The organism is Rhizobium rosettiformans, assembly GCF_016806065.1.
Lineage (GTDB): Bacteria > Pseudomonadota > Alphaproteobacteria > Rhizobiales > Rhizobiaceae > Allorhizobium.
Genome location: NZ_CP032405.1, coordinates 1891995 through 2118052 on the forward strand (window position 1 = coordinate 1891995; position 226058 = coordinate 2118052).

Annotated in this window: 222 protein-coding genes, 3 tRNA genes and 1 riboswitch (1 of these 226 only partly in view); of the genes, 101 read left to right on the top strand and 124 right to left on the bottom strand. The window is 61.3% G+C overall.

Annotation, left to right across the window (positions count from 1 at the left end; translation table 11 throughout):
• Window positions 1–87 precede the first annotated feature (87 nt).
• The 3 genes from D4A92_RS09065 to D4A92_RS09075 all read left to right on the top strand — a co-directional run bounded on the left by D4A92_RS09065 (window position 88) and on the right by D4A92_RS09075 (window position 3332).
• Entirely contained in the window at window positions 88–1290 is a 1203-nt protein-coding gene (locus D4A92_RS09065; RefSeq protein WP_203019406.1) for an aspartate aminotransferase family protein, read from the top strand.
• Window positions 1291–1305: 15 nt separating this feature from the next.
• Window positions 1306–2223, top strand: a complete 918-nt coding sequence (argF, locus tag D4A92_RS09070; RefSeq protein ID WP_203019408.1) for an ornithine carbamoyltransferase — start codon at window positions 1306–1308, stop codon at window positions 2221–2223.
• A 119-nt stretch (window positions 2224–2342) separates the two neighbouring features.
• Complete coding sequence (locus D4A92_RS09075) at window positions 2343–3332, top strand: Hsp33 family molecular chaperone (RefSeq protein ID WP_203019410.1); 990 nt, start codon at window positions 2343–2345, stop codon at window positions 3330–3332.
• Window positions 3333–3412: 80 nt separating this feature from the next.
• Here the strand turns inward: D4A92_RS09075 and D4A92_RS09080 are convergent, their stop codons facing one another.
• The 3 genes from D4A92_RS09080 to D4A92_RS09090 form a co-directional block, all read right to left on the bottom strand.
• Window positions 3413–4357, bottom strand: coding sequence for an MYG1 family protein (locus tag D4A92_RS09080; RefSeq protein ID WP_203019412.1), 945 nt, complete (start codon window positions 4355–4357; stop codon window positions 3413–3415).
• Window positions 4358–4436: 79 nt separating this feature from the next.
• Window positions 4437–4829 (bottom strand): Co2+/Mg2+ efflux protein ApaG, encoded by a 393-nt coding sequence (gene apaG, locus D4A92_RS09085; protein WP_006727954.1) that lies wholly within the window; start codon window positions 4827–4829, stop codon window positions 4437–4439.
• Window positions 4830–5019: 190 nt separating this feature from the next.
• Entirely contained in the window at window positions 5020–6198 is a 1179-nt protein-coding gene (locus D4A92_RS09090; RefSeq protein WP_203019413.1) for an O-succinylhomoserine sulfhydrylase, read from the bottom strand.
• Between the two features lie 45 nt (window positions 6199–6243).
• Window positions 6244–6322: riboswitch (SAM riboswitch) on the bottom strand.
• Window positions 6323–6395: 73 nt separating this feature from the next.
• On the opposite strand from D4A92_RS09090, the gene D4A92_RS09095 reads away from it, so the two are divergent.
• Window positions 6396–7493, top strand: coding sequence for a 2'-deoxycytidine 5'-triphosphate deaminase (locus D4A92_RS09095; protein ID WP_203019414.1), 1098 nt, complete (start codon window positions 6396–6398; stop codon window positions 7491–7493).
• A 60-nt stretch (window positions 7494–7553) separates the two neighbouring features.
• Window positions 7554–7627, top strand: a tRNA-Gly gene (locus tag D4A92_RS09100).
• 11 nt (window positions 7628–7638) lie between these two features.
• On the opposite strand, the gene D4A92_RS09105 is transcribed toward D4A92_RS09100, so the two are convergent.
• Together D4A92_RS09105 and D4A92_RS09110 are read right to left on the bottom strand one after the other, a co-directional pair.
• A complete protein-coding gene (locus tag D4A92_RS09105) occupies window positions 7639–8190 on the bottom strand; it encodes an NADPH-dependent FMN reductase (protein WP_203019415.1) in 552 nt (183 codons plus the stop codon).
• Between the two features lie 62 nt (window positions 8191–8252).
• Complete coding sequence (locus D4A92_RS09110) at window positions 8253–10064, bottom strand: glycosyltransferase family 2 protein (protein WP_246754051.1); 1812 nt, start codon at window positions 10062–10064, stop codon at window positions 8253–8255.
• Between the two features lie 195 nt (window positions 10065–10259).
• Between D4A92_RS09110 and D4A92_RS09115 the strand changes: the two genes are divergently transcribed.
• Window positions 10260–11132 (top strand): transporter substrate-binding domain-containing protein, encoded by an 873-nt coding sequence (locus D4A92_RS09115; RefSeq protein WP_203019417.1) that lies wholly within the window; start codon window positions 10260–10262, stop codon window positions 11130–11132.
• 5 nt (window positions 11133–11137) lie between these two features.
• On the opposite strand, the gene D4A92_RS09120 is transcribed toward D4A92_RS09115, so the two are convergent.
• The 5 genes from D4A92_RS09120 to D4A92_RS09140 form a co-directional block, all read right to left on the bottom strand.
• Complete coding sequence (locus D4A92_RS09120; protein WP_203019418.1) at window positions 11138–11551, bottom strand: tellurite resistance TerB family protein; 414 nt, start codon at window positions 11549–11551, stop codon at window positions 11138–11140.
• Between the two features lie 54 nt (window positions 11552–11605).
• Window positions 11606–12337, bottom strand: coding sequence for a thermonuclease family protein (locus tag D4A92_RS09125; protein WP_203019419.1), 732 nt, complete (start codon window positions 12335–12337; stop codon window positions 11606–11608).
• A 12-nt stretch (window positions 12338–12349) separates the two neighbouring features.
• The gene (locus tag D4A92_RS09130; RefSeq protein ID WP_203019421.1) at window positions 12350–13018 is read right to left on the bottom strand and encodes a S24 family peptidase; all 669 of its coding nucleotides are present in this window, start codon (window positions 13016–13018) and stop codon (window positions 12350–12352) included.
• A gap of 115 nt (window positions 13019–13133) precedes the next feature.
• Complete coding sequence (locus D4A92_RS09135; protein ID WP_006727945.1) at window positions 13134–13781, bottom strand: response regulator; 648 nt, start codon at window positions 13779–13781, stop codon at window positions 13134–13136.
• Window positions 13782–13903: 122 nt separating this feature from the next.
• Entirely contained in the window at window positions 13904–14335 is a 432-nt protein-coding gene (locus D4A92_RS09140; RefSeq protein ID WP_203019423.1) for a hypothetical protein, read from the bottom strand.
• A gap of 99 nt (window positions 14336–14434) precedes the next feature.
• Between D4A92_RS09140 and D4A92_RS09145 the strand changes: the two genes are divergently transcribed.
• Together D4A92_RS09145 and D4A92_RS09150 are read left to right on the top strand one after the other, a co-directional pair.
• Window positions 14435–14791 (top strand): DUF952 domain-containing protein, encoded by a 357-nt coding sequence (locus tag D4A92_RS09145; protein WP_203019425.1) that lies wholly within the window; start codon window positions 14435–14437, stop codon window positions 14789–14791.
• Window positions 14791–15879: a quinone-dependent dihydroorotate dehydrogenase gene (locus D4A92_RS09150; RefSeq protein WP_203019427.1), complete on the top strand. Its 1089-nt coding sequence runs from the start codon at window positions 14791–14793 to the stop codon at window positions 15877–15879. The genes D4A92_RS09145 and D4A92_RS09150 overlap by 1 nt, the downstream gene beginning before the upstream one ends.
• Here the strand turns inward: D4A92_RS09150 and D4A92_RS09155 are convergent.
• The 3 genes from D4A92_RS09155 to D4A92_RS09165 are packed head-to-tail and all read right to left on the bottom strand — an operon-like array spanning window position 15855 to window position 18009.
• Window positions 15855–17201: an MATE family efflux transporter gene (locus D4A92_RS09155; protein ID WP_203019429.1), complete on the bottom strand. Its 1347-nt coding sequence runs from the start codon at window positions 17199–17201 to the stop codon at window positions 15855–15857. The two genes, D4A92_RS09150 and D4A92_RS09155, sit on opposite strands and share 25 nt — an antisense overlap.
• 36 nt (window positions 17202–17237) lie before the next feature.
• A complete protein-coding gene (locus D4A92_RS09160) occupies window positions 17238–17735 on the bottom strand; it encodes a CAP domain-containing protein (RefSeq protein WP_203019431.1) in 498 nt (165 codons plus the stop codon).
• 7 nt (window positions 17736–17742) lie between these two features.
• Window positions 17743–18009, bottom strand: a complete 267-nt coding sequence (locus D4A92_RS09165; protein WP_203019432.1) for a DUF6460 domain-containing protein — start codon at window positions 18007–18009, stop codon at window positions 17743–17745.
• 167 nt (window positions 18010–18176) lie between these two features.
• Here D4A92_RS09165 and D4A92_RS09170 point away from each other — a divergent pair, with 167 nt between their 5' ends.
• The 4 genes from D4A92_RS09170 to pdeM all read left to right on the top strand — a co-directional run bounded on the left by D4A92_RS09170 (window position 18177) and on the right by pdeM (window position 23210).
• Window positions 18177–19115, top strand: a complete 939-nt coding sequence (locus tag D4A92_RS09170; protein ID WP_203019433.1) for a methyltransferase domain-containing protein — start codon at window positions 18177–18179, stop codon at window positions 19113–19115.
• 115 nt (window positions 19116–19230) lie between these two features.
• A complete protein-coding gene (locus D4A92_RS09175) occupies window positions 19231–19869 on the top strand; it encodes a YitT family protein (protein ID WP_203019434.1) in 639 nt (212 codons plus the stop codon).
• A 48-nt stretch (window positions 19870–19917) separates the two neighbouring features.
• Window positions 19918–22437, top strand: a complete 2520-nt coding sequence (locus D4A92_RS09180) for a ligase-associated DNA damage response DEXH box helicase (RefSeq protein ID WP_203019435.1) — start codon at window positions 19918–19920, stop codon at window positions 22435–22437.
• 56 nt (window positions 22438–22493) lie between these two features.
• Entirely contained in the window at window positions 22494–23210 is a 717-nt protein-coding gene (gene pdeM / locus D4A92_RS09185; RefSeq protein WP_203019891.1) for a ligase-associated DNA damage response endonuclease PdeM, read from the top strand.
• A gap of 3 nt (window positions 23211–23213) precedes the next feature.
• On the opposite strand, the gene D4A92_RS09190 is transcribed toward pdeM, so the two are convergent.
• The 3 genes from D4A92_RS09190 to D4A92_RS09200 form a co-directional block, all read right to left on the bottom strand.
• A complete protein-coding gene (locus D4A92_RS09190; protein WP_203019436.1) occupies window positions 23214–24017 on the bottom strand; it encodes a TIGR02186 family protein in 804 nt (267 codons plus the stop codon).
• Between the two features lies 1 nt (window position 24018).
• The gene (locus D4A92_RS09195; RefSeq protein WP_203019437.1) at window positions 24019–24936 is read right to left on the bottom strand and encodes a sulfite exporter TauE/SafE family protein; all 918 of its coding nucleotides are present in this window, start codon (window positions 24934–24936) and stop codon (window positions 24019–24021) included.
• Between the two features lie 204 nt (window positions 24937–25140).
• On the bottom strand, window positions 25141–28926 hold the full coding sequence (locus D4A92_RS09200) for a peptidoglycan-binding protein (protein WP_203019438.1): 3786 nt from the start codon (window positions 28924–28926) through the stop codon (window positions 25141–25143).
• Between the two features lie 396 nt (window positions 28927–29322).
• On the opposite strand from D4A92_RS09200, the gene D4A92_RS09205 reads away from it, so the two are divergent.
• From D4A92_RS09205 to D4A92_RS09215, 3 genes are all read left to right on the top strand, one after another.
• Entirely contained in the window at window positions 29323–31116 is a 1794-nt protein-coding gene (locus D4A92_RS09205; protein ID WP_203019440.1) for an acyl-CoA dehydrogenase C-terminal domain-containing protein, read from the top strand.
• A gap of 201 nt (window positions 31117–31317) precedes the next feature.
• Complete coding sequence (locus tag D4A92_RS09210) at window positions 31318–32526, top strand: acetyl-CoA C-acetyltransferase (RefSeq protein WP_203019442.1); 1209 nt, start codon at window positions 31318–31320, stop codon at window positions 32524–32526.
• A gap of 172 nt (window positions 32527–32698) precedes the next feature.
• Complete coding sequence (locus tag D4A92_RS09215; protein ID WP_203019444.1) at window positions 32699–34912, top strand: FAD-dependent oxidoreductase; 2214 nt, start codon at window positions 32699–32701, stop codon at window positions 34910–34912.
• A gap of 70 nt (window positions 34913–34982) precedes the next feature.
• On the opposite strand, the gene D4A92_RS09220 is transcribed toward D4A92_RS09215, so the two are convergent.
• Window positions 34983–36215: a glycerophosphodiester phosphodiesterase family protein gene (locus D4A92_RS09220; RefSeq protein ID WP_203019446.1), complete on the bottom strand. Its 1233-nt coding sequence runs from the start codon at window positions 36213–36215 to the stop codon at window positions 34983–34985.
• Here D4A92_RS09220 and D4A92_RS09225 point away from each other — a divergent pair.
• Together D4A92_RS09225 and D4A92_RS09230 are read left to right on the top strand one after the other, a co-directional pair.
• Entirely contained in the window at window positions 36175–37890 is a 1716-nt protein-coding gene (locus D4A92_RS09225; RefSeq protein WP_203019893.1) for a GH32 C-terminal domain-containing protein, read from the top strand. The two genes, D4A92_RS09220 and D4A92_RS09225, sit on opposite strands and share 41 nt — an antisense overlap.
• Before the next feature lie 78 nt (window positions 37891–37968).
• A complete protein-coding gene (locus D4A92_RS09230; protein ID WP_203019448.1) occupies window positions 37969–39447 on the top strand; it encodes a pyruvate kinase in 1479 nt (492 codons plus the stop codon).
• A 34-nt stretch (window positions 39448–39481) separates the two neighbouring features.
• On the opposite strand, the gene D4A92_RS09235 is transcribed toward D4A92_RS09230, so the two are convergent.
• The gene (locus tag D4A92_RS09235; RefSeq protein WP_203019450.1) at window positions 39482–42988 is read right to left on the bottom strand and encodes a hybrid sensor histidine kinase/response regulator; all 3507 of its coding nucleotides are present in this window, start codon (window positions 42986–42988) and stop codon (window positions 39482–39484) included.
• 201 nt (window positions 42989–43189) lie between these two features.
• Between D4A92_RS09235 and mscL the strand changes: the two genes are divergently transcribed.
• The 6 genes from mscL to D4A92_RS09265 all read left to right on the top strand — a co-directional run bounded on the left by mscL (window position 43190) and on the right by D4A92_RS09265 (window position 51282).
• The gene (gene mscL, locus D4A92_RS09240) at window positions 43190–43615 is read left to right on the top strand and encodes a large conductance mechanosensitive channel protein MscL (protein ID WP_203019451.1); all 426 of its coding nucleotides are present in this window, start codon (window positions 43190–43192) and stop codon (window positions 43613–43615) included.
• 131 nt (window positions 43616–43746) lie between these two features.
• Window positions 43747–44916 carry a pyridoxal phosphate-dependent aminotransferase gene (locus tag D4A92_RS09245; RefSeq protein ID WP_203019452.1) on the top strand — a complete coding sequence of 390 codons (1170 nt, stop codon included), beginning with the start codon at window positions 43747–43749 and terminating at the stop codon, window positions 44914–44916.
• Window positions 44917–45091: 175 nt separating this feature from the next.
• A complete protein-coding gene (gene galE / locus D4A92_RS09250) occupies window positions 45092–46123 on the top strand; it encodes a UDP-glucose 4-epimerase GalE (protein WP_203019453.1) in 1032 nt (343 codons plus the stop codon).
• Window positions 46124–46316: 193 nt separating this feature from the next.
• Window positions 46317–47387, top strand: a complete 1071-nt coding sequence (locus tag D4A92_RS09255; RefSeq protein ID WP_203019454.1) for an HlyD family secretion protein — start codon at window positions 46317–46319, stop codon at window positions 47385–47387.
• 1 nt (window position 47388) lies between these two features.
• A complete protein-coding gene (gene rbbA / locus D4A92_RS09260) occupies window positions 47389–50166 on the top strand; it encodes a ribosome-associated ATPase/putative transporter RbbA (RefSeq protein ID WP_203019455.1) in 2778 nt (925 codons plus the stop codon).
• Window positions 50167–50169: 3 nt separating this feature from the next.
• Complete coding sequence (locus D4A92_RS09265; RefSeq protein ID WP_203019456.1) at window positions 50170–51282, top strand: ABC transporter permease; 1113 nt, start codon at window positions 50170–50172, stop codon at window positions 51280–51282.
• Window positions 51283–51369: 87 nt separating this feature from the next.
• Here D4A92_RS09265 and katG read toward each other — a convergent pair whose 3' ends face one another.
• On the bottom strand, window positions 51370–53547 hold the full coding sequence (gene katG, locus D4A92_RS09270) for a catalase/peroxidase HPI (protein ID WP_203019458.1): 2178 nt from the start codon (window positions 53545–53547) through the stop codon (window positions 51370–51372).
• 261 nt (window positions 53548–53808) lie between these two features.
• On the opposite strand from katG, the gene D4A92_RS09275 reads away from it, so the two are divergent.
• Window positions 53809–54717 carry a hydrogen peroxide-inducible genes activator gene (locus D4A92_RS09275; RefSeq protein ID WP_203019460.1) on the top strand — a complete coding sequence of 303 codons (909 nt, stop codon included), beginning with the start codon at window positions 53809–53811 and terminating at the stop codon, window positions 54715–54717.
• Here D4A92_RS09275 and D4A92_RS09280 read toward each other — a convergent pair.
• Window positions 54704–55666 carry a helix-turn-helix domain-containing protein gene (locus D4A92_RS09280; protein ID WP_203019462.1) on the bottom strand — a complete coding sequence of 321 codons (963 nt, stop codon included), beginning with the start codon at window positions 55664–55666 and terminating at the stop codon, window positions 54704–54706. The two genes, D4A92_RS09275 and D4A92_RS09280, sit on opposite strands and share 14 nt — an antisense overlap.
• Window positions 55667–55712: 46 nt before the next feature.
• Here D4A92_RS09280 and D4A92_RS09285 point away from each other — a divergent pair, with 46 nt between their 5' ends.
• From D4A92_RS09285 to D4A92_RS09315, 7 genes are all read left to right on the top strand, one after another.
• Window positions 55713–56924, top strand: a complete 1212-nt coding sequence (locus D4A92_RS09285; RefSeq protein ID WP_203019464.1) for a serine hydrolase domain-containing protein — start codon at window positions 55713–55715, stop codon at window positions 56922–56924.
• Between the two features lie 229 nt (window positions 56925–57153).
• Entirely contained in the window at window positions 57154–57369 is a 216-nt protein-coding gene (locus tag D4A92_RS09290; protein WP_203019466.1) for a hypothetical protein, read from the top strand.
• A gap of 78 nt (window positions 57370–57447) precedes the next feature.
• Window positions 57448–57816, top strand: coding sequence for a hypothetical protein (locus D4A92_RS09295; protein ID WP_203019468.1), 369 nt, complete (start codon window positions 57448–57450; stop codon window positions 57814–57816).
• A 391-nt stretch (window positions 57817–58207) separates the two neighbouring features.
• Window positions 58208–61720, top strand: coding sequence for a hypothetical protein (locus D4A92_RS09300; RefSeq protein ID WP_246754053.1), 3513 nt, complete (start codon window positions 58208–58210; stop codon window positions 61718–61720).
• A gap of 62 nt (window positions 61721–61782) precedes the next feature.
• Window positions 61783–62295, top strand: coding sequence for a hypothetical protein (locus tag D4A92_RS09305; protein ID WP_203019469.1), 513 nt, complete (start codon window positions 61783–61785; stop codon window positions 62293–62295).
• A 164-nt stretch (window positions 62296–62459) separates the two neighbouring features.
• The gene (locus tag D4A92_RS09310; protein WP_203019470.1) at window positions 62460–63059 is read left to right on the top strand and encodes a hypothetical protein; all 600 of its coding nucleotides are present in this window, start codon (window positions 62460–62462) and stop codon (window positions 63057–63059) included.
• Window positions 63043–64341, top strand: coding sequence for a hypothetical protein (locus D4A92_RS09315; protein ID WP_203019471.1), 1299 nt, complete (start codon window positions 63043–63045; stop codon window positions 64339–64341). The genes D4A92_RS09310 and D4A92_RS09315 overlap by 17 nt, the downstream gene beginning before the upstream one ends.
• Window positions 64342–65026: 685 nt before the next feature.
• Here the strand turns inward: D4A92_RS09315 and D4A92_RS09320 are convergent.
• A protein-coding gene (locus D4A92_RS09320) for an IS3 family transposase (protein WP_203016721.1) occupies window positions 65027–66174 on the bottom strand; the annotation gives its coding sequence in 2 pieces (ribosomal slippage) (window positions 65027–65928 and window positions 65928–66174; 1149 coding nt in all).
• Window positions 66175–66304: 130 nt separating this feature from the next.
• Between D4A92_RS09320 and D4A92_RS09325 the strand changes: the two genes are divergently transcribed.
• Window positions 66305–66610 (top strand): hypothetical protein, encoded by a 306-nt coding sequence (locus tag D4A92_RS09325; protein ID WP_203019472.1) that lies wholly within the window; start codon window positions 66305–66307, stop codon window positions 66608–66610.
• A 375-nt stretch (window positions 66611–66985) separates the two neighbouring features.
• Here the strand turns inward: D4A92_RS09325 and D4A92_RS09330 are convergent.
• The 3 genes from D4A92_RS09330 to D4A92_RS09340 all read right to left on the bottom strand — a co-directional run bounded on the left by D4A92_RS09330 (window position 66986) and on the right by D4A92_RS09340 (window position 69304).
• Window positions 66986–68124, bottom strand: a protein-coding gene (locus tag D4A92_RS09330) for an IS3 family transposase (RefSeq protein WP_203019473.1) whose coding sequence is annotated in 2 segments (ribosomal slippage) — window positions 66986–67866 and window positions 67866–68124 — 1140 coding nt in all. Because the reading frame shifts where the segments join, the coding sequence is not laid out codon by codon here.
• A gap of 54 nt (window positions 68125–68178) precedes the next feature.
• Entirely contained in the window at window positions 68179–69117 is a 939-nt protein-coding gene (locus D4A92_RS09335; RefSeq protein ID WP_203019474.1) for a DUF6538 domain-containing protein, read from the bottom strand.
• 112 nt (window positions 69118–69229) lie between these two features.
• Window positions 69230–69304, bottom strand: a tRNA-Thr gene (locus D4A92_RS09340).
• A gap of 154 nt (window positions 69305–69458) precedes the next feature.
• On the opposite strand from D4A92_RS09340, the gene D4A92_RS09345 reads away from it, so the two are divergent.
• The 10 genes from D4A92_RS09345 (at window position 69459) to D4A92_RS09390 (ending at window position 75593) form a co-directional block, all read left to right on the top strand.
• Complete coding sequence (locus D4A92_RS09345; RefSeq protein WP_203020101.1) at window positions 69459–69773, top strand: hypothetical protein; 315 nt, start codon at window positions 69459–69461, stop codon at window positions 69771–69773.
• A 126-nt stretch (window positions 69774–69899) separates the two neighbouring features.
• Window positions 69900–71192 carry a UDP-N-acetylglucosamine 1-carboxyvinyltransferase gene (gene murA / locus D4A92_RS09350; protein ID WP_203019476.1) on the top strand — a complete coding sequence of 431 codons (1293 nt, stop codon included), beginning with the start codon at window positions 69900–69902 and terminating at the stop codon, window positions 71190–71192.
• Between the two features lie 137 nt (window positions 71193–71329).
• Window positions 71330–71767, top strand: coding sequence for a DUF2948 family protein (locus tag D4A92_RS09355; RefSeq protein ID WP_203019478.1), 438 nt, complete (start codon window positions 71330–71332; stop codon window positions 71765–71767).
• A 67-nt stretch (window positions 71768–71834) separates the two neighbouring features.
• Complete coding sequence (gene hisD, locus D4A92_RS09360; protein WP_203019480.1) at window positions 71835–73133, top strand: histidinol dehydrogenase; 1299 nt, start codon at window positions 71835–71837, stop codon at window positions 73131–73133.
• Between the two features lie 3 nt (window positions 73134–73136).
• Window positions 73137–73610 carry a UPF0262 family protein gene (locus tag D4A92_RS09365; RefSeq protein ID WP_203019482.1) on the top strand — a complete coding sequence of 158 codons (474 nt, stop codon included), beginning with the start codon at window positions 73137–73139 and terminating at the stop codon, window positions 73608–73610.
• Window positions 73611–73615: 5 nt separating this feature from the next.
• Window positions 73616–74077 (top strand): low molecular weight phosphatase family protein, encoded by a 462-nt coding sequence (locus tag D4A92_RS09370; protein ID WP_203019484.1) that lies wholly within the window; start codon window positions 73616–73618, stop codon window positions 74075–74077.
• Window positions 74078–74219: 142 nt separating this feature from the next.
• Entirely contained in the window at window positions 74220–74438 is a 219-nt protein-coding gene (infA, locus tag D4A92_RS09375) for a translation initiation factor IF-1 (RefSeq protein WP_004435948.1), read from the top strand.
• A 38-nt stretch (window positions 74439–74476) separates the two neighbouring features.
• Window positions 74477–75097, top strand: a complete 621-nt coding sequence (locus tag D4A92_RS09380; RefSeq protein WP_203019486.1) for a Maf-like protein — start codon at window positions 74477–74479, stop codon at window positions 75095–75097.
• A 2-nt stretch (window positions 75098–75099) separates the two neighbouring features.
• On the top strand, window positions 75100–75312 hold the full coding sequence (gene yacG / locus D4A92_RS09385; RefSeq protein ID WP_203019488.1) for a DNA gyrase inhibitor YacG: 213 nt from the start codon (window positions 75100–75102) through the stop codon (window positions 75310–75312).
• A gap of 205 nt (window positions 75313–75517) precedes the next feature.
• Window positions 75518–75593, top strand: a tRNA-Phe gene (locus tag D4A92_RS09390).
• 164 nt (window positions 75594–75757) lie between these two features.
• Here the strand turns inward: D4A92_RS09390 and D4A92_RS09395 are convergent.
• From D4A92_RS09395 to D4A92_RS09680, 58 genes are all read right to left on the bottom strand, one after another.
• Entirely contained in the window at window positions 75758–76204 is a 447-nt protein-coding gene (locus D4A92_RS09395; RefSeq protein WP_203017324.1) for a hypothetical protein, read from the bottom strand.
• A 193-nt stretch (window positions 76205–76397) separates the two neighbouring features.
• Complete coding sequence (locus D4A92_RS09400) at window positions 76398–77696, bottom strand: hypothetical protein (protein WP_203017326.1); 1299 nt, start codon at window positions 77694–77696, stop codon at window positions 76398–76400.
• 53 nt (window positions 77697–77749) lie between these two features.
• Window positions 77750–78016 (bottom strand): hypothetical protein, encoded by a 267-nt coding sequence (locus tag D4A92_RS09405; protein WP_203017327.1) that lies wholly within the window; start codon window positions 78014–78016, stop codon window positions 77750–77752.
• Window positions 78017–78025: 9 nt separating this feature from the next.
• Window positions 78026–78520 (bottom strand): hypothetical protein, encoded by a 495-nt coding sequence (locus tag D4A92_RS09410; RefSeq protein WP_203017329.1) that lies wholly within the window; start codon window positions 78518–78520, stop codon window positions 78026–78028.
• An 85-nt stretch (window positions 78521–78605) separates the two neighbouring features.
• Window positions 78606–79883 (bottom strand): hypothetical protein, encoded by a 1278-nt coding sequence (locus tag D4A92_RS09415; RefSeq protein WP_203019489.1) that lies wholly within the window; start codon window positions 79881–79883, stop codon window positions 78606–78608.
• Window positions 79883–80479, bottom strand: a complete 597-nt coding sequence (locus D4A92_RS09420; protein WP_246753995.1) for a YmfQ family protein — start codon at window positions 80477–80479, stop codon at window positions 79883–79885. The genes D4A92_RS09415 and D4A92_RS09420 overlap by 1 nt, the downstream gene beginning before the upstream one ends.
• Window positions 80476–81618: a baseplate J/gp47 family protein gene (locus tag D4A92_RS09425; protein WP_203019490.1), complete on the bottom strand. Its 1143-nt coding sequence runs from the start codon at window positions 81616–81618 to the stop codon at window positions 80476–80478. Before D4A92_RS09425 ends, D4A92_RS09420 begins: the two co-directional genes overlap by 4 nt.
• Window positions 81618–82079: a phage GP46 family protein gene (locus tag D4A92_RS09430; RefSeq protein WP_203019491.1), complete on the bottom strand. Its 462-nt coding sequence runs from the start codon at window positions 82077–82079 to the stop codon at window positions 81618–81620. Before D4A92_RS09430 ends, D4A92_RS09425 begins: the two co-directional genes overlap by 1 nt.
• A gap of 61 nt (window positions 82080–82140) precedes the next feature.
• Complete coding sequence (locus D4A92_RS09435) at window positions 82141–82647, bottom strand: phage baseplate assembly protein (protein WP_203019492.1); 507 nt, start codon at window positions 82645–82647, stop codon at window positions 82141–82143.
• On the bottom strand, window positions 82644–83837 hold the full coding sequence (locus D4A92_RS09440) for a phage baseplate assembly protein (protein WP_203019493.1): 1194 nt from the start codon (window positions 83835–83837) through the stop codon (window positions 82644–82646). Before D4A92_RS09440 ends, D4A92_RS09435 begins: the two co-directional genes overlap by 4 nt.
• Window positions 83837–85078: a DNA circularization N-terminal domain-containing protein gene (locus tag D4A92_RS09445; RefSeq protein ID WP_203019494.1), complete on the bottom strand. Its 1242-nt coding sequence runs from the start codon at window positions 85076–85078 to the stop codon at window positions 83837–83839. The genes D4A92_RS09440 and D4A92_RS09445 overlap by 1 nt, the downstream gene beginning before the upstream one ends.
• Complete coding sequence (locus D4A92_RS09450; protein ID WP_203019495.1) at window positions 85078–87384, bottom strand: phage tail tape measure protein; 2307 nt, start codon at window positions 87382–87384, stop codon at window positions 85078–85080. The genes D4A92_RS09445 and D4A92_RS09450 overlap by 1 nt, the downstream gene beginning before the upstream one ends.
• 79 nt (window positions 87385–87463) lie before the next feature.
• Complete coding sequence (locus tag D4A92_RS09455) at window positions 87464–87601, bottom strand: hypothetical protein (RefSeq protein WP_203019497.1); 138 nt, start codon at window positions 87599–87601, stop codon at window positions 87464–87466.
• The gene (locus D4A92_RS09460; RefSeq protein ID WP_203019498.1) at window positions 87601–88065 is read right to left on the bottom strand and encodes a hypothetical protein; all 465 of its coding nucleotides are present in this window, start codon (window positions 88063–88065) and stop codon (window positions 87601–87603) included. The genes D4A92_RS09455 and D4A92_RS09460 overlap by 1 nt, the downstream gene beginning before the upstream one ends.
• Window positions 88062–88427 carry a phage tail tube protein gene (locus tag D4A92_RS09465; protein WP_203019500.1) on the bottom strand — a complete coding sequence of 122 codons (366 nt, stop codon included), beginning with the start codon at window positions 88425–88427 and terminating at the stop codon, window positions 88062–88064. The genes D4A92_RS09460 and D4A92_RS09465 overlap by 4 nt, the downstream gene beginning before the upstream one ends.
• A 23-nt stretch (window positions 88428–88450) precedes the next feature.
• Window positions 88451–89938 carry a phage tail protein gene (locus D4A92_RS09470; protein WP_203019502.1) on the bottom strand — a complete coding sequence of 496 codons (1488 nt, stop codon included), beginning with the start codon at window positions 89936–89938 and terminating at the stop codon, window positions 88451–88453.
• Entirely contained in the window at window positions 89938–90114 is a 177-nt protein-coding gene (locus D4A92_RS09475; protein ID WP_203019503.1) for a DUF2635 domain-containing protein, read from the bottom strand. The genes D4A92_RS09470 and D4A92_RS09475 overlap by 1 nt, the downstream gene beginning before the upstream one ends.
• A gap of 2 nt (window positions 90115–90116) precedes the next feature.
• Window positions 90117–90701 (bottom strand): hypothetical protein, encoded by a 585-nt coding sequence (locus D4A92_RS09480; RefSeq protein ID WP_203019504.1) that lies wholly within the window; start codon window positions 90699–90701, stop codon window positions 90117–90119.
• A complete protein-coding gene (locus D4A92_RS09485; protein ID WP_203019505.1) occupies window positions 90701–91138 on the bottom strand; it encodes a gp436 family protein in 438 nt (145 codons plus the stop codon). Before D4A92_RS09485 ends, D4A92_RS09480 begins: the two co-directional genes overlap by 1 nt.
• 61 nt (window positions 91139–91199) lie before the next feature.
• A complete protein-coding gene (locus D4A92_RS09490) occupies window positions 91200–91466 on the bottom strand; it encodes a hypothetical protein (protein ID WP_203019506.1) in 267 nt (88 codons plus the stop codon).
• Window positions 91467–91551: 85 nt separating this feature from the next.
• Complete coding sequence (locus D4A92_RS09495) at window positions 91552–91950, bottom strand: hypothetical protein (RefSeq protein ID WP_203019507.1); 399 nt, start codon at window positions 91948–91950, stop codon at window positions 91552–91554.
• A gap of 113 nt (window positions 91951–92063) precedes the next feature.
• Window positions 92064–92957, bottom strand: a complete 894-nt coding sequence (locus tag D4A92_RS09500) for a Mu-like prophage major head subunit gpT family protein (RefSeq protein ID WP_203019508.1) — start codon at window positions 92955–92957, stop codon at window positions 92064–92066.
• Between the two features lie 10 nt (window positions 92958–92967).
• A complete protein-coding gene (locus D4A92_RS09505) occupies window positions 92968–93363 on the bottom strand; it encodes a hypothetical protein (RefSeq protein ID WP_203017359.1) in 396 nt (131 codons plus the stop codon).
• Window position 93364: 1 nt separating this feature from the next.
• Window positions 93365–94417: a phage protease gene (locus D4A92_RS09510; protein ID WP_203019509.1), complete on the bottom strand. Its 1053-nt coding sequence runs from the start codon at window positions 94415–94417 to the stop codon at window positions 93365–93367.
• A gap of 76 nt (window positions 94418–94493) precedes the next feature.
• Complete coding sequence (locus tag D4A92_RS09515) at window positions 94494–95003, bottom strand: phage virion morphogenesis protein (RefSeq protein WP_203019510.1); 510 nt, start codon at window positions 95001–95003, stop codon at window positions 94494–94496.
• Window positions 95000–96058, bottom strand: coding sequence for a phage head morphogenesis protein (locus D4A92_RS09520; protein ID WP_203019511.1), 1059 nt, complete (start codon window positions 96056–96058; stop codon window positions 95000–95002). The genes D4A92_RS09515 and D4A92_RS09520 overlap by 4 nt, the downstream gene beginning before the upstream one ends.
• Before the next feature lie 118 nt (window positions 96059–96176).
• Window positions 96177–97769 (bottom strand): DUF935 domain-containing protein, encoded by a 1593-nt coding sequence (locus D4A92_RS09525; RefSeq protein ID WP_203019513.1) that lies wholly within the window; start codon window positions 97767–97769, stop codon window positions 96177–96179.
• Window positions 97769–99439 carry a hypothetical protein gene (locus D4A92_RS09530; RefSeq protein WP_203019514.1) on the bottom strand — a complete coding sequence of 557 codons (1671 nt, stop codon included), beginning with the start codon at window positions 99437–99439 and terminating at the stop codon, window positions 97769–97771. Before D4A92_RS09530 ends, D4A92_RS09525 begins: the two co-directional genes overlap by 1 nt.
• Entirely contained in the window at window positions 99432–100076 is a 645-nt protein-coding gene (locus D4A92_RS09535; RefSeq protein ID WP_203019515.1) for a phage protein Gp27 family protein, read from the bottom strand. Before D4A92_RS09535 ends, D4A92_RS09530 begins: the two co-directional genes overlap by 8 nt.
• Before the next feature lie 3 nt (window positions 100077–100079).
• Window positions 100080–100391: a VpaChn25_0724 family phage protein gene (locus D4A92_RS09540; RefSeq protein WP_203019516.1), complete on the bottom strand. Its 312-nt coding sequence runs from the start codon at window positions 100389–100391 to the stop codon at window positions 100080–100082.
• 8 nt (window positions 100392–100399) lie between these two features.
• Window positions 100400–100726, bottom strand: coding sequence for a DUF2730 family protein (locus D4A92_RS09545; protein ID WP_203019517.1), 327 nt, complete (start codon window positions 100724–100726; stop codon window positions 100400–100402).
• On the bottom strand, window positions 100723–100938 hold the full coding sequence (locus D4A92_RS09550) for a TraR/DksA C4-type zinc finger protein (RefSeq protein ID WP_203019518.1): 216 nt from the start codon (window positions 100936–100938) through the stop codon (window positions 100723–100725). Before D4A92_RS09550 ends, D4A92_RS09545 begins: the two co-directional genes overlap by 4 nt.
• Window positions 100928–101461 (bottom strand): hypothetical protein, encoded by a 534-nt coding sequence (locus D4A92_RS09555; RefSeq protein ID WP_203019519.1) that lies wholly within the window; start codon window positions 101459–101461, stop codon window positions 100928–100930. Before D4A92_RS09555 ends, D4A92_RS09550 begins: the two co-directional genes overlap by 11 nt.
• 1 nt (window position 101462) lies before the next feature.
• Window positions 101463–102446 (bottom strand): glycoside hydrolase family protein, encoded by a 984-nt coding sequence (locus tag D4A92_RS09560; protein ID WP_203019520.1) that lies wholly within the window; start codon window positions 102444–102446, stop codon window positions 101463–101465.
• A 100-nt stretch (window positions 102447–102546) separates the two neighbouring features.
• Window positions 102547–102918, bottom strand: coding sequence for a sigma factor-like helix-turn-helix DNA-binding protein (locus tag D4A92_RS09565; protein WP_203019522.1), 372 nt, complete (start codon window positions 102916–102918; stop codon window positions 102547–102549).
• Window positions 102915–103109, bottom strand: a complete 195-nt coding sequence (locus tag D4A92_RS09570; RefSeq protein WP_203016772.1) for a hypothetical protein — start codon at window positions 103107–103109, stop codon at window positions 102915–102917. Before D4A92_RS09570 ends, D4A92_RS09565 begins: the two co-directional genes overlap by 4 nt.
• A complete protein-coding gene (locus D4A92_RS09575) occupies window positions 103109–103549 on the bottom strand; it encodes an ASCH domain-containing protein (protein ID WP_246754054.1) in 441 nt (146 codons plus the stop codon). Before D4A92_RS09575 ends, D4A92_RS09570 begins: the two co-directional genes overlap by 1 nt.
• Window positions 103546–103878 carry a hypothetical protein gene (locus D4A92_RS09580; protein WP_203019524.1) on the bottom strand — a complete coding sequence of 111 codons (333 nt, stop codon included), beginning with the start codon at window positions 103876–103878 and terminating at the stop codon, window positions 103546–103548. Before D4A92_RS09580 ends, D4A92_RS09575 begins: the two co-directional genes overlap by 4 nt.
• Window positions 103875–104195: a helix-turn-helix domain-containing protein gene (locus D4A92_RS09585; RefSeq protein ID WP_203019526.1), complete on the bottom strand. Its 321-nt coding sequence runs from the start codon at window positions 104193–104195 to the stop codon at window positions 103875–103877. The genes D4A92_RS09580 and D4A92_RS09585 overlap by 4 nt, the downstream gene beginning before the upstream one ends.
• A complete protein-coding gene (locus tag D4A92_RS09590) occupies window positions 104195–104842 on the bottom strand; it encodes a regulatory protein GemA (RefSeq protein WP_203019528.1) in 648 nt (215 codons plus the stop codon). Before D4A92_RS09590 ends, D4A92_RS09585 begins: the two co-directional genes overlap by 1 nt.
• Window positions 104839–105033, bottom strand: a complete 195-nt coding sequence (locus D4A92_RS09595; RefSeq protein ID WP_203019530.1) for a hypothetical protein — start codon at window positions 105031–105033, stop codon at window positions 104839–104841. The genes D4A92_RS09590 and D4A92_RS09595 overlap by 4 nt, the downstream gene beginning before the upstream one ends.
• Window positions 105030–105254: a hypothetical protein gene (locus D4A92_RS09600; protein ID WP_203019532.1), complete on the bottom strand. Its 225-nt coding sequence runs from the start codon at window positions 105252–105254 to the stop codon at window positions 105030–105032. Before D4A92_RS09600 ends, D4A92_RS09595 begins: the two co-directional genes overlap by 4 nt.
• An 8-nt stretch (window positions 105255–105262) precedes the next feature.
• A complete protein-coding gene (locus tag D4A92_RS09605; protein ID WP_203019534.1) occupies window positions 105263–105409 on the bottom strand; it encodes a hypothetical protein in 147 nt (48 codons plus the stop codon).
• A complete protein-coding gene (locus tag D4A92_RS09610; RefSeq protein ID WP_203019535.1) occupies window positions 105409–105678 on the bottom strand; it encodes a DUF2312 domain-containing protein in 270 nt (89 codons plus the stop codon). Before D4A92_RS09610 ends, D4A92_RS09605 begins: the two co-directional genes overlap by 1 nt.
• Window positions 105675–105974 (bottom strand): hypothetical protein, encoded by a 300-nt coding sequence (locus D4A92_RS09615; RefSeq protein ID WP_203019537.1) that lies wholly within the window; start codon window positions 105972–105974, stop codon window positions 105675–105677. The genes D4A92_RS09610 and D4A92_RS09615 overlap by 4 nt, the downstream gene beginning before the upstream one ends.
• 11 nt (window positions 105975–105985) lie before the next feature.
• Window positions 105986–106639, bottom strand: a complete 654-nt coding sequence (locus D4A92_RS09620; protein WP_203019538.1) for a DUF3164 family protein — start codon at window positions 106637–106639, stop codon at window positions 105986–105988.
• 2 nt (window positions 106640–106641) lie between these two features.
• Entirely contained in the window at window positions 106642–106935 is a 294-nt protein-coding gene (locus D4A92_RS09625; protein WP_203019539.1) for a hypothetical protein, read from the bottom strand.
• Entirely contained in the window at window positions 106932–107255 is a 324-nt protein-coding gene (locus D4A92_RS09630; RefSeq protein ID WP_203019541.1) for a hypothetical protein, read from the bottom strand. The genes D4A92_RS09625 and D4A92_RS09630 overlap by 4 nt, the downstream gene beginning before the upstream one ends.
• Entirely contained in the window at window positions 107252–107563 is a 312-nt protein-coding gene (locus D4A92_RS09635; RefSeq protein WP_203019543.1) for a hypothetical protein, read from the bottom strand. The genes D4A92_RS09630 and D4A92_RS09635 overlap by 4 nt, the downstream gene beginning before the upstream one ends.
• A complete protein-coding gene (locus D4A92_RS09640) occupies window positions 107560–108561 on the bottom strand; it encodes an AAA family ATPase (RefSeq protein WP_246754055.1) in 1002 nt (333 codons plus the stop codon). The genes D4A92_RS09635 and D4A92_RS09640 overlap by 4 nt, the downstream gene beginning before the upstream one ends.
• Window positions 108562–108657: 96 nt before the next feature.
• A complete protein-coding gene (locus D4A92_RS09645) occupies window positions 108658–110679 on the bottom strand; it encodes a transposase domain-containing protein (RefSeq protein WP_203019545.1) in 2022 nt (673 codons plus the stop codon).
• Window positions 110676–110903, bottom strand: a complete 228-nt coding sequence (locus D4A92_RS09650) for a hypothetical protein (protein WP_203019547.1) — start codon at window positions 110901–110903, stop codon at window positions 110676–110678. The genes D4A92_RS09645 and D4A92_RS09650 overlap by 4 nt, the downstream gene beginning before the upstream one ends.
• A complete protein-coding gene (locus D4A92_RS09655) occupies window positions 110900–111364 on the bottom strand; it encodes a hypothetical protein (protein ID WP_203019549.1) in 465 nt (154 codons plus the stop codon). Before D4A92_RS09655 ends, D4A92_RS09650 begins: the two co-directional genes overlap by 4 nt.
• Window positions 111361–112191, bottom strand: a complete 831-nt coding sequence (locus D4A92_RS09660) for a ParB N-terminal domain-containing protein (protein WP_203019551.1) — start codon at window positions 112189–112191, stop codon at window positions 111361–111363. Before D4A92_RS09660 ends, D4A92_RS09655 begins: the two co-directional genes overlap by 4 nt.
• On the bottom strand, window positions 112192–112563 hold the full coding sequence (locus tag D4A92_RS09665; protein ID WP_113731783.1) for a hypothetical protein: 372 nt from the start codon (window positions 112561–112563) through the stop codon (window positions 112192–112194).
• Window positions 112564–112571: 8 nt separating this feature from the next.
• The gene (locus D4A92_RS09670; RefSeq protein WP_203020103.1) at window positions 112572–112850 is read right to left on the bottom strand and encodes a hypothetical protein; all 279 of its coding nucleotides are present in this window, start codon (window positions 112848–112850) and stop codon (window positions 112572–112574) included.
• Window positions 112850–113401, bottom strand: a complete 552-nt coding sequence (locus D4A92_RS09675) for a hypothetical protein (protein WP_203019552.1) — start codon at window positions 113399–113401, stop codon at window positions 112850–112852. The genes D4A92_RS09670 and D4A92_RS09675 overlap by 1 nt, the downstream gene beginning before the upstream one ends.
• Before the next feature lie 60 nt (window positions 113402–113461).
• The gene (locus D4A92_RS09680) at window positions 113462–113722 is read right to left on the bottom strand and encodes a helix-turn-helix domain-containing protein (RefSeq protein WP_203019553.1); all 261 of its coding nucleotides are present in this window, start codon (window positions 113720–113722) and stop codon (window positions 113462–113464) included.
• 25 nt (window positions 113723–113747) lie between these two features.
• Between D4A92_RS09680 and D4A92_RS09685 the strand changes: the two genes are divergently transcribed.
• From D4A92_RS09685 to D4A92_RS09725, 9 genes are all read left to right on the top strand, one after another.
• Entirely contained in the window at window positions 113748–114665 is a 918-nt protein-coding gene (locus D4A92_RS09685; RefSeq protein ID WP_203019554.1) for a transcriptional regulator, read from the top strand.
• A 689-nt stretch (window positions 114666–115354) separates the two neighbouring features.
• Window positions 115355–115957 (top strand): TetR family transcriptional regulator, encoded by a 603-nt coding sequence (locus D4A92_RS09690; RefSeq protein WP_203019556.1) that lies wholly within the window; start codon window positions 115355–115357, stop codon window positions 115955–115957.
• A gap of 23 nt (window positions 115958–115980) precedes the next feature.
• Entirely contained in the window at window positions 115981–117138 is a 1158-nt protein-coding gene (locus D4A92_RS09695) for an efflux RND transporter periplasmic adaptor subunit (protein ID WP_203019558.1), read from the top strand.
• Window positions 117139–117174: 36 nt separating this feature from the next.
• The gene (locus D4A92_RS09700; protein ID WP_203019560.1) at window positions 117175–120246 is read left to right on the top strand and encodes an efflux RND transporter permease subunit; all 3072 of its coding nucleotides are present in this window, start codon (window positions 117175–117177) and stop codon (window positions 120244–120246) included.
• 531 nt (window positions 120247–120777) lie between these two features.
• Complete coding sequence (locus D4A92_RS09705) at window positions 120778–122376, top strand: ABC transporter substrate-binding protein (RefSeq protein ID WP_203019562.1); 1599 nt, start codon at window positions 120778–120780, stop codon at window positions 122374–122376.
• A 164-nt stretch (window positions 122377–122540) separates the two neighbouring features.
• A complete protein-coding gene (locus D4A92_RS09710) occupies window positions 122541–123545 on the top strand; it encodes an ABC transporter permease subunit (RefSeq protein ID WP_006727901.1) in 1005 nt (334 codons plus the stop codon).
• A gap of 14 nt (window positions 123546–123559) precedes the next feature.
• The gene (locus D4A92_RS09715) at window positions 123560–124468 is read left to right on the top strand and encodes an ABC transporter permease subunit (protein ID WP_006727900.1); all 909 of its coding nucleotides are present in this window, start codon (window positions 123560–123562) and stop codon (window positions 124466–124468) included.
• A 2-nt stretch (window positions 124469–124470) separates the two neighbouring features.
• Entirely contained in the window at window positions 124471–125319 is an 849-nt protein-coding gene (locus D4A92_RS09720; protein WP_203019563.1) for an ABC transporter ATP-binding protein, read from the top strand.
• Window positions 125316–126170: a dipeptide ABC transporter ATP-binding protein gene (locus tag D4A92_RS09725; protein ID WP_203019564.1), complete on the top strand. Its 855-nt coding sequence runs from the start codon at window positions 125316–125318 to the stop codon at window positions 126168–126170. The genes D4A92_RS09720 and D4A92_RS09725 overlap by 4 nt, the downstream gene beginning before the upstream one ends.
• 55 nt (window positions 126171–126225) lie before the next feature.
• On the opposite strand, the gene D4A92_RS09730 is transcribed toward D4A92_RS09725, so the two are convergent.
• Window positions 126226–126696, bottom strand: coding sequence for an Lrp/AsnC family transcriptional regulator (locus D4A92_RS09730; protein WP_203019565.1), 471 nt, complete (start codon window positions 126694–126696; stop codon window positions 126226–126228).
• Between the two features lie 166 nt (window positions 126697–126862).
• Between D4A92_RS09730 and D4A92_RS09735 the strand changes: the two genes are divergently transcribed.
• The 5 genes from D4A92_RS09735 (at window position 126863) to D4A92_RS09755 (ending at window position 131374) form a co-directional block, all read left to right on the top strand.
• Entirely contained in the window at window positions 126863–128035 is a 1173-nt protein-coding gene (locus D4A92_RS09735; RefSeq protein ID WP_203019566.1) for an amino acid aminotransferase, read from the top strand.
• A gap of 4 nt (window positions 128036–128039) precedes the next feature.
• Window positions 128040–128666 (top strand): YitT family protein, encoded by a 627-nt coding sequence (locus tag D4A92_RS09740; RefSeq protein WP_203019567.1) that lies wholly within the window; start codon window positions 128040–128042, stop codon window positions 128664–128666.
• Window positions 128667–128892: 226 nt separating this feature from the next.
• Window positions 128893–129627, top strand: a complete 735-nt coding sequence (locus D4A92_RS09745) for a GntR family transcriptional regulator (protein ID WP_246754056.1) — start codon at window positions 128893–128895, stop codon at window positions 129625–129627.
• A 42-nt stretch (window positions 129628–129669) separates the two neighbouring features.
• A complete protein-coding gene (gene kduD / locus D4A92_RS09750; protein ID WP_203019568.1) occupies window positions 129670–130425 on the top strand; it encodes a 2-dehydro-3-deoxy-D-gluconate 5-dehydrogenase KduD in 756 nt (251 codons plus the stop codon).
• A gap of 34 nt (window positions 130426–130459) precedes the next feature.
• Window positions 130460–131374, top strand: a complete 915-nt coding sequence (locus D4A92_RS09755) for a sugar kinase (protein ID WP_246754057.1) — start codon at window positions 130460–130462, stop codon at window positions 131372–131374.
• 10 nt (window positions 131375–131384) lie between these two features.
• On the opposite strand, the gene D4A92_RS09760 is transcribed toward D4A92_RS09755, so the two are convergent.
• Window positions 131385–131558: a hypothetical protein gene (locus D4A92_RS09760; protein ID WP_203019570.1), complete on the bottom strand. Its 174-nt coding sequence runs from the start codon at window positions 131556–131558 to the stop codon at window positions 131385–131387.
• 480 nt (window positions 131559–132038) lie between these two features.
• On the opposite strand from D4A92_RS09760, the gene D4A92_RS09765 reads away from it, so the two are divergent.
• On the top strand, window positions 132039–132902 hold the full coding sequence (locus tag D4A92_RS09765) for a PAS domain-containing protein (protein WP_246754058.1): 864 nt from the start codon (window positions 132039–132041) through the stop codon (window positions 132900–132902).
• A 17-nt stretch (window positions 132903–132919) separates the two neighbouring features.
• Here the strand turns inward: D4A92_RS09765 and D4A92_RS09770 are convergent, their stop codons facing one another.
• Window positions 132920–134212 carry a TadE/TadG family type IV pilus assembly protein gene (locus D4A92_RS09770; protein WP_203019572.1) on the bottom strand — a complete coding sequence of 431 codons (1293 nt, stop codon included), beginning with the start codon at window positions 134210–134212 and terminating at the stop codon, window positions 132920–132922.
• Window positions 134213–134311: 99 nt separating this feature from the next.
• On the bottom strand, window positions 134312–134719 hold the full coding sequence (locus D4A92_RS09775; RefSeq protein WP_246754102.1) for a winged helix-turn-helix transcriptional regulator: 408 nt from the start codon (window positions 134717–134719) through the stop codon (window positions 134312–134314).
• A 181-nt stretch (window positions 134720–134900) separates the two neighbouring features.
• Between D4A92_RS09775 and D4A92_RS09780 the strand changes: the two genes are divergently transcribed.
• On the top strand, window positions 134901–135800 hold the full coding sequence (locus tag D4A92_RS09780) for an SDR family oxidoreductase (protein ID WP_203019576.1): 900 nt from the start codon (window positions 134901–134903) through the stop codon (window positions 135798–135800).
• A gap of 138 nt (window positions 135801–135938) precedes the next feature.
• Here the strand turns inward: D4A92_RS09780 and D4A92_RS09785 are convergent, their stop codons facing one another.
• The 5 genes from D4A92_RS09785 to D4A92_RS09805 all read right to left on the bottom strand — a co-directional run bounded on the left by D4A92_RS09785 (window position 135939) and on the right by D4A92_RS09805 (window position 141334).
• Window positions 135939–136850, bottom strand: a complete 912-nt coding sequence (locus D4A92_RS09785) for an SMP-30/gluconolactonase/LRE family protein (RefSeq protein ID WP_203019578.1) — start codon at window positions 136848–136850, stop codon at window positions 135939–135941.
• A 20-nt stretch (window positions 136851–136870) separates the two neighbouring features.
• A complete protein-coding gene (locus tag D4A92_RS09790; RefSeq protein WP_203019580.1) occupies window positions 136871–137824 on the bottom strand; it encodes an ABC transporter permease in 954 nt (317 codons plus the stop codon).
• Window positions 137821–138768, bottom strand: coding sequence for an ABC transporter permease (locus D4A92_RS09795; protein WP_203019582.1), 948 nt, complete (start codon window positions 138766–138768; stop codon window positions 137821–137823). Before D4A92_RS09795 ends, D4A92_RS09790 begins: the two co-directional genes overlap by 4 nt.
• Window positions 138765–140231: an ATP-binding cassette domain-containing protein gene (locus D4A92_RS09800; protein ID WP_203019584.1), complete on the bottom strand. Its 1467-nt coding sequence runs from the start codon at window positions 140229–140231 to the stop codon at window positions 138765–138767. Before D4A92_RS09800 ends, D4A92_RS09795 begins: the two co-directional genes overlap by 4 nt.
• An 86-nt stretch (window positions 140232–140317) precedes the next feature.
• On the bottom strand, window positions 140318–141334 hold the full coding sequence (locus tag D4A92_RS09805; RefSeq protein ID WP_203019586.1) for an ABC transporter substrate-binding protein: 1017 nt from the start codon (window positions 141332–141334) through the stop codon (window positions 140318–140320).
• 257 nt (window positions 141335–141591) lie between these two features.
• On the opposite strand from D4A92_RS09805, the gene D4A92_RS09810 reads away from it, so the two are divergent.
• Genes D4A92_RS09810 through D4A92_RS09820 form a run of 3 tightly spaced genes read left to right on the top strand, consistent with a single transcriptional unit; the run spans window position 141592 to window position 144173 of the window.
• Window positions 141592–142836, top strand: a complete 1245-nt coding sequence (locus tag D4A92_RS09810) for a GAF domain-containing sensor histidine kinase (RefSeq protein WP_203019588.1) — start codon at window positions 141592–141594, stop codon at window positions 142834–142836.
• On the top strand, window positions 142833–143555 hold the full coding sequence (locus tag D4A92_RS09815) for a response regulator transcription factor (protein WP_203019590.1): 723 nt from the start codon (window positions 142833–142835) through the stop codon (window positions 143553–143555). Before D4A92_RS09810 ends, D4A92_RS09815 begins: the two co-directional genes overlap by 4 nt.
• A gap of 60 nt (window positions 143556–143615) precedes the next feature.
• Complete coding sequence (locus tag D4A92_RS09820) at window positions 143616–144173, top strand: regulatory protein RecX (RefSeq protein WP_203019591.1); 558 nt, start codon at window positions 143616–143618, stop codon at window positions 144171–144173.
• Window positions 144174–144202: 29 nt separating this feature from the next.
• Here the strand turns inward: D4A92_RS09820 and D4A92_RS09825 are convergent, their stop codons facing one another.
• From D4A92_RS09825 to D4A92_RS09865, 9 genes are all read right to left on the bottom strand, one after another.
• Window positions 144203–145201 (bottom strand): GGDEF domain-containing protein, encoded by a 999-nt coding sequence (locus D4A92_RS09825; RefSeq protein ID WP_203019592.1) that lies wholly within the window; start codon window positions 145199–145201, stop codon window positions 144203–144205.
• A 90-nt stretch (window positions 145202–145291) separates the two neighbouring features.
• Window positions 145292–146344 carry an ornithine cyclodeaminase gene (locus D4A92_RS09830; RefSeq protein WP_203019593.1) on the bottom strand — a complete coding sequence of 351 codons (1053 nt, stop codon included), beginning with the start codon at window positions 146342–146344 and terminating at the stop codon, window positions 145292–145294.
• 194 nt (window positions 146345–146538) lie between these two features.
• Complete coding sequence (locus D4A92_RS09835; protein WP_203019594.1) at window positions 146539–147819, bottom strand: TRAP transporter large permease; 1281 nt, start codon at window positions 147817–147819, stop codon at window positions 146539–146541.
• A complete protein-coding gene (locus D4A92_RS09840; protein WP_203019595.1) occupies window positions 147819–148346 on the bottom strand; it encodes a TRAP transporter small permease in 528 nt (175 codons plus the stop codon). The genes D4A92_RS09835 and D4A92_RS09840 overlap by 1 nt, the downstream gene beginning before the upstream one ends.
• Window positions 148347–148412: 66 nt before the next feature.
• Window positions 148413–149387, bottom strand: coding sequence for a TRAP transporter substrate-binding protein (locus tag D4A92_RS09845; protein ID WP_203019596.1), 975 nt, complete (start codon window positions 149385–149387; stop codon window positions 148413–148415).
• A 62-nt stretch (window positions 149388–149449) separates the two neighbouring features.
• Window positions 149450–150328 carry an amidohydrolase family protein gene (locus tag D4A92_RS09850; RefSeq protein ID WP_203019597.1) on the bottom strand — a complete coding sequence of 293 codons (879 nt, stop codon included), beginning with the start codon at window positions 150326–150328 and terminating at the stop codon, window positions 149450–149452.
• Window positions 150325–151464 (bottom strand): mandelate racemase/muconate lactonizing enzyme family protein, encoded by a 1140-nt coding sequence (locus D4A92_RS09855; RefSeq protein ID WP_203019598.1) that lies wholly within the window; start codon window positions 151462–151464, stop codon window positions 150325–150327. The genes D4A92_RS09850 and D4A92_RS09855 overlap by 4 nt, the downstream gene beginning before the upstream one ends.
• A 16-nt stretch (window positions 151465–151480) precedes the next feature.
• Window positions 151481–152386, bottom strand: a complete 906-nt coding sequence (gene kdgD / locus D4A92_RS09860) for a 5-dehydro-4-deoxyglucarate dehydratase (protein WP_054148998.1) — start codon at window positions 152384–152386, stop codon at window positions 151481–151483.
• Window positions 152387–152455: 69 nt separating this feature from the next.
• Window positions 152456–153199, bottom strand: a complete 744-nt coding sequence (locus D4A92_RS09865) for a FadR/GntR family transcriptional regulator (RefSeq protein WP_203019599.1) — start codon at window positions 153197–153199, stop codon at window positions 152456–152458.
• 146 nt (window positions 153200–153345) lie between these two features.
• Between D4A92_RS09865 and D4A92_RS09870 the strand changes: the two genes are divergently transcribed.
• The 6 genes from D4A92_RS09870 (at window position 153346) to D4A92_RS09895 (ending at window position 170090) form a co-directional block, all read left to right on the top strand.
• Window positions 153346–154143: an NAD-dependent epimerase/dehydratase family protein gene (locus tag D4A92_RS09870; RefSeq protein ID WP_203019600.1), complete on the top strand. Its 798-nt coding sequence runs from the start codon at window positions 153346–153348 to the stop codon at window positions 154141–154143.
• A 322-nt stretch (window positions 154144–154465) separates the two neighbouring features.
• Window positions 154466–164071: an Ig-like domain-containing protein gene (locus D4A92_RS09875; RefSeq protein WP_203019602.1), complete on the top strand. Its 9606-nt coding sequence runs from the start codon at window positions 154466–154468 to the stop codon at window positions 164069–164071.
• 542 nt (window positions 164072–164613) lie between these two features.
• Window positions 164614–165966, top strand: a complete 1353-nt coding sequence (locus D4A92_RS09880) for a TolC family outer membrane protein (RefSeq protein ID WP_203019900.1) — start codon at window positions 164614–164616, stop codon at window positions 165964–165966.
• 21 nt (window positions 165967–165987) lie between these two features.
• Window positions 165988–168141 carry a type I secretion system permease/ATPase gene (locus D4A92_RS09885; protein ID WP_203019603.1) on the top strand — a complete coding sequence of 718 codons (2154 nt, stop codon included), beginning with the start codon at window positions 165988–165990 and terminating at the stop codon, window positions 168139–168141.
• A complete protein-coding gene (locus D4A92_RS09890) occupies window positions 168138–169430 on the top strand; it encodes an HlyD family type I secretion periplasmic adaptor subunit (protein WP_203019604.1) in 1293 nt (430 codons plus the stop codon). The genes D4A92_RS09885 and D4A92_RS09890 overlap by 4 nt, the downstream gene beginning before the upstream one ends.
• A gap of 3 nt (window positions 169431–169433) precedes the next feature.
• Complete coding sequence (locus D4A92_RS09895) at window positions 169434–170090, top strand: ribbon-helix-helix domain-containing protein (RefSeq protein ID WP_246754060.1); 657 nt, start codon at window positions 169434–169436, stop codon at window positions 170088–170090.
• Between the two features lie 32 nt (window positions 170091–170122).
• Here the strand turns inward: D4A92_RS09895 and D4A92_RS09900 are convergent, their stop codons facing one another.
• On the bottom strand, window positions 170123–171085 hold the full coding sequence (locus D4A92_RS09900; protein WP_203019605.1) for a transglutaminase-like cysteine peptidase: 963 nt from the start codon (window positions 171083–171085) through the stop codon (window positions 170123–170125).
• Window positions 171086–171413: 328 nt separating this feature from the next.
• Here D4A92_RS09900 and D4A92_RS09905 point away from each other — a divergent pair, with 328 nt between their 5' ends.
• The 3 genes from D4A92_RS09905 (at window position 171414) to D4A92_RS09915 (ending at window position 174102) form a co-directional block, all read left to right on the top strand.
• The gene (locus D4A92_RS09905) at window positions 171414–172592 is read left to right on the top strand and encodes a hypothetical protein (RefSeq protein ID WP_203019606.1); all 1179 of its coding nucleotides are present in this window, start codon (window positions 171414–171416) and stop codon (window positions 172590–172592) included.
• 142 nt (window positions 172593–172734) lie between these two features.
• On the top strand, window positions 172735–173271 hold the full coding sequence (locus tag D4A92_RS09910) for a cytochrome b (protein ID WP_203019607.1): 537 nt from the start codon (window positions 172735–172737) through the stop codon (window positions 173269–173271).
• 21 nt (window positions 173272–173292) lie between these two features.
• A complete protein-coding gene (locus tag D4A92_RS09915; protein WP_203019608.1) occupies window positions 173293–174102 on the top strand; it encodes a RibD family protein in 810 nt (269 codons plus the stop codon).
• Here D4A92_RS09915 and D4A92_RS09920 read toward each other — a convergent pair.
• From D4A92_RS09920 to D4A92_RS09935, 4 genes are read right to left on the bottom strand one after another with little or no spacing between them, the layout of a single operon-like run.
• Complete coding sequence (locus D4A92_RS09920; protein ID WP_203019609.1) at window positions 174055–174852, bottom strand: class I SAM-dependent methyltransferase; 798 nt, start codon at window positions 174850–174852, stop codon at window positions 174055–174057. The genes D4A92_RS09915 and D4A92_RS09920 overlap by 48 nt on opposite strands.
• Window positions 174849–175892: a glycosyltransferase family 4 protein gene (locus D4A92_RS09925; RefSeq protein ID WP_203019611.1), complete on the bottom strand. Its 1044-nt coding sequence runs from the start codon at window positions 175890–175892 to the stop codon at window positions 174849–174851. Before D4A92_RS09925 ends, D4A92_RS09920 begins: the two co-directional genes overlap by 4 nt.
• Window positions 175889–176287: a 6-pyruvoyl trahydropterin synthase family protein gene (locus D4A92_RS09930; RefSeq protein WP_006726340.1), complete on the bottom strand. Its 399-nt coding sequence runs from the start codon at window positions 176285–176287 to the stop codon at window positions 175889–175891. The genes D4A92_RS09925 and D4A92_RS09930 overlap by 4 nt, the downstream gene beginning before the upstream one ends.
• 13 nt (window positions 176288–176300) lie before the next feature.
• A complete protein-coding gene (locus tag D4A92_RS09935) occupies window positions 176301–177302 on the bottom strand; it encodes a zinc-dependent alcohol dehydrogenase (protein WP_203019902.1) in 1002 nt (333 codons plus the stop codon).
• Window positions 177303–177461: 159 nt separating this feature from the next.
• On the opposite strand from D4A92_RS09935, the gene ribA reads away from it, so the two are divergent.
• From ribA to D4A92_RS09950, 3 genes are read left to right on the top strand one after another with little or no spacing between them, the layout of a single operon-like run.
• Window positions 177462–178568: a GTP cyclohydrolase II RibA gene (gene ribA / locus D4A92_RS09940; protein ID WP_203019613.1), complete on the top strand. Its 1107-nt coding sequence runs from the start codon at window positions 177462–177464 to the stop codon at window positions 178566–178568.
• A 28-nt stretch (window positions 178569–178596) separates the two neighbouring features.
• Window positions 178597–179409 carry a CDP-alcohol phosphatidyltransferase family protein gene (locus D4A92_RS09945; protein ID WP_203019615.1) on the top strand — a complete coding sequence of 271 codons (813 nt, stop codon included), beginning with the start codon at window positions 178597–178599 and terminating at the stop codon, window positions 179407–179409.
• Entirely contained in the window at window positions 179406–180164 is a 759-nt protein-coding gene (locus tag D4A92_RS09950; RefSeq protein ID WP_203019617.1) for an FkbM family methyltransferase, read from the top strand. Before D4A92_RS09945 ends, D4A92_RS09950 begins: the two co-directional genes overlap by 4 nt.
• Before the next feature lie 8 nt (window positions 180165–180172).
• Here D4A92_RS09950 and D4A92_RS09955 read toward each other — a convergent pair whose 3' ends face one another.
• Window positions 180173–181084, bottom strand: coding sequence for a lysylphosphatidylglycerol synthase transmembrane domain-containing protein (locus tag D4A92_RS09955; protein WP_246754103.1), 912 nt, complete (start codon window positions 181082–181084; stop codon window positions 180173–180175).
• A gap of 140 nt (window positions 181085–181224) precedes the next feature.
• Here D4A92_RS09955 and D4A92_RS09960 point away from each other — a divergent pair, with 140 nt between their 5' ends.
• Window positions 181225–182829, top strand: a complete 1605-nt coding sequence (locus D4A92_RS09960) for a sulfatase (protein ID WP_246754061.1) — start codon at window positions 181225–181227, stop codon at window positions 182827–182829.
• 3 nt (window positions 182830–182832) lie between these two features.
• Here the strand turns inward: D4A92_RS09960 and D4A92_RS09965 are convergent, their stop codons facing one another.
• Window positions 182833–183756 (bottom strand): helix-turn-helix domain-containing protein, encoded by a 924-nt coding sequence (locus D4A92_RS09965; protein ID WP_425958138.1) that lies wholly within the window; start codon window positions 183754–183756, stop codon window positions 182833–182835.
• Window positions 183757–183858: 102 nt separating this feature from the next.
• Here D4A92_RS09965 and pobA point away from each other — a divergent pair, with 102 nt between their 5' ends.
• Complete coding sequence (gene pobA / locus D4A92_RS09970; protein WP_203019619.1) at window positions 183859–185031, top strand: 4-hydroxybenzoate 3-monooxygenase; 1173 nt, start codon at window positions 183859–183861, stop codon at window positions 185029–185031.
• 207 nt (window positions 185032–185238) lie between these two features.
• On the top strand, window positions 185239–186684 hold the full coding sequence (locus tag D4A92_RS09975) for an aldehyde dehydrogenase (RefSeq protein ID WP_203019909.1): 1446 nt from the start codon (window positions 185239–185241) through the stop codon (window positions 186682–186684).
• 62 nt (window positions 186685–186746) lie between these two features.
• Here D4A92_RS09975 and D4A92_RS09980 read toward each other — a convergent pair whose 3' ends face one another.
• Window positions 186747–187259 carry a MarR family winged helix-turn-helix transcriptional regulator gene (locus D4A92_RS09980; RefSeq protein WP_203019620.1) on the bottom strand — a complete coding sequence of 171 codons (513 nt, stop codon included), beginning with the start codon at window positions 187257–187259 and terminating at the stop codon, window positions 186747–186749.
• A gap of 165 nt (window positions 187260–187424) precedes the next feature.
• On the opposite strand from D4A92_RS09980, the gene D4A92_RS09985 reads away from it, so the two are divergent.
• The 3 genes from D4A92_RS09985 to D4A92_RS09995 all read left to right on the top strand — a co-directional run bounded on the left by D4A92_RS09985 (window position 187425) and on the right by D4A92_RS09995 (window position 190327).
• Window positions 187425–188981, top strand: a complete 1557-nt coding sequence (locus D4A92_RS09985; protein ID WP_203019621.1) for an AMP-binding protein — start codon at window positions 187425–187427, stop codon at window positions 188979–188981.
• Between the two features lie 48 nt (window positions 188982–189029).
• Window positions 189030–189857 (top strand): p-hydroxycinnamoyl CoA hydratase/lyase, encoded by an 828-nt coding sequence (locus D4A92_RS09990; protein WP_203019622.1) that lies wholly within the window; start codon window positions 189030–189032, stop codon window positions 189855–189857.
• Between the two features lie 278 nt (window positions 189858–190135).
• Window positions 190136–190327, top strand: coding sequence for a CsbD family protein (locus D4A92_RS09995; RefSeq protein WP_006726327.1), 192 nt, complete (start codon window positions 190136–190138; stop codon window positions 190325–190327).
• Window positions 190328–190450: 123 nt separating this feature from the next.
• Here the strand turns inward: D4A92_RS09995 and D4A92_RS10000 are convergent, their stop codons facing one another.
• Genes D4A92_RS10000 through D4A92_RS10020 form a run of 5 tightly spaced genes read right to left on the bottom strand, consistent with a single transcriptional unit; the run spans window position 190451 to window position 196673 of the window.
• Window positions 190451–192187 (bottom strand): acetyl/propionyl/methylcrotonyl-CoA carboxylase subunit alpha, encoded by a 1737-nt coding sequence (locus tag D4A92_RS10000; protein WP_203019623.1) that lies wholly within the window; start codon window positions 192185–192187, stop codon window positions 190451–190453.
• A 29-nt stretch (window positions 192188–192216) separates the two neighbouring features.
• Entirely contained in the window at window positions 192217–193836 is a 1620-nt protein-coding gene (locus D4A92_RS10005; RefSeq protein WP_203019624.1) for an urea amidolyase family protein, read from the bottom strand.
• Window positions 193837–193843: 7 nt separating this feature from the next.
• Window positions 193844–194650, bottom strand: coding sequence for a putative hydro-lyase (locus D4A92_RS10010; protein ID WP_203019625.1), 807 nt, complete (start codon window positions 194648–194650; stop codon window positions 193844–193846).
• 21 nt (window positions 194651–194671) lie between these two features.
• Window positions 194672–195436 (bottom strand): LamB/YcsF family protein, encoded by a 765-nt coding sequence (locus D4A92_RS10015; protein ID WP_203019627.1) that lies wholly within the window; start codon window positions 195434–195436, stop codon window positions 194672–194674.
• Between the two features lie 22 nt (window positions 195437–195458).
• On the bottom strand, window positions 195459–196673 hold the full coding sequence (locus D4A92_RS10020; protein ID WP_425958342.1) for an NRAMP family divalent metal transporter: 1215 nt from the start codon (window positions 196671–196673) through the stop codon (window positions 195459–195461).
• 375 nt (window positions 196674–197048) lie between these two features.
• On the opposite strand from D4A92_RS10020, the gene D4A92_RS10025 reads away from it, so the two are divergent.
• Window positions 197049–197699, top strand: a complete 651-nt coding sequence (locus tag D4A92_RS10025) for a GntR family transcriptional regulator (RefSeq protein WP_203019631.1) — start codon at window positions 197049–197051, stop codon at window positions 197697–197699.
• A gap of 24 nt (window positions 197700–197723) precedes the next feature.
• Here D4A92_RS10025 and D4A92_RS10030 read toward each other — a convergent pair whose 3' ends face one another.
• The 3 genes from D4A92_RS10030 to D4A92_RS10040 all read right to left on the bottom strand — a co-directional run bounded on the left by D4A92_RS10030 (window position 197724) and on the right by D4A92_RS10040 (window position 200002).
• Entirely contained in the window at window positions 197724–198479 is a 756-nt protein-coding gene (locus D4A92_RS10030; RefSeq protein WP_203019633.1) for an SDR family oxidoreductase, read from the bottom strand.
• 80 nt (window positions 198480–198559) lie between these two features.
• Window positions 198560–199069 carry an acyl-CoA thioesterase gene (locus tag D4A92_RS10035; protein ID WP_203019635.1) on the bottom strand — a complete coding sequence of 170 codons (510 nt, stop codon included), beginning with the start codon at window positions 199067–199069 and terminating at the stop codon, window positions 198560–198562.
• Window positions 199070–199462: 393 nt separating this feature from the next.
• Complete coding sequence (locus D4A92_RS10040; protein ID WP_246754062.1) at window positions 199463–200002, bottom strand: histidine phosphatase family protein; 540 nt, start codon at window positions 200000–200002, stop codon at window positions 199463–199465.
• A gap of 268 nt (window positions 200003–200270) precedes the next feature.
• Between D4A92_RS10040 and D4A92_RS10045 the strand changes: the two genes are divergently transcribed.
• Window positions 200271–201365, top strand: a complete 1095-nt coding sequence (locus D4A92_RS10045) for a glycoside hydrolase family 25 protein (protein ID WP_203019639.1) — start codon at window positions 200271–200273, stop codon at window positions 201363–201365.
• A 22-nt stretch (window positions 201366–201387) separates the two neighbouring features.
• Here the strand turns inward: D4A92_RS10045 and D4A92_RS10050 are convergent, their stop codons facing one another.
• Complete coding sequence (locus tag D4A92_RS10050) at window positions 201388–201564, bottom strand: hypothetical protein (protein ID WP_203019641.1); 177 nt, start codon at window positions 201562–201564, stop codon at window positions 201388–201390.
• 202 nt (window positions 201565–201766) lie between these two features.
• Here D4A92_RS10050 and treZ point away from each other — a divergent pair, with 202 nt between their 5' ends.
• Both treZ and D4A92_RS10060 read left to right on the top strand, forming a co-directional pair.
• A complete protein-coding gene (gene treZ, locus D4A92_RS10055) occupies window positions 201767–203614 on the top strand; it encodes a malto-oligosyltrehalose trehalohydrolase (protein WP_203019642.1) in 1848 nt (615 codons plus the stop codon).
• Between the two features lie 82 nt (window positions 203615–203696).
• The gene (locus D4A92_RS10060; RefSeq protein ID WP_203019643.1) at window positions 203697–203951 is read left to right on the top strand and encodes a hypothetical protein; all 255 of its coding nucleotides are present in this window, start codon (window positions 203697–203699) and stop codon (window positions 203949–203951) included.
• A 149-nt stretch (window positions 203952–204100) separates the two neighbouring features.
• On the opposite strand, the gene D4A92_RS10065 is transcribed toward D4A92_RS10060, so the two are convergent.
• Window positions 204101–204376 (bottom strand): BON domain-containing protein, encoded by a 276-nt coding sequence (locus tag D4A92_RS10065; RefSeq protein WP_246754063.1) that lies wholly within the window; start codon window positions 204374–204376, stop codon window positions 204101–204103.
• 101 nt (window positions 204377–204477) lie between these two features.
• Between D4A92_RS10065 and D4A92_RS10070 the strand changes: the two genes are divergently transcribed.
• Together D4A92_RS10070 and D4A92_RS10075 are read left to right on the top strand one after the other, a co-directional pair.
• Window positions 204478–206169: a sensor histidine kinase gene (locus D4A92_RS10070; RefSeq protein WP_203019644.1), complete on the top strand. Its 1692-nt coding sequence runs from the start codon at window positions 204478–204480 to the stop codon at window positions 206167–206169.
• A 62-nt stretch (window positions 206170–206231) separates the two neighbouring features.
• On the top strand, window positions 206232–206462 hold the full coding sequence (locus D4A92_RS10075) for a hypothetical protein (RefSeq protein ID WP_203019645.1): 231 nt from the start codon (window positions 206232–206234) through the stop codon (window positions 206460–206462).
• A gap of 18 nt (window positions 206463–206480) precedes the next feature.
• Here the strand turns inward: D4A92_RS10075 and D4A92_RS10080 are convergent, their stop codons facing one another.
• Both D4A92_RS10080 and D4A92_RS10085 read right to left on the bottom strand, forming a co-directional pair.
• Complete coding sequence (locus D4A92_RS10080) at window positions 206481–206675, bottom strand: hypothetical protein (protein WP_203019646.1); 195 nt, start codon at window positions 206673–206675, stop codon at window positions 206481–206483.
• A complete protein-coding gene (locus D4A92_RS10085; RefSeq protein ID WP_203019647.1) occupies window positions 206672–206992 on the bottom strand; it encodes a hypothetical protein in 321 nt (106 codons plus the stop codon). Before D4A92_RS10085 ends, D4A92_RS10080 begins: the two co-directional genes overlap by 4 nt.
• 101 nt (window positions 206993–207093) lie before the next feature.
• Between D4A92_RS10085 and D4A92_RS10090 the strand changes: the two genes are divergently transcribed.
• On the top strand, window positions 207094–207372 hold the full coding sequence (locus D4A92_RS10090; RefSeq protein WP_006726307.1) for a hypothetical protein: 279 nt from the start codon (window positions 207094–207096) through the stop codon (window positions 207370–207372).
• Complete coding sequence (locus D4A92_RS10095) at window positions 207369–207584, top strand: hypothetical protein (RefSeq protein ID WP_203019649.1); 216 nt, start codon at window positions 207369–207371, stop codon at window positions 207582–207584. The genes D4A92_RS10090 and D4A92_RS10095 overlap by 4 nt, the downstream gene beginning before the upstream one ends.
• A gap of 72 nt (window positions 207585–207656) precedes the next feature.
• On the opposite strand, the gene glgA is transcribed toward D4A92_RS10095, so the two are convergent.
• Window positions 207657–209108 (bottom strand): glycogen synthase GlgA, encoded by a 1452-nt coding sequence (glgA, locus tag D4A92_RS10100; RefSeq protein WP_203019912.1) that lies wholly within the window; start codon window positions 209106–209108, stop codon window positions 207657–207659.
• Between the two features lie 128 nt (window positions 209109–209236).
• A complete protein-coding gene (locus D4A92_RS10105) occupies window positions 209237–209500 on the bottom strand; it encodes a DUF2934 domain-containing protein (protein ID WP_006726304.1) in 264 nt (87 codons plus the stop codon).
• 288 nt (window positions 209501–209788) lie between these two features.
• On the opposite strand from D4A92_RS10105, the gene D4A92_RS10110 reads away from it, so the two are divergent.
• On the top strand, window positions 209789–210595 hold the full coding sequence (locus D4A92_RS10110) for a Ku protein (RefSeq protein WP_203019651.1): 807 nt from the start codon (window positions 209789–209791) through the stop codon (window positions 210593–210595).
• Window positions 210596–210601: 6 nt separating this feature from the next.
• Here the strand turns inward: D4A92_RS10110 and ligD are convergent, their stop codons facing one another.
• Together ligD and D4A92_RS10120 are read right to left on the bottom strand one after the other, a co-directional pair.
• A complete protein-coding gene (gene ligD / locus D4A92_RS10115) occupies window positions 210602–213184 on the bottom strand; it encodes a DNA ligase D (protein ID WP_203019653.1) in 2583 nt (860 codons plus the stop codon).
• A 1-nt stretch (window position 213185) separates the two neighbouring features.
• Window positions 213186–214028 (bottom strand): Ku protein, encoded by an 843-nt coding sequence (locus D4A92_RS10120; protein WP_203019655.1) that lies wholly within the window; start codon window positions 214026–214028, stop codon window positions 213186–213188.
• 415 nt (window positions 214029–214443) lie between these two features.
• On the opposite strand from D4A92_RS10120, the gene D4A92_RS10125 reads away from it, so the two are divergent.
• The 13 genes from D4A92_RS10125 to visR all read left to right on the top strand — a co-directional run.
• Complete coding sequence (locus D4A92_RS10125) at window positions 214444–216081, top strand: globin-coupled sensor protein (protein WP_203019657.1); 1638 nt, start codon at window positions 214444–214446, stop codon at window positions 216079–216081.
• A gap of 135 nt (window positions 216082–216216) precedes the next feature.
• Window positions 216217–216516, top strand: a complete 300-nt coding sequence (locus D4A92_RS10130) for an STAS domain-containing protein (RefSeq protein WP_006726299.1) — start codon at window positions 216217–216219, stop codon at window positions 216514–216516.
• Window positions 216513–216878, top strand: coding sequence for a chemotaxis response regulator CheY1 (gene cheY1 / locus D4A92_RS10135; protein ID WP_006726298.1), 366 nt, complete (start codon window positions 216513–216515; stop codon window positions 216876–216878). Before D4A92_RS10130 ends, cheY1 begins: the two co-directional genes overlap by 4 nt.
• 16 nt (window positions 216879–216894) lie before the next feature.
• Entirely contained in the window at window positions 216895–219147 is a 2253-nt protein-coding gene (locus D4A92_RS10140) for a chemotaxis protein CheA (protein ID WP_203019659.1), read from the top strand.
• Window positions 219148–219151: 4 nt separating this feature from the next.
• The gene (locus D4A92_RS10145) at window positions 219152–219622 is read left to right on the top strand and encodes a chemotaxis protein CheW (RefSeq protein ID WP_203019661.1); all 471 of its coding nucleotides are present in this window, start codon (window positions 219152–219154) and stop codon (window positions 219620–219622) included.
• A complete protein-coding gene (gene cheR / locus D4A92_RS10150; RefSeq protein WP_203019663.1) occupies window positions 219619–220521 on the top strand; it encodes a protein-glutamate O-methyltransferase CheR in 903 nt (300 codons plus the stop codon). Before D4A92_RS10145 ends, cheR begins: the two co-directional genes overlap by 4 nt.
• On the top strand, window positions 220521–221567 hold the full coding sequence (gene cheB, locus D4A92_RS10155) for a protein-glutamate methylesterase/protein-glutamine glutaminase (RefSeq protein WP_203019665.1): 1047 nt from the start codon (window positions 220521–220523) through the stop codon (window positions 221565–221567). The genes cheR and cheB overlap by 1 nt, the downstream gene beginning before the upstream one ends.
• Window positions 221567–221956 carry a response regulator gene (locus D4A92_RS10160; RefSeq protein WP_006726293.1) on the top strand — a complete coding sequence of 130 codons (390 nt, stop codon included), beginning with the start codon at window positions 221567–221569 and terminating at the stop codon, window positions 221954–221956. Before cheB ends, D4A92_RS10160 begins: the two co-directional genes overlap by 1 nt.
• Complete coding sequence (gene cheD / locus D4A92_RS10165; RefSeq protein ID WP_203019667.1) at window positions 221953–222507, top strand: chemoreceptor glutamine deamidase CheD; 555 nt, start codon at window positions 221953–221955, stop codon at window positions 222505–222507. Before D4A92_RS10160 ends, cheD begins: the two co-directional genes overlap by 4 nt.
• Window positions 222508–222520: 13 nt before the next feature.
• Entirely contained in the window at window positions 222521–222910 is a 390-nt protein-coding gene (gene cheT, locus D4A92_RS10170) for a chemotaxis protein CheT (protein ID WP_006726291.1), read from the top strand.
• 171 nt (window positions 222911–223081) lie between these two features.
• Window positions 223082–224776 carry a flagellar basal-body MS-ring/collar protein FliF gene (gene fliF / locus D4A92_RS10175; RefSeq protein WP_203019668.1) on the top strand — a complete coding sequence of 565 codons (1695 nt, stop codon included), beginning with the start codon at window positions 223082–223084 and terminating at the stop codon, window positions 224774–224776.
• A gap of 268 nt (window positions 224777–225044) precedes the next feature.
• On the top strand, window positions 225045–225794 hold the full coding sequence (gene visN, locus D4A92_RS10180; protein WP_203019669.1) for a transcriptional regulator VisN: 750 nt from the start codon (window positions 225045–225047) through the stop codon (window positions 225792–225794).
• A gap of 10 nt (window positions 225795–225804) precedes the next feature.
• On the top strand, window positions 225805–226058 hold the start of the coding sequence (gene visR, locus D4A92_RS10185; protein ID WP_203019670.1) for a transcriptional regulator VisR. The gene runs 496 nt beyond the window's last position; 254 of the gene's 750 nt are visible here — the first part of the coding sequence; the start codon lies at window positions 225805–225807; the stop codon falls past the right edge of the window.

Here is a 226058-nt window from a genome sequence, read left to right on the forward strand (position 1 = left end):
GCCGCGAGGCGGCATTTTTAATTTTCTGAGGCCTCGAGAGGCCGCTCCGTCTCGTGTGACGGATTGTCGAGAAGGATCGTGACAGCCATGGCCGAAGCTACGCCGCTCTACCAGACCTACAATCGGGCGCCGCTGCGTTTCGAGCGAGGCGAGGGCGTCTGGCTCGTGACCGAAAGTGGTGAACGCTATCTCGATTTCGCAGCCGGTGTCGCCGTCACCTCGGTCGGCCATGGCCATCCCCATGTCGTTGGCGCGTTGAAGGATCAGGCCGACAAGGTCTGGCACCTCTCCAACCTCTATGAGGTGCCGGGGCAGGAAGTGCTGGCCAAGCGTCTGACCGATGTCACCTTCGCCGACCGTGTCTTCTTCACCAATTCGGGCGCTGAAGCCCTCGAATGTGCGATCAAGACGGCGCGTCGCTATCACTTTGCCAAGGGGCATCCGGAGAAATTCCACATCATCACGATGGAAGGCGCCTTCCACGGCCGCACCATCGCGACAATCGCTGCCGGCGGCCAGGAGAAGTATCTGGAAGGCTTCGGTCCCAAGGCCCCGGGTTTCGATCAGGTGCCGTTTGGCGACATCGAAGCCGTCAAGGCGGCAATCACCGACGCAACGGCTGGGATCCTGGTCGAGCCGGTGCAGGGCGAGGGCGGTATTCGTCCGATCCCGGTGGAGATGCTGCGCGCCTTGCGTGATCTCTGCGACGAACACGGCTTGCTGTTGATCCTCGACGAAGTCCAGTGCGGCGTCGGTCGGACTGGAAAGCTCTTTGCCCATGAATGGGCTGGCATCACGCCCGACCTCATGGCGGTTGCCAAGGGTATTGGCGGCGGTTTCCCGCTCGGCGCCTGCCTGGCGACCGAAGAAGCTGCCTATGGCATGAAGCCAGGTACGCATGGCTCGACCTATGGCGGCAATCCGCTCGCCATGGCCGTCGGAAATGCCGTTCTCGATGTCGTGCTCGGCGAGGGTTTCCTCGACAATGTTCGCGATACAGCCCTCGTCTTCCGCCAGGGCCTTGCCTCGCTGAAGGATCGTTACCCAGATGTGATCGAGGAAGTGCGCGGCGAAGGCCTGATGCTCGGCATCAAGGCCAAGGTGCCGAACACCGAGCTTCTGATGGCAATGCGCGACGAGCACCTGCTCGGCGTTCCCGCCGGCGACAATGTCATTCGTCTCCTGCCGCCGTTGACGGTAACCGCCGAAGAAGCTCGCGACGGTCTCGCCCGCATCGAACACGCCGCAGAGCGCATTCGCGCCAAGACGGCAGTGGCAGCGACAGCCTAAGACAGGACCTCATTCATGGCATCTCCGAAGCACTTTCTCGATCTCTCCGCGACCACGGCAGAGGATCTTCGCAGCATTCTCGAAGACGCGAAGACCCGCAAGCAGGCGACCAAAGCCGGCACCGCCGACAAGCCGCTGGCCGGAAAGATGCTGGCGATGATTTTTGAGAAGCCGTCTACCCGGACGCGCGTTTCCTTCGATGTCGGCATGCGCCAGCTCGGTGGCGAGACCTTGTTCCTGTCGGGCACGGAAATGCAGCTCGGTCGCGCTGAGACCATTGGCGACACCGCCAAGGTTCTGTCGCGTTATGTCGACGCTATCATGATCCGCACGACCGACCATGCCCGTCTCCTGGAGATGGCCGAGCATGCGACGGTTCCTGTTATCAACGCCCTGACGGATCTCACCCATCCCTGCCAGATCATGGCAGACATCATGACCATCGAGGAGCATCGTGGCCCCGTGACGGGCAAGACGCTCGCCTGGACCGGCGACGGCAACAATGTCCTGCATTCGCTGGTCGAAGGGGCAGCCCGTTTCGGCTACCGGATGAACATGGCCGTGCCGCTGGGCTCTGAGCCCGATGACAAGATCCTGAACTGGGCCCGGAACAATGGCGGCGAGATCATGCTTTGCCATGATGCCGATCGTGCGGTCGCCGGCGTTGACGCCGTGATCACGGATACCTGGGTGTCGATGAACCAGGAGCACAAGGCACGTGGCCATAACGTCTTCCAGCCTTTCCAGGTGAATGCGGAACTGATGAAGAAAGCGAAGGAGGAGGCCCTCTTCCTGCACTGCCTGCCGGCCCATCGCGGCGAAGAAGTCACCGACGAGGTGATCGACGGCGCGCAGTCGGTGGTCTTCGACGAGGCCGAAAACCGCCTGCATGCGCAGAAGTCGATCCTCGCCTGGTGCCTCGGCGCGATCTGAGGCCGGGCAGGGGCTTTGGCGCCCGACTTGACCTTTGGCATGGGTGATCCCATCTGTGCCGTTTCTGATCGGGCCGCTCGGGCCCAGCGTTTGGCGCTTCAAGCGCCGGGAGTACATTCATGTCGATGAGACAAGCAGAACTCGGCGAATTCGGTTTCGCCGGTGACGATCGCGTGGTTCCCTTCCAGGTGGAGGGCCTCGATGTGCGCGGCCGTGCCGTCCAGCTCGGACCGTTGATCAATTCCATTCTCGACCGCCACGACTATCCGGCGCCGGTCGCGCGGCTTCTCGCCGAAGCCATCGTCCTGACCGTGCTGATCGGCACATCGCTGAAGTTCGAGGGCAAGTTCACGGTCCAGACCAAGGGCAATGGCCCGGTCGACCTGCTGGTTGCCGATTTCAGCTCGCCTGAAAACGTGCGCGCCTATGCCCGCTTCGACGAGCAGGCGGTGGCCGATGCCGTTGCGGCCGGCCGCGCCTCGCCCGAGGAGCTTCTCGGCGAGGGCGTGCTTGCCTTCACCATCGATCAGGGATCCTTCATGCAGCCCTATCAGGGTATTGTGCCGCTCGACGGAACGTCGCTGGAGGACATTGCCGGTGTCTATTTCCGCCAGTCGGAACAGATCCCGACGCGCGTTCGCCTGGGGGCGGCCGAACTCTTCGATCGGGATGCCGACGGCAAGCCACGTCGCACATGGCGGGCAGGTGGTCTCATCGCGCAGTTCCTGCCGGATGCGCCGGAGCGGATGCGCCAGCCGGATCTGCATGGCGGCGACGGCGACGACCGCGATGCCGATCTGCACGGCGACGATGCCTGGGATGAGGCTCGCGTTCTGGTCGAGACGATCGATGCCGACGAACTGACCGATCCGCAGGTAGGTATCGAGCGGCTGCTGTTCCGCCTCTTCCACGAGCGGGGTGTGCGGGCTTACGAACCACAGGCGGTTTACGACCGCTGCAGTTGCTCACGCGAGCGCCTGAAGGGAGTTCTCCAGGGCTTTTCTGCCGAAGAGATCGAGGCGAGCACCGAAGACGGTACGATCACCGTGACCTGCGAATTCTGCTCGACCAATTATGATTTCGAGCCGAGCGAACTCACGCCGGCTTGATCGATCGGAATGCTGAAAATGGTTAAGGCCGGAGCGATCCGGCCTTTTCTGTAATTGAATGTAGCAAGCGCCCGGAGGATTTACGGATCCGATGATGCCGGGTGACCGCCGATCGCCTCCTTGACTGCGATTTCCGCCATGGCGAGGATCGCGTCACGCGAATTTGCCGCCGCGATGAAGCGGCCGTTGTGACAGAAGGTGGCGCCCTTTACACCGCAAGCAGCCTCCAGATCGCCATTGCTCAAACCCGCCCAGGCAGCGGGTAGGTCCGCGCGCTGCTCGAAACTGCCTTCCGCCTTGCGGATTCCGGTGATGCACCAGTCCTTGTCGCGTGGATGAACGACGAAGAGCAGTTGGTCGGCGCCTGCCTTGACGATGGCCGGGCGGAACGGCATGCCCATCGGCAATTCGAGGACGCGAGCGTCCCCTGTTGCTGCGATCGCTTCCAGCACCATCGTCTCGGCGCGCAGCTTCGCCGCCCGCTGGCCGATGGCAGCTTCAACGATCATCCGTGCAATCGAAAAGGCGGACTGGAAGCCGCGATCGTCGGCTCCGGGCTCCTTGTTGTCGAAAACAGGCTTCAGCGTTTCGAGCAGGCTCGGCAGGGTGAGATCGGCCAGTGGCCCGGCCGTTGCCGGGCTGAGCGCGCCATTGTCCATCAGGTCGATGGGCAGAACGAACTTCGCATCGAAGCTCTGGTGGACCGCCTCGACATGAGCGCTAGGGAGACCCATGGCTGCAAGATAGGCGCGCCCGTAATGCCTCCAGATGAGCCCGAAGGAGCTGTAGGGCTGTCCATCGTCGCGAAGCGGTGCGCCGCGCTGATGATGGTCGAAGATCTGCGCTTCGGCATCATAGGCGCCGCCGACATCATAGATGATCCGGTCGGATGCCGGAGTGATCCAGTCCGGCGCGCGACTGCGCACGATCGTCGCATCGGGATAGAGCCGTGTCAGGATCACGCTCGACAAGAGTTCGTCGGCATGGAAGCCACCACTATGGGTGACGAGATGGGTAATGCTCATGCCGGTTTAGCCCTCTGGATGGCGTCGCGATCGATGCCATCAGATAGCGGCTGGGGCCGGTCAACTCAACTGGCAATCGTCAATTGAGGGTGCGGACCATGCCTGGGCTGTCGAGGGAAAAGGCAGGTATTTCGACGTCGAAGGTCTCTCCGTCGTCGGTTTCCATCCGGTAGGTGCCATACATCATGCCCGAGGGCGTATCGAGCGGGCAGCCGGAAGAATATTCGTAAGTGTCGCCGGGATCGAGGCGCGGCTGCTCGCCCACTACGCCCGGGCCGCTCACCTCATCCACCTGACCGTTCTGGTCGGTGATGTGCCAGTAGCGATGGGTCAACCGCACAGGTTTGCCCGAGTGATTGGATATCACGATCCGGTAACCCCAGACATAGCGACTGTCATCGGGGTCCGACTGTTCCTCGAGATAGTAAGGTTCGACCAGAACCTCTATGTCCCGTGTCAGCGCGCGATACATGCCTGGACCCTGAAAAGCTTGTCATCAACAGTGATAGAGATGGCGCTCATTGTGGCGGCAGCAAGGGCGACACACAAACACCGTGCCTTTTGAAGGGATAACGACGCAACTCCTTACGTCAAGGGCAATGCTCCAGCCGCAACGCCTGTCGCGGCTGAAATATTTGCGTTGCTGAGCGCGTGTCTGGCGCTCAGATGGCCTTGAGCGCCCGTGCGAAGTCGTCCAGCAGGTCCTGGGTATCCTCGATCCCGCAGGAGAAGCGAACCGTGCCCCCGGAGATGCCGAGTTCGGCGCGTGCTTCGTCGGTCAGGTTTTTGTGGGTCGTGGTTGCCGGATGGGTGATCAGGCTCTTTGCATCGCCGAGATTGTTGGAGATCTTGACGATCTCCATGGCGTTCTGCAGCTTGAATGCCGCTTCTTTGCCACCCTTCAGCTCGAAGCAGACCAGCGTCGAACCGCCCGTCATCTGCTTGGCGATGATGTCGGCCTGCGGATGGTCCTTGCGGCCTGGATAGATGACCTTGGCAACGGCACTCTGGTCCGCCAGGAAATCGGCAATCGCTGCCGCACTCGTCGTCTGCTGCTTCACCCGCAACGGCAGCGTTTCCATGCCCTTTAAGAGCGTCCAGGCATTGAACGGCGACATGGCAGGGCCGGTATGGCGGAAATAGTCGTGCAGGTTCTCGTTGATCCATTCCTTCGACGACAAGACGACGCCACCGAGGCAGCGGCCCTGACCGTCGATATGCTTGGTCGCCGAATAGACGACGACATGCGCGCCGAGTTCGAGCGGCTTCTGGAAGAGGGGGGTCGCAAAGACGTTGTCGACGATCAGCTTCGCGCCGATCTGATCGGCGAGCTTGGCGACGCCTGCGACGTCGATCACTTCGAGCGTCGGATTGGTCGGGCTTTCCAGGAACAGCACCTTGGTGTTCGGCCGGATCGCCGCTTCCCAGTTGGCAAGGTCACGACCATCGACCAGCGTGCATTCCACGCCGTAGCGGGGCGCCAGCGTCTCGACGACATAGCGGCAGGAGCCGAACAGGGCGCGTGCGGCCACGATATGGTCGCCGGCCTTGACCTGGCAGAGCACGGCAGCAGCAACGGCCGCCATGCCCGACGCCATCGCACGCGCATCCTCGGCGCCTTCCATCATGCACATGCGCTTTTCGAACATGTCATTGGTCGGGCTGCCATAGCGGGCGTAGATATAGCCGTCGTTCTCGCCCTTGAAGCGGGCTTCTGCCGCTTCCGAGCTTTCATAGACGAAGCCCTGGGTGAGGAAGATCGCTTCAGACGTCTCGCCATAAGGAGAGCGCAGCGTGCCGCCATGGACGAGGGTGGTGGCCGGGCGCCAGTTCTTGCTCATGCACGTGCCTTTCGAACACAAAAAAACCGGTCGCGTGAACGGACCGGTTTCGTAAACCCGGTCTATTTAGCCACTTGTTTAACGTGGCTGCAAGCCGACCGGCCAAATCACCACGGGATAAGGCTGCCTTACGCCTTCGTGGGCCTTGCGTCAATTGGTGGGCTTTGGTTTTGTCGGGCCCAAACAGGATTGAGATCATGACCTTGAAACCCGGGATTTTGTCCGATCGCGCGATCGGCGCCTTGTTCGGTGGCGGCCAGCTGAAGAGCGAGGTCATGCTCGACAAGGACCAGATCCAGCCGGCGAGCCTCGACCTGCGCTTGGGCGGCAAGGCGATCCGTGTGCGAGCCAGCTTCATGCCGGGGCGCGGCCACACCGTTGCCGAAAAGCTGGAGCGGCTCACCCTGCACGAGATCGATCTCGAAAACGGAGCGGTGCTCGAAACCGGCTGCGTCTACATCGTGCCCCTGATGGAGAGCCTCGATCTGCCCGCGGAGATCTCGGCGTCTGCCAATCCGAAGAGCTCGACCGGCCGCCTAGACATCTTCACCCGCGTAATGGTGGATTACGCCCAGGAATTCGACAAGGTGCCGGCCGGCTACAAGGGCCAGCTCTACCTCGAAATCTCGCCGCGCACCTTCCCAATCATCGTGCGTCGTGGATCGCGCCTGTCGCAGATCCGCTTCCGCACCGGACAGGCGCTGCTCGGCGAGGCCGAACTCTTCGACCTGCACAAGGCCGAGACGCTGGTTGCCAGCGACACGCCGAATGTCTCCGGTGGCGGGATTGCGCTGTCGATCGACCTGACTGGCTCCGGCCCGGACGGTCTGATTGGCTATCGCGGCAAGCACCACACCTCGGTCATCGACGTCGATCGGAAGGCTGCCCATGATGTGCTCGATTTCTGGGACCCGATCTACAGCCGCGGCCGCGGCGAGCTGATCCTCGATCCGGACGAGTTCTACATCCTGGTCTCGAACGAGGCCGTCCATGTCCCGCCGCTCTATGCCGCCGAGATGACGCCCTATGACCCCCTCGTCGGCGAATTCCGCGTGCACTATGCCGGCTTCTTCGATCCGGGCTTTGGCCATGCGCCGGCCGGTGGCTCAGGCAGTCGCGCGGTTCTGGAAGTCCGCAGTCACGAAGTGCCTTTCATTCTGGAACACGGCCAGGTCATCGGCCGTCTGGTCTATGAGCACATGCAGGAGAGCCCGGAGGGCCTCTACGGCACGGGGCTCGGCTCCAACTATCAGGCGCAGGGCTTGAAGCTGTCGAAACACTTCCGTTTGCCCTGAGGCAGGCGTCGCTGCCAGCGCTTGACACTGGCAGCGAACTGTTGGATTCCTCTCCCCGTCGCGGGTGTAGCTCAATGGTAGAGCAGCAGCTTCCCAAGCTGAATACGAGGGTTCGATTCCCTTCACCCGCTCCAGACTCTTCTCGCTATTTCCCCGCAAACTTCGCAAACGCTGCTAGCAGGTCGCCGAGCCGCTTTGCCGTCGCTTCGTCCGTCAGCTTGCCCTCGGCATCGAACAGCGTATGCGCCCGCGACACCATCAGCCGCTTCTCTGAAAACGTCCGGCAACCGAGCGTGTGCAGCACCGAGAGCCAGCCGTTCTGGCTGAGCAGCGTCCCGAAATTTCCAGGCGACGCGCCGACGAGCGCAAAGGCCTTTCCACCGAAGACTCGAGCCATGTCAGACGACGGACGCGACAGCCAGTCGATTGCGTTCTTGAACGCGCCGGGGATGCCGTTGTTGTATTCGGGCGTGAACAGGATGACGCCATCGGCGGAAATGATCTTCTCTTTCAGAGCCGCCACAGCTGCTGGGATGCCCTCGGCTTCCTCGAGATCGCCGTCATAAAGCGGTATGCCGTGAATGCCGGCTGTATCCATCCGGTAACCGTCTGCCGGCAAGGCTGCGGCGGCTTGCATCAGAGCCGTGTTGAGCGAGCCCTTGCGCAGGCTTCCCGAAATGCCGAGCAGTGCCACCATGATCCTCGTCTCCCGGTTGGATGCGTTGCTTCGACACTAATGTGCGACCGGGTTTGGAGCAATCACTCGGACGCCTGCAAAACCGCTTCGCTTGGCCGATGCGGTGTCTTGTTCCAGTGGAACGGCTTCAGCCTCAGTTCGATCACGGCCTTCCATGCCGCAAGCGACACGGCCATCCAGTAAACCGGGATCATCGCCCATTTCCAGCCGACGCCCTCCTTTTCGCCCTTGCTCATCGGCGTTGCGCCAAGCACGAAAAAGATCGCGTAGCTCCCGAGGATGTTGAAGATGTCCATGGCGAGCATGATCGTCGTGAAGAGGCTCGGCTGCGCAGCCGGGGCCTGCATCAGCGAGATCACCAGAAATGTGAGGAAGACGATTAGGCCGGGGTGGCTGAGCGCTGCAATCAGCATGCCGCCGACCAGCAGCTGAAAGGCGAGGAAGGATAAAAATCCCATGTCGCGCGCAGTTTGCAGGGGCTTGCGCATCAGCACCAGCCAGGTTTGCAGCCATCCCTTGTACCAGCGGGTCCGTTGCGCGAGCCAGATCCGGAACTCTGTCGGCGCATCCTCATGAGTTGGCAGCGTGAGGGTCGAGGAGCGATACCCCATTCTGTAGAGGCGCATGCCGAGATCGGCATCCTCGGTGACGTTGTAGGGATCCCAGCCGCCGCTGTCTCTGAGGAGGGCGGTTTTGAAATGGTTGGAGGTGCCACCAAGCGGCAGCGGCATACGATAATAGCCGAGGGCCGGCAGCAGTCTGCGGAACAGCGCCGAATATTCGAGCGCGAAAATGGCGCTGATCCAACTTTCGCCAGCATTGCCGATCACCAGCGGCGCCTGCAGGCAGGCGAGATCGGCCGGACCGAGCCGGAAGGCGTGATAGGCTTCCTTCAACTGCTGCGGATGTGGCCGATCCTCGGCATCGTAGATGGTGAGGAACTCGCCGCGTGCGCCAGCCAGTGCATAGGTGAGGGCCTTGGGCTTGGTGCGCGGCGCCATGGCCGGCACGGCCACCACCTCGACATGCGGACCGGGATTCAACTGGCGGATCGCCTCGATCGTCGCGTGATCATCGGCCTCGCAAACTAGCTTCACATCCAGGAGGCTACGCGGCCAGTCGAGCCCATCGAGGGCGGCGAGCAGTTGCGGAACCACATCGGCCTCCCGGTAAAGCGCCACCATGACCGTGTAAACCGGCAGAACATCGCTGCCATATTCGAGCTTTGCTTCTAAGACCCGGTGGCGTCGCCCATGCGAGACGACGGCCATGCGCAGCATGAGAGCTGCCGTATGAAAGAGGGAGAGCGCAAGGTGGCTGATGACGGCGGCGAGCATCGGCGCCATGATCGCAAAGAGACAGATCAGACAGAGCCCGGCGCCGGCGATGAAGCCTTGGTCCCCGGTCACCACGAGCCGCGCCGAAAGCGGCTGCAGCGTGTCGAACAGACCGCGCACGGCCTGGCCCACGCGTCTGCTCTCCCCGACCTTCCAGCTGGCATGCCGGATGGCGCTCGGTGTCGTGACGATGAGGGTGCCCGCGCCCGGTCCGTTCCGACCGAAGCGTTTTGCGAGACCCTCCATGTTGAGGATGTGCGGAGCAATCGCCACGACCGGCGGCCGGTCGCTGTAGTGGAGCCGCAGCATGCGCGGCTCGGCGAGCTGGGTGTCGCTATACGCATGATCCACAAGCAGCGAAGGGTCGATCTCCGGCAGGAACGGCAAGCCGTACATCCGCGCCAGACCCGCAAAATAGGCCTCTTCCTCGATGACGCCACTGGCGAGCAGTTCGGCCTCGACGGAGGTCCCGTTGGCGGCTGCGCGTTTTGCCATGCGGGCAATCAGCGGCTTGGAAATGCCGAGTATATGGAGCAAGCGCGCTTCGCTTTTCAGCCAGGCCAAACTTCCCACGTCGGCCGCGCCTACCGCGCTCCGCTGGTCTTGCCCCCGCAATGACCCAAGGCGCGCGGCAACCATCCGCGGGCCGTATTCCCTCGTCCACACCAAGCTGCTACACGTCGTCCGGTCTGAACGACGCCCCACCCTTGACCCCGGTTGAAGATGATAGAGATGCGCGCAAAAGTTACATCCCTAGATTTTGCGGGGTTGTGGCCCTGGATCGCCGCGATTCTTCTCGTTTCGCTCATGTCCGCGCCACCTGCGCGGGCGCAGGGGATCGACCTTCCGGTCCTTTTTGATGCCCGCGAGCGGCTGGTTCGGCCGGATGTCAGCAGCGTTCTTCGGTTGCGTTTTCTGACCACCACGGATTTTCCGCCCTTCAACTTCACCGATCAGAGCGGTCGGCTAACTGGCTTCCATGTCGATCTTGCCCGCGCGCTGTGCGATGAGTTGGGCCTTCAGGCACGTTGCCAGATCCAGGCCCTGCCTTATGAGCAGCTGACGTCGGCGCTTGAAAGTGGGCAGGGGGAAGCGGTGATGGCGGGCGTCGCGGTCACGGAAGACCTGCGCGGAAAGTTCAATTTCACGCGACCCTATCTCTTGTTGCCCGCACGTTTCCTGATGCGAAACGACATTGCCCTTGCTCGTCAGGATGTCGAGGCGCTCTCCGGTCGGAAGGTTGGTGTCGTCAGGGATACCGCGCATGAAGCCATGTTGAAGGCTTTCTTTCCCGGCATCACGCCGACGACCTTCGAGGATCAGGGCGCCCTCATGACTGGACTGAAGGAGAAGGAGGTCGAAGCGGTCTTCGCGGATGCCCTACAACTGTCCTTCTGGATGATGAGCCCTGAAGCTGTCGGCTGCTGCAGCTTTCTCGATGGGCCCTATCTATCCGAGCGCCATCTCGGCGAAGGCATGACCATCATGGTCGGCGGGCAGGATGGAGCCCTTGCCGCCGCGCTTGAAAGCGCGCTTGCGGCGCTGTCAAAGGACGGGCGGCTGGAAGAAATCTATCTGCGCTATTTCCCGGTTGGGCTTTTCTGAGCCGGTCAGACCCGGCGATAGCGGGCAGAGGCGCTGCGCTCCAGGGCGGCGCAGGTGAGCTTGTCGAGCGCAAGGCGATCGCGGAGCAACTGCAGCAGGCGCATTTCCTCCGCGCGAATGGTCAGATCGACCGCGACGATTTCAACAGCCAGCGCATAGGCGGTCTCATGCAGCCATTCCGGCAGGGCGTCGCGAATGGTTTCGAGCGCGATGTCCAGACCCTCAGGCCCGGAAAGCAGGGTTGCACAGCGCTGCGACACCTCGATCAGGTGCTCCTTGTCGAAATTCTCAAAGACCGGAAGAATGTCGATCAGCTGGCCAATCCGCACGAGTTCCTTTTCGGCCATGGCATTGTCGACGGCGGACGCCATGACCATGACGAAGATCAGGGCTTCTTCCGGGGATACGGGCTTGTTCATGTAAGATGGTTTCCAGTTGCAGTGGGCAAAGAGTAGGAGGGACGGCTGGGCGTTTCAAGGGAGCGTGCCGGCGCGTTGTACGGGCTCACCAAAAAGCCCGCGTCTTGCGGCACGGGCTTCCTCGGTCAGTGCGGCGAGTGCGGAGCCCGGCTCCGCCTCTGCCCATCCGTATTTTGCAAGCCAGGAGGACACATCCTGAACGCCGACCCAGCATCGTGTGCGGATCTCGCCTTGCCATGCGGTGGCGCCGGTTTCGCAGGTGAGCGACCGGTTGCGCAGGAACTGACGCTGCTGCGTGCGCGCCATGGCGCCACAGGGCCAGACGTCGCCCTCCGCTGTAGTACAGCTGAGGTCCACAGGCGTCTCGATCAGATCGGCCAGGCGAACGTGTTGATCCGGTCCGAAGGCGACGACCCCAGCGGCGAGGCTCGACGGCCGATGCAGGAGAACCACTTTCGGTTTCGTGCGCTCGACGGCGGTGGACAAAGGTGCCCGCGCCGCCACCCGTTCGAGGTCTTGCGCGTCGGCAAAGGCCGGAGATCCGAAAGCATCCGGCTCGATGCTGCGCACCTGCCGCCTTGCTTCGATCACTGCCGGTTCTTCGACCGTGTCGTCCTGCAAGGAGCCGACATCGGGTAGGTCGAGCTCCGACGGATCGGGTACGTCTAGGTCCTCGAGATTATAGTCGACGGGATCTTCGCGGAGCGTCGCTCCGGCTGCCATCACGAGATAGGCCCACAGGAGGAGGCCGACTGCCCCGGCGATGAAGGTGCTGATCCGTCGCATAGGCGCGTTTTCCTATTGGCTAGCCCAGATGATGCGCGCTACCCATTCGACATCGCCCATGTCCAGCATGCGCGGAGGGTGGTCCGGATTGAGCGATTGCAACTCGATCGATTTCGCGCTCTGCCGTGCCAGGATCTTCGCCATGACTTCGCCTTCACGGGTCTTCACCACGACGCGGTCGCCACGTCGCACCTGGGCACCCGGCTCGACGATCAGGATGTCGCCGTCCCGGTAGAGCGGCTTCATGCTTTCGCCCTGGACCTCCAGCGCATAGACCCCATTGTTGCGGCCCGGGGCTGCCGGGAACTCGACGAGATCCCAGCCCTGACCGGCCGGAAAGCCGCCATCGTCGAAAAAGCCGCCGGCACCTGCCTGTGCCATGCCGAGCAGGGGGATCGAGCTTGCCTGCGGCGGAAATGTCCCCTGCGGCAGCGGGCTGCCGCGCAAGGCGTCGGGCGAGACATAACGCATGAACTGGTCGAGGCTGGCGCCGGTCGCTTCCAGCACCTTGGCGATGGATTCGGTCGAGGGCCAGCGCATCCGGCCATCGGCCCCGATACGCTTGGATTTGTTGAAGGAGGTGGGGTCGAGGCCTGCACGGCGCGCAAGACCCGATGGCGTCAGCGAATGCTGCTCCGCCAGCCGATCGATCGCGGCCCATATGCTGTCATGCGAAAGCATGTTCGCGCCTCTTCAGCGCCGGAACACTTCGGATCCCCGGTCCGGCAATGGCGAAAACAATAGATCAGCAAAGGCCGATAGTAAAGCAAAAAGGAATAAAATCCTCTTGCTTGCCTCAGGCGACCATGGCCATGTTGATCTTGCCAAGCTGGATCACGGCCTGGGTGCGGCTGTCCACCTTGAGCTTCAACAGGATCGCCGAGACATGCGCCTTGATCGTCGCTTCCGACACGCCGAGTTCATAGGCAATCTGCTTGTTGAGCAGGCCTTCGCCGAGCATGCCGAGCACACGGCTTTGCTGCGGCGTAAGTGTGCGCAGCCGGTTGATGAGATCGGCCACGTCGGGATCCGTTTCCTGCCCGCCCTGATAGCTTGCCGGCGTGGCGATATCGCCTTCCAGCACCGACTGGATCGCTGAGCGGATATCGTCGATCCCCGCCGACTTTGAGATGAAGCCGGAGGCCCCGAGCTCGAGCGCCCGGCGGATGGTGACCGGATCGTCGGTGGCGGAGACGATGACCAGCGGCAGGCTCGCAAATTCGGCGCGCAGCGCCATCAATCCGGAAAAACCGGAGACGCCGGGCATGGCGAGATCGAGCAGCATGAGGTCTGCATCCGAATGCTCGGCGGCCGCCTTGCGGGCAGCTTCGAAGTCGCCAGCCTCGATGATGGTTTGCGTGCCGTCGATGCCGGTCACGGCCTGGCGCAGGGCGCCCCGGAACAGCGGATGGTCGTCTGCGATGATGAAGGTCGATGCAGCCATGTCACAGCCCCCTCCCAAGAGCGATGTCATTTTGCGCGCGAATGCGTTTCATTCTTTTAGCGCCTGACGGCGCACTAGACAATGGTCGTGCAACGAATGGGTGAACAAGGCCTGTTTTGCGATCAGGTTCGGTCCGGAACGGGGTCGCCTGGCTTACCCTGCTCCTCCCCTTGGAATTCCTGCACCAGCCCGAAGAAAGCCCGCATGAAGCGCTCCATGATGCCGATCGAGCGGTCGATCTCCGCGTCGCTCGGAAGCTCGCCGCTTTTGGCAGCCATACCTTCGGTTAACTGTTTTTCCAGCGCTTCGACCCGTTTTTCCAGCCGGTCGAGATCCGCGTCGTAAGCGGCCCGTTCGTCTGCCGCCATCCGGCAAGTGAGCGTGCCCTCGGCTTCGGTGCAGAGTGTCACGGCCCCTGTCTGCCGATCGAGCCGCACGAAACCGTTGTCCGATTTTTCCAGCGTGAAGCGGTCGGTGGCAACATCCTGCGCCATGGCGAAGGAAGCGCCGAGCGAGAGCGCCGCCAGTGTGAGAACTGTCTTGCCGATGGACATCTTGTCTCTCCTCCTGTCGTCCGTATCTCCCGGCGTGGACATTTGGCCGCGTTTGCGGCAAACCCGCCTCGACCATCATGATCTTGGAGAGACCGAACCTTGGACAAGACCATATATAAGATCGTGCCGCGAGAATTATGGCAGGAGGCACGCGACGCGGGCTTTTTCAAAGGCGCGCCCATCGATCTCAAGGACGGCTACATCCATTTTTCGACAGGAGCCCAGGCGGTGGAGACCGCGCGTCTGCATTTTGCCGGACAGTCCGATCTGCTGCTCGTCGCGGTCGATGCAACTGTCTTCGGCGAGGCCCTGAAATGGGAGGCCTCCCGCGGAGGAGACCTTTTCCCCCATCTTTACGCCGACTTGCCGCTCGACGCCGTGCTCTGGGAAAAGCCCTTGGCCCTCGGTGGTGACGGACTGCATGTATTCCCTGATATCGATGCGGAGAACCGCTGATGCTCGACCTCTTCTCCCTCGGCCGTCGCGGCCTTTTTCTCTTCGATGCGGAAACGGCCCATGGTCTGTCGATCGCGGCCCTGAAAACCGGCCTCGTCCCGACCTGCAAGTCCGCCGCGGATCCGCGTCTTGCCCAGACGGTTGCCGGCATCCGCTTCCCGAACCCGCTCGGCATGGCGGCCGGTTACGACAAGAATGCCGAGGTGCTGGATGCACTGCTGTCGCTCGGTTTCGGTTTTGCCGAAGTCGGCACGCTGACGCCCAAGCCTCAGACCGGCAATCCGAAGCCGCGCATTTTCCGCCTGGAACGCGACCGCGCGGTCATCAACCGCCTCGGCTTCAACAACGAGGGGCATGAGGCGGCGCTGGCCCGGCTCATCGCCCGTGGCAACCGCGCAGGGATCGTCGGTGTGAACATCGGCGCCAACAAGGATGCCACGGACCGGATTGCCGACTACGTCGCCGGCATTCGTCGCTTCTATCCCGTGGCCACCTATTTCACCGCCAATATCTCCTCGCCCAACACCCCGGGTCTGCGTGACCTGCAGGCCAAGGAAAGCTTGGATGCGCTCCTGTCTGCCGTACTCGCCGCGCGTTCGGAAGAAAGTCTGCGGGCCGGCAAGCGCCTCCCGGTTTTCCTGAAGATCGCCCCGGACCTGACGGAAGAAGGCATGGACGACATCGCCGAGGTCGCCGCCGCCCATGATCTCGACGGGCTCATCGTCTCCAACACCACGCTGTCACGCGATGGCCTGACGGACCCGACTCTGGCAGGGGAAGCCGGCGGCCTCTCTGGCGCACCTCTGTTTGACAAGTCGACCGCCGTTCTCGCCCGTATGCGAAAGCGCGTTGGTCCGGCCCTGCCGATCATCGGGGTCGGCGGCGTGTCCTCGGCCGAAACCGCGCTGGAGAAAATCCGCGCAGGCGCGGATCTGGTGCAGCTCTATTCCTGCATGGTCTATGACGGACCGGCGCTGCCAGGACGGATCGTCCGGGGCCTGTCGTCGCTGCTCGATCGTGAAACGGTCGCCAATATCAGCGAATTGCGCGACACCAGGCTCGATCACTGGCTTTCGGTGAAGGTCTGATCGGTCTTCGGCTTCAGTCTGGCGAGAAGCAGCAGACCGCGTAGACCGAGAAACACATTGAGCGCGATCCAGAGTCCGTGGTTGGAAAACAGGGGCACGAGCACGGCGACCGTCGCAAGATAGCCGGCAAGCGCGACGAGCATCATGTTGCGCATGTCGGATGACCATGTCGCACCGATGAAGACGCCGTCCATGTGAAAGGCGAGTGCCCCGGTCAGCGCGGTCAGCGCCGCATAGATCAGATAGGTCTCTGCAACGCTGCGGACATCGCCGGCCGTGGTGATGAAGCCGATGATCGCGGACCCGAAGACCAGGAAGAAGGCAAGGCTCGCCAGAGCCAGGCCGAAGGACCAGACCCCAGTCAGTTTCACGGCACGCTCGAAGGCGCGCCGCTGTTTGGCGCCGATCGTTTCCCCCGTGATCTGCTCTGCCGCCGTTGCCATGCCATCGAGATAGAAGCTGGCGATCATGAAGAAGTTCATCAGAACGGCATTGGCCGCGAGCGTCACGGCGCCGAAACCCGCCCCGATGCGGGTCATGACGGTAAAGGCAGTGATCAGCGAGAAAGTCCGGATCAGGATGTCCCGATTGAGCCGGAACAGCGCCATCAGCTTGGCGCGGTCGTTGATCATCGAGACCTGCGGAACGGCGGCCCGCCCGTAGCGCCAGAAGACGAAGGCGAAGCCGGCGATCATGGCGACGAACTCGCCGATGACAGTGCCCCAGGCAACGCCGGCAATCCCGTATCCGAATGTCAGACCAAGCAGGATGGACATGGCGATGTTGACGCCGTTCAAGAGGATCTGCAGCGCAAGCCCGACAGAGCCGAGCCCGCGCCCGAGCACGAAGCCGAGCAGGGTGAAGTTGCTGAGCGTCAAGGGAGCCGCCAGAATGCGGATGCCGATATAGGTCGCGGCAGCTGCTTGAACGTCCCCATCGGCACCCATCAGCGCGGGGCCAAAGCCGACGATGACCGGAGAGGCGGCAAGGATCAGCAAGCCGAAACCAAGCGACAAGACGATCGAGCGCCAAAAGACGGCGAAGAGTTCAGATGGCTCCCCGCGTCCTTGCGCCTGGGCGACGAGGGCCGTCGTCGAGGCTCTCAGAAAATTCAAGGAGGCGAAGAGAAGGTCGAAGAGAGCTGCAGCAATCGCGAGCCCTGCCAGTTGGGCCGCATCGCCGCTGCGTCCGACGACGGCGGTATCGGTGAGCCCCAGAAGCGGTGTAGTGACGAAACCGAGGGTCATCGGTACTGCGATCGCAAGCACGCTGCGATGGCTGACCTCGATGGTCCGGGTGATGGGAGAAGATGGGCTATGCATGGATCGCTCCGGTGGGGACCAGAGCGACAGAATCACTCAGGCCGAGAGTACCATGGCCCAGTAGGGGCGGTTGCTGGAAGCGGAATCCCAGGCGACGGCGACGCCGAGCCCGTTGAAGCTGCCGGTCATGTTGTCGAGGTGCCGCTTGGAGTCGATCCAAGCCTGCACGGCACGCTCGACGCTATCCTGGCCCGCCGCGATGTTTTCGGCCGCCGGCAAGGGTACGCCATGTCCCTTCATGCGGGCGCCGAAACTGTCGTTGAAGCCGATCAGATGCGACATCTCGCCGGCGCGTGCCATGCGTTTTGCCTGGGCGATGGCCGCCACTTCCGCGGGACGACTGCGGGAGAGGGAGGAGAGGCCACGCGATTGCCGAAGCCGGTTGACCATCGGCAATGCGGCGGCCGTCTCAGCCCGGGACTGGCCGTCGTCGGGATTGAGGATGTCGGAGGAGCGGCAGCCGGCGATCGCTGCCGTCAACATGCCGGCCGAGATCAGGATCAGCCGGCGGCGGTGCAAGACAGGCTCGGCCATGACGCCCTCAGCTCCGTGATGCAAAGAGGCGGAGCAGGATGAAGGCGGGAATGACGATCGTCGCGCCAATCAGCAGATACTGTCCAACCCGTCCGAGTGCGTCGAAGCCGGTATACCAGAGGTCGATGATGAAGAACCGGATGCCCTCGAGAAGATCCATCGGATCAAGCCCGAAGATCGACATCACAAAGCCAACGATGAGCGAAACGACGATCAGCTTGACGATCGTGCGGCCCGGCGTGTCGCCGAGAAATCGATTGAGGCCATCAGCCATGCGTGTCTCCTGTTGTCGTTCGCTGATATGGGCCCGGTCGGCCCGCCCTGCAAGCTGGCAAAGCAGCGGCTTGCGATAGGACTTGAGTTTTTTCTGGGGATCGGTCAAGACCGCGCGCCCGCTCCATGCTGGATCACCCCATGCTGGCAGGCGCAAGGATCTCTTCGATGCACCCCACCCAGTTCTCGTCCGGCGACGTCATCGCCGACCGCCGTGCCGACTATGCGCGCATGCTCGCTGAGAATGGCGAACATGAGGCAGCAGTCGAATTGATGGAACAGGCCTTGGAACTGGTGCCGGACTGGCCGGCCGGTCTGTTGCGTCTTGCGGATTATGCGGAAAAGGCCGAGCAGGCAGAAAAGGCGATCCCGGCACTCCGCCGACTGCTCGTGCTCGACCCGGAAGATCTGTTCGGCGCGCAGTTGAAACTGGCTCTGCTCGGGGCCGAAGATATTCCAGACCAGCCACCGTCTCGCTATGTCGAGGCGCTTTTCGATGACTATGCCGATCGTTTCGATACCGCGCTTGTCGAGAAGCTGGATTATTCGGTTCCGGCCAAGCTCGCCCGGCTGATCGTCGAGCATAATGACAGGCGCTTCGATCTGGCTGTCGACCTTGGCTGCGGCACGGGACTTTTCGGCGCCGAGATCCGCGACAGAGTGAGCCGCTTGGAAGGCTTCGACCTCTCGGCCAACATGCTCGCCAAGGCGGAGGAAAAGGAACTCTACGATTTCCTGGCGAAGGCCGATCTGTCGCTCGAGGCGACGGAGTCAGGCCTGTTCGATGATGGCCTCGCAGAAAATCGTGCCGATCTCGTCTCCGCGGCTGACGTGCTGATGTATCTGGGTGACCTCGCCAACGCTTTTGCGCTTGCAGCGCAGCTTCTGAAACCGGGCTCGCTCTTCGCTTTCTCGATTGAAGACGCAGGCGACGGCGACGGTTTTCTCCTGGCGCCGAGCCTGCGTTATGCCCATACCGAGCAGCATGTGAGACAGCGTCTCGATGAAAACGGCTTTGACCTCGTGAAGCTCCTGCACACGACCATTCGCATGGATGGCGGAAAACCAGTCTCCGGCATACTGTTTCTTGCTGACCGGAAGGCCTGACGAGCAGCTTTCTTGCGATTTGCGCGATAGGTCAGTTTTGCTGACCTATCCTCCTTGTTTCCCAGGGGATCTCGGGTACAATTTGTACTTGGGAGGTCAAGGTCTGGAGAGCAAGATGGCGCCGTTGACGAGCATGCTGGGAATCTGGAATTCGAACCCGACACGCCACACGCCGGCGGAAGATCTGCAGGGCATCTTGGCCGGCAGCCTGATCGCCGCACTCGGCCTTTACTTCCTCGCCCAGGTCGGACTTCTGACCGGTGGCATGGCCGGCCTCGCCTTCGTCCTGCATTACTGGAGCGGCTGGAGCTTCGGTCTGTTGTTCTTCCTGCTCAATCTGCCCTTTTACATCCTGTCGCTGCGTCGCGTTGGTCTCGATTTTACCATCAAGACCTTTGTTGCCGTAGGGCTCACTTCCTTCATCGTCGAAATCGAGAGCCGCTTCCTGGTGATAGAGAGCATCGCCCCGATCTGGGCGGCAATTCTCGGCGGCCTGCTGCTCGGCTTCGGCCTTTTGGCTCTCTACCGTCACCGGGCCAGCCTTGGCGGCCTGGGCATTCTCGCCGTCTACATCCAGGACCGCTTCGGCATCCGCGCCGGCCTCGTCCAGCTTGCCTTCGACCTCTGCGTCATGGCGCTCGCCTTTGCCGTCGTCAGCCCCTCCGTGGTGCTCTATTCGGTCATCGGCGCCGTGGTGTTGAACCTCTTCCTCGCGATCAACCACCGCTCGGATCGGTATATCGCGCTGCGTTGAGCGCTTTTCGGCCCTTCTCTTTCCCCGCTCGTCCACTACCTTGGGGCAGTGAAGACAGCTGATTCCGCCCTTGCCCTTCTGCCTGCCCCCTTCCTCCGCTGGTTCGGCGAAAAGGGCTGGCAGCCGCGTGACCATCAGCTGGAACTGCTGGCCCGGGCGAGATCCGGCGAGAATGGCGGCGAGAGCCTGCTGCTGATCGCCCCGACCGGTGCGGGCAAGACGCTTGCTGGCTTTCTGCCGTCGCTGACGGAACTGACCGAGCGTGGCCGCAAGAAGCCGGGCGAGGCCTTCACCGGGATCCACACGCTCTACATCTCGCCGCTCAAGGCGCTCGCCGTCGATATCGAGCGAAACCTGATGAAGCCCGTCACCGAGATGGGGCTCCCGATCACCATCGAGAACCGCACCGGCGATACTCCGGCTCACAAGCGTCAGCGGCAGAAGACCAATCCGCCGGATATCCTCCTGACGACGCCAGAGCAGGTGGCGCTGCTCATCTCCCACTCGGACGCGGCGCGCTTCTTCAAGGACCTGCGCTACGTCATCTTCGACGAACTGCATTCGCTGGTGACCTCGAAGCGCGGCCATCTGCTGTCGCTTGGTCTCACGCGGCTGAGGAAACTCTCCCCTGGTCTCAAGACCATTGGCCTTTCTGCGACTGTCGCCCAGCCGATGGATCTGCGACGCTGGCTTGTGGCGCAGCCGGATAAGGGCGAGGCGGCGGCCGGTCTGATCACGGTCGATGGCGGTGCGCGACCGAACATCACCATCCTGCAGACGGAGGATCGCATTCCCTGGTCAGGGCACAAGGCACACTATGCCATCCCCGAGGTCTACAAGGTCCTCAACGACTTTCAGACGACGCTGCTTTTCGTCAACACGCGCTCCCAAGCGGAAATGCTCTTCCAGGAACTCTGGACGGTCAATGACGACAACCTGCCGATAGCCCTGCACCACGGCTCGCTCGACGTCTCCCAGCGCCGCAAGGTGGAGGCCGCCATGGCCGAAAACCGGCTGCGCGCGGTCGTCGCGACCTCGACCCTCGACCTCGGCATCGACTGGGGTGACGTCGATCTCGTCATCCATGTCGGTGCGCCCAAGGGCGCATCGCGCCTTGCCCAGCGCATAGGTCGCGCCAATCACCGCATGGACGAGCCGTCCCGCGCCATTCTCGTGCCGGCCAACCGCTTTGAGGTGATGGAGTGTCAGGCGGCACTCGATGCCAACTATATCGGTGCCCAGGACACCCCGCCGGTCGGCGAGGGTTCACTCGACGTGCTGGCCCAGCATGTGCTCGGCATGGCCTGCGCCGATGCCTTCGATGAGGAGGAGCTCTACCGCGAGGTGACGACGGCGCTTCCCTATGCAGCGCTGCCACGCGAGACCTTCGCCCGCATCGTCGATTTCGTCGCGACCGGCGGCTATGCGCTTCGGACCTACGAGCGCTACGCCCGCATTCGCCGCCGCAAGGACGGCTTATGGCGCGTGTCCAATCCGCAGGTCGCCCAGCAGTATCGCCTCAACCTCGGCACCATCGTCGAGATGCCGATGCTCAATGTCCGGCTGGTCAAGCGCAACCATCTGGGCTCGATCGGTCGCGGCGGCATGACGCTCGGCAAGGTCGAGGAATATTTCTTCGAACAACTGACCCAGGGCGATACCTTCCTCTTCTCGGGCAAGGTGCTGCGCTTCGAAGGCATCAGAGACAACGAATGCCTCGTCTCCAACGCCTTTTCGATGGATCCGAAAATCCCGGCCTATGCCGGCGGCAAGTTCCCGCTCTCGACCTATCTCGCCGAACAAGTTCGTGCCATGCTCGACGATCCCGCCCGCCGGACCGGTCTGCCGGATCAGGTGCGCGACTGGCTGTCGCTGCAGGCGGAGAAGTCTGTTCTGCCCAAGCGCGGTGATCTCCTGATCGAGACCTTCCCGCGCGGCGAGCGCTTCTACATGGTCATCTATGCCTTCGAGGGAAGGCTGGCGCATCAGACGCTCGGCATGCTGCTCACCCGTCGGCTGGAGCGCATGCGCGCCAAGCCGCTGGGCTTCGTGGCGACCGACTATGCGCTCGCGATCTGGGCCTTGGAGGACATGGGCTCGCTGATCGCGCGGGGAGCACTCAGCCTCGCAGAACTCTTCGACCAGGACATGCTGGGAGACGATCTCGAAACCTGGCTCGACGAGAGCTTCATGCTGAAGCGCACCTTCCGCAATTGCGCGGTGATCGCCGGCCTGATCGAGCAGCGCCATCCGGGCAAGGAAAAGTCCGGGCGCCAAGTGACTGTGTCCTCGGACCTGATCTACGACGTGCTGCGCAGCCACGAGCCCGATCATATCCTCATGCAGGCAACGCGACAGGATGCCGCCGCCGGACTTTTGGACATTGCCCGCCTTGCCGATATGCTGGAGCGAATCAAGGGGCACATCCTGCACAAGCGCCTGACGCAGATCTCGCCGCTCGCCGTGCCGGTCATGCTGGAGATCGGCAAGGAGCCGGTAGCGGGCGAAGCCCAGGAGCATGTGCTGTCCATGGCGGCGGAAGATCTGATCGCCGAAGCCATGGCATGAATCATGCGGAGCGGCTATGACGAGCCTTGATGCTGCGGAATGAAGACATGACGGGTATGACGGCAAGGCGCCTCGCGCCAACAGAGACACTGGAAACGATGGCCGAGATTGCGCTTTCGGGCGTAGCCGCGGTCTGTGATCTGACCGGCGCCATGTATCTGCCCGACCACCGGACCCTCGTGGTCTCCGACCTGCATCTCGAAAAGGGCGCCGCCTTTGCGCGGCGCGGCCAACTGCTGCCACCTTACGACACGCTGGCAACGCTTCGTCTGCTCGAGAACGTGGTGAACCGCTATCAGCCGGCGACGATCATCAGCCTCGGCGACAATTTCCATGACCGCGTCGGTTCGGCCCTGATGCCGCTGGTGTTTCGCGAGATGATCCATGGTCTGGTCGCCGGACGTGAGATCGTGTGGATCAACGGCAACCATGATCCTGATGGCACGACGGCTTTGCCGGGCGTGTCGATGGATGAGTTTTCGCTCGCAGGCCTCACCTTCCGCCACGAGCCTTCGCTCGCCCATGGCAAGGGCGAGGTGGCGGGCCACCTGCATCCTTCGGCCACAGTCCGCCGCCGGGAGAAATCGGTCCGCCGTCCATGCTTTGCGACAGATGGCCTGCGCATGGTGATGCCGTCCTTTGGCGTCACCACCGGCGGCCTCGATCTGCGCCACAAAGCTTTCACTGGCCTCTTCGCCCGTACCGACCTGATCGCCCACCTGCTCGGCCGCGACCGGATCTATTCGGTTCGCTATGGCAATCTGCTGGGTTGAACCTCAATCCTTCCGGAAGATCAGACTCGCTGCCCAGCCCGTGATCAAGGCCAGCAGCACGGCAAACGTGCCATAGGCCAGCGGCTGCTGGTGAGCAGCTTCTGTTATCGCTTCTTCCAGACCCGTCTTGATGACGCGCAACGGCAATTCCCTCTCCCCGATGAACTCGCCCGACTTGAACAGGTAGGCATGCACCGTATGAACGCCATTGGGGATATTGGCGGGTAGCCGCAACCTCGCCTGAAACAGGCTCGATGACACGAAGCGCACGCCGCCTGTGTCGCGCTGGTAGAGGCCGCCATTCTGTTTCAGCCTGCGGAATGCCTCGCGAAACTCGCGGAGGTTCGCGGAATTGCTGATGAAACCGGTGGGCGTCAGCGCGAGGTGATCGATGCCGATGCCGAGCGAAGTCAGAACCCCGTCCTCCGCGATCTCTTCCACCGGCCGGGTGCTTGCCAAGGAATAAGAGATCGGCATTCGCTCGAAGGTCAGCGACGTCCGATTGACCCAGATCCCGAACAGCCGCTCCTTGCGGCGCACGGTTGTCCAGTCACGTGGCCCTTCCAGGGTCACAACGATATCATATTGCCCGATGGCAAGAAGCAGTTGGTCGGTGTTTGTGAGTGCGCCAAAGACGGTGAGATCAGCGCCAGAAAAGTCCGAGGTGATCGCGATCTCGCTGGTCGAGATGCCGATCTCAAGGCCTTCGCGTTCCGCAAGCTGCGTCGTTAGCGGATCCTGGGCCGCCGCCGGGGTCGAGCAAGCGGTGAGGGTAGCCAGGGCGAGAGCGAGAAAAGCTGCCTTCATCTCAGCCTCCGATCGCCAGCGAGTAGATGTCGTCGGGCGTCACGACCAGTTCGACCGCGAGACGCACACCGACCGCGAGCACGAGAAGCCCGAGCAACGCGCGCAACTGTTCACCGCGCAGCTTCTGGCCGACACGCACGCCATATTGCGCGCCAATCACGCCGGCCACCATCAGGATGAAAGCGAGTACGATGTCGACGGAATAGTTCGTCGCCGCCTGGACGATCGTCGTATAGGCGGTGGTGAAGATGATCTGGAAGAGCGAGGTCCCGACGACCACGTTGGTCGGGATGCGGAGCAGGTAGATCATGGCCGGGACCATGATGAAGCCGCCGCCGACGCCCATGACCGAGGTCAGGATGCCGATGCCGAAACCGAGTGCAAGAATTGGGATGACGCTCAGATAGATTTTCGATTTCTTGAAGCGCATCTTGAAGGGCAGGCGATGCACCCAATTATGCTGCCCTGGCCGCTTCAGCGGGACGGCTTCGTTGCGGGCGGCCCGGCGAAGCGCCCGCAGGCTCTCCGCCAGCATCAGCCCGCCGACGGTTCCGAGGAAGATCACGTAGAGCAACGAGATGATTAGATCGAGCTGGCCGAGACGCCTGAGCCACGAGAAAATGAAGACACCGATCGTCGCGCCGACGAGACCGCCTATCAACAGGACCGTTCCGAGTTTCATATCCAGCGAGCCACGCCGGAAATGCGAGATGGCGCCCGATACGGAGGAAGCGACGACCTGGTTGGCGCCGGTCGCAACGGCGACGACAGGAGGAATGTTGTAGAAGATCAGGAGTGGCGTAATCAGGAAGCCACCGCCAACGCCGAACATGCCCGAGAGGAAGCCGACAGCCGCGCCCATTCCAAGAATGATGAACACGTTGACCGACAACTCGGCGATCGGCAGATAGATCGTCACGTCAGGACCTCAAATGCGGGAAGCCGCGCGTTGGCGCGCGGTCACGTCAGGGCATTCAGCCCCTCGTTCTCTCTCATGCTGGATAGGCGCAAGTCCTTGATCGGACTTGCTCCCCTTTGAATTCTTTTCTGCGCCTCAAGGCCATCCAAGTCAATTCGAGAGCCCGTCATAGACCCTTATTCGCGGTCTTTTGTGACAGCCACATCATTTGTTGCGGGCCAGAAGCTCGGTCACCAACTTATCCGTCACCTGACCCGTCGGCTGTTCACCGATCGATGTCTGGAAGGCCTTGATCGCCGAGACTGTCTTGGCACCCATCACGCCGTCGGGCGTTCCTGCGTCATAGCCGTTCTTGTTGAGAATGGCCTGGATGTTACGGATCGCCTTCTTCATGTCGACGCTTGCGGTTTTCAGGCCCTTGCCGGCCCATTCGTCCGGCGTATTGACCGAATTGGCGTCCGGGTCCATCTCCTTGGCCTTCCAGAGGTCCACCTCGGCGCGGGCGCGTTCGAGTTCTTCCGGCTTCAGTGCATTGGCCACTTCGTCGCGCTTCTGAGCAGCATCCGTATCGCCACCCTTGGCTGCGATCGCAAACCACTTGTAGGACGTCACCAGATCAGCCGAGGTCCCGTTGCCACGGGCACTGAGGATCGCGAGGTTGAACTGGCTGTCTGAAATACCGTAATCAGCGGCCTTGCCGAACCATTCCACCGCCTTGGCATAGTCCTGTGCCCCATCCTTGCCGGAGGCATAGATGACGGCGAGGTTGTGCATGGCGCTGGCATTGCCGGCATTCGCCGCCATTTCATAGTAGCGCTTCGCTTCGCCGATATTGGGTGCGACGCCCGTGCCCTTTTCGAGGAAATTGGCCAGACGATACTGGGCAGGCGCAAAACCCTTGTCGGCGGCGAGGCGATACCACTTGGCCGCTTCGGCAAAGTCGTTCTTCACACCGCGCCCTTCGGTATAACGTGCGCCGATTTCGAAGAGCGCGACCGGATCGCCATTCTTGGCAGCAATCGAAAGCGATGGCGGCGTGATTTCCGAGGGAACGACGATCTCTGCTGACGGAGCCGCGGGCGCGATTTCCTGGGCGACAACGACGTTGGCCGCGGAATCGGCAACCCTGGTTGGCGCTTCGAGTGTCTGGCTGGGCGCGCTGGCCGCGGGCGCCATCAGCGCACTGACAGGAGCCGTCTCACCCGCCTGAACACGTGCCGGTGTCGTCGATGCGGCCTGAACGGCGACGAGGTCTTCCTCAGTCTCGGCTGGAGGCTCTGCCTGAGCGGAGGCCGCCGACGGTGTCGCCGTGCCGGTGTCGCTCTGGACAGCAGCTTCACCAGCGGTCTCGACCGCAGGTTCTGCGATGACGGCCTCGCTCGTCTCATTCGGGCCGGTCTCTTCGACAACAGCGGGCGCATCGCTGCGGGTCAGCGTATTGACGAGCGGCATGGCCATGGCAACGAGGAGCACGGCGCCCACGGCCATCATGATGGGGCGGCGATACCGCGCGAAGAGGGAGGTTTCCCCTGACTTCGCCTTGGCCTTCACATCGGCCACGGTCTTGTTGCCCGAGGGCGCTGTCTTCTGGGCGCGATCCATTTCCATCGCGGCCGCCTGGGCGGCGCGCCGGGCGGCGGCGATGTAGTCCGTCCGGTCCCCATTGTCGGCGCCGGCCGGGCTGGCGCCCTTGGCTGCCTGCTGACTGGCACGAACGCGCTCAAGGATTTTGCGTACATCGGGCGCTCCGGAGCCGGGCTCAAGGAGTTCATTCGCGTCGTCGGGCGGCAGCACATCGACCGGATCGATCGACGGCGAAGGGTCGACCATCTGGCGCGGTTCGGCAGGGGCCTTCGGCGCCTTCTTGCCCGGCATCAGCTTCTTGCCGAGACCGGCGAGCAGGCTGGGCTTCGCAACCTTCTTTTCACGCGCGGCATCGATCACCGGCAGTGCGGTCATGGTCTGGGCGAAATCGTCCGCTGCCGCGAGCAGTTCCTGATCAATCGGATGTGCCGGTTCGGTGACGGGTTCCGCCATCATGCGCGGCGGTTGCGGAACCGGTGCCGCGGCTTCAGGTGCGCGCGGTGCGGGAGCAACAGGAGCCTGGGCGAAGAGAGGTGCTGCTTCGGTCTGCTGTCCGATATGGTGCAACTCGTCGAGCCTTCCGGCGATCTGCACGAGCGTGTCATGCAGGGCCTCGAAGGTGCGGTGGGTCCGCTCTTCCGAATGACGGCTATAGTCTTCGAGCTGCTTCAGGTGATCGGACAGGGCCGACAGCGCAGAAATGTCAGCCGATGCCGCCTGGCTGCCGACTGGGAAGCGCTGGGCGAAATTGGCCATGACGGTTTCGGCGGCCTGACGGGCTGCCTCGATGATGTATTCGTCGCTCGTCGCAACATAATCCTCAAGGGCCGAGATCCGGCCAGAGACCTCTGGATCGGACGGCGACGGCTGGCTGATCAGCTGGGAGAGATGGGCGATCTGGTCTTCCAGACCCTTGAGGCTGGCGCTTTCGCTGATGGGGGCAGAGGAACTCGTTTCCTCCAGGCGATCGACGACGGCATTCAGCCGGTCTTCCAGGTTACGAAGCGCGCTGTCGTCAATGACGGCGACCGCCTGCGGCGTATCCAGCTCCTCGATCCGCTGTGAAAGAAGTTCCAGCCTGTCTGCGAGGCGGTCGTTGACAGCTCCACCATCCAGCGCATCGATCTTGCGCGAGATGTCGGCAAGGTAGCCGGTCAGTTCCGGCGCAGGCGCCGGCCGCTGTACCTTTTCCAGCATGTAGGCGAGTTGTTCGAGACGCTCTTCCAGGCGGACGGCGCTTTGTTCGGTGGAGAGCTGTTCGATGCGCTCCGTCAGGAGTTCGAGCCGCTCGGCCATCTCGTGCGAGGCATCCGGCTGCGGCGGGCGCCGCTCGGAAATGGTCTCGATCTGTCGGGCAAGGCCGGTGAGCCGCTCTTCCAGCCGATGGAAGGTTGCCGGATCATTGCCCGGACCGGTGTTGCGGCTGCCGGCCGCGATGGCACGGGTGATTTCGTCGAGCCGCATGTCGAGCGAGGCGAACTGCTCGGTGAGCTTGCGCTCGTTCGGATCGATATGTGCGCCGATATGTTCGAGCGCAGACGCGACGGTCACCAGCTTGTCTTCCAAAGCCCGGATCGCGCGCGTGTCGCCCATGCCGCCGAGCTGCGACTTGATGTCGTCGAGGCGGTCGGCGATGCGGATGATCTCGTCGCGCATCGCGCCGGTGTCGAGGCCATCGAGACGGACTTCAACATCTTCCCAGCGGCGCTCTATGCGGCGCATGGAATCCTCGCGGGCAAGCCCGTCCATCAGCGACCGCAGGTCGTCGAAGTCTTCACGCAGACCGTCGGTGCCCGGAGCCTTGATGCCCTCGAGCCGCTGGATGCTTTCAGCCAGACGGGCGATGTCCTGGCGCATGTCGTCTTGGGGGCGGCTTTCTTCGGCGAGCTGGCGGATCGAGCGCATCTCGTTGCGAAGGCCGGCGATCTCGCGCGACAGGCTTTCGCCGATATCCTGCTTGAGCTCGCGGCGAAGGCCGCTCAGGGCTTCCACAATGTCGTCGCTTGCGCGCGCCGGCATCGGGGCGCTCGGACGGGTGGTATAGGCCGGCTGCGGATCGGCAAGCGGAGGAACGGGTTGACGCAAGGGCGCACGCGCCGGCGCATCGTCGCTGCGGCTATAAAGGCTGCCTTCGCTGCCGTGTTTGCGGCTTTCTTCCAGAGCGCGCTGGCGTTGGCGAATTTCAGCCAGGGGATCCGGCCGCGTATCGCGTTCGCTGCGCGGCGGATCGCTCGCGCGACGACCGGGAAGCGCGCGTGACACCGGCTCGTCTGCACCGCGGCTGCGGGCCGTCTGCTGGCCGATAAGGCCCTCGATGCGAGCCTCGAGCCCTTCGATCGTGCGGCTCAAGGCATCCAGCGAGGATGGGCTGCCGGGCCGTTGGGTCTGGGATCGCGATCCGTTCATGGTTCTGCTCGCCTCGATGGTGCCGGATGCAAAGTGCGTCCGAATGCGTCCGGGTGGTCCCATTTGACCCCGACGACTGCCTCGTGGCCCAGGGGGGCGGGGAGGCGCGGCGGAATCGCGGATGGATCACCAGCTTTCGAACGCAACCTTTCATGAAACATGGTAAACAAGCCGTTAAGCTTCGCCAAAAATCAGTGAATGCGGTGGTCCGTCGTCTCCCGTCACGCCCCGCGCAAGCGCCTTTCGTTAGAAGCTGCGCAAGGAAGGGGAGGGTGCTGCATCCGGCACAAAAATGCCGCAGCCAAAAACTTTGACGTTTACGCGCACGTCAATTATTTGTATAAGCAGACCCAGTCCGATCCCCTCGGAAACCATGTCTTTGGAGGAAGATGCCCGATGCCTGTCTACAAGGCCCCCGTAAACGACACGCTTTTCATTCTCAACGACGTGCTTGGCCTGGAGCGGTATAACAACCTGCCGGGCTTCGAGGATGCCACCCCCGATATGATCGAAGCGATCATCGGTGAGGCCGCCAAGCTTGCGGAAGAGCAGCTTTTCCCCCTCAATCTCTCCGGCGACCAGGAAGGTTGCGTTCGCTCGGACGACGGTTCGGTGAAGACGCCGAAGGGTTTCAAGGAAGCCTACGACGCCTACTGTCAGGGTGGCTGGCTCGGCCTGTCGATCCCGGCTGAATTCGGCGGTCAGGGTCTTCCCTATACGCTGCACACTGCCGTCGGCGAGTATATGTCGTCTGCCAACATGGCGCTGATGATGTATCCTGGCCTGACCCAGGGCGCGATCGCCGCGATCCTGGAGCATGGGTCCGACGAGCAGAAGCAGAAGTATCTGCCGAAGATGGTCGAGGGTATCTGGACCGGCACGATGAACCTGACCGAGCCCCATTGCGGCACCGACCTCGGCCTGCTTCGCACCAAGGCGGTTCCTGACGGCAACGGCGCCTATAAGATTTCCGGCCAGAAGATCTTCATCTCGGCCGGCGAACACGACATGTCGGACAACATCATCCACCTGGTGCTCGCCCGTATCGAAGGCGCGCCCGAAGGCACCAAGGGCATCTCGCTCTTCATCGTGCCAAAGTTCATGGTCGGCGACGATGGTTCGGTGGGCGGCCGCAATACGGTCACCTGCGGCGCCATCGAGCACAAGATGGGCATCCACGGCAACGCGACCTGCGTCATGAACTATGACGAGGCGACGGGTTACCTGATCGGCGCTGAGAACAAGGGTCTCGCGGCCATGTTCGTCATGATGAATGAGGCCCGTCTCGGCGTTGGTCTGCAGGGTCTGTCGATCTCCGAAATCGCCTATCAGAACGCCGCCAACTATGCCCGCGAGCGTATCCAGGGCCGGTCTCTGTCAGGTGCCAAGGCGCCGGAAAAGAAGGCCGATCCGATCATCGTGCATCCCGACATTCGCCGCACGCTGCTGACCATCAAGGCCTTCAACGAAGCCGGCCGCGCCTTCACCCTGTGGACGGCGCTCAAGTCCGACGTCGCGCACCGTTCCGGCGATGCGGCTGAAAAGCAGCTTGCCGACGACGTGCTTGGCCTGATGACGCCGATCCTCAAGGGCGTCTTGACCGACAAGGGCTTCGACCATGCGGTCATGGCCCAGCAGGTCTATGGCGGCCACGGCTATATCGAAGAATGGGGCATGTCGCAGTATGTCCGCGATGCTCGCATCGCGATGATTTACGAAGGCGCAAACGGCATCCAGGCGCTCGACCTCGTCGGCCGCAAGCTTGGCCTCAATGGCGGCCGTGCCGTCATGGCGCTGTTCAAGGAAATCGGCGATTTCTGCGAAGAGAACCGCAATGACGAGAAGATGGCCTCCTTCACCAAGAGCCTGAAGAAGGGCCTGAACGATCTGCAGGCTTCCACCATGTGGTTCATGCAGAACGCCATGGCCAAGCCCGACAATGCCGGTGCCGGTTCGACCGACTACATGCACCTCTTCGGCCTCGTCGTGCTCGGCTACATGTGGGCCAAAATGGCCAAGGCGGCGAACGATAACCTGGCCGCAGGGTCTGGCGATGCCGACTACTACAAGAACAAGCTGTTGACCGGCCGTTTCTATATGGAAAAGGTCATGCCGGAAACGGCGCTGCGCAAGGCTCGCATCGAAACCGGTGCCGACAGCCTGATGGAAATGGCCGCCGAGGCGTTTTGATTGCGCGACCTGCTCCCTCCCCCTTGTGGGGAGGGGTGGGGAGGGGCCTTTTCAAGCTGCACCCTCTCCCCGTCGCTGCGCTCCGACCCTCCCCACAAGGGGGAGGGTTGACCCGAGGATGCAGCCCCCGTCTTGTCCGGAAAACGGCAGGGGGAGGACAGTAAAATTCCGGCGCCCCCATGCGCCCAAGGGAGAGAGATGATGACTGACGCTTTCATTTACGACCACGTGCGCACGCCCCGCGGGCGCGGCAAGAAGGACGGATCGCTGCACGAAGTGCCGACGCCGCGCCTGGCCGCCAAGACGCTGGAAGCGCTGCGTGACCGCAACGGCCTCGACACGTCCACCGTCGACGACATCATCTTCGGTTGTGTCGATCCGGTCATGGAAGCCGGCGCAGTGATCCCGAAGGCCGCCGCCTTCGAAGCCGGTTATGATTTCGCAGCCCCCGGCATGCAGATCTCGCGCTTCTGCGCCTCGGGTCTCGACGCGATCAACCTCGCGGCCGGCAAGGTCAAGGCTGGCTCCGACGACATCGTGATTGCTGGCGGCGTGGAATCGATGTCCCGCGTCGGCATGGGCATGTCAGGCGGCGCCTGGTACATGGACCCCTCGGTAAACTTCCCCGGCTACTTCATGCCGCAGGGCGTTTCCGCAGATCTGATCGCCACGAAATATGGCTTCACGCGCGACGACGTCGACGCCTATGCTGTCGAAAGCCAGAAGCGCGCTGCCGCCTCCTGGGCTGCCGGAAACTTCGCCAAGTCGGTGATCCCGGTCAAGGACGGCAATGGCCTCGTCATCCTCGATCGTGACGAGCACATGCGCCCCGGCACCGACATGCAGTCGCTGGCCAGCCTCAACGCTTCCTTCCAGATGCCGGGCGAAATGGGCGGCTTCGAAGCCGTTGCCATCCAGGCCCACCCCGAGATCGAGCGCATTACCTATGTCCATCATGCCGGCAACTCTTCCGGTATCGTCGACGGTGCTGCTGCCGTTCTGGTCGGCTCCAAGGCCGGCGGCGAGGCGATGGGCCTGAAGCCGCGCGCCCGCATCCGCGCCTTCACCAATATCGGCTCCGACCCGGCCCTCATGCTGACCGGTCCTGTCGACGTGACGGAAAAGCTCCTGAAGCGCACCGGCATGAAGATCTCCGACTTCGACCTGTTCGAACTGAACGAGGCCTTCGCCGCTGTCGTCCTGCGCTTCATGCAGCATTTCGAGGTCGACCATTCGAAGATGAATGTTGCTGGCGGCGCCATCGCCATGGGTCATCCGCTCGGTGCCACCGGCGCGATGATCCTCGGCACCGTTCTCGACGAGCTGGAACGCCGCGATCTGAACACCGCGCTGGTTACGCTCTGCATCGGTGCGGGCATGGGCACGGCGACGGTCATCGAGCGCGTTTGATGGGGTTTAACCCTCCCCTTGTGGGGAGGGTGGCCGGCAGGCGGGAGGGGCCTTTGCACAAGATCCCCTCCCCAACCCCTCTCCACAAGGGGGAGGGGCTTAACCCCGCCAGATCGCACCCAATGCGGAGCGGCGGCGACATCGGCGAAATCAAGGGAAGAGGAATCCCAACATGACCTACAAGAACTTTACCATCGAGACAGACGCAGACGGCATTGCACTCGTCACCTGGGACATGCCCGACAAGTCGATGAACGTCTTCACCGTGGAAGTGATGGACGAGATCGAGAAGATCCTTGACCAGACCGTTGCCGACGACGGCATCAAGGGCGTGGTCTTCACCTCCGGCAAGTCCTCCTTCTCCGGTGGGGCCGATCTCACGATGATCAAGGGCATGTTCTCCATGCTCGAAGAGGAAAAGGCCAAGGACCCGGCCGCCGCCGTCCAGAAGCTCTTTGACGCCGCCGGTCGCATGACCTGGCTCTGGCGCAAGATCGAGACCAACGGCAAGCCATGGGTTTCCGCCATCAACGGTACCTGCATGGGTGGCGCGACCGAACTGTCGCTCGCCTGCCATGGCCGTGTGGCCTCGAACGCCAAATCGGTCAAGATCGGCCTGCCGGAAGTCAAGGTCGGCATCTTCCCCGGCGCCGGTGGCACGCAGCGCGTTGCTCGCCTCGCCAACACGCAGGATGCCCTGCAGATGATGACCACCGGTCAGACCCTGTCGGCCGCCCGCGCCAAGGCGATGAACCTCGTGCACCAGGTCGTCGAGCCCGGCGAACTGATCAATGCCGCCAAGCAGATGATCAAGGACGGATTGAAGCCTGTCGCCCCCTGGGACGAAAAGGGCTTCAAGGTTCCCGGCGGTGGCATCTGGACGCCTGCCGCAGCCCAGCTCTGGCCGGCCGCGTCCGCGATCCTGCGCCGCGAAACCGCCGGCAACTACCCGGCAGCGCTTGCGATCCTGAAGAGCGTCTACGAAGGCCTGCAGGTGCCCTTCGATACCGGTCTCAGGATCGAACAGCGTTATTTCACCGAGATCGTCCAGACCACCGAAGCCTATTCGATGATCCGCTCGCTCTTCGTCTCGATGCAGGAGCTGAACAAGGGCGCCCGCCGCCCCGCCGGTCAGCCGAAGTCGGAGATCAAGAAGGTCGGTGTCGTTGGTGCCGGTTTCATGGGCGCCTCGATCGCATACGTGACGGCTGCGGCCGGCATCAATGTCGTGCTGATCGACCGTGACATGGAGGCTGCGGGCAAGGGCAAGACCCATTCCGAAGGTCTCGTTGCCGGCGCAGTCGGTAAGGGCAAGCTCACCAAGGACGAAGGCGACAAGCTCCTGTCGCTGATCACGCCCTCTGACGACTACGGCACGCTCGCCGACGCCGATCTCGTCATCGAAGCCGTCTTCGAAGACCGCGACGTCAAGAAAGCCGTCATCGAGAAGGTCGAGGCCGTCCTGCCGGAAGGCGCAATATTCGCTTCCAACACCTCGACGCTGCCGATTACGGGCTTGGCCAAGAACTCGAAGCGCCCGGTCGATTTCATCGGCATCCACTTCTTCTCGCCGGTCGAGAAGATGATGCTGACCGAAGTCATCCTCGGCAAGGAAACCGGCGACAAGGCACTGGCCGTCGCCCTCGACTACGTGGCTGCGATCAAGAAGACCCCGATTGTCGTCAACGACACCCGCGGCTTCTTCGTCAACCGCTGTGTCCTGCGCTACATGTCCGAGAGCTACAACATGCTCATCGAGGGCGTGCCGCCGGTCATGATTGAAAATGCCGCGAAGTTCGCCGGCATGCCGGTCGGTCCGCTGGCGCTGAACGATGAAGTCGCGATCGATCTGTCCTACAAGATCCTGAAGGCGACCGTTGCCGATCTTGGTGAAAAGGCCATCGACCCGCGCCACATGGAGCTCGTCTCCCGCATGGTCGAGAAAGAAGAGCGCTTCGGCCGCAAGAACGGCAAGGGCTTCTACGACTATCCAGCCAAACCCGCGAAGAAGCACATCTGGCCGGGCTTGAAGGATCTCCATCCGCAGCTGAAGCCAGAAGCCGTCAACGTCAAGACGCTGCAGGAACGCTTCCTCGCGACAATCGCGCTCGAAGCCGCCCGCACCGTCGAGGAAGGCATCGTCACCGACCCGCGCGAAGCCGATGTCGGCTCGATCCTCGGCTTCGGTTTCGCGCCTTACACCGGTGGCGCGCTGTCTTACATCGACGGCATGGGTGTGAAGACCTTCGTGGAGCTTTGCGAACGCCTCGCCAAGGACTACGGCCCGCACTTCACCCCGACGCCGCTGCTCAAGGACATGGCCGCCAAGGGTGAAACCTTCTACGGCCGCTTCGACCCCTACGGTGAAGCCGCTAAGGCCGCGTGAGCTTACAGAGTTTACCAAAGGAAAAGGCGGCTGACGGCCGCCTTTTCTCTTTCCGGCTTTGGGTGACGCCTCAGTTCGTCAGCTCATACGACCGCCGCAGCCCCTGAGCGTCGAGCCATGCGATCACCGCCTCCGGCTCGTCCGTCTGGATGATCGTGACGCCCCGTTCGACGAAGAAGCCCCAGACATCCTCGGGTTGCCCGGTCGAAAGCGCGAGATAATCGCCGCGTCCGCCCGCCACCATGCCTTCAGGGCGATCGGTGATCGGATAGGTGTTGATCCAGAGATGCGTGTTATTCCGGACCGCTGCCGCGCGGGCGAGAGGCGAGAGCAGAGGTCCGCCATCCGTAGTGATCGGCTCCGATGAATCCCGATACCAGTGGACTAGCTCAGCGGCCGGTGCGCCGAGCGCTGATTGGGCGCGGTCGATGAAGGCAGGCTCGGTCACGGCGTCATCGGCAAGGATCGGCATGAAGGCGAAGTCGGCCCCGATGGCGCGGCGGATGTCGCGGGCGAGTTGCAGCCGGTCGGCATTCCAGACGGCCATCTTCAGGAGCACGCCGTCGGTCATGCCGAGGCTGCGGGCGAGATCCGCGATCTCGACCAGGGCTTCCGGCTCGAGCTTGTTGTCGATGTTGATCAGGATCCGGCCGCGCGCATGCAGCATCGCTTCTTCGAGCGTGAAGACATGTTCGTCGGTCGTGCGACGGTCTCCCTCGACCACGAGCCGGCAGCTTATAAGCTCTGCAAGGGTGAACTCGGCCACTTTTCCTCGGCACGTGGTAGTGCGGTCGAGTGTTTCATCATGCATGATGACGAGCGCGCCGTCTTTCGAGCGCCGCACGTCGAGCTCCACCATTTCAACCCCGGTCGAAACGGCGTGGTCTATGGCGGCAAACGAATTTTCGGCGCGGACAACGACGCCTTCCTTCTTCCAGCCGGCGCGATGGGCCACGACCATGACATGATCGCGGTTGAGGTTGGCCTTAGTCAGGCGCTCGTGAATGAGGGCCGCACGATTGGACGGAGGAATGGGGGCAAGGCTTGCAGCCCCCGTGACGAGGGTCAGAAGCAGGCCGAGGACGAGAACGGCGAGACGCATGAGCAGGGCTCCGATCTTCAATGTCGCTCTCGCCGCAGTAGGCGCTTCGGGTGAAGCCGCCATGACGGTTTTCTGAAGCCTCTGTGACATCGAGGCATGGAACAGTCGCCGGGCCGTGCCGTTGAACGGTGGCGACAGGAATGAAAGGAAGATGCGCATGATGACGACGACGACCGGCATACCGGAAGGCCACAGGGCCATCGACGTCGAACTACCCGTCAATGCGATGTTGCATCTCTGGCTGAAGGCCGTGACGCCGGATGAGCCGGGAGCCGTTTCCTTCTACAGCGTCAATGGCAAATTCGGCGAAGTCCAGGCCGTCAATTCGGAGGAAAACTCCTTCCGTATCTACCACGTCTTCGGTGGCGGCACGGTCACACTGGCCTATGATACGGCGGTCACCTCACTCTCGGTTGCCTATTGGTTTACGCCATCGGACGTGCTGGAAACCGGCATTACGGTCATCCACACCAATCCGGCCAACGAGCCGCCGGATCTGCCTGCTGGATATCACTTCCGCCCGCCCTTCGGCTGGATGAACGATCCGAACGGCTTCGGTCGGTTCGGCGGGCGCCCGCATCTCTTCTACCAGCACTATTCGCATGGCCGGATCTGGAACAACATGCATTGGGGTCACGCCGTCTCGTCCGACTATTTGCGCTGGCGACACCTGCCGGTCTTCCTCTTCCCATCGGAAGAACTGACGGTCAGGCCGGATAAGCGCGGTGGGGCATTTTCCGGTTCGGCAATTGCGCGCACCGACGGGCCCGGCATCCGCGTCTTCTTCACAGAGAAGATTGCCGACCGAATTCCCGAACAGGAAATCCAGTTGACGGCGACATCGACCGATCTGTTCAGCGCGGGTGCTGCCGAGGTCTTCCTGCCCCGCAGGCCGGATGGCGAGGGTCTGACCTTCGATTTCCGCGACCCCTATGTGTTCCGGGGGCCTGACGGCCTCTGGAAAATGCTGCTCGGCAGTCAGAGCGACACCGGCGGTGTCGTGCTGCTTTACGAGACGGAGGACAACACCGCGGCTTCCGGCTGGGTCTATGTCGGCAAGCTCTACACCGAGACGCGCTATGAAACCTCTGCGCTTGAATGCCCCTGTCTTCTGCCGATGGATGGTGACTACCGTGATCCCGCCACCCGCTGGGCGCTGATCTATGGCCTGATGAACGGCGAGGACCAGGAGACGGGTCGGCGAAACCTGACGATGATCGACATCGGCTGGTTCGATGGGCGAAGCTTCGCCAAGTCCTTCGGCCGTGAACTCGATTTCGGCACCGACAACTATGCTTTCCAGGCCTTCGTCGACGGCAATACGCCCGTTGGCATCGGATGGCTCGGAAACTGGGCCGACACCGGTCCGACGGTCGATTTCCCCTCTGCGATGACCTTGCCGCGTACGCTCGTCCTCGAAGGAGATACGCTGCTGACGCCTCCCATCGGGGCGGCCGAAAGTCTGCGCGCGCGCATGCTCGACCGCACGCGGCTGGCGTCGGGGCAACGCATCGAGCTGCCCAACGGTGCTGCCGAAATAACTTTCGAGTTGTCCGAGGCCGGCGGCGCGTTTCGGCTGGAGTTCGATCACCCGGATATTCGCCTCGCCATTGCCCAGCATGAGGAAGGCCTCGAGATCCTGCATGGCTATCTCGACCGCCCCGAAGAGCCGCCGGGTCCGCGCTATCTGGCAAAGGCCGCCGGCGCTCGCCGTCTGCGCGTCTTCCTCGACTACGGTTCTCTGGAAGTTTTCGCCGATGGCGGGCGCGTGGCCGGGACCAAGCGGATCGCCGGCTTTGAGCCGGTACGAGCGGCAAGGCTCGTGGCTGAACCCGGTGTCGTGGTGAACGCCACCGTATGGAGCCTCAGGCTCTGAGATCCCTGCGATATCGACTGTCATTGGGCTGTCAACAAGCCGGGATTAGGGTTCTGCAACAATCAGGCAGGGCCGATCATGAACATGCGAAAGACCACCGACGCCACCATCCGCGCGGCTGAAATTCACACCGAGATGATGACCCTCAGGCAAGCGATCCTCGACGGAGCATCGCTTTCATCATCAGGGCATGGTGAAGTGGACCCTGCGATCGTTAATCTGGCCCATTATCTCGCTCTGCGTCGTCACGATATCCGGCTGTTGCAACGCCGCCTCATGGCGCTCGGGCTCTCTTCGATGGGCCGTTTGGAAAGCCGGGTCCTGCCGACGATCGATGCCGTGATCCACGCGCTGGCATCGCTCTCGGGCGTCCGGGCAGAGGCCCCCGCCATGCCGGCAGAGACTGACTTTTTCGCTGGCGAGGCGCGGCTCGAGGCCTCAACCGTTGCCCTTTTCGGCACAACGCCGGCCAGCCGCCGGACGCGGATCATGGTGACGCTGCCCAGTCAGGCCGCCGAAGGTCCGGACCTCACCCTGGACCTCGCCCGGGCCGGAATGGATGTCGCCCGCATCAATTGTGCCCATGACGATCCGGAGGCCTGGCGCGCCATGACTGCTTTCGTCCGGGAAGCCGCCGGCGTCTGCGGACGTGACATCAAGGTTCTGATGGACATTGCCGGCCCGAAGATCAGGACCGGCGAGGTGGCCTCGGTCGACAAGAAGCTAAGGTTGCAGATCGGCGACCGTGTCCGCCTCGTGGCAAACGCTGCGCCGCGTATCGACGAGAAAGTCCTGCACTCGGCGGCGGTTTCCCTGCCGGAAATGGTAACCCGGCTCTCCGTCGGTGATCGGCTCCGTTACGATGACGGAAAGCTCGAAGCGGTTGTCGACAGCGTCGAAGCGGAGGAGGCTATCATCGTCGTCCGCCGCACCAAATCCGGCGGCACACGCCTGAAGCCGGAAAAAGGGATCAACCTTCCCGACACAGCTCTCGGGCTTTCGCCGCTGACCACTAAGGACGAAGCCGACCTGGAGATGATCATCGAATGCGCCGATCTCATCGGCTATTCCTTTGTCAGTCGACCGGAAGACATAGATGTGCTCGACGACGTCCTTGCCCGCCACGGCAGGTCTGATCGGCAGCTCGGCCTGATCGCCAAGATCGAGCAGCCGCTGGCGCTCACCAATCTTCCCGCTTTGATCGCGCGGGCACGCCAGCGCGGACCATTCGGTGTGATGATCGCGCGTGGCGATCTCGCGGCGGAAATCGGCTTTGAACGGCTGGCGGAAATGCAGGAGGAGATCCTCTGGATCTGCGAGGCGGCCTCCGTGCCCTGCATCTGGGCGACACAGGTGCTGGAAGACATGGTCAAGCAGGGCATTCCGACGCGCGGTGAGATGACCGATGCCGCCATGGCGGCACGGGCCGAATGCGTGATGCTGAACAAGGGGCCGGCCGTGGTCGAGGCGGTCTCGCTTCTCGACCGTCTGATGGGGCGCATGAACGATCACGTCTTCAAGAAGACCCCGACGCTGCGCGCCTTGAAAAGCTGGTAAGATAGGGTCTCCCGAGCCCGCTCATGCGAAAGCCCTATTCGGCTGCCGCACTGCGTTGCGAGGAGACCTGCGTGATGAAGGCACGAAGCGCAGCCGGCCGCACCGGCTTGTGCTGCACGGTGATCGAATGGCGCTCGGCCTCCGCACGCACCTCAGCCGAGCGATCGGCGGTGATCAAAAGAGCGGGGATGTCGGCCTGCGTCAGTGCTCTCAGTCTGAGAACTGCCCCAATGCCGCTGCCATCGTCCAGATGGTAGTCGACAATGACCAGATCCGGAGCCTTGCCGGACTTGATCAGTTCATCCATTTCCGCGATCGAGCCCGCGCATTCGACGGTGCAGCCCCATCCGGAGATGAGAAGTTGCATGCCCTCGAGGATCTTCGGCTCATTGTCGATGCACAGCACCCGGAAGCCATGCAGCGCCGGCGTGGAGCGACTGCCGGCATCGATCGGTACAACGCCCTGGGTGGCCGGCTTGGCGACATCGAGCGGCATGACGACCTTGAACGTCGTGCCCCTGCCGGGCTTCGAGGCGAGTTCCACCGGGTGTTGCAGCACCTTGGCGATGCGGTCGACGATCGACAAGCCGAGGCCGAGACCGGATGCTGTTCGCATGCCTTCTTCGAGCCGCGCGAACTCCTTGAACACTGTGCGAAACTTGGACGAGGGGATGCCGATGCCGCTATCCGTCACCTGGATCACCACCTTGTCACCTTGACGCCGGGCCCCGACCACGACGCGGCCTGACGGCGTGTACTTGATCGCGTTCGAAACAAGGTTCTGGACGAGGCGGCGCAGCAGGGTCGGATCCGAGCGGACCGACAGTGTTGTCGGCATCACCACGAGCTTGAGGTCCTTTTCTCGAGCCATCGGCGCGAAGTCGGTTTCGATCCTTTGCAAGAGGCTGTTCAACGGCACGCTGGAAAAGCGTGGCTTCATCGCGCCGGTGTCCAGACGCGAAATGTCCAGAACGGCACCGAGAATGCTCTCGACCGATTCTAAAGCAGAATCGATATTGCCGACCAACGCGCTGTTTTGGGAATCGCCGAGCCGCTCGACCAGTGACGAGGAATAGAGCCTTGCCGCGTTGAGCGGCTGAAGGATGTCGTGACCAGCGGCTGCGAAGAAGCGGGTCTTGCCGATATTGGCCTCGTCGGCTGCCGCGCGGGCCTCCGCCAGTGCATGGTTCACCCGTGTCAGTTCGGCCGTGCGTTCGCTGACGCGTTGTTCCAGCGTTTCATTGGCCTGCTTCAGGGCTTGGTCGGCCTCAACGCGGGCGGTGATGTCGCTGAAGGTCGCAACCAGGCCCTTGTCGGGCATCAGGTTGCAGCGCACTTCGATGATCCGATGGCCACCGGCCAGCACCATCTGAAACGGCCTGTCGAACTGGTGGAAGCTTCGGATCACAGCCTGTGTGTCACCGGCCGGAACATCGCCTCGCTGCGCCAGAATGGCGATCATGTCGAGCAGCGGAAATCCGACCTGGCCGACATGCTCGGGCAGGTCCAGCAGAGTGCGGAAGCGCCGGTTCCAGATCGTCAAGCGGTCGGACGCGTCGAAGACGGCGATCCCTTGCTCCATCTGGGCGAGTGCCGTCTGCATCATGTCCTGATTGTATTGCAGCGCTTCCGAGGCCTGGTCGAGCAGCCAGACCGTGTCGGCCGATGGATCCTCGGCCTTCTGCAGGATCAGCGACAGGACTAGCCGCGCCGAAGACGAACCGATCGCGCTGCCGAGCAACTGTTCGGAAAAATGGATGAAGGCCATGTCGGCCGGACTGTCATCGGCGAGTTTGCGGCCAACCGTCTGCTCGTAGGACCGGAATGACCGCTCCATGCGCTCATTGCCGAGATAGCGGGCAATCGCAGCCTTCAGGTCGCCGACGGCGACACTCGTCTTCCATCCCCGGGTTGCGGAGTTGGAACGCGGCTGGCGCTTGATGAAGATCGCCGACTGGATGCGCTCCACAGGGCGCGGATTGCGGCTGAGCGAACCGATAACGAAGGCGAGTGTGTTGACCAGCAGGCTGAAGATTGTCGCATTGACAAGCGGATCGGCATATTGCGGTTCGAACATCGATAGCCCGGGCAACAGGAAACCCAGCACTGCGGACGCGATCCAGGAATGATCTTCGGCGCCGAGGCTCGGCAGGAAGAGCAGGTATGCCCAGACCAGGAACCCGATGGTGAGGCCAGCAATCGCGCCTCGTGCATTGGCCCGCCGCCAGATCAGGCCGCCGAACATGGCCGGTGCGATCTGCGCGATAGCGGTGAAAGACAGAAGGCCGATCTTGGCGAGCCCCGTCGTGTTGTCGGCGGATCGGAAGTAGACATAGCCGAGCAGCAACACGCCGAAGATCGCCGTGCGGCGGATATGCAAGAGCGTCTTGGCGAAATCCTCGCGCTGGCTGGGCCGCCCCAGCAGCTTTTGCCGCAGGAAGATCGGCAGGACCATGTCGTTCGACACCATGATCGCGAGCGCCACGGAGGCGACGATCACCATGGCGGTCGCGGCTGAGAAGCCGCCGATGAAGGTCAGCAGCGACACGAAGCCGGAGCCGGCTTCGAGCGGCAGCGAGAGCACGTAGAGATCGGCATCGCCGCTGCCGCCGAACATCAACACACCGGCGATGGCCGCCGGCAAGACGAAGATGTTGATGGCGATCAGATAGATCGGCATCAGGATACCGGCGAGCTTCAGTTCCCGGGGCGTGCGGTTCTCGACCACGGTGACATGGAACTGCCGGGGCAGCATGATGATCGCGAAGGCAGAAAGCGCAATCAACAACAGCCAGCGACTGGGCGGCGTTTCATGCGTCAGGGCGGCCATGACAGCCTCGCTCTCGGTGGCCTTCTGCCAGAGATCCGCCGGGCCATCGAACATTACCCAGATGACGAAGACGCCCAATGTCCAGAAAGCGATGAGCTTGACCACCGATTCCATGGCGATGGCGAGGATCAGGCCGTCCTGGTGCTCTGTCGCATCGGTATGGCGTGTGCCGAAGATCACCGCGAAGCAGGCAAGGATGAAAGCGACGATCAGTGGCAGGTCGATGAAGTAGAGATTGCCGGTCCCGATGCCGTAAGCGGTTGGATCCATGACGGCTGCGACCGAACTTGACACCGCTTTCAGCTGGAGCGCGATATAGGGAATGATGCCTACCAGGTAGATCACGGTGACAAGCATGCCGACGACAGGGTTCTTGCCGTATCGCGCTGCCACGAAGTCGGCGCCGGAGGTGATCTTTTCTGTCTTGGCGAGTTCGACGATCCGCCGCAGGATCGGCATGCCGAGCGTATACATCAGGATCGGGCCGATGTAGATCGCCATGAATTCCAGACCATGCTCGGCGGCAAGGCCCACGCCGCCGAAATAGGTCCAGGACGTGCAATAGACGGCAAGGCTCAGCGCATAGACGACCGGCCGTCCCCCCGCAGGAACGCCATGCACGCGCGTCTTCCGGTCCCCGTAGCTTGCGACGGCAAACAGGAGCAACAGGTAACCGATCGCTGACGCAACGATGATCCAGCCTGGGAACACCTTTTCCTCCTCGACTGCGCCCGGTGGGGAACCTTAGGGCATGTCTGCGTCTTTTGAAATCGTTTCGAATATTGACCTTAGTCGAAAGGGAATGGCGGCCTGTGCCAAATTACCATTTTCGAAAGCGTGAAGATTGATTAACCATGATCCCGGACCGGTTGTGTGCCGGCAAATCTCGGGACCATTTAGGAGCAGGGGAAAATGCTACACGAATTCAAGACATTCATCGCCCGCGGCAACGTCATGGACCTTGCCGTCGGCGTGATCATCGGCGGTGCCTTCGGTCTGATCGTCAGCTCGCTGGTTGAGGACGTCGTCATGCCTGTTGTCGGCGTCATTTTCGGCGGCTTCGACTTTTCGAATTACTTCCTGCCCTTGAGCAGCAATGTGACGGCAAACACGCTGGCCGCCGCCCGCGAGCAGGGTGCCGTCTTCGCCTATGGCAACTTCATCACGGTCGTCATCAACTTCGTGATCCTCGCCTGGATCATCTTCCTGATGGTCAAGGGCGTGAACTCGCTGCGCAAGTCGATGGAAAAGGAAGAGCTGAAGGCCTCTGAAGCCGCTCCTCCGCCGGCTGACGTGCAGCTTCTGACTGAGATCCGCGACCTGCTGAAGACTCGCTGAAACCTCTCTGCGATCCGGCTGCGGATCGCAGAACCCATCAGCAGGATCGATCTTGTCCTCAAGGAATATCATGGGATTTTTACCCGGTGATCGGTTAGACAGTCGACACCGATCGAAGGAGTGAATTTCCCATGGCCCTGTTGGACAGCCTCAGCCCCCGCGCGCTCGCCGCACCGGAAAGCGGTATCGTCGAGATCATCAACTACGCGCGGGGTCGCGACGGGCTTCTGCCGCTCTGGGCGGGCGAGGGCGATCTGCCGACGCCCGACTTCATCAATCGTGCGGCCAGTGAGGCCCTGCTTGGCGGGGAGACCTTCTATACCTGGCAGCGCGGTATTCCTGAACTCCGCCAGGCGCTCTCGCGCTACTACAAGCGCCACTTCACTGTCGATCTGCCGGTCGAACATTTTTACGTCACGGCGTCTGGCATGCAGGCCATCGCGCTTGCCGTTCAGGCTCTGACCTCGCCCGGCGATGAGATGATCTATCTCTCGCCCTGCTGGCCGAACATCGTTTCGGCGATCGATCTCGCCGGCGCAAAGTCTGTTTGCGTTCCGCTTTCCTTCACCGATGGCCGCTGGGTGCTCGATCTCGATCAGCTGGAAAAGGCGATCACCCCGAAGACCAAAGCGCTCTTCATCAACACCCCGTCGAACCCGACCGGCTGGACGGCGACCCGCGAAGACTTGAAGGCCATCCTCGAGATTGCCCGCCGCCACGGCATCTGGATTCTCGCTGACGAAATCTATGCGCTCTACTATTACGGCTCGTCCGAACGGGCGCCGTCCTTCTTCGACGTGATGGAGGAGGGCGACAGGGTGATGTTTGCCAATTCCTTCTCGAAGAACTGGTCGATGACCGGCTGGCGCGTCGGCTGGATCGTTGCTCCGCCGGAGCTCGGTCAGGTGCTCGAAAACCTCATCCAGTATTCGACCTCGGGCGTCGCGCAGTTCATGCAGCGCGGTGCGGTCTTGGCCCTCGATCAGGGAGACGAATTCATACGGGAGAATATTGCGCGCGCCACCGCCTCGCGAGATATCCTATGCGATGCCCTGATCGCCACCAACAGGGTCGAGACCTTGAAGCCGGAAGGCGCGCTCTATGCCTTCCTGAAGATCGATGGCATCACCGATAGCCGCAGGGCGGCCCTTGATATCGTCGACAAGACCGGCGTCGGGATGGCACCGGGCACGGCCTTCGGCGAGGGTGGCCTTCCGTTCCTAAGGGCCTGCTTCCTGCGCAACCCCGCCCATATCGAAGACGCAGCCGAGCGTCTCAGCGGCTATATCAAGGCGCTCTGATCTCCCCACACGATGGGGTGGTGAATTGATAAAATTTGACTGAAACGGCTTACTCGAACTTTACGAAGAATTCGAATAGGTGAGCCGTTTCAGTGGCTTGGAGGCTTTCGATAAGTACTCCGTAAGATGCGCGTGCTTTTCATGTCCCGATAAGAAGAACACGGGAAGAAAAGTCATGGCGATCTTGGTGACAGGTGGCGCAGGCTTCATTGGCAGCCATATGGTCTGGGCTCTCCTCGATGCCGGGGAAGAGGTGGTCGTGGTCGACCGGCTGTCCACGGGCTTTCGTTGGGCCGTTGCGCCCCAGGCACGTTTTTATCTGGGCGATATCGCCAAGCCGACTGTCCTCAAGCAGATCTTCGCCGAGAACGACATTGAGGCGATCATCCATTTCGCAGGCTCGATCGTCGTGCCGGAATCGATCGCCAATCCCCTGAGCTATTACGAGAACAACACCGAAAACACCCGCCGTCTCTTGTCGGCCGCCGTCAAGGCGGGGATCGACAAGGTCATCTTCTCGTCGACGGCGGCGGTCTACGGTCTGCCGGACAAGCCGCTGCCGGTGCGGGAGGATGCGCCACTGCGGCCGGAATCGCCCTATGGGCAATCCAAGCTGATGAGCGAAATGATGCTACGCGATACGGCGCGCGCCCACGGTCTCTGCTACGTGGCGCTGCGCTATTTCAACGTCGCCGGTGCCGATGTGCAGGGGCGCGCCGGAAATTCCGCCGTCGGTGCCACGCATCTGCTCAAGGTGGCCTGTGAGGCAGCGCTCGGCAAACGTTCCTCGATGTCTGTCTATGGCACTGACTACGACACCCCAGATGGCACGGGTGTGCGGGACTACATTCACATCAACGACCTCGTGGATGCCCATCTCCAGGCGTTGCGATACTTGCGAAAGGGTGGCGGGCCCCTGGTGGCCAACTGCGGCTACGGCAAGGGATACTCGGTGCTCGACATCATCGAAGCGGTGCGTCGTGCCACCAACGCCGATTTCCGGGTCGATTACGCGCCACGCCGTCCCGGCGACGCGTCGCTTGTCGTGGCGGACTCCACATTGGCGAAGCAGGTTCTGGAGTGGACGCCGCGCCATGACGACCTGGGCGTCATCGTCAATACGGCGCTTGCGTGGGAACGGCGGCTTGAGGAGCAGGCCACCCCTGATATCGACGATCTTCGCCGCCGGCTTGCCAGCGGTTTCTAGACGCATGGTTCGTTGCGCCAGAAGGCACCGCCCCGGTTCGCCGGGGCGGTGTTTTGATTTGACGCGAATGTTGTCCGCCATAGCAATCTCTAATTGACGTGGATCAAGTTCGCCGACCGTCCAGGCGTCTATGTCTATGCCGTCCTGGTGAAGCCGATGTCCGGCGATGGCAGGCGGATCTCGGAGATGGCGGATGGCAAAGCGTCAAAGCGGCTGGCTGATCGCATTGCTGCTGATCGTGGTTGGCGGCGGCGCCTATTATGGCTGGAAGACCTTTGAGGGTGATGGCCTGCCGGCCAACATCGCGCACGGCAATGGTCGCATCGAGGCTGTGGAAATCGACATATCCACGAAGACCGGCGGCCGGGTGAAGGACATTCTCGTCGACGAAGGTGATTTCGTCAGCGCCGGGCAGGTGCTGGCTCTGATGGACACGAACCAGCTCGATGCCCATCGCCGCCAGGCCGTGGCCGAGCACCGCCGCACGCTCGTCGCCGTCGATACCGCCAGAAGCGTCGTTGCCCAGCGGGAGGCCGAGCGCGAGGCAGCCCTTGCGACTGTTTCCCAGCGCGAAGCTCAGTTGAACGCCGCAGAAACCACCCTTGCCCGCACGGAACGGCTGATGGAAAGCCGCACCACGAGCCAGCAGGTGGTCGATGACGGCCGTGCTGCAACCGCAAGCGCCCGTGCAGCTCTTGCCGCGTCGAAAGCGCAAGTGGCGGCCTCGGAGGCGGCGATCGGTGCGGCCCGGGCCCAGGTGATTGATGCTGAAGCCGCTGTTGCTGCCGCTTCGGCCGCAATCGAAAGCATAGATGCCGACATTGCCGACAGCACACTCAGGGCGCCGAGAGATGGTCGCGTGCAATACCGCGTTGCCCAGCTCGGCGAAGTTCTGGGCGCAGGCGGTCGCGTCTTGAACATCGTCGATCTCTCCGATGTTTACATGGCCTTCTTCCTGCCGACGGCAGAGGTGGGGCGCATCGCGCTCGGAAGCGAAGCCCGCATAGTGCTCGACGCCGCCGCGGCCTATACCATTCCGGCCAGGATCAGTTTCGTTGCCGATGTCGCGCAGTTCACGCCCAAGACGGTGGAAACCGACGAGGAGCGACAGAAGCTGATGTTCCGCGTCAAGGCGAAGATCCCCGAGGCCTTGCTCAAGAAGTACATCCAGCAGGTCAAAACAGGCCTGCCAGGGATCGCCTATGTCAATCTCGATCCTGCTGCTCCCTGGCCCGAGAGCCTGACGACGACACTGGTGCAGTGACATGAACGGTGTGGCGCAAACTCGATCGGACGATCCTGTCGTGCGCCTTGAAGGGGTGAGCCTCGCCTACGGCAAGACGCTGGCGCTGAACGATGTCTCGCTGGATGTGCCGGCAGGCCGTATGGTTGGTTTGATCGGCCCTGACGGTGTCGGCAAGTCGAGCCTCCTGTCGCTCATCTCCGGCGCCCGCAGGATCCAGACAGGTCGGGTCGAGGCCTTCGGAGGCGACATGGCGCGTGCCTCGCACCGACGCAAATCCTGCCCGCGCATCGCCTATATGCCGCAAGGACTGGGCAAGAACCTTTATCCGACGCTCTCGGTCTTCGAAAATGTCGAATTTTTCGGCCGCCTGTTCGGCCAGGACCGCCGCGAGCGCGAGCGACGCATTGCCGGCCTCTTGCACGCCACCGGCCTGACGCCCTTCGCTGATCGTCCGGCAGGGAAGTTATCGGGCGGCATGAAACAGAAGCTCGGTCTCTGCTGCGCCCTTATTCACGATCCCGATCTTCTGATCCTTGATGAACCGACGACCGGCGTCGACCCTTTATCACGCCGGCAGTTCTGGGAACTGATCGACGGCATCAGGGCCGACCGTCCCGGCATGAGCGTCATCGTGGCGACCGCCTACATGGAAGAGGCCGAGCGCTTCGACTGGCTGGTCGCCATGGACGGCGGGCGCATACTGGATACGGGGACTCCGGACGAGTTGCGGAAGAGAACGGCAACCACGACACTCGATGCTGCCTTCGTCGCCTTGCTGCCTCAGGAGAAGCGCGGTCGAAACGAACCGCTGCGGATTGCGAAACGGTCTGAGGCGGATGGCGGCGACATCGCGATCCGTGCGGATCATCTGACCATGCGCTTCGGTGATTTCACCGCCGTCGATGATGTCAGTTTCGAGATCCCGCGCGGCGAGATCTTCGGTTTTCTCGGCTCGAACGGCTGCGGCAAGACGACGACGATGAAAATGCTGACGGGGCTGCTGGCCGCGACCGAGGGCAGGGCGGAGGTCTTCGGCCATCCCGTCGATCCCAAGGACATCGCGATCCGTCGCCGCGTCGGCTATATGAGCCAGGCCTTCTCGCTGTACGGCGAGCTGACGCTTCGGCAGAACCTCGAATTGCATGGCCGTCTCTTCGGGATGGCGGATGCCGAAATTGGGCCGCGGCTGGAGGAACTGGCGAACCGATTTGGCTTGGTCGAGACGCTGGAAGAACTGCCCGATGCTCTGCCGCTCGGGATGCGCCAGAGGCTGTCGCTCGCCGTCGCCTTGATCCACCGTCCCGACATCCTGATCCTCGACGAACCCACATCGGGTGTGGATCCGGTGGCGCGTGACGGCTTTTGGGCTCTGCTGGCCGACCTCTCCCGGCGCGACAGCGTGACCATCTTCGTCTCGACCCATTTCATGAACGAGGCGGCACTGTGCGACAGGATCTCGCTGATGCATGCCGGCAAGGTTCTGGTCACCGATAGGCCCGAGGCAATCGTTTCAAGCTGTGGCGCCGAAAACCTGGAGCAGGCCTTCATCCATCATCTGGAACAGGCGATCGGCGAAGAAGTCGTGCCCACTTTTCGCTCTGGCGAGGTTGAAGACGCTGCAATCTCAGCGCCCGCGCCATCGACGGAAGTGAAAGGTCATCGCCCGCTTCTTGATCGCCGTCGGCTGCTCGCTTTCAGCCGTCGCGAAGCGTTGGAGCTTGTCCGTGACCCCATTCGAGCCACGCTTGCCATGCTCGGCAGCCTCATTCTGATGTTCGTCATCGGCTATGGCATCAATCTCGATGTCGAGAACCTGACCTTCGCGGCTCTCGACCGCGACGACACGGTCTTGAGCCGGGAATATATCGCGGAGATCGCCGGTTCCCGATACTTTATCGAGCGGCCGCCGCTGACCGACTACCAGGAGCTCGATCGCCGCATGCGCGCCGGCGACATCAGCCTCGCGATCGAGATCCCTCCCGGCTTCGGCCGCGATCTGGCTCGTGGCAATCGCGCTGTCGATGTGGGGGCCTGGATCGACGGAGCGATGCCGGCTCGGGCCGAAACCGTCTCGGGTTATGTCCAGGGCATGCATGCAAGCTGGCTCGCCCGCAAGGCCCGCGAACTTTACGGCGACAAAGCCACTCTGGCGCCTTTCGAGATCGAATTGCGCTATCGCTACAATCCGAATGTGGAAAGCCTGGTTTCGATGGTTCCGGCTGTGATCCCGCTCCTGCTGATGCTCATTCCGGCCATGCTGTCGGTGTTGAGCGTGGTGCGTGAGAAGGAACTCGGTTCGATCATCAACTTCTACGTCACGCCTGTGACGCGTCTCGAATTCTTGCTCGGCAAACAACTGCCCTATATCGGCATCGCCTTCCTGAATTTCCTGATCCTAACCGCCTTCGCCATCTTCGGCTTCCAGGTGCCGCTCACCGGAAGCTTTGCGGTTTTGGCGCTGGGAGCCTCGCTCTACGTCTTTGCCGCAACCGCGCTCGGTCTCCTCCTGTCGAGCTTCATGAAGAGCCAGATCTCCGCGATCTTCGGCACGACGCTGATCACGATCATCCCGGCAGTCCAGTTTTCCGGCATGCTGTCGCCCGTCTCCGCCCTGCAGGGGGCAGGGGCTCTGATCGGGCAGATCTATCCTGCGAGCCATTTTGTCACCATCTCGCGCGGTGTCTTCTCCAAAGGCCTGACCTTCGCTGATCTCGAGCCTCAACTGCTGGCGCTGGCAATCATTGGTCCGCTCCTGCTGCTCGCAGGCACCTTCCTCCTCAAGAAGCAGGCGGTGTGACCCATGCGGCTGGCAAACATTCTTGAGCTCGGCATCAAGGAACTGCGCGGCCTCGCCCGAGACCCCGCCCTGCTCTTCCTGATCGTCTACGCCTTCACTCTGAACATCTACACCGCCGCCACCGCAGAGCCAGAGACGCTGAACAAGGCGGCGGTGGCGATTGTCGACGAGGATCGCTCACAGGTATCGGCCCGTATCGAAAGCGCTCTCTACCCGCCTTATTTCCTGCCCCCGCAGATGATCACACCGGCCGAGATCGATCCCCGCATGAATGCCGGCCTCGACACCTTCGTACTCGATATCCCGCCCGGTTTTCAGCGCGATCTTCTGGCCGGCCGCAGCCCGCAGATCCAGCTCAATGTAGATGCGACCCAGATGACCCAGGCCTTTTCCGGCGGCAGGTACATTCAGGAAATCGTCACGCGCGAGGTGACGGATTTCCTCAGCCGGGGAGACCCAGCGGATCAGGCGAGCGTCGGTCTGTCGCTCCGGGCACGCTTCAATCCCGAGCTCGACAAAGGCTGGTTCGGATCGATCAATGAAGTCATTTCCGCCGTCACCATGCTGTCGATCATCCTGACCGGGGCGGCCCTGATCAGGGAGCGAGAGCACGGCACGATCGAACATCTCCTCGTCATGCCGGTCACGCCTGCGGAAATCATGCTGAGCAAGATCTGGTCGATGGGCCTGGTCGTGCTGCTGGCGACGATGTTCTCGCTCTTCGTCGTCGTGCACGGCGCGCTAAACGTGCCCCTTCAGGGCTCCATGACCCTTTTCCTCATCGGGGCAGCGCTACAACTGGTTGCCGCGACATCCATGGGCATCTTCCTCGCCACGGTCGCCGGGTCGATGCCGCAGTTCGGTTTGTTGCTGATGCTGGTTCTTCTGCCGTTGCAGATCCTGTCGGGCGGCATGACGCCCCGTGAAAGCATGCCCGAGGTGATCCAGTGGATCATGTCGGCGGCACCCAACACGCACTTCGTCATCATGGCCCAGGCGGTTCTCTTCAGGGATGCCGGGCTCGATGTCGTCTGGCCGCAGATCCTGGCGCTGCTCGCGATCTCGGCCGTGTTCTTCGTCCTGTCCCTGCGCCGCTTTCGCGCCTTCCTGCGCTAAAACAGCAAAAAGCCGGAGAGGCGGCTGCATCTCCGGCTTCTTCTAGCGGTTCCGAGCCTCGGGGCACGAGGCTCGTTGCCGTAGCTTTCAGGCTTCGAGATCGAAGCGATCGGCGTTCATCACCTTGACCCAGGCAGCCACGAAGTCCTTCACGAACTTCTCCTGGTTGTCGTCCTGAGCGTAGACTTCCGCATAGGCACGCAGGACCGAGTTCGAGCCGAAGACGAGATCGGCGCGGGTCGCGGTGAACTTCTTCTCACCGGTCTTGCGGTCGCAGATGTCGTAGGAGTTCTTGCCCGTCGGCTTCCAGGTGAAGCCCATGTCGGTCAGGTTGACGAAGAAGTCGTTCGTCAGCTGACCTTCGCGGGTGGTGAATACGCCATGCTTGGTGCCGCCATAGTTTGTGCCGAGCACGCGCAGACCACCGAGCAGCACCGTCATTTCAGCGCCCGTCAGACCCATGAGCTGGGCGCGGTCGAGCAGCATCTCTTCGGGGCTGACGACATAGTCCTTCTTCGTCCAGTTGCGGAAGCCATCGGCCAGCGGCTCGAGCGGGGCGAAGCTTGCGGCATCCGTCTGCTCGGCAGTCGCGTCGCCACGACCAGCGGCAAACGGCACGGTCACGTCGTAACCGGCAGCCTTGGCCGCCTTCTCGATGCCGACATTGCCGGCGAGCACGATGACGTCGGCGACACTGGCGCCGAATTCCTCGGCGATCAGTTCGAGCACCGAGAGTACCTTGCCCAGACGGGCCGGCTCGTTGCCTTCCCAGTCACGCTGCGGAGCCAGACGAATGCGGGCACCGTTCGCACCGCCGCGCATGTCGGACTGGCGGTAGGTCCGGGCGCTGTCCCAGGCCGTAGCAACCAGTTCTGCGATCGACAGACCGGAAGCTGCGATCTTCGCCTTGACGGCGCCGACATCGTAGTTCTTGGCGCCAGCCGGGATTGGGTCCTGCCAGATCAGGTCTTCGGTCGGAGCTTCCGGACCGATGTAACGAACCCTCGGACCGAGGTCGCGGTGGGTCAGCTTGAACCAGGCGCGGGCAAACGTGTCTTGGAAGTAGGCCGGGTCCGCCATGAACTTCTCGCAGATCGCACGGTAGGCCGGGTCGACCTTCATCGCCATGTCGGCATCGGTCATCATCGGCATGCGACGGATCGACGGATCGGTGGCGTCCACCGGCATGTGCTCTTCGCGGATACCGATCGGCTGCCACTGCTGTGCACCAGCGGGGCTGTGCGTCAGTTCCCAGTCATAGCCGAACAGCAGTTCGAAATAGCCCATATCGAAGACGGTCGGGTTGGTCGTCCATGCGCCTTCGATGCCCGAGGTGACAGCCAGGCTCGCCTTGCCGTTCTGGTTCGGGTTCATCCAGCCGAAGCCCTGGTTTTCGAGATCACCGGCTTCCGGCTCGACGCCGAGCGCCTGCGCGTCGCCATTGCCGTGTGCCTTGCCGACGGTGTGGCCGCCAGCGGTCAGCGCTGCGGTTTCTTCGTCGTTCATCGCCATGCGGGCGAAGGTTTCACGGACCTGAGCGGCAGTCGCCATTGGATCCGGCTTGCCGTTCACACCTTCCGGGTTGACGTAGATGAGACCCATCTGCACGGCGGCAAGGGGGTTTTCCATCGTATCAGGCTTGGTCACGTCGTCGTAGCGGCTGTCGGAGGGCGCAAGCCACTGCTTTTCCGCGCCCCAGTAGACGTCCTTTTCCGGACCCCAGATGTCGGGACGGCCGAAGGCGAAGCCGAAGGTCTTCAGACCCATGTCTTCATAGGCGACGGTGCCGGCGAAGAGGATCAGGTCGGCCCAGGAGATCTTGTTGCCGTATTTCTTCTTCAGCGGCCAGAGCAGACGACGCGCCTTGTCGAGGCTGGCATTATCAGGCCAGGAATTGAGCGGGGCGAAACGAATATTGCCGGTGCCGCCGCCGCCACGACCGTCTGCCAGACGATAGGAGCCGGCAGAGTGCCAGGCGAGACGGATCATCAGGCCGCCATAGTGGCCCCAGTCGGCTGGCCACCACTCCTGGCTGTCCCGCAGCAGGGCCTTCATGTCCGCCTTCAATGCGGCGACGTCGAGCTGCTTGACGGCTTCACGGTAATCGAAGCCCTTGCCCATCGGGTCGGTCTTGGTGTCGTGCTGGTGCAGGATGTCGAGGTTCAGCGCATTTGGCCACCAGGCCATGACGTTTGCGCCGCTTTCCGTGTTCGAACCATGCATGACCGGACATTTGCCGGTGCCTTTGTTGCTCAGGGTATCCATTGTGTACCTCCTTGAAGAAACCGCTTTTCCAGGATCGAATTGCTGACACCCTCTGGAAGAGCACGTCCGCATCACAATCCGATGAACTGGCGGCAGGACTTTGGACCGCCCCGCCTGATCCGTTGTCCGCTTGTTCCCTTTGGAGACAAGCTGGAGAACCGCACTATTCAGGTGGCTCCCCGACAACTTCTGGAATTGTTCTAGCAAAGCGGAACGATTAATGTAAGTTGGAAAATATGATCAGTTCCATAGGATTATGTTATGATCAACTTCACCCTTCGACAGCTGCGTTATTTCGAGGCGCTGGCCCGTCATGGCCATTTCGGGCGCGCGGCCGAAGCCTGTTCGATCTCCCAGCCTGCCTTGTCGGTGCAGATCAAGGAGCTCGAAGAAGCCCTCGGCGCGGAACTCTTCGAGCGCGCTGCGCGCCAGCTGCGCCTCTCGGCCTTCGGGGAGGAGTTCCTGGTCAGGGTGCGCGATATCCTGCGGTCGGTGGATGAACTGGGTGATCTTGCCCGTGCCCACCGCCGACAACTGGTCGGGCGCCTGCGCATCGGTGTCATCCCGACGGTCGCTCCCTATTTGCTGCCCGGCATGATCTCGGCGCTGACCCGCGAGAATGCCGATCTCGACATCCATGTCCGCGAAACCGTAACGCCGAAACTCTTGCAGGAACTGGCGGAAGGCCGCCTGGATACCGCGATCGTCGCCTTGCCGGTCTCCGAGCCATCGCTCACCGAGATGCCGCTGTTTGAGGAGAACTTCGTGCTCGTCCGCCCGAGGGAAGACGCCGACAAGCCCGTCCCAAGCCGCGACATGCTACGTGAAATGCGCTTGCTGCTTCTGGAAGAGGGGCATTGCTTTCGCGAACAGGCGCTTTCCTTCTGCGACATGGGTTCGGTGCGTCCGCGCGAGATCCTGGATGGCAGTTCGCTCTCGACGCTGGTCCAGATGGTCGGCGCCGGGATCGGTGTCACGCTGATCCCCGAAATCGCCATGCCCGTGGAAACACGCTCCGCCGATGTTTCCATCGCCCGCTTCGAGGACCCGCAGCCTTCGAGAAGAATCGGAATGGTCTGGCGCAAGACGAGCCCGATCGCCAAGCAATTGACGGGAGTCTCCGACGTGGTTCGCACGGCCGCTGCCGATTTCGGCGTCAGCTTGCCTTGAGCGTTTCCCGCGGGTGGCGGCCGAAGAAGGCTGCATAGTCACCGGAGAAGCGCCCGAGGTGAAAGAAGCCCCAGCGCGTGGCAGCCCGGGTCACGGTCAGGCCGCGAGACCGCGCTCTGAGATCACGATGAACGCCGTTCAACCGCGCCATCCGATACCATCGATCAGGGGCCTGTCCGAAGGCGGCGAATGTTGCTGCCGCAACCTCGCTCTGCTCAAAGGACCAGCGTTCGCAGAGCGCTCCGAAGGTCTCGGGGATATCGTCCTCCTCAAGGAGCGCGCGCTCCAGTTGGCTGACAAGATCGATCGCCGCAGACCGACTGATCTTCTGGCTTGGCGCCGGTGCAAAGGCCCCGGCACAGCTTGAAAGGCGCATGAGGAGAACTTCCTCCAGCGCAGCTGCGGCTGATCCGTCGAGTCCACCACCAGTTCGCGCCTGACCGAGGAGGCAAAGAAGCCAGTCGCGCAGAAATTCATCCTCGGGCCGCAGCCGTCTCGACTGGATGACGGATTCTTTCGTATCGAGAGCGAGCAATGCGGCTGGCATTTCCACATGTAGGAGTTCGCTGCCACTGCCGGGCGCAACGAGCAAATGGGTCAGTCCTTGCCGCATGGCGATGACGGCGTCCGTCTCACACCGGCCATCGACGCGCCAACCTCCTTCGGATCGGAGCGGGAAGAACAGCGACACACGCCCTCCGGGGCTGATCGTTTCCTGTCCGATCGGAAGATTGATGCGGTCGCGCGTGATCGTGACCTGTCCGATCGACAGCGTTTCCGAGAGCGCCGCATAGCGACCCCGCCCCAACTGCTTGCTGGCGATCTGCCATCCTCCGACGGCGCCGGCCTGCTCGGTCACGTCGGCGAACTCCTGGCTCCGATAGGACCACGCAGCTCCTGCCCAATAATTGAGCGTATCCCCTGGATGGACCTGGATAGAGTGCCCCATGCGCTTCACCTATTTTGTATGTCTTGCGAACAAAGGAGGAGTTCTCATGAAATCGAAACTAGCCTGTTCTGTCGGCCTCGCGCTGTCAATCTCAACAACAGCCATTGCTGCTGAACCGTCGCGCTGGGAGACGCCGACGATGATCAACGGTCGAGCCGCCATGCTCATGCCGGAACTGAACTACCTGACTTTCCAGCACATGGATCAGCTTTTCGCCACGCGGCCTGTGGCAGCAGGGGAGACCAAGAGAGAATTGCCGCGTGAGGAGCGTGACATCGGCAACAGCTTCGTCTTCGAAGGCAAGGAGCAGGGGCTCGATGCCTTCCTCGAAGAGACCGCGACAAACGCGCTGCTGGTCATCAAGGATGGGAAGATCGTCAAGGAGATCTACCGCAACACCAGCGGTGAGCAGACCCGCTTCATGTCCTTTTCCATGGCCAAGTCCATGCTGGCGACCATGATCGGCATCGCGATTTCCGAAGGCAAAATCAAGAGCGTCGATGACAAGGTCGTCGATTACCTGCCCGACTGGAAGGGCACGGCTTATGCGGATGTCACGATCCTCAATCTTCTCCGCATGCGCTCCGGGATAGACTGGAAGGAGATCTACGAGTTCGGCAGCGAGACCCAGCTCACCAAGGTCCATGACAACTCGCTGGTCGGATACAAGTATCGCTGGTGCGACTATGCGCGAAATGAGTCCAAGCCGCTGAACGAACAGGGAAGCACCTTCAACTACTCGACCCTTGATACGTCCGTTCTTGGCTGCGTTCTGGAGGCCGCGACCGGCATGAAAGGGGCGGACTACATGAGCGAAAAGATCTGGAAACCGGCTGGCATGGAAGCCCCAGCATTCTACGTGCTCGATGGTTCGGAAGCGGTTGGTCGCGAATTCTATGGTGCCGGCTTCAATGCCACCCTTCGCGATTACGGTCGCTTTGGCCTGATGATGCTGGAAAACGGCAAGGTCGGGGAAACGCAGGTCGTCCCGCAAGACTGGGTCGAAGCCTCGACCGTTGCCCCCGCCGATTCCGCCGTGGTCGATCCTGAGGTTGGTTATGGTTATGGCTACCAGTGGTGGACGATCAGCGGCTCAGACGCCTATTCCGCCGTCGGCCTCTACAACCAGTACACCTATGTCGATCGGTCGACCAACGTGGTGATCGTGAAGCTCGCAGCCCCCGCGAGTCCGCTCGGCTACGAGCGCGAGAATCTGGATTTCTTCAAGCGCATCACAGAAACGCTCGCGAAGAACTAGTCAAAGCCGACGCACCAACAACGCCATCAGCCCGGTCGTCGCCATCAATCGGCGGCCGGGAGCGATTGAAAGAAATACAGAAATCCAAGGGGATGGAATGGTGCTGCTAGAGAGATTTGAAGCCTCAAAGCAGGTGCCAAAAACCCCGGATTTCCGGGCTTCTTGAGAAGGCACTTGTAGCTGTAGCTTGTAGTTCTTGCAACACCCTCAAACGAACCGGAGACAATCCATGACCAACACCACCGGCCCCTTCGACGCCATCGCTCCCACCCAGACCGTCGCTGAAACTGTGACCATGCTGAAGAACCCCCACGCCGCCATCGGATGGGCACTGGAGCATCTCCCGCACCAACTCAATGAGTTCTTCACCGAGTACAAGGATGACGCCGACGAGTACCAGTGGTCCGTCAACATGACCCAGTGGGTGGAGCATTGCCGCTCCTAATCATCGTTCCGGAAGTCATCGCTTTAGGGACTGGCCTAGTGCCGGTCCCATCATGCCTTTTCATCTAGGGAGACGCCTTTGTCCGACCACCGAGCCCTCCGCGCATACTTTGAAGCTGGCCAGTACATGGCCTCCCTATCCTCCACGCTGGAACTCCCGGTATCCATCTTCGTGACCTTCATGGGAGCAGCCATGTGGGCCGACCGTAGGGACCACGTTGACGGCCCGATGCCCCTGGAGGAACTTGCAGCCCGCACAGGAAGGACACCCTCAAGCATCTCCGGCCACCTTCGCTACCTGGGGGACCGGTACCGTGATGGGAAGCCAGGCTTTGGACTGGTGAAGACCTACGAGCACCCGACAAATGGACGCATGAAGACCTTCCAGCTTACTCCCAAAGGGGAAGCCGTGGCGGAGCACTTGCGGTACCTTCACGGCAGGGACTGAGAGGATGACGGGGCAATAGGCGTGTACTTGAAAGGCGTTCAACTCGCGGCAGAAATCTAATAGGCGCGTACTTGAAAGAGGGATGCCTTGATCCGCCCGCCGTGCCCCGAGAAAGCTCGATGTCGCGGGCTGGAGTCCGAGCCTCAAATCTAATCTCCACGTACTTGAACAGGCCGCGCCTGATCGGCTGCTATGGGAAATTCCCTCCCATTCGAAGAAGCCTATTCAAAATCCGTCATTTCTCTCAGCCGCTATGGGCTAATAAGCGTCCACTTGAACAGGCGTTAGACCGCCTCTGACAATCTCATCACCAATCACCACCTAGCCGTGCCGCCATTCACTGGCCCGCGAAGGCTTCACCACATCCCGACATCACATCAAGGAGAAGACAATGGCAGGTCCACCGACCTCTCAGCCAAACGGCGCAACGCGCCCTCAGCCCACATCCGCCACCGTGAACGAGGACCTCCTCCTCCAGGCTCTCCAGGAAGCCGACGCGGAACTACCTGACGTCGAGCAGGGGGAGCCCTCGTCCCAGGTCCAGGAGCCACCTCCGCAGCACCAGGGTCCCACCTCGATCATCGGGAAAGGGATCAACGCATGGAAGTCAGTAGGGGCCGGGATGGTCAATGCCGCCTTCGAGACTAAGGACTTTGTCTTTGGGGAGCCCGAGCAGGAAGACAAGTCCGAGTTCCGCCAGTTGGCCGAGAAGCGCTTTGCCGAACTCAAGGGCGAGAGTGTCGTCAACTCCGCAGCCTTCAGCATCTCGCAGATGGTGACTGGCCTCCTTGGTGCCGGGAAGATCATGAAGCCCGTCAAGGCCCTCCAGAAGGTCCGTCAGGGCAGCACGGCAGGAAAGATCGGCTATGAAGTGGGCCGGGGTGCCCTGGCTTCCACCGTCGTCCTCGATCCCCATGAGGAGCGTCTCTCTGACCTCATCGAGGAGTTCCCCGCGCTCCAGAACCCGGTGACCGACTACCTGTCATCTGACCCTAAGGACTCCACCGCCGAGGGCCGCTTCAAAAACGCCATTGAGTCCATCGGCCTGGACTTCGCCCTGGTAGGTGCCGTGAAGGCCATCAAGCTTCTGAAGGCTGGCAAGCAGGACGAGGCCCTCAAGGAAATCAAGAAGCTGGAGACCAAAGAGACCACCGACGCAGCCCGCCTGACCGAGGAGCCGGGAGTCCAACGACAAGCCGCCTCAGAGACACCTCCAGGCGCGGCGGAAGGCGCTCCAGCCAATCCCTCACAATCAACCGAGATCGCTCCCACGGCGGCCCCTGGAGTCAAGGAGGCAAGCCCACAACGGTACCAGCCCACCGACCTCTCCGATGATGCCTTGCGGACCATCCTGAAGGGTGCAGCGGATGAGGATGCAGCTATCCGGAAATTCGGCTCCAAGGAGGCGGCAAGCGAAGCAGGACAGGTCCTTTCACGGATATCCTCTCTCCCGTGGCAGAAGCTTCGAGGCACCGAAGAAGTCCTCTCCTTCGTCAACCGTTCCGCGAAGGTCCTGAAGACCCAGATGGACACCGCCAATGGTGGGGCCGTCATGTCGGACGCTAAGGTGTCGGAGATGGTCCAGGCCCGTGCCGAGCTATTCGGTGAAGACCCGCTCCTGGTCATGGGGAAGATCCAGGAAGCAGGAGAATCCGCACGGGGAATGGTGGCGACCATGGAGGCTTCGTACCTCGTGGCGAACCGGATGTTTCAGGAGACCTATGATGCGGCCTTCAGGCTCCGCAATGGCATCCTGGACGAATGGGGTGGAGATGCAGTCCGCGCCGAGAAGGAACTCAAGGACAGGCTGATGGCCTCCGCAGACCTCCTCGCCAATGCCCGCTCCATGTCCGCAAACAGTGGCCGTGCCTTGCGCCGGATGCGCGGACAGTTCCAGTTCAAGCCAGAGGACCTCGCGAAGGTGAGGAACCTGGACGGGGCCAAGCTGGCAGACCTCATTACCCAGACGCAGGGAGACCCCAAAAAGCTGGCACAGATGGCAAACCCGACATTCCTCAATCGGGTCCTGGACGAGGCAACCTTCAGCCTCACGAACTCCCTGCTATGGCTTTGGCCGACGCACGTCACCAACATCACTTCCTCTGTGATCATGCTGGCAGGCAGACCGACCGAGAAGCTCATCGGGTCTATGGCTCTGGGTCCGAAACAGGGTGGCGACATCATCCGACAGAGGGCTATCAAGGAGTATGCCTATACCGTTGCCTCCCTGGGTGACGCCTGGACGGCCATGAAGGACGCCTTCTTGCGTGGGGACTCAATCCTCGCTCCTCACGACACCGAGTTCTTCAGTGGTGGGGGCACGATCAGGACGGCCCAGCAGCCTCTCCCCTGGAAGTCGGTTACCTCGATTACAGACCTCGCACACAATGCATGGATCTCCGCCAACTACCGCAACATTGTAGGCCTCCCGACAAGGGCTCTCGGTGCCGTGGACGAGTTCTTCAAGACACTCCGCTATCGGGCATACGTCCAGGCGGAGGCATCGACGGCGGGGATGCAAAGGGGGCTGAGGGGTGCCGATCTTCAGCAATACATCCGGCAGAAGATGGAGGAGGCAATCGATCCGGCGACGGGGCAGGCCCTAGACCCGAAGGCACTCCAGGAGGCCCAGGTCACCACGTTCCAACAGGAACTCCTCAAGGGTACCGCAGGGGCAAGTGTCCAGCAAGCGAGAGCACAACATCCAGTGCTCACGTTCATCGTTCCGTTCGTGAAGACACCCGTCAACGTGCTCCGCTACGGGTGGAAGATGACCCCAGGCTTGAACCTCATACAGAAGGAGTTCCGTGACAGTTTCCGAGGCGTGAAGGGTGCGGAGGCGAAAGCACATGCTGTAGGTCAGATGGCCCTTGGTACTGCATTCATGGGACTTGCCGCCACTCTGTCCCTGAATGGGCGAATGACCGGAGGCGGACCCAAGGATGCAAAGCTTCAGCAGGAATTGAGGGCAACTGGCTGGCAACCTTATTCCTACGTGATCGAGAAGCCTGATGGGTCGAGAAAGTACCTCCCTATGGGGAGGCTGGACCCGGCTTCAATGTCCATGGCTATGATGGCCGATCTTGTGGAGGCTCTGCGACATGAACCCGAGAACCCTGAACTTCAGGTGGGTATCGGGGCATTGGCTCTAGCGCTGGGGAAGAACTTTAGCGACAGGACCTTTCTCCAGAATCTTCACCAAGCCCTAGAGGCCCTCAGTGACGACACTGGCGACAAGGGAGAAAAGTACCTCGCCAGCCTCGCGGGAAACACGATCCCCATGTCGTCTGCCCTGCGCGGGATGAACCCGGACCCGTATCTAAGAGAGGCACGTTCCTTCATCGACATGACGTTGAAGAACCTCCCAGGCTACTCCCAGAGGCTTCCGCCCACGCGGGATGCTTTTGGAGAGCCGGTGGCAAGGAAAATTGGCCTCAGCACCACACAATCCTCCGACGTCGTGGAAGCCGAGAATGTACGGATGATGTTGGAAACAGGCCGGGGTGTCGGCAAGCCAGACCCGAAGTTTGAGGGTGTGGATCTCCGGGACATCACCCTGGAGTCGGGCCAGAACGCCTATGACCGATTGCAGGAACTTGGCGGGGATCTGCCGCACCGAAAGCCCCTGAAGGATTATCTCGCCAAACTCATTCAGTCCCGTTTCTACCAGAACATGCCGGATGGTGACAGCGACGTTAAGGGGACCCGCCTCCACGCGATAGGCAAGCTCGTCGAACAGTACCGCATGGAGGCACGGCGGAAGCTCGTGGTGGAAAACCCCGAACTTCGAGCGCTGATCAAGGCGCGGCAGAAGGAAGCCCGTGGAGCCATCCTCAAGAACCGAGAAGCTCAGACGAAGCGTGAGCCGGGAACACAGGAGCTTATGAAGGCTCTGGGACGCTGACCGAACGAAAAAAGGGGGAGGCGGTTGCTTGCCTCCTCCTTCCCATATCCACAAGGACACCCATGAACCACTACAAGAAGATCCGGCGAAGCGTGGACCTCTCGACGCTACCGCCACAGACGCGGACATGGCTGATGGAAAAGCGGCGTCAGGAGATCGACCTGGAGCGCCGCCTGAAGACCCAGGTGCAAAGAGCCAAGTCTGAGGGACGCTGCACGGCTTTTATCATGCCGAAGCCAGGAGTGGAGACTATGTACCGCTCCGAGCCGCCGACCCCAGGCCGACTTTGCGGAGAGGAGGCTGTCCACCGAGGGTACTGCATGGGCCACTTCATCACTCACGGACTACACCTAATGGACAGGAAGGGAGGAAGGGCCGGGAGAGGCGTCACATCCAGACCGTTCGCGGCCTACCAGTTTCCATGCGGGAGACTGAGCACCATCCAGGAGGACCTCATGGCCGACCTGGAGCGACTGCCCATGAACACCTCAAGGGAGGAGTGCTGGGAGCGCCTGAACGCCGAAGATCCCTCCAACCCGCTCCCACCTTTGACCGATAGGAAGCGGTTGAACTAACCCTAGAAGGCACACCCTCTACAAGCATTAACAATGGCTTGGATACATTAGGGGTACTAGGACAACAATGCATGGGTGGTGATCTTGTTATGCAAAATTGCATCGCTCGACACATCTGATCAATGACCCTTTTCGGTCGCTCCCCTTACCTCAAGGACATCACCATGGACCACCAACGCCTACGCGAGGCGCTCGCAGAATTGAGCCCTGAAGGCAAACTCCAAGCCACCATCGCGCACTGGCATGAACCCTCCGCCAAGAAGACGCCAGGAGCCGCCACGCCTCTAGCCGCCTGTAGCTACTCCACCGCGATCCTCGTTAATGGTCGCGTCAGGTGGGTCATGTGGGGGACCGGCTATGCACCTGAAGCCATCCCGCCCACGGTCTACGGCATCGAGCGGCTCCTCTCGGTCCTCCCCAAAGGCCGACGCATCGAAGTCCACGCCCTGGGCCAACTGTACGGCTACATCAAGCGGGGAGGCATCGGGGAACACGCTCTCCGCACCGAGGGCCTCAACAAGGGTCTCAAGCCGCTCGCCATCTATCCGGCCCTCGTGTCGCTCATCGAGACCACGCCGTCCAGGTGGTCCCTATGCCCGCACAAGGTCATGCAGGAAGCTCCCGGCTTTGCCCATGCAGTCGCCTTCGCAAGGGGGAAGGCCAAGACAGCCGCCCTCAAGCACAAGGCAGACCACGCGCCCACCACGGCGGATCACCCTAAGCCGATCATCTTGGAGGAATTCGTTGATGTCTTCCCCGAATGAACTGCCTCCTGCCATCTTCCTGGACCCGTGGTTGACGGCTGAAGGGGATGGCTTGAAGGCGCTCTCCCAGACGATAGCGGAGAGGGTGGAGCGGCAAATATCGAGCAACCTGAGTCAATCAGCTAGGCGGGATGCGATTTCAAGGCGCGGGCTTGTGGTGGAGAACCTAGTGGCAAACTTGGCGATCATGCATCTGAGCCCGCACCTAGAGAACCGGGACCTTTTGGCCGTGGCGACCGCGAAGACCAAAGCGACACGTTATGACCGGGAGGACTACCCGAAGCGGCTTCTTTCCGGGGTGGTCCTTGCGATGGAGGAGCTTGGTCTCCTCATCCGCCATCCCTACGCCTTCCGGGAGCGGAGCACCACGGTAGCACCCACGCCGGACTTTGCGGCAACTATCGACCGGCAGAGGGTCAAGCTCTCCGACATCGGGAGAGCGTTAGGGGCGGAGACCATATGGCTCAATGCGCGAACCGGGGAGATCAGCTTTGCGGATCGAACTCCCCTCAAGTGTCGCATCGAGTACCAGGACACGGAGGAGACGATCCTCCTGCGGGACCAGATGGAGCGGATCAACGCCTATCTCAATCAGTCCGGCTTCAGGTTCGACGGTGAGCACCAAGGGCCAGTCTGCCTCCGCCGCATGTTCCTCCTCCGATCATTGAGCGACCCCCACAGCTTCAATCTGAGTGGTCGGCTCTTTGGCGGGTGGTGGCAGGAACTGAGGTCTGACAGGCGACACCGGATCACCATTGGCGGCGAACGCATCACGGACTTAGACTTCCAAGGAGCCTTCTGCCAACTCATGTACGTCCATCTCACGGGTAAGCCGTTCCCAGGTGACCCTTATGCAATCGAGGGCCTGGAAGACCACCGGGGAGGGGCAAAGCTCGCAATGCTCACCCTCTTATCTCGACGGGGAGACCTCAAGCGGCTTTCGCCAGAACTCAAGGCGGCGCTGCCTAGAGGCTGGACCGCAAAGCGTCTTATGGATGCCTTCACCCGTCATCATCCGGCGCTTAGAGATGCCATCGGCAAGGACTACGGGGTAGAACTGATGGCAACCGAAAGCCGGATCATGGTGGAGCTACTCTTGACCCTGAAGGCCAGAGGGATAGGCGCTATGCCACTACATGACGGGGTCCAGTGCGCGGCTTCTTCAGGAGGGCTCGTTGCAGAGGCAATGCAAGAGGTGACTGAGAGGGTGCTGAGTGTGGCGCTACCCGTCGTGGAGAAGCCGGTGGTCGGGCAGGAATGGGGATACAAGGAGGCGGCTTAGGGCGGCGGCGAATAACCGGCCACTAAAGGTATATCTACTCCAAGTCTCCCCTCTAAGTGTTGAGGTCTGGCCTGCCTCCATCATCGGCCTCTAGGCTTGGAGGAGCGCCTTGCTTTGGTGCTCAAAGTGACTGACGTCCTACCGGGTAACATCGAGTGAAGTGGAGGGAGGCGCTTGTCTCCTCTCACCATCAAACCAATCACCTGTAGCACTGCCCTCAGGCCCCGCCATGCCTCCCCCAGTTGAACCCCTCAAGTCTTGCCACTAGGCTACTTGGTGTCTCCCAGCGCGAAGGTCTGATTCCATGTCATCCCCAGGACACCCCGAATTGCAGTACAGGATCAACCTCCAGGAGGATGGCTCCGTGGTCACCCAGGATGGGGAATACCTCGGGACCTGGGACACTGATGAGAATGACCATCCCAGATTTACCCCTGATGGTCACACCGAGCCCCTCCTGTTTCATCCCTTTAGGTATAGGCTTTGCGAGATGATTGAGGAGTGGATGAAGGGTGGGGATTAACTTTCTCGCGAAAGCTGCCCGCATGGACCACCGGCCTCACATACGTTCTTGATGCCAACTGCCCCCATACCTTTTGAGAGTTGAGGTCTGATGGCCTCAGATTGGCAATCGCCGTTGTGGGCTTGGAGAGAGTGGCCTGCTGCCGGTTTTTCGGACACCGAGTTAGGCTAATCCCACTTTGTTTTCAAATTCCATAGGGCTGAGGTAGCCCAGTGTCGAATGGCGACGCTTTGGATTGTAGAAGCGCTCGATGTAATCGAACACGTCCGCCTTTGCATCGTCCCTGGTCCTGTAGACCTTGCGAGCTGTCCTTTCCGTTTTGAGTGATGAGAAGAAGCTTTCCATCGCGGCATTGTCCCAGACATTGCCGGATCGGCTCATCGAGCATGTGATGCCGTGGTCGGCCATGAGACGCTGGAACTGCTCGCTTGTGTATTGGCTACCCTGGTCCGAATGGTGGAGGAGCGCATCTGGCTTGCCTCTGCGCCAGATGGCCATGATCAACGCATCTGTAACGAGCTGGGCTGTCATATTGGTGCTCATCGACCAGCCAACAACACGTCGCGAGAACAGGTCGATGACGACGGCCACATAGAGCCAGCCCTCAGCCGTCCATAGATAGGTAAAATCGGCCACCCACTTCTGGTTCGGTCTTGCTGCCGCGAACTGTCGGTCTAGCACATTCGGCATGATGACAGGGCGCTCACCGTCGTCTTTCGGCAAGCCACGCCGTCTCGGCCTTGCTCTCAATGCATTTTCCCGCATGAGACGCTCGACGCGATGCAGGCCACAGGAGAGGCCTTCGGCGAGGAGGTCGTGCCAGACACGCCGCGCGCCATAGGTGCGGTCGCTATCCTTGAAGCTGTCCTTGATCTTGTCGAGCAGAGCCTCGTCATACCGGGCATGCTGGCTCGGAGACCGGTTTAACCAGGCATGAAAGCCGGAACGCGATACACCCAGCGCTTCGCAGAGCCATGCCACCGGCCAGATCGAACGGTGCTTTGCAATGAACGCGAACTTCATATCACGTCCTTCGCAAAGTAGGCGGCGGCCTTTTTTAAGATGTCACGCTCCGCCTTCAGCTTGGCCACTTCTTTCCGAAGCCTCTCGATCTCAAGCTGCTCAGGCTTCATCTGTCCCTGACCAGGAAACGCCTGTGCTGGGTCCGAACCATATTCCCTGACCCACTTGCGCAGGACATTCTCATGAACATCCAGATCGCGGGATGCCTGCGCAACGCCGACCCCACGCTCTCGAACCAATCTCACCGCCTCAAGCTTGTACTCGCGGCTGAACTTCCTTCGTTGCATTAATGCACTCCAGTTTCATTGGAAGCACCTTAACTCGGTGTCCAAGAAACCGGCAGCAGGCCACCTTGTCCATCCCACATTGACGGCTGCGAGTTGTGAACAAGTGTCTCCAGGCGTGGTTAGGTCTGCCATGTGGGGCCGCGATGCCAACTTCTTTCGTGACCCAGTCAGCTACCCGTTTGGCAGTGTCTTGCGCCCGATGCTTCTTGCCATCCAGGTCCGTGATGTCAGTCCCATCATCGTAGGGATGGTAGAACAGAGGGCCATCTCCTCTCGACCTAATGAAATCCAACAAGCCAAGTTCAATGAGGTGCTGATGAATGCCCACCGTCCACGCCTTGCCGCTCTTGGTACTGCCATCTTCGGGGGTGATGAGGAGGTATGGGATGCCGTCCTCTTGCTTGAGGTTCTTCCCCTGGAACTGAGTGATCTCTGATACGCGGAGCCCGGTATAGGCGAGCATCCAAGGTACCCAACGAATAGCCAACTTGTGGGGCTCCGACACGTCCTTCTCAGTACCTCTGAATGTTGCCTCCAGGATCGCCACGGCTTGCTCTTCGGTATAGCCTTTGGACCCGGACGGCGGAGGTGCAGCCCTATTGTCTTTAATGCCGGAGGCCACGTTGATGGGTAGGTCAAACTCCTTCACCCCGTGAGACAAGACTGAGCGCACGGCGGAAAGGTACCTGTCAGACACGGTCTTCGGCGAGAGCTTGCCCCGCGAAATCAGATCATCTCGCCACCTGCGAACAGAGGTGGCTCGGTTTGTCTGAACAGTTTCGGGCGTCTTGCTAAGTGGATTCCGCCTCGATTATGCCGCCACCATCATTGGTGCCAGCGCGTTGAAGTAGGCCTGATCCGGCGTCTGCCGGTCAAGGGATGAATGTGGGCGTCGGCTATTGTAGAAGGTCAGATAGCGGCCAATGCCCAGGCGGGCCTCAGATACGGTCTTGTAGGCGTGGAGGTAGACCTCCTCGTATTTGATCGACCGCCAGAGCCGCTCGACGAAGACGTTGTCCCGCCACGCACCCCTGCCATCCATTGAGATGGCGATCTCCGCCTTCTTCAGCACGGCGGTGAAGTCGATGGAGGTGAACTGCGATCCCTGGTCGGTATTGAATATTTCCGGCTTGCCATAGCGGGCGAGCGCCTCCTCGACCGCTTCGATGCAGAAGTCCGCTTCCATCGTGATCGACAGCCGCCACGACAAAACCTTCCGGCTGAACCAGTCCACGACGGCGCAGAGATAGACAAATCCTCTCGCCATAGGGATGTAGCTGATGTCCATGGCCCAGACTTGATTGGGTCTGGTGACGGCCAACTTGCGCAAGAGGTAGGGATAGATTTTGTGACCTGGCGCTGGTTTGGAGGTGTTCGGGCGACGGTAGATCGCCTCGATGCCCATCTTCTTCATCAGCGTGGCGACGTGCAGCCGCCCGGTCTCCAGACCTTCTCCTCTCAAGAGCCCTTGCAACATCCGACTTCCGGCAAAGGGGTAGTCGAGATGCAATTCATCGATCCGCCGCATCAGGGCCAGATCGCCGTCAGACACCGGACGAGGCAGATAGTAGACGCTGCCACGGCTGAAGCCGAGAAGCTTCGCCTGGCGCACGACGGATAGCTTGTGCTCGCGGTCGATCATTTCTTTCCGCCCAGCAATCCCGCCTTGCCGAGCGCACCGGATAAAAAATCGTTCTCCAGTGTCAGTTCGCCGATTTTCGCGTGCAGCGTTTTGACATCGATGGTCGGACCCGTCGGCTCCGCCTTCGTTTCATCGCCGAACACACCCGTCGCCCCCTCAAGGAGCTGGTCTTTCCATTGCTTGATCTGGTTGGCGTGCACATCGAACTGCTGGGACAACTCCACCAGCGTCTGCTCACCTCGGATGGCGGCAAGTGCCACCTTCGCCTTGAAAGCCGGGCTGTGGTTCCGGCGCGGTCGTCTCGTCATGGTATCTCCTGTTCCCGGCATCTAAGCCGAAGTCAGGCAGAAATTCCACTTATCCTAGCTGTGCAGATTTCCCGAGCCAGCTCTAACATCATCCTTAGTCACCCGGTGAGCGTCATCATGCCCGACAAACTGGACGTACTTCCGGAGATGACTCCTGGTATCGTCTACCGTCTTGGTCTTGATGCTCTGTGATGATGACTTGTGCTCCAGGAGGTAGAGCAGTGACAGGCCTTCGGGCTTGGCTTTGGGCTTGCTAGCGGTGAACGCAGGGACGGCCTCAAGAGCGGCTACTGGGCGGTAGTCACCCGCTTTCCTCGCCTCGATACCCCGTTGTGCCGTCCCCATGAGTTCCAGCATCCGAAGATTGATGATGCGCCGGGTCTCTTGTGGAACTACTAGGCCGTACTTCGCGAGAGCCGCACTGGTGTCCTTCCCGTGGGCCTCTTCAAGCATGACGCCAAGGTCGGGACCTAGGGCCTTAGCCAGCATCGGGTAGGTGGTTATCATACGGAGGGCTAGCTTGGTTCGGGCGTGAGATCGCGCCGCGAGGAATGCCTTGAGGTCACGCTTAAAGGCCCGCCGCTCAGGGACCCCCATCTTCGAGAGCATTTGCGGCAACGTGTGACCGTCATCGGTCGGTGGTTCTGGGAGAGGAGCCGGGGGAGGGGCGGAATACGGATCATCCTCATACTTTGCGAGGAACTCCTTGGCATGGTCTCCAGCGATTGCCCACTCTTCCTTCGGTGTAAGCGCCTCAGGCCCTTCCTTCAGCGCCTTGCGCCAGAGGTCCCATTGAGCCTCCACCTCTTCGGAGACCTGCTTATAGGCTCTTTCGGCGGGCTTGCGGTCTCTGGTGCCGAGTGAGCGCTGGATCTCCCTGGTTACCGTGATGCCCATTTCTTTGAGTCGGGCACGCTCAGAGAAGAGATCCGGGGGCGTTGCCTTCCGGTAGTACAGAATGCCGGTCTTTGGATGAGGCCATGGCCCAGTCATTACCCACCTTCGCCGTGATGCGACTCGTGACATGTTTTGTAGCTCCCCGATTGACGGAAGCCACGGAAAACAGTAACTTATTGGGGCTTAAGGCGCTTTTCCATAGGAAAAATGGTGCTGCTAGAGAGATTTGAACTCTCGGCCTCTCCCTTACCAAGGGAGTGCTCTACCCCTGAGCTATAGCAGCATCTGGCGGGCGGAGATTGTGTGCCGCCCGGAACGAGGCGCCTATTGCCACAGAGTTTTGGGGTGCGCAAGTCATAAAGCGTTCGGGCGGCCAAGTTTTGTGACGGGATGTGATGGGACTTTGCGATTTTTCTTCGATCGGTTATCACGCACTCATGACGAATGACCCGGAAAACAAGGGCGGAGCGGACGAGGACGTCATCGAGGCGGCCCGGCTTGCCGATCGAGGAAAACGTGCGCTGTCCGATGCGGAGGCGCGCCGCCGTGAGCGGGCGGCCGCAAAGCTCAGAGAAAATCTTGCCCGTCGCAAGCAGCAGTCGCGTGCGCGCCGGGCCGGTGAGGCCGAGGATGGCATCGGTCTGCCGGCTGCGCGCGCCGCATCGCAGGATATGGGCCTGGAGGCCGGGCATGCGGAAGCGGAGGCGGACAAATCCGATCCTGCCGTAAATTCGTCCAAACCCGGTGATTAACCGAGCGTTGCGGCGTCAATTGAACCGCTCGTGGTTTTCGTCTAAAGAGCCAGCCTCGCCGGATTGGCTTCCCCTCACACCTTCTTCAGGAAAGGCGGGCATTTCTCGCCCGTATCGCAGGCTCTCATGGATCGCATCAGGATTGTTGGTGGCAATGCGTTGAACGGGATCATCCCGATCTCGGGCGCCAAGAACGCAGCGCTTCCCCTGATGATCGCGTCGCTCTTGACCTCCGATACGCTGACGCTGGAAAACGTGCCGCATCTGGCAGACGTCGAAGGCCTGATCCGCATTCTCGGCAATCACGGCGTCGATATCGCCGTCAATGGTCGCCGCGAACATCAGGACGGTTCCTATTCGCGCACGGTGCATTTCACCTGCCGCACGGTGGCCGATACCACGGCGCCTTATGAGCTGGTCTCCAAGATGCGTGCCAGCTTCTGGGTCATCGGTCCGCTGCTTGCCCGTGAAGGCCAGGCGCGCGTTTCGCTGCCCGGCGGCTGCGCTATCGGCACGCGTCCGGTCGATCTCTTCATCGAGGGGCTGACAGCCCTCGGCGCCGAGATGGAAATCGACGGCGGCTACATCAATGCCAAGGCGCCGAAGGGCGGCCTGATCGGCGCCCGCTACACATTCCCCAAGGTCTCGGTCGGCGCGACCCATGTCATGCTGATGGCCGCTTCGCTTGCCCGCGGCACGACCGTGATCGGCAATGCCGCCCGCGAGCCCGAAGTCGTCGACCTCGCCAACTGCCTGATCGCCATGGGTGCCAAGATCTCGGGCGCCGGCACCTCCACCATCACCATCGAAGGCGTGCCGAGCCTCTCTGGCGCCCGTCATCGCGTGTTGCCCGACCGCATCGAGACCGGCACCTATGCCATGGCGGTCGCCATGACCGGCGGTGACGTGACGCTCGCGGGCACCGAGCTTGGCTTGCTCGACACCGCAATTGAAGCGATCCGCCGCGCCGGCGCTGAAGTTTCGGCCGTCGAGGGCGGCATCCGCGTCATCGGCCATGGTGACGCGATCCGCCCGGTCGATATCGTCACCGAACCCTTCCCCGGTTTCCCGACCGACCTTCAGGCGCAGTTCATGGGTCTGATGACCCGCGCCAATGGCGTCTCGCATGTCACCGAAACGATCTTCGAAAATCGCTTCATGCATGTGCAGGAACTGGCCCGCCTTGGCGCCAAGATCACGCTGTCGGGCCAGACGGCGCGCATCGAGGGCGTTTCGCGCCTGCGCGGCGCACCGGTCATGGCAACCGATCTGCGCGCCTCGGTGTCGCTGGTCATTGCCGGCCTGGCCGCCGAAGGTGAAACCATGGTTTCCCGCGTCTATCACCTTGATCGTGGCTTCGAGCGGCTGGAAGAAAAGCTCACCCGCTGCGGCGCCATTGTCGAGCGCATCAGCGACTGACCCTGCCGGGCAGCATCTCTTTCTGAGCGATACGGGGCGAAAAGTCTTTTTGCCCCGTTGCCACTGGACAAGCCGCAACCTATGTCGAAAACATGAAATTCGACGGGCACCGCCGAGAGGCGATACTGTGAGGTGACATGACGGACCTGAAGCTGCTGGCGCTTGATGCCGATGATCTCGCGATCATCTCGGCCCATATGCAGGACGCCGTGTTCAAGGTCGGTGACCTGAGCTTTTCGGCCCGCTCTGGCCTGTTTTCGCTCGCCGCCAACCGCTTCGTCTGGGAAAAGGCGGCACGCGCGACAAAGAGCTTCGAGCGCCGCCGCGCGGGTCTCAGCTTCAAGCGCGTCGAAGCTGTGCGCTCGATCGGCTTCGATCGCGGCAAGGCGGATGAGGTCATGTCCTTGCTCGCGATCCGGTATGTTCCCAAGGGCGAGGGGCCAGAGGGCGTCGTCGAGCTCGTATTGGCCGGTGGCGGCACGATCGCGCTGGAAGTGGAATGCATCGAGGCCCAGCTTGCCGATATCGGCGGCGCCTGGGAAACGACGGCTCGTCCGGAACACGAGGCCGGCTGAGGCGGCGCATCGACGTGATCGTCGCGGCGTCATCTAAATTGAAATGCTTGAGAGGGAAATACGGGGCGTGGCAATCTGGCTGGATCAGGCATCGGGAGATTTTGAGGCGCGTTTTGCGGCCTTCCTGACGACCAAGCGTGAAGTTTCCGACGACGTCAACGATGTCGTGCGCAAGATCATCGACGACGTGCGCAGCCGTGGCGATGCGGCCCTTGCCGACTATTCCAAGCGTTTCGATGGCGTGGATTTTTCGACCGTCTCTATGCGGGTGACGGAAGAAGAAATTGCAGACGCACTCGCCTCCACCGCGCCGGAATTGATCGACGCGCTGAAGCTTGCTGCCGAACGCATCGAACGCCATCACGCCCGGCAGATGCCGAAGGACGACATCTACGAGGACGCAATTGGGGTGGGCCTCGGCTCGCGCTGGACGGCGATCGATGCCGTCGGCCTTTATGTGCCCGGCGGCACCGCGAGCTATCCGAGCTCGGTGCTGATGAATGCATTGCCGGCCAAGGTGGCAGGGGTTCCCCGTGTCGTGATGGTCGTGCCGGCCACCGGTGGCGCCATCAACCCGACGGTTCTCGCGGCGGCCAGTACTGCCGGCGTCACCGAGATTTACCGCATCGGCGGCGCTCAGGCCGTTGCGGCACTCGCCTATGGCACCGAGACGATCGCCCCCGTCGCCAAGATCGTCGGCCCGGGCAATGCCTATGTCGCCGCTGCCAAGCGCCAGGTCTTCGGCACCGTTGGCATCGACATGATTGCCGGCCCATCCGAAGTCTTGATCATCGCCGACAAGGACAATGATCCGGACTGGCTGGCCGCCGACCTGCTGGCCCAGGCCGAGCACGATCCGGGCGCACAGTCGATTGTCATCACCGATGACCGCGCGCTGGGCGAAGCGGTCGAAGCCGCTGTCGAGCGTCAACTCAAGTCGCTTCCGCGCGCCGAGACGGCGTCTGCCAGCTGGCGTGACTTCGGTGCGATCATCAAGGTCGAGAAACTGGAAGATTCCATTCCGCTCGCCAACCGGATTGCAGCCGAACATCTGGAACTGGCCGTTGATAATCCGGAGCCGCTGATATCGGGCATTCGCAATGCCGGCGCGATCTTTGTCGGACGTCACACCCCCGAAGTGATTGGTGACTATGTCGGTGGTTCCAACCACGTTCTGCCGACGGCGCGATCCGCACGCTTCTCCTCGGGGCTGGGGGTGCTGGACTACGTCAAGCGCACCTCGATCCTGCGGCTCGGGCCGGAGCAGCTGCGCAAGCTTGCGCCGGCTGCAATTGCGCTGGCAAAATCGGAGGGGCTCGAAGCCCATGCGCGTTCCGTTTCCATCCGGCTCAATCTTGGGGACTAGCACATGGCGGCGGGCGACTTCCGGCTCTCAGATGTCGTGCTGGACGAGACCATCGGGCGCTCGACACCCGATGTGGAGCATGAGCGGGCGGTCGCCATCTTCGACCTGATCGAGGAAAACTCGTTCGAGCCTGCCGGCCATTCTGGCGGTCCCTATCACCTCTTCCTGTCGTTGATGGATCGCAAGCTCGTCTTCTCGATCAAGACGGAGGCCGGCGAGGACGTCGCCGTGCACATCCTGTCGCTGACGCCCTTGCAGCGGATCATCAAGGACTACTTCATGATTTGCGAAAGCTATTACGAGGCGATCCGCTCCTCGACGCCGTCGCAGATCGAAGCGATCGACATGGGCCGCCGCGGTATCCACAATGATGGCTCCCAGACGCTGATGGACAGGCTCTCGGGCAAGATCAAGATCGACTTCGATACTGCGCGGCGTCTCTTCACTCTGGTCTGCGTGCTCTATTGGCGGGGCTAGGCGGTATGGATGGGGATGGGGTTCAGGGCCGGCGTCCGTCGCGGCCGGGGGCGATCCTCTTCATGTGTGGCCAGAATGTTATTCGCAGCCCCATGGCAGAGGCGGTCGCCAGGCAATTCCTGCCATCTGGAACTTGGGTTGCCTCTGCCGGGGTCAAGAAGGGCGAGCGAGACCCCTTCGTCGATGTCGTGCTCGATGAAATCGGCCTGTCACTCGGCCGCCGCCAGCCCCAGACGCTGGAGGACATGGAAGACGACTACTTCGATCTCGTGATTACCCTGACGCCGGAAGCACATCACGCAGCCCTCGAATTGACCCGGTCTTCCGCGGTCGAGGTTGAGTATTGGCCGATGCCGGATCCGACAGTCGAAACCGGCAGTCGCGAACAGCGGCTCATCGCCTATCGCGACGTGCGGGATCGCCTGACGAAGCTGATCCGGGACAGGCTGGTTCTGGCCCCGGATTAGCGCCGGTTTTGCCCCCCTTGAAACAAATTCCAAAAGCCGAATCTACAAGGTTCACAAATGCCGGGCGATTGTGTAGTTTCCGCCCACATTTTCAGGGGCCCCTCGTGCGCCCCTCCAAAACCCCAGGAAAGACAACCGCTCTATGGCAAAAGAAGAAGTCCTCGAATTCCCCGGCGTCGTCACCGAATTGCTGCCGAACGCCACCTTCCGTGTGAAGCTCGAAAACGAACATGAAATCATCGCCCATACCGCCGGCCGCATGCGCAAGAACCGCATCCGCGTTCTCGCAGGCGACAAGGTCCTGGTCGAGATGACCCCTTACGACCTGACCAAGGGCCGTATCACCTACCGCTTCAAGTAAGTCTTGGGACCGCACCGGGGCTTTAGGATCGCGCACGCATGGAACTGAGACAGAAGCTGATTTTGGCCTCCGGGTCGCCGCGTCGCGTGGATCTCCTGAAGCAGGCCGGCATCGAGCCTGCGCGTCTCATGCCGATGGATCTCGACGAGACGCCGAAGAAGTCGGAGCATCCACGCTCGCTCGCCCGTCGACTGTCTGCAGACAAGGGAAACGCCGCCTATCAGCAGGTGCGCAAGGATCTGACCTGGGGAGGCAGCTATATCCTGGCCGCCGACACCGTGGTCGCGGTCGGCCGCCGCATCCTGCCCAAAGCGGAGTTGATGCAGGAGGCTTCCTCGGCGCTGCATCTGCTCTCGGGTCGCAGCCACTGGGTCTTCACCGGCGTTTGCCTGATCGGCCCCGATGGCAAGCAGCGCCAGAAGATCGTCGAGACCAAGGTCCGCTTCAAGCGCCTCTCAGGTTACGACATCGAATGCTACCTTGCGTCAGGCGAATGGCGCGGCAAGGCCGGCGCCTATGCCATTCAGGGCATTGCCGGTAGCTTTGTCCAGAAGATCGTCGGCTCCTACACCAACGTCGTCGGCCTGCCGCTCTTCGAGACGCTGCAGATGCTCTCGGGCGAAGGCTATGACGTGCACACCGGCTGGACGGAGGGCTGACGATGTCGCAGGGAGACGAACAGCGGACCGCCAAGGTCGAGCCGCTGCGCAAGACGCGGCCATGCCCGGAATGCAGCCGTCCCTCGAAGCGGGACAATTATCCGTTCTGCTCCGATCGCTGCCGAAATCTCGACCTCTCGCGCTGGCTGAAAGGCTCCTACGCCATCCCGGTTGCCGACGACGAGTCCAAGGCGGACGACGACTACCGCGATTGATCGTTCGCTGGCCGAAAAGCCTGTTCGCGACCTCCCCCGATCCCCTTGTTCTCGTTCACCTTTCAGCGATTTTCACATCTTCTTCAAAAAAGTCGCCGAAGCCGCTGGACATGGCCGAACAAGATGTTATAACCCCGCTCGCTCCCGGGGATATGCCCCGGCGGTCTTGACTAAAGACCGGCAGGCTTTGCAAACAAGCCGAGATGCCCGGATAGCTCAGTTGGTAGAGCAGCGGATTGAAAATCCGCGTGTCGGTGGTTCAAATCCGCCTCCGGGCACCATTTTTCTTCAAACTTCCCAAACGTAGTATTGGTCGTCACGCCACAGGCTCCGACTGTAGCCGGACGCGCGTTTCCGGAAATTTGACACGCAGAACCGGAAAAACCAATTTTCCAGCTGCCGTGTCAAAAGCCTACATTGCTGTCGTGAGTGCAGGCGGAAAAATTCATTGAGACCAAGCCGTATAGATACGCAGGCAAATCCGCTCAGCCCGACCCAGCGTGCCCTCGTCGACTAAAGTATCTCCGCTACCCGTTTCAGTTTTGCCCGGTTGAACTGTATCCAACGATGGACCAGCACTTAAAGCAGCGAGGAGGGTGTCCTGCCCATCGAAGAGTGCAAAGTCGGCACTGATCGACACGGGCTTCTCGATGCGATTCGCGACAGCGTATGAAACCTCGATGGCGAACGCACCGTTGGACAAGAACGACTTAGTTTCTCTGACAGAGAAATTGTTGATCCTGATCTGAGGTGTATCCGCAGACGCCTCTTGGAAGGCAGCCCGCTCGAAACAGTTGAAGTCGCCGGTCGCCGGAGTTGGCGCAGTCTCCTCTGCTGATGCGGCAAACGCTACAAGACAAGACAGCGAAGCAAGAAGTGGGGCGCGGATCATGTCGGCTCCTAGTTAGACAAAGTGGTGAAGGTGGAGTTGTAACGGCGCATCGGCTTCGGCCACAAGTCTAAACCGCAATCAGGATTTGACGTGTCGGCATATGACTGAGAAGCGCTTGAAGCCAGTTCACAGACCTGATGAAGCCATTTAGAGAAGCCACAGGCCTACGCCATTTGATGATGGGGCGGCGGGGTTAAAGCGGAAGCTTCTGCAAGAATATGCTTCCGATACGGCATCTGTCAGCGCTCGCCGCAGCCCGCGCCTGCCGGAGCAAAAGTCTCACGGGATCGCCGGAAACATCAGATATGGTGAAGTCGAAAGACCCGGATGAAACGACATTGCCCATGAAGCCAGTCGCAATTGGCGTAGGAGTTACGTTAGATCCGTTTGTCGCCTTGGTGATGAAGACGTCAGTGCCGCCATTGGGATTTCCGGCGAGCGACACATCGCCAAACAGCAGGCGATAGTCCCCAGGCTCAGAGATACCCAAGATAAGAGAGACGCGATTGAATGGCGCACCAGTTCCGTCACCGTTTAGCAGAAGCGTGTCGGGCGTAGTCGCCGTGTCAATTGACGCTGTTCCGGCGTGTATCGTGACGCCGGAAAGCCCGTTGGTCTCTGCAACGTAATTCAGTGGCGGAGTTGGGTCGGGATCTTTTCGCCAGAACTTAGTCTGACGGTTTACGGTTGCGATAGAAAGAGGCGAAGACGTTGCCGGGTCAAACTCTGCGTAGAACTTAATGCGGCTCTGGCCTGTGTGCTGCCTGACGTAGTAGCGCATAAAGTTCGACTGTTCGTGGGCATCGCATGTTATCTGCGCCTGTATCCCGCTCGTCGGGTTTCGCAGTATGACCCCGCTATCAACCGTAATTTTGTCGTTGACTACGATTTGCTCAAATGTCTCGCCCCCGTCAGTGCTGTACTGCGAGGCGTTCGACAAGATCTCGTGTGATACAAGCACCTCGCTCCAGACCTGATCACTGGAAACAAAGGACATCGCGTCCCTGAAAATGCCATTCGGCAAGATCTGGCATTCAAACTCGGCGTCAACCTGCGCCGCTCCGGTCACGCCGACAGAGGAACGAGTCAGGCGGAATGTGCCGCGCTGCTCGCCGCTTGTGGAAACATCGGGGATATGAAGCTCAGATGTTGTCTCGCCGCCGTGGAAACTCATCACCCATTTAGACTCTGCGTTGCTGTAGAACGCATAATCGCGAGAGCCGAGGTCGAACTCGGACGCGATAATGACACGGTTCACATTATCGTCGTGAGGGCTTTCAACGGAGGGCAGCCCGTAAATTCCGACCCGCCGCCAAGCATCCCAAGGAGATCCGGTGTCAGTCGCGCCTGAGCCCCCATCATCTTTTATGAACTGGTAAGCGATTGCTCCGGAGACGCCTAAATCGGCAACAGCAACCTTTACCCAAAACTCATCGTCGCTGACATACTCGACAGCATACACGCCACCCTTGATCGGGGTATTGCTGAACAAGGGCCAACGCGGGGGGCGTCGGATCGGAAAGGCCAAAGGCCTGCGGAACCGCGTCATGGGTTTGACCACGCCTTCGCCGTTGCCTGATTGAGGTTGTTTTTCACGGCGATTTTCACGAAAGGCAAAGCCGAGAAATTGGCGATTGGTCTGGTGATGGTTAGCGTGTCGACCTCGACCCAATCGGCATTTCCATCAACACGTGCAATCACGGAAAAGGTCGTCAAAGGATCAGCAGCGGATACCTGCACATAGAATTCACCCCCAGGGGTGAAAACTGCGCTCTCTGCCGTAGCAGACGTCGTGTTCAATCGCTCTGTCATCACATTCCCCTAGTTGACCGGCCAAACGACCGCGTTGGCCGCTGCCTTTGCGGCTTCGACTGTTTCAGCGTTGACAATGCTCTGCTTCGTCGAAAGCCTTGCGGCCTCGATCGCCGCACCAATCTGCAGCCACTGAGCGTTCGCAGTCGCTACGACTTGGGCAACACCAACCAGCGTGCTTGCGGTGATGCCAATCTCGGCCGCAAGGAGCGGATAGTCTTCGGGATTGGGGTCGACGGCGCTGAGGCACAGCCGCGCCTCCTCCGCTTTTCGGGCATAGGTCATAGCCTGCCCTGCACCGGGCGTAATGTAGCGATGGCGGTGAGCCTCCGCCTCTGCGTCTACGCCAGCCATAAGCAGGCTCTTGACCTGAACTAAAGATGGCGGTTCCATGGTCAAGCCATAGGCCCCGAGCACTTCTTGCAAAGCCTGATCTGTCTGCTCGCCTTCGCTATCGCTGGGCCAGCGCGTCGGTGAATGACCAACAGCCAGGAATGCCTCCATGCGATCATCTGGCACTACTGATCGTCTCTGCTGCGCGCTGTCGAAGATCCTGCCGTCGTCTGACAGCCAAAACCACTTAGCTGGATCAAACATAGATGCCCCCCGTTCCCGTGGTGCCAGCCTGGTCACCGGGTAAAAAGTTGACGCCAGCACCAGCCGTGTTGATGACGCCGTTCATATTGACGTCAAACCGTTTGCCGCCATTCGCCCCTGTGAAAGTGGTGGCAAGGACAGTCGCTCTTCCACCGCGCACTCTCAAAAATGTTTCTTGGTTGAAGCCAGGTCCCATCTGTACCGTCGCGGGGTCGGAGAACGCGGCCCCCGAAAATATTCCGCCCATAGAGACATCAATACCGATCGGTGACGAGCGCATGAATTTGATGGTGCCCCCCCACGAAAGCTGCCCCCCATCTAAAATTCCAATATGAGCAAAGCCGAGATGATAAACGACAGGATCAAGCTCGCAATTTTTCAATAGGCCTGATGAACCGACCCCGACCAACAATCCGTTCGACGTGATGTCTGTGGTTATTCCGTTTCGGATTTTAATCCCCTCGACCCGAAATCCAGGGCAGTAATCCAAGCGGATTGCATTGATTTGGCTGCCGCCGACCACATAGTTTTGCGGCGCAGCCGGGTCGCCCCTCAGAATTAAGTTAGCAATGCCGCCGATCGTGCAGCCATCGTAGTTGCCCGCATTACCCAGCTGAATGACGGTGCTTTGCGCACCTGTGTTGAAACGGCGCAAGGCATAGCTTGCTGCTGCGTTAATGGTGGCAAAGGCAGCCGCCGCAGTGTTCGCAGAGCCATCATTGTTGTCGTTGCCGTCAGTTCGTACAAAGATTGTGGTTGTGCCTGGCGATGAGCTCAGGAACTGGGTCATTGCAGGGCTCAAAAGTTGGAAGGAGCCTGCATCGTAGATCGCAGCAATCTTGTCGCCGGCTTTGTAATCGAACCTCGCCAACGCACCTCCGCCTTGACGGGTCAACGGCACAGCGCCAAGGCCGTCGACGTTGATTGTCGTGGCACCTGCACAATCAGCTGCAGCTTTGAAACGAATGATCAGACCACTCGCGTAGCTAACGGGTGCGGGCGACAGTGCAAGCGTGAGAGCCGTAGCAGATCCGCCCGCCGCTGCGAAGTTCATGCGGCTGGACTGTATCGCCTTGGCGAGTTGTGACCAATCATCGGGCGACGGATCCATGCCGGTCGATTCGACTACATAAAGGATTTCTTCCTGGGTCATGTTCAGCCAGAGAGCTTTAACCTCTGTTCCCTCCTGACCTAGAACCAGATCCTCATCACGAAAGCCCCTGCGACCTGTTCCGATATCAATTGTACCGGCACCATTGATGCGATCCATCAGGACCCTCCATAGGAAAAAACGACCAGGGTGTGAGAGGGCTTCAACCGCCGGATCTCACACTCGATCGAGGACACGGCAAAGGAGCCGAGGCTATGGCCAGCGCGGCTCGCTCCGGCCTTGAAGTTCACGACGGTCACAAGACCAGGAATGTTAACCCGCCAGACGAACTGACAGCCTTCGGGCCTCAACCGCTGTCCGGCCCGCAAGCCGCCGGCCCTTGATGGCCAGAACTCATCGATCGTGATTTCCACGCCGAGGCGGGATGCAAGAGCCACGAAATAGGGGACCGACTGGCCGCCGCGCGCGGTCCAGCGCTGATGCGCAAGCCGCTGGCGCTGGGCGACATTGAGATCGCCCTGATCGCGGCCGCACGGGTCAGGGCCGAGGCACCGCTCGAAATCCGTCAGCAGCAGGTTTGCCTTCCTCGGATCGGTCTCATCCATCAGGGCTTCCGCGCCGACCTCGACATCGTGCAGGGCAAGGCCAATGCCAGCGAGAATGGCGTCGAGGATCCCGCCACGCTTTCCGAGCGCCCAGCCCGGCGCGACCTTGGCAATCAGACTGCGCGTGATGGCTTGAGGGGTGCGCGTCATGCCGGCACCCATGTAATGGTGCCAGGGATCGGATAGTGTGTGGACCCCAGCGTGTATCGATCGGCCGGCACCGTCAGGTCATGGGCATATTCGCCGTCGGCAGCCGAGATCGCCTCGGAGATCCGGCTGGGCTCGATGGTGGCTCCGATCGGGCTTTCGTTGCCGGTATCATCCTCGTCGCCGATGGTCGCGATGAAGCGATTGAAGGCTTGCTCGACGGCAGACCTGGTAGAGGCCACATCGGGTCGCAGCCGCACAGAGATCGGGACAGCCGTCAGGACGCCCGGCACGACGATCACACGCGCTGTCACCGGCCGCACGCCGAGCAGACTGCCGAACTCGCCCAGATGCGCTTGAATACGATCAATCTCTTCCGTGGTCGGCACGCGGGCAGAGCCATCGTCATCCCGCATGATGACGACGACAGCGAGCGAGCCGCGACCGATCCATTCCGGGATGACCTTGATGGCCAGAGCATCGGCCACTTCGCGCACCCATGTCGGATAGTCAAAGCCCGCGCCGCCATGAGCCGGCTGGCGGATACGCTGCAGATAGGCAGCCTTGATCTCCTCCGGCGTCATTTCGTCCGCGCCGCCCAGGAAAGCCGTCGAGACCGTAACACGCGTAATGCCGGCGACAACGGCGACCGTCGATAGCTGGACGCCGGCCGGCAGATTGCCCGACGCGCCGGCGCTGACGGCAATGGCTGGCATGGTCGCAACACCGGCACCTGAGATCGTCGCGCCAGCGGTGGTTTCAAACAAGATCCCGTCACTTGCCGAAAGCGCGATACCGGAAGGCAGCACTGTGCCAGGCGCACCCTCAATCAGCACTGCACCAACAGCTTTGATTGCGCCGCGCTCATCGACACCCCAGATGCCGGCATGTCGTCGGATCATGGTTTCATCGTCGGCGCTGTCGGGCATGTATTGCCGAGCCCACCACGCCTGATGATCATGCAACTCGCGGATTTCGGCAGAGACTGGGGCAATGACCTGAAAGAAGACGCCGAAGCGCTCTCGAAGTGCCTTTGAAAGCTTGCGCGGATCTGCGTCCGCACGAACAGTCAGGATGCCCGCCTCTATACCGGAGGCGATGCGCTCGAAGATCGCCTGCGCTCGTGAAATGGGCCAGACCATCAGCCGTCCACCCGCTTTGTCATCGACAGGGTGACATCCTCGACCATTGTGCGAAAGCCAAGAACCTCAGGCCGAAGCCACGCCACTTCGATCTCAGCCGGCTTGCCGGTGACTTCGATCGCCCAATCGAGCGCCTCTTCCAGATGGAATTCGCAGAGCAGCCGGGTGGTCTCGGTCTCCTTGGCGCGTTCCAGCTGCCAGAGCTTGGAGCCGCTATGCCGTCCTGATGTCTCAAAGGCGTCGGCAATCGCGCCGCGTCGTTCGGAGAAGTTGGCTGGCGCCAGAAACTGAGAGCGCCCTTCCGGCAAGGGATCATCGACATCAGCCCGCCGATCGAGCCCGATCGAGACCAGCATCGACGACACGGGCGTGGTATCGATCAAGAGATCGAGATCGTCGCCGAGCGTCACGTCGCAGCGGCGGCTTTCCGGGTCATAAGTGAGAGCGAGATCGCAAAACATGGAGGCGAAGCTATCGCGCGCGCGCGGCGTCGATCATGCCCGCAGAGGCTGGCGGTGATAACTAAACGGGCGGACCAGAAACCCCAGGCGGTGCAGACACGTGACCGTGGTCTTTCCCAATGTTTTTTCCATCGTGCGTGAATGTGCCACCAACGATCGCGACACCATCAGGCGTGACCATGAATGACACGTCACCAACCTTCAGGGAAATCGAGCTGGCAGCAACAATCTCGATGCCGCCGCTCGCTCGGCCCACGACCCTGTCGCCACCCTTAGTGTAGAAGCCGACATCGCCCTTGCCGAGGCCGCCCATTCGGCTGGACGGATTGGCGATCGGCAGGAGGACGATATCGCCCTCATCGCCGCCCAGCGCCAATGCGATGCCGAGCGCTCCGTCTTCAGGCGCGCTCGACGAAATCCCGTATTGCTGCAGGACCTCGACATCGGTGCGCCAGACACCATCAGCGACCTCGATCGAGGCGGTCTGGGTCTCTCCGTCATCCTTGATGTCCTTGACGGTGACGCGGCGCGCCATGCCCCGGATCTTGTCGATGATCTCCTTGGTCATAGGGCCTCCGCCGTCGCATCCATGCCCCCCGCACGCTTGGCGGTCTTGGCCGACTTGTTGGTCCGCCGATCGCCGACGGGTGCCTTGTCGAAGGCCTCAGGGCTTTCATATCCAAGCTCGGTCACGATGCCAGCCGCGTCTTCCAGAAACTTGACCTGGGAAATCAGCAGGTCGCGGTAGACGCCGAGGAAAGCATCCGAGACCGCCGCGATCTGGTTGACCGTCCACGGCTCACCGGCAATCGTGTGGCCCTTCATCGTGTGGGTGAACTGCTCGCCCTCGGCGCGCGCGGTGCGCATACGCCAGTCTGCTTCGTCCTGGGCCGAGACATTGTCGGCCTTCGATCGGGCCAGGTGCACGATCGGGCGATGGCGGGTGATCTCTTCGTCCCGCGCCCTGCCGGTCGCCACCGTGCCCTTACGCTCCTTCTCTGTCGCCGAGCCGTCGCCGTCTTCCCGGCTCTCAGATGCAATCGGCTCGGCCGTCGAATCAAGCGCTGCGGATCCGCGTGCCTTGCCAGCTTTTTCGCCCTGGCCACGGACGATAGTCTCGCTATAGCGCCCTTCGTGACTGAAGCTGCCACGCGAGTAGAGCACGTTTCCGGGATAGCGCAGTTCGACCGGCGCCCTGGTCTGGCCCGTGCGGGTGATGATAATCCCGCCGATACCATCGGAGAGCACAAGGGCGTGACGAGATCTCGCTCCCTTCTCGATGGCGGAAAACGCGGTCTCTGCGAGATCGATGCCGTAGCGGCTGAACGGCTCACCGGTGTCGATCTCGGAGCGCACGGATAGTCCATAGGGTGCCGCAATCCGCCGCGCCGCCTCTTCCAGCTTGACGTTGAAGAACTCGGCTTCATTGGCCATGGCCGCCCCGTCGATCAGGTCGCCTGTGACATCCCTGCCGCTGACAACAATCGAGGCCTGTCGATCGCCGCTATCAGGATCGACCCGTTCGACGAAGCCCTTCAGGACCAGCCGTCGCCCGATCCGGATCTCGACGGCCGGGCCCGGCCGAAGCTCTCGCACGGCAGCGTTCGTCGCAAAGGGCAGAGAACGGCGCGAGCGCACCTTGTCCCGGAAGGTGAAGCTGAAGGCTCCTGAAAAGTCCTTCAGGTCGCGGGTCACCTCGGCCGAGACCCACTGGTCATAGGCGACGCCATCAATTGATAGCTTGATGCTCTTGGCCATCAGCGGATCTCCAGCGCCTCGATGGTGGAGCCCTCCATGAAGGCCGGGTGACGAGGCCGGTTGCGCGACACGATGTCGAGATAGACCGCTTCGATCTGGCCCGGTGTGTCACCCGCGATATGCTGGGCCACCTGCCAGGCGTCATGCTCGCGATCGGCTGAGAAGACCAGCACGTCGGGCAGTCGGCCGACCACCTCGTTAATCTCAACGACCACGGCGGAAGAGACCCGCCGCGCTGCCCGGATCAACTCGGAGGTCGAGGCCTGGTAGGTCTCCGACCCCAGCACCTCCGCCCGATCAGCCAGCTCCGCCAGCGCCGTTGTGACAGTGGTCCGGTAGGCGGTTGCCTCCCGCCTCGAGGCGAAGTCGGCATAGTCCGCCTGGCGTGCCGCCGCCGCCAGAAACTGGGCGGCAACCGCCGACAGAAGAGCCGCATCCACATCCGACGGCGCGGTCGGGATTGCAGCCATCAACCGGCTCGCAATGCCGGTGGCGACCGCGATCTTTGCGAGAGCCGTCGCAGGTGCCGCTGTCTCGATGGCCGGCGCCACGGCCGGCTGCTCGGATACCGCAGAGAGGACAGCGACGGCCTTGCCGATCCATGGCCCGAAGGTCGCAGGCGTTTGAGGCGAAGAGGCGGAGAGAAGCGCCCGGATCTCCGGCAGGAGTCGGGCACCCTCGGAAGGAGGCGTAACGGCGCTGGCAGCTTCGTTGACAATCCGGACGGTCCGACGAACAGCAGCACCCCGCGCAGTCGAGATCACCCGCGAGCCGACAAGGTTGATGAGACCTTGCGCGGCCGCAATCAGGCCGGTCACGCCGGCACCAAGACCGGAGAGGATCTGCGCCAGGCCGCCGCCAGACTGGACGCGCTTCAGGCGCACATTGATGCGGGCGACGCGCAGCTCGCGAGCCGAGAAGGCGATGCTGGCAGGTTCCTCCAGGATCACCGACATCGGCCCCAGCCAGGGATGCATCAGCTGACCGGGTCCGGGTGTTTCAAAGGCTCTTTGAAGGGCCTTCACCTGGGCCTTGTAATCGTCTCCAATGACGAGCGCATCGACCGTGATCACCGAAGGCAACACGCCGAAGTCGTCATATGCCGCAGCATCGACACCGGGAAAGAGATACTCCAGCACCCGCCGACCGTGCTCGCTGGATGTATCTAGGAAGTGCAGCGTGAGGCCCCGGTACAATCCAGGCACCAGACCGGGGAGTGCGTCCAAGCTATCGATCCGCATCAATTCCTCCCAATGCGGCGGCCGGTATTAATGTTAGGCGAAGGGGATGAGACAGCCGTGCTGCTCTCGACGACCTTTGCCGGACCGATCACCTCCACGACAGTCTTCGCGTCAACGTCGAGCTTTTGCGTCGGTGCCTGGGCGGGCAGCATGCTGTCATTTGCTGCCTGAGGCGGCGCACTCGCATCATCATCGCCCCAGAAGGGGATGGCGGCCTTGATGCGGCTGGTAATGTCGATGGTACCGATGGCGTCCAGGATCCGTTGCCCCAAACCACGGAACCACTCCACCATTTCGTTGAACTTGCCCTTGATGCCGTTCACCATCGCCTGACCCGCCTGTTCGCCGGCCGTGCGGAAGGCGGCCTCCGCGTCAGCTGAGTAGTCGTTCATGGTGAAGATGTCCGAGAGGAAGCCCTTGACCTTGCCGGGAATGGCTTTGATGAAGCCGACGACGCTGTCAGCAAAAGACTCGATCCTCGCGCTCATCGCCGCGATTTCAGCCTCATCAAAGCCGAGCCAGGCAGCGAATTTGCCCGCCATCTTTGCATTCCCGCTGGCGAACTTCCCAGCAAGATTGGATAGCTTGTCGGTCAGCTCACCCAAAGCGCCGCCGACGACCGAGGCGAATCCCTGCACGTAGTTCTTGATCGGCTCCCAATAATTGTAAATGACGAGCCCCAGCCCCGCGATGCCTGCGACAGCGGCCCAGATCGGCCACGTGATGCCTGCGAGCGCAACCCCGATTGCTGCGATCGCACCTTTGAGAAGGCCGAGCCCCGGTACAGCCAAGGCCATGCCACGCAAACCAACAGAGATACGTGAGAGGCCCGAAAACCGGGCGCCGCTCATTGAGGCCAATGCAGTCTGAAGCCCGACTGCACTCTTGGCTGCCGTCGCAAAGTATCGCCCGATCGAAAACAGGATGCGCCCAGCAGCCATGAATGGCATGGCGAGCGCCGCCATTCCTGACCCGATCGCGGAAAGAGCAAAACCGAGAGCGCCGAGCGCAGTCGCAGCGAGGACGCCGGCCGCTGCAATCGAGAGCCACTGCCGAACGGCTCCGCCGGTTTCCCTATCGAGTTGCCGCAGGTAAAAGATCGCGTCGGTCAAATGCCTGTTGATCTCAGGCAGCCACGCTCCGAAGGCGAAGCCGATCTCATCGCTCATCTGCTTGCGCAGATTTTCGAAGATGATCATTTGTGTGTTCAGGCTTTCCATCTGGGTTTTGAAATCGCCATCGGTCATCGCACCGGTCGCCTTTGCGACCTCATCGCGGATCCGCTTGTACTCGTCGATGTTCGCGAGCATCGGGATCAGGAACCCCATCACCTGCATGTCGCTGAACAGCTCGCCCAGCGCTCCAGCGCCATGGATCGCTTCTAGCTGCTGACGAACCTGTTCAAGGGCATCCGCTCCGGTCAGCCCATTGGCCTTTGCCTTTTCCATCAGGCCGTTGATCTCTTCGCCCGTCACACCGGTCAGCTTCGAGATCTTCTGAACCACGGCCTCAATCGGATTGATGCCCCGGAGCGCTGCATTCTTCATCACGCCCTGGATATCGACGTTCATCTTCTCGAAGTTCTTTCGGGTCTCCGGCGACGTGATTTTGGAGAGGAAATTATTGAGGTTGTTCGCGGCCTCGGCAGGATCGGCCGTACCTTTACGAGCGATCTGCAGCATGGCGGCGAGCTGGGTTCCGGCCTCGCGGCCCGTCACGCCGAGCTTTGCCATCTGCCCGGTCAAAGTCGGGAAGTACTTCGCCATGTCCTTCAGTTCAAAGGCGCCCTCCTTGCCGGCGACAACGAGCCCCGCAAGCATTTCGTCGAGCTGGTCGGCGGGGAGCTTAAGCGTCTGCAGCAAAGACGTGGCAACCCCAGCCATATCAGCCATAGACGCATTGGCCGCCTTAGCGGCCTTGCCGATTTCTGGCAGCGTGGAATCAACGAGAGTTTTGTCGAGGCCCGCCGCAATCATCTGCGCAGCACCCGAAGCAATATCGTCAGTGCGAAGGCCCACCAGATTTGCGAGATCTTCGTACTGCCGCCGCATCTCCTCAACCGACTGAAACGCTTGCTGGCCGACGAGATTTTGCGTCCCCGCTATATCCAACAGTTTTTGCTGGAATGCTGCGGCCTCCTGGATTGGACCCATAAAGGAAATGGCTGTGACGGCGGCCGCGACGAGACCGAGCCGGCGCGTAAACGAGGTTATACCTTCCAAGGAAGAGCGCAGGCGTCGCAAAGGTCCGGACAGGAGGTCCCGCATCCGGACTATGACATCAAGGTTCATGCTGCGAGACGACATGGCCACTTCCCGATTGAGGTGGCGGCAAGCTATCGCGCGCGCGCGAAAACGATCATGCCCGCCGAAGCGGGCATGGGCATCATTTCTTGTTCTGCTGATCAGCGACTTCTTTCCGCCAGGCCATCACGCAGTTCCACCAGAACTTGGCGCGGTGAGCTTCGAAGTCTTCGAGCTCGGCGGCGCTGAAGCCCGTGCCATCGGCAAGGGCTCCGAGCATTATCGGCCAGTTCGGCGGCCACTCGTCAAAAAATGGTTGATCACCTTGCCGCCATCGACGATGTCGGCCGCATCCATCTTGTCAAAGACCGCATTCATGACCGCCTGCATGGTGCGGGTCGATCGAGCGAAGGTCACGACGGTGTCGTTCTCCTTCGATGCCGCCGCGATCGCCTGAATATCGGCCCCCTTCAGACGGAAGAAGGTGAGGCTCTCGAAGGTGCGTTCCCGAACCTTACCGTCCTTGCGGGTGGTGATGGTCACAGGCTCGATGAGCGGCAAGGTCACGCTGCCGTCATCGTTGCGAACTGCGCGGGACGGCAGCTTGTCCAGAACATCACCATCCTCATCCACGATGACGGCCTTTGCACCGCCCTCGTCGATGACGTCGGTCGACGTGCCGGAGCTGGTGACGGTACCAGCGCCCTGATCCTCGTCGAGATCGATGTGAAGTTCCTTCTTCATGCCACGATCTCCTCAGGCGTGCCGGCCGACCAGGTCAGCTCCATGTTGCCACCCTCGCCACCGGTGATGTTCGGGATGTCGCCAGAGAGAAAGGCGTCATACATCACGAAGGTCTGCCCGGTGTCGCAGACGACCTGCAGTTCGCCTTCGCCGCTATCCCAGGTATTGCCCCAGCGCTGGCCGCGTTCGAAATGGATGGTCGCCTTGACTTCCGAGCCCTGGAACTCCTGGGCGCGGCCGACCTTGCGGCCATAGGTGACCGGGTTGTTCTTGAGGCCGCCGGGACGAATGCTCGCCCCCTTGGCCACCTGAAGGTTACGGCCTCGCCAGATGATATCGACGATGCCCAATACCTGCGTCATTGAAGTATCCTTTCAGTTGGGCGTTAGACCTGGAATTCCAGCGCCTGGGCGAAGACCATCAGATTACCGACGATCTGCACCTGCGGGCGCCCGTCCAGGCGGTTGCGATCGGAGTTGGAGCGCGCGAAGGAGCTTTCCTTCACCGTACGAGTGACGTCCTCGATCCAGACGTTCTCGCCGTAGAGCTTGCAGCGCGCCGCCCAGGAGGCCTTCATGCGCTTCGGCGTCACGACAGCCGTGCCGGGATCCTCGTCACCGTTGAACCGCTGGACGTTTGCGCCGTCGGTATCGTCGTCAACGAGCTTGGAGCGCGGATACATCAGGCTCACATAGGTCGCCCAATCGTAGCGGATCCGGCTCATGGTGGCGGGCACCATGATATCGAGCCAGGCGCGATCGGCGGTGCCCAGGCTGCTAGTCTTGTAGGTCGTGATGACGCGGCTGATCACGACAGAGCCGTCGGAGAGGCAATCGAAGGTCGAGATGCCGGTCCGCAGCAAGAGATCGTTTTCCGTGTCGAGGAACTGATCGACGGGATCAGGCGCTTCCACGCCTGGCAGGACGAGCGAGCGCAGCTGGCGCGCCGGATCGTTCGTCAGATGGAAGGCGGCGATGCCCATCAGCGAGGCCGCGATCGACCAGGCCGACGTTGGGCTCTTCTTCAGGCCGCCCGTGGTCAGGAAGGCGTTGTTGGTCAAAGCGCCGAACGTGCTCAGTTCGCCGAAGGTCCCGCGCTTGAACACGAAGCCATGGCAGTCCAGCTTCGACGTCGCCAGATAGCGGACACGCAGCCATTCTGCCAATGCCGCCATATTCGTGGCGTCATTCCAGGGGGTGGTAAGCTTGGTGAACCAGGTGTTGGCGATGGCATCGAGCGCGCTCTGGACCAGTGGGTTGCCAGAGCCGCCGGACATAGCAACGACTGTGATCGTCAGGCCGGCCGGGATCGGCTCGTTCTTCGTGTCGACTCGCAGATCAATCTCATTGCCGACCTCACCGCCATGGCGAGAGGTGACCGTGACCACGCCGGCAGCCGCTACGGCCGTCGCCACCATATCGAGATCCGCGTTGATCACGGCCGCAAGCTTGGTGGCAAGCGCCGTGACATTGTCCGTCGTGAGTGCGGTGATGCGCACCTGCCGGCCGCCGACTTTGAAGCGGATGGTGCTCGCCGCTTGGACGGCACCGACGAAGGTGAAGGTGCCGGTTGCTTTGACCGCGCCGCCAGCATCCGCCAGCGCCATGATCGAAAGCGGCGTGTTGCGATTAGCCTTCTTGAAAAAGGCCACCTGCTCGGCACCGATCGAGCCGCGACCGAAATAGGCGATCGCCTCCTCGGCGCGCGTAATCTCAATAATCTGGCCGGGCGTGATCGTGCCGGCCGCCAACTTCTGGCCGATGATCAGCGCTTTCTCGGGCCACGCGAAGATGCCGGCGTTGCGATAGTTCGCCCGCACCTCAATCAGGACGCCTGGCTCCAGGCGATCCACGGGGATTTCGTTGAAATCCATTACTTCTCTCCTTCAGGCTTCTTCGGCGCCGGGACTTTGACCAGATCGCCATCGGCGACACGGCGGCGGGTGTAGAGGGTGTCGGGATCTTCCATCCCTTCGGTCGGCCAGGGCGTTCCGTCTTCCTGCGGAACGAGCCGATCCTTGGCCGGAGCCAGATAGTCCTTCTTGGCCATGTTCACTCCTGTGGTGGCTCGATGGTGTCGTTGATCGCGCCTGGCCCATCGGAGCCAGACACCGACCAGGTAATGCCGAGCTGCTCGAAGCTCTCCGGCGACGAGATGGCGTAGTCCGCGGGCGATGTGACGAAGCTGAAATTGAAGTCGATCTGGGCAAGAGCGATATCGTCATCGGCATAACCTTCGGCGACGAGGCTCTGAGCCTGGGTGACCTCCATGACGCCGACCGGCTTCATGGTCACGCCGTGAATGAGCGCCAGGGCGACGTCTGTCATCGCGTCCAGGCCAATGTCTTTCCGGTCCCCTTTGAAGCGGGCTTCAAGGCCGCTTGAAACCCGGCAGATAAGTATCAGCCGCCACTGCATGACGCCCTTCAGCTGTCGGCCGCTGTCCTTCTGAGGCTGCATGCCAGCCCAGGCGAGCCCAAGCATCGGGGCCTGTTTCACAACTCGCTTGAACTCCGTCAGGCTCAGCGACTGCGGAACGCGCTCGATGCCGAAGGTCTGGGCGGGAAATGCCTGCCGAAGTCGATCGATGATAAGCGGCTCCTGGCGGCGAATGGTGGCGAGGTCAAAGGAGGCCATCAGAAGCCCCTCAAGGTGTCTTGGCTGAAGACCCGGCCACGATCGGAGATGCGCGGGCCGGAGCCCACCTGGTCGGTGCCGGTCACAAGCGCGCGCGGGACGTCGAGGTTGACCAGCTCTTTCGAAATCGACTCGAGCCATTTGATGATGTCGGCCCGGCCCTTGCTCATCTCCTCGGTCGGCGATGAGCGTTCGGTGTCGGAAAGGTCGTAGCGCGCGAGCACGCAAGTCGCCCGCACGATCTCAGCCGGAGGAGCCGCGATCGGCACGAAGTACCGGCCACGGATGTAACCGTCGATCACGGCACTGGCATCGGCGAGAGCGATGTTGACCTTTTCCTCGTCAACCGTCTCGGCCGTGCGGTCCTCCGGCTGGGAAAGCCGGATGATCTGGGTCTCGCCGAAGCGGGCGATCATGTCGGTGACGGTTGCGTACAAGGTCTCTCTCCTGGTTGAAGCTGGCGGACGCTTGGCCCGCCAGTGTTCTGCAGATCTTGCGTCAGGCCAGACGCAAAGAGCCGTCCAGCGACTGGCCGTTGGTCAAAAGGCTTTCGCGATAGACGGGCTTCAGGTTCCCGATGAAGGCGAAGGCAACCGCCTTGAAACGCGGCAGCCACGACAGGGCGAATGCCACCGGGGCATCGCGAACCAGGTGGATCATCGGAGCCAGGACGAACTCAGCGACACGCGTTGCGGCCGAAACCAAAACTGCGGCCACCAGAGCCAGAGAATGCAGAATGATCATGCGATAGGGCTTATAGTTCACGGATAGTCTCCTGTTGGGTGGAAAGCCCCGGTGCCGCTGGAGCCTTCCGTCAATTCGCGCCTGTCGGCACCCGCGCTGGGTATTCCTACTTCTTCGCCTTTGCGGCTTGGTCGCCGGCTACCTTGGTGGCCGCATCGAGCTTGGCATTGAGGTCCGCGACAGCCTTGTCGTGCTCACCCTGCAGCTCCTCGATCTTCTCTTTTGCCTTCTCGGCAACCGCCTGATCGAAGGCTGCCTGCAGTTCGGCGATCTTCTGCTCGACAAGCACCTGGACCGCATCATTCACGCGCTGCTGAAAATCATCCTCGGTCTGGACGTTCTCGCCTTCACCCACCTCACGTACCGTGAAGGCCGGATCGGCGCGGAACGCGGCGAGCTGCTCTTCGGTCCAGTGACCTTCCTTGTAAAAGGCAGTGGCCGGATGCTTGACGCCATTGCGGCGCATGCCAGGCGTGGTGCAGATGATCTGGATTTTCTTCGACATGTTCGGTTCCTTTCCGGGTCTCGGGAAAGCGGCCACCTGGCCGTTTTCCGGAAACCCGTCGCCAGTCGGAAGGAAGACTGGCGACGGCCTCGGGACGCTTGACCTGTCCGAGATCAGGCGAGGTACGGAACCACGACCACGTCGGCCGAGCGGTTCCAGACGTTGGTGGCGCCGTTCGCTGCGGTCTCGGCGGCCACCAGCTTGCGGGCGACACCCTCCAGTGCCGGCGGAACGATCAGCTTCGCGCCACGGATGTTGAGCGGAGAGCCATCGCGGCGACGGATCGTCGAGAGCGCCGTGCGGGCTGCCTCATAGTTCGCCTCGTTGAGTGTGGCCTTCGACTTGTGCGCCAGCTGCCAAAGACCGAAGCCTGCGTTGCAGCGGCCATCGACGCCCCAGACAAACTTGTTCTGGTAGAAGACGTTCGGATCATCCGGGCTCTGCAGAGGCGTCAGAACGAACGGGCGTCGGGTCTGATAGACCAGCGGCTTCATCACCTGAGTGTCATCGACCAGGTACCAGGCGGGGCCAGCACCATCGGTGAAGTTGGAAACCGAGATCGCGCCGCCGGCTTCGTTGTAGCCGGGGTGGTCGGTGTCGAAGAAATACTGGCCGTCGTAGCACTTCACGGTCTCGCCGGTCTTGAAGAGCGGCCAGATAAGCTGGTCGGGGAACTGAGCAGCGTCCTGTCCCATCTGACCGGCAACCGGCGTGAAGATGCCGATCTGATCGTCATCGATCTGCTCGCGCTTAATGCCGATCGTCTTCTCGAACGTGCGGTTCTTGATGACGTAGGTCTGAGCGCCGAGGTCATGGACGATGCGGTCACCGAGCCATTCGCGGAAGCCCGGAATATCGTCGAGGCGCGGATACTCGTTCATGGCCGTGCTGGATGGCACGGTCATGGCGACCGTGGTGTAGAAGGTCTGCACTGCGCTGAAGCGGGCATTGTAGGCGGTTGAAAGGCCCGTGTAGATCGCGCGCAGAGTGCTTGCATTGATATCCATGTGGACGTCCTCAGAGGGTCTTGAGCCAGACGCCGTCAGCGTCGATGGCGTCGATGGTGCCGATTGCAAGCAGCGAGCCTGCGGTGAGCGTGAAGGTGTCGTCGGCGGACGCGTAGACCGTGGCGCCGATGTTCGCGACTGTGGCGCCGGCGAGCGGGATCAGGCGCACATCCTTCTCGATGTTCACGACCTGGTCGCCGGTTGCGCCACCGGTGTTGTCGGCGCGCTGCTCGGCGAAGCCGATCAGCTTGACCGCCGAGACGTGGCCGGCTGGAACAGCTTCCCGGTTGGCTGTGATCCCGACAGCCGAGCCGCCGAAGATCTTCACATTGGCAAGCACGGGGTAGCCGTAGGAGCGACCGAGGCCCGGCTTGCGCTTGGAGCGGATATCGTCAGTGGCGGCCATATCAGTTGCCCTTTCCGTGCAGAGCCTTTGCCGAAGCGGCGAAGGTGGTTTCGTCGACGCCCATCATGGCCGCGACCTGGCGATCCTCGTCCGTCAGACCACCGCCTTCGGCTTCGGGCACCTTGCGTCCGCCGAGGCCGCCGCTGTTGATCGACGGCAGGAGCGAAATCTCCTTCTCGACCTCGGCCGGATCCTTCATGTGACGGGCGATCATGTGCTCCTTGAGCGCCGGCACGATCTTACCCGCCTTGACTGCGTCCTCGACGACGACGACGGCGCGATCGCGGGCGTGGTTCGAGATCAGCGTAGTGAGCTGGCTCTGGAGCGAGGTGACGCTCGCCCGCAGCTCAGCATTCTCGGCCTCGGTCGGAGTAACCTTGCCGCGTGACTGAAGCGCGGTGACGAGGGCGTCACCGGACGTGCCTGCCGGCAGGCCAACGGCTTCGACGATCTTGCCGACCAGGGCGGCATGAGTTGCCGTTTCCTGCTGGGCCTGATGGGCGGAGGCGACGGCCGCCAGTACATCGGCCTCCGTCGCGGTTTCCGGAAGGCCAAGCGCCTTCCGCAGCTGTTCAAGCATTGCAGTCTCCTGCTGTTGGTTGTGGAGTGCGGTGAGAGTGAGGTTCGGGTTGTTGGTGACGGCAGCGCGAAGCACGCGCACGACCTGATGCGGCGCATCCTTCGTGTGGGTGAAGACCGGCGACAGGTAGCCGTAGCTTTTCGAAGCCCACATCCAGACACCTTCAGGCGTCCATTCGACCTTGCCCCAGATACCGTCGTCACGAGCTTCCAGCGCCACGATCCAGGCGACGGCCGGCGTCGGCTTACCCTCGGGGGCCAGATGGTCGATCGCATGATTGACGTCGATAGGCAGCTTGCGCCCCGGCAACATCGACGCGGCAATGACGGCAGACGGCGACGTGACCTCGTAGGGACCGCGACCGTCACTTCCTGAGAACACGCCGGCCGGAACGAGGTGCACCCATTCGGGCGGACCGTTTTCGGCCTCGTCGTTGCCCATCGGCAGGAGGAAGGAGTTGATAGCTGTTTGCATGCCGCGAAAGTGCCATGCAGGGCACGGCGGTATCATGCCCGCAGGTGCGGGCATCAAGGCGGCGATGAAGGGAGGATCAGCGGCGCGTGACGCGCTCCAGGAAACCGAAGACCGTCTCAGCGATCATGGCTTCGTCCTGGACAGATATACCGAGGTAGGGCCGCGCGGGCAAGGTGACGCTTTTCGCCTTGATCAGCCGGTCGCCAACACGGAAGACGAGCAGCTCGCCATTTTTCGGGCGAATGGTCCCGCCGAGCTGGTGGATAGCAGCATAGACGACATTCGAGCCGACGCGGACTTCGTCATTGGAGGCCCGCGCATTGATGCTGTCACGCAGTCGTCCGCTTTCAGTCAGGATGCGGCTGTTGCGCTTGGTCGAGGCATAGTCCTGGTTCAAGGTCTGCCATGCCTGACCATCTGGATCGGTCTGGCTGATGAAACGCTGATGGGTCGATCCGACCAGGCCGACGCCGATCGCGTGCATCAGAGGCCGCGTGTTGGTCATTACGCGGCCGAGCTGCTGCACGGCGCGCTGCACCTCTTCATCCATCACCTGGAATGTCAGCGAGATCGCAGCTCCGCTCATCGGCCTTCCTCACGGGTCAGCTTGTCCAGGAGGACGCGTGTGCGATTGCCATCACGCTCAACGCGCACGCTCGCCCGCCAGTCGTCACCGTCGATACGCCCCGAGATCAGGAACCGCCCATCGCCGCTATCCTCAACCTTTGCCCTGCGAGCAAGCCGGCGGGGGATAGTGGCATAGGCATCGGCCGAGATCTCATCGCCGGCATTGGTGCGGATCACGTCTGCCAGGAGCCGCAGCTCAGTCCCGGCCTCGACGCCAAGAGCGCTTGCCACGTCATCGCCATGCATACCGACCACCGTCCAGCTACCCTCGGGCCACTTGCCGCGAAGGCTGGACGCAACGAAGGCCGCGACATTGGCTTCGTCTGCCGTCACCGCTGTCGGACCAGGCGCGGTTTGTCGCAGCCACGCCTCACCGGGATTATAGGCAAAGGACGCGTCGACACCGCGCGGCTGGTCGGTGCCGAGCTGGTCGAGATCCGGAGCGCGATCGAAGCCCTTCTTCCCCATGCGCCGCAACGCCGGCATCGAGACAGGGGTGACAAAGCAGCCGCAGCCGAAACCGTTCGGCGGGAACATCACCTTCCAGGCTGGATCGGTCGCGGCAAGCACGGTGCCGTTCCAGCTCTTGTGGTCGAGGCGCGGATGCAGCGCACCGGAATGATTGTATTGCCAGCCCGGAAAGGCTTCGAGAGTGTCCGGCTCGGTCAGCTGGGCATAGCGTCCCGCCGCCTGAGCGGTCCTCAAATTGGTTTCGAAGATGGTTCGCGTGCGCCAGCCGCGCTCGCCCTTGTAGGACCAGCCGTTGCGCTTCACGATCTGGTCGAAGTCGGTCCGGAACTCTTCGAGCGTCGTGCCCTGTTCGAGGGCTTTGGCGATCGCCGCTTTAAAGTCGTCGACCAGGGCAACGCTGTTGGCACCGGCGACCATGAACATCTTCGAATGGGCCGCATCCCAGACGTCGCGCCAGCTGCGCGTCGGCACGGACGCCTTCTCGCGAAAGAAGGCGATCGCCTCGTCGAATGGCAGATCGAGTGCGGAAGCCGTCGTTACCATCCTCGCCTCACTCCCATCATCGTTTTCGAAGCCTCTTCAAAGCCCGTGGACGCGCTTCGAGGGTCAGAGACGGGGATGCGCCCGTCCTTACCCCTTGCTGCGCGCCTGTGAGCCGATTTCACGAGCGGCTCTTCAAGTCGTCGATGAGGGATGCCTGGCCGGCGAGATGAGCGAGCGCCATGCCTCGCGCCATGGCCTCCGCCAGATCATCAGGCGCCAGGTCGAGCTTCGCAAGCCGCTCGGCTGCATCGCGCAGATCGGAGGCATCCATCAGTGCCTTCCTCACCTCGTCGACCAGACCGTTCATCGCACCAGCCGCTTCCTCGTCGAGACGCTTGGTCAGGATTTCAACCGTGTCCTCCGGCTCGTTACGCTGGTGCGCGGACTTGAAGAGATTGTCAAAGATGCTCGCTGACGCGGTCTGACGTGCCGGCGGCTGGCCGTCGATCGGCGATGACACCGCTGTTGTGGGCGAGCGCCCCCCAACCAGGACAGCGCCAGCCTTTGGCTTCGGGATGCCCATGCGATCCTGCAGGTAACTTTCATCCGCCGTGAGGCCATATGGTGCCAGCTTCGCAAAGGCTTCCGAGAACTCCTTCAGCGGCACCTCGTCCGGACGGCCGACGCGAAGATGTGGATAGCGGTCCTGCGGGCCGAAGTTGAAGGCAATCATGTTCGGCACGAGCTGGCGATTGAGCGTCGCGGTGACCATGCCGGCGTCGTCGCGCTCGATGTCTTCTTGCACCAGGCGGTGCTCCTGGCTGACGGCATGGCCACCGGAGACGGCGTCGGTCGTGGTCGTTTGGCCAAGCACAAGCTTCGACACCTGGCGATCGAGCCAGTCCGCGCGCCGCTCATACATGTCCGTCGAGCTGCTCTTTGAGCCGACCTCATGCAGTTCGATCAGCATCTCGCGCGGGATGATCGCGGCGCAGTCGCCCGCGATCCCAGAGACTGCACGCCAGAGAACGTCCTTCTCCTCCTCGGTCGCACCGCGTCCATATTTGCCGATCCGGATCGGCTGGCCATAGTTCTGGCAGAAGATTGCCCAGTCCTTCGTCGTGAAGCTCTTGAACATCCACGCCCAGAGTGCCACGCGGGCGATGCCCGATCGGATCGTAAGGCCGGATTTTGACTTGTGGCGATGGACGATGAACTTGTGCTCAGGCAACGGCTCGCCTGCCACCCCTTCGCGCAGGAGCACGGTCTCGCCATCGGCGCGGTCGAAGGTAAACCAGCGCTGCGTCCGCCAGATCAGATCACGCGGCATGACGAGGCCGTTCTTCACCTGCCAGTCGATCTCCATGACCGAGAGACCTTTGCCGATTGCGTCGAGCATGTCAAAGAGGTTGGCGCGCAGCACTTCCTCATCGATCCAAGCCTGTAGAAAATCCGCGTGCTTCTTGTGTTCGGCGCTATCGGACGCAGCCTTGACCGTAATCGGCAGTTGGGCGACCGACCGCTTGCGGGTCGCCATGACGGCCCCGTAATGCAGGTCGCGCTCTTCGATGTCCTCCGCCAGCTCGAAATAAGCCTCAGGCTCTCCCTCGGCTGCCGAGCGCAGGATGTTTGCCAGGCGCTGCGGGGTGAGCCCATTCGCCGGGTGTCCGGAGATCACCTGGCGCACGCCACCGGCCTGCGGTGTGGCGTGGGGATCAGTGAGCGTCAGCATTTTGACGACGCGGCCGAGATAGTCCTTCAGGCTGGCCATCACAGGGAACCTCTCAAAGTAAAATCGATCGAGCGGCCGCGCCTGTCTTCATCAAGAGGCGGTCCGCCATTGTGGCCGGCCATGCCGGAGCCTGCGATCTTGCGGTTGGTCTCGTAGCCATAGGCGAGCGCCTCCTGGCAGCTCGCGAACCAGGCGAGCGCGCCGGCCGGAGCGGCGTCGCCATGACGATCGTAGCCGTCGACGCCCTTGCTCGAATGCTCATCCGGCACCTTGATGATGCCGTTGACATAGGCGAGCGCTTGGTGGTCGGCGAGGATGTCGGCGTCATAGGGAAAGAGCAGGCTCTTGTCGCCGAAGGCTTCGATATAGGCCGGCATGTTCGTCGCATACCATTTGGCCGACAGCATCACTTCGTGGATGCACTCGCCCCAGCGCTGGCGCGCCTTTTCCGCCAGATACTGTCCGTTGCCTCGCGCATCCAGCGCGCCGCCAGTCAGGCGCGGCAGATGATCGCCGATAAAAAACAGGATGTCCCGCTGCTGGTCGAAGGGAATGTTCTTCAACTCGACGACCAGGCGCGCGCGACGTACGAGGTCGGCGCCGATCTCGAAGACAACGATGGCGGTCTTGTCTCCCGATCGGGCGAAGTCCTCTCCGAAGCAATGCTCACGCCCCGAATCGAGGGCGTCGAGAAGCGGCTTCAAAATGCCTTCACAGAACTCTGAAGCCTGCTCTTCCCGCTCGTAATCGTCGAGGTTCTTGAAGTCGTCAGGGCGGTCCCAACGCACGACGGCCGGAAGATCCCGAGACATGCAGCTCTCGATCAGCACACGGGTCATGGCCGCACCCTCGGCCTCGGCCGGGATGGCGTCCAGCTCCTGGCGCATCTTGGCGGTGCGCGTGCCATAGGAGGCGCGGATCTGCGCTTCCCATTTATCTTCCTTCTCCTGGGTCCAGTCCTCGCCCTTGATCAGGCACACGCGCTTGTAGAGGCCGTTCCTGACAGCGTCGCCAAAGGAATAGGTGTGGATGCTGAAGGGGTTCTTCCCCGCCCGAGCTTCCTTGATCAGTTCGTTGAATGGACTGCTGACACCGTTGTGCGAGGAGATGACGCGAATGCGGCCGCCCCAGATCAGAAGCGCGTTGACGGCATCGAGCACGTTGCGAACGTCGCGGTGGAATGCCGCCTCGTCGATGACGACGGTCCCCTGCAGACCGCGAATGTTCTCTGGCCTGGAAGACAGCGCCTCGATCCGGAAGCCGGAGGCGAACCGGATGATGAAGCTGGAGATCGCCTGGGTGGAACCGTCTGCCTTCTGGTCGAAGAAGATCCCGTCCTCGATCGTCAGCATCTCCTTCGCCACGACCTTGGCGAAGTGCGCCGCATAACCGATGAACTCGCGACCTTTCGGCTTGGTGTCGCCGATGTAGAAGACATTCTGGCCTCCGGCCGATCGCTGAGCTGCAGCGATTAGCGTGCAGTCGAGCGCCTCGGCGAAGGTGACGCCGGTACGTCGGCCCTTCTCGCAGATCTTCAAGTCACTTTCATCGGCAATCCAGGAAGCCTGATGCGCCATAAGGACGCCTTCAGCCAACGGGTCGAGATCCTCGGGGATCTCGGCACCACGTGGCAGATCGTCAGGCAGCTCCTCCGGATTGCGGGCAAGCACCGGCGGATCGGTCCACTGGCCCTTTGGCAGTTCAACCATTTTCAGCCTCGTCCTTCTTCTTCTTCATGGGACGAACGCCAAGGAAGTCACGGCGTGCGCGAGCGATCGCTGCCTTGGAAATACCGGGCTCGTTGGAGAGCGTGTCGAGCGCCTTCTCGGCATTGGCTTTCATCTCGGATTCGACGCGGCGGAGCTTCTCTTCGGCTTCGAGTTTCATGCGCTGCCCAGTTGATGCCGTCTCGGCAAGCGCCAGCTGGCGAAGTGCGGTGGCTGCTTCCTTGGCTTCCTTGAAGCTCATTCCTTCATCGGATGCGTTCTCCATGACCTCGACGAGCAGGGTCTTCAGCATGCGGGTGGACGCCTGTGTCAGCTTGTCGGCATCAACACCATTCGAGCTGGCAACCACCGCATTCGCTATCGCCTGCGTTCGCTGCATCTTCTTGGTGAGCTTGCCGAGCCGCAGATTGTGCCGATTGAACGAGGAGAAATGCGGGATATCGAAGTCAAGACCGATCTCGCCCTGCAGCGCGATCAGCTTGTTCCGAAATTCGGCATAGACCTCTGTCTGGGAGCGCGGCGTGTTGGCCAGCTCCTGAAACGCCCAGGCGACAATGCCCTCGCACTCCTCGGGCAAGAGGTCGATAGACGACGGACGTGGGCGGATGTGCGGAGCCATGACTTACTCCGCGTCGCCGGGTTTCTGGATACCGGCAAGATGGTGCCGTCCTTCGACATGGTCACGGCCGGCGCGGGTCAAAACGGCGCTGGTCTCTGTGCCCTCGGTCCGGGTTTTGACTGCACCTGTCTTCTCCTCCATCCAGAGGAGCTGATTGCAGATATAGTCGCGCGACTTTTTGTAGGAGAAGCGCTCCAGGCTCTTTTGGATGAGGAACGTGTTGGTGGACCCGCCGGAACGTGGATCCGCAAGATCCTTGAGGATGATCAGGCGGATGTTCTCATCGACCCACTTCTTGTAATCTTCGGAGAGCATCGTTTCCCTCATTTATCGTGGCGCAGTAGAAATTCTTCGACCCGGCGCGTGGCCCTCTCGGTCGCCTCGGAGGACTTGGCAATAAGCGCGATGTCGCCCTTCAGCTCGGTCATATCCACTTGGAGCTTGTTGACCGTGTCCTTGTTCGGCAGGTGTTTCATCTCGCCCTCAATGGTCTGGATGCGCCGATCGTGTTCGATGATCTTTTTCTTGGCCTCGGAAACATCCTCGCTGAGCGTCTTTTGACCGGAGGAAAAGTAGCCCTTGGCATGGCCGAGAAGCGCGATCACTGCGAGCGCCAGCCCGAGATACTGAGAGATTTCGGCTGGGGTCATCTGAGGTATGCTTCCTTCTCGGCAATCTCCTGGCAGTCCAGGCAACGCGTGGCGGATGGATAGACGGCGCGCCGAGCGGCCGAGATGGTCGCGCCGCACTCACAGACCTCTCGGCCATGCTTCTGCAGAGCCGCGCGGGCGGCATCGATCCTCGCCTGACGCTCCTGCTCGACGCGGGCTTCGCCGATCTCCCGGTCGAAATCACTGTACATGCGGACCCCGCCAGGTCTTGACCGCCTCGACTGCCTGGCGCCCGATTTCCTTCACGGTATGGCCACCCATGTAGAGGCTGATGAACCAGCCAGTGAGCGTCATCAGGGTGGCGCTGTCGATCGGGTCGAGCGCGACGCCAAAGGCCTTCAGCACCGGGAAGAGCAGGAAGGCACAGACCCAGAGGAAGGCGAGCAGATACATCCAGCCCCAGCGCCAGGCGCTCTGCCAGAAGCCCTCCTGGAGCTCCGCCTGAAGCAGCTCGAACTGCCCTTTCAAGCCCGCCTCATAAAGCGCGATCATCTCGGGAGCCTCCGCCTCGACCTGGCGCACGGCCTCTTCGATCTTGCTGACGGGCGCAGCCGATAGCTGGTCGGGCGCAACTCCAGCCTTCTCGGCAACAGCGTCGATGACGGCGCCGGCCAGATCGCCGCTCACGCCGCCGATCTTCTTCTCAATGATGCTCTTGATGATCGGAGCCCCGATCTTGGCGGCCATGCCGAGGATCACTGCGGATGCAGACATGTCAGAAGCTCCGGAGGAAGGTTGCAACGCGGGGAGCCTTATCGGCGATCCGCGCGGCTATGACGTCGCGGTACCGGTAGGCCTGCCAGGCGAGATAGAGGATTGCGACGGCTGCAACGCCGAGGCCGATAGCCGTGGCGATCTGATCGGGGGCTACGGCAGAAGGATCGACGGGTGCAGGCCCGGTGACAGCTCCGGCGACCTGGTCGCCGCCTGCCACGCCAGCACCGCCAGCCGTCGCAACGGAGCCTTGAGCTGCCTTCGAGCGGGCATCGAGTTCACGCTGAAGGGTGGCGAGCGTGGCCATCCCGACCTTGCCGTCAACCGTCAGGTCATGGGCCTTCTGGAACATCTCGACAGCCACCCGATCGATGGCACCGGTCGGCGCGCCAGCATTGTAGCCAAGTTTCACCAGGGCCTTCTTGGCTTCCTCGATCTCGGCCGTCGTCAGCGAAATCACGATTGCTGCATGGGAGCCGATCCGCGAGTCGATCGGCGTCTGGATACCCGTGACCGAACGCTCGATTTCCGCCGGGAAGCGGCCGTCGAGAAGAAGGGTTGCTTCCTCGGCACGGCGCCGTGTCAGACCAGGCAACACTTTGCCGTTGCCCTTATTCCACATCAGCAAGCGGCGGCGCGTGTCGATCGGATCGTTAGAAAGGAAGGATTTGACCCAGGAAGCCGAATGGATCTTGCCGGTGTTGTAGTCGAAGCTCGTTCCGGCATCGAGCGCGTGCTGGCTGCAGCTGTCGCCCAGCGCCTTCAGGACGCGCGGCAGATAGTTTCGCTTCAGAGCAAGATCGACCAGGCGATCATTCTCGGCCTCGGTAATCACCATGCCAGGCTTGACGGTGATGACGCCCGATGCGGTCGTCAGGCCAGCGCCGATCGTCCAGATCCCGGCCGGGCAGCGATAGGCCTTCTTCACCACGCCCTCGTGAGCGTAGAGGAACTTTCGCCCCTTCGGGCTAACGGATCTTGTCATGATGGGCTCCAGAAATAAGACTGGCCGAACCGGCTAGTGATCTGGAGCGAAAGTAACGGCAGGTTGCGCGTCGAGACATGCCCGCCTCGGCGGGTGTGGATTAAAGCAGTTCCAGCTGACGAGGATCTTTGGGCTTTCCGCCGCGCCCGGGATTTGCGGTGCGAGCGCGCTTCAGAAGCTTTTCTACACCGCTCTCGGTCAAACCGAGCCGACGAGCGATATCTCGGTTGCTCATTCCGGCTTCCCGGTACCGAAGCGCGCGAAACGGGCGAGCAAGCGGAACCTTGATATAGCCGCACGGATAGAGTTTGGAAAGACGGGCGGCATTCTCAAATCCGATCGCCTTAGGAAGCTCAGAGCGAGCAAGATCTTCAGGCACGTAAAGCCGCACACCAGCATGCGCTTCGACCAGCGCGAAAAAACCGTCGTCGCCCAGTGCCGTCATCAGTTCTCCAACGTTGTCTTCGCTCATCTCTTCCCCGCTATCCCGAGGCGAAGCTCGATCTCGATCTGACGGGCGGTCAGCACGCGCAGCTGCTCTTCCCGGTGAATGCGCGTGCGAGCTTCCACACCGCCGCGTTGAAGCTTGCGCTGCAGCTCAAGGCGCTCGCGCCGGATCTTGTCCAGCTCCATGGCGTCGAAGAGCGGCAGCGCACGGGCCATCAGGGGCAAGCCTCCCAACGGATGATCACGCCCTGGAAGATCGAGCCGGGATTTTCGGCTGCCCAGAAGCGACCCATGGTTTCGCGTGCGGAGGCACCGATCAGTCTGGCCGGAGCGATGCCCTGCAGACGGGCAGGATCGAAACCATCAGAGACGGCAAAGGCCTCGATCTCGTCCCGGTGCAGAGGCGTGCCGTCGACCTCGATGTAAGCGATGCCGGCCTCGATAAGGTCCGAGGACATGATAATGATCGGGAGAACCGCGATGCAGATCGGATCCGGAATGATCTTCCGGCAATGGCGGGTGCGCAGGCCTGTAAACAGCTGCACCGGCTCGCCGACATGGGCATGCCGGCGGCGGTGGCCCCGGATGGTATGTCCCTTGCTGCCGTCCTCAATCTGAGGCGCGAAGTACTTTTTGAAGCCGTAGGCGACCATCATGCCACCTCCGACCGGGTTTGCGGCTTCGCAGCCAAGGCTGAAAGGCGCTTAGCCAGTGCGGCCATGAACCGTGATAATTCAGGATCGAGCTGCTCTCTTGCCTGCATTCGGCACTGCCAGGCGAAGTCTTGGAGCGTCCATTCCTCAAAGCGCCCGCCGTCGATTTCTGGCACCTCCGTTGATTGCAGGATTGGAGCGCTGGGATGATTGAGCACGGCGTTGACGCCGGCCACCATATGGGCGACCGCATCGTCTTGAACCTCACCCACGGCGAAGCGCAGGCTCTCGCGGATGTTTGCCTCAAGCCGTTTTTGAAACTCCGTCATCATGCCACCGCCTTTCCAGCGTCAAGACGCTCCAGCCGGTAGCCGTGCCCCTTCTGAGCGCGGATCGTCCAGCCAGCCTTTTCAAGCTTCTTGCGGGCGGTGCAGATATGGCCACGGACAGCGATAGGTGCGCTCAGAGGCCCGCCATCCGGGCAGTCGCCCCATACCTTTTCGATGAGAACCCCGATCGAGGTCAGGCGGTGGTTCGCCTGAACCAGCGCCTCGACGATCAGCATTTCGTTACGGGTAAGCTTGGCGACGTCGATCCCGGAGAAGTCGCCCATGGGCTGGCCACAGTGGGTGCAGAGAAGCTTCGCCATCACGCACCGCCTTTCGCTGCACGAACTTGGCTGCCAAGAGCGTTCATCACACGCTGCCAGTCGCTGTCCACGAGGTGGCTCAGCACCTGGGCATCTTCTCGGCCTGAGAGCCGGATCGCTTCCTGGTCGAAACCCTGTCGGGTAATGAGGCCTGCCGTTGGATGAATGATGCGCCACTGCGCCCAGGCGATCTTCGCACCGTCGCGCTGCAGCCAGTCGTATCCATTGGTGTTGCCGAAGCCGACGCCGGCTTCCCGCTTCAGCCAGCCCTTCAGCGCCTCGATCGCGGCCCGGCCGTCGTCGGCGTAATGCAGGAATCGGGTATGATCGAGACCAGTCTGGCGCTTGACGAAGGCGAGCAGAGCCGTGTCCCGGCGATCCTTGACGACGCCAAGATTGTAGCCGGCGATCCAGAGTGCCTGGAGCTTCTTGGCATACTTGCCGGTCAGCCCCTTCACCTTCTCCTTGCCCTCGGCCGGCATGAAGCCGTCATTGCGCAGAACCGTCAGCACACGTTGGCGCTCCTGCTCGGTCATCTCCTTCACCGACGACTTGCCGGTGATGTTGGTGAGCTTGGCCCGGTAGGTATCCTCGTCCAGGCCGAGCTGCTTCTTGGCAACGTGGATGGCGGCGATCGAGGACGTCATTTCAGTCTCCTGTCGATCTGGCTGGCCAACGTGTCGAGATTGATCTCGGCGAGGATGATGGTGCAGCTCCTGGCCTTCTCGACCAAGCGGGCATAGGTCTCACCTTCGTGGACGACCAGCTGGTGTCCCTCGTCACTGAAGTGTTCGATCGCGGCTGCGCGGATGCGCTCACGGCGGGTGGGTTCTGTCATACCGCGCCTCCCGTGGTCGTAGCGCGGACCGTTTCGTTGAGAGCCCGGACGGCCACATAGCTCGGGGCGGGGCATGGTGTGCCGATTACGATCTCGCCATTGGCCATCTGCAGTTCAGTACCACATGCGAAGGTCGCCGAGGCGAAGGCGACACCGCCGCCTCCGCTCGTGATCTGGCTGCCGCAGATCGGGCAGTTGTTTTGGGCGACGAGAGTGATCACGGCCGCGCTCATTGGAAGACCGCCACCGTCATGAGAAAAGCCATGAAGAGCGCCAGGCAGTCGCCCTCCTGACCTTTCGAGGCCTTGATTCCGGCGACGGAGATTGCAGCCAGGATGATGAGAATTCCGCCCACCTTGATGAGATCGATATCCATCACACCTGCTCCTCTGCCGGTGCTTCGATCATGCCAAGGGCGTGCAGATAGGTGTCGAGGACCAGATCCTCTTCCATCCGCTCCTGATCGTCTTTCTTCCGGAGTGCGATGACCTTCTTCAGGATCTTGCTGTCGAAGCCCATCGCCTTGGCCTCGCCGTAGACATCGGCGATATCGTCAGCGATCGTCTTCTTTTCTTCTTCCAGGCGCTCGATGCGTTCGACAAAGGCACGGAGCTGGTCGCGGGCTATAGAGTGTGCGTTGCTCATGCTGCACCTGCCAAACGCTTGGCTGCGGCATTTAGCCAGCCGGCCATGAGCTGTTCGTACGCACTGCGCCCAACTACAGCGACGCCGTCGATCACAAGGCTATGGTTGCCGATGTCGCCGGAGTATTTCCCGTCGCCAGCTTGCTCTATCGCATCGAGCATCACCTGCCGTGCAGCCTTGCGACGACGAGCGAAGCTATCCTCCCAGGCACTTACCCCCCGATCTTCGACGTAGGGCGGAAGTGCCTTCAGGCCGCCCTCTATGAGCTTCGCGGTATCCATGATTTTGCTAAGCATCGCAGCCTCCTTCAGGCGTTAGCGAGGTCGATGGTGATGGGCATCCATCTGTCCTCGACTTTTTCGCGATAGTGAAAACGGACATATTCCTTGGAGCCTGTGACCCGCATGGAGGCGCGGATCGCATCCATGGCCCGGTTCCAGCGGTCGTCAGGGATGTCGAGGCGGAGCAGCATGAACAGCTCGCTCTTGTTGATCTTGCCTTCCTGGTCGGTGTTAAAGGCGCGGGTGACGATCGCCTGGATTTCTGGGCGGCTGTCAGCGGACCATTCGTTCAGGCACTCGTCGATGAGGGTCTTGGCGATCTGAAGCTGCGGTCCAAACGTGATCTGATCAGCCACCTGCAAGGTGACCCGCATCAGCCCGTCAAAGCTGTGGTAGGTCTTGTTGCCCTTACGCCCGCCTTTGAACACGCCGTACTCCTGCGCCAGGAGCGCGTCGAAGCTGTTCATGTCGCCGATCGTATGGTCCCTGAACCGCGCGATCTGAGCGTTCAGCTCCTTGGCATAGCCGATGATCTTGCGGACGGTTTCGTCTTCCAGCTTGTCCTGAGCGGACACGTTCGCAAGCGGGACCAGGCGTCCCTTCGCATCGGTCATGAACTCGCGACCATTCATGACGGTCACGCCGGTCTCTGGCTTTTCTTCAATGATGACGGCTTCCATGATCAGGACACCTTGTTCTTGAGGTAGGACGAGCGCAGCCGCAGGAGTGCATCATGCAGGCGCTGGCGGGCTTCCTTCTCGCCAGCGGTGCCGCTGGCGAGCTGTTGGTGATCGAAGGCAGCAACGACCTGTTCGACGCGCTGCATGACGAAGAAGGTGCGGCTCTTCTTGGTGCCGCTCTTCGGATTGGTGCTGGACCCGGCCAAAGTGCTGGAGACGCCGGCCCCGACCTGATCAACGATGCGATCTAGCGGGATGCGGATCTCGGCTAGGACGAGGATGTGATCGTCGGTCATGCCGCGTCACCTCCATCCGGGCCGTGCTCGATCACGCGGATCCGTGTCGGCAGGCGATAGACATTGCCGCCGATCTGAGTGTCGACACGATCGGTGGCGAGACGGGGGCGCAGTTCAGACGGCGTAAATGAAAGTTTGCGCAACTCCATCTGGATCGCCAGCTCCTGCTCATATTCGCGAGCAAGCTCCTCGATTGTCCGCAAGTTCCTGATGAGTGTGTCTACTGCCTTAGGTTCGAGGATCATCCCGGTTTCGCGGTGTGGCCGGAACGCCTGGATGACATTGCCGATGAGGTCAGAGGCGAAGGGGCTGGCCATCATGGCTTTGCTCCTTTCCGGAAGCTGGGCCGCACAACGTTGTCGCCCCCCGGTACGCGCAGCGCCTTGATCTGGTCGGCAGCCTCGCGATCAAGGCTCGACCGGATCTCGCGTCCGGCTTCCATGTCACGAAGAAGGCGGACTTCAAGTTCGAGGTTGGCGGCAAGGGAACGCGAAGTGCGCAGGATGTCTATGAGCCGTTCGAACTCGCCTGCATCCAGAGTGACCGAAGCTCCGACAGCGGGGACGCGTTCAAAATCATCCACCAGGAGTGCGAGGGTTTCGCTAAGGTTGAGTGGCGCGTCGCTCATGAAATGTCTCCCATGTCGCGGTTGCGCCAGGCGGCATTCAGATAGCTGAGGTTAAGCTCCTCTCCGTTTCCGAGCGCGGCCATCATCGCGGCTTTGATCGTCCGGTCGATGTTTCGAAGAGCGCCGGGTTTCGTCGCGATATTGTGCAGGAAGCGTACGCAATCATGATCGGTAATACCCCAGGCGGAAATCAGCATGGCGGCGTCGTGCACGGGGTCACGCTCCCGTTTTAGGCGGCGGTCAAAGCGCGTCGCCACCTGGGCGCGGCTTGCGACCGATCCCTTGTCCTTCACGAAGGAAACGGCTGTATCCTCGTTGCCGATAAGGGCGACGCCGCACTTGTTGATGTCCACGAAATGGCGGATCTGGTTGACAGCGTCCGGCACGAGGTTCTGAGCCTCATCGATGATGAGCAGCGTGCCGTCGCCCAGGCGCTGCAACTTCCTGCCGATCGCCCTGACCAGCTTGGTCGGGTTGTTTTCCTGCACGTCAAGTTCGGCGGCAAGCTCGATGAGCATCGCGTGCACGGTTTTGGTGTGCGGGCTGATCGTGGCGATCCAGGCATGAGGGCGGGTATTGCAGAAATGCCGCGCAGCCGTCGTCTTGCCGGAGCCGGAGGGCAGGGTGATTGCGGTGAAGCCTGCCGTGATCTGCGTGAAGAGCAAGACATTATAGATGTCGGCCCCGACCATGGTCTTGACGAAGGTAGGCGAGACCGGAAGGCTTGCCGCGATGCTGGCGCTCTCTTCCAGCGCTTCCAGCCAGTTGCTGACCTGCTCGTTGATGTTGGCGAGCACCCCCGGATAGTTGCCATTGGACCACTGCGAGAAGGTGCCGTCCTTGATGCCTGCGCGGCGAGCAACTTCAGCCTTGTTCCAGGAGTTTGCATTGGCCGCGTCAATGACGCGGCTCAAGAGTTTCCGCCATGTTTCGACATCCGGTTCCGGGTGGCGCTGAAGAAACTCGGGCGCGGGCGTCGGGAAAGTCCAGTTTTGCATTGTATTCTTCGGCTTTAGCATTTAAAGGTTCCTGTGCTTTTGATTGTCGGGCGGGTCACTGTGACCCGCCCTCTTTTTTCAGTGGAACCGTACGCACTACTTCTCGGTTCGCGGTCTGCGCCCGAACGCACCACTTGTCGGGCGATCCCCTCTCGGGAATTCGATGATGGCGGCATCGCCGCCTGCCACGCGGGCAAGCCCGCGGCTGAATGCGTCCTCGTACTGATGTTCGTCGACCGTCACCTCCGGCACCTCCACAACCTTGGTTGCGACAGGTGTGCGGGTGATCAGCCGTGTGACGACGGGCGCTGCGGGTTTCGGCTTTGCCGGCTTGCGGCTGCCGCTTCGGCCCGTCAGCTCCTTCAGTTCGAGATCGGACAGTTTGCGGGCGCTGTTCAGCGCCGCCTGCTGGTCTTTCTTCTTGGTGGCGCGGGCACGGGCGATTTCGCGCGCGGCGTCGGCGCAATCGAAGCCGGTCTTGTCCACGCACTCGGCATCGCAGAGGAGCCGGCCGTCAGGTGCATAGACCTTGACGGCGCCATGCAGGTCGGACGGATCGAACAGGACCTTCAGCTTCTTGCCGATCCAGTTGTTGAGCGCCGGGTGGAAGTACCGGTTGTCGAACAGGTGGATTGCGCCGTCAGGCTTGCGGGCCGTCACGTTGACGGCGGCGAGCATCCACAGCGCCCGCTGCGACGGGCTGGCAAAGCGCACATAGGTATTGGCGGGATTCGCAACACTTTCGGCGAATACCGCGTCGAAGCTCCGCCCCTTGGCCGTTTCGGTCTTGCGCCCGGTCCTGGCATTGTGCTCCTCGACGCACATCGCCACGTGCCGCTCAAGCTCGTCGATCGGGACTGCCCGCGAGCCGTAGTTCTCCGGCTTGTGCTGCGTGCTGCGGCCCGTATAGCAACCGGCCATGGCCGGATGCTTGGCGATGTTTTCGGCAAGATCACCCCATCCGCGCTCGATGGGCTTCGACTGGCCGGAATACGGGTTGACGAAGCGGGCATCGATCCCGAGCGTCTTCAAGAGCCCGGCAACCTCATCTTCGGTGATCTTGAACCGGTTGCGACGCTTGGCCTTGCCGGAGATCATTTTCGAGGCAAAGGCGCGGCCGTTGTCCATGTAGATGCGATCGGGAATGCCGTGGGTCTCGACCATGTTGCCGATGGCAGTGCGCACCGCTTCCCAGGTCTCGGCCTCGCATAAAACCCACGAGAGGATCTTGCGCGAATAGATGTCCTGGATCGCCATCAGATAGACGCGGCCCCACTTCTCGCGGCCTGGAAATGAGACATGCAGGTCGAGCTTGTGACCGTCTGTGTTGACCATCTGCATCGCGTGGAGATGGGCGACCGAGCGCTGCAGGGCCGGAATGAGCCTCTTGGAGGCTTCCTTTCCTTTGCGCGCAAGCTCCTGGACGGCCTTGGGGATCTGAATGTCGATCCGGCGGCGAAGCGTCCGCTCATGCGGGATAGGTGCCCAGCCCTTCCGCTTGGCCACGTCCTCCATCCGTCGGTAGCATGCGGCAAAGGCCGGGCCTTCCGGGCGCAGGTAATCCGAAACCAGCATGTCCCAGGCGTCGGGATGCACGGGGGCGAGATCGGCGACGACACCGTCGGCAATCTTCGATGAAGATGGCGCAAGGGCCGCAAGCCAGTCCTGCCGGGCATGACCTTCGACCAGAGACTGCCACTGGTAGTAAGTGGAGATGGAGATATCGGCCTTGCGGCTGACATGCTTGATCGCGTCGAGCGCCCTGATGCCGGATTTTTTCATGTCCTCGACAGAGCAGATGATCGCAAGCCGCTCCTTGCAGACGGTCTTTTGCGTCTCGGTCAGCGCCTCGTATTTGCGCCACAGAAGCGCGGAGCGGTCACCGTCACCGCCGACAGGGGCCGAATGCAGGAAGGCGAGCTTCTGCCGGGCCGGATCAGGCAACAGCGAGATGTGATACTCGAAGCCACCGCCGCCTTCGCGGCCCTGGCGCTTGCGCACTTTGCCAATGGCTCGCCAGCCATGGCGGATGATGTATTTGTCATAGCCCTTGATCGTCCAGGGCATGTCGGGAAGCTTGGCTTCCGCCAAATCGGAAAGGGTGAACCACTCTTTCATGCGTCCCCTCCCTTCGGGCGGGCAGCCATATAGGCGCGGATATCGGCCTCGTGCTCGCGGCAGAACATCAAGGTTGCCCGGATCGCGTAGGCGCGCTCCATCAGCATGTCGGCTTCCGCCTGGCGCATCTTGCCGGTCCGCACGTGCTCGGGATAAACCCGCTGGCGCATGGCGATCTCGCGGTCTATCTCGGCAATCTGTCCGATGATCGAAATCCTCTTCACCCCAGGTCTCCCTTGCGGCGAATGGTGACCGGGGTCGAGGTGAGGCGGTTGAGTTCGCGGGTCAGCGCCCGCTGCTCCTGGCGCAGACGCGCAATTTCCGCGAGGCGCGCTTCGTCGCCCTCAAGCAACAGCAGCCCGTCATCCGACAGCACGACGTCCCACAGCCAGCTCGCGCCGGTGGCGCGCACAAAGGCCTTGAACCTGACGAGACTGATATCGTGGCCGGTCTTGCTCTCGGCGGTATAGGCATCGAGAGCCCCCTTCGAGACGGCTTCAAGCCGCAGATAATGGGCCATGCGGGCCGCAATCGTCGGGCGGTCATGCGGGCACTCGCGGATGGCGCGCGCCATCTCCCGCTTGAGCCGCGAGCGGAAGCGGTCAAGGTCAATCTGTTCCTTGGCGGCACGAACGGGGAAGACCGCCGAGGGCCAGAAGTCGAATTGGGCAGGGTCGCGCTTCATTCTGCGGCCTCCAGGCTGGAGGCACCGCGCATGTCGACGATGTGGTCGAGCACCCGCCGCACGGTGGTCTCGTCGGCTTTGGCAAGCAGCGCGACGATCTTGTTGTAAGTCTCGTCCTGCAAGGCATCGGCATTTAGCTGGACCTTCGGCTTCAGCCAGCCCCAGATGGTCTTGAGATCCGCGCCCTCTCGCAAACTGGCCGCAACGCGGCCCTGATCGTCGGCTGGCAGCTTGGCGAGCTTCAGCAGTTCCTTCTGGTCGTTCTCTGCAGGTGTTCCACGAACGGCTGCACGAAGGGCAGGAGTGATCTTTTGACCGATGCGCGTGACCTTTTTATAGGTCGTTGGCCCAAATCCGAGGCGCTCTTGGACCTGCTGGGAAAGCTCTCGGCCAGGGGCAAAAATCAAAGGGCACCCGGTGTCCTTTGATTTGCGATCACCGCCACGTGCAATTTTGCCGAACTTCTCCTCGTAGACCTCGCGGAACTTGAGGACGAACAGCGCCCGATCGAGAGGGGTAAGCTCGTTACGGTAGATGTTCTCGGAAAGTTCGATCAGCTGCGCCTCGACGGCGTCTGCAGAGACGACGATGACATCGATCTCTTCCCAGCCGTTCAATTCGGCAGCGCGAAGGCGATGCCCTCCCGCCACGAGTGTCAGCGGGGTCTTGCCGCCATTGGCAGCCGGTGTTGAGCGAACCGTGAGCGGATTGATCAGCCCGCGATCCATCATGGAGGCGGCAATGGCGGCAGCGTGATCCTCGTCGATCGGACGGGCGCGTTCACCGACATGAATCGAGGCAATCGAAACGGTCTTGAACGTCGCCATTTATGCAGCCTCCTCGTCGCGACGGGCAGCATCCTGCAGCTCGGCCATGAACAGGTCCTTCGCCCGCGCTGAAATCCGCTGATAGGCCCGCTCGAACACGGGGTCGTGCATCCGCTCGTCGACGGTGCGAACAGCGCCAAGGATCGTGGTGCGCGCAACGGTCAGGATCATCACCAGCCGGCGGCGCGGGATCGAGAACTCCACATTCAGGATATGAATGGCGATCTGGCGGGCGAGCTTCGCATCGAACATCTCGCGCGGCGGCGCGATGATGTCGCGAATGGCGATGTGATTGAAATGCGATCGGCTGGCGCGGTAACAGGCCGAAATCATCGCCTGCAGCCGTTCGTCTTCTGAATAGGGATTGAGCATGAGGCCTCTCAGAACTGTGCGAGAAGGAGGACGAGGCTCGCCGCAAGCGCACTCGCGACGATGGAAAAGATCATGATCAGGTCCGCGACCTGGCAGGCAGGAGAAGGGGAGGGCATGAACGGGTTGCGGCTGGCGATTTCGCCATCCGCTTTCGCCATTGGCTGCGCGCCGGATTTGGCGGAAGCTTGGGTCGTGACGCTGGCCGGCCGGGTCTGTCCGCCGGGGATCAGATCCCTGCGAACCGCAAGGTAGAAGGCGAGAACAGCGGTGCGGCTGGCGTCACGCATCACGCGGCCTCGCTCTGGCCGTGCAGGGCATCTAACCTCTGCCAGTAGCGACCGACGGAGCTTCGCGACGGCACTTGCGCCGCCCCGAACAGGTGGCGCACCCGCCACAGCGCCCCCTCGATCGTCATTTGCCGGTGCGCGCTGGTGAGAACCGCCCTGACGCCGATATGGCTCCACCATTTCGGCCGACGCCCGTTCGCCCAGATCGGCTTGTGTGCCATGGTCTCGGCGACCGCGATCTCCTCGGGCGAAAGATCGCGCTCCTCCATTTCCATTTCGTCGAACCGGTTGATCGAGGCGGCAACGTCATAGGTGTTGCCCGAGCGGACGCCGCTGATCATGTACTGGATGTCCATCCCGCAGGTCGCCATGCTGAACAGCAGATAGCCGTCAGGATTGATGCGGCCTGTCCGGATCTTCTCGATCGCCGATGGCGTCAGCGTGAGGCACTCCGACAGCTCGTCGTCGGGCCAGTTGCCGCACTCTTCGCGGAACCGCTGCCCGAAGGATTGAAGTTCGAAACAGGTAATTCTCTCGTCGCGTTTTGTCATTGATCGACTCGCGGTAAAGATGAAGATAGGCCTGCAGCGGCAAAAGCCGCGCAGGAACGGTCAGGCGGCCTTGCCGGACGTCTGGTATTCGCGGGCGAGTATCTTCGCGGCGGACTTCGGGTAGCGATCGGGGAAAAGCTCTTCGACCGGAACGCCGAGGAACTCCGCGATAGCCCGTTCGGACTTCTCGTTCTGGCGCGTCCAGATCGTGCGGAACCCGCCGGGAGAGATCCCGCGAAGTTCTGCAAGCTTGGCCATTGTCATGCCTCGGCGGCGCAATTCGCCGAGAATGGAATGCCGGTCCCACTTGGGCTTGGTCATCTGTGTACTCCTCAGGAAGCCGGTGTTGGCGCATCGGCTTTTTGTTGAATGGTTTGGATCAATCGAAGCCGTATCAAAGCGGCTTCATGTGATTTGGTACCCCAAAGATTTTTGGGTGTCCAGATATAATTGGTGTGAGGTTCTGATTTTGGTCGAAATGTCTGATGTTGCCGCACGTCTGGCGGAGGAGCGCGAGGCGCTCGGGTACAGCAGGGCGGCGTTTGCAAGGCTTCTTGGGCTAAGCACTGAGGGGCTTCGCGTAATTGAGGCGGGTAAGACCGCATTCCGCTCAGATGTTTTGGTAGCTGCCGCCGGGGCCGGGGCGGATGTTCAATACATCATCACGGGCGTCCGCTCGAAAAACGTTGAAAAGGTTGCCGACGAGGTCGGTTTCGAAAAACAGGTCATCCAGGGCAATGTCTCGGGCGTCGGCTTTGCCGGGGCTGGTGCAAACATCAGCATCGTCAACACCCAGACCCACCGCACCACGGTGCGGCCCGAGACCCGGCCAGGAGACGAGCATATCTCGATCGAGCAGCGTGCCATTTTGACCGAGCTGGTGAACAAGGTCGTCGAGAAGGAGGAGCTTTTGAAAAAGGCGCCCAAATCCTATAGGGCTGTCTGGGCCGCGTTGAACAAGCACTGCAAGGTGAACAGCTATCAGCTCATCGCGGCGGCGGACTTTGAAAAGGCCCGCAGCTATTTGAACCAGTGGATAGGAAGCCTGCACGGCATGCGCTCGGCCCCGCTGAAAGACGGCGAAGACTGGCGCAAGCGCAAGATCCAGGCGATCTGGGCCAACACCAAGACCCCGGACGATGAGGCCGCGCTGCGCGCTTATGCTCTGAAGAATTTCGGCAGCGAGAGCATCAAGGAACTGGCCAACGACGAGCTGGAGAAGACATATAAATATGTCGCCTCAAGGCGTAGTCGGAAGCGCTGAAATCGCCGCAGCCAGGAGGAACCTTGCAAAACCTCGAAAGGCCCTCGATTTGCGTGCCGCGACACCGGAAATGCCCGAAAATCCGGGCTTTTCTCTCTCCCTGCCTCATCAAAAACTTAAGGTTCCGCCTCAGTAGGGAACCTCAAATTGGAATTTCGCCCTCCAAAAGGCGTCGTCCAGGCCACCCGGCTTACTTCGCCGAAATGCCTCAACCTTGTTTTTTCAATGGCTTGAAGCCGCCTTAAAGGCCTTTCAACGATTTTTGAGGATTGCCTTGAAGAGGAGGGCTGCCGAGGCCGATCTTGACCGATGGGGCGGCAAACGGATAAATTCCCGTGTCAGAAGCCGCCGCACGCCGCCGCCGCTCCAAATGCTTCAAGTTATTGTTCTTCCTTGCTGTTTATCAGCAATTATCGGCTCTTATCACGTATTCCCAGAATTCCGGTTACAAGTGTCAGACAACACCGACCCAAAGCGTTCGCTTCAGCCTCCTTAAAAAGTCACGCGCCACATCTGCATTTTAGCTCTTTCTTTAGGCTGCATGGCGCTTCTTGTGCCCGCTTGCCATTGTTCTCGTGAGGGCTCTCGCCTCTACTCACAATTCACGCATCGCTTGACAAGTCGATTGACCGGTGACGATTTTTGATTTACGAATGACGAAATTCAAAAATCGTCAGTCGTAAATCATCATGACCCAGAGCACAGTCCCGTCCACCGAAGCAGCCGATATGTCCACCCGCATCCTTGAGGCGGCGGAGGGGCAATTTCGTCACTACGGATACAGCAAGACAACCGTCGCCGATGTGGCAAAGGAACTCGGCATGTCGCCGGCCAACATCTACAGGTTCTTCGGCTCGAAGAGCGAGTTGCTGGAGGGCGTTTGCGCCCGGCTTCTGCATCAGAGCCTGTCCATCGCCCAGTCCATCGCTGCCCTTCCGGTCAGTGCGGAGGAAAGGCTGCGCCGCTATTCCATGACGCATTTCGAGTTCACCGTGGCCACCATGCTCGATGAGCGCAAGGTGCATGACATGGTCGTGGCCGCGATCGAGCAGAGCTGGGGCGTCATCGACAAGCATATCGACGAAATCCAGGCCATCCTGACCGACATCATTGCGGAAGGCATGGAAAAGGGAGAGTTCGCCAAGGGCGACCCGGCCCATGCGGCGCGCTGTTTCGGCGCGGCGACCTCGCCACTGCACCATCCCCAGATGGTCGCACAGTGTATCGGCAAGACCAATCGCGCCGGTCCGGAAGATCTGACCGAATTCGCCATCCGAGCCCTCAAAGTCTGAGACCCCGCCGGGGAGGAACCACTATGTCCGCCAGCGTCCGCCTGTCCCTGAGTGCATTGTCCCTTTTCGCCGCCTTCGGGCTCGCCGCCTGCACGGAAGGCGGTGCGGAAACGGTGGAGCAGCCAAGCCTTCGCCCCGTGAAGGTGATCGAGGTCGAGGCGCCCTCGACCGCGCGCGAATTGCGCTATTCCGGAACGGTAAAGGCGCGCAGCGAAGCTGCCGCCGGCTTTCGGGTGGCCGGCAAGATCATCGAGCGCCTGGTCGATATCGGCGATCGTGTGATGCCGGGTGACGTGCTGGCGCGTCTCGACGTGACGGATTACCAGTTGCAGATGCGCAGTGCCGAGGCGAGCCTTGCCGCAGCCGACCGCCAGCTGGAAACGGCCGATTTCGCTCTCAAGCGCGCCGATGCCCTTTACCGCCAGCAGGTGACGACCAAGGCGCAGCTCGAGCAGGCGCAACTCACCTATAACCAGGCCCTCGCCACCCGCGACAGCCAGCGTTCGTCGCTGGAGCAGGCGCGAAACCAGGTCGCCTATGGCGAGCTGAAGGCCGACAAGCCGGGCATCGTCACCGCCATCAGTGCTGATGCAGGCCAGGTCGTGGCAGCAGGCAGCCCTGTTGTCACGGTCGCCGCCGACGGCGAGAAGGAAGCGCTGATCGCAGTGCCGGAGAATGAGATCTTCGCATTCGCTCCAGGCAAGCAGGTCGAGGTAGGCTTCTGGTCGAAGGATGGCCTTGCCCTCAAGGGAACCGTTCGCGAAGTTGCCGGCAGTGCGGATGCTACGTCGCGAACCTTTGCCGTGCGCATCACGCTTCCCGAAAATCCGCAGATCCTGCTCGGCATGACCGCGCGTGTCACGGCGCTTGCGCCGTCGGACAAGAATCTGTTCGAGCTGCCGCTGTCCGCCCTTGCCCAGGATGCTGCCAAGCAGCCGAAAGTCTGGACCGTCGACCGCACCGCGGCGACCGTTCATGCGCGACCGGTCACCATCGATACGTTTTCCGATACGGGGATCCAGGTGTCTGCAGGCTTGAAACCCGGCGACCTCGTGGTCGTGGCAGGCACGCAGTTCATGGCGGAAGACATGAAAGTTCGGCTGGCCAACGAGAACCTGTCGCGGTCGGCCGAGGCTGATCCGGCGACCGCCACCGTCACGCCCGACGCCGCCACCCGGTAAGCCCAGCGCGCCCCCTACCTTCGGGACATTTCAATCATGACAAACTCTCCTGTCGAACCGGGCTCGTTCAACTTGTCCCGTTGGGCCATCGCCCATCCCAGCATTGCCCGTTTCCTCTTCGGTCTGATCATCCTCACCGGTCTCTTCGGATTGATGCGCATGGGCCAGAAGGAAGATCCGGACTTTACCTTCCGCGTCATGGTGGTGCAGGCCTTTTGGCCGGGCGCATCGCTTACCGATATGCAGGATCAGGTCGTCAACAAGATCGAGCGCAAGCTGCAGGAGACGCCCTATCTGGACTGGGTCAAGTCCTACACCCGGCCGGGCTCGGCCATCATCACGCTGCAGGTGACGGGCAACACCGATGCCAACGACGTGGCCGACGCCTTCTATCAGGTGCGTAAAAAAGTCGGCGACATCGAAAACGAGCTGCCCGAAGGGTTGTTGGGCCCTTACTTCAATGACGAGTTCGGCGATACCTACATCACGCTCTATGCCCTGACCGGCGATGGCTACAGCTATCCCGAGCTGAAGCAATATGCGATTCAGGCGCGCGATGTTCTGTTGTCGACAGAGGGCGTCGAAAAGGCCGTGATCCTCGGCGATCAGCCGCAGAAGATCTTCATCGAGGTATCCTCCCAGGCGCTCGCCGAACGTGGGCTGACCTTCACCGATCTGCAGAGTGCGCTTGCCGGCCAGAATGCGATCGACGCCACCGGGAGTATCGACACGGGGTCACGATCGGTTCGCATATCCGTAGACGGCGGTTTCTCCGCCGCGGAAGACATCCGAGAACTTCGTCTCAATTCCGGCAACCAAGTCACGCGTCTGGGCGACATCGCCACCGTCACCGAAGGTCTCGAGGATCCCTATCAGCGCAAATTCAGGTTCAACGGCAAGGATTCCGTCCAGGTCGGCGTCGTCATGGCCAAGGGCTTCAAGGTGACCGATGTCGGTGATGCCGTGGAGGAGACGCTGGAGCGTTTCGAGGCGACCCTGCCGATCGGCCTGGAGGTATCGCAGATTTCGAACCAGCCGGAAGTGGTTCGCGAGGCGATCGGGGAATTCATGAAGGCACTCGGCGAAGCCCTGCTGATCGTGCTCGTCGTCTCGTTCGTCTCGATCGGCTGGCGCTCTGGCCTGGTGATTGCGATTGCCATCCCGCTGGTGCTCGCCGCAACCTTCGCCGTCATGTACGAACTCGGGCTCGACCTGCAGCGCATCTCGCTCGGTGCCCTGATCATCGCGCTCGGCCTTCTGGTCGATGACGCCATGATTGTCGTGGAGATGATGGAGCGAAAACTGGAGGAGGGGCTCGAGAAGCTGGATGCGGCGAGTTTCGCCTATTCCTCGACAGCCTTTCCGATGCTGACCGGAACGCTCATCACGACGGCCGGTTTCATCCCGGTCGGCTTCGCGGAATCGACTGCTGGTGAATATGTCCGCTCGCTTTTTTATGTCGTGGGCATCTCGCTCATCATTTCCTGGTTCGTTGCCGTCTATTTCACGCCCTGGCTCGGTTACATGATCCTGAAGCAGAGGGCCCATGCCGGTAGCCATCACGACGCTTTCGACACCAGCTTCTACCGTCGCCTCCGCGCAACCGTCTCCTGGGCCGTAGAACACCGCATCATCGTGATCGGCTCGACGCTCGCCATCTTTGCGTTAAGCCTCTGGTCCTTCCAGTTCATTCCGAAGAACTTCTTCCCGCAATCGTCGCGCCCGGAAATCCTTGTGGACGTGTGGCTGCCAGAGGGAACCTCGATCAAGGAAGTCGAGGCCGAGGCCAGGCGCCTCGAAGCGGAACTCCTGACCGATCAGGATCAGCGCTTTGTCGCGACCTATGTGGGCGAGGGCGCGCCGCGCTTCTTCCTGCCGCTCGACCAGCAACTGCGCAATCCGAACTATGCCCAGCTTCTGGTCATGGCGAGGGATGAGGATGCGCGCGAACGCCTGATCACCAAGCTGCGCATGAAGCTGGCGGAAGACTTTCCCTCAGTGCGGGGCAAGGTCGATCGGCTCTTCCTGGGGCCGCCGACCGGTTGGGCCGTGCAGATGCGTGTGAGCGGACCGGAGCGGGACGAGGTTCGCCGCATTGCCGATCAGGTGAAGGCGCGCTTCAACCAGAACCCCGTTTTGCAGGCTGTCCATGATGACTGGCTCGAGCCGGTCCCCGCGATGACGCTGGTCGTCGACCAGGATCGTGCCCGTGCCCTCGGCGTCTCGTCACAGCGCCTGCGTCAGATGCTGCAGGCGACGATGAGCGGTGCGCCGCTCGCAGACGTTCGCGCCGGTGAGGAAACGATCTCGATCGTGGCCCGGGAGCCGGAGGATAGCCGCCGCCTGTTGACGGCTGTCAACTCGATCTATGTCCCGACGGATCTCGGCGCCTTCATCCCCTTGTCGCAGATCGCCAAGGTCGTGCCGAAGCTGGAGCAGGGCATCGAATGGCGTCGCAACCGTTTGCCGACGATCACGGTGCGGGCCACCTTGCCGGATGATGTGCAGTCGAACGATGTGACCTTGAAGATGTTCGATGAGATGCAGTCCTTGCGCGACAGCCTGCCTGCCGGTTACGCGATCGAGATCCAGGGCGGAGCAGAGGACAGCGCCGAGAGCCAGGATTCGATCGCGGCCAAGGCGCCGATCATGCTGCTGGTCATTGTGGTGCTGCTGATGATCCAGTTGCAGCATTTCGGCAAGGCCATGCTGGTGCTGGCGACCGGACCGCTCGGCATCATCGGGGCCGCCGCCGCACTCCTCATTTCAGGCGCTCCCTTCGGATTTGTCGCAATCCTCGGCGTCATTGCCCTGCTTGGCATCATCATCCGCAACTCGATCATCCTGATCGATCAGATCGACCAAGACATCGCAGCTGGCATGGAACGGCGTGAAGCGATCATCGGATCGGCTGTCCGCCGCTTCCGCCCCATCATGCTGACGGCGCTGACCGCAGTCCTCGCGCTGATCCCGATTTCGCGCGGCATCTTCTGGGGACCGCTGGCCTACGCGATGATGGGCGGCATTCTCGTCGCAACCGTCCTCACAATTCTGGTTCTGCCCGCAGCCTATGCTTTCTTCTTCGGTCGCTCTCCCCACAAAGCGTGACCGAAGGAGAGGAGGAGAGGGTCCCCAAGCCTCTCCTCCTTCCCCTTTTCGCCCGTGCCGATGGCATTGCGTTTCATTGTTTTTTTTGATCGGTTGATAAATTTTCTTTCCGTTGCTAGACCACCGCGACTCGCTGGAGAGCCCTTGCCCTTTTGCGACGCATCATCGGATCCCTCCTTGATTCTCAATGGCTATCAAAGATCTCTAATTTTTGATGCATTCGAAATGCGACTTGTCGTGTTAGGAAATAATTAAACTGCTCGGCGCCGATTATGGCGAAAACCAGACCAATTCTGTGACGGAATTGAGCCGAATCTCTCTTTACAACGTTTCCGAAGGCGATAAGACACTGCATCAGTGATCGGGTGGATGATCTCTGCTGCTTGTCAGAATACGACGTGCCGCGAGAAGCCCTCCGATCGCCGGAAGACCGGTTGACTCCGACCTTCACAAAACACGGGCGCGATCCACGCGCTGCGGGACCAAAAGAACCGGCGAGGACGCTCGTCCTTTGCCTTTGGGAGACTGTTCATGAAAACCAAGTTCGCTCTTGCCGCTGCAGCACTTGCTGCAGCCACTTTCCTGTCGGGTGCCGCCAGCGCCAAGACCTTTGTTTACTGCTCGGAAGGATCGCCGGAAGGCTTCGATCCCGGCATGTACACCGCCGGCACGACCTTCGATGCCTCCGCGCATCCGATCTACAGCCGCCTGATGGAATTCAAGCCCGGCACGACCGAAGCCGAAGCCGGCCTGGCCGAAAGCTATGAAGTCAACGCCGAAGGCACCGAATACACCTTCAAGCTTCGTTCGGGCGTCAAATTCCACACGACCGAGTTCTTCACTCCGTCGCGTGATCTCAACGCCGATGACGTGCTTTTCTCGCTGGACCGTCAGCTGAAGGCCGATCATCCGTGGAACCAGTACGTTGCCGGCACCTCCTGGGAATATGCCGCCGGCATGGGCTTCCCGGAGCTGATCAAGTCGATCGAAAAGGTCGATGACATGACGGTCAAGATCACGCTCAACAAGCCGGAAGCGCCGTTCCTCGCGAACCTCGCAATGCCTTTCGCATCGATCGTTTCGAAGGAATATGCCGACAAGCTCGAAGCTGAAGGCAAGAAGGAACAGCTGAACCAGATGCCGGTCGGCACCGGTCCGTTCTCCTTCGTCGGCTACCAGCAGGATGCCGTCATCCGCTACAAGAAGAACGCCGATTATTGGGGTGGCGCGCCGAAGATTGACGATCTCGTCTTCGCAATCACCACGGACGCTGCCGTTCGCTACCAGAAGCTCAAGGCTGGCGAATGCCACCTGATGCCGTTCCCGAACGCTGCCGATGTAGAGACCATGAAGTCCGATCCGGCTCTGACCGTGATGGAGCAGGAAGGCCTGAACGTCGCTTACCTCGCCTACAACACGACCCAGGCTCCCTTCGACAAGCCGGAAGTCCGTAAGGCTCTGAACAAGGCGATCAACAAGGAAGCCATCGTCGACGCCGTATTCCAGGGCATGGCGACTCCGGCCAAGAACCCGATTCCGCCGACCATGTGGTCCTACAACCAGTCCACTCAGGACGACGCGTATGACCTGGAAGCCGCCAAGGCCGAACTCGAAGCCGCTGGTGTCACCGGCCTTTCGATGAAGGTCTGGGCAATGCCGGTTTCGCGTCCCTACATGCTGAACGCACGTCGCGCCGCTGAAATCATCCAGGACGACTTCTCCAAGATCGGCGTGACCGTCGAGATCGTCTCCTACGAATGGGCCGAGTATCTCGACCGTTCGAAGGCCAAGGATCGTGACGGTGCCGTCATGCTCGGCTGGACCGGCGACAACGGCGACCCGGACAACTTCCTCGACACGCTGCTCGGCTGCTCTGCCGTCGGCGGCAACAACCGCGCTCAGTGGTGTAACGAGGAGTTCGACGCCCTGGTGAAGAAGGCCAAGGTCACGTCCGACCAGGCCGAGCGCACCAAGCTCTACGAAGAAGCGCAGCTCGTCTTCAAGCGCGAAGCACCTTGGGCCACGATCGACCATTCGCTCTCGATCGTCCCGATGCGCAAGGAAGTCACTGGCTTCGTCCAGAGCCCGCTTGGCGACTTCACCTTCGAAAACGTCGACATCGCCGAGTAATCGAAACAGACAATCTTTCGCCGCGGGCCTTGGCCCGCGGCGTTTGTCGTTGATACGAGACCGATCTCGCGTCATGCTCGAACGCTCAGGCGGAGCGGTTGTGGCAAACCTCAAACGGCCACGGGGCCGTGGTTCGACCTCCTTAAAAACAACAGGTCTCACACATGTTTGGCTTTCTCCTGCGACGGCTCGCCGTCTTGATCCCGACCTTTATCGGCGTCTCGATCATTGCCTTCGCTTTCATCCGGCTTCTCCCCGGCGATCCGGTCGCGCTGCTCTCCGGTGAGCGCGTCATGTCACCCGAGCGTCACGCACAGATCAGTGCGCAGCTCGGTCTCGACCGTCCGCTCGTCATCCAGTACTTCGATTATCTCGGTGGCGTTCTGACCGGTGATTTCGGCACATCGATCGTCTCGAAAAGCCCGATCATCGACCAGTTCTTCGCGCTGTTCCCGGCCACGGTCGAGTTGTCCCTCTGTGCGATCCTGCTGGCCGTCGCCATCGGCGTTCCTGCCGGCATCATCGCTGCCATCAAGCGTGGCTCCTTCTTCGACCAGACCATGATGGGCATCGCCCTTGTCGGCTATTCCATGCCGATCTTCTGGTGGGGTCTTCTGCTGATGATCCTGTTTTCCGGCATCCTGCAATGGACACCGGTATCGGGCCGCATCTCGCTTATGTACTTCTTCCCGCCGGTCACGGGCTTCATGCTGATCGACAGCCTCCTGTCTGGTCAGAAGGGTGCCTTCGCCTCGGCCGCCAGCCATCTTATCCTGCCGACGATCGTGCTTGCCACCATTCCGCTCGCCGTCATCGCCCGTCAGACGCGCTCTGCCATGCTCGAAGTCCTGTCGGAAGACTATATCCGCACGGCACGCGCCAAGGGCCTTTCGCCCTTTCGCGTCGTCGGACTACATGCGCTGCGCAACGCGATGATCCCGGTCATCACCACGATCGGCCTGCAGATCGGCGTCATGCTCGCAGGCGCCATTCTCACCGAAACGATCTTCTCCTGGCCGGGTATCGGCAAGTGGATGGTCGATAGTGTGTTCCGTCGTGACTACCCGGTCATCCAGGGAGGTCTCCTCCTGATCGCCGGCATCATCATGGTCGTGAACCTCATCGTCGACCTGCTCTACGGCCTGATCAACCCGCGCATCCGCCACTAGAAGGATAAAGTCCCATGGCAGAGACAACAGTCAGCCAGCCGGTTTCGAGCGCTCAGATGCGCCGCCAGATGCTGGCCGAGTTTTGGTTCTACTTCTCCGAAAACCGCGGTGCCGTCATGGGCCTCGTCGTTTTCGTTGCCCTCGTGCTGATCGCCGTCTTCGCCGGCGTCATCGCACCGCATTCGCCTTTCGAGCAATACCGCAACGCAGTTCTCCTGCCGCCGGCATGGCTTGAGGGCGGCAACTGGAGCTATCCGCTCGGCACCGACCCGGTCGGCCGCGATATCCTGTCCCGCCTGATCTACGGCTCGCAGTATTCGCTCTTCATCGGCGTTTTCGTCACCACGCTGTCGCTGACAACAGGCATCGCAATCGGCGTCATCGCCGGCTACTACGGTGGCTGGCTCGACACGGCGATCATGCGCCTGATGGATATCATCCTGGCCTTCCCGTCGCTGCTTCTGGCCCTTGTGCTCGTTGCGATCCTCGGCCCCGGCCTGACCAACGGCATGATCGCAATCGCGCTTGTCTTGCAGCCGCATTTCGTCCGTCTGACCCGCGCAGCGGTGATGTCGGAAAAGACGCGCGACTATGTGACGGCCGCCCGCCTTGCAGGTGCAAGCCCCTTCCGCCTGATGTTCAAGACGATCCTGCCGAACTGCATGGCGCCGCTGATCGTCCAGGCGACGCTGTCCTTCTCGAACGCCATCCTCGACGCAGCCGCCCTCGGCTTCCTCGGCATGGGCGCCCAGCCGCCGGCACCGGAATGGGGCACAATGCTGGCCGAAGCGCGCGAATTCATCCTGCGCGCATGGTGGGTCGTGACCTTCCCGGGTCTCGCCATCCTGATCACCGTTCTCGCCATCAACCTGATGGGTGATGGCCTGCGCGATGCGCTCGATCCCAAGCTGAAGAGGTCCTGATCATGGCACTTCTCGAGATTCAGAACCTCACCGTCCAGTTCGAGACGGCCAGTGGTTGGTTCAAGGCGGTCGATGGCGTGTCGATGTCGGTCGCACCTGGTGAAGTGCTTGCCATCGTCGGCGAAAGCGGCTCCGGTAAGTCGGTCGCCATGCTCGCCGTCATGGGCCTTCTGCCGTGGACGGCGAAGATCACCGCCGACAAGATGGAATTCCTGGGGCGCGACATCCAGAAGATCTCGGCCGCCGAACGGCGCAAGCTGATCGGCAAGGACGTGGCCATGATCTTCCAGGAGCCGGTCGCGAGCCTCAATCCCTGCTTCACCGTCGGTTTCCAGATCGAGGAAGTCCTGCGCCTGCATATGGGCCTTGGAGCGAAGGAGCGTCGCGAGCGCGCCATTGAGCTCTTCAAGCTGGTGGGCCTGCCGGATCCTGCGGAACGCCTGAACCACTTCCCGCACCAGATGTCGGGCGGCCAGTGCCAGCGCGTGATGATCGCCATCGCGATCGCCTGCAATCCGAAGCTCCTGATCGCCGACGAGCCGACAACAGCCCTCGACGTGACGATCCAGAAGCAGATCCTCGACCTTCTGATGAAGATCCAGACGGAAACCGGCATGGGTCTGATCATGATCACCCATGATATGGCCGTGGTGGCCGAGACCGCCGACCGCGTCATCGTCCAGTACAAGGGCCGTAAGATGGAGGAAGCCGACGTGCTCTCGCTCTTCGAAAACCCGAAGAACCCCTATACCCGTGCGCTGCTTTCCGCACTCCCGGAAAACGCCACCGGCGACCGCCTGACGACGGTCTCCGACTTCCTGGCCGCCGCTGAAACGGGAGGTGCCGCATGACCGCCGCCACACAAACCCCGATGCTCGAGATCCGCGACATCAAGCGCGACTATCGCGTGCCGCAGGGCATGTTCAAGGAGGACAAGATCGTCCATGCGGTGAAGGGCGTGTCCTTCAAGCTCGACAAGGGCAAGACGCTCGCCATCGTCGGCGAGAGCGGCTGTGGCAAGTCCACGCTTGCCCGCATTCTGACCTTCATCGATGAGCCAACGGCGGGCGATCTCCTCATTGACGGCCAGAAGGTCGATACGCGTCCGGGCCATCTGACCGCCGACATGCGCCAGAAGGTACAGATTGTCTTCCAGAACCCCTATGGTTCGCTCAATCCGCGCCAGAAGATTGGCGACGTGCTCGGCGAGCCGCTGCTGATCAACACCAAGATGAGCGCTGCGGAACGTCGCGAACGCGCAACCGAGATGCTGGTCAAGGTCGGCTTGGGGCCTGAGCACTACAACCGCTACCCGCACATGTTCTCGGGCGGCCAGCGTCAGCGTATCGCGATCGCCCGTGCACTGATGCTCAATCCGAAGCTGCTCGTGCTCGACGAACCCGTTTCGGCGCTCGACCTCTCGGTCCAGGCTCAGGTCCTGAACCTGCTTGCCGACCTGCAGGAAGAGTTCGGCTTGACCTATGTCTTCATCAGCCACGACCTCTCGGTCGTGCGCTACATCGCCGACGAGGTGATGGTGATGTACTACGGTGAGGCCGTGGAATACGGCACGCGCGATGCGGTTTTCTCGGATCCGCAGCACGAATACACGCGCACGCTGTTTGCCGCGACGCCACGCGCCGATGTGGAATCAATCCGCGCCCGTATGGCCAAACGTCGGTTGGCAACGACGGCCGGTTGATAGCTTTTAAGGCTTGATGCGATGACAAAGGGCGCCAATACGGCGCCCTTTTTCGTTATGGCAGATAGCCGTAGGAGATCTTCGGACTGTCGAACACCATGGTCGACCTGATTGTCTTGATCTCCGCCAGGCGATCGAACTCCTGCCAGATCAGGCGCTTGTAGTCCGTCATGTCTCGGACCGAGATCTTCAGCAGGAAGTCGAACCCGCCGGCAACGGCATGGATCTCGACCACTTCCGGCAGTTTGCCGACATGGTCGATGAAGCGTTCGCCCACCTGCGGCGTCGTGCGATCAAGGGTGATTTCCACGAAGGCCTGCAGGCCGAGGCCCACCCGCGGCGCATCGACGACGATCGCCTGCCGGATGATCCCGCTCGTATAGAGACGGGCGAGCCGGCGCGATAGGGGCGCGGCGGTGAGCCCCACTCGTTCTGCGAGTTCCGCATTGTTCAGGCTCGCATCGTCCAGAAGGCAGGCGATGATCTTTCGATCGATCCTGTCCAGGGTCGCGCTCTCAGCTTCCATTATCGATCTCTACTGTCCGTCATGGCGCAAATTTCTATCGCCAAAAAGCCGTCTCTGGCAATGTGTCTTAAGTTCAGTTGGCGCCGCACATGAAATCCGCAGAGACTTTGCGCGGCAAACTTGATATCTCTCGTCCAACACAATCGCACTTTGACGAAGGTCCCCGATGTTCGACAAGCTCGCCTCCCAGCCCAATGACCCGTTGCTTGCCCTGATCGGGCTCTACAATGCCGATCATCGCGCCGACAAGATCGACCTCGGTGTCGGTGTCTACCGTGACGATCTTGGTCGCACGCCGGTCATGCGCTCGGTCAAGGCGGCCGAGAAGGAACTGTTGGAGAAGCAGGACAGCAAGTCCTATGTGGCGCCGGAAGGTGACCGCGTCTTCCTCGACCTGCTCTGGGATCTTGTCGGCGGCAAGGGACAGGGCAAATTTGCCGCGGGCGTTCAGACCCCCGGCGGTTCGGGCGCGCTGCGTCTCGCCTCGGATCTCATTGCCCGCGCGGGCAGCGGCCGCATCCATCTTGGCCTGCCCAGCTGGCCGAACCATGCCGGTATCTTCGGTGCGACCGGCCTCAGCGTCGAGACCTATCCCTATTTTGATGTGCCGACGCAGGACGTCCGTTTCGCCAGCATGATGAAGGCGCTGAGCAGCGCACCGCGTGGCGATGCCGTGCTCATTCATGCGAGCTGCCACAATCCGACTGGCGCCACGCTGACGTTGGCCCAGTGGGAAGAGCTGGCCGCGGTGATGGCCGAGCGTCGCCTCGTACCGCTGATCGATTCCGCCTATCAAGGCTTCGGCGCCGGCATCGAGGAAGATGCGGCTGGTCTGCGCACGATCATCGCCGCAGTGCCGGAAGCGCTGGTTGCCGTCTCCTGCTCCAAGTCCTTCGGCATCTATCGTGAGCGCACCGGCGCCATCTTTGCCGTTGCTGAAACGCAGGATGCGGCCGACATCGCCCGCTCGAACCTCGTGACCATGGCGCGCACCAGCTATTCCATGCCGCCTGATCACGGTGCGGCCGTCGTGCGAACGATTCTCTCCACCGAAAACCTGCGTCAGGACTGGATCGACGAGCTGAACAGCATGCGCGATCGTCTCAATGGCCTCCGCCGCGAACTGGCGGCAGCCCTCGGGGATGGTTGGCAGCTGGCGCCGCAGATCGCCGAGCAGCAGGGCATGTTCTCGCTCCTGCCGCTCAAGGAGGCCGATGTGCTGGCGCTCCGCAAGGAACACGGCATCTACATGCCGACCTCTGGTCGCATCAACATTGCGGGCTTGAAGAGCGAAGATATTCCGCGCGTCGCCGCTGTTTTGAAACCGCTTCTGGGCTGAGATCATGACCACGACAACCGTGAACCAGGCGGGCGCCGAGCGCCATCGCCTCTATGAAGACGTGCTCGCGATGATTTCCGGTACGATGTTCGTCTCCCTCGGGACGCTGATCTATACCGAGACCATGCTGACGGTCGGATCGAGCGCCGGCCTCGCGCTGCTTCTGTCCTATGTCAGTGGCTGGGGCTTTGGGGTGATCTTCTTCATCGTCAATCTGCCCTTCTACATCCTGGCGGTAAAGCGCATGGGCTGGGCTTTCACACTCCGGACCTTCACCGCCGTGGCGCTTGTGTCGATCCTGTCGAAGCTGAACGGCCAGTGGATCGATTTTTCCCATCTCGATCCACTCTACGCCACCGTGATCGGCGGCGGACTGATCGGCACGGGGCTGCTGATGCTCTTTCGCCACCGCACGGGTCTCGGCGGCATCAACATCCTCGCCATGTATCTGCAGGACAAGACAGGGCTGCGCGCGGGCTATTTCCAGCTCGGCGTCGACCTGACGATCTTCGCAATCGCCTTCTTCGTGCTGCCGGCCGACCGCTTGGCGCTTTCGGTACTGGGCGCTGCCATCGCCAATCTGATCCTGGCCATCAACCACAAGCCCGGTCGCTACATGGGTCTCAGCTGAGGTTGCTGACGGCGCCAACCCGGCGCCGTGTTCACGGTGACCAACGGGCGCCTTTGGCGGCAGGCTTCGATGTGGGCATCCCGTGAGGCGGACGTTGCGCTGCAGGACAGTGGTGATGACGTCACTGGGCCTGCTGTGCAATCAGCACAGCGAGGCGCTTTCCACGAAGCATGACATTTACACGCCTTAGAAACTGATATACTAATATTTCAGTTGGGGGAGCTAGATGCCGGAGACAGAGAAGCACGCTGGGAAAATGCGCACCGTTCCCGTCGAACATCATCGCGGACGAACGCGTGACGGACGTGCCGCGACCCGGATCCATGCGATCTTGCAGGACGAAATCGTCCGCCTCCAGTTGAAGCCGCTGGACACCCTGAACGAGAAGCAGCTCGGTCAGCGCTTTGGCGTCAGCCGCACGCCGGTGCGTGAAGCTCTGCTGCGGCTGGCGGATGAGGGGCTCGTCGAGATCTATCCGCAGTCCGGCACATTCGTCTCCCGCATCCCCCGCCGTGCGCTGTATGAGGCGATCCTGATCCGCAAGGCGCTTGAGGCGACCACTGTCTCGCTCGCCATTGCCGCGATGAAGGATGGCAGCCGGTTGCGTTCGCTCGAAGACAATCAGTCGGCCTTGATAGAGGCGGCCAGTGCCGGAGATATTCCGCTTTTCCACCGGAACGACACCGAATTCCACCAGTTGATCGCCGATATCGCCGGCTACCCCGGGATCTGGACGGTGATCGCGCAGGTCAAGGTCCATATCGACCGCTATCGTTTCATCACTCTGCCTCGCACGGGGCGGCTGGATATCGTCATTGCCGAGCATGCAGCGATCATCGACGGGATCCGTGGAGGCGACGACGGCGCGGCGGTACTGGCCATGAGCCAGCATATCGGCCGCATGACCGAGGAGCTGGACGATATCGGGGATCTCGATCCCGAGCTTTTCATCGACGCCTAGATCGAACAGGCGGCCCTTGCCAGATATTCCGGGAGCAACATCATGAAACCATCCTTCGACCTTTCGGGCCGCACAGCCATCGTCACCGGTGCAAACACAGGCATCGGCCAGGCTATTGCCGTGGCACTGGCCGCTGCTGGTGCCGCTGTTCTCGGCGTCGGCCGATCGGGCATGAGCGAAACCGAGACCATGATTGGCTCTGCGGGTGGTCGTTTCGCCTCCTTTTCTGCCGACCTTTCGACCATCGATCCGGTCGACGACATCGTCGAAGCGGCGGTATCCGCTTTTGGCTCGGTCGACATTCTCGTCAACAATGCGGGCATCATCCGGCGTGCCGATGCCATCGACTTTACCGAGGCCGACTGGGATGCCGTCATGGACGTCAACCTGAAGACGGCTTTCTTCCTTTCTCAAGCTGCTGCCAAGCGCATGATCCCCAATGCCCGCGGCAAGATCATCAACATCGCGTCCATGCTCTCCTTCCAGGGGGGCATCCGCATCCCCTCCTACACGGCGTCCAAGAGCGGCCTCGCGGGGCTTACCCGCCTTTTGGCCTGTGAATGGGCCGCCAAGGGCATCAATGTGAACGCGATTGCGCCGGGTTACTTTGTCACCAACAACACGACCGCCTTGCGGGAGGATCCCAAGCGATCCGGCGATATTCTCGGGCGAATCCCGGCAGGCCGCTGGGGCAATCCGGAGGAGCTCGGTGGCGCCGCAGTCTTCCTGGCCTCAGATGCCTCGGCTTATGTGCATGGCACGATCCTGCCCGTCGACGGCGGTTGGCTGGCGCGCTAGGTAGGAACTGGAAGCGACAAGACGGGGGATAAAGATGGGACGGATCGTATCGATCGGCGAATGCATGGGCGAGTTGTCGGAGACGGGTTCGCCCGGCACCCTCAGCATGGGTTTTGCCGGAGATACGCTGAACACCGCCTATTATCTGCGTCACAGTCTGGGGAAGGACTGGCAGGTCGATTATGTGAGCGCCGTCGGCACCGACGGGCTCTCCGACAGGATGGTCGATTTCCTGAACAATGAGGGCATCGGGACCGAGCATGTCCGTCGCCTGGCCGACAAGACGATCGGGCTCTACTACATCACCTTGAAGGACGGTGAGCGCAGTTTCACCTATTGGCGCAACGACAGTGCCGCAAAGCGGCTCGCGAGTGATCCCGCAGCCCTCAATCACGCGCTCGAGGGTGCGGATCTCGCCTACTGGTCCGGTATCACACTGGCCATTCTCTCGAACCAGGATCGACTGACGCTGATTGAGGCGCTTGGCCAATTCGCGGGCAAGGGCGGCACTGTAGTTTTCGACCCCAATCTCCGGCCACGTCTCTGGGACAATCCCGAGACCATGCGCGGCTGGGTGCATCGTGCCGCGGCTGTCAGTGACCTCTGCCTCCCGTCATTCGAGGACGAGGCGACATGGTTTGGCGATGCCGATCCGACTGCGACGGCGAAACGTTACCAGGAGGAAGGGGCTCGAAGGGTCATCGTCAAGAACGGCGCCGATGACGTCACGTTTGCTGCCAGCAGTGGTGAAGTCTCCCGCATTTCGGTCCCATCGGTCAAGCATCTCGTCGATACGACCGCTGCCGGCGACAGTTTCAACGCGGGTTATCTCGCTTCAGAACTGAACGGCGCATCGGTTCAGGATGCGGTCTCTGCCGGTGCCAGACTGGCGGGCAGAGTGATCGGTGCCCGGGGAGCGCTGGTTCCGAACGCCGTGAAGCCGGTCTGAAAGGATTGGCTCAAGCCGGCGCCGCAGCGCCTCCGCCAAAGAGCGTAAAATAGGCCCAGGCAAGCCCGAAAGCCGCGACGATCGCTACCCAGATCAGGATTTTCCGCATTGAGGGGGAAAGACTGGTTTTCGGCTGCGGCGGCTTTTCTTCGGGCGGGCGCTCGAACTTGATGACGTTCGACATGCTAGTGGCTCTCTCGTGATGCTCGTCTGCAAGCTTCCTGCCATGATCGTGCGACAACAACAAGCCTGCTGGTTGCGTGTCAGCTGATACATGCGGCAGTGGCTTCGGCGACACGCGCGCCGAACAATCTTTCACTTCACACTTGTCGGCAGACTTCGGCCTCGCTAGCGTCCGCTTTCAAGGGAAAAGATGCCGACAGGCCAAGCTCAAGGCCTTTCCCGTCGAACGCATGATGGACTTTGCCGAACTGCAATGAGAACTTTTCTTGACACCGCCCTGGGTGATGCTTCTTCCGGACTGGACGGAGACGCGTCTGCAGCCGGAAGGAAGATTTCAGGCGTCTCGTCGACCCATTTCCTGAAACTCGTGGAAGAACACGGCAATACCGGGTTCTGGACCTGTGATCTTGTCACCGGTCATTGCAGTTGCAGTCCGGGTCTCCTGCGCGTGATCGGGCTCGAGCAGGCCCGACCCTTTAGAATGATCGACCTGATTGATCAGGTGCACCCCGAGGATCGCACATTCTGCGAAGATATATGGTCGCTGATACGCTCGGGCGTGCCGGTGAACCGGAATTTCCGCATCATCCGCGGTGACAGGACCGTGCGCTGGATCGAGTTTCGGTCCGAAGTGGTGCTCGACGCCGAGCAACGCCCGGCCCGCGCCATCGGGCTGCTGCAGGACGTTTCGCAACAGCATGAGAGCCGCCAGGCGCTGGATGAAAGCACCGGCCGCTACAGAGCATTGATCGGCACAGTCGCAACCATGGAATGGCGCGCGACGGCGGCTGGCGAGCCCGTGTTTTCCCATGGCTGGACGGCGCTGACCGGGCAGCGTGAAACAGACATGCTTGACGGGAACTGGCTGAGCGCGGTGCACCCCGATGATCGCGACGCGGTGAGCGCCGCCTGGCAACAAGCCGTGGCCTCACTCTCCCCCTATAGGTCCGATCAGCGCATCCGCCGAGCCGACGGGGAATATGAATGGTTTCATGCCCGCGCGGTGCCCGTCCTTCACAAAGGCGGACGCTCGCATGAATGGCTGGGCATGATCATCCGCCATCAGGACTTTGCCATGTTGGGCAATCGCGGATCTGCCACCGATCCCACGGTGACGCCGATGCAGATCCGGGCAGGACGTGCCATGTTGCAGTGGACCCTCGAAGATCTCTCCCGGCAGTCCGGCGTATCGGTCTCATCGATCAGGCGGATCGAGGGGGAGGGGGAGCGTTCGACACGGCCAGCCTCGCTCAGCGCGATCCGCGAGGCCTTCGAGCGCGAGGGCCTGGCGTTCAGCAATGGCAATACCGTGTCAATGCAGGGCTTCCCCAGGTCGGGGAGCTGAGTTCTCCGATCGCGCTCTCAGCTTGTGATCCGGGGCGTGCTGACGATCTTGAGGAACAGCGCATTCATGGCGTCTGCGATGCCCTCGCTCGGGCTCACCTCGAAATAGAGACCCGGCGATGCGCAAGATTGCATCCGCGTCGGGATTTCGGACTGGAACGGGCTTATCCATTTCTTGTACCAGTCATTCGTGGGAAGCGGCAGATAGGTCGTATAGAGAACGGCGATGCGATAACCCTTCTTCTTCAGGGCTTCGCATTGCGTCGTGTCGATCGGCTCCTGACAACGCCCATTGGTGGTCTTCTTGGTGCAGGTGCTTGGCTTGTAGGCGTCACCCACGCCATCCGAGACAAAGAACACGATCTTTTCCGGATCACTCGCAGAAGCGCCGGTGCCTGACGCGCCCATGAGATCGCCGATACTCTTGAGGGCGCGGTCGAAATCGGTCTGCTGGTCGTTGTCATAGCCCTGCCAGGGGATCGACATCAGCCCGATCTTGGACGCCTTGGTCTGAACCTGATCGAGATTGTCGGTGAGCGCGGAGACCTCCAGCAACTTGGTGTCCTCGGCCCGTTCGCCAAAGGTGTAGACGGCCATGCGATACTGATTGGAGCTCTTGCGCGACTTCTTGGCCGTATCCATCAAGGCCGCCGTCGCCTTCGCAACGACATCGATGCGGATCGTCACGCCGAGTTTCTTGGCGAGGTAGTAATAACTGTTCGTGTCCTCGACACCGTTTTTGACGATGTGGCAAGCGAACGCACACTTGTCACTGGTGTTGTTGACCATCTTTGTGACATCCGCCGGGGTCGCTCCGACACCCATGGACGGCGTATTATCGAGAAGCAGGTAGAAGTCCCGGAAGGTGTCTGTCTGATAGACGGCTTCGGCCTTGCCGCTGACGGTCACGTCCTTTTGCCCCATGACCCGTGCCAGTGTGGTCGGAACGGTCGCGTCGAAGGTGAAGACGGCCTTCAACTGAGTTCCGCTCTTGACGACCTCCACATCGAAATTCTTGAGTTCGTAGTGGTGAGACATCTTGGCGTGGCCGAGAAACACCTTCTTGGCATCTGCGATCGCTGCCGACAGCTGTCCGTCGGATTTCATCTGCATCGCCTGCATGACGCCGGCGGAGGTTTCCGCAACGGCTGCGATTGCAGCCGCGTCGGCGGCTGCCTGCAGGGTGCTTCGGACTGTCAGCGCGTTGCTGATATCGATGGCGAGGCCCGCGGCTCCGATGACGGGCACAAGCAGGATAGCCGTCAAGACGCCGAAATTGCCACTGCGGTCGCAGAGAAATCGTCTAAACATAATATACCCCCATATATCAGGGGGGTAATTTATGTGTGCTGCGTATCGTTTTCGTTCATCTGCATGGTTAGCAAATTCCTGACCGGCGAAGCATGCCGGTCAGGCGGCTGCGACCTTCTTCTTCACGGGCGGATTGTCGGAATCATAGAGAGCCCGTGCCTCGCGGATGCGACCGTGATGTTCAGCCGTCCAGACCACCAGAGCCGCGACGGGCCCCAGCAGGGATTGTCCCAGCTCCGTCAGGCTATACTCGACACTTGGTGGTTGGGTCGGGAAGACCTCGCGATGAACCAGACCATCGCGCTGGAGGCTGCGCAATGTTCCGGTGAGCATCGCCTGTGAAATGTCCGGGATCGCCCGCTTCAGCTCGCCGAAACGGTGTGCCCTGTAGCCGAGCGTCTGCAGGATAAGGGAAGCCCACTTGTCGCCGATATGGGAAAAGACATCGCGAACCGGGCAATTCCCGGCATCGAAAACCGTGTTCGCCGGCGTCTCGATCATGGCCATCACCGAACGGATCGCCGCCGTGTAATCGGTCTTCATCTTCGCATGTGCTGTCATCGGTACCGTCCTCAGAACCTGGTTCTAAAAAACTGCCTACTTTACGGCAGGAGCATGGTCTGCAATTTAGACCTACTCTATAAATTAAACCATCCCTAAAGTATGGGGATCAGACAATGAGAGAACCATGAACGCGAAATATCTCGTCACCGGCGCATCGGGCCAGCTCGGCCAGCGCGTCGTCCATCATCTCCTTGAAACCTCGGGCGTAGCCGCAGGCGATATCATCGCTGCCAGCCGCAAGCCGGAGCAACTGGCAGACCTTGCTGCAAAGGGCGTGTTGGTGCGCCGGGTCGATTTCGACGATGCCGCATCGATGGAGGCCGCCTTCGCCGAAGCCGAAAAGGTGCTGATCATCAGCACGGACACGCTGGACCGTCCGGGACATCGTCTGGTTCAGCATCGCGCGGCCGTCGCCGCAGCTGAAAAGGCCGGTGTCGCCCATCTGCTTTACACCTCGATGCCAGAGCCAGTGAACTCAGCTCTGCTCTTCGCCCCCGACCACGAAGGGACGGAAGCGGCCATCGAAGCAAGCTCGGTGCCGGCCTGGACCATTCTGCGCAACAACTGGTATTTCGAAAACGTCATGATGAGCGCTGGCCCCGCACTTGCCTCGGGCCATTGGTATTCGGCGGCCGGTGACGGCAAGGTGGCACACATTTCACGCGATGACATCGGTCGCGCGACTGCTGCGGCGCTCGTCGCCGCAGACAAGGAAAAGACCGTCTACACGCTGACGGGTTCCTCTTCCTACACGCATCGCGAAATGGCGTCCGTCATCTCCGCTGCTGCCGGCAAGGAGATCACCGTGATCGATGTTCCGGTCGAAGGTCTCGTCCAGGGCATGGTCGGAGCCGGTCTGCCTGAACCCGTCGCGCGGGTCTTTGCCTCTATCGACACCATGGTCGGAAACGGCGGTCTGGCAGGCATCACCGGTGACTTCAAAACGCTGACGGTCACGGAGCCGCAGAGCTTCGAAAGCTGGGTAGAGAGCCAGGCCGAAGCCTTCAAATCCATGATCGCGTGATCGGTGTTGATCACGTAATCGCCTCATCGGCCGCCGCCAGGCCGGTCCGGTAGTGCCATACCCCACACGTGGCAATGCCGCGCGACCGCCCGTTCTCCTGAACGGGCGGTCTTGCTTGCTCAGAAAATCGAGCGCTCCTCAGGGCGTCTGGGCGCCCCGTGTCGCGGTGTAGATCGCATAGAGCGATGTCGAGGCCGTGATGAACAGGCGGTTCTTCTTCGGTCCGCCGAAGGTCAGGTTGGCGACCGCCTGAGGGACCAGAATCTTGCCGAGAAGCGTGCCGTCGGGATGGAAGCAATGCACGCCGTCGGCAGCGCTCGACCAGAGATTTCCGTCCATATCCGTCCGCATGCCGTCGGGAATGCCCTTGTCGATATGGGCAAAGACGCGTCCGTTCGTCAGTCGTTTGCCCTCCGTCACATCAAAGACGCGGATATGACGAGGCGCATCTGGCTTGTGGCTGGCGCCGGAATCGGCGACGTAGAGCAATGTCTCGTCTGGCGAAAAGCAGAGCCCGTTCGGCTGCAGGAAATCGTCGATCATGACGATGAGCTCGCCGGTCGCGGGATCGAGCCGGTAGACATTGCGGCTCACCTGCTCCTCGTCGGCCTTGTAGCCCTCGTAATCAGAGAGAATGCCGTAGGACGGGTCCGTGAACCAGACCGAACCATCTGACTTCACCACAACATCGTTTGGCGAGTTCAGCCGCTTGCCGTCGTGCCGATCGGCCAGGGTCGTAACCGCGCCGTCGATCTCGGTGCGGATCACGCGGCGCCCACCATGTTCGCAGGAAACGAGACGTCCCTCACGGTCGCGCGTATTGCCGTTAATGAACTGCGACGGCGCCCGATAAACGGAAGTGCCAGCACCCTCGACCCAGCGCAGGACGCGTTCGTTCGGAATGTCACTGAACAGCAGATAGCCGCCATCATTGAACCAGACGGGGCCCTCGGCCCATCGGCAGCCCGAGTAAAGCTCTTCGAGGGCGGCGCTGGAAACGAGCAGGTCGCGGAAGCGGGGGTCGCGGATCTCGTAGTGTGGATTTTCCATGGGGACAGTCCTGGAGCGCTTCAGGTTTTGCCGGCGCTGCGCGTGGTCGGCAGCATGATGACGGCGATGATGATGAGACCGGTGAGAATGAGGCGGATGCCGGCACCAAAGCCGTAGGTGTTCAGCATCGAAACGACAAGGAACATGAAGAGCGAGGCGCCCCATATCCCCGGAACATTCGAGTTGCCGCCGGCAACCGCCGTGCCGCCGATCACGACGACGGCGATCGACATCAGGAGATATTCCGTGCCCATGTTGAGCGCGGCGCCGCCGGAAAAGCTGGCAAGGAGATAACCGCAGAGCGAGGCGAGCACGGCGCAGAGCAGATAGGTGATGAGCCGCGTGCCGTCGATCGGGATGCCGGCCATGCGGGCGGCGCGGATGCTCTGGCCGATCGCGGCAATCGAGCGGCCATAGACCGTGCGGTTGATGACGTACCAGACGATGACGGAGAGCACCAAGGCGACGAGTGCTACATTCGGTATGCCCGCCGTCGAGGAGGTCGTGAAGTCGGCAAGCCAGCTCGGCGGCTTGATGCGCAGTCCCCGGTTCGTCCAGATCGCCGTCGACTGCACGATGAAGCTCATCGACAACGTTGCGATGATCGGCGGAATGCGCAGCAGCTTGATCAGCGCGTAATTGCCGATCCCGATCGCGACCCCGACTCCGATCGCAACGACAAGCCCGGTCAGGATCATGCTGTTCTCGACATTCATCACCTTGAGCGAGACCGTTGCAGCAAGTGTCATGTTGGCAGGAACCGATAGGTCGATATTGCCAGGACCGAGCGTGATCACCAGCATCTGGCCTAGGCCGACCAGCACAGAGAAGGCTCCGAAGGTGAGGGCCGCCTGAGCGAGCCCGACGGTGCTCGCCCCGCCCGTGAAGACGATGGTGACGAGGAAGACGCTGGCGGCTGCGATAAAGGACCAGATCCAGGTCCGGGAGAAGAGTGTGGAGAGTGCCTGGGTCATGACTTGCCCTTCCGGCCTTCGGCGCGATTGAGGGCAAGACGCAGCGTCAGCACGAGGATCAGGATCGCGCCCTGTGCGCCGATCTGCCAGTCCGGCGAAATCCTAAGGAACGACAGAAATGAGCCGGCCAGCGTCAGGGTGAGTGCACCGATAACGGCGCCGATCGGCGAGACGCGCCCGCCGACAAATTCACCGCCGCCGAGAATGACACCGGCGATCGAGAGCAGCGTATAGCGCAGCGCAATGTTGGCGTCGGCTGAGGTGGTCAGCCCCACCAGCGCCATGCCGGCAAGCACCGCAAAGAACCCGGCGAGACCATAGACAGCCGCCCGTGCGCCGATGATCGACCATCCGGCCCGCGCAACCGAGCGGCTGTTGCCGCCCACACCGCGCAAGACGACGCCGAAGGACGAGCGCATGATGACATAGTGGCTGACAACGGCGATCAGGATGCTGGCCACGATCGCCATCGGGACGAGCGGCGGCTTCACCGTCATGATTGCGCGGATCCAGCCCGGTGCCTCACCGCCCGGCGCCGGCAGGATCAAAACCGCAAGCCCGCCCCAGACGAAACTCATGCCGAGCGTCACGACGATCGACGGCAGATCCCGAAGGTGGATCATCACGCCGATCAGAGCATAGACGCCGATCGCTGCCATCAGAATGAGGACACCCATTAGAGGCGAGGACTGCAGATAGGTCGCCGTCACGCAAGCGACGAAGCTGACGAAGGTGCCCATCGACAGATCGAGGTCGTTGACCGTCATGATCAGCATCTGGGCGATCGTGGCGAGCGCGATCGGCACCGCCAGATTGAACAGCAGGTTGAGCCCGGTATAGCTCATAGCCCGCGGCTGGAGATAGAAGACCGCGGCCAGCAGCCCGACCAGCGAAAGGGCCGGGATCAGCAGGCGCAGGCCGTCGGCTGAGAAGAACTTCGTCATGCGGCCTCCTGGAAGGAGGCGGAAAGGATGTTTTCTTCCGTCACCTCGTCGCCCTTCAGTTCGGCAACGATCATGCCGTTGTTGAACACATAGACGCGATCGCAGAGGCAGACCTCGTCCATCTCGGTCGAGTACCAGACAAAGGTCCGCCCGGCGTCAGCCTCCTGGCGCAGGATGGCATAGACCTCCTGCTTGGTGCCGAAGTCGACGCCGCGCATAGGGTCGTCCATCAAAACCACTGGCGCGCGGCTGGCGAGCGCCCGGGCGAAGAGAACCTTCTGCTGGTTGCCGCCTGAGAGCGACAGGATCGGATTGTCCATGTCGGGTGTGCGGATGCCGATCCGCTCCTTCCAGGTCTGCCCCAGCGTCTCCTCCCGGTCGAAATCCAGGGTCTGCAGCCGTGAAAGATCCGGCAGGATGCCGATGCTGAGGTTTCTCAAGATGCTCCACAGCGTGAAGGTGCCATTGACAGCGCGGTCGCCGGCGACGAAGGCGACTTCAGGGTCATTGGCTCGCAGCCAGTTGCCGGTTCGGGACTCGAAGAGGCCGACCAGCATGTCCGTCTGGCCGTGCCCGCCCAGACCGGCGAAACCGACGATTTCGCCCTTCATGGCCTGGAAGGGGAGGCCGCGTCCGCGCACCGGTGCAGCTGTCAGCACACTTGCCGTGTCCGTCCTCAGCAGGTTCGTGCGCGCTTGCCGCGTCTTCACCACGCTGCCCATCGCTTCGATCAGCCCGTGCTCCGAAAACTCCTCGGCCGGTCTCTGGCTGACCACCTTGCCGTCCTTCATGACGACGATGCGGCTTGAGACCGAGAGGATCTCGCCGAGAATGTGGGAGATGAACAGGATCGAGCCGCCGTCGCGGACGAAGCGCTCGACATAGGCGAGCAACTGCTCCGCAAGCCGCGTATCCAGCGACGAGGTCGGCTCGTCCAAGATGACGAGGCGCACCGGGCTGCCGATCTCGCAGAACGTGATCGCGATCTCCACCATCTGGCGTTCCGCGATGGTGAGTGTGCCGACGGCCTCGTGGCAGTCGATGGAATGGCCGGGAAAGATTTCCTCGAGCTTGCTCTCGATGAGCGCAGCACCCCGCTTGCGCCAGCCCCAGCCTTTCAGGCTACGATGCATGACGCGGGTGTTCTCGACGATCGTCAAATTCGGGCAGAGCGACAGCTCCTGGAAGACACAGCGAATGCCGGCATCGCGGGCGGCATTGATGCTATGGCCCACGCTGCCGTGACCGTATCGGATGGAGCCCTGATGGGGGGAGAGCCCGCCATTGATGACGTTGACGATCGTGGATTTGCCGGCGCCGTTGTGGCCAACCAGGCCGACGCATTCTCCAGCCCCGATCTCTAGGGTGACGCCATCCAGCGCCTTGACCGCGCCGAAACGCACTCTTGCATCGGTAACGCTGACGACGGGCCGTCCATCGCCCTTATCGAGCATGGCATTCATGCTGCACAACTCTCTCACTCACGCGCCAAAGGTTCCCCACACCGCCCGGCCCGAAGGCCGGACGGTTCGGGGAGGTTTCCGGTCGGTTACATCGCAGAGCCGATGACCTTCTGGGCGTCTTCGAGCGAATACTCGACATTGGCGACGCCGCCGGCCTGGGTGTTGGCCAGGTTGGCTTCCAGGTTGTCCTGGTCGATGCGCAGGAAGGGAACGACGAGGTCTTTCTTGACTTCCTTGCCGTCGAGGATCTGCTGGGCGACCCAAAAGGCAAGCGTGGAAACGCCGGGCGCAATCGAGACCGACATGGTCTCATAGCCGTTGGCGTCCTTCTGTTCCTTCCACCATTTCAGCTCGTCTTCGCGGTTGCCCATGACGATAACGGGCATCGGGCGGTTGGCGGCAGCGATCGCCTGGGCCGCACCATAGCCGTCACCGCCCTGGGTCACGACACCGACAATCTCCGGCAGGCTCGGCAGGATGCCGGCGACGGCCTTTTGCGCTACGTCCTGCGCCCAGTCGCCATGCACGGAGCCGACGATCTTGAACTGCGGGAACTGCTCGACACCCGCATGGATGCCGGCCGAGATTTCGTCATCGACGAAGACGCCGGCAAGGCCGCGGATTTCGAGCAGATTGCCGCCCTGCGGCAGCTTGCCGGAGAGATATTCGACCTGGCTGCGGCCCATTTCCTTGAAGTCGACGGCGATACGCCATGCGCAGGGCTCTGTGACGATGCCGTCGAACGAAACGACGGTGATGCCGGCGTCACAGGCTTCCTTGACGGCGCCGTTGAGTGCCGTCGGCGAGGCAGCGTTGATGACGATGGCGTCATAGCCCTGCAGGATCATGTTCTGGATCTGCGCTGCCTGTTCGGTCGCCTGGTTTTCGGCAGTGGTGAAGGCGTCGGCGGCTGCGACCTGTCCGGCCTTGACGGCCTCGCCGGTCACCTTTTCCCAGCTGGTCAGCATGGCCTGGCGCCAGGAATTGCCGGCATAGTTGTTCGAAAGGGCGATCTTCTTGCCCGAAGTGTCGGCCAGTGCGGGCATGGATGTGGCGAGAAGGCACAGTGCCGCGCTCGCCAGAAGGGTTCTGCTGGTCTTCATGATCTCACTCCCTGTTGTCCGGCGCGCGTGTCGCCGGTTTCCTCCAAACAGCCGGTTATGTCCCGGTCTGAACTCCCCGCCGAGTTCCTCCTCTCGGCAGGATCAGGATGGAGCGAACGGCGACGCCTGTACAGGTTCGGGACGGCAGGACGTTTGCGGGAATTACGCAAAGTCCTGCGGGATCCCGCAAGACGACCACCCTATCGAGATGTGTTATGAAGGCGATGCGGCCGTGGGAGTGGCTGCGGGAGGACACCATGCTCAAGATCGCGCCCTCGGCGTTGCTCGATCACTATCTCGGCATATCCAGGCTCCTGGCCGGTCAGCTCGATTTCCGCTCGGCCATCAAGGCCGTGGGCGTCGAAGTATCGCATATCGTGCCGCATGACCACCTCGATGTCTGCATCACCATGGTCAACGGGCTCTATCACACCGCTTACGAGACTGGTCTCGACACCTTCTGGGGCCAGACGACGCCTGCACCGGTGGCGAGCAGCCCGATCCGCACCCTGCTTTGGGGCGAGATCGACTTCCTCCTGACGGCAGATGCACAGCTTGAAACCCGCTACCACGTCGATACGCCCTTCACCCGTCCGATCTTCGAGCACAACCTCCGCAGCCGCATCCATGTGCCGCTGAAGGTGGGTGGCGAGGTTATCGGCGCGCTCAGCTGCTCCTCGCATCAGGTGGATTTCTACTCGCCACAGGATGTCGAAAACGCCCAGTCGATCGCCGACCTCTTGTCTCCCTATTTCTTTGCCCTTCGAGCCGCTGAACAGGCAAAGCAGTCGGCCATCATTGAGGCCGAGGCGCGCGCTCGCGAGGAAGGCTTGCGGCTGGGCGCTCTCAATCTCACCGAGGCGCTCGAAAGCGAGCGGCAGCGCATCGGAATGGACCTGCACGACCAGACGCTTGCCGACCTGACGCGCCTGTCGCGCCGGGTCGACAGGATGATGCAGGAGAAGGACCTGAGTGGAGAGATGCTCGAGCCCGTGGCCCGCAGTCTGCAGCAATGCATGCAGAATTTGCGCGAGATCATCGAGGAGGCGAAACCGGCTGTCTTGCAGCTTTTCGGCTTTGCCCATGCGATCGAGAACCATCTCGATCGGGCCGTTCGAGATCAGGGGGCATCTTTGTCCTGGCGTCTGGTGGACGACAGCGACGGTGTCATCGATCTCCTGGATCAGACGGTTCGGATCGCGTTGTTTCGGATCACGCAGGAGGCCATCAACAATGCGGTTCGCCATGCGCAGTCCAGCGATCTTGAGGTCCGTCTGCGGGCAAGCAACTGCGCTGTTGTCGTCGAAGTCGCCGATGACGGACGAGGCCTGTCACGTGGCGGCCGAGGCGAGGGCGGGGGCATCGACAACATGATGACGCGGGCGCGGCTGATCTCGGCCAAGTTCACCATAGGCGCAAACCGGGAGGGCGAGGGGACGACTGTCCGGGTGCAGTTGCCTCTTCCAGCGCAGACAATGACAGCGAAGGGAGATGACGCATGAAGGTCTTGATCGTGGAGGACGATCCGCTGCACCGCTCCTATCTGCTCGAAGCGGTGTGTGCGGCACTTCCGGAATGCCGCGACGTGCTGGAGGCCGAGAACGGGGCCGATGGCGAGAAGATGGCCCGTGAGCACAAGTCCGCCCATATCGTGATGGACCTGCAGATGAACGCCCGCAATGGCATCGAGGCGGCGCGCACCATTTGGAAGGAACGACCCGATACCCGCATCCTCTTCTGGTCGAACTATTCCGACGAGGCCTATGTGCGTGGCGTCTCCCGGATCGTGCCGGACGGCGCGGCTTATGGCTACGTCCTGAAATCAGCCTCAGATGAGCGGTTGAAACTCGCGCTGCGCAGCATCTTCGTCGAGGCGCAATGCGTCATCGATCGCGAAGTGCGCGGCATGCAGCAGAAGAGCCTCGGACAGGTGAGGGGCTTCAGCGACAGCGAATACGAGATCCTCGTCGATATCGCGCTCGGATTGACGGACCGCACCATCGCCCGCCGACGGGGCCTATCGATCCGCAGCGTTCAGAACCGCCTTCAACAGCTCTACGAAAAACTCGGCGTCTACCAGATGTCGGTCGAGGATAGCGACGAGGGGCGCTTTAATCTGAGGGCCAGGGCAGTGACGGTTGCGCTTTTGCGCAAGCTGTTGAACTACAGCGCCCTTGAACGCGCCGAAGCCGAGCTTGCGGAGTGGCTGCGGTCTCATTGACCGATCCCGACCGTCCAGAAGCCTGTTGACGATCGCCCGCGAAGTTGGGAGACCGGGTTCATGGACGAACCGTCGAAAGCCACTGAGGATCAGCCAACGCCACGCATGTTGGCCTGGGCGAAGAACTCGGCCGCCTATCGGCTTGCCAAGCGCATGATGACCGAACGCGAACTCGCCGATGCCATCAGGCGCAAGGCGCGCAGCAAGTTTGAAGATATCAGTGAAGCGCAGCTAAACGCGCTGGCGGAAACGGCTCTTGCTTTCGGCCGCAGCATGAAGGCGCTGGACGACCAGAACTATGCGGAGATCCGGGCGAATTCGGCGGCACGCAGCGGCCGCTCCAAGCGCGCAATTGCCCGCAAGCTTGCTGAGAAGGGTGTGGACCGCGCTATCGTCGAGGCCGTCCTCGTGGACGCAGACGATTTGCGCTCGGCCGTCGTCTATGCGCGCAAGAAGGCCTTCGGGCCCTTCCGCCGCCCGGATGTGGAAGCCGACGACGCCCGCTGGAGCAAGGAGATCGCCTCCTTTGCCCGCCAGGGCTTCGGCTTCGATCTGGCCAAGCGTGTGCTCGACATGGAGCGTGAGGAAGCCGAGGACATTCTTCTCGGGCCGGCGTGAACGGATCGCTGACGGGCAAATGGTCTGTTTCAAGACCCTTCGCGCACGCTGCCGGCGCCAAGGCCTATTTCCGCAGGCATGGCCCAGGAATAGGTGACTCGATTGCGGCCGTTCGCCTTGGATCGATAAAGGGCCTCGTCCGCGCGCCGCAAGGGATCTGCCAGACCGTGGTCGCCCTGATCGAGCATGGTGACACCGAAGCTTGCCGTGACAGGGCCATCAACATCTGTGCGTCGCGAGCTTTCGATTGCCTGCCGGAGGCGCTCGGCGACTGCAAGCGCGCTCTTGGTTGTTGCCCCCGGCAAGAGAACGGCGAATTCCTCGCCTCCCATCCGTGAGATCACGTCGCCGTCGCGCAGGACGCCACGGCATACCTCCACAATGTCGATCAGCACACGATCGCCTGCCATGTGACCAAAGCGGTCGTTGATTTGCTTGAAGTGATCGATGTCGAAGCTGATCAGGCCGATCGACGGTGGCGCCATGCGTCCGACAAGCTTCTCCAAAGTACCGTGGAAGGCCATACGAGATGTGGCACCGGTGAGCCAGTCTTGATCGATCTGTCGCCGGAGCTCCATTTCCCGCATCACCAGGGCGGCGAGCGACTGCAGGATCGCCATTTGCCGCTCGTCGAAGTGTCGCGGCTCGCGATCCATGATGCAGAGTGAACCGAGGCGAGCTTTTTCCGAGGTCACCAGCGGAGCGCCTGCATAAAATGCGACGTAAGGTTTTCCAATGACAAAAGGGTTTCGCGCCGTCCGGATGTCCTGCCTTGTGTCGGCAATCACCAGAACGTCGTCGCTGCGAATTGTCTCGTTGCATATCGAGTGTTCGCGCTCGGTTTCGCGCAGGTCCAGACCGATATTCGACTTGAACCATTGGCGATCGTCGTCAAGCAGCGAGATCAGCACGATCGGCGCGTCAAAGATCAGGCGCGCCAGGGCGGCGATCCGTTCGAAGGGCTCCTCATGCGGCGTGTCCAGAATGCCGTACTGACGCAGTATGTTCAGGCGTTCGACTTCATTCATCCGGCCAGACTCCTTGGAGATGAGGACATTAGGCCGCAAATATTTCCGCCAACTTAAATTCAGCGCGAACCCCTAGATCTTGGGGGGGGCTCAGTTTTTGGACCTCTGCAGCATGCCGAACAGGTCGCGAGGATCGTCCGGATCGGCGATCAGATCGACAGACTGGTAGAAGGCGGTCCCCCGTACGCGCTCGCGCACATAGCGCAATGCCGAAAAATCCTCGATCGCAAAGCCGACGCTGTCGAAGAGGGTGATCTGCTTGTCGTTCTTGCGACCTTCGACCTGACCGGTGACCACCTGCCAGAGCTCGGTGACGGGATAGTCCGGATCCATCTGCTGGATCTCGCCTTCGATCCGCGTCTGCGGCGGATACTCGACGAAAGTGTCGGCACGAGAGAGGATATCGCGATGCAGTTCGGTCTTGCCGGGGCAGTCGCCACCGATGGCGTTGATGTGCACGCCGGCGCCGACCATGTTGTCCGTCAAGATGGTCGCGTACTGCTTGTCGGCAGTGCAGGTCGTGATGATCTGAGCCCCCTCGATCGCCGCCTGTGACGTTGGGCAGGCCGTGACAAGCAGTCCCGATCCTTCGAGATTGCGCCGCGTCTTTTCCGTTGCCTTCGGGTCGATGTCGAAGAGCCTCACCTCGGTAATGCCGAGCACGGCCTTCATCGCCAGCGCCTGGAATTCTGCCTGCGCACCATTGCCGATCATTGCCATGGTCGTTGCGCCCTTGGCGGCGAGGTGGCGGGCCGCCATGGCGGACGTTGCCGCTGTCCGCAGCGCTGTTAGCAGTGTCATCTCGGTCAACAGCACAGGATAGCCGGTCGAGACATCGGCGAGCAGGCCGAAGGCAGTCACCGTCTGCAGGCCCTCTGCCATGTTCTTCGGATGGCCGTTGACGTATTTGAACGAATAGATCTCCCCATCCGATGTCGGCATCAGCTCAATGACGCCCTCGCGGGAATGCGACGCGACGCGCGGCGTCTTATCGAACAGTTCCCAGCGTTTGAAATCGGCCTCGATAACGTCGGTGAGCTCGGTGAGCACGTGCTCGATACCAATGTGATGCACGAGCCGCATCATGTTTTCGACGCTGACGAAGGGGACGAGGGCTTTGTCCGAAGGGGCTGGCGCTGTCATGATCCACCGGTTGAGAACGAAGGTTGGATCACTGTAGCGGTGGTCACGCTTCGCCGAAATGGCGAGAAACTGTCATTTTGTGTGGTTGGCTTTCCAAAATGTCAGCAGCGGATGCGCATTCTGTCACTCGAACAGGAAGAAAGGCAGGAGCTGGGGCTCCTGCTGAGAACCCTCGGAAGGCGAGAGCGGGAGGATCACTTGAACTGCGCTGGCAGCCAGAGCGATATCTCGGGAATGAAGGTAACCAACAAAAGCACCATCACGCAGGCGCCAAAGAATGGCCAGATGGTCTGCATCGCCTCCCGGATCGTGATCTTGCCCACGGCGCAGCCGACGAAGAGCACGGTTCCAACCGGTGGCGTGATCAGACCGATCCCGGCATTCAGGATCATGATGACACCGAAATGCACGGGATCAATGCCGAAGGCCTGGACGATCGGCAGGAAAACCGGCGTCGTGATGATGATCAATGGCGCCATGTCCATGAAAGTGCCAAGCAGCAGGAGGACCACGGTGATCAGCAGCAGGACGACCATCGGGTTGTCCGAGATCGACTTGACCACCTGGATGAGCGTGACCTGCACCTGCAGAAAGGACATGAGCCATGCAAAGGCAGCGGCCATGCCGATGACGAGCAGAACCAGTGACGTGGTTTTCACCGCGCCGAGGATCGCCTCGACAAAGCCGCTCCAGTTCAGCTCGCGATAGACGAGTACGGCGACGAGAAAGGCGTAGATAACGGCGATGCAGGAGCTTTCGGTTGCCGTGAAGATACCGGAGCGCACGCCGCCGAAAATGATGGCGATCAGCAGCAGGCCGGGCAGGGCGGCGAAGAAGAACACCAGCAGTTTCGCAAAGCCGGGAAAGGGTTCGGCCGGATAACCACGTCTGCGGGCCACGACATAGGCGGTGACCATCAGGGCGCCGGTCAGAAGCATCCCGGGAAAGATGCCCGCGGTGAAGAGATCCGCAACCGAGACCGTGCCGCCTGCCGAGATCGAATACAGGATCATGTTGTGCGACGGCGGGATCATCAGGGCAATGAGGGCAGAGCTGATCGTCACGTTCACGGCGTATCCGCGGTCGTAGCCTCGCGCCGCCATCTGCGGCACCATCAGGCCGCCGATGGCCGATGCGTCGGCAACCGCCGAACCCGAAATGCCGCCGAACAGCGTCGAGGAGACGATGTTCACCTGTCCCAGTCCGCCGCGCATATGCCCGACGAAGCCGGAGGCGAAGCGAATGAGCCGGAAGGCGATGCCGCCGCGCACCATCAGGTCGCCGGCGAAGATGAAGAAGGGGATCGCCATCATGGCGAAGACGTTCATCCCCGAATTCAGCTGCTGGAAGATCACGATCGGCGGGATGCCGATATAGAGGACCGTCGCCAGGGACGCGATCCCGAGGCAAAAAGCGATGGGCATGCCAAGGAGCATGAGAAAGGCGAAGGTGCCGAAGAGGATCGTATAGGCCATCACACCACCTCGGTCTGGGCGACATCGTCCGCCGCCGGGATAGCAGTACCGATGAACGTGTCGGCGAAGCGTTCGAGCGCGAAGATGGAGATCATTGTGCCACCGACGATGAGCGGAATGAAGTCTATGCCACCCGGCCACCCGAGCACGGGGATCCGGGCTGTCCAGGTGCCCATGGCCAGCAGCGTGCCATAGTAGGACATGGCGCCGCCGAACAGGCAGATCAGGCCGAGGCTGACGAGATCCATCAGGCGCTGGATTGCAGGAGGCATATTGTGGCGAACGATGTCGAGCCCGAGATGCACGCTTTCGCGCACGCCGACGGCCGCACCCAAGAGGATGAACCAGGACATCAGCTGCAGCGACAGGGGCTCGGACCAGCTCGGTGTGTCATTGAGCACGTAACGGCCGAAAACCTGCCAGCCGATGATGATGGTCATCAGGACCACGCCGAGGCCGGCCAGATAAAGGCAGGCGAGGCTCAGCCAGCTGAGGCCGGGCCTGATGGCCCGCATGAAACGCGACATGGATCCCTCCGAAATCCAGGATAAGAAAAAACCGGCCGCATCGAGGATGCGGCCGGTCCGTGGTGCTTACTTGACGGCGCGAACGCGCTCCACCAGCTCTTTCATCTTGGGATCCGTGACGAACTTGTCGTAGACCGGCTGCATGGCAGCGGCGAACTCTTCCTTGTTGGGGGTGATCACGTTCACGCCGGATGCTCGGATCTTCTCTTCCGACGCCTTTTCGCGTGCCTGCCACAGTTCCCGCATTTTGCCGACGGATTCCTTGGCGGCCTCCCGGATGATCGTCTGGTCTTCCGGCGTCAGCTTGTCCCAGGTGATCTTGGAGATCGCCAGGATTTCCGGCGTGAGCGAATGATCGGTCAGCGTGTAGTTCTTGGCCACTTCGAAGTGACGCGAGGATTCATAAGAAGGCCAGTTGTTTTCGGCCGCGTCGACGACGCCGGTTTCCAGCGACGAGTAGACTTCGCCGAAGGGCATCGGTGTCGGGTTCGCGCCAAAGGCTTCCATCATCGCGATCCAGAGGTCTGATTGCTGGACGCGGACCTTCATGCCCTTGAGGTCGGCAAGGCTGTTGATCGGCTTGTTGGTCGAATAGAACGAGCGTGCACCGGAATCGTAGAAGGCAAGACCGATCAGGCCATGCGGTTCGAAGGCGGCCAGCACTTCATCGCCGATCTCGCCATCGACCACCTTGTGCATGTGTTCGGTGTCGCGGAACAGGAAGGGCAAGCCGAAGACGACGGTTTCCGGCACGAGGTTGTTGAACGGCGCGCTATTGACGCGGTTCATGTCGATCACGCCGAAGCGCGTCTGCTCGATCGTGTCCTTTTCGGAGCCAAGTGCTGCGTTGTTCATAACTTGAATGGCGATGCGGCCGTTGGTGCGTTCCTTGACCAGTTCGCCCATGAACTTGACGGCGTCGACCGTCGGATAGCCATCGGGATGAATGTCGGCGGAACGCAGCGTGATTTCCTGGGCGAATGCGGTGCCCGCACCAAGGGTGAGCCCCATCGCGAGGCTGAGCATTGCGGCAGTTTTCATTGGTCTTCCTCCTCTTTTGATTGAACCGTCGAAACCTCCCGTTTCGACGGATTGCAGTTCGGCTACCTGTCTCCAGCAGGTGGAATGCCGAAAAGTCTTTGCGGATTGTCCACGAGAGCGAGACGGCGGGCGGCCTCGTCGGGCAGCCAGCCGAGCACGGTGTCGGCAAGCGCGGCATCGTCTGGGTAGTCCGCCTGCACGCGCGCCAGATTGTGCGGCCAGTTCGAGCCCCAGACGATCCGCTCCGGCGCATGCGCCGCAATCGATCGGGCAACGGCGCCTACGTCGGCGAAATCCGGTCCGCCCGTCTTGGAGGACTCGTAGGCGCCGGCGAACTTGAACCAGCAGCGGCCACCGTCGATAAGCCGTTTGGTGGCCTTCACCTGAGGACTGTCCGGCGTCACCCCGCGGAAGAACTTGCCGTGGTGATCGAGCACCCAGCGTGATCTGAGTTTCGAGAGCCGCTCCTCATAGTCGAGGATGTCGCTGCCATCGAACTGGATGGCGATCATCCAGTCTCGGCTGGCGGCAATCGCATCCACTTCTTCGAGCTTGGTCAGATTGGCCGCACCGCCCGGCAGATTCATGATCCGCGCGCCGCGCACCCGCGCCGCCGACAAGCGATCGAGCTCGGCTTCGCTGGTGCTGGCATCGACCGCTGCGATGCCCCAGGCGATGTCTCCAAACCATTCAAGGCAGGCGACGAGATTGGAGTTGTCCAGCTGATGCGCCATGCCCTGCGTGACGATGACGCGATCGATGCCGATCCAGTCCATGAACTGGCGGTATTGTTCGGGTGTCGGCAGATCACCGGCTGGAAGGCCAGGCCCTCCGGGCAGTGCCGGATAGCCGGGCAAATAGGCATGCATCTGCGTATCGATCGCGCCCTTGGGCAGGGCGATGGCGGGCTTGCGACCGGGAAGGGTGCGGATCAGGCTCATGCCTCGTCCTTCATCTTGAATTCCTGGAGAGCATCGCGGTTGATCTCGATGCCGAGACCCGGTGCATTCGGGATGGCGACCACGCCATGCTCGTGTTCTATCGGCGTCTGGATAACGGCCTGCCGGAACGGATTGTCCGTGCGATCGAATTCGAGGATCGGCTCGATCGGGTTGACGCGCACCGGATCCGGCACCATCGCGGCAATGAACTGAAGAGCGGCTGCGATATGGACAGCCGTTCCCCAGACATGCGGTACGACCCGCACGCCGTGCAGTGCTGCGAGATCGGCGACGCGCTTTGCTTCGGTAAAGCCGCCGACACCGGCGAGATCCGGCTGGACGATGTCGATCGCGCGGCTCTCGATCGGCTCCTTCATGCCCCAGCGGCTGTGCCAGGTTTCGCCACCCGCAACGGGGATCGGCTGCCTGGCTCGCACTTCGCGATAGGCCGCCAGCTGCTCCGGCACGACGGGCTCCTCGAACCAGTCGAGGCCGTATTCGGCAGCCCGACGGCCGAATTCGACGGCCTCCAATACGCCATAGCCATGATTGGCATCGGCCATCAGGCGCATCTCGGAGCCGGCTGCCTCGCGTGCAGCCCGGATGACCCGCAGATCCTCCTCGATCCCGAAGCCGACCTTGATCTTGGACGCATGGAAGCCCTGGGAGCGATAGAGCGCGATGTCACGCGCATTGTCCTCGACCCTATCAACGCCGTCGCGCTTGAAGCTGCCGGTCGCGTAGGCCTTGACGCTCTCCCGGAAACGCCCGCCGAGCAGCGTCGAAACCGATGCGCCGAAATGTTTGCCCTTGATATCCCAGAGTGCGATGTCGATGCCCGACAATGCGGTGAGCGTCAGGCCGCGCTGGCCCTGATCGCGAAGGGCGTTGTAGAGAACCGCCCAGATCTTCTCCGTTTCCAGCGGGTTCATGCCGATCAGCCAGTTGCGATAGGCTGCAACCACGGCCGCGTTCGGCCGCGCCGGGCCGAGGCATTCGCCCCAGCCCGTGAGCCCGTTGTCGCAGACGATCTCGACCAGCACATGCGCCCGCCGATCAAAGCGCATCGAAGCGCTCTGGAACGGAACGGCGAGCCTGTGCTCGAGAAGATGGGTGCGAACCTCGGCGATCTTCATCTGGGGCGTCCTTTGCTCAGCGCTTCCACGGCGCGATCAGCTTGGCCATCATTTCTTCTTCTTCCGCCGTCAGATCATCGAGGGGAGGGCGCACCTTGCCGGCGGCAAAGCCCTGCAGGCGGACGCCAGCCTTGACGGCCGAGACCGCATAACCCTTGCGTCGGCTGCGGATCGCCATGAACGGATAGAAGAAGTCCTTGAGGATCGTCTCGCACCGCTCGCGCTCACCGGCGCGCAGCGCCTTGTAGAAGTCGACGGCCAGCCCCGGCACGAAGTTGAAGACGGCGGATGAATAGGTGGTGAAACCAGCGCCCAGATAGGCCTCGGCGAAGAGTTCGGCCGTCGGCATACCGCCGAGATAGGTGAGGCGATCCCCCATGGTCGCCGTGATCTGGCGCACGAGCCCGATATCGCCGGTGCCATCCTTGAAACCGATCAGGTTGGGGCACTCATCGCACAGGCGCTGCAGCGTCTCGACACCCAGAACCGAATTGTCACGGTTATAGACCATGACGCCGATGCCGACAGATTGGCAGATCCGCTTGACGTGCTGGTACATGCCCTCTTGCGGCGCGTCGATGAGGTAATGGGGCAAAAGCAGGATGCCATCAGCGCCGACCTTTTCGACCGATCGCGCGATCTCTATGGCAATGTCGGTGCCGTATCCGCAGCCCGAGACGATCGCCGTCTTGCCGGCCGCCTCCTTGGCCGCGGCAACCACGCGCGGAACTTCCGATGGCGTCAGCGAGAAAAACTCTCCGGTGCCGCCAGCCGCAAACAGCACAGGCGCATCGAAGCCGGATAGCCACGCCACATGCTCTGCATAGCTGTCGGACTTGAAATTCCCTGCGTCATCGAAATGCGTGACAGGAAAGGAGAGCAGGCCGGCGCCGAGCGCGGCCTTGATGTCTTGCGGCGTCATGTTCGAATGTCCTCTCTTGGCCTCCTCCGGCCAAGTTGTCATACGTATTAACGACGCCTATGTCAAATGTTATCGTACAGGTTGGCGCTGCTCGCGCAAAAGAGCGCGATAGCGCGCCTGACTGCCGCGCAGATGGCGCCGCATCGCGTCACGCGCGGCCTCCTCATCGCCTCGGGAAATCGCCTCGACAATATCTGCGTGTTCGGCATCGATGAGGTGCAGATAAGCGGATTGATCCTCCTCGCTGTCTTCGTCGCGCAAGGCGGCCCGCGGGATGGCATTCTTGCCAATCATTGCCAGAAATTCGCGGAAACGGGGGTTGTTGGTCGCTTCGGCGATCGCGAGATGAAGGGCGAAATCGGCTTCCGTAGTCGATTGGCCAGCCTCAAGACAGGCGCGGATAGCGTAGTGCCGTTCAAGTATGACTTCTTCCTGGGCGGGGGAACGTCGCAACGCGGCGAGGCCTGCTGCCTCCACTTCCACTGCCGTTCTGAGCTCCAGGAGTTCAATCATCGACGAAACGCGCGCCGGGTCCACATTACCGATCAGCAAGGGGGCGGGCGTCGGCTCCTGAGGGGTGAGGACGAAGACGCCAGCGCCCTGGCGGGCCTCTACCAGGCGGTCGGCGCGCAGCGAAGCGATCGCCTCGCGCACGACGGTTCGGGAGACGCCGTGGGCTTCGGACAACTGCGCCTCGCTCGGCAGCTTGCTGCCGGGCGGGAACAGGCCGGCGCCGATCGCCTTGCGCAACGTGTCGCCGAGTTTCTCCACAAGGGTTCCGGAGCCCGCTTCGCTTCGTGCCTGCAATGCCATACGTGTTTCCCCGCCCCTCTGTGCCTGCGCATATCATCATCCATGCGTCGGGCTTTGTCAGCCTGTTGCTCGTAAGGTTTACGATATTGACCGGGTCAGGGCAACCTGTATGATAAGTTGAGGTGTGACATCATGGAGGACTGCGCGTGAAGAGGCTTTTGCTGACGGGGGCTGCCGGCGGGCTGGGCAGCGCGATGCGCGGGCGCTTGAAGGGGCTTGCGGAGATCGTCAGGGTCTCGGATATCGTGGATCTCGGTCGGGTCGCGGCGCATGAAGAGGCAATGGTTTGCGATCTTGGCGATCGGGCAGCCGTCGACAGGCTCGTTGAAGGCTGTGACGCCATCATTCATCTTGGTGGCATCTCGGTTGAAGACAAGTTCTCCAAGATCATGAACGCCAATCTGCTCGGTCTCTACAATCTCTATGAGGCCGCGCGCGCGAATGGAATGCCGCGCATTCTGTTTGCCAGTTCTAACCATACGATCGGCTTCTATCGCCAGGACGAGTATCTCGACCACGAGATGCCCATGCGCCCGGACGGGCTTTACGGCGTGTCCAAATGCTTCGGCGAGGCGCTCGCCCGCATGTATTTCGAAAAGTTCGGCCAGGAGACGGCTCTGGTGCGCATCGGCAGTTGCATGGAGAAGCCGAAGAACCACCGCATGCTCTCCACCTGGATGAGCTATGACGATTTCCTGTCGATGATCGAATGCATCTTCAGCGTCCCGCGCCTGGGCTGCCCGGTGATCTGGGGCTGCTCGAACAACGACACCCGCTGGTGGGACAATTCCCATGTCTCTTATCTCGGCTGGCAACCGAAGGATAACGCCGAGCGCTTCCGCGCCGAAATCGATGCAGCGGTGGCAAGGCCGAAGCCGGGCGATACGATCGCGGTCTATCAGGGTGGCCCCTTCATCGACGACCCGATCTTCGCGGAAGACTGACCCCGTCGCTCCGTTTCTTTGAATGGCCGGACACTCGACGAGCGTCCGGCCATCACTTGTTTCGGGGGTGCCATGGTTGCTGCTTCAAGTGGACGCAGTATTCGCTAGCGCAATCGGTGGATGCCATTCCAGCCGCCGGCGCCCATTCGTTAAAATTTGAGTAAACTGCAGAAATAAAAGGATTTTTCGGCCCGAAATTAACTTCTTTTTCAATAATGGTCGCTCCAAGCATAACCGGTTATGTATTCAGGGTTAAGAAACCGTTGCACTTGCCCCGGCATCGGGATTTAACTGCGATCAACTTGTTAAGGGGTGAGTTACCATGTCCATCGAAGATCCGCGCCTGTCCAGCATCGACAATACTTCCGCAGCCGACGAGTTCGACTCTGCGGTCGAGCAGCATCTGGGTTTCGCCAGCGAGACCGTAGAGGGAATTGAAGTGGCTCAGGCGGAAACGCCCGACGCCGGTCGCACCGATCGCCTGCCGGCTCAGCAGCCGGTTAACGTCGCCGCTGCGGCGATCCCGAGCGAAGTAACGGCGAACGCCGAAAACATCGTGACCCTGCCGGCCGGCATCGAGCTCGACAATCTCGAGTTCCAGGTGGACGGCCAAAATCTGGTCCTCGTCCTGGCGGATGGCACCGAGATCACCGTGATCGGCGGCGCCGCCAACATCCCGACCTTTGTGATCGGCGATGTCGAGTTGCCGCAGGTCGCGCTCTTCGCGGCCCTCGAAGAGAGTAACATCAACGTCGCGGCCGGTCCCGACGGCACCTTCTCGGCCCAGGGCACGCCCAGCGCCAGCCGCAATTTCAATGACGATCCGATCGACGCCGGTCCGGAAGATCTGGCGCTGGCCGATCTGCTCGGCGATACCAGCTTCGGCGACGAGCTGCGCACGGGCGTGGTGTTCGGCGGCAATGGCCGTCCCTCCATCCCGACTCCTCTGACGACCTCGTTCATCTACGACGAGGCTGTCATCGCCGGCGGCGACGGCGTAAAGATCATCAGTGGCCGTCTGCCCTTCAATCCTGGGCGGGATTTTGGCACGATCTCTGCCATCGGTTTCGTCGGCGCGTCCGACGTGGACGAGGGGGATGGCCTCAAGGTTCTTGGCGGCTTCACCTCGGGTGGTCTTCCCATTACGGTCACGAGCTTCGCGCCCGTCGGTGCGGCCCCCAGCTTCTTGGCTCTAGAGGGCCGTGATTCTGCGGGCAACCTCGTCTTCACCATCACGGTAACCAACCGTATCACGGGCGACTTCACCTTCGAGCTTGTCGGCAAGCTCGACCATCCGGATGCTGGCAGCAACGGCTCACAGGATGATCTCGATGATCTCCTGCGCCTCGGCTTCACCTACACGGTCACCGACCGCGATGGGGATAGTGTCACCGGCACCTTCAATATCGACGTGCAAGACGATGCGCCGACGATTGGCGCCCCGGTCGACGGTTCGGTCAACGAAGACGGTCTCACGGGCAAGGGCGACGAGCCGAGGCTTGTAAAGCGTGTATCGGACTCGGAGTCCGACTCCGAAGGCGAATCTGCGGGCGCTTCCAGGGCAGAAGGTTCGCTCGCCATTCGCTGGGGAGCGGACAACGATCTGAAGAGTGAAACTTTGGGTGAAGACGGTAAGCCGATTGGGGACGATCCTGTCGGCCGTACCGTCGGCTTCACGGGTCTCGATACTTCCTCGACCTCCGCTCAAATCCAGGCAGCGATTCCTGGTCTCGCTGGTCTGAGTTCGGACGGTTTCCCGCTGTCCTACCGTATCGAGTATACGAAAGGCACTGACGGCAAGTGGAATGGCGGCTATCAGCTGATCGCATACAAGGCCTTCTTTGACGGTCCGTTCGAGGCGCTGCGTATCGAAGATGACGGTGGCCCGATCGCCGAATTCCCGTATCCGGTCGAAGGCGAAACGATCTTCATCGTCACGCTCAATCCGACGACAGCCAATGGCTCCTACTCCTTTGAGCTGATCGGCAATCTCGACCACTATGCGGCCGGCGGCAATGGCTCGGTTCCGTCCGAGACTGAAGCCTCGCGGGTATCTGGTTCGGAAACGCCGCGCAACCCGGTCGATTTCCTCGACATTGAGATCCCCTTCACTGCAACCGATTCCGATGGCGACAGCGCCGATGGCAAGTTTACGGTTCGCGTCGAAGATGATGAGCCGAGCATCGACCTCGTGGCCAACAACGAGCAAGAGATTATCCTTCAGACGCAGGACGGCGATACGATCCGTTCTGCGACGGACTATGCGTCGAGCACGGCAAGCTTTGGTGGTGTTTTCTCGATTGCCTCGTCGTCGTTTGGCGCCGACGGCCCTGGTCGCATCTCGATGAGTTATGTGCTGAGTCTGACCGGCAACAACGGCATGGACTCCGGTCTCACTCATGATGGCCGTGACATCAAGCTGTTCCTGATCAACGGTGCCGTCTACGGCAAGACGCAGTCTGGCGACCTGATATTCTCGATCTCTGTCGATGCCGAAGGCAAAGTAACGCTGGCGCAGTTCCGCGAGATCGATCACTCGCGTTCGGACAGCAACGGCCCCTACACGACCGATATCAAGGAACTTGCCGACAACCTGGTGAAGCTGACGGCGACGGTGACGATCTTCGATGGAGATGGTGACCGTGCCAGCGACAGCGAGACGATCGACCTTGGTGGCAATATCCGCTTCCAGGACGATGGCCCGCGCATCAACCTTGTTGCCAAGGACGAGCACAAGGTCATTCTGCAGACGCAGGATGGCGATACGATTGGTTCCGCGACAGACTATGCGTCGAGCAAAGCAAGCTTCGGTGGTGTGTTCTCGATTGCCTCATCGTCGTTCGGTGCCGACGGCCCTGGTCGTATCTCGATGAGCTATGCGCTGAGCCTGACCGGCAACAACGGCATGGACTCCGGTCTCAACCACGACGGTCGGGACATCAAGCTGTTCCTGATCGACGGTGTCGTCTACGGCAAGACGCAGTCCGGCGACGTTGTCTTCTCGATTTCCGTCAACAGCAAGGGTGAGGTGACGCTGGCGCAGTTCCGCGAGATCGATCACTCGCGTTCGGACAGCAACGGCCCCTACACGACCGATATCAAGGAACTTGCCAACAACCTCGTCAAGCTGACCGCGACGGCGACGATCTTCGATGACGAAGGTGACCGCGCCAGCGACAGCGAGACGATCGACCTCGGTGGCAATATCCGCTTCCAGGACGATGGCCCGCGGATCAACCTTGTTGCCAAGGACGAGCACAAGGTCATTCTGCAGACGCAGGATGGCGATACGATTGGTTCTGCCACGGACTATGCTTCGAGCACAGCAAGCTTCGGTGGTGTGTTCTCGATTGCCTCGTCGTCGTTCGGCGCCGACGGCCCCGGCCGTATCTCGATGAGCTATGCGCTGAGCCTGACCGGCAACAACGGCATGGACTCCGGTCTCAACCACGACGGCCGTGACATCAAGCTGTTCCTGTATGACGGTATCGTCTACGGCAAGACGAGTCTCGGCGACGTTGTGTTCACGATTTCCGTCAACAGCAAGGGTGAGGTGACGCTGGCGCAGTTGCGGGAAATCGATCACTCGCGTTCGGACAGCAACGGCCCGTACACTGGCGATATCAAGCAACTCGCCAACAACCTCGTCAAGCTGACCGCGACGGCGACGATCTTCGATGACGAAGGCGACCGCGCCAGCGACAGCGAGACGATCGACCTTGGTGGCAATATCCGCTTCCAGGACGACGGCCCGCGGATCAACCTTGTTGCCAACAACGAGCAGGAGATCATCCTTCAGACGCAGGACGGCGACACCATCGGTTCTGCCACGGACCATGCCTCAAGCACGGCAAGCTTCGGTGGTGTCTTCTCGATTGCCTCGTCGTCGTTCGGTGCCGACGGCCCCGGTCGCATCTCGATGAGCTATGCGCTGAGCCTGACTGGCAACAACGGCATGGACTCCGGTCTCAACCACGACGGCCAGAACATCAAGCTGTTCCTGTATGACGGTATCGTCTACGGCAAGACGCAGTCCGGCGACGTTGTCTTCTCGATTTCCGTCAACAACAAGGGTGAGGTAACCCTGACCCAGTTGCGGGAAATCGATCACTCGCTTTCGGAAAGCAACGGCCCGTACACCGGCGATATCAAGCAACTTGCCGACAACCTCGTCAAGCTGACCGCGACCGCGACGATCTTCGATGACGAAGGCGACCGTGCCAGAGACAGCGAGACGATCGACCTCGGTGGTAACATCCGCTTCCAGGACGATGGCCCGAGTGTGAAGTCCGGATCGCTGACGATCAAGGTTGATGAAGATGGCCTGTCGTCTGCGGCGCCGGACGCATCACGTCCGGGTGAGGTTGCCGGAACCGGTTCGGCCATGGCCTCAGGTGTCGCAGGGACCCTTACGGCACTCTTCGACTTTGGTGCCGATGGCGCCCATGCGACAGAAGCGATCTCGCTCAAGCCAACGACGTCGCCGATTGACTCCGGCCTGAATTCCCAAGGGGCCGACGTTCTGATCAAGGTGATCGGCAATACGCTCACCGGCTACGTCGCCGGCAGCCCGGAACGGGTTGTCTTTGAGCTCAAAGTCAACGCAAACGGCTCCTATGAGTTTAAGCTGAAGGGCCAGATCGACCATCCGTCGCTCGACGACGTGGCGAGTGGCGCGAATGGCGAATTCGACAATGCTGAAAACGCGGTGTCCCTGGACCTGTCGCAGTTCATCGTCGGCAAGGATGGTGACGGCGACACGGTGACACTGACGACCGGCAAGCTCGTGATCGAGATCCAGGACGATATCCCGGTCCTGACGACGGCGAACGAGGCAATCACCGTCATCGCCCCTGAAGTCGTTGACTCTGTCCCGGGCAAGGTGGCGAACTTTGTCCTGGTTCTGGATACGTCCGGCAGTATTGATCGGGATCTGTCCACGCTGAAGGCGCAGGTACAGGACTTCCTCGCAAAGGTCAGCCAGTCCGGCGCCAAGGACGTTCGCGTTCATCTCGTCGAGTTTGGTGAAGAAGGTTCTGCGGTCGGAACCTACGATCTGATCGTCAACGGCGTAGTCCAGCAAAACGCGCTGAACCAGGCGCTGCAGGATGTTCAAAATCTGAATGACGAAGGTGGCACCAACTACGAAGCCGGTCTCCAGCAGGCTCTGCAGTGGATCGAGGGCGTTGCGTCCACATCCATCGACGTGACCTCGACCCTGAAGTCGTTCGACGCCAACAGCGGTTCGGGCTACGATCGCGCCTATATCATCGGCAATGGATCGAAACAGATTGCTCTGGTGTCCGGCTGGAATATTCCTGGAAACCAGCTGGCGGACCTGATCAACGCCAACGGCAGCACGACGGGCGGTTTCGGCGCAAGCTCCGGTCTCAGCGACACTGACGTGGATCCCGGCCAAATGTTGCGCTTCGACTTCGGCGCGTTCGATGATTTCGACGGCCCGAACGGTTATGCCAATACTGGAAACTTCAGTGGCATTCCGGTCACCAGCGCGACATTCAAGCTGGACGACAACAATAACCCTGGCAACACGCAGTTCCAGTACAAGATCGTCTTCACCGACGGAACCTTCCAGTCGTCCTCCGTCGTGGTCGGCAACAGCTCGACAGACGTCGTGCTGACCGGCAGCGGTGCAAACAGCGGCAAGACCATCGCTTACGTTGAGTTCACCGTCGGCTATGGATATGGCGATGTGGATCTGCAGTCGGTAACGACACTGGCCACGCAGCCCGGCACCCTGCCCAATGCAAACGTCAATCAGCTCATCTTCCTGTCGGATGGCGAGCCGAACATGACGAACAATGGCAATGCCAACGTCAACCAGGCGATTGCGGCCATTCAGAACGAGCTCTTGGCGATCAAGACCGACGCTGACGGAAACGCCGGTCCGGATCAGGCGTTCAAGATCGAAGCCTTCGGCATCAACGCAAACAACGCTGGCCTTGTCGTCCTCGGCAATGTCGAAGGCGGTACGGCGACGAACGTCGACACCTCGTCCACTCTGTCCGCTGCTATGCAGAGCACGCTGAGCGGTCTTGCAGGCACATCAGGTCAGACAGGTCAGCCAGCAGTCGGTAATTTCGATCTCGGCGCTCTCGTCGCGGGCGGTGCGGATGAGGTGGTCAAATTCAGCTTGAAGGCCGGCACTGCTGCACTGGAGGCCCAGGCGCTCTCCGTCGGTGGAACGGCATTGACCTACACCGTTGACGGCAACGTCCTGACCGCCAAGGCAGGCAATGTCACAGTCTTCACTCTCTCCATCGCAGCCAATGGTGAAGGCACCTTCACCCTTAACAAGCCGCTCGACGGCAACGCCGCCAAGGCAATCGACTTCTCCTCGATCATCCAGGCGGTCGACGCCGATGGCGACGGCGTATCCCTGACGGCAGAGAAGTTCGTCATCACGGTGACCCGACCAGACGCCGTGCCGCCAACTGTCGTGTCTATCACCATGGATGATACGGCGCTCAAGATCGGCGATACGTCTACTGTGACGATCATCTTCTCCGAAGCCGTCAAAAACTTCGATCTCAATGACATGTCTGCGGAGAGCGGCATACTGACAGACTTGAAGTCTGAAGATGGCGGCAAGACTTGGACGGCGAAATTCACCCCGAATGCCGATCTTGAAGACACGACCAATGTCGTATCGGTGCTTGCTTCCTATACCGATCTTGCCGGCAATGCGGGCAGCGCGGCGACGAGCAACAACTACGCCGTCGATACGCTTCGTCCGACAGCGACCATCACTGTGGCGGATACAAGCCTCAGGATTGGCGAAACGTCGATGGTTACCATCGCCTTCAACGAGGAGGTTTCAGGGCTCGACATCGCAGACTTTACCGTCCAGAACGGTTCGCTTTCCGGTCTCACCTCCGCCGACGGCGGCAAAACCTGGACTGCCACGCTGACGCCATCTGCGAATATTGAGAACGCCGCCAACCTGATCGTCCTGAATAACGCAGGTGTACTGGATCTGGCCGGCAATGTCGGTGCGGGTACGAGCCAGTCTAACGGCTACGCCGTGGATACCGTGCGTCCAACGGCGACCATCGTGATCAATGACACCAGCCTGAAGATCGGTGAGACATCCCTGGTCACCATCACATTCAGTGAACCGGTTGAGGGCCTCACTACGGCTGACTTCAGCGTCGCGAACGGTGTGCTCAGCGCGATCGAGACCACTGACAATATAACGTTCACGGCCATTTTCACGCCTGACGTGAACGTGGAGGATACTAGCAACCTCATCGTTCTCGACAACGCAGGTGTGGCGGACACCGCCGGAAATGCGGGGACCGGAACCACGGACTCAAACAGCTACGCAATCGACACGCTTGCGCCTGTTGTCCAGTCCATCGAGATCGATGACGCTGCCCTTAAGATTGGTGACGCTGCTACGGTGACCATCACGTTCTCAGAGGCGGTCCAAGGCTTCAGCAATGACGATGTGAACGTCTCGAGCGGTACGCTCAGCACACTGACGACGACGGATGGCAAAGTCTGGACGGGTACGCTAACGCCAGCTGAAAACACGGAAGCGGCGACCAATGTGATCACCGTTGGAACCGAGTTTTCGGATGTTGCCGGAAACGCAGGAACGGGATCGACCAGCGGCAACTACGTTGTCGATACGGTTCGACCCACGGTCACCATCACGCTTGCGGATCCGAACCTGACTTTCGGCGAAACCTCGCTCGTCACCTTCAGCTTCAGTGAAGCCGTAACTGATTTCACCAATACCGATCTGGTCATTCAGAACGGTACGCTGTCTCCAGTCACCTCTAGCCCCGACGGAAAAACCTGGACTGCAATCTTCACTCCTGGTTCCGGTGTGAACTCTGCCACGAACTCGATCACTCTGCAGACCAATTCCGTCTTCGACCTCGCCGGAAACGGCAATGAGGGGGCGACGGCGTCCGGTAACTTCACGATCGACACGCGTCAGGCACCGACGGACATCATCTGGACAGCAGTGATCCCGGGTTCCGGTCTGCCTCCTTCAAACACGAAGATCGCTCAACTCTCTGTCGTCGATCCTGACAACGCCAGCGGACACGTCTACGAACTCGTTTCTGGACCAGGGATCGAGATCACGCCAAGCGGCGAAGTACGCACGATTAATGCAATCGCCAACGACAGCGTTTATACGATCGTGGTGAAGGTTACTGATCCGACCGGCGCCACATACCTGGAAACGTTCAACATTCTTGCTGGGAAGAACCAGGGGGATACCCTGCCGGTGAATGAGAACGATCCGGTTTTGGTAGGTGACGACATAGTCTACGGCTGGGGCGGCAATGACGTCCTGAGGGGTGGTCCCGGCGACGATACACTGTTCGGCCAGGATGGTAACGACACCCTAAACGGAGGTGAAGGTCGTGACACTCTTTACGGCGGCGCTGGAAACGATACGCTTAACGGCGGAAACGGCGACGATATATTGGTCGGTGGTGCTGGCGCAGACACACTGACTGGCGGAGCAGGTCGTGACACGTTCGTATTTGCGGCAGGAGATTCGACCGCGAGTATCGGAATGCGCAGCAATGGTGATGTCAGCGGGATCTCAGGTTACGATGTGATTACCGACTTCAATTCATCGGACGATAAGTTGGAGCTACCGGTGGCTGTGAGGGCGGCCGCTAATACATCAGGTGTGAACGGTACTGACTCGAATGAAGCATGGTCGGAATTTACAACACTCCGCTCCCATGCGATCGCCAATGGCGTAGTTCGTTTTGATGACTCGAACACTTTCTCGTCGTCCTCGCCTGTTTCGATCACCAATGCAGAGCGGTTGGGCATGGCTGTCCAATACCTCCAGCGCAACGACCTGGGGGATGCTGGGACCACAGTGGCATTCCACGCAACACTTGGGGGCATCGCCTACACGTTTGTCTATCAGCAGTCGGGAACCGATCGCGGAGCAGATTCAGGTTACACACTTGTGGCTCTTCAGGGCACGACGATCAGCAACTTCAACGCCCTGATCACAAGCGGTGCTGCCGACCCGATCATCCTCGACCTCGACAAGAACGGCTTCGCCTTCTCATCGATCGGCGACGGCGTCACCTTCGACATCGATGCCGATGGCAAGGCGGACCAGATTGCCTGGACCAAGGACGATGGCATCCTTGCCTATGACATTGATGGCAACGGCCTGATCGACAACGGCTCGGAGATCTTCACGCCTGATTTCAATGGCGGGAAGTTTGCAAGCGGCGTGGCGGCTCTGGCTTCGCTCGATACAAATGGTGACGGCGTAATCGATGCGAATGACGATGCCTTCTCCAAGCTCAAGATCTGGGTTGATGCCAACAACAACGGCATCAGCGACGAAGGCGAGCTGTCGAGCCTCTTCGACAACGGTGTCACCAGCATCTCGCTCACCACCGACAACACCGGCGGTCAGGAAGATGGTCAGACGGTCTTCTCGAAGGGCACCTTCACCTTCGCTGATGGCTCGACCGGCGATTTCATGGAAGTTGGCTTCGATACGATCTTCGGGTCGGATGCGGATCCGCTGACGGTCATGGGAACGGATGGCGATGACATCCTGCATGGCGGCATGGGCAAGGTGGTGATGACCGGCGGTGCCGGCAACGACACCTTCGTCTTTGACGGAACGGCGCTGGACGAGCTCGATGTCGCCGATGTCATTACCGACTTCAACGGCGACGGCGACGTGCTCGATGTCACGGCCCTGCTCGACAGTCTGCTCGGTGAGCAGGCCTCTGCTGAGACCGCAGCCTCGCATCTGCGGGCAACGGTCGACGACGGCAACACCACGGTCAGCGTCCAGACCGGTGCTGACACCTGGAAGGATGTCGTGGTCCTGCAGAACCACGACACCGCCATCAAGGTGCTGTTCGACGACAAGCACACGGTCGTGACGCCACACGACTAAGACAGATAGTGGTTTTACTAGGAGAACGGGCGCCAAACCGGCGCCCTTTTTCTTTTCGCGGTTGTGCTGAAGTGGACTTTACTTGCCATCGATTCGAAAAGGACTCTGGATTTGCGCATGCGTTGCTGCCCATCGACAGTCGCGGGTGCTTGAATGGGTGTTGCGCCTGGGAGACAGTTCCCCCGCATCTTCGGGGTTTCACCTCAAAAATAGGGGAACCTTATTGCAGGGTTAACATCGGAGCCGGGCAAAATGATTCGAATGAACGTGCACAATAGTTGATGTTTACGGTGCCTGGTCGATTTTTCGAGTATTTCTTTCCTTCGGATTTGGAAAAGCTTGAGTTTCGTTCCAACAGATCAAAATTGGGTGCATCTTTTGGACATGCCGATTGGACTTCCCCTCGACAGTCGCCCCGGTATATAACGGCCCCCAAGCAAGATTTGGGTAGGGGCAATCCTTTGTTTACGAAAAAGACTTTATTTGCAGCCTTGTACACCTCGGCAGCTTTCGCCATCACGTCTGTTGCCCCTGCCAGCGCCATGTCGCTGCAAGAGGCCATTCAGAAGGCGCTGACGACCAATCCGCAGATTTCGCAGGCGGTGCAGAACCGTGAGGCGGTCGAGTTCGAACTGCGCCAGGCGCGCGGTCTCTACCTCCCGTCGATCGATCTTGAGGCAAGCGTGGGAAAGCGCCGCCTCTCCAACGAGAGCACGGGAACCCTGACGCGAGACTACGAGGATTTTAATTCTTCCGAGGTCGGTCTCACCGTCACCCAGCGTCTCCTGGACGGCGGCGGTCGCCGCGCCCAGGTCGACCAGCAGGCCTCGCGCGTCGACGGCGCTTCCTTCCGCGTTCTGGAACGTTCGGAGACGATCGCCCTGCAGGTCGTTCAGGATTATCTCGAATACATTCTGCAGGCGAAGATCGTCGGTGTCGCACAGCAGAACGTATCGTTCCATAATGGCATTCTCTCTGACATCAACCAGGGTATCTCCGGCGGTGCGCTGACGGAAGTCGACGCGGTCCAGGGGCGTGAGCGTCTCGCGGCTGCCCAGGCCCGCCTGCGTGAAGCTCAGGAAGAACTGGAACTCACCAAGATCCGCTTCCTCAAGACGGTCGGTGAGCCGATCACCAATGCCAAGGTGCCGGGTTCGGTTGCCAAGTTCATCCCGCGCACGCTGGATGACGCCATCGCAACTGCCAAGGCCAACAATCCGCGCATCTATTCGGCCCGCGCCGACATCGATGCGGCTGACGCCGCTGTGCGTGCCGCCCGCTCCAACTATGCCCCGACCGTCGATCTCGAAGGTCGTGCGAGCGTCGGCAACGACGTGGGCACCAGCCAGGGCAACACCAACGACGTCCAGGTGCGTCTGGTCGCCCGCTGGAACCTCTATCGTGGTGGTATCGACCAGGCTCGCGAGCAGGAGCAGATCCGTCGCGCCAGCGAGCAGCGTTATGCATCCGATCAGGTTCATCGCGAGATCGAAGAGTCCGTGCGTTCGGCCTGGAATGAGCGCCGCAGCCGCGGCGAGCTCTCCCAGATCCTGAGCTCGCAGTCCTCGCAGAATGCCCAGCTCGTCTCGTCTTACGGCGAGCAGTTTAAGATTGGCCAGCGCTCGCTTCTGGACGTTCTCGACGCACAGAACACCCGCTTCAACACCAGCATCGTCGCAGAAACGGCCCGCGTCGCGGCCTTGTTTGCGGAGTACAAGATCCTGGCGGCCTCGGGCTCCCTTCTGAAGACCATGAATGCGAAGCCGGTCGGCCAGACCGACGCATATGCGCGCAACGAGTTCTCCGTGAAGACGACCCCGAATGGGGCTTATGTCCAGCGGGATCCGCGGCAAAAGGCGGGAATTCCGATGGACCTCCTGGCGCCGCTCAAGTAAACGCCCATCCGATAGGATGACATGTTAAATTCGTTGATCGAACCGGCGGGCCCTCGTGCCCGCCTGAGCTTTCGTGCGTCATTCAAGGCTGTCGCCACATTTTACGGTCGGCCCAGCTCCGATACCGTACTGTTCTCAGGTCTGCCGGACGAAATCGTTGAATCGCTCGAACTCGACGATGTGGAACATGTCGCCGAGCGAATTGGCCTGCAGGTCATCCGGGTTGGCGAACGTGCGATCCGTGAGAACGATTTTGACTGTCCAGCGATTGTTGTCCTGAAGGATGGCGGCACGCTGCCCTTGCTCGAGGTCAGCGACGACGGCGTCTACACGCTTGATATTCGCGAGGGTATCGCTTCCGCCCGCCTGACGCATCAGGAACTCATGGCGCTCGGTCCGGAGTTCCTGTTCGCTTTCACGCTTTTCTATCGGAACGACACAGAAGACGCACGGATCGGCAGCGCCGACGAGATCGAGAAGCGCCATTGGCTGGTGCGGGCGCTGATGCCCTATTGGCGCACCTATCTTCGGGTCATCCTTGCCGCGCTGTTCATCAACCTGATCGCGCTTGCCTCGCCACTCTTCACGATGAATGTCTACGACCGCGTGTTGCCCAATAAGGCAATTCCCACCCTGTGGGTGCTCGCGGCCGGCATCATGCTCGCCTATCTATTCGACTATCTGCTCAAGGAAGCGCGCGCCTCGTTGATCGACCACGCAGGTCGCAACGCCGATTTGCGCCTGTCACAGATGATCTTCGACAAGGTGCTCAATACGACGCTTGCCTCGCGCCCGATGTCGACGGGCGAATATGCCAATCGGGTCATGCAATACGAGTTTGTGCGCGAGTTTTTCACCTCGAACACGATCGGTCTGATGATCGATACGGCCTTCGTCTTCATCTTCCTGATCGTCATCTATCTGATCTCCGGCTGGCTAGCGATCATTCCGGCCGTAGCGCTGATCCTGTCCATCGCGATCGGCCTTCGCGCCCAGGCCCAGATCGGCCACCGGATGGCGGCGGCGTCTAACGAGGCGTCGAAACGGCAGGCGCTTCTGGTCGAGACGATCTCCACCATCGAAACGCTGAAGAGCCTGCGCGCCGAAGCGACCATGCTGCGTCGCTGGCAGGAGTTGATGAAGCATTCGAGCCGCACGAGCGAAGAGATCAAGCATGTCTCGACCAATGCGATCAACCTGACGGCGCTGATCCAGCAGATTGTCGGCGTGCTGATCGTGATTGCGGGCACCTACGAATTCTCGGAGGGGCGCCTCGCCATGGGCGCGATCATCGCCACTGTCATGCTTGCCAGCCGGGCCGGCGCGCCGCTCGGTCAGATCGCAATGACGCTCGCGCGGTTCCGTCAGGCGACACTGTCGCTTAGAATTCTCGACCAGGTGATGGAGCAGCCGGAGGATCGTCCGTCGACGGTCGGTTTCGTCAACCGCGAAATCAAGCATGGTGGTTTCAGTTTCCAGGATGTGAGCTTTCAGTATCCGGGCTCAGACAACCCGGTCATCAGCAAGCTGTCGCTGACCGTCGCGCCCGGTGAAAAGGTCGGCATCATCGGCCGTATCGGTTCCGGCAAGACGACGCTTGGCCGTCTGCTGGATGGTCTCTTCGTCCCGACAGACGGGCGCGTGCTGATCGACGGCGTCGATATCCGCCAGTACCACATGTCGGAAGTGCGTTCGGCCGTTGCCGTCGCAGGCCAGTCCTCGGATCTCTTCTCCGGGACGGTCAAGGAGAACCTTCTGATCGGTCGGGCGGATGCTAGCGACGAAGAACTGCTTGAAGTGGCCCGCATGACCGGTGTTGAAGAGTTCGTCTCGCGCCATCCCCGCGGCTTCGACATGCCCGTCGGCGAGCGCGGTTCCAATCTGTCAAGCGGCCAGAAGCAGGCCATGACGATTGCACGTCTTCTGCTCACGAAACCAAAGATCGTTTTCCTCGATGAGCCCTCGGGCGCCATGGATCTGGCCAGCGAGCGTCATCTGATCAACCGTTTGTCGAATGCCTTCGACAAGAACACCACGCTTCTGATCGCAACCCATCGCTTCACGATGCTCGATCTCGTCGATCGTCTGATCGTCCTCGATAAGGGCCGTGTGGTGGCAGACGGGCCGAAGCATCAGGTTATCGAAGCCATGCAGAAGAAGGGCGTCAAGCCATGAGCCGTCCGGTTGCCGACACGCCTCCGTTCATGGCCCGCATGATCGTGGTTTTTGTCGCGTGCTTCATCGTCCTCTTTCTGGCCTGGGCGGCAATCGCCGAGATTGATGAAATCGCGAGAGGGGAAGGCAAGGTTATTCCGGTCTCCAAGACGCAAATCGTGCAGTCGTCCGAAGCAGGGGTGGTGGAAACCATCGCCGTTCAGGTCGGCCAGATCGTGCGCAAGGGTGAACTGATCGTCCAGCTCAACAATACGACGACGGAATCGTCGCTCGGCGAGTCCGTCGCAAAGGCGCGGGCCCTCGGCGCCAAGATTGCGCGCCTGGCGCTGGAAGAGGTCGGCTCCTACGACGTGGCCTTCGTCTGCCCGAACGAAGTCCAATCGGTCGCCAGCCAGGTTTGTGCAAATGAGGAGCGGCTCTTCGCCGCCAACAAGGCCGCCTATCTCAACAAGGCGGGCGTGCTGCGGGAACGCGTGCGTCAGCGCGAGAATGAACTGAGCGAGGCGCAGGCCAATATCGTGCGCCTCGAGCAGAACATCACCCAGGCGACGCGGCAATACGATCTGATGAGCCCGCTGGCCAAGAAGGGCCTTGTGGCGCAGACCGAGCTGATTGCGCTTGAGCGCGAACTGACGGACCAGCGCGGTCAGATCACGGTCTATCAGGAGAGCCTTGAGCGGCTGCGCGGCGCGGTAGAGGAAGCGCGTCTCCAGGTGGATGAACTGGCGCTTCAGCTTCGTCAGCAGGCATTGACGGAAAAGGCCCAGACGCTCGCGGAACTCTCGGTCATTGACGAAACGATCCGTGGTGCGACCGATCGTGTCAGCCGCACCGATATCCGCTCACCGGTGGATGGCATCGTCAACACGCTCGAGGTCAATACGATCGGCGCCTATGTCGACCCCGGCACAGTCGTCGCGGGCATTGTCCCGACCGCAGACACGCTTCTGATCGAAGCCAAGATTTCACCGCGTGACGTTGCATTCGTGACGCGCGGCCAGAAGGCGATCGTGAAAATCACGGCTTACGACTTCTCGATCTTCGGCGGCCTAGAAGGTGAGGTAACCAATATCTCCGCCGACAGTATTGTCGATAAGGACAAGGGCGAGACCTTCTATCTGGTCCATGTCAAAACGGACCAGTCCGAGCTGATGCGCGGCGACAAGAGCTACCCCATCATTCCGGGCATGGTCGCCTCGGCGGAAATCATGACCGGCCGCAAGACCATCCTCAGCTATCTCATGAAGCCGATCAACAAGGCGCAATCTGTCGCCCTGACCGAGCGGTGAGCCATGGCCCTGTCCGATCGGCAAGCGTCTTACTCAGAACCGGCCGATGTGAACCCGGCCGCGATGCGGCATGTCGAGGAGCATGACGCGGAACCGAAATTCCGCGCGATCATCGGCAAGGGTGGAGCGCGGCGGGGTATCCGGCTGGAAAGCGTCTACTGGGATGGCCTCGCCTGGCTGCTGAATGGTTCGCGGCAATCCCTGGGCGATGTCGTGGAACAGGCTGCCGGCCAGATGGGCGAGAATGGCAACCTCGCATCCATGCTGCGCGTCCTTGCGTTCCGCTGGATGTGGCGTCGCCTATCACTGATGGAAAATGTCTACTCGGTGGAAAATCTGAATGCGCTGATCCAGGCCTGTCCGACGCCGGCCATCGTGCTCACGCGTGACAAGAAGATCCAGTTTTTCAACGAACCCTTCATGACCATGCTGAAGCAGAAGCTCGTGCTGGGCAATATCGCCCAGCTCTCGGCCGGCTTCCGCTTTGTTCTCGACACGCAGGTCGATGAAGCGCTGCAGAGCCTGTCGTCCAGGGGCAAGATGATAACCACCGGCTTCACCGCCACCTGTGCCGGAAAGCAGCTGACCGGCCAAATGAACCTCGCCATGGCTCCCAGCCATCAGAAGCAGATGGTCATCGGTTACGTCGTGCGGGGCTGAAGTCGAGCTGCGCGGCTGGGCGGACGATCCGCTCAGAGTTCCCCGCCTTCGCCCGGTGCGATGCTGTCGAAGCTCTTCATGGCCATAGCCTTACCCTTGGTGCGGGTACCATGCAGGAAGCCGCGGCCATTCGAGATGGAAAACAGCGGCTGGTAATCGGGCAGGCGGCTGTCCGCGAGAACCTGATCGCGCATGTTGTCCAGAATGTAGTGTGTTCCCTGGATCTCGACCGACAGGACGGCATGATAGAACTGCCGCTTCTTGTCGTAGAGGATGACGATGGTCATGTCCTGCAGCGAAAAGCCCTGTGCTTCGAGGACCGCCATTTTCAAGAGGGCATAGTCTTCGCAGTCGCCATAGCCGGAGGCGAGGGTCTGGGACGGCGAGGACCATTGATCCACCCGACCATGGCTGTCGATGTCCTTGCGGTACTTGATGCGGCGGTTCACCGCGTGATTGACGAGATTGAGCTTGTCGCGGAGCGATGACATGCCGCCGCCGGCCGATGTCTGGTGGACGACGGCATCCATGTCGAAACAATTGGCGCCGCCGCACCGAAGCGCGGTACCCTTGGCGATCTCGGCAAAGGTCGGTGCCGCCTTCTTCAGTGCGCCGAGTTTCTTGAAGGGAATGGCCACGGAGTTGAAGACGTCGTTGGTCGGGGTCTTGCGCTGGTTCGGCGCTACCTCCTTTGGCGCTTTGGCGACGGTGCCGGTGGAGAGCTCGTTGCGCATCGGCGCGATTGCGACCATCTGTGTGGCGACCGATTGGGCAACGGCCTCTGCGGTCTGCTCCCAGCGCTGTTCGATCTTGCCGAAAAGATTGGTGCCAAGTGAGCCTGCAAACGGGCTCATTCCAAGTACGAGTGTCTGGGCAACGTTTGAGTAAGACGTCATCGTGTGTGGCAGCATGGGAGCGGCCAGCGAGCCTGATGAAGCGAGGGTGGCCGCGACAAGGGCTGAGACTGCGACAATGTTCTTGTTCTTCTTGAGCATCGCTATTCTCCAATCGTTGCTTGAAGAGTAGCGGCAATGCTTGAATTATCGGTTCGTATAGATGGCTTCTATACTTTGAACTTGTGTCGTCTTATTATAGTAAAATGCTTTGGAAGATCGGTATATCTTGTTAACCAAGGCGGCCGCAATGCAGGAAACAGAGGCGCTCAAGGCGTCCGGCATGTAAGTCGTTCTCCTGTGTTGCCCCTCGAACCCAGCCATTGCTTTTGCAGCAGTCTGCCCAGATATGGAACAGCTTCGCTCTTGCTTCACCGAGTGCCAATGCTTAACGTTCGCCAACGGATCGGGAACGAGACTTGGCGCCATCATGGTCGGAATAGAAAAGTTTACGCGGAGCTTCCTGCGCGCCGGAGCTTCGGCTCTGCTGCTTGCCGCTTTGTCCTCTTGTCAGACCGATGACTTCAAGCCGAACGCCGGAGAAGGCGGAGCCTCTGCGGCCGTGACGCCTGCCAACGATACAGGGCTCTATAACCAGACACTGGGATCCGGTTCGGTGAAGGTTGCCTATCTCGGCGTCCGTCGTGCCGATCAACCGAGCCGCCAGGCGGACAGCGAGTACCGGGATGGTGCCGCTCTGGCCGTGAACACGCTCGGATCCGACGTCGTGAAACTCACAATGCTTGAGACGACGGAAAAGCCGGAGGCCATCGAGGCCGCGACAAGGACCCTGGCGCGCCAGCAGGTATCCTTTATCGTCACCACCGCCCGTGGTGCGGAATTTGAAGCGATCCAGCGTGGCCTCGGCGGACTGCAGGTCCCCATGGTCGCATTCCAGACGAACGAGGCGGTCCTGCCTGAAAATGTCTATCCCTTCGTATCCAGTCCTACTGACAGCCTGATCGAAAGCGCATCCTTTGCGATGGCCGAAGGGGCGACCCATGCGGTGATCCTCGCCTCGTCTCCGGCAGAAAAAGCGCAGGCCGATCGCATCGCCACCCAGATCAAGGCCTTTGGCGGCAAGGTCGAGCCGGTTGTCGAATTGAGCGGCGGCACGCTGCCTGCAAAGGCTCTGAACTCGTGGAGCAAGGCCGACATGGTAGTGCTGATGCCCGGCATCAAGTCGCCGGGCGACGTGGTGAAAAAGGCAGATGCCGCCAAGCCGCCGCGGCCGGGACGCAAGATTGTCGCGAGTGCCGTCCTGACGGCCCAAGACCTCAATGAACCGAAGCTGACCGGCAGCATCGTCTGTCGTTACGACCAGAACGTCCAGGCAAGGATCGGCAGCCGGTATATGGCAAGCTACGGCATGCCGGCCTCGGCCCAGGCCGGCTACGGTTTCGATGCCATGGCGATGGCCATCGGTCTCGCTGGCCGCTTCCGGGAGGCGGCCTTCACACCCGAACAGCTCATGTCGCCGAATGGCTTTTCTGGCTCGCTCGGTGTTTTCCGGCTGGAAGGCGATCGCAAGATCCGGCGCAATTGCGATATCTTCAAGGTCGCCAAAGGCTCCTATGTTTTCTTCCAGAAAGCGCCTCCGACACTCTGATCACCACAGCGTGACATGATCTGCGAGCCCTGATCTACCGTTTACATTGTTGTCAAACCGTCACATCCTGAGGGCGGATGACTGATGGGCGGCAGACGAGGAGGTCTGGCGCACGAATGGTCTGGGATCGGAGCAAAGTGTAATGAACGGCGCACAATCGATGGATGCGGGCCAACGCTACGCAGGCACGCTGCGCATCCTCCATTGGCTGATTGCAGTCCTCGTTCTCATGACCTGGCCGCTTGGCCAGATGATTGGGTTCGTGAAGGACGACGTGAAACTCGATTTCTATCTGATCCATGAAAGCCTGGGCTTCCTGGTCCTGTGGCTGATGCTGGTGCGGATCGGCGCAAGGCTGACAAGCGGGGCGCCTCTGGTCGAGGCGCCGCCTTTGGAAAAGGCAGCCGCCCACGTGGTGCACGGGCTTCTCTATGTCTTCCTAATCGTCATGCCGGTGTCCGGGTTTCTGGCAACCAATGCCCATGGCTTTCCGCTCAAATGGTTTGGTCTGTTCACCGTCTGGAGCCCGATCGGCAAGTCACCGGAAATCGCCTTTACCCTTTCGGCGATCCACACATGGAGCGCATGGATCATTTTGGCTCTCTTTGCGTTTCATATTGCGGCGGTGGTCTTTCACCACGTGATCCGCCGCGACGGAACGCTTTACCGCATATTGTGAATTCTTCGGGACAGGACCTCGATGCGTAAGATCGACATGACGGACCAGCTTTGGGCGCGCCTTCTTGCCATGCGCGGCAGCGCAAGCCAGACCGGTGCGGACGAAGGCGATCCCGTCATGGCGCTGTACGCCCCGATTGCCGCAGCCGAGCGCAGCTTTGTGCTTGCGCAGGTCGGACAGTCGCTCGATGGCCGCGTGGCCACGCCATCAGGTGACGCACGCGACATTTCCGGAAGCGACGGCATCGCCCATCTTCATCGCTGTCGAGCGCTGGTCGAAGCCGTGATCGTCGGTGTAGGCACCGTCAAATGCGACGATCCGAGGCTTTCCGTCAGGGCCGTGAAAGGCCCCAATCCCGTCCGCGTTGTGATTGATTGTCGCGCGGAACTGACCGGCGACGAACGCCTGTTTCGCGACGGCGGCGCGCCAGTCATTCTCGTGCAGGGGCATGATGCGCCGGTCAAATCCCATGGAGCCGACGTGATCCGAGTTCACAGGGGCGAGGGTGGGCTTGATCCTCAGGACATTCTGGACGCACTCGCGGACCGCAGTCTGCGCCGCATTCTCGTCGAAGGCGGCGCACGCACGATTGCCCGCTTCATCGAAGCCGACCTTGTCGATCGCCTGCACGTCGCGATCGCGCCGCTGATCATTGGCTCGGGACCTGCCGGCATCGCGCTGCCGCCGATCGACAAGCTCTCAAGCGCTCACCGGCCGGCTGCCAAGGTCTATACCTTGGGCAGCGACATCCTGTTTGATTGCGATCTGAAAAACCCAGCTGTTTCAGTGTCGGGGGAGCGCGAGCATATCCGAGTGGCCGACCACGCATGAACTGCCGGCCTCTGCGATCTTTTCGAGCCTGAAACCCAGCCAGTCCCTGATTTGGACGTTTGTCAGAGAACCGATCTCCGAGAGCGGCTCTTCGAGCCCCTCCAAGAAAGCCGCCTGTAAGTCTCCGTCATCTGGGCCCATCACCCACGGGCTCGTCGCAACCGAAACGGTATAGCCCAAGCGCTCGAACGCTTGCTTCAGATGCGCGGTCGCATTTGGGCCGAGTGCCGGCCCAAAGCCCTTGTCGAAATGCTGGTGCCGATTGAAGTCATGGGCTACCTGTTCATCAAGCGGATGAGCAACCGACCATTCCATGATGCCGTCATAGTTCAGCGCGGCATAGAGCCCCGTATTGCTTGCTGAGAGTATCTCCGCAAAGTGATCGCAGAACTCTCCCGAGCAGAGATCGAAGAGAGCCGATGCCGTGACCACGCTCACCTCGGTCAGCGGCAGCGTGTCGATCTCGTTCAGATCTAACTGGCGAAACGAGACGTCCTGTTGATCTCCGATACGGCGTTCGGCTTCCGCCAGCAGCAGCGGGTCGTAGTCGAGCAACTGCCATTTAGAATGGGCCGGGAAGCGATGTGCCAGGCTCCGCCAGGTCGAGCCGGTGCCGCAGCCGATGTCGAGTATGTAGGAGCGCTCTATGCCGGCGAGATGCTGCGACAGATGCTCGACCAGCGACTTTGCCCGCGCCCTCATATCCACAGGTTCGCGCAGCGCCAGCCAGTCCTTGTTGAAGCCACTCATGAAATACCATCCAATGTGTTGGAGATGATTGCTGCCGTGTCAGCCCATGTTGGCAAGAGGCTGCCCGCTTGAAGGGCCGCCGCAGAGCGCGTCTCCCGTTCCTGCGAGCTTTGCAGCAGACGACGGAGCGCCTCTCCGAAAGCCGGCGCGTCATCGACCGGCACCAGTATGCCCGCGTCGGAAGGAACCACGTCTGGAACGGCGCCGGCGTGGCAGGCCACGATCGGAAGCCCGTGAGACAGCGCTTCTGCAAACACCATTCCATAGCCTTCATACCGGCTCGCAAGCGCAAAGATGTCCGCCGAGGCGAAGTGGACCTGTGGATCATCAACCTCGCCGCGCAACTGAACGCGGGCTTCCAGGCCCAGCGCTTCCACCTGTCGCGCCAACGCTTCGCTCATCGAAGGATCGAGGCTCTTGCTGCCAATGATCACGGCCTGCCAGTCGAGATCCTCGACCGATTTGAGAGCCCTCAGCAGCACGTCATGACCCTTGCGCCTGGTGAGCGTGCCGACCGAGAGGATCTGCGGGGCCGCATTAACGACGCGCCTTACGTCGCTCTTGTCGATGCCAGGCAGGGCGACCGTAATGCGGGAGGACGCGACCCCATAGTTGGATGCAAGCTCACGTGCCGTCATCGGCGAGGTGACGATCACATGCCGGGCTGCTGCCAGCGCATTCTGTTCGCTCTGGCGGAAGCGCTGCTGCTGCTCGTCCGGCAGCCCCGTTTCAAGCGCAAGCGGATGATGAACAAGAGCAATGATCCGGAGCCGTTCGGCATGGGCTCCCGCCCAGGCATCGAGGACGCCGAAGGCAAGGCCGTCGATCAGAACGAGCGTCCCGTCCGGTATCGACGACAGCGCAGTTTCTGCCCCTCGCAGCGTGTCTGCAGTGGGAAACGGAAAACCCTCGCCCAATGGCAGGAGTGTTATCTGCCAACCGAGTTTACGCAGTCCGTCGAGGACCTGGCGATCATAGCCATAACCGCCGGTCTTCAGCGAAAGATCGCCCGGATAGGCGAACACGAGGGAACGGTTCAAAGATCGGCCTCGTACCAGCCACGCGCTGCATGGGATTCGTGCAACATCACCTTCAGGCGGCAGATCCGGTGGCTGCCGGGACCGAGGCGCTTGTCGGACACAGCCTGCGCCAGCTGGTCGAAGATGTGTTTTGCAATGACTTCCGTCGTGCTGACCTTACCTTTGAAGACCGCAAGCTCGTCCAGGTTCTGGTAGTTCAAGGGCTTCAAGACCTCGGACAGAACGGTGGTCGCCGCGCCGATGTCGACGGCGAGGCCATCTTCGTCCACGTCCTTGGTGAAAAAGGCCGCATCGACAACGAAGGTTGCGCCATGCATCCCCTGTGCAGGCCCGAAAACCGGGCGCGGCAGGCTGTGGGCGATCATGATATGGTCTCGGACTTCAACAGCGAACATGAGATCTCTTTCGTCAGTAACGGATGCGATGACACAGGGTGTCCTGTGTGGAGAGGATACGAGCGTAGGCGTCTGGCAGTTCAAAAAAAGCGGTCTCGCCGGAGATAAGGCGCTCCAGACGAACGTCCAGAAGCAGCTCCAGCGCCTTGCTCATTCGCCGACGATAGGTCCAGCGAGCTCGGCGTGAGGACGGGATGCCGCCGACCTGCGAGCTGACGAGGGACAGGCGGCGGGAATGAAATGCGCCGCCCAGGGGAATGCTGACCATGCGGTCGCCATACCAGCTGGCTTCAACAATTCTTGCTTCAAAGCCCGCATGGGCGATGGCGTTTTCCAGTGCTGCCGGGGCTGCGCTGGCATTGATCAAGATGTCGAATTCCCCCTCGATCATGTCAGGTTCGGCAAATGTGAGGTCCAGATCGGAGGCGAGTTTGCGGCGCGTGGGGTCCTTGTCGATGAGGACAGTCTCTGTGCCGGCAATACGCGAGGCGAGATAGGCGACGAGTGTCCCGACAACGCCTGCGCCGAAGACGGCGACGCGGTCGCCCGGCTGCACCCCTGCATCCCACGTGATGTTGAGCGCAGTTTCCATATTGGCAGCAAGCACCGCCCGCCGCGGCGGCAGCGCCTCCGGTAACAGGGTGACTTGCTCGGATGGCAGGATGAAGCGGTCCTGGTGGGGATGGAGGGCAAAGACGTTGCGACCGACCAGGTCTGGTGGACCTTTCTCCACCTCGCCGACGGCTGCGTAGCCATATTTGACGGGAAAGGGAAACTGCCCCTCCATATGCGGTCCGCGCATGCGTTCGAACTCGCTTTCAGGGACCGCGCCCTTGAAAATCAGGGCCTCCGTTCCGCGGCTGATCCCGCTGTAAAGCGTCCGCACGAGCACTTTGTCCTGAGCAGGGATGCCGAGCGGCTCATGCCGTAGCCGGCAATTTTCCTTCGCCTCGAACCACAGCGCAGCCGCCGTATCTCCGGTGGATACGGATTGTTCATTTGCCCCAAGCTTCAAACTGCGTGTCCCCCACCCTAAATATGCAGACCAATGGAACGTATTGCCGAAGAAGACATTTTGTTCCGTAGCCGCCATCAAAATAAATTTATGGCGGATGCGCAAACCGTCGCTGAAACTCCGGCGTAATGGTTGCCACTGATAGGGAGAGTACGCCTCATGTCTAAGTCCAGCCAGTCCGCTTTCCAATTCTCAACCGCCGAAATCGAAGTAGAACGCGCCGTCGCCGAGCTGCGCTATGGCCGACCCGTGGTCGTCACGGAGGGGGAACGAAAGCTTGCTGTTCTGGCGCTCGACTGTGTGGCACCCTCGCTTTTCGATCAATTCGGGGCCGTTACCGAAAACCGCCATGGTCTCCTTCTGACTGCCCCTCGCGCCGGTCGCTTGGGGATCGGAGCCGAACACGATGTCATCACGCCGCTCGCCGGCCTGTCTTTCGATGATGCCTCGCGGCTGGCTTACACACTTGGTGCGGAAAAGCCTGCATTGTGGCAGCCGGCGGATGTTCTGGCGACAGAGACGACGGAACTCGCCCGCCTTGCGCTGTTGCTGCCGGCCATGGTTTTGGCGGATGTCACGACCATGACAGACCGGTTCGGCGGTTGCTGCGAGATCGCCTCCAGCCGTTTGAAAGGCGCAGATGCCGCCCGCCAGCGCTTCGACAAGGTCGTGCGCACCCGCGTTCCTTTGAAGGATCTCGGGGATGCCGATTTCGTCGTCTTCCGCGGTGGTCTGGCGCAGAAGGATCAGGTTGCGATTGTCGTCGGTAAGCCGGATGTCACGAAGACCGTGCCGATCCGTATTCACTCCTCCTGCATTACAGGTGATCTCTGCGGCTCCCTGAAATGCGATTGCGGCGACCAGCTGCGCAACGGTCTTGCTCTGCTGAAGCAGGCGGGCGGCGGCGTGCTGCTCTATCTCGACCAGGAAGGGCGCGGCACGGGCATTGGCGCCAAGATGCGCGCCTATGGCTATCAGCATCTCGGCCTCGACACGATCGATGCGGATGCCGAGCTCGGACTCACCGAAGACCATCGCCGCTATGAGGCGGCCGTTGCCATGTTGCGGCATTTGGAGATCTCGAAGGTTGCGGTCTACACCAACAACCCGACCAAGATTGCCGGCCTGAAGCTCGGCGGCATCGAAGTCGAGGCAAGGGCGCCGGTCACCGGTCGCGTCACGGCGGAAAACGAAAACTATCTGCGCACCAAGACCTTGCGCGCCGGCCACATGCTGGATCTGGAAACTCTGGTCGCGGCAGAATAAGCTCCAGGCGGGCAGGGAGGAGTGCAAGATGGCAAGCGAGCCTGACCGGCTTGGCGGCGATGGCTTCGGTCGACCATGGGCAGATGCTCAGCTCGATTGGGTCGCAATGCTGCGAGAGCGTCGCGGACTGCTGATGAACACGCTGGCCGGCCTCTCCGGCCTGCTTGTCGGCACATCGGTCGTCGCGGTGATCGTCTCCTTTCACCTGCCGCTTGGCTGGGATTTCGTGGCCTCGGTCATTCTCTCGCTCGCGCTGATGTTTGCGCTCGTGGTTTATGCTCTGCCCGATCACCCCCATCGCAAGTTCGGCCCGGCCAATCTCGTCACCGCATTTCGCGCTTGTCTCGTCAGCCTGACTGGCGCGACCGTGCTGTGTTTCGACAGTCTCGCCGCCACCGATACGGCACTCTGGACACTTGCCGGCGTGGTTCTGATCGCCTTGGCTCTCGATGGTGTCGATGGCTATCTCGCGCGCAGCTACGGACATGAATCGTCCTTCGGTGCCCGCTTCGATATGGAAGTCGATGCGCTTCTGATCCTGGTCTTGTCGATTGCTGCAGCCTTTCTGGAGAAGGCAGGGCTCTGGGTTCTGATGATCGGCCTTATGCGCTACGGTTTCGTGGCCGCAGGCTGGATGTTGCCGAAACTCAACGGCGAGCTTCTTCCCTCGTTCCGACGAAAGCTTGTCTGCGTGATCCAGATCTCGGCACTGTGCTTAATCCTTATCCCCTTCGTGACCGTTCCTTATTCCACCACCATTGCAGCGGTCGCACTTCTGGCGCTCGCCTATTCGTTCACGGTGGACGTGCTCTACCTGCTGCGGCGGCCCGTCACACCATGACCAGTCTCACCGAGCGTCTCTCGACATCATTCGGCCTCGCCCGCTCGCTTGTTGTTTACTACGGCCAGCCCTGGCGCAGATCGGCGTTGCGGCAATTCTATGCATCGATCGTCAAACCGGGTGAGCTCGTCTTCGACATCGGCGCCCATGTCGGCAGCCGCAGCAGCACCCTTTTGAAGCTCGGAGCGAAAGTCGTTGCCGTCGAGCCACAACCGGCTTTTGCGGACTTCATCGAACAGCGCTTTGTAGGCACTTTGACCGGCTTCGAACGGGTGGCCGTTGGCCGTAGCGCCGGGCAAAGCGATTTGCTGATTTCGAGCCGCCATCCGACGGTCACAAGCATTTCCAGCCGCTTCGTCGAGACGGTTAAGCAGAGCAAGGGTTTTTCGCAGGTCGTCTGGGACCGCAAGGTCACGGTACCCATGGTGACGCTTGACCATCTGGTCGGGAAATACGGTCTGCCGGCCTTTTGCAAGATCGACGTCGAGGGTGCAGAGGCAGAAATTCTCTACGGCCTTTCAAAGCCGATACCTCTGATCGCCTTCGAATACATTCCGGCCATGCCCTCCGTTGCGTCCAACGCGATCGATCGACTGATGGGCATTGGCAATTATCGCTTCAATCGTGTCGTCGGAGAGCAACATCGATTCGTGTCGGACCGCTGGAAGTCTGCAGACGAGCTGTTGGTCGAGCTGTCGCAAATGCCCCCTGAAGCGCAATCCGGCGATGTCTACGCCCGGATAGAGACCCGATGACAGGGCGTTCAGGCGCGACGCGGCTTCCCGCGGATGGCCTCGATCGACAGGATTGCGAGGCCCGGCAGCGCGCCGGCAAGAGAGAGACCGCCATAAACGATGCTCGCTGCGAGCCCCTGACCGTCTGTGGCGCCGAGCAGTGGCCAGAGCGCCATGGCAGCGGCTTCCCGTGTGCCCCAGCCTCCGAAGCCAGCTGGGATCAGCATGGCGATCAGACAGAGCGGAATGATCGTGAAAGCAGCGATCCAGGGCAGGGAGGCACCGACGGCATGGCTTGCAAGGAAAAAGGTTGCAACGTAGCTGCCGACGATCACGAGGCTCAGACCAGCCTGAATCGGAAGCGCGCCGCGGCGGATGAATACGCGCAACAGATCATCGCTGATATGGCTGGACCCCTGGTACCGGTGCTTCACGATGATCAGGGCCAAACAAACTGCGGCGGCAAAAAGCAGGAAGAAGGCCACCAAAAACAAGGCCTGACGCCCGGCATCCTCGCCTCCGAGAACAAGCTGCCAGGCGAAGAGGCCGGAAAGCGCCAGAACGAAAAACGCGGCCTGGCCGGAAAGACGCTCGAAGATCACGGCCTTGGCCGGTCCTTTCCAACCGCCGGCGCCGGCATTGCGCATGCGGTAGGCGCGCACGGCATCACCGGCGACACCGCCGGGAAGGCTCTGATTGAGAAGGCTCGCTACGTAATATTCGCTGATCGCGACGCTTGCCGGGAACGGTTCGCCGAGACGGCGCGCGGTAAAGCGCCAGCGCAGCGCGGAGACGATGATCTGGATCTGCACCAGAGCGAGACCAGCGATCACATGCGCGACGGAGATCTGCGAGAAGGCGTCTCCCAATGCGGTCAGATCCGTTCTGGACAGGAGGAATGCCAGGAGCGCGATCAACGCGACGGGAGCAAGGAAACGCATAAGGGGCAAGCGGCGGGGCTTTCGTCGAGGGTGAGTGGGCTTTTGCTGTCCTATACGCGGAAAGAGAGGCAGCGGACCTTCATGAATGCAAATCCTCTCGCACGCAATCGATCTGCTGGTCGCAACAGCGGAGCGATCACATGCTGACGTCGGCGCGCACGCTTAAGCCCTATATCGGCGCTGTTGTCGTGACGGTGATCGCCTGGTTTGCCTTCACCTTGCCGGACCGCCTCGATGCCATCACACCTCAGGCCTTCGCCCGCCTGCCGCTCGAATGGCCGCTGCTGCTGCTCCTGTTGCTTGCAGTCCCGCGCAGCCTGCGCCGGCCGATCGGATGTCTCTGCGGGCTGGTCCTGCTTCTTATCCTTTTCCTGAAGGTAGCAGACATCGGCACTCGGGAGGCCTTTCAGCGCCCATTCAATCCTTACCTCGATATCAAGATGATGGCGGACGGCTGGAATCTGTTCTCCGGAACGGTCGGAACGCTCGCCGCCTTTGCGGCTGTCGCAGCCGCCCTTGTCGGTCTGCTGGTCGTTCTTCTGCTGTTTCTATGGGCCGCAGCGCGATTGACGGAAATCCAACGCCCCGCACGCTCCTGGCTGGTTCTGTCGCTGGTGGCGATCACACTTTTCGGCGGGATTGCGTTCCTCCTGAATACCCCCCGTGTCGAGGCGCGCATGCCTTCTTACCTCAACAATCGACTGACGCTTGTCATCCGCTCCGTTCAGGACATGCATGTCTTCGAAACCGCTTTGTCCCGGGGAGAAGGGCCCCGCAACGGTGCCGGGCTCTTCGGACGCGTCAGGGACAAGGATTTCGTGCTGATCTTCGTGGAGTCCTATGGACGCTCGGCGGTAGAGGATCCACGATATGCCTCGATCACCCGACCACGCATGGAAAGCGTCCAGACCGAGATCGAACGCGCCAGACTTGCCTCTGCCAGTGCCTGGGTCACCGCTCCGACCGTTGGCGGGCTCAGCTGGCTGGCTCACGGAACGCTCCTCTCCGGCCTGTGGGTCGATAGTCAGGCGCGCTACGACCGCCTGATGATCAGCCAGCAACCGAGCCTCAACAGGCTGTTTGCCGAAGCCGGATGGAAGAGCATTGCCGTCATGCCGGCAATCACCATGGATTGGCCGGAAGCGGCCTATTATGGATATCGGCAGATCTTGGCGGCCGCCGACCTCGATTATCAGGGAAAGCCGTTCAACTGGGTCACGATGCCGGATCAGTATACCCTGTCAGCCTTCGAGCGGCTCGGCCGCGCTCCCGCCCGGGCTGCCGGCGAACGCGTGATGGCGGAAGTGGCGCTGATCTCCAGCCATGCCCCTTGGACACCCGTTGCCCGCCTCATCGACTGGGACGCCGTCGGCGATGGCTCGATCTTCAACGAACAGGCGGAAAGCGGCGACCCACCTCGGGTCGTCTGGGCCGATCCGGAGCGTGTGCGCGCGCAGTATATCCAGACGATCGACTATTCCCTTGAAACGCTCGGCAGCTACATGTCACGCTTTGGCGAAGACACCGTCTTCGTCATCCTCGGCGACCATCAGCCTGCGGCCATCATCACCGGTCCCAACGCATCGCGCGCCGTCCCCATCCATGTCGTGTCGGCTGATAGGGGCCTCGTTGCCCGCTTCGAACGGGAAGGTTTCCTCACCGGCATGCTCCCGGGGACACAGACCCGTGAGTGGCCGATGAACGAGATGCGGCAGGTTCTGATCGACCTCTTCAGCCAGCCTTGACGCCTAGGCCTTGTCTGCCCGGGATCCCAGTCGCAGCTGTTCCTGAGCGCGCCAGCTGGCAGGCGTCATCCCGGTCTGGCGGCTGAAGAAGCGGGAGAAATAAGCCGGATCGGAAAAGCCGAGGCGGAACGAGACTTCCTTGACGCTGCCGGGCGTGAAGAGCAGCTCTCGTTGCGCTTCCTCGATCAGGCGTCTCGCGACGAGCTCCTGCGTACCGAGACCTGTCTTGGCTTTCAGCACACGGTTCAGGTGGGTCGGAGTGATCCCCAGGGCATGGGCGTAGAACGAAGCCGGACGATGGTTGCGCACCTCCCGATGCAGCAGTGAGGAGAAGGCTTCGAGCCTTCGGTCGTTGTCATCAATCTCTTCGGTTTCGGTCCGATCCTGGGCAGCGAGCCGGGCGGCAAGTGCGAGAGCCGCGGCAAGACCTGTTTCCATCAGCACCGTGCGCCCCGTAAGCCGCCCCTGCCATTCGCTCGCGACCCTCAGCAAGTGGGCGAGGATCAACTGCCCCTCCGGATCCTGCGGGGCAAGCCGTGTCACGCTTGGTCTCGAAAGAAACTGGCCGAGCGCGCTCGGCTCGCCCGGTCGGACCGGCAGGCGACTGGCAAGAAAGGTAAAGACGTAGCCGTCGATTTCCGGCGAAAAGCGGAACCCGTGCCCGATAGCGGGCGGAACGGTGACGATCGAGATTGGTTCGAAACGGGCAATGTCCCCCTCGAAGACCGCATCGCCGGAGCCGCCTGTCACGAGCAGGATCTGAAAATAGCGTTCGTGTCTGTGCAGCCCGATTTCCCAGTGATGCAGTGCACTTCGGGCCGGAATCGTCTCGCAATGCACCCAGAAGCGCGATCCTGTCGGATCGTCCTCGCCGTAGAGCTCGTAGGTTGGGATCGAGGCCCGTATTGGCTGTTTGCGTTTCGTCATGTTCGATTTGTGCAACAAAAGACGCGATGCGTCCATTGTTGGCGACCGCGCTCGCCGTCAAAACTTGTCGAAAGACAAATTGGCAGCACCGTGGGAGGAAACATGCGAACCAAAGTCGTCATCATCGGATCAGGTCCGTCCGGCCTCTTGCTCGGCCAGCTTCTCACCAATGCAGGCATCGACAATGTCATCGTCGACCGCGTCGGCAAGGAACACATCCTGTCTCGCGTGCGGGCCGGGGTGCTCGAAGAAGGCACCGTCGGCCTTGTGGATCGCGCCGGCGTCGGCGAGCGCCTGCATCGGGAGGGTCTTCCGCATGACGGTTTCTCCCTTACGTTCGACGGCCGCGACCATCGTATCGACCTCTTCGATCTGACCGGTGGCAAGCGGGTCATGGTCTATGGCCAGACAGAGCTAACGCGCGATCTCATCGAGCGCCGCGAGCGCGATGGCGGTGTGGTGATCTACGATGCCGTCAATGTCGTTCCTTCCGGTTTCGACGGCGACCACCCGCATGTCACCTTCGAGAAGGATGGTGTCACGCAGCGCATCGATTGCGACTTCATCGCCGGATGTGACGGCTTCCATGGCGCGAGCCGCAAGGCAGTGCCGGAAGGTGCGATCAAGACCTTCGAAAAGATCTATCCCTTTGGCTGGCTGGGGATCCTCGCCGACGTGCCGCCGGTCAACCATGAACTCATCTATGCCAACCACCCGCGCGGTTTTGCGCTGTGCTCGATGCGCTCCGAAACCCGCAGCCGCTACTATGTTCAGTGCTCGCTCGACGACAAGGTCGAGATGTGGTCCGACGATCGCTTCTGGGACGAGCTGCGCCGTCGCCTGCCGGCCCATCACGCAGAGGTGATGGTGACAGGACCGAGCTTCGAAAAATCGATCGCGCCGCTGCGTTCCTTCGTCGTCGAGCCGATGCGTTTCGGACGGATGTTCCTCGTCGGCGATGCTGCGCATATCGTCCCGCCGACCGGCGCCAAGGGCCTGAACCTTGCCGCATCCGACGTGTACTACCTGATCGAGGGACTTCTCGAACATTACCAGGAGAAGTCCGATGCGGCGCTCGACGCCTACTCCGCGCGGGCTCTCAGCCGAGTCTGGAAAGCGGTTCGCTTCTCCTGGTCGATGACCACATTGCTGCACCGTTTTCCGGATACCGGAGATTTCGGCCAGAAAATCCAGGAAGCAGAACTCGACTACCTCACGCATTCGAGAGCAGCGTCCACGGCCATGGCGGAGAACTATGTCGGGCTGCCCTATTGACGTCCCGACCGGGCGGCACCACTTGTCAAAAAACAATTGTTTGCTAGACTTACAAAATAGAGCGGATCGGGGAGGTTGCCGGTCCGTTTAGGAATAACCTGCTCTCTGGAAGATCGAGACCTGATCGCAAGAGAGCAGGCGGGGCCGGCAGAAAACGACGGACCAATTTCTGAACCTGAAGATAATGGAGGAGGAAGATCCATGAATATGCATGTTTCGCTGTTGATCAATGGTGCCGAAAAGGCAGCCGCTGGCGGACGCACTTTTACCCGCATCAATCCTTTTACGCAGGAAGTCGCGACCACGGCCTCGGCCGCAAGCCTCGAGGATGCCAACGCAGCCGTAGATGCAGCTGCTGCAGCCTTTCCTGCCTGGTCGAAGACCGGCCCCGGTGAGCGCCGCAAGATCCTGCTCAAGGCTGCCGACATCATGGAATCGAAGACCGCCGAGTTCTCCGAACTCGTGGTCGCCGAAACCGGAGCCACCGGCCATTGGGGCGCCTTCAACGTGATGGTTGCTGCCAGCATGCTGCGCGAAGCCGCTTCCATGACCACCCAGATCTCGGGCGAAGTCATCCCGTCCAACAAGCCGGGTTCGCTGTCCATGGGCATGCGACAGGCCGTTGGCGTCTGCCTTGGCATCGCGCCGTGGAATGCGCCGATCATCCTCGGCACCCGCGCGGTCGCCATGCCGCTCGCGTGCGGCAACACCGTGATCCTGAAGGCATCGGAGCAGTGCCCTGGCACCCATCGTCTCATCGCTCAGTGCCTCGTTGAAGCCGGCCTTCCGACGGGCGCCATCAGCGTCATCACCAATGCGCCCGAGGATGCAGCCCAGATCGTCGAAGCCCTGATCACCAACCCGGCAGTCAAGCGCGTCAACTTCACCGGCTCCACCAAGGTCGGCAAGATCATCGGCGAACTGTGCGGTCGTCATCTGAAGCCGGCTCTTCTGGAGCTCGGAGGCAAGGCGCCGCTCGTCATCCTCGACGATGCCGATATCGACGCGGCCGTAAACGCTGCCGCCTTCGGTGCGTTTGCCAATATGGGTCAAATCTGCATGTCGACCGAACGCATCATCGTCGATGAGAAGATCGCCGACGAGTTCGTCTCCAAGCTCGCGGCCAAGGCCTCCAAGCTGCCGGCCGGTGACCCGAAGGGCCATGTCGTGCTTGGCTCGCTCATCAGCCTCGAATCCGCAAAGAAGATGGACGAGCTGATCGCAGACGCCGTCTCCAAGGGCGCGAAGCTCGTTGCCGGTGGCAAGCGGGAAGGCAGCGTCGTCGAAGCAACCTTGCTCGACAATGTCACCTCGGACATGCGGATGTATCAGGAAGAAAGCTTTGGCCCGGTCAAGCCGATCATCCGCGTGAAGGATGAGGAAGAAGCGATCCGCGTCGCCAACGACACCGAGTATGGTCTCTCCGGCGCCGTCTTCAGCCGCGACATCCGCCGTGCTCTGGCCGTTGCCGCGCGCATCGAGTCCGGCATTTGCCACATCAATGGCCCGACGGTCTTCGACGAGCCGCAGATGCCGTTCGGTGGCGTCAAGGGCAGTGGCTATGGTCGCTTCGGCGGCAAGGCCGCGATCTCCGAGTTCACGGAGCTGCGCTGGATCACCATCGAAGACCCGAACCAGCACTATCCCTTCTGATCTCCAAATAGAAACGGCCGCCCACGGGCGGCCGTTTCATGTTGTGCTACGCTCAAGACCGATCAGTCGGTCTGGCTGTTGCGTGGGATGATGTCGGCATAGACACGCTTCAAGCCTTCGATGAACTGCTCCAGCTCCTCGGGCGAAAACCGCGAGGTGAAGCGCAGCTCGTGCTGTTGCTGGATGTTGCGTGCCTGCTTCAAGACCTCAGCTCCCGCCTCGGTCAACAGCAGTTCCTGGCGCCGCCGATCGATGGGAGATGGCTGCCGTTCCAGAAGATCGCGGCTTTCCAGACGGTTCACCAATGCCATCATCGTGGCCCGGTCCATGCTGAGCTGGTTGGCGATGTCGATCTGGCTGACCCGCGGATTAGCAGCAATCAGTTCGAGGACGGCAAACTGTTTCTGCGTCAGCCCGATGTCGCCCATGGCGGCGGTGTAGTCCTGATAGATGGCGACATTCGCCATCCGCAAGTGAAAGCCGAGAATGTCGTCGAGGCGGCCTGTGCGTAATGGTGAGCCCACTTCGAAGACATCGTCGTCATTCGCGGGCTTCAGGTCATTGTGTCGAGTCATGGCTGCTCTTCCAATAATGCGGCATCTTAACTGCTGATTCATTCATGATCACTTTCGACTGCAACAGTCAAATTGCCGCTTGTCAAACATTTGGAGGTCAATTAGTATGTTTAGCATACAATTCGCCAAGGAGGCCCCTCAGGGGTGGCGATGAGGAGGACAAGCATGCAGCCTGAAATCAAGTCTGTTCTGGCAGTCAGGGGAGCAGTCGGCCTTGAGACGGACGATCCCGTCATCTACCGCGCCCAGGTAACGCCGGAGCGACCAGCGGTCTACGACGTTGCGACCGGCCGAACCCTGAATTATGCGGCATTGGATATCGCCGTGGCCCGCGCCGCATACCGCCTTCTGGAGATCGTTGGCGATCGTCCTGCCATGCAGCGTATCGCTTTTCTGGGGCGCAACTCCATCGAGCAGATCACCGTGTGCCTTGCATGTCAGCGTGCAGGCCTGGTCTTCGTGCCCTTGAACTGGCGCCTCGGCGCAGCGGAACTCGGCCAGATCATCGCCGATTGCGAGCCTTCGCTGCTGCTGCATGATGCAGAATTCGCTCCGGTCCTCGCCGAGATCTCTGCTGCAATGCCGCGTACCATTGCCGTTGAAGGCGAAGGTGGCTGGGCCGAGCTTGTCGCCACTGCACAGCGGGCGGCACCGGCCAGCATCGATGCGGATGCGCCCTGCATCATGCTCTACACCTCGGGGACTACGGGGAGCCCCAAGGGTGTGATCATCACACGCCGCAATGCCTTTGCCTCGGCCGTCAACTTCTCGCTCGTCGGTGAAGTCACCAGCCACTCCGTCACGCTGTGTGATCTGCCGTTTTTCCATACCATCGGTCTTGTTGCGATCGGACGCACGACGCTGATGATGGGCGGACGCCTGGTCATCTCCGATCGCTTCATTCCCGACCGCACCCTTTCCGTTCTGGGTGATCCCGCGCTCGGCATCACCCACTACTTCGCGGTTCCGCAAATGGCCGCGGCTCTTCGAAACGCTCCCGCTTGGGACCCGAAGGCTCTGAAGGCGCTGCAGGCAATCTTCATCGGCGGGGCGCCACTGTCGCCGGCGCTGATCGAGACCTTCCTCCAAGACGGCATTCCGCTCGTCAACGGCTATGGCATGAGCGAAGCCGGCACGACGATTCACGTACCGCTGGATCGTGATGCGGTCGCGCGGCATCCTGGAAGCGTCGGCTATCCCGCACCGCTTCTCGCCGTGCGGCTGGTCGGCGATGATGGTCAGGACGTCCCGGATGGCGAGGTCGGTGAGATCTGGGTGAAGGGTCCCTCGGTGACGCCGGGCTATTGGAACAATCCGGGCGAGACTGCCCGGGCTTTCGTTGGCGAATGGTATCGCACGGGGGATCTTGGCCGACGTGGTGAAGGGGGCGTCATCTACGTCCCGGACAGGCTCAAGGACATGTACATCTCCGGTGGGGAGAACGTCTTCCCAGCAGAGATCGAGGCCGTCATCGGCGCGCATCCCAAGGTCCGCGATGTTGCCGTGCTGGGACTGCCCGATCCGAAATGGGGCGAATGCGGCGTCGCCTTCATCGTTGCTCAGGCGGACTTGCCCTCTGCCGACGAAATCCTCGCCCATTGTGCCGATCGTCTGGCGTCCTACAAGCGCCCGGCCCGCATCGTCTTTCTCGACCAGATCCCGCGAACGGCATCCGGAAAGGCGCAGAAGCACATCCTGCGCCAGGCCCATGCCAACAGCTGAACACCTTCGACCGGGCCTATGCCCCAAGAAATGCCTCAAGGAGCCATCATGACTGAGACAAACACCACGCCAGAGCCGGTTCTGGTCGAATTCGACAACGGCATCGCCTTCGTGACCCTGAACCGTCCGGAAAAGCGCAATGCGATGAATCCGAAGCTCAACATCCGCATGCTGGAAGTGCTGGACGAATTGGAGGCCGATGATCGCTGCGGCGTTCTCGTTCTGCGTGGCGCTGGCCAGTCCTGGTCGGCCGGCATGGACTTGAAGGAATACTTCCGGGAGAACGACGGCAAGGGCCGTGCGGCTGTCCTCAAAAGCCGCCGTCAGTCTGGTGGCTGGTGGAACCGCCTGATGTATTTTGAAAAGCCGACCATCGCCATGGTCAACGGCTGGTGCTTCGGCGGCGCCTTCACGCCGCTCGTTTCCTGCGATCTCGCGATCGCCGCTGATGAAGCCACGTTTGGCCTTTCGGAAATCAACTGGGGCATCTTGCCGGGCGGCAATGTTACGCGCGCCGTTGCGGAAGTGATGAACCACCGGGACTCGCTCTATTACATCATGACCGGCGAGACCTTCGGTGGTCAGAAGGCGCGCGAGATGGGCCTCGTCAACGAATCCGTGCCGCTGGCTGATCTCGAGACCCGCGTCCGCGCGCTTTGTGCAAGCCTGCTCGAAAAGAACCCCGTGGTGCTCAAGGCTGCCAAGGACACGTTCAAGCGCGTGCGCAACATGCCCTGGGAGCAGGCCGATGACTACATCTACGCCAAGCTGGAACAGATGCTTTTCCTCGACAAGAGCAACGGCCGCGCCGAGGGCCTGAAGCAGTTCCTCGACGACAAGACCTATCGCCCCGGTCTCGGCGCCTACAAGCGCTAACTGTCGGGTTGAATGGATCAAACGAACCGGTGATGGGTGACCTCATCACCGGTTTTCTGTGTTCTGCGGACGCGCAGCAACAGGGGAGCCTCACACATTCGTGTTCCATGTGGCCCCATCCCGTCAGGGGTATTTGGCCTCAAGCATCGGAACGATTCTCGCCCTAAAGCATTGTAGGTGCAAGCGGATCGTCGAGCAGCGCGAGATGGACTTTCCCGGCAGAAATGACCGGGTAGCGAATTGAGAGCTGTGCGTTACCGCCAACAAGGAGAACGAAAATGGGTTCCACATCCGACAAGATTTCCGGCAAGACGAATGAACTCGTAGGCAAGGCCAAGCAGGCCGTCGGTGACGCCACCGACAACCACAGCCTGGAGGCCAAGGGCGCGGCTCAGGAAGCCAAGGGCCATGGCCAGCAGGTCAAGGGTGAAGCCAAGGACGCCGTGAAGAACGTCGTCGACAAGGCCTAAGTCTCATCGACTTCAGCGTTTGGCCCGCCATTGGCGGGCCTTTTGCTGTTTCAAGCGCAGTTTTTCAGATCAGATTGGCCGACACAGTTCGGCGAGCCCTACCAGCCCAAACGCATGGAGCACTTAGTCCAGATAGCGCGCGATTTCCTGCCCGGCAGCCAGATAGGCGCCTGCTTCGCTCTTGAAGCTGACACGCCCAGTGCGCGTCGCGATGACCTGGGTTTCCATCTTCATCGCTTCCATCACCGCAATCAGATCGCCGCTTTGCACCTCTACACCCTCCTCGACCTTGAACGCCTGCAACGTGCCCGAAATGGGCGCGCCAATACTCATGCTGTCTTCCGTCTTGCCGGATGAGGTTTCTGCACCGCCAGCCTGTCCGCCTGAGATATTGCCCAAGCCGGAGAGCAGCATGGCTGGGATCGCCAGTTCGTGCCTTCTGCCATCGATCTCGACATGGGTTCGGATCAGGGACGCATCTGAGACCGGCTCCGGACGGGAGGCGGCCGCAAGCGGCTCGGCGAAATCCGTCTCGATCCAGCGGGTGTGAACGCGGAAGCCTTCTTCTCCGGTGAAATCGCGGTGTTCCATGGCCGCGCGATGGAAGGGCAGGACGGTTGCAACGCCTTCGATCTTGAACTCGGCCAAGGCCCGGCGCGCGCGGGCTAGCGCCTGCTCGCGCGTCGAGCCGGTCACGATCAGCTTCGCCATGAGAGAATCGAAAGTCCCTGGGATGGTCGAGCCGCTGACGACGCCGGTGTCCAGGCGAACACCTGGACCCGAGGGCGGATCGAAACGGGTGATCGCACCCGGCGTCGGCAGGAAGCCGCGGCCGGGGTCTTCGGCATTAATGCGAAATTCGATCGAGTGGCCACGCGGGGCCGGCGTCTCCAGAACCTCGAGTGCCTTGCCTTCGGCAATGCGGAACTGCTCCACCACGAGATCGATGCCGGTAGTCTCTTCGGTCACCGGATGCTCGACCTGCAGCCGGGTGTTCACCTCGAGGAACGAGATGGTGCCGTCGACCCCGAGCAGAAACTCGACCGTACCAGCGCCCGAATAGCCGGCAGCTGCACAGATCTTCTTGGCAGCATCATGGATCGACTGGCGCTGTGCGTCGGTCAGGTAGGGTGCTGGCGCCTCTTCGACGAGCTTCTGGTTGCGCCGCTGCAGCGAGCAGTCACGGGTGCCGAGCACGAGCACATTGCCAAGTTTGTCGGCCAGAACCTGCGCCTCGATATGTCGCGGCCGGTAGAGGAAGCGCTCGAGGAAACACTCGCCGCGACCAAACGCGGCCTCCGCTTCGCGCACGGCCGAATGATAGAGCTCGGCGATCTCTTCCATTTTCCAGGCGACCTTGAGGCCGCGTCCCCCGCCGCCATGGGCGGCCTTGATCGCGACGGGAAGCCCATGCTGCTTGGCAAAAGCGACTACCTCTTCGGCGGTCTCGACCGGACCATCGCTGCCTGCTACCAGTGGAGCACCCACCGACTGTGCGATCCGCCGTGCCTCGACCTTGTCTCCGAGCGCCTCGATGACTTCAGGGTCCGGCCCAATCCAGGCAAGCCCCGCCTCCTGGACGGCGCGAGCAAACTCGGCGCGCTCGGACAGGAAGCCGTAGCCGGGATGGACCGCATCCGCCCCCGAGCGCTTCGCAATGTCGAGGAGCTTCTCGATGTCGAGATAAGTCTCGGCGGGACGGCTGCCGCCAAGGCCATAGGCCTCGTCTGCGAGCTTGACGAACACTGCATCCATGTCCGGATCGGCGTAGACGGCGACGGATTGGAGCCCGTAGTCGCGGCAGGCGCGGATGATGCGCACGGCAATCTCGCCGCGATTGGCAATCAGCACTTTTTTCATCGGGGTCTCCTCACTGTCTTCTTGGGCTTTCATCGCGGCGCTGCGGGACATGCCCTGTCGGGCATGATCTCGGCGAAGCGCGTGATGGGCCGGAACTGGATTTTGGCATTCACCGGGATCTGCCCGGCGAGATCGAGATGATATTCGGCAACCGTTGCGATGACCGGATAGCCGCCGGTCAGCGGGTGATCGGCAAGGAAAAGCACAGGCTGGCCGCTATGTGGAACCTGGATCGCGCCGGTTGCCGTGCCCTCGCTCGGAAGCTCCGCCTTGTCCTTACGTTCGAGCGGTTCCGGACCGGACAAGCGGATGCCGACCCGGTTTGACTGCGGCGTCACCTCAAAGACCTGGGATGAAAGCGTCTCGATCCCGTGCTCGGTGAACCAGTCGCTGCGTGGCCCCATGACCACATCCAGCGTAACGATCTCGCCCGGGGCGGGGCAGTCGAAGGCGGGGCTCTCGGTGAGCGATACCGGCGAAAGGCGACGCTCCGACGTGCCAACGGCAAGCGCCGCGCCCAGCCCGACCGGCTCCGGACCCACGACCGCAAGCGTATCGGTCGACGCGCTGCCAAGCACCGGCGCCACGTCGATGCCCCCGCGAAAGGCGAGATAGCTGCGTGCGCCTTGGGCGGCAAAGCCTAAGGTCACGCGATCACCGGCTTCGAGCGAGATGGGTTGATAGCCCGCAGACTCGATCACATGACCCTTGACGTCAAGGATCTTAAGCGGGCAGGGCGCACCGGTGAGTGCCATGACAGTGGGACCGGAGACCTCAAACGCAAATCCGCCGAGCGTCACTTCGAGACAGGCGGCCTCCACGGGATTGCCGACGATGCGGTTCGCAGCCCGGAACGCGCCCTGGTCCAGCGCACCTGCGGAGGAGACACCCTGGCCCGTCTGACCGAAGCGACCGAGATCCTGCACCAGCGCCGGCACAGGGGCTGCCGTGACCTTGATGGTGGTTGCTGCTGAATGCTCGACCGCAGCGGTCGCGACCGTATCCGAAGTGCCGGCCGCGATCGTGGTCTGCGCACGTTTGGCCAGATCAAAGAAGCGCACCCGGTATCCCGGCTGGAAGAGCGCCGGCGGCTCGCGCGTCAGATCCCACATTTTCAGGGGCGTCGTGCCGATGATCTGCCAGCCACCGGGGCTCGCCTGCGGATAGACGCCGGAAAAGGCACCCGCAAGCGCAACGGAGCCGGCAGGGATCTTTGTCCGCGGGCTTTGCCGCCGCGGCACCTGCAGTGCCGGATCGCCACCGACGAGATAGCCGAAGCCGGGGGCAAAGCCGCAGAAGGCGACGGTGAACTCGCTTGCGGTATGTCGTTCGATCACTTCCGCAATCGACAAGCCCGTCAGATCAGCGACATCCTTAAGGTCCTCACCGTCATAGCTGACGGGGATCTCGACCAGCATGTCGGATGGCGCGATCTTGGCCGAAAGGTCGCGCGTGCTGATCGCCGCCGCCAGCTTTTCGGCCGTCAGCGTCTCCGGACGAAAGCGGATCATCAATGTGCGCGCGGCCGGCACGATATCGACGACGCCGTCGACCGGTTCCGCCTCCAGCGAGGCGAAGAGCGCGAGCGTCTCGTCGAGATCCTTCAATTCGACGATCAGAACGGTCAGGCTGACGGGAAGAAAACGCATCTTGGCCTCAGGCGTGATAGGCGGAATCGGGAATATCGGTGATGAACATGTGGCCGGGTGCGTGGGTGATGGCAAACGGAACCTTAGACGCCATGACCGCAGCCTGGGGTGTCACCCCGCAGGCCCAGAAGACCGGCACTTCGCCCGGCTCGATCCGCACCGCATCGCCGAATTCCGGCTTGCCGAGATCGACAATGCCGAGCTCTTCCGGCGCACCCACATGCACGGGCGCGCCGTGCACGGCGGGGAAGCGGCCCGAAATGGTGGCAGCATCCGCCACGCGCGTCGCCGGGATGGGCCGCATCGAGACGACCAGATTGCCTTGCAGTCGACCCGCAGGCCGGCAGGCGCGATTGGTCAGGTACATCGGCACATTCGACTTGTCGGTGATGTGGCGGATCTCGATGCCCGCCTCCATCATCGGCGTCTCGAAGGTAAAGCTGCAGCCAATCAGGAAGCTGACGAGATCGGGATATTCCGCCCAGGCTGCACTTGCGTCTGTTACCTCCTCGGCAAGCTTGCCATCGCGCCAGATCCGGTAGAGCGGCACATCGCGGCGCAGGTCTGCACCTTTGGCGAGAACGGTGGCATGCGAGCCCGGATCGGACACGTCGAGCACCGGGCAGGCCTTCGGGTTGCGCTGCGCATAGAGCAGGAAATCGAAGGCCCAGTCACGTGGAAGCACGATCATGTTCGCCTGGGTAAAGCCAGGCGCCACGCCGGATGTCGGCTCAACGGCGCCGGCCCGATAGCGCTCACGGGCTGTCCGCGCTGCCGCCGTATCGACATGCCGTAGAGTATCGAGATTGATCATCGAATGTCTCCCGTTGAAGCCTCAGCGCGTCAGGAAAGATCGCACCACGATGCCGTCCTTTTCGAAGGCCTGGCGGATCTCGCGTGCGATCGCGACGGCGCCGGGGCTATCGCCATGGACGCAGATGGACTGCGCATCGATCTTGATGATCGAACCGTCGATTGCCTCGATCGTGCCGTCATGGGCGAGCTGCAGCATGCGCCTGGCGATGAGACCTGCGTCATGCAGCACCGCGCCGGCTTCGCGCCGTGATACGAGTGCGCCCGAAGGCGTGTAGGCACGGTCGGCGAATGCTTCGGCAACCACCTTGAGCCCCGAGGCACGCGCCAGCTCGAGGATGGGCGACCCCGCAAGCCCCATCATCACAAGATCAGGATCGATCGCCTTGATGCCGTCGATCACGGCCTGGCCCTGCTTGGGGTCGTGGGCGATGCGATTGTAGAGGGCGCCATGTGGCTTCACATATCCGACGCTGATCCCGGCTGCCGCAGCAATGCCTTTGATTGCGCCGATCTGGTAGATCACATCGGCGGTGAGTTCCGCCGAGGTGACATCCATGTCGCGCCGGCCGAAGCCGACGCGATCCGGGTAGGAGACATGCGCCCCGATCGAGACGCCGCGCTCGGCGGCAGCCTTGACCGTCTTCAGAATGCCGACCGGATCGCCGGCATGGAAACCGCAGGCGACATTGGCGCTGGAGACGATGGAAAGCATCGCCTCGTCGTCGCCCATGGCCCAGGCGCCATAGCTTTCACCAAGGTCGCTGTTCAGATCGATGGCAGTCATGTCTTCCTCCCTGTTCTCGTTCTCAAGCCGCGGTCAGCAGCGCGAAGATCGGTCCGATCGACTTGTAACCCATGTACCAGGTGAGCGCACAAGTCAGAGCGCCCAGGATCAGCAGCCAGCGCGGATAGCGATAGCCACCCATCAGATCGGAGCGCGCCCAGCCGGCATAGATGAAGATGGTGAGGCCAATGGGCAGGATGAGACCATTTAGGCCGCCGACAAAGACCAGCATCTGCGCGGGCGGCGTCGTGATGATGATGTAGAAGAACAGCGAAACCGCGATGAAGATGACGGTCGCGATGTTGCGGGCGCGTTCGGTCATGTCCTTCTTGAAGACGGTGACGAAGGACACCGAGGTGTAAGCCGCGCCGATGACCGAGGTGATCGCGGCTGCCCAGAAGATCGCACCGAATATGCGCATGCCGACATCGCCTGCAGCCGCCTGGAAAGCCTGGGCTGCCGGGTTGGCGCCAGCGCCGGTGACGTCGATGACGACACCGCTTGCGACGACGCCGAGGATGGCAAGGAAAAGCACGTAGCGCATGACGCCGGTGACGGCGATACCCGTCAGGGCCGCGCGGTTGACGGCGCCGAGGTTCTCGATGCCGACGGTGCCCTTGTCGAGCAGACGGTGGGCGCCGGAATAGGTGATGTAACCGCCGACCGTGCCGCCGACGATCGTCGTGATCGTCGCAAAATCGATCGTGCTCGGCAGGAAGGTCTGGAAGAAGGCGTCACCCACCGGCGGCTGCGAGACAAGCGCGACGTAAACGGTCAACACGATCATCATCAGGCCAGCGACGACGATGACGCGATCGATCGCCACACCTGCGCGGTGCGAGAGGAAGATACCGATCGCGATCAAGGCGCTAATCGATCCACCCAGCTTGGGGTCGAGGCCGAGCAGCGCATTGAGGCCAAGGCCGGCGCCGCCGATATTGCCGATGTTGAAGAACAGGCCGCCGACGATGACGAGGATCGCCAGCACATAGCCGGTGCCGGGAATGGCGGCGTTCGCGATGTCGGAGGCGCGCATCTTGGTCAGCGTGACGATCCGCCAGATGTTCAGCTGGACCACGAAGTCGATGAGGATCGAGGCGAGGATCGCAAACGCAAAAGCGGATCCGAGCCTTGTCGTGAATGTTGCGGTCTGGGTTATGAAACCGGGCCCGATGGCGGACGTCGCCATGAGAAAGATTGCGGCGATCAAGGCGCCGCGGCGCGTCTTTGCGGACATGCCGCCGGATGCGGCTCCATCGGGAGCTGTCGAAGTCTGTTCCATGTTACCCTCTCGGTTGACCTGTCCCGGCTTTGCGCGGGGCTTGTTGTTCACCTGCAAGGGGTAGCCTCTCGTGGTTTCACAATTCTGTCAATATTGTTCAACGATTTTATTTGATCGTTCTACTCGATTGCCGCAATGTTGAGCAAATTGATACTCGGATAAGCAGTTTCCCGCTGTCCAAGAACAATTTTTGGCCGTGATTGGCTCCCGCCTTGCTGCGATTTCGCACATGGACGATAAGGCAGCGGAGTTATCCACCGATCGATGGATGGCTTGTGAAGATGCAGCGGGCTAACCGGCACCTTGGGGCCGGCACCTTGGGGAGTGAGCATGGCAGAGACGGAAACGACAGCGGCCCTGGCGCCACGCCTGGCGGAAGCAATTCGCGACAGATTGATCAGCGGAGAGCTGAAGCCCGGCCAGCGCTTGTCGGAAGCTGCCCTGAGCGCCGACTTTGCTGTGTCGCGGAACTCGCTGCGCGAGGCCTTCCGGCTCTTGACTAAAGACGGTCTGCTTCAGCACGAACCGAATAGGGGTGTCTTCGTCGCAACGCCCAGCATGGCCTCGATCATCGATATCTACCGCGTTCGCCGCCTGGTCGAGTGTCAGGCACTGTCCAATGCCTACCCCAACCACCCGGCAGTTGCCCGCATGCGGGCGGCAGTCGACACCGCTCGTGCGGCGAGCAAGCTCAACGACTGGACCGCGGTCGGTAGCGAGAACATGAAATTCCACGCAGCAATCGTCGATCTGGCCGACAGTGAGAGACTGACGAGCTTTTATGCGCAGATCGCTGCCGAACTGCGCTTGAGCTTCGGCCTGCTCAAGGAGCCCGAACTGCTCCACGCGCCCTATGTCGAGATGAATGCGGCCATTCTCGAAAAGCTCGTGGCGGGCGACCCGAAGGGCGCCGCCGCCGCCTTGGAAGCCTATCTCCTGCAGTCCGAACGGACGGTGCTGGCGGCCTTCTCCCGGATCTGAAGACAGATACCTCCAGGTGGGCGCTCAGAGGGACGCGGTAATGCCTCCGTCCACATAGAGGATATGGCCGTTGACGAAGGACGACGCGTCGGACGCGAGAAAGATGCAGGCCCCGGCCAATTCCTCGACCTTGCCCCAGCGCCCCGCCGGCGTGCGTTTTGACAGCCAGGCCGTGAACTCCGGATCTGCAACGAGGGCCGCATTGAGCGGCGTCTCGAAATAGCCGGGCGCAATCGCATTGCATTGCAGTCCATGGCGCGCCCAATCCGTAGCCATGCCCTTGGTGAGGTTTCCTACGGCGCCCTTGGTCGCCGTATAGGGCGCGATCGTCGGACGCGCGAGTGCCGTCTGGACGCTGGCAATATTGATGATTTTGCCGCGCCCGCGTCCGATCATGTGGCGCGCGACGGCCTGGCCGACATTGAAAACGCTCGAGACATTCGCGGCCAGCAGCTTCTCGAAGGCCTCGGCCGGGAAGTCTTCCAGCGGCGCCCGATGCTGCATGCCGGCATTATTGACGAGGATGTCGATCGGACCGACGTCCGCCTCGAAGCGGTCGACTGCCTCACGCACGGCCACATGATCGGTCACGTCAAACGGCAGGATCCTCGCCCCGGATCCAAGCTTGGCTGCAGCCACCTCGAGCTTGTCCAGACTGCGTCCGTTAAGCACGATCTCCGCGCCGGCCTGCTGCAAGCCGGAGGCGAGGGCGAAGCCGATGCCTTGAGATGACCCGGTGATCAGCGCCCGTCGGCCCGAAAGATCGAAAAGCTTGTGCATGGTATCCGCCTTCACTGACAATGATCGTCACCCCGGACTTGGCCAAGGCACAATCAAAGTCAAGGCAATTGCACGGCTACTCAGTTCACTGGAAGCGTTTCGTCCGCTGTCAGGCTCGCCTCCCTGAAGCGCGCTTCGAACTCCAGGCGCAGTGCCCGTCGTGTTTCTGCAGCGCGTTGGCGGCGTTTGCGAATGTCGGTTTGCGCCGCATAGGGAGGGACAGCCGTCGGTCTGCCTTCGGCATCGACAGCGACCATCGTGAAGTAACAGGAGTTCGTGTGCCGCCGCTCGCCGGTCCTAATGTTTTCGGCCTCGACCCGAATGCCGACCTCCATCGAGGTTCGACCGGCATGGTTGATCGACGCCCGAAACGTCACAAGCTCGCCGACATGGATTGGCTGGCGAAACACGACCTGATCCACCGACAAGGTCACCGCATATTGCTGCGAGTAGCGCGAAGCGCAGGAATAGGCCACCCGATCGAGCAGATTGAGCAGCGCACCGCCATGCACCTTCCCGGAAAAGTTGGCCATGTCGGGTGTCATCAGGACCACCATCTCGAGTTGGCTGGTGTCGTGCGGTTCGTCCATGAAATGCCCTCTGCGCTTTTTTCTGCTCCCCATCCTATTGTGCGGCGCGATCGGCGCAAGTGTCACACTGTGCAGGCAGAAGAGTTGTTGAAGCACCCCTGAGGCAGCCGAACTTCGCGCTTCCTGCCAACTCTGCGAGGCCAGCACAGCGTGCACGATTTTGCCGTGACTGCGACGACACCTCGGGATTGTTCCCATTGACAGGGCAGAATGCGCGGGGACACCGATCGATGCGGATTTTAGACTCCCGTCATGCCCGTATTTGGAGAAATATACGACCGCCGACCCTGCCGGCGCGTCCGCCGGGGCATGTCTGGATTGCCGCCGCACCTAAGCCTGTTTCAAGTCATTTCATCACGCGCGGTCCCCATTTGTGCCGCATGATTTTGCCTGTCATGCCCCGGCGGACTGCCGGCCGATGACGCTGACCGCGCCGGCCGCATCCATTGTCGTGAATAAGAGCTCGCCGCTACGAGGAACGACGGATGTCAGCCCCGTGATGTTCACCTGATGCGTGACGAGCACAAGAGGTAGGTTCGCAGGCGGGCTTAACAGCCAAGTTCGCAAAGCTTCCGTCTGTGTGGCGCCGTTCTCGGCCCGGCCGAAAAAGGAATTGAGAAGCGGCTGCGGCGACACCGGGCCAAGGTCCAGTAGACGTGCGGTGTCGAGACATCGACACCATTCGCTCGAATAGACCGCCGCCCTGTCGATCCCGTTTTCGCGCAGCAAGGAGCCAATGCGCTGCGCCTGGCTTCGGCCCTCATCGGAGAGATTGCGCTGCGTGCTGCAATCGCCGAGGCGCATGCCCGGAGGATCGCCTGTCCCTGGCGCGATCGCATGCCGCAGAAGCACGAAGGCCCGCTTGGCGCGCAACGCTTCCCAGGGATCGGCGCTGAGCGCAGGCTTGCTCGCCAGGACAAGAAGCGAAGTCATCAGAAAAGAGCGTCGCGAAGGCATAGCTGTCGTTCCCCGAGCACAACGAAAAACCGAACACTTCGCTCTACGGCGCGCAAAACAATCGAGATCGCCAACTCGGCGCACATCTCTGTGAACAGCGGACATTCGAGCTCAAAGCACGGCACCTGGGCTCGGCCCGTAAAGATTGCATTCACCTTTTCCCGGTAAAGCTTTGTTAGCAATTCCCAGAGGCCCCGGGTGTCCGACTTCGAATGCGCCCGGCATTAGTTTGAGTTCTTGTGCCATGCGTTCCAAGGTTGTCCCTTCGCTCCTCATCGGCTGTCTGGTGCTTGCCGGCTGCAGTGCTCGCACCAATCCGATAGAAGCCCTGCAGCTTGGCTCAAAGCGGGCGCCCCAACAGGTTCAGACTGCCGCAGCCCCGACACCTGCCGTCGCCGTCGACGAGCAAACAGGTTCCATTTCATCCGTAGCGTCGACATCCGGCAGTGACCCGCAGGCTTTGTCCTGGGCTGGAGACACGCCGAACCAGGCGCATTTCGATACGCCGCAGATGACCGCCGGCATGCCCGTACCCAACCAGCGGCCAATGGCCATGCTGTCGTCCCCGATACGCGCGGTCCTTGCCCCCCGGGACCCGACTGAGCGCTCCAACGGACGCCATCGCGTTTTCAATCAGCGCTTCAGCGATGCCAAGCCGATCAACTTCGGCAAGGTGACACCGAAGCATCATGCCGTGCACGGCGTGGACGTTTCGCGCTGGCAGGGGAATATCGACTGGCAGACGCTACGCAGCCAGGGCGCCAACTTCGCCTATATCAAGGCGACCGATGGCGGCGACCATCTCGATCCGATGTTTCACACCAATTGGAAGCGGGCCAAGGAGGCCGGTGTGAAGCGCGGCGCCTATCACTTCTTCTATTGGTGCCGCGTGGCCTCGGAGCAGGCGGACTGGTTCATCCGCAACGTGCCGCGTGATCCGGATGCCCTGCCGCCGGTCATCGACGTCGAATACAATGGCGAATCCAGCTGCCGCTTCCGCCTCTCGCCGGAAAAGGCACGCGAAAAGATGCAGGTCTTCATGGATCGTCTCGAGCGGCACTATGGCAAGCGTCCGGTCATCTACACGGCCCCCGACTTCTACAAGGACAATCTGCGCGGCCACTTCCTCGATTACCCCTTCTGGCTCCGCTCGGTCGCGGCCCATCCCTCCAAAGTCTATCCGGGCCGCAAGTGGGTCTTCTGGCAGTATTCCGGCTCCGGCCTCTCCCAGGGCGTCAATGGCAAGATCGATCTGAATGTCTTCTATGGCTCGGTCGCCGACTGGCAGAATTGGGTCGCGGGCAAGAAGAGCTGGGAGAGGGTCGCGGGCCTGCGTTGAGGCCCGCGTCGACACAAGGGTGTCAGATAGGCGACGGCTCCGTCACGGGCGGATCGCGCGTCTCGTCGGGATTGGGTGTCGGCACCTCGTCCGGCAAGACGTCCGGCTGCGGCTCCTCGATCGGGACTTCCGGAGCCCAGGTCGGAGCGGGCATCGGGGGCTGGTCGTCATAGGGTGTGGAAGGGTTTGGGGTCGTCATGATCATCTCCCTGAGAGCCGCCCGCCGCGGAACGCGGACGGGCTCGGCATCAGGAAGTAGCAATTCCGCCGCCCTCGACTTTGTTCCTGAAAACCCAGCCGGCTTCATTGCCGCCGTTCTGCGCTCCTCGCATCCGTGCCGGAACTTTACCCTTGTCCATATTGTTCGATCCACCGGATGAACCGAGGGAGAAGGCGAGCGGATGGATGAACAACGATCAAGGCCCGAAGACGAGCGTCCGGTCGATCCGGAATACCGGGTGTTTCCCAAAAGCTGGGGCGCGGAATACATCGCTGCCGGCGAGGTGAGGTTTCGCTTGTGGGCCTCGGGCATCGAGACACTCAACCTTCGCCTGATCGATGAAGAGGTGCCGATGACGGCCATGGGCGATGGCTGGTGGGAGCTTCTCGCGACCAATATCGCGCCAGGGACGCCTTATGCCTTCGTGCTCCCGGATGGGAGACATGTCCCCGATCCCGCCGGTCGCGCTCTGGAGTCGGATGTTCACGGTCCGTCGCTCGTTGTCGATCCGACCGCCTATCGCTGGAAGAACAGAGGCTGGACGGGCCGTCCCTGGTCTGAAGCAGTAGTCTATGAAATCCACGTGGGGACTTTCACCGACGAAGGCACATTTGCGGCGGCAGCGGCAAGATTGCCTGCCCTTGCAGATCTTGGGGTGACAGTGGTTCAATTGATGCCCGTTGCCGCCTTCGGGGGTAAGCGCGGCTGGGGTTACGACGGCGTACTTCTCTACACGCCCCATCCGTCTTATGGCTCCCCCGATGACATGAAGGCCTTCATAGATGCCGCCCATGGCCTCGGTCTGATGGTCATGCTCGATGTCGTTTACAATCACCTGGGGCTCGATGGAAATCATCTGCAAGTCTACGCGCCGGATCTCTTCATGGCTGAAGGCACCCCCTGGGGACCGAGGCCGGATGTGTCCCGCAAGCCGATGCGTGACCTCATCGCGGAAAACGCGCTTTACTGGCTGGAAGAATTTGCCCTCGACGGCCTCCGCTTCGATGCCGTCGACCGGATTGAAGACGCAGACAGCGACGAGCACTTCGTCGAAGAGCTGGCGCTTCTGATCCGCAAGACTTTGCCGGGGCGTCACGTCCATCTGGTGGTCGAAGACAGCCGCAACATCACGGCTCTGCACGAGCGAAGCGAAGACAATGCGGTCCGCCTCTATGACGCGGTCTGGAATGATGGCTATCACCACCTTATCCATGCCTGGGCCACCGGCGAGCATGTTGGGCATTTCAAGGTTTTCGCCCAGAACTTCTGGCCACGCATCACAAAGACGCTCGCAACCGGCTTCGCCATCCAGGGTGAGCGGATCGAGGGCAAAGGCGATGCATTGGTGGGCGAACCAAGCGGCCACCTGCCGCCCGTCACCTTCATCAACTTTCTGCAGAACCACGATCAAATCGGCAATCGCGGCCGCGGCGATCGCTTGTGGAGCCTCATCGACCCCGATCTTGCCGAGCGATTGATGGCGATCTTGCTGCTCGCGCCGCAGATTCCGATGCTCTTCATGGGCGATGAATTCCGATCACGCGGCAAGTTCTTCTTTTTCAGCGACTACCCTTCGGATTTCGATCAGAACTCTCCCGAGGATCGACTGCGGGAAGCCATAGCTTTTGGCACTGACGACCTCGAGCTTCAGGAAATTCGCGACCCCAATGATCTCGAAACCTTCATCGCCTCCAAGCTCGATTGGCAGGAGGCTGAAACCAAACGAGGGATGGTTTCACGAACCATCTGCCGTGACCTGATCGAAAAACGAAAGCGTCACCTGATGCCTCGGCTTGCAGATGTTGGCGGCGGCGTCGGCCTTGTGCTGATGGCGGAGGAGGGGAGGCTGGCAATCGATTGGCAGCTGGGGGAGCATCGCTGGCAGTTGCGGGCAAATTTCAGCGATGAGACTGCAACGCTGCCGCCGGTCCATGGAGCCACCATCCATGTCATGCCGCCCGAAGCTCAGTCAGACATGCGGGATCTCTCACGCTTTCCCGCGGCAAGCCTGATTGTAGCCTGCGGCTAGCAGGCCATGACGAAAAAAACTGCACCTTGGCAGGAACCCTCGAGCCGATTGCACGTTCTAGTGAAATCAGGAGGAGTGCGGCATGACTGAGGTGTATTGCGATATTATTCCCCAAGCCAATGGTTGGTGCTTTCTATCGGAGGAAGGACAGTCGGCCGTTTATCCGAGCTATCGGCTCGCGGTGGAAGCTGCGCGAGAATATTCCGCGAGCAAAGTCTCCATCCGTAAGGTGACGGTTCTGCGCCAGCAGGATTTGCGGGGACGTATGCAGGAGATTGCCGGCATTGCGCAGGCATGGGGGCCGGACGGCACGACCGGTATGGGTGGACGCGCCTGACGTTTCGTCTGGCCAGAAAAATCGGAATATAGGTGAAACCGATCGACGCAAAGGTGATCCCGGCGGGTCCTTGGGGTTGGCGTGAAGCCTGTCCCCGGCGTTCGGCCGCTATGCGACGCCGCGGCACGTGCGTGACCCATTCCCCAGTGTCATGGCGCTTCGCCGCTTTCCATCCGAACCGTGACCTTTTCGACCCCTGGTACCGCAAGCGCGACTTCCACGGCTCTGTCCATCTCCTCGCGCGTCGTAACGAAGCCGAACAGCAAGATCTCCTTGCCCGTCGCCACGACGCGAAGGGCTTCCGCCCCCACACCGTCAGAGGCGGCCAGCGCGTCGGCGACCCGTTGCTCGAGCTCAGCCTCGGCTGGAAACTCTTCAGCCACCTCGGGGGCCTCTCCATGGAAACGCTGGGGCTTGAATATCATGGCAACCTCCTGTGTCGCGGTCACCATCCTAACGCCCGCACGCGCATTTGGTTCGCCGAAGTCCCCATGATTTCTGGGCCTCGCTGCAGGAGGGCGGTGCCTTGAACCGCGTTGGCAGGTTGTTCGCTGGTCTCTTTCCGACTGCGTCGATCGGCTCATACCTCGCCGCAATGGCCGTTCTGGCGACAGTCCCGGTTCTCGCCTTTGTCGCCTTTTTGCTGTTGCAGCTCGAGCGATCGCAATTTCAGACCATGCGCACGGACGTGGCAGACGATGCCCAGGCCATAAGCCGCGCCGTCGAGCGCAAGATCGCCGACATGGAAACGACGCTCGCCCTTGTGGCGAATTCCGTAGAGCTGCAGCAGGGCGACCTGCAGGCATTCCATGCGCGCGTCGGAGAAAGCCTCAAGGAGAGCTCTCTCTATGTCATGCTGGCGCGGCGGGACGGGGTACAAGTCCTCAACACGCGGATGCCCTGGGGCGCCACACTGAAACCCATGGCCAATCCGGACTCGGTGATGGCCGCCCTCCGCTCCGGCAACGTCGAGCTTTCGGGCGTCTTCTTCGGCGCGACGAGCGAGCGCTGGGTGGTCAACCTGACCATGCCTGTCACCGCGCGGACTTCGGACGGCATCAACGCTGTCGTGCTTACTCAAGATGCGGCAAGCCTTGCAAGCCTTGCCGCCGGCGAAGCCTTGCCGTCCGGATGGTCGTCCGCACTGGTGGATGGCGATGGCCGGATCGTCGTGTCGAACGGCGCCGAGAATAAGCCATCCGGTACTGAAATCGAGCAAAGCTGGCTGGATCTGATGTATGGCTCCAACAACAGTGCCGTCTTTTACCAGAACGGTCGACAGTATCTGATGGGATACGCGAAAGTCGCGGACTGGCCATGGCGCGCTCTGGTCTGGGGACCCGTGGACAGTCTCAAAGGGTCGTTCATCACCCTCTGGCAAAGTCTTTTGATCGGCAGCCTCGTTCTGATGACCCTGCTGCTTGGGATTGTTCTGGTCGCAGCCCACCATCTGCGCTCGGCGATCCGCAGGATTGCATGCATGGCGGAGCGCATCGGTCATGGTGAGATCGTCTCGCCGGAGCGCACCAAGATTCTTGAGGCCAACCAGGTGGCTGTGGCTCTGTCGAATGCTTCCTTCGACAGGGCAGAGGCGGAAGAACGCATCCACTTCATTCTGCAGGAGCTCGTTCACCGCACGAAGAACATCCTCTCGCTGGTCCAGGCGATGATGCGGCAGCTGGCCCGCGGCACCGATGACGTCGAAGAGTTTCAGCGGGCCGTCAGCGGGCGCCTGGCAGGGCTTGCACAGTCGATCGAAGCGCTTGCGAAGCAGCAATGGGGCGGCATTCCGCTGGCGTCCCTCGTCGACTTGCAGCTGACCACCGTCACGGGATCTGTGGATCGCATCCATCGCCGAGGTCCGGATCTGCTGGTCAATGCGAATGCAGTCCAGAATCTCGGCCTGGTTTTTCATGAACTGGCGACCAATTCCGTCAAATACGGGGCCCTATCGGTTCTTGAAGGCCGGCTTCGCATCGAATGGGAGGTGCTGGAGCCCGAGACACAGGAGGAAGATCCTCGACTTCGGCTGCAATGGATTGAGCAATACGGTCCGCCTGTCACGAAGCCCACTCGGCGTGGCTTCGGATCGACCGTCATTGAGCGTCATGCGGCAAGCGCGTTTGCCGGCGATGTCACGATCGATTTCGATCCCGCCGGCTTGCGCTGGACGCTGGTCGCGCCGCTCTCTTCCTTCCTCGCCGGGTCCACCGACTAGGCTGGCACAGGAACCTTTCGGTGCGTCATCGGGTTGATGATGACCACTTTGGAGGATTGACCATGACTGACAAGCGCCGGGAAGCTGACAAGGCTAAAATCCATGACGACGCGAAGGGGCAGTTCGCTGGCACACAGGCCGGCGGCGACAGCGACGGTGTCGCAAGCGCTAAGCCGACCGTGGTGACAGGGTCCGAAGACGCCACCGTCAACAAGTGGCCTCCGGGCAAGGAAGACAAGCCGAAAGACTGGGACGCCAATTTCGACATCCGAGAACAGACCAACCGCCGTTGATTAGGTCGGTTGATCAGGTCAGAACTTTCCTGACCCCATCCGCGCACCATTGATTTGTGCGGGGACCGCCACGAGCGAGCGGGAGCGCTCCCGAAGCGGCAGGTCGGCGCGCAAGGGCATAGCAACCTGCCGATGTTCCTTGCTCACTGTGTCACGCTTGGGCTTGCGCATATGCGCAAGCCACTTCGTCACCATCTCTCTGATCATCATCATTCCTTCTCCTTCATTGCCTCTGTGAAACCGTTCGGTTGATTGAGATCGCTTGCCGTTCGCCTCAGGGCCTCTGCGCGCGCTTTGGCCGTGTCGAGGATATCCCGGATCGCTTCACCTTTTTCATGACCGCGCCCGATCCCGGCAGACGGCTCTGCGCCGGGATCTTCTGCGCCGTCGCGCAGGAGCACTTCCTGTTCGAGATTGCGCAGCAGTTCGGGAGCGCCCTCTGGTGAGATCAGGATTTCGCTCAGCAGCGAGACCAGGATTTCCCGGTGCGCGTTCAGCCGGGCCTCCAGCGTCTTCAAATCGCTGTCCACTATGTCTACTCCCTGTGTTGGTCATCGATGGGAAGGGGAACATTGGGACGCCCCAAATGTTTCCTGAAGGAGCAATTTCTTCTGTCGAAAAGGAGTGGATCATGTCCGAGACGGTGCGTCCGCCACGCTGGCGTCGCTTTCCCGATCCGCGTGACCGGCTGATTGTCGCGCTGTTCGCCCAACTGGAGGCGGAACGGCAGACACGTGAAACACTGCGGCAGGCAATCCGCTCTGGCGCGATCGATCCCGCTGTGCTCGAGGCCATCGCCGAAGACCCGGTACCTGCGAGCAGCGATGACATTGCAGCGCTCGAACGCACCATCGCCTTTCGCGAGCGCGTCAATGGCGATGGTGACTATCAAAGAGAGGATTGGAGATGAACGTGAAGAGAACGACGGCCATACTCGCCGTCCTTGGACTGCTCACGGCTTGCGGCGATGGCGGCAACAACAGCAGCAGCAATTCCACCGGCTCACAGCAAGACGTGGCTCCCGACACCTTGCCGGCGATGGAAGCCGATAGGGACCCCACCCCGCAGACAGGGACCGGGGGTGCCGGCCAGAGCAGGCCCGATGGGCAGGCCAATCCCTGATATTGCAGCCGATTACGAACAGAGGGCCCGGTATCATCCGGGCCCTCTGTTTATGTAAAATTGCTTCAAGGGTCAGTGACGGAGCTCGGCACCGGTTTCCGTCAGACGACCATAAACTTCGGCATAGCTTTCGGCACTGCGATCCCATGAATAGTCGGCACGCATTGCCTGCAACTGCAGCCTTGCCCACTGTCGCTTGTCGCCATAGGCATCGACTGCGCGACGCAAGGCATGGCGCAGGCCCTCCGGTCGAACCGGATGGAACTGGAAGCCGGTGGCCGCGCGAGCTGAAATCGCCGCATCATTGGCGTCTATGATCGTCTCGGACAGGCCTCCGGTACGTGACACCACCGGCACGCAGCCGTAACGCAGCGCATAGAGCTGTGTCAGGCCGCACGGCTCGAAACGCGAAGGCTGGATGATGGCATCCGAGCCGCCGTGAATAAGATGCGCCGTGGGCTCGCTGTAGCCGACCGACACCGCCATGCGTCCGGGGAAACGCGCTGCAGTCGCCTTCAGGGCGTCCTCGATGTCGTGGTCGCCCTGGCCATGCACGATGAGTCTGCCGCCGCGATAGAAGATCTCGTCCGCGACCTCGGCCAGCATGTCCATGCCCTTTTGCCACGTGATGCGGGTAACCGCGGAAAAGAGCGGTCCGTCGCCCGGCTCCAGATTGAAGCGCTCGAGCAGCAGAGCCTTGTTGTTCCTCTTGTTGCGCACCGTCTTCACATCGTAGCGGAAGGGCAGGTAGGGATCCGTCGCCGGATTCCAGATCTCCTTGTCGATCCCGTTGACGATCCCCTGCAGTCTGTCCATGCGCGCGTTCAGCACGCCGTCCAGTCCCATGCCGAAGGTCGGCGAAAGAATTTCCCGCGCATAAGTGGGGCTGACGACGGTGATGTGGTCTGCCGTCACTAGGCCACCCTTGAGGTAGCTGATGTCGCCGAAATACTCCATCTGCTCGACGGAATAGACCTCCGGCGGCAGGCCGATCTGCGGCAAAAGCGATGCCGAATACTGCCCCTGGAAGGCGAGGTTGTGGATGGTGAGCACGACGGGCACTGCGGAGCCCATCTGGCGGAGATAGACAGAGGTCAGTGCAGACTGCCAGTCATGAGTATGCACAAGATCGGGCTTCCAGCCTGGCAGGACTCCGGCCGCAATCTCGGCGCCCGCAAGCGAAAGAACCGCAAAGCGCTTCCAGTTGTCAGCATGATCGACGCCATGTTCGTCGACATAGGGACCGCCAGGACGATCGTAGAGCGATGGCGCGTCAAGGACGAAGAGGCTGAGACCGTCGATCTCCAGATGGCGCAAGGTCGCCTTTTCGCTTAGAAGATCGTCGAACTCCATAAGTGGCGGGTGAAGGCGCGCGAGCGCCAGGATCGACGGATAGCCAGGCACCAGCGTATGGGTCTCGATGCCATAGGAGGAAAGCGCCTTCGGCAGCGCTCCAGTGACGTCCGCCAGACCGCCGGTCTTGACCAGCGGATAGATTTCCGAGGTTACCGCCAGCACATGCAGGGGAACTCGTGTCGGGTAATGCCGGCGCGGTCCATGCTCCTCCTCATCCCGATGATAGGCTTCCCGCACACGCTGGATGAATTGCGCCCGGCTGAGCGCCAGTGAAAGATCGACTCCTGCCACCTTGGTCACCCTTTCCGGCTCCTTGAAGCCTTTTTGGCCGGAAGGACCGGCTCCTCGGTGATGACAAGCCCCTCGTTCTCCGCCGACGTTTGGGCCGCTGCGATCCGTTGGCCGGACTTGGCCGTGGTCTGGCGTGCCGCCGCCTGGAGGGTTTCCCAGTCGGTGAGTGCTGTCTGCCAATGCGCTTCGTCCCGACCATCGGGACGGCCTTCCTCTTCCCAAAGCGAATAGGCTCGCCGGGCAATCCAGTCATAATCTCGTTCAGGCATGGCAATTCTCCGTCGTCGCCCAATGCCCGTTCCGCACGCAATCGTCCTCGGCCGAGCGCGGTCTCGTCGCACCCGCCGGCTCCCCGGTCAGATCTGTTTTCGATACCCCCATACCGACTTCAAATCCTCCGGCTCATCATTGGAGAGGAACAGGCAAGAGATGAACGCCATCGGGGGCAAACGGTTCCCGTTGCAACTGGCGATTTGAGCGCTGATCGGAACTGTTCCGTGCCGAGGGCGTTTTCCGGGGCAGTGCCGCGGCTGGATGGCGTTCGGGAGGTAGGGCAAATGGCGCAGCGCGCGTTCTGGAAAGGCTATCTGAAACTGTCCCTCGTCACCTGTCGGGTGGCCATGACACCCGCCGTCACCGAAAGCAGCAAGCTTCGTTTTCACAACATCAATCGCGAGACCGGCAACCGGGTCGTCAGCCGCTATGTCGACGCCGAAACCGGCAAGCCCGTCGATGTCGAGGATCAGGTGAAAGGCTACGAGCGAGCCGAGGACGATTATGTCCTGTTCGAGGATGACGAACTCGAGGACGTGGCGCTGGAAAGCACCCGGACGATCGATATCGAGAGCTTCGTGCCGCGCAGTTCGATCGGCTGGATATGGTACGACAGCCCGCATTATCTGGCGCCCGCAGACAAGGTGAGCGAGGAAGCCTTCGCCGTCATCCGCGAAGCCATGCGCAAGACCGACACCGGCGGCATCGCCCGTCTGGTGCTCTACCGGCGCGAACACGCCGTGCTTCTCGTCCCCCGCGACGATGGAATGGTCGTTTGGACGATGCGCTACGGCGAGGAGGTTCGCGAACCCGATCCCTTCTTCAAGGAGGCCGGCCGGTCCGACGTCGCAAGCAGCGCCAAAACCATGATGAAGAAGCTCATGGAAGCACGCCTGAGAGACTGGGATCCGAAACTCGTACGGGATCCGGTCGAGGAGCGCCTGCACGAAATCATCGAAAGCCGTACGAAGAAGTCCAAGCGGACGAAGCCGAAAAAGGCGGCCGAGCCGGAGCGCAAGGACAATGTCATCGACATTATGGAAGCGCTCAAACGAAGCCTCGCTTCGGAGAAAAAGACGGCACGGAAGTAGCGTTTCCTAGCGGGTCTTCTTGTTTCTCCCGGCGGTGAATGCCAGCGGCGCTTCCGCCTTGCGGAAGTCGGCCCATGGATCGGCATCGAGGCTCGCCAGCCGTGTCGGCACGTTTTCGACCGTGAAATGGTTGGGCAGTATGTCGGGGCTGAGCTCCTCGAACCAGAGCGGCATCGACACGGGCGCCCCGGGCCGGGCGCGCGTGGAATAGGGCGCAACCGCCGTCGCACCCCGGCCGTTGCGCAGATAGTCGATCAGGATCTTGCCCTTGCGTTTCGCCTTGCTGACCGTCGAGACATAGTCGGTCGGACTGTCAGCGCTCATGCTGTCCGCCAGTGCCTTCATGGCAGCCTTGACTTCAGGCCATTTCGCCTTCGGCTTGAGTGGCGCCACCACATGCAGGCCTTTGCCCCCCGAAGTCTTGACGAAACCTGTAAGGCCCATGTCCGCAAACCGCTGCCGGACCTCGAAGGCCGCGTCAATCACCCGTTCCCAGGTGACATCGGGACCGGGATCGAGATCGATATTCACCATATCCGGACGCTCGAGATCGCCGGCCCGTGAGCCCCAGGGGTGGATTTCGAGCGCAGCCCCCTGCATCAGGGAGAGAAGCCCCTCAATATCGTGGATGCCGACGTGACCCCCGTCGTCTTGTGGGTCGCGGATGGTGATGATCTCCTTGCGCATGCCGCGCCACCCATGTTTCTGAAAGAAACACGTCTTTTCGTGCCCTTCCGGGCACCGCAACAGCGCAAGTGGTCTGTCGACGATGAACGGCGCGATCAGGGGCCAGACGAGGGCGTAGTAATCCGCAAGCCCTTCCTTCGTGACGCCAGCCTCCGGCCAGTAGAGGCGGTCGGGATGCGTCAGCGTTATGTCACGACGTGCCGCCTCCGCTTCGCCCTTCATCTTCTTGTCCGCTGCTGCGCCGCTCTTGCCGGTTCCGGCCTTCTTCGTCGATGTGGCCGCCGTCGGCGCCTCCTGAATCACGTCCCTTGCGGCCTTGTCTTCGCGCAGCCCACGGAAGGATGCATGGCGCAGATGGGCATCCCCTGTCCATCCACGAAACTCGATCTCGGCGACGAGTTCCGGCTCGACGAAAACCGCGTCTTTGCGTTCGGCACCCGTCAGCTTGTCTTTGAACGGGCTCTTGTCGCGCAACAGCGGCTGGAGCCTGGTGAACACCTGTCGGGCCACCGTTCGGCTATATCCGGTACCGACACGCCCGACATGCCGCAGTCCGTCCGCCTCGTTGACGCCCATGATCAGAGAGCCGATGGCCTTGTCGGATACGGAAGACGGCACATAGCCCCCGATGACCAGTTCTTGGCGGGCCGTACATTTCGACTTGACCCACTCCCGCCCGCGACCCGATCGGTACGGCGCATCGGCGACCTTGGAGATCACCCCTTCGAGGCTGAGGCGGCAGGCGTGTTTGAGAACGAGATCGCCGCTCTCGTCGAAATGACTGGAATACTTGAGCGGTACGCCTGCCTCGCTGATCAATGGCTCCAGCAGTGCCTTACGGTCCCTGAGTGAGGCGCCGGTCAGGTCCTGCCCGTCAAGATGCATGATGTCGAAGATATAGTAGGTGAAACGGTCATCGCGACCGTCGCTCAGATCCTGCTGAAGCAGGGAGAAATCGCTGCTGCCATTGCCGCTTTCGACCACGATCTCACCGTCGAGCAGCGCCGTCTGAACAGGCAGCCCCTTGAGGGCAGATGCAATCCGCTCGCCGAAGCGCTCCGTCCAGTCCAGACCCGTCCGCGTCAAGAGCTGCACCCGGCCATGATCGATCCGTGCCTGGCTCCGGTAGCCGTCCAGCTTGATCTCGTGCAGCCACCGGCTTCCTTTCGGCACTGTCTTAACGAGGGTGGCGAGCGCCGGCGCCAGGAAGTCCGGCAAGCTGCCCGTCTTGCCACCCTTGATCGAGGCTGCATTTGGCGAGGACGAACCTCCGCGTTCGGCAGGCCGTTTGGCTTTCTTCGCTCCAGTCTTCCGCGAGTTCCAGACGGCAGCCTTGCCGTCGCCTTTCAGGCTTTCGATCGATCGGCCGCTTTTCACCGATAGCGGCTTTTCCTCGATGATGTCGGGATCATCAGGCTGCCGTGCGGCCTCGTCTTCTCCCTTGATCAACAGCCAGTTCTCGCGTGTTTCGTCTTCCTTGCGTGCCATGCGCACCAGATGCCAGTGTCCCCCAAGCTTCTCGCCCTTCAGCGTGAATTCGAGGTGGCCTTTCTTATAGCCCTTGCGCATGTCATGGATCGGTTCCCAGGTGCCGCGGTCCCATACGATCACCTCACCGGATCCGTATTGTCCGGGCGGAATGACGCCTTCGAAATCGCCGTAGGCGAGGGGATGATCCTCCACATGCACCGCCAGCCGCTTGTCGCCCGGCACCAGGCTCGGACCGCGCGTGACGGCCCAGCTTTTCAGCACGCCGTCCATCTCCAGACGCAGGTCGTAATGCAGGCGTCTCGCCGCATGTTTCTGGATGACGAAGCTATTGCCCTTGCTCGTGGCCTTTGCGGCCTTCGGCTCCGGCGTGGCCTTGAAGTCGCGTTTGCGGCGATATTCGGAGAGCGACATGTCAGCTCGCCTTCTTCTGCTTCGTCGTCGATGCGGCGGCCGTCTTCCGCTTCGGTTCCGACTTCTCCTCCTTGGCTCCAGCACTCTTGCGCAGCGCATCGAGCAGGCTTGTGACATTCTCCGGCTTCCGTTTCGGCAGCTTCTTCGGTTTGCGCCCGGCAATCTTGGCTTTCACGAGTTCGGTCAGGGCCGCCTCGTAGCGGTCCTCGTACTGGCTCGGGTCGAATTCACCCATCTTCGTGCCGATGATGTGCCGCGCGAGATCCATCATCTCCTTGTCGATGCGAACCTTGGAGATGTCGGAAAAGCTCTCGGCCGGATCCCGCACCTCGTAGTCGTAGTTGAGTGTCGTGGCGATCATCCCCCGCCCGTGGGGCCGCACAAGGACGCTGCGAACTCTGCGGAACAACACTGTCCGGGCAACGGCAGCGACACCCTTCGTCTCCATCGTGCTGCGGATCAGATCATAGGCCTCGACGGACTGCCGGTCGGCCGGCGCCAGGAAATACGGGCGCTCCAGGTAGAGGGTGTCGATCTTGTCGCAATCCAGAAAGGCCGACAGCTCCAGCCGCTTGTCGCTTTCGGGGACAGCATCGCGGATCTCGTCGGGCTCGAGGATGACCGTCTGGCCCTCCGCCGTGTCATACCCCTTGACCAGATCGTCCTTGCCGATGGGGCGACCGCTGTCTTCGTCGACATATTCGCGTCGGACGCGGTTCCCCGTGTCTCGGTTGATGATGTGGAATGAGGTTCGCTCCTGAGCATTGACCGCCGAGTAGAGAGCCACGGCGCATCCGAGATCGCCGATGGCAAGATGCCCTTTCCAGATAGCCCGTGCGCTCACGTTCCACTCCTGTCGCTTTTCGGCGCAACGACGCGGAGACGGGCTTTGTTCCGCCGGCTGCAACCTCAGGCATATGGGAATACAACGTTATTTTCTCATATTAGAGATTGCGGCTTGAAGTGGAGATTTCATTAACCTTCAAGCAAGGAATTAACCATAAAGATTGGGAGACACGTCGGAGTGGGACTCGCTTGAGAGTTTCCTTCGGGCATGACGCCATCCCGTCGTACCGGTTCTGGTCCGGTCTGTATTTCACATGGAAACAGTTTGATGAGCTGTCAGACCATGATGCGGACGGCAACGGGAGCGGGTTCCCGAGCATTCTTTCCTCCGCCATCTGGCCTGCAGCACTGTCGAGCGACAGAAGGTCCGCCGTATAGGCGGCCATAGTGCGGGACGAATGACGGGTCAGGGGATGTCCACGGAGCGGGCGACGGGATCACAGGCAGGCAGCCTGCGTGATCGCTTGCGCTTTGCCGGCCTCGACGAGGCGCAGTGCGAGCTTCTCCGGCAGAACCGTCATACTCTTTCGCAGCCCTTGAAGACGGCACTTCGCGATCTTTTCCAGCGGCTGCAGTCCTCTCCGGATGCGGCGCGTGTGTTCAGCAGCGAACGCCAGTATGACCGGCTTCATGATCTTCTTTCATCCCACTGGGATGTCCTCACCGATGCCCGTTTCGATGCGCTCTATGCCGAACGGGTGAAGGTTCTGTCCGACAGCGAAAGCCGCATGGGTCTCGATCCTCGTTGGCATGTGGCGGGTCACGCGGTGGTTCTGGAACACCTAGTAACGAGCGCGATCGCCGACGCGACAGGCTCCGGCCTGTTGCCATCGAGCCGTCGTCGCCAGCGCGAGGTGTCCGATCTGGTGGCTGCCCTGGTGCGACTGGTGATGGTCGATGTCGAGATAGCGGTATCGCTTCGCTTCAACGAATTGCGCCTGAAACACCACCGCGATCTCGCGGCGCAGCGCGAGCATGATCGCGCCGAGTTCGAGAGCGTCTTCCGCCCGGTCGTTGATGCGCTGGCATCAGGCGATTTGACCGCCCGCACGGCAGCAGATGTCCCGGAAGCCTATGCGGACCTCGCAGGCCGCATGAACGAGGCGCTCGAGCAGCTCCAGACCGCCTTCCTCTCCTCCGAGGAGAAGCTCGCAGTCGCCCGAGACGCAACCGGTCGCATGGCCGAAACTGCCCGCACCTATGCGAACCGCGCCGAGGATCAATCCGGTGCGCTGGACGAGACGAGCCGTGCCCTGCAGGACCTCACCAGCAGCGTGCGCGAAAGTGCCGGTCAGACGAAGCGCGCCGAAGCCACGGTGGCCGCGACCCGAAATTCCGTTGAATCGAGTGGCGCGGTCGTCGGACAGGCGATTTCCGCCATGGCCGACATCGAAGCATCTGCCGAGCAGATCGGCCACATCATCGGCGCGATCGACGAGATCGCCTTCCAGACGAACCTTCTGGCGCTGAACGCCGGGATCGAGGCTGCCCGTGCCGGCGACAGTGGCCGTGGCTTCGCCGTCGTCGCCCAGGAAGTCCGCGCACTCGCACAGCGCTCCGCCGACGCCGCCCGTGAAATCAAGACGCTTGTTGCGACGACGAAAAACCAGGTTGAAGCCGGCGTGGAAATGGTGGCGAAGACGCAAGGTGCGATCGCCGACATCGTGCTTCAGGTCGGCGATATCAGCGGAACCGTTTCCGACATGGCCGAAAGGACCGACCGCCAGGCCACAGAACTCGCCGGCATTGCCGGAACGGTCGCGGCGCTCGGTGCCGATATCGGCAACACAGCAACTATAGCGCGCCAGTCGAGCCAGGGCACGGACGATTTGCACAAGGTCATCCTGGAACTGGGCGCGACGATCCGTGAATTTCACATCGAGCGGCAGACCCGCCGGGCGCCCAGTACAGCCGGACGCATCCAGCTCTCCGGCCAGCGCGAGCAGGGGGCACCGGTTGCGAATGCCACCGCTTATGCCGCTCCGGACACGATGGAAGACGAATCCGCCGACTTTGGTTTCCCGGTCCACATCGCGGGGCTCGGAGGGTGAGGGGATTGTTTACCACCATGCGCTACACAAGGAAGTTAAGGGCGGAAAGTTCGGCAATCCATCCGGGGGAATGGTTCTCCTGGGAACCAAATTCGGGTCTGGTTGCCGCAGCCTTGGGACATAAGGAAAGAAATGATGGCAAGTAAGAAAGGCGATCAGAAGAGTCTGAAGCTGGCCGCGATATTGGACCTGAACGAGGCATCCAATCTCAAGGCCAATATTCTCTCTTTGCGTGGTGCCCCTTTGACGATCGATGCCTCCGGTGTCGAGCGCGTCGGTGCTCAGTGCGTGCAGGTCCTGATGGCAGCCGCCAAGGCCTGGGAAGCTGACAAGCATCCCTTCTCATTTGGAAAGGCCTCCGAGGCTTTCCTGAAAACCCTTCAACTGATTGGCGTGAACATCGATCATCTGCTCGCTAAGGAGATCCGGCAATGAAGAAAAAAGTGCTCACCGTGGATGACTCCAGAACCATTCGAAACATGCTTCTGGTCACCCTCAACAACGCAGGCTTCGAGACCATTCAGGCCGAAGACGGCGTCGAGGGCCTGGAAGTGCTCGAAGAATGCAATCCCGACGTCATCGTGACCGACATCAACATGCCGCGTCTCGACGGCTTCGGTTTTATCGAGGGTGTTCGCCGGAACGAAAAGTATCGTGCGGTTCCGATCCTGGTCCTGACCACGGAAAGCGATGCCGAAAAGAAGAACCGCGCCCGCCAGGCCGGTGCGACAGGCTGGATCGTCAAGCCTTTCGATCCGACCAAGCTGATCGATGCCATTGAGCGTGTAACCGCCTAAGCCGGGATTTTCTCCTATGGATATGAACGAAATCAAAGAGATCTTTTTCCAGGAATGCGAGGAGCAGCTCGCGGAACTGGAATCCGGTCTTCTGAAAATGAATGATGGAGATCGCGATCCGGAAACGGTCAATGCCGTATTCCGCGCGGTTCACTCCATCAAGGGCGGTGCAGGTGCTTTCGGTCTTGATGACCTGGTTGCCTTCGCGCACGTCTTCGAGACGACTCTTGATTGCGTTCGTTCCAACAAGCTGGAGCCCGGCCCGGAAGTCATGAAGGTGATGTTGAAGTCGGCCGACGTTCTGGCCGACCTGGTCACCGCTTCCCGCGACGGCGGCAGTGTCGACGAAAGCCGCTCGAGCGGCCTGGTCAAGGAACTGGAAGCCCTGGCAAACGGCGAAATGCCGGCCCCGTCGGCAGCACCGGTTGCCGCCGCAAAGCCGGTCGCAAAGGCTGCAGCGCCGGCACCGGCGGCTGCACCGAGCGACGATAGCGGCTTCCAGCCGATCCCCTTCACTTTCGACGACTTCGGCGGTGAGGAGCAGGAAGCAAGCGTCTCGACCTTCGACGTGACCTTCAAGCCACGCCGCGAACTCTACTCGAAGGGCAACGAATCCGCCCTCCTGCTGCGCGATCTGTCCCGCCTCGGCGAGATGAGCATCAACTGCAACATGGACGACCTGCCGTCGCTCGAAGAACTCGATCCTGAAGGCGCCTATTTCCACTGGGCCATCCAGATCAAGGCGGAAAAGGGCGAGGAAGGCATTCGTCAGGTCTTCGAATTCGCCGAATGGGATTGCGACCTCGACATCAAGCTGCGTGAGGCCGAGGCAGCAGCCCCGACCGAAGAACTGCCGATGATCCCGGTCCCGTTCGATCTGTCTGCGCTCGACGACGGTTCGGAAGCCGCCGAGGAGCCCGTCGCCGCTGCCGTCGAGGCTGCCGAGACTGCCTCCAACGTCATGAAGATGGCAGCCAGCGCCGCCAAGCCCGAGAAGAAGGAATCGCCTGCTGCAGCCGCTGCTGCCGCAGCCGCTGCCGCCGCTCAGGCCAACAACGCCGCCGGTCAGACCATCCGCGTCGATCTCGACCGCGTTGACCGCCTCATCAACCTCGTCGGCGAGCTCGTCATCAACCAGGCGATGCTTTCCCAGAGCGTGATCGAAAACGATGCGACCGGTACGTCGGCCGTCAACATGGGCCTCGAAGAGCTGCAGCAGCTTACCCGCGAGATCCAGGACTCGGTCATGGCGATCCGCGCGCAGCCGGTAAAGCCGGTCTTCCAGCGCATGTCGCGTATCGTTCGCGAAGTCGCCGACATGGTCGGCAAGTCGATCCGTCTGGTCACGGAAGGTGAAAACACCGAAGTCGACAAGACGGTCATCGACAAGCTCGCCGAGCCGCTGACCCACATGATCCGAAATGCAGTCGACCACGGCATCGAAAGCCCGGAAAAGCGCGCTGCCGCCGGCAAGGAGCCGGAAGGCACGATCAAGCTGACGGCGAAGCATCGCTCTGGCCGCATCGTCATCGAACTCGTCGACGACGGTGCCGGTATCAACCGCGAGCGTGTCCGCCAGAAGGCGATCGACAACGAGCTGATCGCAGCCGACGCAAACCTGACCGACGAAGAGATCGACAACCTGATCTTCGCGCCGGGCTTCTCGACCGCCGACAAGATCTCGGACATTTCCGGTCGTGGCGTCGGCATGGACGTCGTCAAGCGCTCCATCCAGGCACTTGGCGGTCGCATTTCGATCACCTCGCGTCCGGGGCAGGGCTCGACCTTCACCATGAGCCTTCCGCTGACGCTCGCCGTCCTCGACGGCATGGTCGTCACGGTCGCCGGGCAGACTCTCGTCGTGCCGCTGACGGCGATCGTCGAGACGCTGCAGCCTGAGGCCCAGCACATCCATTCGTTTGGCGCCAACCAGCGCCTGATCTCGATCCGCAACTCCTTCTGCCCGCTGGTCGATGTGGGCCGAATTCTGAACTTTCGCGGCACCCAGGCAAACCCAATGGAAGGCGTCGCCCTCCTGGTGGAATCCGAAGGCGGTGGCCAGCGCGCTCTGATGGTCGACGCCATCCAGGGGCAGCGTCAGGTCGTCATCAAGTCGCTGGAAGCCAACTACACCCACGTTCCTGGCATTGCTGCCGCAACCATCCTTGGTGATGGACGCGTCGCACTGATCCTGGATGTGGATGCCGTTGTCGCCGCTTCGCGTGGTCAGTCCCTCAAGCAGGAAATGTCGTTAGCCGTCGCAGGGTAATAGTATGTCGTATGCGGTCAAAAACTTGGTCCAGGGAGATCGGGAGCTCATCGCCTTCCGTATTGGCGGTCAGGAGTTCTGCGTAAACATCATGTCGGTACGCGAGATCCGGGGATGGACCCCGGCAACCCCGCTACCGCATTCCCCGCACTACGTTATGGGCGTCATCAACTTGCGTGGTGCCGTCCTGCCGATCATGGACCTGTCCCTGCGTCTGGGCATGAAGCCCGCCGAGCCGACCGCCCGCCACGTCATCATCGTGGCCCAGGTCAAGTCTCGGGTCGTGGGTCTCCTGGTGGATGCCGTCTCCGACATCCTCACGGTGAGCGATACCGACATTCAGCCGACGCCGGAGGTCTCCTCCGACCTCGAAAAACAATATGCCCGTGGCATTCTCGCCATCGACAAGCGGATGATCTGCCTGGTCGAGCTTGGTGCACTTTTCAACGAAGCCGCCGAAAGCGAGGCTGCATGACCTTTGCAATGAGTACATCCCGTCAATCGGACGACGAAGTCCTCGCCAGCGGCGAATACCCGCTGACCCGACGGGACCTGAACGAGATTGCTGCCATGATCTACTCGGATGCGGGCATCGCGCTGAACGACAGCAAGGCTTCGCTCGTCTACTCGCGACTGTCCAAGCATATCCGCAATCTTGGCCTGTCCGGTTTCCGCGCCTATTGCCAGCTGGTCGCCTCGCCGGAGGGATCGGCCGAGCGCCGCGAGATGCTCTCGCACCTGACGACCAACTTCACGCGCTTCTTCCGCGAGAACCATCACTTCGAGCATCTTCGTGACGAGGTACTGCCGGGGCTCATTCAGCGTGCGAAGTCCGGCGGACGCGTACGCATCTGGTCCGCCGCAAGCTCGGACGGCCAGGAGCCCTATTCGATTGCCTTGACCGTATTCCAGGCCTTTCCGAACGTGCTGGACTACGACTTCAAGATCCTTGCCACCGATATCGATCCGAAGATCCTCGCCATCGCCCGACAGGGTGCCTATGACGAGCAGGCGCTCGAAACCGTGTCGCCTGCCATCCGCAAGCAGTGGTTCAAAGAAGTCGAGATCGGCGGACGCCGCAAGTTCCAGGTCGACGAGCGCCTGAAGCGTCTGATCACCTACAATGAACTGAATCTGATGGCCCAGTGGCCCTTCAAGGGCAAGTTCGACGTCATCTTCTGCCGCAACGTCGTGATCTACTTCGACGAGCCGACGCAGATGCGCATCTGGACCCGTTTTGCCGATCTGCTGCCGGTCGGCGGACACCTGTATATCGGCCACTCCGAGCGCGTCTCGGGTGACTCGAAGAACGACTTCGACAACATCGGCATCACCACCTATCGCTACATTGGCAAGAACGGAGGGCGAAAGTAATGGCGGCACCTGCACGCGTTCTCGTCGTCGACGACAGCCCTACGATGCGTGGACTGATCACGGCCGTCCTCAACCAGGATCCGGATGTCAGCGTCATCGGTCAGGCCGGCGATGCCATGGAAGCTCGCGCAGCGATCAAGCAACTCAATCCCGATGTCGTAACCCTCGACATCGAGATGCCGAACATGAACGGTCTTGAGTTCCTGGAAAAGATCATGAAGCTGCGGCCCATGCCGGTGATCATGGTTTCGACCATGACGCATCGCGGCGCGGAAGCCACTCTTGCGGCACTCGAAATCGGCGCCTTCGACTGTGTGGCAAAGCCCCAGCCAGGTGAGCCTCGTCCGTTCGGCGAGCTTGCCGAGAAGGTCAAGGCAGCGGCGCGTTCCCTGCACCGGCATCATTCGGCACCGCAAGTCCGGCCCGTCGCGGCCGCGCCTGCCGCAGACTTCCGCGTCGGCCGTAAGATCGTGGCCATCGGCTCGTCCACCGGTGGCGTCGAAGCGCTGATCGCCGTTCTGCAGAAATTCCCGCGCAATTGCCCGCCGACGGTGATCACGCAGCACATGCCTCCAACGTTCACGAAGAGCTTCGCCGAGCGTTTGAACCGTCTTTGCGCTCCCGTGGTGGAGGAGGCCACGGATGGTGCAAGGCTGGAGATCGGCAAGATCTATCTTGCCCCGGGCGGCGAGCGTCACCTGCAGGTGTCCAACGCCTCGGCGCCCTGCTGCCGCCTGGTCGAGCGCGCGCCGGTCAACGGACACCGGCCTTCTGTCGATGTTCTCTTCGATTCGGTTGCCGAGCTTGCTGGCCGCAACGCGGTCGGCGTGATCCTGACAGGCATGGGGCGTGATGGCGCCTCCGGTCTTCTGAAGATGCGTCACGCCGGTGCTCGCACCATCGGTCAGAACGAAAAGACCTGTGTGGTCTATGGGATGCCACGAGTCGCCTATGAGCTGGGCGCTGTCGAGCATCAACTGCCTCTCACCTCCATTGGCGAGGAAATCCTCAAACTCACTGCTGCCCGAAAAGAAGGTATTGAATAATGTCCCTAGCCGAAAAAATCAAAGTTCTGATCGTCGACGATCAGGTCACAAGTCGCCTGCTGCTCAGCGACGCGCTGACCCAGCTGGGCTTCAAGCAGATCACTGCCGCCGGTGACGGCGAGCAGGGCATGAAGATCATGGAGCAGCAGCCCCATCACCTGGTCATCTCGGACTTCAACATGCCGAAGATGGACGGCTTGGGCCTGCTTCAGGCGGTTCGCACCAATCCCAACACCAAGAAGGCGGCCTTCATCATCCTGACCGCGCAGGGCGACCGTGCGCTCGTCCAGAAGGCGGCACAGCTGGGTGCCAACAACGTCCTGGCGAAGCCGTTCACCATCGAGAAGATGAAGGCGGCCATCGAGGCTGTATTCGGAGCGCTGAAATGACTGAAGACGGTGCAGCAAAGCGCGTCCACATTATTCAAGGGGAGTGGAAGGTCAGCAAGGATCCGAATGTGGTCCTGTCGACGATCCTCGGTTCGTGTGTTGCTGCCTGTATTCGGGATCCGATTGCAGGAGTAGGTGGCATGAACCACTTCCTGCTTCCGGGTTCGGCAGTGCCCGGTGCTGGTGGCGGCGACGCTACCCGCTACGGCGTTCACCTGATGGAGCTTTTGATCAACGGCCTTCTGAAGCAGGGCGCTCGCAGGGATCGCTTGGAGGCCAAAGTTTTCGGTGGCGCCAAGACGATAGCGACGTTCTCGAATGTCGGCGAACAGAACGCAGCATTTGCTCAGCAATTCCTGCGCGACGAAGTCATCAAGGTCGTCGGGTCCTCCACGGGCGGAGACCACGGCCGAAAGCTGGAATTCTGGCCGGTCAGCGGCCGGGCAAGACAGTATCCGCTCACGGGCGCAGAAACGCAGAAGACGGTGGCGCTGGAGCAGCGTCCGGTTCCTGTTTCGAAGCCGGTGGAAACCTCAATCGAGTTCTTCTAGTACTGGACATCGGATGCAAAACGAACACTTGGCGGGAAACCAGGATACGCGGGAAGAACTTCCGGAAATCCTCATGCGCATCGTCAGCGAGCTACACGACGTGGCTTATCTGATCGAGCGTGTGGAACCGCACCTTCTCGAACTCGGCGGCCCGAAGGTACTGGAGCATCCGGACAGCCTCAAGGTTCTGCAGGGCATTGACCTGGCCGTTCAGAAGGCGCGCGGACTGGCCGAATTTGTCGACACCATCACCGGGACGATCCCGTCGGACTGGATGATCGACATGACGACGGCATTGAGCCTCGTGAAGCTTGCCGACATGCAGAAGGCGCTGGGCGCAGGCCTTCGTCATGGTCATTCGCAACCGCTGGTCAAGGCTGCAGGCGACTTCGACTTCTTTTAACCTCCCTTCAAAACCCCTCTCCATACGCACGGGCCGCAGATCCTGAATCTGCCATATGCCGAAATGAATTCGGCTTTCCCGTCCCGCGAAACGTTCGCACAAGTTTCGATTTCTATTGTCGCGCCAAGGGCAAAAGCGCCCAGACCCTCCTTGTAGATGGTGCGAGACAGAATGAATCTGTTAAATCAATTACTTCAGATACCTAAAAATTTCGCGGCGATGGGCCAGACGAAGATCCTGGCCATGGCCGGGGTTGCTGTCGTTTCCTTCGCGATCATCATTGCAGGCGCACTCTACGTCAACAAACCCTCCTACGAGACGCTCTATGTCGGCCTCGAACCGGTCGACATGAACCAGATCAGCATCGCTCTTGCCGAATCGGGCGTCGATTTTCAGACCGGTGCCGATGGCCAGAGCATCAGTGTGCGTGCCGGCATGACCGGGAAGGCGCGCCTTCTGCTCGCCGAGCGTGGGCTGCCCAATAGCGCCAATGCCGGCTACGAGCTTTTCGACAATGTCGGCTCGCTGGGCCTGACTTCGTTCATGCAGGAAGTCACGCGTGTCCGCGCGCTGGAAGGTGAAGTCGCACGCACCATCCAGCAGATCGCCGGCATCGCCGCCGCCCGTGTCCACATCGTCATGCCGGACATCGGCAACTTCCGCCGCGGGCAGCAGAAGCCGACGGCATCCGTCATGATCCGCGCTTCGTCGGACGCCGGCCGCAAGGCCGCCGCATCGATTCGTCAGCTGGTTGCGTCCTCTGTTCCGGGCCTCGACGTCGAGGACGTGACGATTCTTGATTCAACAGGCCAGCTGCTTGCGGCAGGTGACGAGACGGGTGGCGAAGCCTCCCGTTCGCTGGGCGTCGTTCAGTCCGTTCAGCGCGAAGTCGAGACCAACATTGACAAGGCGCTGGCGCCGTTCCTCGGAATGGACAACTTTCGTTCCAGCGTCATGGCCCAGATCAACACCGACAGCCAGCAGATCCAGGAAACGATCTACGACCCGGAATCGCGTGTGGAGCGTTCCGTTCGTGTCACCAAGGAACAGCAGAAGTCTCTCCAGCGTCAGTCTGACACGGCTGCGACCGTAGAACAGAACATTCCCCAGGCAGCGCCCGAGGCCGGCGGCGGTGGCCCTCAATCGTCCGACGAGCAGGACAAGAAGGAAGAGCAGACCAACTACGAGATCAACAGCAAGACGGTCGCGACGGTCAAGAACAGCTACACCGTCGAGAAGCTCTCCGTTGCCGTCGTCGTCAATCGTGGCCGCATCGCCAAGATGGTGGGTGAGCCCGTCGACCAGGCCAAAATCGACGCCTATCTCGCCGAGATGCAGAAGATTGTGACCTCTGCAGCTGGCCTCGACACCAATCGCGGTGACGTCGTTACCCTGACGGCCATGGACTTTCTGGAAAACCAGTTGCTCGAAGAATCCGCGACCGGCCCCGGCTTCATGGAAATCCTGAGCCGTAATATCGGCGGGATTATCAACTCCTTGGCCTTCGTTGCCGTCGCCTTCCTCATTGTCTGGATGGGCATCCGTCCGATGATTCGCACCGCAGGTGGCGGTGGTGCCGAAACGGCACTCGCTGGCGGAATCGGTGAGCAGGCTGCCGGTCTGGAACTGCCCGACTTTTCTCCCGCTATCGGTGGCGGGGCAGGGGGCGGTCTCATGGACGGCTTCGGGTCCGACTTTGGTTTCGACTCGACCGACGACCTTCTCACCATGGACGACGACCCGAATGGCGGCTTCAACCGCCGGGTCAAGGAAGGTCCGGAGCGGCGCCTCTCGCGCATGGTGGAAATCTCGGAAGAGCGCGCCGCCAAGATCCTTCGCAAATGGGCTGTGGACAACGCCGCCTGATTTTCAAGAACAAGCGAGTACCAACCGCGCCCTCCGGGCGCGGTTTTGCATTGTAGTCCCATAACGATACGGGGTTGCACCAGAGGTCATCGCCGGGCATGCTTGGACCCGTCGCGCAATACCGCAAATGCCTGTGACCTTTGCCACTTTATATTTTACAGTGAACATGATTCGGTAGTCTGAGATTGGGTCGTATGTGAGTCGGCTGCACTCGGACGTGGCGAAGACTGCGACAATGCTAGGCTGTCACTTCAAAGGGGCACATTGAATGGATGCCGAGCTGACAACAGAGGGCAATGAGGGGCGGTCGCGTGCCGCTTCTTCGGCAGAGCCTCTGCAGAAAGGCTCATCGTCGAAGGACGTGTTGATCCGAAGGCTGGCGACCCCGGCGCTCTCGGGCGACATGGGCCAGTGCCTTCGCGTTCTCTGTGACTATGTCGGCGCCTCACATCACCTTCTCGCGCGCTATGATCTTGTCCAGGAGGAGGGGCTCGACTTCGTCGTAGCTGCGGATTGGCCATTCGATCTCGTCCGTCGTCTTGAGAGCGAACTGGCAACGAGCTACTCCCAGTCTACCGAGCTCGAGAAGTGCTTGTCGGTACTGCAGCCGAAATATGCCATTCTGCCTGATGATGCGCATGTGCCCGCTGGCACCAGCCGTCAGTACTGCACGGTAACCCTCAATGTCGGTCGAACCCGTCTCGCTCTGCTTTTGCTCTTCCCGCAGGACTATGTGCTGTCGCCCGAGCGCTTGCGGGAAGTCGGCTTGCTTGCCGCTTATGCGCTGAGCCTGTCGGCCAACAAGGGGCACAAGAGCGACCGCGACTTTGATTTGACGGATCGTGAACTGGAATGCCTGTTCTGGATTGCAGAGGGCAAGACCAGCGACGAGATCGCCACGATCCTCGGCATCTCGCGCAACACGATCAACAACTACATCACGAGCGTGATGCGCAAGACTGCGACGAAGACACGCTCGGAAGCCATCGCCTATGCGGTGCGCAACAATCTCGTTTGAGGGAGCAGGAATGGCCACCACAACCAGACCAGGCGGAAACATCCTCGAAGATGCGACTTGGTCAGGCCAGCGCCCCGTCACTTCCCGCTCGGACATCTTCCCGAAGCTCGTGTCGCTGCAGCGCTCTTTGAATGCACGCGGCTTTGCAGCGTTTCGCGTGGCCGGCGCCAGCCTCCCGCACAAGCGACGCCTGGATCCGGAATTCGAGAACTGGAGCAGCGGCCTCAGCAGCGGCCGTGAAGCTTTTATCGGTGCCTATGGAGA

Excerpts from the sequence above, each read along its gene's own strand:
- D4A92_RS09610 (WP_203019535.1), bottom strand. The coding sequence starts at position 105,678 with ATGAGCAACGCACACTCTATAGCCCGCGACCAGCTCCGTGCCTTTGTC.
- D4A92_RS09290 (WP_203019466.1), top strand. The coding sequence starts at position 57,154 with ATGACCAACACCACCGGCCCCTTCGACGCCATCGCTCCCACCCAGACC.
- D4A92_RS09825 (WP_203019592.1), bottom strand. The coding sequence starts at position 145,201 with ATGAATGAAGTCGAACGCCTGAACATACTGCGTCAGTACGGCATTCTG.
- D4A92_RS09065 (WP_203019406.1), top strand. The coding sequence starts at position 88 with ATGGCCGAAGCTACGCCGCTCTACCAGACCTACAATCGGGCGCCGCTG.
- D4A92_RS10140 (WP_203019659.1), top strand. The coding sequence starts at position 216,895 with ATGGATATGAACGAAATCAAAGAGATCTTTTTCCAGGAATGCGAGGAG.
- D4A92_RS10090 (WP_006726307.1), top strand. The coding sequence starts at position 207,094 with ATGTCCGAGACGGTGCGTCCGCCACGCTGGCGTCGCTTTCCCGATCCG.
- D4A92_RS09090 (WP_203019413.1), bottom strand. The coding sequence starts at position 6,198 with ATGAGCAAGAACTGGCGCCCGGCCACCACCCTCGTCCATGGCGGCACG.
- D4A92_RS10060 (WP_203019643.1), top strand. The coding sequence starts at position 203,697 with ATGACTGAGGTGTATTGCGATATTATTCCCCAAGCCAATGGTTGGTGC.
- D4A92_RS09540 (WP_203019516.1), bottom strand. The coding sequence starts at position 100,391 with ATGCTCTCCGAAGATTACAAGAAGTGGGTCGATGAGAACATCCGCCTG.
- D4A92_RS09480 (WP_203019504.1), bottom strand. The coding sequence starts at position 90,701 with ATGGCCTCCTTTGACCTCGCCACCATTCGCCGCCAGGAGCCGCTTATC.
- D4A92_RS09900 (WP_203019605.1), bottom strand. The coding sequence starts at position 171,085 with ATGCTCAAGAAGAACAAGAACATTGTCGCAGTCTCAGCCCTTGTCGCG.
- pdeM (WP_203019891.1), top strand. The coding sequence starts at position 22,494 with ATGACGGCAAGGCGCCTCGCGCCAACAGAGACACTGGAAACGATGGCC.
- D4A92_RS09520 (WP_203019511.1), bottom strand. The coding sequence starts at position 96,058 with ATGGTAACGACGGCTTCCGCACTCGATCTGCCATTCGACGAGGCGATC.
- D4A92_RS09500 (WP_203019508.1), bottom strand. The coding sequence starts at position 92,957 with ATGGATATCAATGCAAGCACTCTGCGCGCGATCTACACGGGCCTTTCA.
- D4A92_RS09710 (WP_006727901.1), top strand. The coding sequence starts at position 122,541 with ATGTTTGGCTTTCTCCTGCGACGGCTCGCCGTCTTGATCCCGACCTTT.
- D4A92_RS09380 (WP_203019486.1), top strand. The coding sequence starts at position 74,477 with ATGGAACTGAGACAGAAGCTGATTTTGGCCTCCGGGTCGCCGCGTCGC.
- D4A92_RS10110 (WP_203019651.1), top strand. The coding sequence starts at position 209,789 with ATGGCGCAGCGCGCGTTCTGGAAAGGCTATCTGAAACTGTCCCTCGTC.
- D4A92_RS10000 (WP_203019623.1), bottom strand. The coding sequence starts at position 192,187 with ATGAAAAAAGTGCTGATTGCCAATCGCGGCGAGATTGCCGTGCGCATC.
- fliF (WP_203019668.1), top strand. The coding sequence starts at position 223,082 with ATGAATCTGTTAAATCAATTACTTCAGATACCTAAAAATTTCGCGGCG.
- D4A92_RS09105 (WP_203019415.1), bottom strand. The coding sequence starts at position 8,190 with ATGGTGGCACTGCTCGGCATTTCGGGAAGCCTGCGCAAGGGCTCGCTC.
- D4A92_RS09985 (WP_203019621.1), top strand. The coding sequence starts at position 187,425 with ATGCAGCCTGAAATCAAGTCTGTTCTGGCAGTCAGGGGAGCAGTCGGC.
- D4A92_RS09280 (WP_203019462.1), bottom strand. The coding sequence starts at position 55,666 with ATGGGGCACTCTATCCAGGTCCATCCAGGGGATACGCTCAATTATTGG.
- D4A92_RS09590 (WP_203019528.1), bottom strand. The coding sequence starts at position 104,842 with ATGACGTCCTCGATCGCCGCCATCCACGTTGCCAAGAAGCAGCTCGGC.
- D4A92_RS10045 (WP_203019639.1), top strand. The coding sequence starts at position 200,271 with ATGCGTTCCAAGGTTGTCCCTTCGCTCCTCATCGGCTGTCTGGTGCTT.
- D4A92_RS09785 (WP_203019578.1), bottom strand. The coding sequence starts at position 136,850 with ATGGAAAATCCACACTACGAGATCCGCGACCCCCGCTTCCGCGACCTG.
- D4A92_RS09730 (WP_203019565.1), bottom strand. The coding sequence starts at position 126,696 with ATGGAAGCTGAGAGCGCGACCCTGGACAGGATCGATCGAAAGATCATC.
- D4A92_RS09575 (WP_246754054.1), bottom strand. The coding sequence starts at position 103,549 with ATGATGGTCGCCTACGGCTTCAAAAAGTACTTCGCGCCTCAGATTGAG.
- D4A92_RS09910 (WP_203019607.1), top strand. The coding sequence starts at position 172,735 with ATGAACGGCGCACAATCGATGGATGCGGGCCAACGCTACGCAGGCACG.
- D4A92_RS09170 (WP_203019433.1), top strand. The coding sequence starts at position 18,177 with ATGCACCCCACCCAGTTCTCGTCCGGCGACGTCATCGCCGACCGCCGT.
- D4A92_RS09760 (WP_203019570.1), bottom strand. The coding sequence starts at position 131,558 with ATGTCGAACGTCATCAAGTTCGAGCGCCCGCCCGAAGAAAAGCCGCCG.
- D4A92_RS09565 (WP_203019522.1), bottom strand. The coding sequence starts at position 102,918 with ATGAGCGAAGACAACGTTGGAGAACTGATGACGGCACTGGGCGACGAC.
- D4A92_RS09915 (WP_203019608.1), top strand. The coding sequence starts at position 173,293 with ATGCGTAAGATCGACATGACGGACCAGCTTTGGGCGCGCCTTCTTGCC.
- D4A92_RS09570 (WP_203016772.1), bottom strand. The coding sequence starts at position 103,109 with ATGGCCCGTGCGCTGCCGCTCTTCGACGCCATGGAGCTGGACAAGATC.
- D4A92_RS09680 (WP_203019553.1), bottom strand. The coding sequence starts at position 113,722 with ATGACCAAGCCCAAGTGGGACCGGCATTCCATTCTCGGCGAATTGCGC.
- D4A92_RS09530 (WP_203019514.1), bottom strand. The coding sequence starts at position 99,439 with ATGGTTGAACTGCCAAAGGGCCAGTGGACCGATCCGCCGGTGCTTGCC.
- D4A92_RS09630 (WP_203019541.1), bottom strand. The coding sequence starts at position 107,255 with ATGATGGCCAGCCCCTTCGCCTCTGACCTCATCGGCAATGTCATCCAG.
- D4A92_RS09960 (WP_246754061.1), top strand. The coding sequence starts at position 181,225 with ATGCTGACGTCGGCGCGCACGCTTAAGCCCTATATCGGCGCTGTTGTC.
- D4A92_RS10010 (WP_203019625.1), bottom strand. The coding sequence starts at position 194,650 with ATGATCAATCTCGATACTCTACGGCATGTCGATACGGCGGCAGCGCGG.
- D4A92_RS09830 (WP_203019593.1), bottom strand. The coding sequence starts at position 146,344 with ATGACAGCGCCAGCCCCTTCGGACAAAGCCCTCGTCCCCTTCGTCAGC.
- D4A92_RS09365 (WP_203019482.1), top strand. The coding sequence starts at position 73,137 with ATGGCGGCGGGCGACTTCCGGCTCTCAGATGTCGTGCTGGACGAGACC.
- D4A92_RS09205 (WP_203019440.1), top strand. The coding sequence starts at position 29,323 with ATGCCTGTCTACAAGGCCCCCGTAAACGACACGCTTTTCATTCTCAAC.
- D4A92_RS09420 (WP_246753995.1), bottom strand. The coding sequence starts at position 80,479 with ATGACGCGCACCCCTCAAGCCATCACGCGCAGTCTGATTGCCAAGGTC.
- yacG (WP_203019488.1), top strand. The coding sequence starts at position 75,100 with ATGTCGCAGGGAGACGAACAGCGGACCGCCAAGGTCGAGCCGCTGCGC.
- D4A92_RS09920 (WP_203019609.1), bottom strand. The coding sequence starts at position 174,852 with ATGAGTGGCTTCAACAAGGACTGGCTGGCGCTGCGCGAACCTGTGGAT.
- galE (WP_203019453.1), top strand. The coding sequence starts at position 45,092 with ATGGCGATCTTGGTGACAGGTGGCGCAGGCTTCATTGGCAGCCATATG.
- infA (WP_004435948.1), top strand. The coding sequence starts at position 74,220 with ATGGCAAAAGAAGAAGTCCTCGAATTCCCCGGCGTCGTCACCGAATTG.
- apaG (WP_006727954.1), bottom strand. The coding sequence starts at position 4,829 with ATGTATCGCGCGCTGACACGGGACATAGAGGTTCTGGTCGAACCTTAC.
- D4A92_RS09890 (WP_203019604.1), top strand. The coding sequence starts at position 168,138 with ATGAGCCGTCCGGTTGCCGACACGCCTCCGTTCATGGCCCGCATGATC.
- D4A92_RS09095 (WP_203019414.1), top strand. The coding sequence starts at position 6,396 with ATGACCTTGAAACCCGGGATTTTGTCCGATCGCGCGATCGGCGCCTTG.
- D4A92_RS09080 (WP_203019412.1), bottom strand. The coding sequence starts at position 4,357 with ATGAGCATTACCCATCTCGTCACCCATAGTGGTGGCTTCCATGCCGAC.
- D4A92_RS09125 (WP_203019419.1), bottom strand. The coding sequence starts at position 12,337 with ATGCGACGGATCAGCACCTTCATCGCCGGGGCAGTCGGCCTCCTCCTG.
- D4A92_RS09655 (WP_203019549.1), bottom strand. The coding sequence starts at position 111,364 with ATGAAGCGCGACCCTGCCCAATTCGACTTCTGGCCCTCGGCGGTCTTC.
- D4A92_RS09140 (WP_203019423.1), bottom strand. The coding sequence starts at position 14,335 with ATGTCCATCGGCAAGACAGTTCTCACACTGGCGGCGCTCTCGCTCGGC.
- D4A92_RS09950 (WP_203019617.1), top strand. The coding sequence starts at position 179,406 with ATGACCAGTCTCACCGAGCGTCTCTCGACATCATTCGGCCTCGCCCGC.
- D4A92_RS09505 (WP_203017359.1), bottom strand. The coding sequence starts at position 93,363 with ATGGCCGCCACTGACGATATCCGCTCCAAGCGCAAGCCGGGCCTCGGT.
- cheB (WP_203019665.1), top strand. The coding sequence starts at position 220,521 with ATGGCGGCACCTGCACGCGTTCTCGTCGTCGACGACAGCCCTACGATG.
- D4A92_RS09805 (WP_203019586.1), bottom strand. The coding sequence starts at position 141,334 with ATGAAGACCAGCAGAACCCTTCTGGCGAGCGCGGCACTGTGCCTTCTC.
- D4A92_RS09510 (WP_203019509.1), bottom strand. The coding sequence starts at position 94,417 with ATGCAAACAGCTATCAACTCCTTCCTCCTGCCGATGGGCAACGACGAG.
- D4A92_RS09580 (WP_203019524.1), bottom strand. The coding sequence starts at position 103,878 with ATGATGACGGAGTTTCAAAAACGGCTTGAGGCAAACATCCGCGAGAGC.
- argF (WP_203019408.1), top strand. The coding sequence starts at position 1,306 with ATGGCATCTCCGAAGCACTTTCTCGATCTCTCCGCGACCACGGCAGAG.
- D4A92_RS10105 (WP_006726304.1), bottom strand. The coding sequence starts at position 209,500 with ATGCCTGAACGAGATTATGACTGGATTGCCCGGCGAGCCTATTCGCTT.
- D4A92_RS09255 (WP_203019454.1), top strand. The coding sequence starts at position 46,317 with ATGGCAAAGCGTCAAAGCGGCTGGCTGATCGCATTGCTGCTGATCGTG.
- D4A92_RS10160 (WP_006726293.1), top strand. The coding sequence starts at position 221,567 with ATGTCCCTAGCCGAAAAAATCAAAGTTCTGATCGTCGACGATCAGGTC.
- D4A92_RS09435 (WP_203019492.1), bottom strand. The coding sequence starts at position 82,647 with ATGACCAAGGAGATCATCGACAAGATCCGGGGCATGGCGCGCCGCGTC.
- D4A92_RS09410 (WP_203017329.1), bottom strand. The coding sequence starts at position 78,520 with ATGGAGGCATTCCTGGCTGTTGGTCATTCACCGACGCGCTGGCCCAGC.
- D4A92_RS09475 (WP_203019503.1), bottom strand. The coding sequence starts at position 90,114 with ATGGCCAAGAAGGACTATCTGGCTCCGGCCAAGGATCGGCTCGTTCCG.
- D4A92_RS10030 (WP_203019633.1), bottom strand. The coding sequence starts at position 198,479 with ATGCACAAGCTTTTCGATCTTTCGGGCCGACGGGCGCTGATCACCGGG.
- D4A92_RS09315 (WP_203019471.1), top strand. The coding sequence starts at position 63,043 with ATGTCTTCCCCGAATGAACTGCCTCCTGCCATCTTCCTGGACCCGTGG.
- D4A92_RS09965 (WP_425958138.1), bottom strand. The coding sequence starts at position 183,756 with ATGACGAAACGCAAACAGCCAATACGGGCCTCGATCCCAACCTACGAG.
- D4A92_RS09765 (WP_246754058.1), top strand. The coding sequence starts at position 132,039 with ATGATCGACCTGATTGATCAGGTGCACCCCGAGGATCGCACATTCTGC.
- D4A92_RS09135 (WP_006727945.1), bottom strand. The coding sequence starts at position 13,781 with ATGGCTGCATCGACCTTCATCATCGCAGACGACCATCCGCTGTTCCGG.
- D4A92_RS09745 (WP_246754056.1), top strand. The coding sequence starts at position 128,893 with ATGCCGGAGACAGAGAAGCACGCTGGGAAAATGCGCACCGTTCCCGTC.
- murA (WP_203019476.1), top strand. The coding sequence starts at position 69,900 with ATGGATCGCATCAGGATTGTTGGTGGCAATGCGTTGAACGGGATCATC.
- D4A92_RS09660 (WP_203019551.1), bottom strand. The coding sequence starts at position 112,191 with ATGGCGACGTTCAAGACCGTTTCGATTGCCTCGATTCATGTCGGTGAA.
- D4A92_RS09215 (WP_203019444.1), top strand. The coding sequence starts at position 32,699 with ATGACCTACAAGAACTTTACCATCGAGACAGACGCAGACGGCATTGCA.
- D4A92_RS09335 (WP_203019474.1), bottom strand. The coding sequence starts at position 69,117 with ATGACTGGGCCATGGCCTCATCCAAAGACCGGCATTCTGTACTACCGG.
- D4A92_RS09550 (WP_203019518.1), bottom strand. The coding sequence starts at position 100,938 with ATGTACAGTGATTTCGACCGGGAGATCGGCGAAGCCCGCGTCGAGCAG.
- D4A92_RS09370 (WP_203019484.1), top strand. The coding sequence starts at position 73,616 with ATGGATGGGGATGGGGTTCAGGGCCGGCGTCCGTCGCGGCCGGGGGCG.
- D4A92_RS09640 (WP_246754055.1), bottom strand. The coding sequence starts at position 108,561 with ATGCAAAACTGGACTTTCCCGACGCCCGCGCCCGAGTTTCTTCAGCGC.
- D4A92_RS09220 (WP_203019446.1), bottom strand. The coding sequence starts at position 36,215 with ATGGCCCTGTGGCCTTCCGGTATGCCGGTCGTCGTCGTCATCATGCGC.
- D4A92_RS09905 (WP_203019606.1), top strand. The coding sequence starts at position 171,414 with ATGGTCGGAATAGAAAAGTTTACGCGGAGCTTCCTGCGCGCCGGAGCT.
- D4A92_RS09450 (WP_203019495.1), bottom strand. The coding sequence starts at position 87,384 with ATGTCGTCTCGCAGCATGAACCTTGATGTCATAGTCCGGATGCGGGAC.
- kduD (WP_203019568.1), top strand. The coding sequence starts at position 129,670 with ATGAAACCATCCTTCGACCTTTCGGGCCGCACAGCCATCGTCACCGGT.
- pobA (WP_203019619.1), top strand. The coding sequence starts at position 183,859 with ATGCGAACCAAAGTCGTCATCATCGGATCAGGTCCGTCCGGCCTCTTG.
- D4A92_RS09190 (WP_203019436.1), bottom strand. The coding sequence starts at position 24,017 with ATGAAGGCAGCTTTTCTCGCTCTCGCCCTGGCTACCCTCACCGCTTGC.
- D4A92_RS09995 (WP_006726327.1), top strand. The coding sequence starts at position 190,136 with ATGGGTTCCACATCCGACAAGATTTCCGGCAAGACGAATGAACTCGTA.
- D4A92_RS09720 (WP_203019563.1), top strand. The coding sequence starts at position 124,471 with ATGGCACTTCTCGAGATTCAGAACCTCACCGTCCAGTTCGAGACGGCC.
- D4A92_RS10080 (WP_203019646.1), bottom strand. The coding sequence starts at position 206,675 with ATGATGATGATCAGAGAGATGGTGACGAAGTGGCTTGCGCATATGCGC.
- D4A92_RS10005 (WP_203019624.1), bottom strand. The coding sequence starts at position 193,836 with ATGCGTTTTCTTCCCGTCAGCCTGACCGTTCTGATCGTCGAATTGAAG.
- D4A92_RS10050 (WP_203019641.1), bottom strand. The coding sequence starts at position 201,564 with ATGACGACCCCAAACCCTTCCACACCCTATGACGACCAGCCCCCGATG.
- D4A92_RS09515 (WP_203019510.1), bottom strand. The coding sequence starts at position 95,003 with ATGAGCGGAGCTGCGATCTCGCTGACATTCCAGGTGATGGATGAAGAG.
- cheR (WP_203019663.1), top strand. The coding sequence starts at position 219,619 with ATGACCTTTGCAATGAGTACATCCCGTCAATCGGACGACGAAGTCCTC.
- ribA (WP_203019613.1), top strand. The coding sequence starts at position 177,462 with ATGTCTAAGTCCAGCCAGTCCGCTTTCCAATTCTCAACCGCCGAAATC.
- D4A92_RS09715 (WP_006727900.1), top strand. The coding sequence starts at position 123,560 with ATGGCAGAGACAACAGTCAGCCAGCCGGTTTCGAGCGCTCAGATGCGC.
- D4A92_RS09545 (WP_203019517.1), bottom strand. The coding sequence starts at position 100,726 with ATGACCCCAGCCGAAATCTCTCAGTATCTCGGGCTGGCGCTCGCAGTG.
- D4A92_RS09615 (WP_203019537.1), bottom strand. The coding sequence starts at position 105,974 with ATGCTTAGCAAAATCATGGATACCGCGAAGCTCATAGAGGGCGGCCTG.
- D4A92_RS09955 (WP_246754103.1), bottom strand. The coding sequence starts at position 181,084 with ATGCGTTTCCTTGCTCCCGTCGCGTTGATCGCGCTCCTGGCATTCCTC.
- D4A92_RS09585 (WP_203019526.1), bottom strand. The coding sequence starts at position 104,195 with ATGGCGAAGCTTCTCTGCACCCACTGTGGCCAGCCCATGGGCGACTTC.
- D4A92_RS09405 (WP_203017327.1), bottom strand. The coding sequence starts at position 78,016 with ATGACAGAGCGATTGAACACGACGTCTGCTACGGCAGAGAGCGCAGTT.
- cheY1 (WP_006726298.1), top strand. The coding sequence starts at position 216,513 with ATGAAGAAAAAAGTGCTCACCGTGGATGACTCCAGAACCATTCGAAAC.
- rbbA (WP_203019455.1), top strand. The coding sequence starts at position 47,389 with ATGAACGGTGTGGCGCAAACTCGATCGGACGATCCTGTCGTGCGCCTT.
- D4A92_RS09815 (WP_203019590.1), top strand. The coding sequence starts at position 142,833 with ATGAAGGTCTTGATCGTGGAGGACGATCCGCTGCACCGCTCCTATCTG.
- D4A92_RS09230 (WP_203019448.1), top strand. The coding sequence starts at position 37,969 with ATGAACATGCGAAAGACCACCGACGCCACCATCCGCGCGGCTGAAATT.
- D4A92_RS09300 (WP_246754053.1), top strand. The coding sequence starts at position 58,208 with ATGGCAGGTCCACCGACCTCTCAGCCAAACGGCGCAACGCGCCCTCAG.
- D4A92_RS09705 (WP_203019562.1), top strand. The coding sequence starts at position 120,778 with ATGAAAACCAAGTTCGCTCTTGCCGCTGCAGCACTTGCTGCAGCCACT.
- D4A92_RS09160 (WP_203019431.1), bottom strand. The coding sequence starts at position 17,735 with ATGGCCGAGCCTGTCTTGCACCGCCGCCGGCTGATCCTGATCTCGGCC.
- D4A92_RS10095 (WP_203019649.1), top strand. The coding sequence starts at position 207,369 with ATGAACGTGAAGAGAACGACGGCCATACTCGCCGTCCTTGGACTGCTC.
- D4A92_RS10125 (WP_203019657.1), top strand. The coding sequence starts at position 214,444 with ATGTCCACGGAGCGGGCGACGGGATCACAGGCAGGCAGCCTGCGTGAT.
- D4A92_RS09355 (WP_203019478.1), top strand. The coding sequence starts at position 71,330 with ATGACGGACCTGAAGCTGCTGGCGCTTGATGCCGATGATCTCGCGATC.
- D4A92_RS09770 (WP_203019572.1), bottom strand. The coding sequence starts at position 134,212 with ATGTTTAGACGATTTCTCTGCGACCGCAGTGGCAATTTCGGCGTCTTG.
- D4A92_RS09395 (WP_203017324.1), bottom strand. The coding sequence starts at position 76,204 with ATGATCCGCGCCCCACTTCTTGCTTCGCTGTCTTGTCTTGTAGCGTTT.
- D4A92_RS09665 (WP_113731783.1), bottom strand. The coding sequence starts at position 112,563 with ATGCTCAATCCCTATTCAGAAGACGAACGGCTGCAGGCGATGATTTCG.
- D4A92_RS09990 (WP_203019622.1), top strand. The coding sequence starts at position 189,030 with ATGACTGAGACAAACACCACGCCAGAGCCGGTTCTGGTCGAATTCGAC.
- D4A92_RS09885 (WP_203019603.1), top strand. The coding sequence starts at position 165,988 with ATGTTAAATTCGTTGATCGAACCGGCGGGCCCTCGTGCCCGCCTGAGC.
- D4A92_RS09930 (WP_006726340.1), bottom strand. The coding sequence starts at position 176,287 with ATGTTCGCTGTTGAAGTCCGAGACCATATCATGATCGCCCACAGCCTG.
- D4A92_RS09470 (WP_203019502.1), bottom strand. The coding sequence starts at position 89,938 with ATGGATTTCAACGAAATCCCCGTGGATCGCCTGGAGCCAGGCGTCCTG.
- D4A92_RS10065 (WP_246754063.1), bottom strand. The coding sequence starts at position 204,376 with ATGATATTCAAGCCCCAGCGTTTCCATGGAGAGGCCCCCGAGGTGGCT.
- D4A92_RS09620 (WP_203019538.1), bottom strand. The coding sequence starts at position 106,639 with ATGGAAGCCGTCATCATTGAAGAAAAGCCAGAGACCGGCGTGACCGTC.
- ligD (WP_203019653.1), bottom strand. The coding sequence starts at position 213,184 with ATGTCGCTCTCCGAATATCGCCGCAAACGCGACTTCAAGGCCACGCCG.
- D4A92_RS09425 (WP_203019490.1), bottom strand. The coding sequence starts at position 81,618 with ATGGTCTGGCCCATTTCACGAGCGCAGGCGATCTTCGAGCGCATCGCC.
- D4A92_RS09345 (WP_203020101.1), top strand. The coding sequence starts at position 69,459 with ATGACGAATGACCCGGAAAACAAGGGCGGAGCGGACGAGGACGTCATC.
- D4A92_RS09820 (WP_203019591.1), top strand. The coding sequence starts at position 143,616 with ATGGACGAACCGTCGAAAGCCACTGAGGATCAGCCAACGCCACGCATG.
- D4A92_RS09675 (WP_203019552.1), bottom strand. The coding sequence starts at position 113,401 with ATGACAAAACGCGACGAGAGAATTACCTGTTTCGAACTTCAATCCTTC.
- D4A92_RS09415 (WP_203019489.1), bottom strand. The coding sequence starts at position 79,883 with ATGGATCGCATCAATGGTGCCGGTACAATTGATATCGGAACAGGTCGC.
- D4A92_RS09555 (WP_203019519.1), bottom strand. The coding sequence starts at position 101,461 with ATGTCTGCATCCGCAGTGATCCTCGGCATGGCCGCCAAGATCGGGGCT.
- katG (WP_203019458.1), bottom strand. The coding sequence starts at position 53,547 with ATGGATACCCTGAGCAACAAAGGCACCGGCAAATGTCCGGTCATGCAT.
- D4A92_RS09625 (WP_203019539.1), bottom strand. The coding sequence starts at position 106,935 with ATGACCGACGATCACATCCTCGTCCTAGCCGAGATCCGCATCCCGCTA.
- mscL (WP_203019451.1), top strand. The coding sequence starts at position 43,190 with ATGCTACACGAATTCAAGACATTCATCGCCCGCGGCAACGTCATGGAC.
- D4A92_RS09850 (WP_203019597.1), bottom strand. The coding sequence starts at position 150,328 with ATGAGCCTGATCCGCACCCTTCCCGGTCGCAAGCCCGCCATCGCCCTG.
- D4A92_RS10020 (WP_425958342.1), bottom strand. The coding sequence starts at position 196,673 with ATGTCCGCAAAGACGCGCCGCGGCGCCTTGATCGCCGCAATCTTTCTC.
- D4A92_RS09695 (WP_203019558.1), top strand. The coding sequence starts at position 115,981 with ATGTCCGCCAGCGTCCGCCTGTCCCTGAGTGCATTGTCCCTTTTCGCC.
- D4A92_RS09465 (WP_203019500.1), bottom strand. The coding sequence starts at position 88,427 with ATGACGCAGGTATTGGGCATCGTCGATATCATCTGGCGAGGCCGTAAC.
- D4A92_RS09325 (WP_203019472.1), top strand. The coding sequence starts at position 66,305 with ATGTGGGGCCGCGATGCCAACTTCTTTCGTGACCCAGTCAGCTACCCG.
- D4A92_RS09980 (WP_203019620.1), bottom strand. The coding sequence starts at position 187,259 with ATGACTCGACACAATGACCTGAAGCCCGCGAATGACGACGATGTCTTC.
- D4A92_RS09945 (WP_203019615.1), top strand. The coding sequence starts at position 178,597 with ATGGCAAGCGAGCCTGACCGGCTTGGCGGCGATGGCTTCGGTCGACCA.
- D4A92_RS09835 (WP_203019594.1), bottom strand. The coding sequence starts at position 147,819 with ATGGCCTATACGATCCTCTTCGGCACCTTCGCCTTTCTCATGCTCCTT.
- D4A92_RS09225 (WP_203019893.1), top strand. The coding sequence starts at position 36,175 with ATGACGACGACGACCGGCATACCGGAAGGCCACAGGGCCATCGACGTC.
- D4A92_RS09445 (WP_203019494.1), bottom strand. The coding sequence starts at position 85,078 with ATGCGGATCGATAGCTTGGACGCACTCCCCGGTCTGGTGCCTGGATTG.
- D4A92_RS09560 (WP_203019520.1), bottom strand. The coding sequence starts at position 102,446 with ATGACAAGATCCGTTAGCCCGAAGGGGCGAAAGTTCCTCTACGCTCAC.
- D4A92_RS09075 (WP_203019410.1), top strand. The coding sequence starts at position 2,343 with ATGTCGATGAGACAAGCAGAACTCGGCGAATTCGGTTTCGCCGGTGAC.
- D4A92_RS09875 (WP_203019602.1), top strand. The coding sequence starts at position 154,466 with ATGTCCATCGAAGATCCGCGCCTGTCCAGCATCGACAATACTTCCGCA.
- D4A92_RS09700 (WP_203019560.1), top strand. The coding sequence starts at position 117,175 with ATGACAAACTCTCCTGTCGAACCGGGCTCGTTCAACTTGTCCCGTTGG.
- D4A92_RS10015 (WP_203019627.1), bottom strand. The coding sequence starts at position 195,436 with ATGACTGCCATCGATCTGAACAGCGACCTTGGTGAAAGCTATGGCGCC.
- D4A92_RS09175 (WP_203019434.1), top strand. The coding sequence starts at position 19,231 with ATGGCGCCGTTGACGAGCATGCTGGGAATCTGGAATTCGAACCCGACA.
- D4A92_RS09895 (WP_246754060.1), top strand. The coding sequence starts at position 169,434 with ATGGCCCTGTCCGATCGGCAAGCGTCTTACTCAGAACCGGCCGATGTG.
- D4A92_RS09285 (WP_203019464.1), top strand. The coding sequence starts at position 55,713 with ATGAAATCGAAACTAGCCTGTTCTGTCGGCCTCGCGCTGTCAATCTCA.
- D4A92_RS09605 (WP_203019534.1), bottom strand. The coding sequence starts at position 105,409 with ATGGATATCGATCTCATCAAGGTGGGCGGAATTCTCATCATCCTGGCT.
- treZ (WP_203019642.1), top strand. The coding sequence starts at position 201,767 with ATGGATGAACAACGATCAAGGCCCGAAGACGAGCGTCCGGTCGATCCG.
- D4A92_RS09200 (WP_203019438.1), bottom strand. The coding sequence starts at position 28,926 with ATGAACGGATCGCGATCCCAGACCCAACGGCCCGGCAGCCCATCCTCG.
- D4A92_RS09155 (WP_203019429.1), bottom strand. The coding sequence starts at position 17,201 with ATGCATAGCCCATCTTCTCCCATCACCCGGACCATCGAGGTCAGCCAT.
- D4A92_RS09735 (WP_203019566.1), top strand. The coding sequence starts at position 126,863 with ATGTTCGACAAGCTCGCCTCCCAGCCCAATGACCCGTTGCTTGCCCTG.
- D4A92_RS09310 (WP_203019470.1), top strand. The coding sequence starts at position 62,460 with ATGGACCACCAACGCCTACGCGAGGCGCTCGCAGAATTGAGCCCTGAA.
- D4A92_RS09210 (WP_203019442.1), top strand. The coding sequence starts at position 31,318 with ATGACTGACGCTTTCATTTACGACCACGTGCGCACGCCCCGCGGGCGC.
- D4A92_RS10130 (WP_006726299.1), top strand. The coding sequence starts at position 216,217 with ATGGCAAGTAAGAAAGGCGATCAGAAGAGTCTGAAGCTGGCCGCGATA.
- D4A92_RS09855 (WP_203019598.1), bottom strand. The coding sequence starts at position 151,464 with ATGAAGATCGCCGAGGTTCGCACCCATCTTCTCGAGCACAGGCTCGCC.
- D4A92_RS09755 (WP_246754057.1), top strand. The coding sequence starts at position 130,460 with ATGGGACGGATCGTATCGATCGGCGAATGCATGGGCGAGTTGTCGGAG.
- D4A92_RS09165 (WP_203019432.1), bottom strand. The coding sequence starts at position 18,009 with ATGGCTGATGGCCTCAATCGATTTCTCGGCGACACGCCGGGCCGCACG.
- D4A92_RS09525 (WP_203019513.1), bottom strand. The coding sequence starts at position 97,769 with ATGGCCAGCCTGAAGGACTATCTCGGCCGCGTCGTCAAAATGCTGACG.
- D4A92_RS09780 (WP_203019576.1), top strand. The coding sequence starts at position 134,901 with ATGAACGCGAAATATCTCGTCACCGGCGCATCGGGCCAGCTCGGCCAG.
- D4A92_RS09865 (WP_203019599.1), bottom strand. The coding sequence starts at position 153,199 with ATGGCATTGCAGGCACGAAGCGAAGCGGGCTCCGGAACCCTTGTGGAG.
- D4A92_RS10075 (WP_203019645.1), top strand. The coding sequence starts at position 206,232 with ATGACTGACAAGCGCCGGGAAGCTGACAAGGCTAAAATCCATGACGAC.
- D4A92_RS09535 (WP_203019515.1), bottom strand. The coding sequence starts at position 100,076 with ATGGCTCCGCACATCCGCCCACGTCCGTCGTCTATCGACCTCTTGCCC.
- D4A92_RS09150 (WP_203019427.1), top strand. The coding sequence starts at position 14,791 with ATGCTCGACCTCTTCTCCCTCGGCCGTCGCGGCCTTTTTCTCTTCGAT.
- D4A92_RS09245 (WP_203019452.1), top strand. The coding sequence starts at position 43,747 with ATGGCCCTGTTGGACAGCCTCAGCCCCCGCGCGCTCGCCGCACCGGAA.
- D4A92_RS09635 (WP_203019543.1), bottom strand. The coding sequence starts at position 107,563 with ATGAGCGACGCGCCACTCAACCTTAGCGAAACCCTCGCACTCCTGGTG.
- D4A92_RS09740 (WP_203019567.1), top strand. The coding sequence starts at position 128,040 with ATGACCACGACAACCGTGAACCAGGCGGGCGCCGAGCGCCATCGCCTC.
- D4A92_RS09130 (WP_203019421.1), bottom strand. The coding sequence starts at position 13,018 with ATGCTTTCGCATGACAGCATATGGGCCGCGATCGATCGGCTGGCGGAG.
- D4A92_RS09845 (WP_203019596.1), bottom strand. The coding sequence starts at position 149,387 with ATGAAAACTGCCGCAATGCTCAGCCTCGCGATGGGGCTCACCCTTGGT.
- D4A92_RS09595 (WP_203019530.1), bottom strand. The coding sequence starts at position 105,033 with ATGACAGAACCCACCCGCCGTGAGCGCATCCGCGCAGCCGCGATCGAA.
- D4A92_RS09265 (WP_203019456.1), top strand. The coding sequence starts at position 50,170 with ATGCGGCTGGCAAACATTCTTGAGCTCGGCATCAAGGAACTGCGCGGC.
- D4A92_RS10040 (WP_246754062.1), bottom strand. The coding sequence starts at position 200,002 with ATGACTTCGCTTCTTGTCCTGGCGAGCAAGCCTGCGCTCAGCGCCGAT.
- D4A92_RS09440 (WP_203019493.1), bottom strand. The coding sequence starts at position 83,837 with ATGGCCAAGAGCATCAAGCTATCAATTGATGGCGTCGCCTATGACCAG.
- D4A92_RS09840 (WP_203019595.1), bottom strand. The coding sequence starts at position 148,346 with ATGTCGCGTTTCATGCGGGCCATCAGGCCCGGCCTCAGCTGGCTGAGC.
- D4A92_RS10145 (WP_203019661.1), top strand. The coding sequence starts at position 219,152 with ATGTCGTATGCGGTCAAAAACTTGGTCCAGGGAGATCGGGAGCTCATC.
- visN (WP_203019669.1), top strand. The coding sequence starts at position 225,045 with ATGGATGCCGAGCTGACAACAGAGGGCAATGAGGGGCGGTCGCGTGCC.
- D4A92_RS09645 (WP_203019545.1), bottom strand. The coding sequence starts at position 110,679 with ATGAAAGAGTGGTTCACCCTTTCCGATTTGGCGGAAGCCAAGCTTCCC.
- D4A92_RS09495 (WP_203019507.1), bottom strand. The coding sequence starts at position 91,950 with ATGTCGAAGAAAATCCAGATCATCTGCACCACGCCTGGCATGCGCCGC.
- D4A92_RS09795 (WP_203019582.1), bottom strand. The coding sequence starts at position 138,768 with ATGACGAAGTTCTTCTCAGCCGACGGCCTGCGCCTGCTGATCCCGGCC.
- D4A92_RS09460 (WP_203019498.1), bottom strand. The coding sequence starts at position 88,065 with ATGAAGAAGGAACTTCACATCGATCTCGACGAGGATCAGGGCGCTGGT.
- D4A92_RS09670 (WP_203020103.1), bottom strand. The coding sequence starts at position 112,850 with ATGCGTGACGCCAGCCGCACCGCTGTTCTCGCCTTCTACCTTGCGGTT.
- D4A92_RS09880 (WP_203019900.1), top strand. The coding sequence starts at position 164,614 with ATGTCGCTGCAAGAGGCCATTCAGAAGGCGCTGACGACCAATCCGCAG.
- D4A92_RS10025 (WP_203019631.1), top strand. The coding sequence starts at position 197,049 with ATGGCAGAGACGGAAACGACAGCGGCCCTGGCGCCACGCCTGGCGGAA.
- D4A92_RS09690 (WP_203019556.1), top strand. The coding sequence starts at position 115,355 with ATGACCCAGAGCACAGTCCCGTCCACCGAAGCAGCCGATATGTCCACC.
- D4A92_RS09775 (WP_246754102.1), bottom strand. The coding sequence starts at position 134,719 with ATGGCCATGATCGAGACGCCGGCGAACACGGTTTTCGATGCCGGGAAT.
- D4A92_RS09790 (WP_203019580.1), bottom strand. The coding sequence starts at position 137,824 with ATGACCCAGGCACTCTCCACACTCTTCTCCCGGACCTGGATCTGGTCC.
- D4A92_RS09455 (WP_203019497.1), bottom strand. The coding sequence starts at position 87,601 with ATGCTCGGAGCCCTTGCCGATGGCACGGGCTTCAGCGCCGCCGAGCTC.
- cheT (WP_006726291.1), top strand. The coding sequence starts at position 222,521 with ATGCAAAACGAACACTTGGCGGGAAACCAGGATACGCGGGAAGAACTT.
- cheD (WP_203019667.1), top strand. The coding sequence starts at position 221,953 with ATGACTGAAGACGGTGCAGCAAAGCGCGTCCACATTATTCAAGGGGAG.
- D4A92_RS09975 (WP_203019909.1), top strand. The coding sequence starts at position 185,239 with ATGCATGTTTCGCTGTTGATCAATGGTGCCGAAAAGGCAGCCGCTGGC.
- D4A92_RS09120 (WP_203019418.1), bottom strand. The coding sequence starts at position 11,551 with ATGAACAAGCCCGTATCCCCGGAAGAAGCCCTGATCTTCGTCATGGTC.
- D4A92_RS09115 (WP_203019417.1), top strand. The coding sequence starts at position 10,260 with ATGCGCGCAAAAGTTACATCCCTAGATTTTGCGGGGTTGTGGCCCTGG.
- D4A92_RS09430 (WP_203019491.1), bottom strand. The coding sequence starts at position 82,079 with ATGTTTTGCGATCTCGCTCTCACTTATGACCCGGAAAGCCGCCGCTGC.
- D4A92_RS10035 (WP_203019635.1), bottom strand. The coding sequence starts at position 199,069 with ATGGACGAACCGCACGACACCAGCCAACTCGAGATGGTGGTCCTGATG.
- D4A92_RS09305 (WP_203019469.1), top strand. The coding sequence starts at position 61,783 with ATGAACCACTACAAGAAGATCCGGCGAAGCGTGGACCTCTCGACGCTA.
- kdgD (WP_054148998.1), bottom strand. The coding sequence starts at position 152,386 with ATGACGCCGCAAGACATCAAGGCCGCGCTCGGCGCCGGCCTGCTCTCC.
- D4A92_RS09275 (WP_203019460.1), top strand. The coding sequence starts at position 53,809 with ATGATCAACTTCACCCTTCGACAGCTGCGTTATTTCGAGGCGCTGGCC.
- D4A92_RS09725 (WP_203019564.1), top strand. The coding sequence starts at position 125,316 with ATGACCGCCGCCACACAAACCCCGATGCTCGAGATCCGCGACATCAAG.
- D4A92_RS09800 (WP_203019584.1), bottom strand. The coding sequence starts at position 140,231 with ATGAATGCCATGCTCGATAAGGGCGATGGACGGCCCGTCGTCAGCGTT.
- D4A92_RS09810 (WP_203019588.1), top strand. The coding sequence starts at position 141,592 with ATGCTCAAGATCGCGCCCTCGGCGTTGCTCGATCACTATCTCGGCATA.